This window comes from Streptomyces sp. Je 1-4 4N24 (assembly GCF_026239515.1).
Taxonomy (GTDB): domain Bacteria; phylum Actinomycetota; class Actinomycetes; order Streptomycetales; family Streptomycetaceae; genus Streptomyces; species Streptomyces nigrescens.
The window spans coordinates 3,035,920-3,265,446 of the sequence record NZ_CP110836.1 but is presented as its reverse complement, the minus strand read 5'-3'; the positions used below and the strand labels follow the sequence as shown (position 1 = coordinate 3,265,446).

The 229,527-nt window shown below is 70.8% G+C and carries 194 protein-coding genes, 2 tRNA genes, 3 pseudogenes and 1 riboswitch (1 of these 200 only partly in view); of the genes and pseudogenes, 116 read left to right on the top strand and 83 right to left on the bottom strand.

The genetic code is table 11. The annotated features are described in order from the left end of the window. On the top strand, window positions 1–68 hold the final stretch of the coding sequence (locus SLV14N_RS13825; protein ID WP_263269486.1) for a TetR/AcrR family transcriptional regulator. 583 nt of this gene lie to the left of the window's left edge; only the last 68 of its 651 coding nucleotides appear in the window; its start codon lies off the left edge, out of view; the stop codon is at window positions 66–68. A gap of 168 nt (window positions 69–236) precedes the next feature. On the opposite strand, the gene SLV14N_RS13820 is transcribed toward SLV14N_RS13825, so the two are convergent. Further along, a complete protein-coding gene (locus SLV14N_RS13820) occupies window positions 237–1,910 on the bottom strand; it encodes a fumarate hydratase (protein ID WP_093637580.1) in 1,674 nt (557 codons plus the stop codon). Window positions 1,911–2,170: 260 nt separating this feature from the next. Between SLV14N_RS13820 and SLV14N_RS13815 the strand changes: the two genes are divergently transcribed. Together SLV14N_RS13815 and SLV14N_RS13810 are read left to right on the top strand one after the other, a co-directional pair. Beyond that, window positions 2,171–2,968, top strand: coding sequence for a DUF1707 domain-containing protein (locus tag SLV14N_RS13815; RefSeq protein ID WP_208687863.1), 798 nt, complete (start codon window positions 2,171–2,173; stop codon window positions 2,966–2,968). Between the two features lie 302 nt (window positions 2,969–3,270). After that, window positions 3,271–3,576 (top strand): WhiB family transcriptional regulator, encoded by a 306-nt coding sequence (locus tag SLV14N_RS13810; protein WP_263269485.1) that lies wholly within the window; start codon window positions 3,271–3,273, stop codon window positions 3,574–3,576. A 132-nt stretch (window positions 3,577–3,708) separates the two neighbouring features. Here the strand turns inward: SLV14N_RS13810 and glpX are convergent, their stop codons facing one another. Next, the gene (gene glpX, locus SLV14N_RS13805; RefSeq protein ID WP_093637586.1) at window positions 3,709–4,740 is read right to left on the bottom strand and encodes a class II fructose-bisphosphatase; all 1,032 of its coding nucleotides are present in this window, start codon (window positions 4,738–4,740) and stop codon (window positions 3,709–3,711) included. A 205-nt stretch (window positions 4,741–4,945) separates the two neighbouring features. On the opposite strand from glpX, the gene SLV14N_RS13800 reads away from it, so the two are divergent. Continuing rightward, on the top strand, window positions 4,946–5,482 hold the full coding sequence (locus SLV14N_RS13800; RefSeq protein ID WP_208687862.1) for a DUF4245 domain-containing protein: 537 nt from the start codon (window positions 4,946–4,948) through the stop codon (window positions 5,480–5,482). 78 nt (window positions 5,483–5,560) lie between these two features. On the opposite strand, the gene SLV14N_RS13795 is transcribed toward SLV14N_RS13800, so the two are convergent. The 4 genes from SLV14N_RS13795 to SLV14N_RS13780 all read right to left on the bottom strand — a co-directional run bounded on the left by SLV14N_RS13795 (window position 5,561) and on the right by SLV14N_RS13780 (window position 9,674). After that, the gene (locus SLV14N_RS13795; RefSeq protein WP_208681163.1) at window positions 5,561–6,154 is read right to left on the bottom strand and encodes a malonic semialdehyde reductase; all 594 of its coding nucleotides are present in this window, start codon (window positions 6,152–6,154) and stop codon (window positions 5,561–5,563) included. A gap of 233 nt (window positions 6,155–6,387) precedes the next feature. Then, window positions 6,388–6,681, bottom strand: a complete 294-nt coding sequence (locus SLV14N_RS13790) for an exodeoxyribonuclease VII small subunit (RefSeq protein ID WP_208681162.1) — start codon at window positions 6,679–6,681, stop codon at window positions 6,388–6,390. Between the two features lie 29 nt (window positions 6,682–6,710). Further along, window positions 6,711–7,946: an exodeoxyribonuclease VII large subunit gene (xseA, locus tag SLV14N_RS13785; RefSeq protein ID WP_263269484.1), complete on the bottom strand. Its 1,236-nt coding sequence runs from the start codon at window positions 7,944–7,946 to the stop codon at window positions 6,711–6,713. A 228-nt stretch (window positions 7,947–8,174) separates the two neighbouring features. Then, window positions 8,175–9,674, bottom strand: coding sequence for an APC family permease (locus tag SLV14N_RS13780; protein ID WP_263269483.1), 1,500 nt, complete (start codon window positions 9,672–9,674; stop codon window positions 8,175–8,177). 85 nt (window positions 9,675–9,759) lie between these two features. Here SLV14N_RS13780 and SLV14N_RS13775 point away from each other — a divergent pair, with 85 nt between their 5' ends. Further along, complete coding sequence (locus tag SLV14N_RS13775) at window positions 9,760–10,779, top strand: 4-hydroxy-3-methylbut-2-enyl diphosphate reductase (protein ID WP_208681159.1); 1,020 nt, start codon at window positions 9,760–9,762, stop codon at window positions 10,777–10,779. A gap of 86 nt (window positions 10,780–10,865) precedes the next feature. Continuing rightward, entirely contained in the window at window positions 10,866–11,759 is an 894-nt protein-coding gene (ppgK, locus tag SLV14N_RS13770) for a polyphosphate--glucose phosphotransferase (protein WP_208681158.1), read from the top strand. Window positions 11,760–11,820: 61 nt separating this feature from the next. Here ppgK and SLV14N_RS38810 read toward each other — a convergent pair. Beyond that, window positions 11,821–12,111 (bottom strand): annotated as a pseudogene (locus tag SLV14N_RS38810) (DUF6542 domain-containing protein); the annotation flags it as partial. Window positions 12,112–12,690: 579 nt separating this feature from the next. On the opposite strand from SLV14N_RS38810, the gene ychF reads away from it, so the two are divergent. Next, window positions 12,691–13,779 (top strand): redox-regulated ATPase YchF, encoded by a 1,089-nt coding sequence (ychF, locus tag SLV14N_RS13760; RefSeq protein ID WP_262041038.1) that lies wholly within the window; start codon window positions 12,691–12,693, stop codon window positions 13,777–13,779. Between the two features lie 500 nt (window positions 13,780–14,279). Here the strand turns inward: ychF and SLV14N_RS13755 are convergent, their stop codons facing one another. Next, window positions 14,280–14,474, bottom strand: coding sequence for a hypothetical protein (locus tag SLV14N_RS13755; RefSeq protein ID WP_263269481.1), 195 nt, complete (start codon window positions 14,472–14,474; stop codon window positions 14,280–14,282). 81 nt (window positions 14,475–14,555) lie between these two features. Between SLV14N_RS13755 and SLV14N_RS13750 the strand changes: the two genes are divergently transcribed. Beyond that, entirely contained in the window at window positions 14,556–14,747 is a 192-nt protein-coding gene (locus SLV14N_RS13750; protein WP_263269480.1) for a hypothetical protein, read from the top strand. 32 nt (window positions 14,748–14,779) lie between these two features. Then, complete coding sequence (locus SLV14N_RS13745; RefSeq protein WP_263269479.1) at window positions 14,780–15,085, top strand: hypothetical protein; 306 nt, start codon at window positions 14,780–14,782, stop codon at window positions 15,083–15,085. 161 nt (window positions 15,086–15,246) lie between these two features. On the opposite strand, the gene eccCa is transcribed toward SLV14N_RS13745, so the two are convergent. Further along, the gene (gene eccCa, locus SLV14N_RS13740; protein ID WP_263269478.1) at window positions 15,247–19,200 is read right to left on the bottom strand and encodes a type VII secretion protein EccCa; all 3,954 of its coding nucleotides are present in this window, start codon (window positions 19,198–19,200) and stop codon (window positions 15,247–15,249) included. Between the two features lie 278 nt (window positions 19,201–19,478). Between eccCa and eccD the strand changes: the two genes are divergently transcribed. The 10 genes from eccD (at window position 19,479) to SLV14N_RS13690 (ending at window position 31,519) form a co-directional block, all read left to right on the top strand. Further along, window positions 19,479–20,960 (top strand): type VII secretion integral membrane protein EccD, encoded by a 1,482-nt coding sequence (eccD, locus tag SLV14N_RS13735; protein ID WP_263269477.1) that lies wholly within the window; start codon window positions 19,479–19,481, stop codon window positions 20,958–20,960. A gap of 87 nt (window positions 20,961–21,047) precedes the next feature. Continuing rightward, entirely contained in the window at window positions 21,048–22,598 is a 1,551-nt protein-coding gene (gene eccB / locus SLV14N_RS13730; RefSeq protein ID WP_263269476.1) for a type VII secretion protein EccB, read from the top strand. Window positions 22,599–22,770: 172 nt separating this feature from the next. Continuing rightward, the gene (gene mycP / locus SLV14N_RS13725; RefSeq protein ID WP_262037691.1) at window positions 22,771–23,922 is read left to right on the top strand and encodes a type VII secretion-associated serine protease mycosin; all 1,152 of its coding nucleotides are present in this window, start codon (window positions 22,771–22,773) and stop codon (window positions 23,920–23,922) included. A 190-nt stretch (window positions 23,923–24,112) separates the two neighbouring features. Continuing rightward, on the top strand, window positions 24,113–24,601 hold the full coding sequence (locus SLV14N_RS13720) for a hypothetical protein (protein WP_263269475.1): 489 nt from the start codon (window positions 24,113–24,115) through the stop codon (window positions 24,599–24,601). A gap of 1,910 nt (window positions 24,602–26,511) precedes the next feature. Continuing rightward, window positions 26,512–27,561: a type VII secretion-associated serine protease mycosin gene (mycP, locus tag SLV14N_RS13715; protein ID WP_263269474.1), complete on the top strand. Its 1,050-nt coding sequence runs from the start codon at window positions 26,512–26,514 to the stop codon at window positions 27,559–27,561. A gap of 154 nt (window positions 27,562–27,715) precedes the next feature. After that, the gene (locus SLV14N_RS13710; protein ID WP_262037688.1) at window positions 27,716–28,078 is read left to right on the top strand and encodes a WXG100 family type VII secretion target; all 363 of its coding nucleotides are present in this window, start codon (window positions 27,716–27,718) and stop codon (window positions 28,076–28,078) included. 71 nt (window positions 28,079–28,149) lie between these two features. After that, window positions 28,150–28,458: a WXG100 family type VII secretion target gene (locus SLV14N_RS13705; protein WP_262037687.1), complete on the top strand. Its 309-nt coding sequence runs from the start codon at window positions 28,150–28,152 to the stop codon at window positions 28,456–28,458. A 210-nt stretch (window positions 28,459–28,668) separates the two neighbouring features. Next, window positions 28,669–29,145: a hypothetical protein gene (locus SLV14N_RS13700; RefSeq protein WP_263269473.1), complete on the top strand. Its 477-nt coding sequence runs from the start codon at window positions 28,669–28,671 to the stop codon at window positions 29,143–29,145. Between the two features lie 8 nt (window positions 29,146–29,153). Next, window positions 29,154–30,989 carry an alpha/beta hydrolase family protein gene (locus SLV14N_RS13695; RefSeq protein ID WP_263269472.1) on the top strand — a complete coding sequence of 612 codons (1,836 nt, stop codon included), beginning with the start codon at window positions 29,154–29,156 and terminating at the stop codon, window positions 30,987–30,989. A gap of 5 nt (window positions 30,990–30,994) precedes the next feature. Then, window positions 30,995–31,519, top strand: coding sequence for a hypothetical protein (locus tag SLV14N_RS13690; RefSeq protein WP_263269471.1), 525 nt, complete (start codon window positions 30,995–30,997; stop codon window positions 31,517–31,519). A gap of 1,381 nt (window positions 31,520–32,900) precedes the next feature. On the opposite strand, the gene SLV14N_RS13685 is transcribed toward SLV14N_RS13690, so the two are convergent. The 4 genes and pseudogenes from SLV14N_RS13685 to SLV14N_RS13670 all read right to left on the bottom strand — a co-directional run bounded on the left by SLV14N_RS13685 (window position 32,901) and on the right by SLV14N_RS13670 (window position 37,221). Then, on the bottom strand, window positions 32,901–33,698 hold the full coding sequence (locus tag SLV14N_RS13685) for a PrgI family protein (protein WP_263269470.1): 798 nt from the start codon (window positions 33,696–33,698) through the stop codon (window positions 32,901–32,903). Between the two features lie 5 nt (window positions 33,699–33,703). Beyond that, complete coding sequence (locus tag SLV14N_RS13680) at window positions 33,704–35,344, bottom strand: hypothetical protein (protein ID WP_263269469.1); 1,641 nt, start codon at window positions 35,342–35,344, stop codon at window positions 33,704–33,706. A gap of 314 nt (window positions 35,345–35,658) precedes the next feature. After that, window positions 35,659–36,028 (bottom strand): annotated as a pseudogene (locus SLV14N_RS13675) (pilin). A 363-nt stretch (window positions 36,029–36,391) separates the two neighbouring features. Beyond that, window positions 36,392–37,221: pseudogene (locus SLV14N_RS13670) on the bottom strand (hypothetical protein). 464 nt (window positions 37,222–37,685) lie between these two features. On the opposite strand from SLV14N_RS13670, the gene SLV14N_RS13665 reads away from it, so the two are divergent. The 8 genes from SLV14N_RS13665 to SLV14N_RS13630 all read left to right on the top strand — a co-directional run bounded on the left by SLV14N_RS13665 (window position 37,686) and on the right by SLV14N_RS13630 (window position 49,693). Then, entirely contained in the window at window positions 37,686–38,345 is a 660-nt protein-coding gene (locus SLV14N_RS13665) for a hypothetical protein (RefSeq protein WP_263269467.1), read from the top strand. A gap of 17 nt (window positions 38,346–38,362) precedes the next feature. Further along, window positions 38,363–39,343: a TRM11 family methyltransferase gene (locus tag SLV14N_RS13660; RefSeq protein WP_263269466.1), complete on the top strand. Its 981-nt coding sequence runs from the start codon at window positions 38,363–38,365 to the stop codon at window positions 39,341–39,343. 113 nt (window positions 39,344–39,456) lie between these two features. Next, on the top strand, window positions 39,457–40,290 hold the full coding sequence (locus SLV14N_RS13655) for a site-specific integrase (protein ID WP_263269465.1): 834 nt from the start codon (window positions 39,457–39,459) through the stop codon (window positions 40,288–40,290). Between the two features lie 873 nt (window positions 40,291–41,163). After that, window positions 41,164–41,838: a restriction endonuclease subunit S gene (locus SLV14N_RS13650; protein ID WP_263269463.1), complete on the top strand. Its 675-nt coding sequence runs from the start codon at window positions 41,164–41,166 to the stop codon at window positions 41,836–41,838. A 96-nt stretch (window positions 41,839–41,934) separates the two neighbouring features. Next, a complete protein-coding gene (locus tag SLV14N_RS13645) occupies window positions 41,935–44,391 on the top strand; it encodes a type I restriction-modification system subunit M (protein WP_263269461.1) in 2,457 nt (818 codons plus the stop codon). 295 nt (window positions 44,392–44,686) lie between these two features. Then, window positions 44,687–45,565, top strand: a complete 879-nt coding sequence (locus tag SLV14N_RS13640) for a restriction endonuclease subunit S (protein WP_263269460.1) — start codon at window positions 44,687–44,689, stop codon at window positions 45,563–45,565. Between the two features lie 53 nt (window positions 45,566–45,618). Continuing rightward, complete coding sequence (locus SLV14N_RS13635) at window positions 45,619–48,963, top strand: type I restriction endonuclease subunit R (protein WP_263269459.1); 3,345 nt, start codon at window positions 45,619–45,621, stop codon at window positions 48,961–48,963. After that, the gene (locus SLV14N_RS13630; RefSeq protein WP_263269457.1) at window positions 48,956–49,693 is read left to right on the top strand and encodes a M48 family metallopeptidase; all 738 of its coding nucleotides are present in this window, start codon (window positions 48,956–48,958) and stop codon (window positions 49,691–49,693) included. The genes SLV14N_RS13635 and SLV14N_RS13630 overlap by 8 nt, the downstream gene beginning before the upstream one ends. A gap of 173 nt (window positions 49,694–49,866) precedes the next feature. Here the strand turns inward: SLV14N_RS13630 and SLV14N_RS13625 are convergent, their stop codons facing one another. Then, complete coding sequence (locus SLV14N_RS13625) at window positions 49,867–50,394, bottom strand: hypothetical protein (RefSeq protein WP_263269455.1); 528 nt, start codon at window positions 50,392–50,394, stop codon at window positions 49,867–49,869. Window positions 50,395–50,953: 559 nt separating this feature from the next. On the opposite strand from SLV14N_RS13625, the gene SLV14N_RS13620 reads away from it, so the two are divergent. Further along, window positions 50,954–52,147: a site-specific integrase gene (locus SLV14N_RS13620; protein ID WP_263269454.1), complete on the top strand. Its 1,194-nt coding sequence runs from the start codon at window positions 50,954–50,956 to the stop codon at window positions 52,145–52,147. Window positions 52,148–52,230: 83 nt separating this feature from the next. On the opposite strand, the gene glpK is transcribed toward SLV14N_RS13620, so the two are convergent. After that, window positions 52,231–53,745, bottom strand: a complete 1,515-nt coding sequence (gene glpK, locus SLV14N_RS13615; RefSeq protein WP_263269453.1) for a glycerol kinase GlpK — start codon at window positions 53,743–53,745, stop codon at window positions 52,231–52,233. A gap of 39 nt (window positions 53,746–53,784) precedes the next feature. After that, complete coding sequence (locus SLV14N_RS13610; RefSeq protein ID WP_093637594.1) at window positions 53,785–54,552, bottom strand: IclR family transcriptional regulator; 768 nt, start codon at window positions 54,550–54,552, stop codon at window positions 53,785–53,787. A gap of 162 nt (window positions 54,553–54,714) precedes the next feature. Between SLV14N_RS13610 and SLV14N_RS13605 the strand changes: the two genes are divergently transcribed. After that, window positions 54,715–55,137: an ATP-binding protein gene (locus SLV14N_RS13605; protein ID WP_208681155.1), complete on the top strand. Its 423-nt coding sequence runs from the start codon at window positions 54,715–54,717 to the stop codon at window positions 55,135–55,137. Window positions 55,138–55,239: 102 nt separating this feature from the next. Here the strand turns inward: SLV14N_RS13605 and SLV14N_RS13600 are convergent, their stop codons facing one another. Then, window positions 55,240–55,998: a carbonic anhydrase gene (locus SLV14N_RS13600; RefSeq protein WP_208681154.1), complete on the bottom strand. Its 759-nt coding sequence runs from the start codon at window positions 55,996–55,998 to the stop codon at window positions 55,240–55,242. 358 nt (window positions 55,999–56,356) lie between these two features. Here SLV14N_RS13600 and SLV14N_RS13595 point away from each other — a divergent pair, with 358 nt between their 5' ends. Next, window positions 56,357–57,301 carry an alpha/beta fold hydrolase gene (locus tag SLV14N_RS13595; protein ID WP_208681153.1) on the top strand — a complete coding sequence of 315 codons (945 nt, stop codon included), beginning with the start codon at window positions 56,357–56,359 and terminating at the stop codon, window positions 57,299–57,301. A gap of 3 nt (window positions 57,302–57,304) precedes the next feature. On the opposite strand, the gene SLV14N_RS13590 is transcribed toward SLV14N_RS13595, so the two are convergent. Beyond that, the gene (locus SLV14N_RS13590) at window positions 57,305–58,054 is read right to left on the bottom strand and encodes a PIG-L deacetylase family protein (protein ID WP_263269450.1); all 750 of its coding nucleotides are present in this window, start codon (window positions 58,052–58,054) and stop codon (window positions 57,305–57,307) included. 331 nt (window positions 58,055–58,385) lie between these two features. On the opposite strand from SLV14N_RS13590, the gene SLV14N_RS13585 reads away from it, so the two are divergent. The 6 genes from SLV14N_RS13585 (at window position 58,386) to SLV14N_RS13560 (ending at window position 65,704) form a co-directional block, all read left to right on the top strand. Next, the gene (locus SLV14N_RS13585; protein WP_208681151.1) at window positions 58,386–59,138 is read left to right on the top strand and encodes a GntR family transcriptional regulator; all 753 of its coding nucleotides are present in this window, start codon (window positions 58,386–58,388) and stop codon (window positions 59,136–59,138) included. A gap of 243 nt (window positions 59,139–59,381) precedes the next feature. Beyond that, window positions 59,382–61,085, top strand: coding sequence for an APC family permease (locus SLV14N_RS13580; protein ID WP_208681150.1), 1,704 nt, complete (start codon window positions 59,382–59,384; stop codon window positions 61,083–61,085). A 243-nt stretch (window positions 61,086–61,328) separates the two neighbouring features. Further along, complete coding sequence (locus tag SLV14N_RS13575) at window positions 61,329–61,508, top strand: SPOR domain-containing protein (RefSeq protein WP_208681149.1); 180 nt, start codon at window positions 61,329–61,331, stop codon at window positions 61,506–61,508. Window positions 61,509–61,559: 51 nt separating this feature from the next. Next, window positions 61,560–61,982 carry a (deoxy)nucleoside triphosphate pyrophosphohydrolase gene (locus SLV14N_RS13570; protein WP_208681148.1) on the top strand — a complete coding sequence of 141 codons (423 nt, stop codon included), beginning with the start codon at window positions 61,560–61,562 and terminating at the stop codon, window positions 61,980–61,982. A gap of 416 nt (window positions 61,983–62,398) precedes the next feature. Next, window positions 62,399–62,860 (top strand): ATP-binding protein, encoded by a 462-nt coding sequence (locus SLV14N_RS13565; RefSeq protein WP_020397725.1) that lies wholly within the window; start codon window positions 62,399–62,401, stop codon window positions 62,858–62,860. A 279-nt stretch (window positions 62,861–63,139) separates the two neighbouring features. Further along, window positions 63,140–65,704, top strand: coding sequence for a SpoIIE family protein phosphatase (locus tag SLV14N_RS13560; RefSeq protein WP_208681147.1), 2,565 nt, complete (start codon window positions 63,140–63,142; stop codon window positions 65,702–65,704). Between the two features lie 88 nt (window positions 65,705–65,792). Here the strand turns inward: SLV14N_RS13560 and SLV14N_RS13555 are convergent, their stop codons facing one another. The 4 genes from SLV14N_RS13555 to SLV14N_RS13540 all read right to left on the bottom strand — a co-directional run bounded on the left by SLV14N_RS13555 (window position 65,793) and on the right by SLV14N_RS13540 (window position 69,816). Further along, a complete protein-coding gene (locus tag SLV14N_RS13555) occupies window positions 65,793–66,590 on the bottom strand; it encodes a succinate dehydrogenase/fumarate reductase iron-sulfur subunit (RefSeq protein ID WP_263269449.1) in 798 nt (265 codons plus the stop codon). Then, window positions 66,587–68,539 (bottom strand): fumarate reductase/succinate dehydrogenase flavoprotein subunit, encoded by a 1,953-nt coding sequence (locus SLV14N_RS13550; protein WP_208681145.1) that lies wholly within the window; start codon window positions 68,537–68,539, stop codon window positions 66,587–66,589. The genes SLV14N_RS13555 and SLV14N_RS13550 overlap by 4 nt, the downstream gene beginning before the upstream one ends. A gap of 34 nt (window positions 68,540–68,573) precedes the next feature. Beyond that, window positions 68,574–69,401 (bottom strand): hypothetical protein, encoded by an 828-nt coding sequence (locus SLV14N_RS13545; RefSeq protein ID WP_263269447.1) that lies wholly within the window; start codon window positions 69,399–69,401, stop codon window positions 68,574–68,576. A gap of 115 nt (window positions 69,402–69,516) precedes the next feature. After that, the gene (locus tag SLV14N_RS13540) at window positions 69,517–69,816 is read right to left on the bottom strand and encodes a hypothetical protein (RefSeq protein ID WP_208681143.1); all 300 of its coding nucleotides are present in this window, start codon (window positions 69,814–69,816) and stop codon (window positions 69,517–69,519) included. A gap of 405 nt (window positions 69,817–70,221) precedes the next feature. On the opposite strand from SLV14N_RS13540, the gene SLV14N_RS13535 reads away from it, so the two are divergent. From SLV14N_RS13535 to SLV14N_RS13505, 7 genes are all read left to right on the top strand, one after another. After that, window positions 70,222–72,618: an ABC transporter family substrate-binding protein gene (locus SLV14N_RS13535; RefSeq protein ID WP_263269446.1), complete on the top strand. Its 2,397-nt coding sequence runs from the start codon at window positions 70,222–70,224 to the stop codon at window positions 72,616–72,618. Window positions 72,619–72,802: 184 nt separating this feature from the next. Then, window positions 72,803–74,707, top strand: coding sequence for a translational GTPase TypA (typA, locus tag SLV14N_RS13530; protein WP_208681141.1), 1,905 nt, complete (start codon window positions 72,803–72,805; stop codon window positions 74,705–74,707). 242 nt (window positions 74,708–74,949) lie between these two features. Further along, a complete protein-coding gene (locus SLV14N_RS13525; RefSeq protein WP_263269445.1) occupies window positions 74,950–76,569 on the top strand; it encodes an ABC transporter substrate-binding protein in 1,620 nt (539 codons plus the stop codon). 40 nt (window positions 76,570–76,609) lie between these two features. Next, entirely contained in the window at window positions 76,610–77,533 is a 924-nt protein-coding gene (locus SLV14N_RS13520; RefSeq protein WP_208681139.1) for an ABC transporter permease, read from the top strand. Continuing rightward, on the top strand, window positions 77,526–78,518 hold the full coding sequence (locus SLV14N_RS13515) for an ABC transporter permease (protein WP_208681138.1): 993 nt from the start codon (window positions 77,526–77,528) through the stop codon (window positions 78,516–78,518). Before SLV14N_RS13520 ends, SLV14N_RS13515 begins: the two co-directional genes overlap by 8 nt. A gap of 11 nt (window positions 78,519–78,529) precedes the next feature. After that, on the top strand, window positions 78,530–79,549 hold the full coding sequence (locus SLV14N_RS13510; protein ID WP_263269442.1) for an ABC transporter ATP-binding protein: 1,020 nt from the start codon (window positions 78,530–78,532) through the stop codon (window positions 79,547–79,549). Further along, on the top strand, window positions 79,536–80,600 hold the full coding sequence (locus SLV14N_RS13505; protein ID WP_208681136.1) for an ABC transporter ATP-binding protein: 1,065 nt from the start codon (window positions 79,536–79,538) through the stop codon (window positions 80,598–80,600). Before SLV14N_RS13510 ends, SLV14N_RS13505 begins: the two co-directional genes overlap by 14 nt. A gap of 113 nt (window positions 80,601–80,713) precedes the next feature. On the opposite strand, the gene SLV14N_RS13500 is transcribed toward SLV14N_RS13505, so the two are convergent. The 5 genes from SLV14N_RS13500 to SLV14N_RS13480 form a co-directional block, all read right to left on the bottom strand. Next, a complete protein-coding gene (locus SLV14N_RS13500; RefSeq protein ID WP_263269441.1) occupies window positions 80,714–81,853 on the bottom strand; it encodes an ABC transporter ATP-binding protein in 1,140 nt (379 codons plus the stop codon). Between the two features lie 12 nt (window positions 81,854–81,865). Next, entirely contained in the window at window positions 81,866–82,927 is a 1,062-nt protein-coding gene (locus SLV14N_RS13495; protein WP_208681134.1) for an ABC transporter ATP-binding protein, read from the bottom strand. Window positions 82,928–82,937: 10 nt separating this feature from the next. Beyond that, window positions 82,938–83,909 (bottom strand): ABC transporter permease, encoded by a 972-nt coding sequence (locus SLV14N_RS13490; RefSeq protein ID WP_208681133.1) that lies wholly within the window; start codon window positions 83,907–83,909, stop codon window positions 82,938–82,940. Window positions 83,910–84,042: 133 nt separating this feature from the next. Further along, window positions 84,043–85,842 carry an ABC transporter substrate-binding protein gene (locus SLV14N_RS13485; protein ID WP_208681132.1) on the bottom strand — a complete coding sequence of 600 codons (1,800 nt, stop codon included), beginning with the start codon at window positions 85,840–85,842 and terminating at the stop codon, window positions 84,043–84,045. Window positions 85,843–85,945: 103 nt separating this feature from the next. Next, the gene (locus tag SLV14N_RS13480; RefSeq protein WP_208681131.1) at window positions 85,946–86,980 is read right to left on the bottom strand and encodes an ABC transporter permease; all 1,035 of its coding nucleotides are present in this window, start codon (window positions 86,978–86,980) and stop codon (window positions 85,946–85,948) included. Window positions 86,981–87,466: 486 nt separating this feature from the next. On the opposite strand from SLV14N_RS13480, the gene SLV14N_RS13475 reads away from it, so the two are divergent. Continuing rightward, window positions 87,467–88,579: a hypothetical protein gene (locus SLV14N_RS13475; RefSeq protein ID WP_263269440.1), complete on the top strand. Its 1,113-nt coding sequence runs from the start codon at window positions 87,467–87,469 to the stop codon at window positions 88,577–88,579. Window positions 88,580–88,687: 108 nt separating this feature from the next. Here the strand turns inward: SLV14N_RS13475 and SLV14N_RS13470 are convergent, their stop codons facing one another. After that, entirely contained in the window at window positions 88,688–90,877 is a 2,190-nt protein-coding gene (locus tag SLV14N_RS13470; protein ID WP_208681130.1) for a prolyl oligopeptidase family serine peptidase, read from the bottom strand. A gap of 286 nt (window positions 90,878–91,163) precedes the next feature. Between SLV14N_RS13470 and SLV14N_RS13465 the strand changes: the two genes are divergently transcribed. The 5 genes from SLV14N_RS13465 to SLV14N_RS13445 all read left to right on the top strand — a co-directional run bounded on the left by SLV14N_RS13465 (window position 91,164) and on the right by SLV14N_RS13445 (window position 96,638). Further along, window positions 91,164–91,358 carry a hypothetical protein gene (locus SLV14N_RS13465; RefSeq protein WP_006603310.1) on the top strand — a complete coding sequence of 65 codons (195 nt, stop codon included), beginning with the start codon at window positions 91,164–91,166 and terminating at the stop codon, window positions 91,356–91,358. Window positions 91,359–91,468: 110 nt separating this feature from the next. Beyond that, on the top strand, window positions 91,469–92,455 hold the full coding sequence (gene mshB, locus SLV14N_RS13460; RefSeq protein ID WP_263269439.1) for an N-acetyl-1-D-myo-inositol-2-amino-2-deoxy-alpha-D-glucopyranoside deacetylase: 987 nt from the start codon (window positions 91,469–91,471) through the stop codon (window positions 92,453–92,455). Then, on the top strand, window positions 92,452–92,979 hold the full coding sequence (locus SLV14N_RS13455) for a DUF6113 family protein (protein ID WP_263269438.1): 528 nt from the start codon (window positions 92,452–92,454) through the stop codon (window positions 92,977–92,979). The genes mshB and SLV14N_RS13455 overlap by 4 nt, the downstream gene beginning before the upstream one ends. A 464-nt stretch (window positions 92,980–93,443) precedes the next feature. Continuing rightward, window positions 93,444–95,345 (top strand): hypothetical protein, encoded by a 1,902-nt coding sequence (locus tag SLV14N_RS13450; RefSeq protein ID WP_263269437.1) that lies wholly within the window; start codon window positions 93,444–93,446, stop codon window positions 95,343–95,345. Window positions 95,346–95,501: 156 nt separating this feature from the next. Continuing rightward, window positions 95,502–96,638, top strand: coding sequence for a PP2C family protein-serine/threonine phosphatase (locus SLV14N_RS13445; RefSeq protein ID WP_208681126.1), 1,137 nt, complete (start codon window positions 95,502–95,504; stop codon window positions 96,636–96,638). Here SLV14N_RS13445 and SLV14N_RS13440 read toward each other — a convergent pair. Then, a complete protein-coding gene (locus SLV14N_RS13440; RefSeq protein ID WP_263269436.1) occupies window positions 96,605–97,465 on the bottom strand; it encodes a transglutaminase-like domain-containing protein in 861 nt (286 codons plus the stop codon). The two genes, SLV14N_RS13445 and SLV14N_RS13440, sit on opposite strands and share 34 nt — an antisense overlap. Before the next feature lie 17 nt (window positions 97,466–97,482). Continuing rightward, window positions 97,483–98,553 (bottom strand): GNAT family N-acetyltransferase, encoded by a 1,071-nt coding sequence (locus SLV14N_RS13435; protein ID WP_208681124.1) that lies wholly within the window; start codon window positions 98,551–98,553, stop codon window positions 97,483–97,485. A 140-nt stretch (window positions 98,554–98,693) separates the two neighbouring features. Between SLV14N_RS13435 and fdxA the strand changes: the two genes are divergently transcribed. Then, a complete protein-coding gene (gene fdxA, locus SLV14N_RS13430) occupies window positions 98,694–99,014 on the top strand; it encodes a ferredoxin (RefSeq protein WP_018089397.1) in 321 nt (106 codons plus the stop codon). A 179-nt stretch (window positions 99,015–99,193) separates the two neighbouring features. Further along, window positions 99,194–100,327: a succinyldiaminopimelate transaminase gene (dapC, locus tag SLV14N_RS13425; protein WP_263269432.1), complete on the top strand. Its 1,134-nt coding sequence runs from the start codon at window positions 99,194–99,196 to the stop codon at window positions 100,325–100,327. Between the two features lie 73 nt (window positions 100,328–100,400). On the opposite strand, the gene SLV14N_RS13420 is transcribed toward dapC, so the two are convergent. Both SLV14N_RS13420 and SLV14N_RS13415 read right to left on the bottom strand, forming a co-directional pair. Next, window positions 100,401–100,862, bottom strand: a complete 462-nt coding sequence (locus SLV14N_RS13420) for an ATP-binding protein (RefSeq protein WP_127152896.1) — start codon at window positions 100,860–100,862, stop codon at window positions 100,401–100,403. 302 nt (window positions 100,863–101,164) lie between these two features. Then, window positions 101,165–102,094: a heavy metal transporter gene (locus SLV14N_RS13415; RefSeq protein ID WP_208681122.1), complete on the bottom strand. Its 930-nt coding sequence runs from the start codon at window positions 102,092–102,094 to the stop codon at window positions 101,165–101,167. Window positions 102,095–102,134: 40 nt separating this feature from the next. Here SLV14N_RS13415 and dapE point away from each other — a divergent pair, with 40 nt between their 5' ends. Both dapE and SLV14N_RS13405 read left to right on the top strand, forming a co-directional pair. Beyond that, on the top strand, window positions 102,135–103,226 hold the full coding sequence (gene dapE / locus SLV14N_RS13410; RefSeq protein ID WP_208681121.1) for a succinyl-diaminopimelate desuccinylase: 1,092 nt from the start codon (window positions 102,135–102,137) through the stop codon (window positions 103,224–103,226). Between the two features lie 112 nt (window positions 103,227–103,338). Beyond that, entirely contained in the window at window positions 103,339–104,088 is a 750-nt protein-coding gene (locus SLV14N_RS13405) for a TIGR00730 family Rossman fold protein (protein WP_208681120.1), read from the top strand. A 191-nt stretch (window positions 104,089–104,279) separates the two neighbouring features. On the opposite strand, the gene folP is transcribed toward SLV14N_RS13405, so the two are convergent. Beyond that, on the bottom strand, window positions 104,280–105,140 hold the full coding sequence (gene folP, locus SLV14N_RS13400) for a dihydropteroate synthase (protein ID WP_263269430.1): 861 nt from the start codon (window positions 105,138–105,140) through the stop codon (window positions 104,280–104,282). 92 nt (window positions 105,141–105,232) lie between these two features. Here folP and SLV14N_RS13395 point away from each other — a divergent pair, with 92 nt between their 5' ends. Next, the gene (locus SLV14N_RS13395) at window positions 105,233–105,682 is read left to right on the top strand and encodes a DivIVA domain-containing protein (RefSeq protein ID WP_208681118.1); all 450 of its coding nucleotides are present in this window, start codon (window positions 105,233–105,235) and stop codon (window positions 105,680–105,682) included. Beyond that, window positions 105,679–106,284: a DNA-3-methyladenine glycosylase I gene (locus tag SLV14N_RS13390; RefSeq protein WP_208681117.1), complete on the top strand. Its 606-nt coding sequence runs from the start codon at window positions 105,679–105,681 to the stop codon at window positions 106,282–106,284. Before SLV14N_RS13395 ends, SLV14N_RS13390 begins: the two co-directional genes overlap by 4 nt. Window positions 106,285–106,352: 68 nt before the next feature. Here SLV14N_RS13390 and SLV14N_RS13385 read toward each other — a convergent pair whose 3' ends face one another. Continuing rightward, window positions 106,353–107,153, bottom strand: coding sequence for an enoyl-CoA hydratase/isomerase family protein (locus SLV14N_RS13385; RefSeq protein WP_263269429.1), 801 nt, complete (start codon window positions 107,151–107,153; stop codon window positions 106,353–106,355). A gap of 323 nt (window positions 107,154–107,476) precedes the next feature. On the opposite strand from SLV14N_RS13385, the gene SLV14N_RS13380 reads away from it, so the two are divergent. Then, window positions 107,477–107,644 (top strand): DUF3117 domain-containing protein, encoded by a 168-nt coding sequence (locus SLV14N_RS13380; protein ID WP_006603288.1) that lies wholly within the window; start codon window positions 107,477–107,479, stop codon window positions 107,642–107,644. A gap of 134 nt (window positions 107,645–107,778) precedes the next feature. Here the strand turns inward: SLV14N_RS13380 and SLV14N_RS13375 are convergent, their stop codons facing one another. Continuing rightward, window positions 107,779–108,462: an O-methyltransferase gene (locus tag SLV14N_RS13375; RefSeq protein WP_042148253.1), complete on the bottom strand. Its 684-nt coding sequence runs from the start codon at window positions 108,460–108,462 to the stop codon at window positions 107,779–107,781. Window positions 108,463–108,637: 175 nt separating this feature from the next. Here SLV14N_RS13375 and sigE point away from each other — a divergent pair, with 175 nt between their 5' ends. The 5 genes from sigE to SLV14N_RS13350 all read left to right on the top strand — a co-directional run bounded on the left by sigE (window position 108,638) and on the right by SLV14N_RS13350 (window position 114,435). Beyond that, window positions 108,638–109,441: an RNA polymerase sigma factor SigE gene (gene sigE, locus SLV14N_RS13370; protein ID WP_174857708.1), complete on the top strand. Its 804-nt coding sequence runs from the start codon at window positions 108,638–108,640 to the stop codon at window positions 109,439–109,441. Beyond that, on the top strand, window positions 109,438–110,397 hold the full coding sequence (locus SLV14N_RS13365) for an anti-sigma factor (RefSeq protein ID WP_208681115.1): 960 nt from the start codon (window positions 109,438–109,440) through the stop codon (window positions 110,395–110,397). The genes sigE and SLV14N_RS13365 overlap by 4 nt, the downstream gene beginning before the upstream one ends. Window positions 110,398–110,519: 122 nt before the next feature. Further along, on the top strand, window positions 110,520–113,078 hold the full coding sequence (locus SLV14N_RS13360; protein WP_317633703.1) for a trypsin-like peptidase domain-containing protein: 2,559 nt from the start codon (window positions 110,520–110,522) through the stop codon (window positions 113,076–113,078). 116 nt (window positions 113,079–113,194) lie between these two features. Then, a complete protein-coding gene (locus tag SLV14N_RS13355; protein WP_093637671.1) occupies window positions 113,195–113,674 on the top strand; it encodes a sec-independent translocase in 480 nt (159 codons plus the stop codon). A gap of 119 nt (window positions 113,675–113,793) precedes the next feature. After that, window positions 113,794–114,435, top strand: a complete 642-nt coding sequence (locus tag SLV14N_RS13350) for a hypothetical protein (RefSeq protein ID WP_018089412.1) — start codon at window positions 113,794–113,796, stop codon at window positions 114,433–114,435. A gap of 160 nt (window positions 114,436–114,595) precedes the next feature. On the opposite strand, the gene SLV14N_RS13345 is transcribed toward SLV14N_RS13350, so the two are convergent. From SLV14N_RS13345 to SLV14N_RS13335, 3 genes are read right to left on the bottom strand one after another with little or no spacing between them, the layout of a single operon-like run. After that, window positions 114,596–115,756: an Mrp/NBP35 family ATP-binding protein gene (locus SLV14N_RS13345; protein ID WP_208681112.1), complete on the bottom strand. Its 1,161-nt coding sequence runs from the start codon at window positions 115,754–115,756 to the stop codon at window positions 114,596–114,598. Window positions 115,757–115,798: 42 nt separating this feature from the next. After that, entirely contained in the window at window positions 115,799–116,380 is a 582-nt protein-coding gene (locus SLV14N_RS13340) for a DUF1003 domain-containing protein (protein WP_263269423.1), read from the bottom strand. After that, window positions 116,370–117,677 (bottom strand): CBS domain-containing protein, encoded by a 1,308-nt coding sequence (locus SLV14N_RS13335; protein ID WP_208681110.1) that lies wholly within the window; start codon window positions 117,675–117,677, stop codon window positions 116,370–116,372. Before SLV14N_RS13335 ends, SLV14N_RS13340 begins: the two co-directional genes overlap by 11 nt. A 267-nt stretch (window positions 117,678–117,944) precedes the next feature. Between SLV14N_RS13335 and SLV14N_RS13330 the strand changes: the two genes are divergently transcribed. Next, window positions 117,945–118,658, top strand: a complete 714-nt coding sequence (locus SLV14N_RS13330) for a hypothetical protein (protein WP_263273135.1) — start codon at window positions 117,945–117,947, stop codon at window positions 118,656–118,658. A gap of 70 nt (window positions 118,659–118,728) precedes the next feature. Here SLV14N_RS13330 and SLV14N_RS13325 read toward each other — a convergent pair whose 3' ends face one another. Both SLV14N_RS13325 and SLV14N_RS13320 read right to left on the bottom strand, forming a co-directional pair. Continuing rightward, complete coding sequence (locus SLV14N_RS13325; RefSeq protein ID WP_263269421.1) at window positions 118,729–119,268, bottom strand: hypothetical protein; 540 nt, start codon at window positions 119,266–119,268, stop codon at window positions 118,729–118,731. A 126-nt stretch (window positions 119,269–119,394) separates the two neighbouring features. After that, entirely contained in the window at window positions 119,395–120,522 is a 1,128-nt protein-coding gene (locus SLV14N_RS13320) for a magnesium and cobalt transport protein CorA (protein WP_208681108.1), read from the bottom strand. A 502-nt stretch (window positions 120,523–121,024) separates the two neighbouring features. Here SLV14N_RS13320 and SLV14N_RS13315 point away from each other — a divergent pair. Continuing rightward, window positions 121,025–121,609, top strand: a complete 585-nt coding sequence (locus SLV14N_RS13315) for a suppressor of fused domain protein (RefSeq protein WP_127152911.1) — start codon at window positions 121,025–121,027, stop codon at window positions 121,607–121,609. A 127-nt stretch (window positions 121,610–121,736) separates the two neighbouring features. Here SLV14N_RS13315 and SLV14N_RS13310 read toward each other — a convergent pair whose 3' ends face one another. Further along, complete coding sequence (locus SLV14N_RS13310; RefSeq protein ID WP_208681107.1) at window positions 121,737–122,999, bottom strand: MFS transporter; 1,263 nt, start codon at window positions 122,997–122,999, stop codon at window positions 121,737–121,739. Window positions 123,000–123,251: 252 nt separating this feature from the next. Between SLV14N_RS13310 and SLV14N_RS13305 the strand changes: the two genes are divergently transcribed. The 3 genes from SLV14N_RS13305 (at window position 123,252) to SLV14N_RS13295 (ending at window position 125,700) form a co-directional block, all read left to right on the top strand. Continuing rightward, the gene (locus tag SLV14N_RS13305) at window positions 123,252–123,890 is read left to right on the top strand and encodes a DUF6758 family protein (RefSeq protein WP_018089420.1); all 639 of its coding nucleotides are present in this window, start codon (window positions 123,252–123,254) and stop codon (window positions 123,888–123,890) included. A 158-nt stretch (window positions 123,891–124,048) separates the two neighbouring features. Then, entirely contained in the window at window positions 124,049–124,903 is an 855-nt protein-coding gene (locus tag SLV14N_RS13300) for a PHP domain-containing protein (protein WP_263269420.1), read from the top strand. Window positions 124,904–125,091: 188 nt separating this feature from the next. Then, complete coding sequence (locus SLV14N_RS13295; protein WP_093637688.1) at window positions 125,092–125,700, top strand: MarC family protein; 609 nt, start codon at window positions 125,092–125,094, stop codon at window positions 125,698–125,700. A 147-nt stretch (window positions 125,701–125,847) separates the two neighbouring features. Here SLV14N_RS13295 and SLV14N_RS13290 read toward each other — a convergent pair whose 3' ends face one another. After that, complete coding sequence (locus SLV14N_RS13290; protein ID WP_208681105.1) at window positions 125,848–126,000, bottom strand: hypothetical protein; 153 nt, start codon at window positions 125,998–126,000, stop codon at window positions 125,848–125,850. A 202-nt stretch (window positions 126,001–126,202) separates the two neighbouring features. Between SLV14N_RS13290 and SLV14N_RS13285 the strand changes: the two genes are divergently transcribed. After that, window positions 126,203–127,129 carry an NYN domain-containing protein gene (locus SLV14N_RS13285; RefSeq protein ID WP_208681104.1) on the top strand — a complete coding sequence of 309 codons (927 nt, stop codon included), beginning with the start codon at window positions 126,203–126,205 and terminating at the stop codon, window positions 127,127–127,129. Between the two features lie 42 nt (window positions 127,130–127,171). On the opposite strand, the gene SLV14N_RS13280 is transcribed toward SLV14N_RS13285, so the two are convergent. The 3 genes from SLV14N_RS13280 to SLV14N_RS13270 all read right to left on the bottom strand — a co-directional run bounded on the left by SLV14N_RS13280 (window position 127,172) and on the right by SLV14N_RS13270 (window position 131,157). After that, on the bottom strand, window positions 127,172–127,651 hold the full coding sequence (locus tag SLV14N_RS13280; protein ID WP_263269418.1) for an SRPBCC domain-containing protein: 480 nt from the start codon (window positions 127,649–127,651) through the stop codon (window positions 127,172–127,174). Between the two features lie 125 nt (window positions 127,652–127,776). Next, complete coding sequence (locus SLV14N_RS13275) at window positions 127,777–128,643, bottom strand: alpha/beta fold hydrolase (RefSeq protein ID WP_263269416.1); 867 nt, start codon at window positions 128,641–128,643, stop codon at window positions 127,777–127,779. Between the two features lie 114 nt (window positions 128,644–128,757). Next, on the bottom strand, window positions 128,758–131,157 hold the full coding sequence (locus SLV14N_RS13270) for a DEAD/DEAH box helicase (protein WP_208681101.1): 2,400 nt from the start codon (window positions 131,155–131,157) through the stop codon (window positions 128,758–128,760). 311 nt (window positions 131,158–131,468) lie between these two features. On the opposite strand from SLV14N_RS13270, the gene SLV14N_RS13265 reads away from it, so the two are divergent. Beyond that, window positions 131,469–132,206: a ferritin-like fold-containing protein gene (locus SLV14N_RS13265; RefSeq protein ID WP_208681100.1), complete on the top strand. Its 738-nt coding sequence runs from the start codon at window positions 131,469–131,471 to the stop codon at window positions 132,204–132,206. A gap of 24 nt (window positions 132,207–132,230) precedes the next feature. Here SLV14N_RS13265 and SLV14N_RS13260 read toward each other — a convergent pair whose 3' ends face one another. From SLV14N_RS13260 to SLV14N_RS13245, 4 genes are all read right to left on the bottom strand, one after another. Then, entirely contained in the window at window positions 132,231–132,521 is a 291-nt protein-coding gene (locus SLV14N_RS13260) for a hypothetical protein (RefSeq protein ID WP_018089429.1), read from the bottom strand. A 282-nt stretch (window positions 132,522–132,803) separates the two neighbouring features. Beyond that, entirely contained in the window at window positions 132,804–133,031 is a 228-nt protein-coding gene (locus tag SLV14N_RS13255) for a DUF3107 domain-containing protein (protein WP_018089430.1), read from the bottom strand. 118 nt (window positions 133,032–133,149) lie between these two features. Then, window positions 133,150–133,791: a TetR/AcrR family transcriptional regulator gene (locus SLV14N_RS13250; protein ID WP_208681099.1), complete on the bottom strand. Its 642-nt coding sequence runs from the start codon at window positions 133,789–133,791 to the stop codon at window positions 133,150–133,152. Between the two features lie 148 nt (window positions 133,792–133,939). Beyond that, window positions 133,940–134,158: a hypothetical protein gene (locus SLV14N_RS13245; protein WP_208681098.1), complete on the bottom strand. Its 219-nt coding sequence runs from the start codon at window positions 134,156–134,158 to the stop codon at window positions 133,940–133,942. Window positions 134,159–134,328: 170 nt separating this feature from the next. Here SLV14N_RS13245 and SLV14N_RS13240 point away from each other — a divergent pair, with 170 nt between their 5' ends. The 7 genes from SLV14N_RS13240 (at window position 134,329) to moeZ (ending at window position 143,232) form a co-directional block, all read left to right on the top strand. Continuing rightward, entirely contained in the window at window positions 134,329–135,351 is a 1,023-nt protein-coding gene (locus tag SLV14N_RS13240) for an alpha/beta fold hydrolase (protein ID WP_208681097.1), read from the top strand. An 8-nt stretch (window positions 135,352–135,359) separates the two neighbouring features. Further along, the gene (locus SLV14N_RS13235) at window positions 135,360–136,811 is read left to right on the top strand and encodes a DUF3152 domain-containing protein (RefSeq protein ID WP_311044681.1); all 1,452 of its coding nucleotides are present in this window, start codon (window positions 135,360–135,362) and stop codon (window positions 136,809–136,811) included. Window positions 136,812–137,068: 257 nt separating this feature from the next. Then, entirely contained in the window at window positions 137,069–139,009 is a 1,941-nt protein-coding gene (locus tag SLV14N_RS13230; protein ID WP_208681096.1) for a DUF3492 domain-containing protein, read from the top strand. Beyond that, window positions 139,003–139,230 (top strand): hypothetical protein, encoded by a 228-nt coding sequence (locus SLV14N_RS13225; RefSeq protein ID WP_208681095.1) that lies wholly within the window; start codon window positions 139,003–139,005, stop codon window positions 139,228–139,230. Before SLV14N_RS13230 ends, SLV14N_RS13225 begins: the two co-directional genes overlap by 7 nt. Beyond that, complete coding sequence (locus SLV14N_RS13220) at window positions 139,227–140,447, top strand: hypothetical protein (protein ID WP_208681094.1); 1,221 nt, start codon at window positions 139,227–139,229, stop codon at window positions 140,445–140,447. Before SLV14N_RS13225 ends, SLV14N_RS13220 begins: the two co-directional genes overlap by 4 nt. Before the next feature lie 256 nt (window positions 140,448–140,703). Beyond that, the gene (locus SLV14N_RS13215) at window positions 140,704–141,660 is read left to right on the top strand and encodes an NAD(P)-dependent oxidoreductase (RefSeq protein ID WP_026169597.1); all 957 of its coding nucleotides are present in this window, start codon (window positions 140,704–140,706) and stop codon (window positions 141,658–141,660) included. Between the two features lie 393 nt (window positions 141,661–142,053). Then, window positions 142,054–143,232: an adenylyltransferase/sulfurtransferase MoeZ gene (gene moeZ / locus SLV14N_RS13210; protein WP_208681093.1), complete on the top strand. Its 1,179-nt coding sequence runs from the start codon at window positions 142,054–142,056 to the stop codon at window positions 143,230–143,232. A gap of 96 nt (window positions 143,233–143,328) precedes the next feature. Here the strand turns inward: moeZ and SLV14N_RS13205 are convergent, their stop codons facing one another. Next, window positions 143,329–145,944 (bottom strand): lysylphosphatidylglycerol synthase domain-containing protein, encoded by a 2,616-nt coding sequence (locus SLV14N_RS13205; RefSeq protein WP_259670749.1) that lies wholly within the window; start codon window positions 145,942–145,944, stop codon window positions 143,329–143,331. Window positions 145,945–146,534: 590 nt separating this feature from the next. On the opposite strand from SLV14N_RS13205, the gene SLV14N_RS13200 reads away from it, so the two are divergent. The 5 genes from SLV14N_RS13200 (at window position 146,535) to nudC (ending at window position 157,357) form a co-directional block, all read left to right on the top strand. Continuing rightward, on the top strand, window positions 146,535–146,939 hold the full coding sequence (locus tag SLV14N_RS13200; protein ID WP_208681092.1) for an MGMT family protein: 405 nt from the start codon (window positions 146,535–146,537) through the stop codon (window positions 146,937–146,939). A 372-nt stretch (window positions 146,940–147,311) separates the two neighbouring features. Next, window positions 147,312–150,785: an ATP-dependent DNA helicase gene (locus SLV14N_RS13195; protein WP_263269409.1), complete on the top strand. Its 3,474-nt coding sequence runs from the start codon at window positions 147,312–147,314 to the stop codon at window positions 150,783–150,785. 218 nt (window positions 150,786–151,003) lie between these two features. After that, complete coding sequence (locus SLV14N_RS13190) at window positions 151,004–154,936, top strand: ATP-dependent DNA helicase (protein WP_263269408.1); 3,933 nt, start codon at window positions 151,004–151,006, stop codon at window positions 154,934–154,936. Between the two features lie 10 nt (window positions 154,937–154,946). After that, window positions 154,947–156,347, top strand: a complete 1,401-nt coding sequence (locus SLV14N_RS13185) for a dipeptidase (RefSeq protein WP_263269407.1) — start codon at window positions 154,947–154,949, stop codon at window positions 156,345–156,347. Between the two features lie 74 nt (window positions 156,348–156,421). Continuing rightward, window positions 156,422–157,357, top strand: a complete 936-nt coding sequence (gene nudC / locus SLV14N_RS13180; protein WP_208681088.1) for an NAD(+) diphosphatase — start codon at window positions 156,422–156,424, stop codon at window positions 157,355–157,357. A gap of 618 nt (window positions 157,358–157,975) precedes the next feature. On the opposite strand, the gene SLV14N_RS13175 is transcribed toward nudC, so the two are convergent. Next, window positions 157,976–158,218 carry a mycoredoxin gene (locus tag SLV14N_RS13175; RefSeq protein WP_208681087.1) on the bottom strand — a complete coding sequence of 81 codons (243 nt, stop codon included), beginning with the start codon at window positions 158,216–158,218 and terminating at the stop codon, window positions 157,976–157,978. Between the two features lie 504 nt (window positions 158,219–158,722). Between SLV14N_RS13175 and SLV14N_RS13170 the strand changes: the two genes are divergently transcribed. From SLV14N_RS13170 to SLV14N_RS13150, 5 genes are all read left to right on the top strand, one after another. Then, window positions 158,723–160,951: an ATP-dependent DNA helicase UvrD2 gene (locus tag SLV14N_RS13170; RefSeq protein WP_269470883.1), complete on the top strand. Its 2,229-nt coding sequence runs from the start codon at window positions 158,723–158,725 to the stop codon at window positions 160,949–160,951. A 144-nt stretch (window positions 160,952–161,095) separates the two neighbouring features. Then, window positions 161,096–161,419: a hypothetical protein gene (locus SLV14N_RS13165; protein ID WP_263269406.1), complete on the top strand. Its 324-nt coding sequence runs from the start codon at window positions 161,096–161,098 to the stop codon at window positions 161,417–161,419. Between the two features lie 118 nt (window positions 161,420–161,537). After that, window positions 161,538–161,891 carry a WhiB family transcriptional regulator gene (locus SLV14N_RS13160; RefSeq protein ID WP_026169602.1) on the top strand — a complete coding sequence of 118 codons (354 nt, stop codon included), beginning with the start codon at window positions 161,538–161,540 and terminating at the stop codon, window positions 161,889–161,891. Continuing rightward, window positions 161,888–162,205: a hypothetical protein gene (locus SLV14N_RS13155; protein ID WP_042148370.1), complete on the top strand. Its 318-nt coding sequence runs from the start codon at window positions 161,888–161,890 to the stop codon at window positions 162,203–162,205. The genes SLV14N_RS13160 and SLV14N_RS13155 overlap by 4 nt, the downstream gene beginning before the upstream one ends. 104 nt (window positions 162,206–162,309) lie before the next feature. Further along, window positions 162,310–162,507 carry a hypothetical protein gene (locus SLV14N_RS13150; protein ID WP_263269403.1) on the top strand — a complete coding sequence of 66 codons (198 nt, stop codon included), beginning with the start codon at window positions 162,310–162,312 and terminating at the stop codon, window positions 162,505–162,507. A 94-nt stretch (window positions 162,508–162,601) separates the two neighbouring features. Here SLV14N_RS13150 and SLV14N_RS13145 read toward each other — a convergent pair whose 3' ends face one another. Then, a complete protein-coding gene (locus SLV14N_RS13145) occupies window positions 162,602–164,029 on the bottom strand; it encodes an AarF/ABC1/UbiB kinase family protein (protein ID WP_263269402.1) in 1,428 nt (475 codons plus the stop codon). Window positions 164,030–164,064: 35 nt separating this feature from the next. Then, on the bottom strand, window positions 164,065–165,213 hold the full coding sequence (locus SLV14N_RS13140; protein ID WP_263269401.1) for a ThiF family adenylyltransferase: 1,149 nt from the start codon (window positions 165,211–165,213) through the stop codon (window positions 164,065–164,067). A 265-nt stretch (window positions 165,214–165,478) separates the two neighbouring features. Here SLV14N_RS13140 and SLV14N_RS13135 point away from each other — a divergent pair, with 265 nt between their 5' ends. The 4 genes from SLV14N_RS13135 to SLV14N_RS13120 all read left to right on the top strand — a co-directional run bounded on the left by SLV14N_RS13135 (window position 165,479) and on the right by SLV14N_RS13120 (window position 169,344). Beyond that, the gene (locus tag SLV14N_RS13135; protein ID WP_259670748.1) at window positions 165,479–166,018 is read left to right on the top strand and encodes a M48 family metallopeptidase; all 540 of its coding nucleotides are present in this window, start codon (window positions 165,479–165,481) and stop codon (window positions 166,016–166,018) included. Between the two features lie 114 nt (window positions 166,019–166,132). Further along, a complete protein-coding gene (locus tag SLV14N_RS13130) occupies window positions 166,133–167,866 on the top strand; it encodes a TerD family protein (protein WP_263269400.1) in 1,734 nt (577 codons plus the stop codon). Between the two features lie 15 nt (window positions 167,867–167,881). Beyond that, window positions 167,882–168,565 carry an AIM24 family protein gene (locus SLV14N_RS13125; RefSeq protein WP_208681081.1) on the top strand — a complete coding sequence of 228 codons (684 nt, stop codon included), beginning with the start codon at window positions 167,882–167,884 and terminating at the stop codon, window positions 168,563–168,565. Window positions 168,566–168,585: 20 nt separating this feature from the next. Beyond that, complete coding sequence (locus SLV14N_RS13120; RefSeq protein WP_208681080.1) at window positions 168,586–169,344, top strand: AIM24 family protein; 759 nt, start codon at window positions 168,586–168,588, stop codon at window positions 169,342–169,344. Between the two features lie 75 nt (window positions 169,345–169,419). Here SLV14N_RS13120 and SLV14N_RS13115 read toward each other — a convergent pair whose 3' ends face one another. Then, complete coding sequence (locus tag SLV14N_RS13115; RefSeq protein WP_208681079.1) at window positions 169,420–169,950, bottom strand: NUDIX hydrolase; 531 nt, start codon at window positions 169,948–169,950, stop codon at window positions 169,420–169,422. Then, window positions 169,947–171,410, bottom strand: a complete 1,464-nt coding sequence (locus SLV14N_RS13110; protein ID WP_208681078.1) for a zinc-dependent metalloprotease — start codon at window positions 171,408–171,410, stop codon at window positions 169,947–169,949. The genes SLV14N_RS13115 and SLV14N_RS13110 overlap by 4 nt, the downstream gene beginning before the upstream one ends. A gap of 192 nt (window positions 171,411–171,602) precedes the next feature. On the opposite strand from SLV14N_RS13110, the gene SLV14N_RS13105 reads away from it, so the two are divergent. From SLV14N_RS13105 to SLV14N_RS13090, 4 genes are all read left to right on the top strand, one after another. Next, window positions 171,603–172,754, top strand: coding sequence for an SDR family oxidoreductase (locus SLV14N_RS13105; RefSeq protein WP_208681077.1), 1,152 nt, complete (start codon window positions 171,603–171,605; stop codon window positions 172,752–172,754). Window positions 172,755–172,857: 103 nt separating this feature from the next. Continuing rightward, the gene (locus tag SLV14N_RS13100) at window positions 172,858–173,337 is read left to right on the top strand and encodes a molybdenum cofactor biosynthesis protein MoaE (RefSeq protein WP_208681076.1); all 480 of its coding nucleotides are present in this window, start codon (window positions 172,858–172,860) and stop codon (window positions 173,335–173,337) included. 341 nt (window positions 173,338–173,678) lie between these two features. Further along, window positions 173,679–173,861 carry a hypothetical protein gene (locus SLV14N_RS13095; RefSeq protein WP_208681075.1) on the top strand — a complete coding sequence of 61 codons (183 nt, stop codon included), beginning with the start codon at window positions 173,679–173,681 and terminating at the stop codon, window positions 173,859–173,861. A gap of 123 nt (window positions 173,862–173,984) precedes the next feature. After that, window positions 173,985–175,082, top strand: coding sequence for a PDZ domain-containing protein (locus tag SLV14N_RS13090; RefSeq protein WP_208681074.1), 1,098 nt, complete (start codon window positions 173,985–173,987; stop codon window positions 175,080–175,082). Window positions 175,083–175,154: 72 nt separating this feature from the next. Here SLV14N_RS13090 and SLV14N_RS13085 read toward each other — a convergent pair whose 3' ends face one another. After that, window positions 175,155–175,709, bottom strand: a complete 555-nt coding sequence (locus SLV14N_RS13085; protein WP_208681073.1) for a PPA1309 family protein — start codon at window positions 175,707–175,709, stop codon at window positions 175,155–175,157. A gap of 214 nt (window positions 175,710–175,923) precedes the next feature. Here SLV14N_RS13085 and SLV14N_RS13080 point away from each other — a divergent pair, with 214 nt between their 5' ends. From SLV14N_RS13080 to SLV14N_RS13065, 4 genes are all read left to right on the top strand, one after another. After that, window positions 175,924–178,728: a UPF0182 family protein gene (locus SLV14N_RS13080; protein WP_208681072.1), complete on the top strand. Its 2,805-nt coding sequence runs from the start codon at window positions 175,924–175,926 to the stop codon at window positions 178,726–178,728. Between the two features lie 110 nt (window positions 178,729–178,838). Further along, window positions 178,839–178,912, top strand: a tRNA-Met gene (locus tag SLV14N_RS13075). 207 nt (window positions 178,913–179,119) lie between these two features. Then, a complete protein-coding gene (locus SLV14N_RS13070; protein ID WP_208681071.1) occupies window positions 179,120–180,970 on the top strand; it encodes a tetratricopeptide repeat protein in 1,851 nt (616 codons plus the stop codon). A gap of 110 nt (window positions 180,971–181,080) precedes the next feature. After that, window positions 181,081–181,154: transfer RNA gene (locus SLV14N_RS13065), tRNA-Met, on the top strand. Window positions 181,155–181,202: 48 nt separating this feature from the next. On the opposite strand, the gene SLV14N_RS13060 is transcribed toward SLV14N_RS13065, so the two are convergent. The 4 genes from SLV14N_RS13060 to SLV14N_RS13045 form a co-directional block, all read right to left on the bottom strand. Next, complete coding sequence (locus SLV14N_RS13060; RefSeq protein ID WP_263269398.1) at window positions 181,203–182,333, bottom strand: ABC transporter substrate-binding protein; 1,131 nt, start codon at window positions 182,331–182,333, stop codon at window positions 181,203–181,205. 49 nt (window positions 182,334–182,382) lie between these two features. Beyond that, window positions 182,383–183,273: an ABC transporter permease gene (locus SLV14N_RS13055; RefSeq protein WP_263269397.1), complete on the bottom strand. Its 891-nt coding sequence runs from the start codon at window positions 183,271–183,273 to the stop codon at window positions 182,383–182,385. Next, window positions 183,270–184,055: an ABC transporter ATP-binding protein gene (locus SLV14N_RS13050; RefSeq protein WP_263273131.1), complete on the bottom strand. Its 786-nt coding sequence runs from the start codon at window positions 184,053–184,055 to the stop codon at window positions 183,270–183,272. The genes SLV14N_RS13055 and SLV14N_RS13050 overlap by 4 nt, the downstream gene beginning before the upstream one ends. A gap of 359 nt (window positions 184,056–184,414) precedes the next feature. After that, window positions 184,415–184,834, bottom strand: a complete 420-nt coding sequence (locus tag SLV14N_RS13045) for a Fur family transcriptional regulator (protein WP_208681069.1) — start codon at window positions 184,832–184,834, stop codon at window positions 184,415–184,417. A gap of 159 nt (window positions 184,835–184,993) precedes the next feature. Between SLV14N_RS13045 and SLV14N_RS13040 the strand changes: the two genes are divergently transcribed. After that, window positions 184,994–186,457: a catalase gene (locus SLV14N_RS13040; RefSeq protein WP_208681068.1), complete on the top strand. Its 1,464-nt coding sequence runs from the start codon at window positions 184,994–184,996 to the stop codon at window positions 186,455–186,457. Window positions 186,458–186,626: 169 nt separating this feature from the next. Here SLV14N_RS13040 and SLV14N_RS13035 read toward each other — a convergent pair whose 3' ends face one another. Beyond that, window positions 186,627–187,028 (bottom strand): cyclic nucleotide-binding/CBS domain-containing protein, encoded by a 402-nt coding sequence (locus tag SLV14N_RS13035; RefSeq protein WP_208687853.1) that lies wholly within the window; start codon window positions 187,026–187,028, stop codon window positions 186,627–186,629. Window positions 187,029–187,178: 150 nt separating this feature from the next. Next, the gene (gene hisN / locus SLV14N_RS13030) at window positions 187,179–187,982 is read right to left on the bottom strand and encodes a histidinol-phosphatase (protein WP_018089473.1); all 804 of its coding nucleotides are present in this window, start codon (window positions 187,980–187,982) and stop codon (window positions 187,179–187,181) included. Between the two features lie 176 nt (window positions 187,983–188,158). Between hisN and SLV14N_RS13025 the strand changes: the two genes are divergently transcribed. Continuing rightward, the gene (locus SLV14N_RS13025; protein ID WP_263269396.1) at window positions 188,159–188,893 is read left to right on the top strand and encodes a TetR/AcrR family transcriptional regulator; all 735 of its coding nucleotides are present in this window, start codon (window positions 188,159–188,161) and stop codon (window positions 188,891–188,893) included. Between the two features lie 54 nt (window positions 188,894–188,947). Here the strand turns inward: SLV14N_RS13025 and SLV14N_RS13020 are convergent, their stop codons facing one another. The 4 genes from SLV14N_RS13020 to SLV14N_RS13005 form a co-directional block, all read right to left on the bottom strand. Next, complete coding sequence (locus SLV14N_RS13020) at window positions 188,948–189,271, bottom strand: multidrug efflux SMR transporter (RefSeq protein ID WP_018089475.1); 324 nt, start codon at window positions 189,269–189,271, stop codon at window positions 188,948–188,950. Between the two features lie 165 nt (window positions 189,272–189,436). After that, window positions 189,437–190,444, bottom strand: a complete 1,008-nt coding sequence (gene rsgA / locus SLV14N_RS13015) for a ribosome small subunit-dependent GTPase A (protein WP_018089476.1) — start codon at window positions 190,442–190,444, stop codon at window positions 189,437–189,439. 14 nt (window positions 190,445–190,458) lie between these two features. Next, on the bottom strand, window positions 190,459–191,832 hold the full coding sequence (aroA, locus tag SLV14N_RS13010; RefSeq protein ID WP_208681066.1) for a 3-phosphoshikimate 1-carboxyvinyltransferase: 1,374 nt from the start codon (window positions 191,830–191,832) through the stop codon (window positions 190,459–190,461). A gap of 165 nt (window positions 191,833–191,997) precedes the next feature. After that, a complete protein-coding gene (locus SLV14N_RS13005; protein WP_263269395.1) occupies window positions 191,998–192,711 on the bottom strand; it encodes a M50 family metallopeptidase in 714 nt (237 codons plus the stop codon). A 35-nt stretch (window positions 192,712–192,746) separates the two neighbouring features. On the opposite strand from SLV14N_RS13005, the gene SLV14N_RS13000 reads away from it, so the two are divergent. Together SLV14N_RS13000 and SLV14N_RS12995 are read left to right on the top strand one after the other, a co-directional pair. Beyond that, the gene (locus SLV14N_RS13000) at window positions 192,747–193,580 is read left to right on the top strand and encodes an SOS response-associated peptidase (protein WP_208681064.1); all 834 of its coding nucleotides are present in this window, start codon (window positions 192,747–192,749) and stop codon (window positions 193,578–193,580) included. A gap of 58 nt (window positions 193,581–193,638) precedes the next feature. Continuing rightward, the gene (locus SLV14N_RS12995; protein WP_229837978.1) at window positions 193,639–194,286 is read left to right on the top strand and encodes an alpha/beta family hydrolase; all 648 of its coding nucleotides are present in this window, start codon (window positions 193,639–193,641) and stop codon (window positions 194,284–194,286) included. Window positions 194,287–194,427: 141 nt separating this feature from the next. On the opposite strand, the gene SLV14N_RS12990 is transcribed toward SLV14N_RS12995, so the two are convergent. Beyond that, the gene (locus SLV14N_RS12990) at window positions 194,428–195,021 is read right to left on the bottom strand and encodes a helix-turn-helix domain-containing protein (RefSeq protein ID WP_259670266.1); all 594 of its coding nucleotides are present in this window, start codon (window positions 195,019–195,021) and stop codon (window positions 194,428–194,430) included. Window positions 195,022–195,460: 439 nt separating this feature from the next. On the opposite strand from SLV14N_RS12990, the gene SLV14N_RS12985 reads away from it, so the two are divergent. The 6 genes from SLV14N_RS12985 to def all read left to right on the top strand — a co-directional run bounded on the left by SLV14N_RS12985 (window position 195,461) and on the right by def (window position 201,656). Continuing rightward, window positions 195,461–196,156, top strand: a complete 696-nt coding sequence (locus SLV14N_RS12985) for a sigma-70 family RNA polymerase sigma factor (RefSeq protein ID WP_206740215.1) — start codon at window positions 195,461–195,463, stop codon at window positions 196,154–196,156. Then, window positions 196,153–196,566, top strand: coding sequence for a mycothiol system anti-sigma-R factor (gene rsrA / locus SLV14N_RS12980; RefSeq protein ID WP_018089483.1), 414 nt, complete (start codon window positions 196,153–196,155; stop codon window positions 196,564–196,566). The genes SLV14N_RS12985 and rsrA overlap by 4 nt, the downstream gene beginning before the upstream one ends. 184 nt (window positions 196,567–196,750) lie before the next feature. Further along, window positions 196,751–198,184: an HD-GYP domain-containing protein gene (locus SLV14N_RS12975; protein ID WP_263269394.1), complete on the top strand. Its 1,434-nt coding sequence runs from the start codon at window positions 196,751–196,753 to the stop codon at window positions 198,182–198,184. Between the two features lie 140 nt (window positions 198,185–198,324). After that, complete coding sequence (locus tag SLV14N_RS12970) at window positions 198,325–199,539, top strand: HD-GYP domain-containing protein (RefSeq protein WP_263273130.1); 1,215 nt, start codon at window positions 198,325–198,327, stop codon at window positions 199,537–199,539. Between the two features lie 417 nt (window positions 199,540–199,956). Next, complete coding sequence (locus tag SLV14N_RS12965) at window positions 199,957–200,943, top strand: hypothetical protein (protein WP_018089486.1); 987 nt, start codon at window positions 199,957–199,959, stop codon at window positions 200,941–200,943. Window positions 200,944–201,011: 68 nt separating this feature from the next. Next, window positions 201,012–201,656, top strand: a complete 645-nt coding sequence (def, locus tag SLV14N_RS12960) for a peptide deformylase (protein WP_208681060.1) — start codon at window positions 201,012–201,014, stop codon at window positions 201,654–201,656. 41 nt (window positions 201,657–201,697) lie between these two features. On the opposite strand, the gene SLV14N_RS12955 is transcribed toward def, so the two are convergent. From SLV14N_RS12955 to SLV14N_RS12945, 3 genes are all read right to left on the bottom strand, one after another. Beyond that, window positions 201,698–203,677, bottom strand: a complete 1,980-nt coding sequence (locus tag SLV14N_RS12955; protein ID WP_263269393.1) for a transglycosylase domain-containing protein — start codon at window positions 203,675–203,677, stop codon at window positions 201,698–201,700. A gap of 122 nt (window positions 203,678–203,799) precedes the next feature. Further along, the gene (locus SLV14N_RS12950; protein ID WP_208681058.1) at window positions 203,800–204,849 is read right to left on the bottom strand and encodes a ribonucleotide-diphosphate reductase subunit beta; all 1,050 of its coding nucleotides are present in this window, start codon (window positions 204,847–204,849) and stop codon (window positions 203,800–203,802) included. Continuing rightward, a complete protein-coding gene (locus SLV14N_RS12945; RefSeq protein WP_263273128.1) occupies window positions 204,849–207,242 on the bottom strand; it encodes a ribonucleoside-diphosphate reductase subunit alpha in 2,394 nt (797 codons plus the stop codon). Before SLV14N_RS12945 ends, SLV14N_RS12950 begins: the two co-directional genes overlap by 1 nt. Before the next feature lie 223 nt (window positions 207,243–207,465). Continuing rightward, window positions 207,466–207,565, bottom strand: a riboswitch (cobalamin riboswitch). 159 nt (window positions 207,566–207,724) lie between these two features. Between SLV14N_RS12945 and SLV14N_RS12940 the strand changes: the two genes are divergently transcribed. Next, entirely contained in the window at window positions 207,725–208,312 is a 588-nt protein-coding gene (locus tag SLV14N_RS12940; protein WP_263269392.1) for a Uma2 family endonuclease, read from the top strand. A 75-nt stretch (window positions 208,313–208,387) separates the two neighbouring features. Here the strand turns inward: SLV14N_RS12940 and mctP are convergent, their stop codons facing one another. From mctP to SLV14N_RS12925, 3 genes are all read right to left on the bottom strand, one after another. Further along, window positions 208,388–210,019, bottom strand: coding sequence for a monocarboxylate uptake permease MctP (gene mctP, locus SLV14N_RS12935; protein ID WP_208687850.1), 1,632 nt, complete (start codon window positions 210,017–210,019; stop codon window positions 208,388–208,390). 59 nt (window positions 210,020–210,078) lie between these two features. Continuing rightward, complete coding sequence (locus SLV14N_RS12930) at window positions 210,079–210,339, bottom strand: DUF3311 domain-containing protein (protein WP_093643123.1); 261 nt, start codon at window positions 210,337–210,339, stop codon at window positions 210,079–210,081. A 211-nt stretch (window positions 210,340–210,550) separates the two neighbouring features. Then, window positions 210,551–211,309 carry a GntR family transcriptional regulator gene (locus tag SLV14N_RS12925; protein ID WP_208687849.1) on the bottom strand — a complete coding sequence of 253 codons (759 nt, stop codon included), beginning with the start codon at window positions 211,307–211,309 and terminating at the stop codon, window positions 210,551–210,553. Window positions 211,310–211,550: 241 nt separating this feature from the next. Between SLV14N_RS12925 and SLV14N_RS12920 the strand changes: the two genes are divergently transcribed. From SLV14N_RS12920 to SLV14N_RS12905, 4 genes are all read left to right on the top strand, one after another. Next, a complete protein-coding gene (locus SLV14N_RS12920; RefSeq protein ID WP_263269391.1) occupies window positions 211,551–212,819 on the top strand; it encodes an extracellular solute-binding protein in 1,269 nt (422 codons plus the stop codon). A 134-nt stretch (window positions 212,820–212,953) separates the two neighbouring features. After that, window positions 212,954–213,946, top strand: a complete 993-nt coding sequence (locus tag SLV14N_RS12915; protein ID WP_263269390.1) for a carbohydrate ABC transporter permease — start codon at window positions 212,954–212,956, stop codon at window positions 213,944–213,946. Further along, window positions 213,943–214,773, top strand: a complete 831-nt coding sequence (locus tag SLV14N_RS12910; protein ID WP_263269389.1) for a carbohydrate ABC transporter permease — start codon at window positions 213,943–213,945, stop codon at window positions 214,771–214,773. The genes SLV14N_RS12915 and SLV14N_RS12910 overlap by 4 nt, the downstream gene beginning before the upstream one ends. 8 nt (window positions 214,774–214,781) lie before the next feature. Further along, a complete protein-coding gene (locus SLV14N_RS12905) occupies window positions 214,782–216,335 on the top strand; it encodes a glycoside hydrolase family 3 protein (protein ID WP_263269388.1) in 1,554 nt (517 codons plus the stop codon). A gap of 405 nt (window positions 216,336–216,740) precedes the next feature. Here the strand turns inward: SLV14N_RS12905 and nagB are convergent, their stop codons facing one another. Both nagB and SLV14N_RS12895 read right to left on the bottom strand, forming a co-directional pair. After that, entirely contained in the window at window positions 216,741–217,523 is a 783-nt protein-coding gene (gene nagB / locus SLV14N_RS12900) for a glucosamine-6-phosphate deaminase (protein WP_208681051.1), read from the bottom strand. Between the two features lie 204 nt (window positions 217,524–217,727). Further along, window positions 217,728–218,501, bottom strand: coding sequence for an SDR family oxidoreductase (locus SLV14N_RS12895; protein WP_208681050.1), 774 nt, complete (start codon window positions 218,499–218,501; stop codon window positions 217,728–217,730). Window positions 218,502–218,662: 161 nt separating this feature from the next. On the opposite strand from SLV14N_RS12895, the gene SLV14N_RS12890 reads away from it, so the two are divergent. Continuing rightward, entirely contained in the window at window positions 218,663–219,292 is a 630-nt protein-coding gene (locus tag SLV14N_RS12890) for a TetR/AcrR family transcriptional regulator (protein ID WP_263269387.1), read from the top strand. A gap of 327 nt (window positions 219,293–219,619) precedes the next feature. Next, entirely contained in the window at window positions 219,620–221,092 is a 1,473-nt protein-coding gene (locus SLV14N_RS12885) for a sensor histidine kinase (protein WP_263273126.1), read from the top strand. Window positions 221,093–221,266: 174 nt separating this feature from the next. On the opposite strand, the gene SLV14N_RS12880 is transcribed toward SLV14N_RS12885, so the two are convergent. Both SLV14N_RS12880 and SLV14N_RS12875 read right to left on the bottom strand, forming a co-directional pair. Then, window positions 221,267–221,524: a WhiB family transcriptional regulator gene (locus tag SLV14N_RS12880; protein ID WP_003983230.1), complete on the bottom strand. Its 258-nt coding sequence runs from the start codon at window positions 221,522–221,524 to the stop codon at window positions 221,267–221,269. A gap of 320 nt (window positions 221,525–221,844) precedes the next feature. Next, on the bottom strand, window positions 221,845–222,828 hold the full coding sequence (locus SLV14N_RS12875; protein ID WP_208681048.1) for a diacylglycerol kinase family protein: 984 nt from the start codon (window positions 222,826–222,828) through the stop codon (window positions 221,845–221,847). Between the two features lie 96 nt (window positions 222,829–222,924). Here SLV14N_RS12875 and SLV14N_RS12870 point away from each other — a divergent pair, with 96 nt between their 5' ends. Next, the gene (locus tag SLV14N_RS12870; protein WP_127152966.1) at window positions 222,925–223,386 is read left to right on the top strand and encodes a hypothetical protein; all 462 of its coding nucleotides are present in this window, start codon (window positions 222,925–222,927) and stop codon (window positions 223,384–223,386) included. A 96-nt stretch (window positions 223,387–223,482) separates the two neighbouring features. Here the strand turns inward: SLV14N_RS12870 and SLV14N_RS12865 are convergent, their stop codons facing one another. From SLV14N_RS12865 to SLV14N_RS12850, 4 genes are all read right to left on the bottom strand, one after another. Further along, the gene (locus SLV14N_RS12865; protein WP_018089505.1) at window positions 223,483–224,442 is read right to left on the bottom strand and encodes an RNA polymerase sigma factor SigF; all 960 of its coding nucleotides are present in this window, start codon (window positions 224,440–224,442) and stop codon (window positions 223,483–223,485) included. Window positions 224,443–224,485: 43 nt separating this feature from the next. Continuing rightward, window positions 224,486–224,899, bottom strand: coding sequence for an anti-sigma regulatory factor (locus tag SLV14N_RS12860; RefSeq protein WP_006603191.1), 414 nt, complete (start codon window positions 224,897–224,899; stop codon window positions 224,486–224,488). A 290-nt stretch (window positions 224,900–225,189) separates the two neighbouring features. Next, window positions 225,190–225,678 carry a GNAT family N-acetyltransferase gene (locus SLV14N_RS12855; RefSeq protein ID WP_263269384.1) on the bottom strand — a complete coding sequence of 163 codons (489 nt, stop codon included), beginning with the start codon at window positions 225,676–225,678 and terminating at the stop codon, window positions 225,190–225,192. 32 nt (window positions 225,679–225,710) lie between these two features. Further along, a complete protein-coding gene (locus tag SLV14N_RS12850) occupies window positions 225,711–225,971 on the bottom strand; it encodes a UBP-type zinc finger domain-containing protein (protein WP_208681046.1) in 261 nt (86 codons plus the stop codon). A gap of 58 nt (window positions 225,972–226,029) precedes the next feature. On the opposite strand from SLV14N_RS12850, the gene SLV14N_RS12845 reads away from it, so the two are divergent. Beyond that, the gene (locus SLV14N_RS12845) at window positions 226,030–227,631 is read left to right on the top strand and encodes a Na+/H+ antiporter (protein WP_263269382.1); all 1,602 of its coding nucleotides are present in this window, start codon (window positions 226,030–226,032) and stop codon (window positions 227,629–227,631) included. A gap of 80 nt (window positions 227,632–227,711) precedes the next feature. On the opposite strand, the gene SLV14N_RS12840 is transcribed toward SLV14N_RS12845, so the two are convergent. Together SLV14N_RS12840 and SLV14N_RS12835 are read right to left on the bottom strand one after the other, a co-directional pair. After that, the gene (locus SLV14N_RS12840; protein WP_208681044.1) at window positions 227,712–228,644 is read right to left on the bottom strand and encodes a 1-aminocyclopropane-1-carboxylate deaminase/D-cysteine desulfhydrase; all 933 of its coding nucleotides are present in this window, start codon (window positions 228,642–228,644) and stop codon (window positions 227,712–227,714) included. Between the two features lie 45 nt (window positions 228,645–228,689). Continuing rightward, window positions 228,690–229,280: an N-acetylmuramoyl-L-alanine amidase gene (locus SLV14N_RS12835; RefSeq protein WP_263269381.1), complete on the bottom strand. Its 591-nt coding sequence runs from the start codon at window positions 229,278–229,280 to the stop codon at window positions 228,690–228,692. Between the last annotated feature and the right edge of the window lie 247 nt (window positions 229,281–229,527).

Genomic DNA, 229,527 nt, shown 5'->3' with positions numbered 1-229,527 from the left:
TCGCCCAACGCGCCGTACGCGCCCAGCTCCGCCGCGGCACCGCCCGACGCGCCCGATCGGCGCCCTAACGGCGGTCCGGGGCTCGACATCATCGGATGGTACTGAGCGCGGCCGGCCGTCGCGGGTCAGTCATCTCCCAACTCCCGTACCGCCGCAGGCGGCGGTGACATTTCGTCCCAGGTATGCCACGGGCCCCTGGCGGGTGCCAGGGGCCCGTGAGTGGTACTGCGAGCGGGTCAGTTCCCCGAGCGCACCGGAATGCTCGTGAACGTAGGCGCCGGCGCCGGGTCCTGGAAGAAGTCGTTGCCCTTGTCGTCGACGACGATGAAGGCGGGGAAGTCCTCGACCTCGATCTTCCAGACGGCTTCCATGCCGAGTTCCTCGTACTCCAGGACCTCGACCTTCTTGATGCAGTCCTGGGCCAGACGGGCCGCGGGGCCGCCGATGGAGCCCAGGTAGAAGCCGCCGTGCGTGCCGCAGGCGTCGGTGACCTGCTGGGAGCGGTTGCCCTTGGCGAGCATGATCTTGGAGCCGCCGGCGGCCTGGAACTGCTCGACGTAGGCGTCCATCCGGCCCGCGGTCGTCGGGCCGAAGGAGCCGGAGGCGTAGCCCTCGGGGGTCTTGGCCGGGCCCGCGTAGTACACCGGGTGGTTCTTCAGGTACTCCGGCATCTCCTCGCCGGCGTCCAGCCGTTCCTTGATCTTCGCGTGCGCGATGTCGCGGGCGACGACCAGCGTGCCGGTGAGGGAGAGGCGGGTCTTGACCGGGTGCTTGGTCAGCTCGGCCAGGACGTCGTCCATGGGGCGGTTGAGGTCGATGGCGACGGCGTCGAGGTCGGGGCCCGCGCCTTCGGTCAGTTCCTCGTCCGTCGTCTCCGGCAGGAAGCGGGCCGGGTCGGTCTCCAGCTGCTCCAGGAAGACGCCCTCGGCGGTGATCTTCGCGACGGCCTGGCGGTCGGCGGAGCAGGAGACGGCGATGGCGACCGGGCAGGAGGCGCCGTGGCGGGGCAGCCGGACCACACGGACGTCGTGGCAGAAGTACTTGCCGCCGAACTGGGCGCCGATGCCGATCTTCTGCGTCAGCTCGAAGACCTTCTCCTCCAGCTCCTTGTCACGGAAGCCGTGGCCGGTGGGGGAGCCCTCGGCGGGCAGCTCGTCGAGGTAGTGCGCGGAGGCGTACTTGGCGGTCTTGAGGGCGTACTCGGCCGACGTACCGCCGACGACGATCGCCAGGTGGTACGGCGGGCAGGCCGCGGTGCCCAGCGAACGGATCTTCTGCTCCAGGAACTTCATCATGGAGGCCTCGTTGAGGACCGCCTTGGTCTCCTGGAAGAGGAAGGACTTGTTGGCGCTGCCGCCGCCCTTGGCCATGAAGAGGAACTTGTAGGCGCCACCGTCGGTCGCGTACAGCTCGATCTGGGCCGGGAGGTTGGAGCCGGTGTTCTTCTCGTCCCACATGGTCAGCGGAGCCATCTGCGAGTAGCGCAGGTTCAGCTGGGTGTAGGCGTCGTAGATACCGCGGGAGAGAGCCGCCTCGTCGCCGCCCTCGGTCAGGACCTGCTGGCCGCGCTTGCCCATGACGATCGCGGTGCCGGTGTCCTGGCACATGGGCAGGACGCCCGCGGCGGCGATGTTGGCGTTCTTGAGCAGGTCGAGCGCGACGAAGCGGTCGTTGGCGCTGGCCTCGGGATCGTCCAGGATCTTGCGGAGCTGGGCGAGGTGGGTGGGGCGCAGATAGTGCGAAATGTCGTGCATCGCCTCGGCGGCCAGCTTGCGCAGCGCCTCCGGCTCGACCTTGAGGAACGTACGGCCGTCGGCCTCGAAGGTGCTCACACCCTCCGAAGTGACGAGACGGTACGGGGTGTTGTCCTCACCTACGGGGAGCAGGTCGGTGTAGGCGAATTCCGGCATTGAAGGTCATTCCTTACTCGGAGAGGTCCGGCTGGCATCTACGGCAGCGCCTGAACAGCGTAGAACCCTGGGGAGCGGACGCCGCTGTGAGGTAAGGCTCAGTCGGCGCGTGGCCGGGTCCGTTCGATTCCTAGTCGCGATCTATCGCGTTTCGGTACGCTGGGCCGGTGGATGCAGACAACGGGGGACGTCCGGGCCCTGAGACCCCGCCCGGACCGTTTCAGGAGCAGGACCGGCTCCAGGAACGGCAACCGCTGGACATGACCAAGCCGGCGGCCGGGGCGCCGGCGCCGCCCGCGGTGGCCGAACGCGATATCCGGGCGTCCGACGCGGACCGCGACCGGATCGCCGAGATCCTCCGCGAGGCGCTGGCGGAGGGCCGGCTGGACCCGGAGGAGCACGCGGAGCGGATCGACACGGTCTACCGCGCCAAGACCATGGGCGAACTGGAGCCCGTCGTACGGGATCTGCCCCCGGCAGGCGCCGGCCGCCCGCAGCAGGACTCCGCCGGGTACGCCTACGGGCCCGGCGCCCCGGCCCCCGACCAGAACCTCGTCGCGATCTTCAGCGCCGCCGTCCGCAAGGGCCGCTGGCAGACCCCGGCGCGGATCAACGCCGTGGCGTTCTTCGGCAGTGTCGAGATCGATCTGACCGAGGCGGTCTTCCCGCAGCAGCAGATCCAGATCAATGTCACGGCCGTCTTCGGCAGCGTGGAGATCCGGGTCCCGCAGAACATCACGCTGCGCAGCAGCGGCTCCGGCATCCTCGGCAGCTTCGAGGTCGAGACCCATGACGCGGAGGACGCCGACGCCCCGCAGGTCCTGGTCAACGGCTATGCGGTGCTGGGCAGTGTGGAGGCCAGGCCCAAGCGCGGCGCCTGGATCCGCGATCTGCGCGACCGGCTGATCGAGGGGCACCGGGAGATGCGCCGGCAACTGCGCGACGAACACCGCGAGCGCCACCACCAGCAGCGCCAGGAACAGCGGGAGTGGCACGAGCAGCACCGCTCCGAACGCCGCGAGAGCCGGGACCGGTTCCGTAAGGGCACGGACCACTGACGGCGGCGGACGGGCCGCGGGCGGCGGTCGGCGGGCGCTGCGGAGGGGCGTTCGCCGGTGTTCCCGGAGGGTTCGTCCGCTGACGCTTTTCTCGTTGTCGCACGATCGCCACGGTGTGCATAAGCGTGCGTACAGCGGGTAGGGCTGGTGCATCGTCTCTCGTACGGCTGCGGGGTGCGGAAAAAGGCCGTGCGCAGCGAGACGGGCAAGGGTGATTCTCGCGCCGAAGCCGTCGTCAGGAGTAGACCGTGCTGCTACCGCATCAGCCCCTGCAGGATGCCGCTGTCGTTCCGTCCCAGCAAATGCCTGCTCGCGATGAGGCCGGCCCCTGGCATTCGGAGGCGGTGTGCCGCCGGGACGAAGCCGGGCTGTTCTTCGCCCCGTCCAAGGAGCCCACCGCCGCGCGACTGGCCAGAGAAGAGGCCGCGAAGCGGGTCTGTGCCCGCTGCCCCGTGATGGTCGAGTGCCGGGAGCATGCGCTGCTCCAGCCCGAGCCGTACGGCGTCTGGGGAGGTCTGACCGCGGCCGAGCGCCGGGTCGTGCTGACCCGCCGGCGGCGCCGGGAGGGCGAGCTCCAGCGCACGGCCCATATGCCCGCGGCAGGCTGACCGTCGCGGCACCGGCTTCGGCCCGTACGGCGCACCACAGGACGTAGGGTTCACTTCGCCCCCGCCGGAGACTCTCCGACGGGGGCGAAGTGTGTGCACGGGGGCGGGCGTTACCGGCCCGCCGGGGCGCCGCTAGCTGGGGCGCTCGAAGTCCACCGAGCTGTAGGCGCGCAGCTTCGACAGCCGGTGCTGGGAGTCGATCTGGCGGATGGTGCCGGACTTGGAACGCATCACCAGGGACTGGGTGTAGGCGTTCTCGGCGCGGTAGCGGACACCGCGCAGCAGTTCGCCGTCGGTGATGCCGGTGGCGACGAAGAAGACGTTGTCGCCGCGGACCAGGTCGTCGATCTCCAGCACCTTGTCCAGGTCGTGCCCGGCGTCCAGCGCGCGCTGCCGCTCCTCGTCGTCCTTGGGCCACAGCTTGCCCTGGAAGGTGCCACCCAGACACTTCAGCGCACAGGCCGCGATGATGCCCTCGGGCGTCCCGCCGATGCCCAGCAGCAGGTCCACACCGGTGCCCTCACGGGCCGCCATGATCGCGCCCGCGACATCGCCGTCGGCGATGAACTTGATCCGGGCGCCGGCTTCCCGGACCTCCTTGACCAGGCCCTCGTGGCGGGGGCGGTCCAGGATGACCACCGTGACGTCCTCGACCGCGGACTTCTTCGCCTTGGCGATCCGCTTGATGTTCACGGCCACCGGTGCCGTGATGTCGACGAAGTCGGCGGCCTCGGGGCCCGTGGCGAGCTTGTCCATGTAGAAGACCGCGGACGGGTCGAACATCGAGCCGCGCTCGGCCACCGCCATCACGGAGACGGCGTTCGCCATGCCCTTGGCGGTCAGCGTGGTGCCGTCCACCGGGTCCACGGCCACGTCGCACTCCGGGCCGGTCCCGTCGCCGACGCGCTCACCGTTGTAGAGCATCGGGGCGTTGTCCTTCTCGCCCTCCCCGATGACCACGACGCCGTTCATCGAGACGGTGTGGATCAAGGCGCGCATGGCCTTGACCGCCGCGCCGTCCGCGCCGTTCTTGTCACCTCGTCCCACCCAGCGGCCCGACGCCATGGCACCGGCCTCGGTCACCCGGACGAGCTCCAGGGCGAGGTTGCGGTCCGGGGCCTCGGGGCTGACCTCGAGTGGGGACGGGAGATGATGCTCGGTCATCGAGCGCACCTTTCTGTACGGCGACGGCCGTGAAGGATGAGGGTGATACCGACCTTATCCGTACCTCGCCAAAATGAGCAGAGGGCCCCACGCATGAGCAGCCGCGGGGGAGCCGGGTGGCCGGTTGTTTCCGCAGGTCACGGCCATCACCGGGGGGCCTGTCCGGTCCGCGGCGGCCATAGGGGACCATAGGGGCGTGGCAGGTATGCGAGGCAGGCAAACGGTGCGGGACATGGTCCTGTCACTGGCGGTGATCGGCATCCTCGTCGGGGCGATCTACATCTTCATCCCGCACGACGAGAGCGCGGACGCGGCGAGGAACGCGGTCAAGCGGGTCGACTACCGCGTCGAACTGATCACGGCCCGGCGGGCGGCACCCTATGCGGTCGCCGCGCCCGAGGGGCTGCCCAAGACCTGGCGCGCCACCTCCGTCTCGTACAAGGCGAGCGAGGACGGCAAGGGCGGGGCCTGGCATCTGGGCATGCTCGACCCGGAGCAGGAGTACGCGGCCATCGAGCAGAGCGATGCCATGCCGCGGAAGTTCATCAAGGACGTCACGCTCGGCGCGACCAAGGCCGAGGGCAAGCAGGCCGTCGGCAGCAAGAAGTGGGACCGCTACCAGGGCGACAAGTACCGGGCGCTGGTCCGTGAGGAGTCCGGGGTGACCACGGTCGTCACCGGCACCGCGCCGTACGGGCGGCTCGCCGATCTGGCCGCCGCGCTGGTGGCGAAGAAGGGCTGAGCAGCCGGAACATCGCTGAGGCCGCCGCACCCTCCCGGAGGGCGCGGCGGCCTCGTGCGTGGGCTTGCGGGAGCGGGCTCAGACGGCGGTGACGGCCTCGTCGAAGGCCAGCCGCGGCGAGCGCGGGTGGAAGGCGTCGGCGCCCGGCTTGCCGATGTTGATGACGAGGAAGGACTTCTGCTTGCCGTCGCCGAAGAACTCCTTGTCGATGCCGGTGAAGTCGAAGCCGGTCATCGGGCCGGCGGCCAGACCGGCGGCGCGGACACCGACGATGAAGTAGCCGGCCTGGAGGGTGGCGTTCTGGGTGCCGGCCACCTCGCGGGCCGCGGCCTGGGAGAAGAAGGAGTCCTTGATGCCCGGGGCGGCCGGGAAGAGCTTCGGCAGCTTCTCGTGGAAGTCCAGGTCCACGGAGAGGACCGCGGTCAGCGGCGCGGTCAGGGTCTTCTGGCCGTTGGCGCCCATGGCGTGGGTGACCAGACGCTGACGGGCCTCCTGGGAACGGACCAGGGTGATCCGCAGCGGGGTCTGGTTGAAGGCGGTCGGGCCGTACTTCACCAGGTCGTAGATGGCCTGGATCTGCTCGTCCGTCACCGGCTCGTCCGTGAACGTGTTGGCGGTCTGGGCCTCGCGGAACAGGAGGTCCTGAGCGGCGGCGTCAAGGGCGAGAGACATAAAGGGCACCTCGGTGAGTCAGATGGGGGGTTCAAGGTTCAGCGGTCCTGCGGGCACTGCGGTGAGTGCGGTGCTGTCACAGGGTGCTACGGGAACCACTGTAAACGTAATAGATTAAGTTTCAACTAAAAGGGGATCGCTGTGAGCCGGTTCACAGGGGCCGGCTTTCGCCCCGGGGTCCGGAAGGCCGCTGAGTCCGTCCTTCCAGGCAGAGACACCCCCTGGGTGCGCTCCTAGGCGCGCTCCGCCCCGGCCTCGTCCGGCGACTCCGCCAGCGCCGCGTCCAGCCGCGCCCGCGCACCGTCCAGCCAGCGGCGGCAGACCTTCGCCAGCGCCTCGCCGCGCTCCCACAGCGCGAGCGACTCCTCCAGCGTCGTGCCGCCCGCCTCCAGGCTGCGGACGACCTCGATCAGCTCGTCCCGCGCCTGCTCATAGCCGAGCGTGGAGTCCACCGGGGCCACCTGCGCCACCCCGGCCGCCGCACCCTGCTCCGCGTCCGCCACGTCGTCCGTCTTCGCCTTCGCCATGTCTCCCACCCTAAGAGTCTGTCCGTGCACTATTCGGCGGCCGTGGCAGCGCCCGGGGCGCCGTCCACCCGCACCGTGAACTCGCCCTCGGCGACCCTGGCCCGGAGGGTCTCGTCGGCGCCGACCTCCTGGGGTGAGCGCACCGCCGCCCCGTCCGGCTTCTGCAGGACCGCATAGCCGCGCTCCAGCGTCGCCTTGGGGGAGAGCGCGACCACCCGCGCCAGGGTGTGCGTCAGCTCCGAGTCGGCGCGGTCCAGCAGATGCCCCAGGGTCCGCCGGCCACGCTCCAGCAGCGCCGTGACCTGCTCCTCGCGGTCCTCGATCATCCGCTGCGGCCGCTGTATGCACGGGCGCTGCAGCGCCGCCGCCAGCCCCCGCTCCTCCCGCTGCAGAAAGCCGTCGACCGCCCGCCGCGCCCGCTCCCGCAGCTGCTGGACCCGGGCCAGCTCCTCACCGACATCGGGCACCACCTTCTTCGCCGCGTCCGTCGGCGTCGAGGCCCGCAGATCGGCGACCAGATCCAGCAGCGGACTGTCCGGTTCATGGCCGATCGCCGAGACGACGGGGGTCACGGCCGCACCCACGGCCCGTACGAGCTGCTCGTCGGAGAACGGCAGCAGATCCTCCACGCTGCCGCCGCCCCGGGCCACGATGATCACGTCCACCTCGGGCAGCGCATCCAGCTCCTGGACCGCCGCCACCACCTGCGGGACGGCATGCACCCCCTGCACCGGCACATTGCGCACCGCGAAGCGGACGGCCGGCCAGCGGTGCCGGGCGTTCTCCAGGACGTCCCGCTCCGCGGCGCTCGCCCGGCCGCAGACCAGCCCGATCAGCTGCGGCAGAAACGGCAGCGGCTTCTTGCGGTCCGCCGCGAACAGCCCCTCAGCCGCCAGCGACTTCTTCAACTGCTCAAGGCGCGCGAGGAGTTCACCGACCCCGACCGGCTTGATCTCGGCGGCCCGCAGCGACAGCTGGCCGCGCGGGGCGTACCACTCCGGCTTGGCGTGCACCACCACCCGGGCGCCCTCGCTCACCACATCGGCGACCTTGTCGAAGACCTGGCGGTAGCACGTCACGCTCACCGAGATGTCGTACGACGGGTCACGCAGCGTCAGAAAGACCACCCCCGCGCCGGGCCGCCGTGAGAGCTGGGTGATCTGCCCCTCGACCCACACCGCGCCGAGCCGCTCGATCCAGCCGCCGATGAGCCGGGACACCTCGCCGACCGGGATCGGCGCTTCCGGGGACGTAGAAACAGCCATACGAGCGAGAGTAGCGGCGGGCACTGACAGTGGCGGCGGCCGCGCGGCCCGTGGCCGGCCGGGAGGCCCGTGTTCGGCCGGGAGGCGCCCCGCGGCGGTGTCCGTCGGCCCGGCGTCCGGTCCGGTGCCCGGCCCGGCGTCCGGGCCCGATCTGCCCCGCCGCCGGTCACCGCCCGCGGCCGCTCCCGCCGCGGCCGGCCTCGCTCCCGCCGTCACGCCCGGTCCCCGTCAGCCCCGCACCCCGCCCGCCCGCGCCCGCCCGCCGTGCTGCACCGCCAGCACCACGAGGCCCGCCACCAGCCAGACCCCGCCCACGATCTGCGCGGTGGCCGACGCCTCGACGACCACCGCGACCACCACCGCCAGTCCCAGCAACGGCACCACCGCATGCCGCAGCACACTCGGGGTCCCTCCTGCGAGCCCTCCGCTCCGTCCGACGAGCCCTCCGCTCCGCCCGAGCGGCGGGCGCCCCCGTCGTGGGCGGACCCAGAACCAGCCGATCACCGAGGCGTGCAGCAGTCCGAACGCCGTCAGCGCCCCCACGTTCACGATCGACGACAGCTGCGCGAGCCCGTCGTCCCTGCGGGCCGCGCCCACCGCCGCCACCAGCGTCACCAGGGCCGCCCCCAGCAGCGCCCGGCGCGGCACCCCGCTGCCCGCGTCCACCTTCGACATCGCCCCCGGCAGCCGCCGGTCCCGGGCCATCGCGAACAGCAGCCGGCCGGCCGCGGCCTGCCCCGCCAGCGCCGCGAACGCCGCACCGACCGCCTTGCTCACCGCCACCAGATCCTGCAGCCACCGGCCCACCGCCGAGTCGACCGTGGCGTAGAACGCCGCGCCCTGCTCCGCGGGCCGGGCCGCCAGCTCCGCCGCGCTCACCGGCATCAGCAGCGCCGCCAGATACGTCTGCACCGCGAACAGCACACCGGCCACCACCAGACAGCTGAGCACCGCCCGCGCCACCCGGTCCGGCCCGCCGGGCCCCCGGCCGCCCTGGCCGCCCCCGGCCTCCTCCGCGAACGACGCGATCGCATCGAAGCCCAGATAGGACAGCACCGCCACCGACACCGCGGCCAGCACCGCCCCGACCGAGAACCCGCCCTCACCGGTCAGCGGCTCGGCCCAGCCCCGCGGAGCCCCGTGCACGACCAGCTCGACGACCGCCGACACCACGAAGACCGCGAGCACCACGATCTCCATCGCCAGCACCACGAACCCGGCCCGGGCCGCGGTCCGTACGCCCGACAGGTTCAGCAGCGTCGTCACGGCCACCGCCAGCGCCGTCCACACCCACGGGTGCACGGACGGCACCAGCGCATGCAGCGCGATCCCGGAGAACAGATACGCCACCGCCGGAATCAGCAGATAGTCCAGCATCGCCATCCATCCGGCGACGAACCCCGCGCCCTCGCCCAGCCCCACCCGGGCGTAGGTGTAGACCGAACCGGCCCGCGGGGCGACCCGCACCATCTGGGCGTACGAGAAGGCGGTGAACGCCATCGCGACGGTCGCGACCAGGTAGACGAGGGTGATCGCACCGTGCGACGTGGCCTGCAGTGCGCCGAAGATTCCGACCGGCGCCATCGGGGCGATGAACAGCAGCCCGTAGACGAGCAGATCCCGGAAGGTCAGCGTCCGCCGCAGCGCCCCGGGAGCGCCGGAGCCCCCGCCCCCGCAGGCGGCGCCGTCCTCCGCCCCCTCCTCCCCACTGCCGCCCGTGACCGGCATCTGTGCCTCCTCGCTGCGTGCCGCCCTCAGTCTGGGCCAGCGGTGCGATCTTCGGGGGCGGGGGCACGCCTTTACGATGGGACGCATGACTTCCTCGCCCAGCCCGACTCCCGCCACCACCCCGGGCGAAGCCGCTTCGCGCCGCAGGGTCCTGCTCGCCGCCCCCCGTGGATACTGCGCGGGCGTGGACCGCGCCGTCATCGCCGTCGAGAAGGCCCTTGAGCAGTACGGCGCCCCCGTCTACGTACGCCACGAGATCGTGCACAACAAGTACGTCGTGAAGACCCTGGAGAAGAAGGGCGCGATCTTCGTCGACGAGACGGAAGAGGTGCCCGAGGGCAACATCGTCATCTTCTCGGCGCACGGCGTCGCCCCGGTCGTCCACGAAGAGGCCAAGCGCGGCAAGCTCGCCACCATCGACGCGACCTGCCCGCTGGTCACCAAGGTGCACAAGGAAGCCGTCCGCTACGCCAAGGAGGACTACGACATCCTCCTGATCGGCCACGAGGGCCACGAAGAGGTCATCGGCACCAGCGGTGAGGCGCCCGAGCACATCACCCTCGTCGACGGCCCGCAGGACGTCGCCAATGTCGAGGTCCGCGACCCGGACAAGGTCGTCTGGCTCTCCCAGACCACGCTCTCGGTCGACGAGACCATGGAGACGGTGGATGCCCTCAAGGGCCGCTACCCCAACCTCCTCTCGCCGCCCAGCGATGACATCTGCTACGCCACTCAGAACCGCCAGATCGCGGTGAAGCAGATGGGCGCCGAGGCCGATCTGGTCATCGTCGTCGGTTCCAAGAACTCCTCGAACTCCGTGCGCCTCGTCGAGGTGGCGCTGGGCGCCGGTGCCCGCGACGCCCACCTGGTCGACTACGCCGAGGAGATCGACGAGGCCTGGCTGGAGGGCGTCGGCACGGTCGGCGTCACCTCCGGTGCCTCCGTCCCCGACGTTCTCGTCCACGGTGTCCTGGACTGGCTCGCCGCGCGCGGCTACGAGGACGTCGAGACCCTCACGGCCGCCGAGGAGTCCATCCACTTCTCGCTGCCCAAGGAGCTCCGCCGGGACCTGCGCGCCGAGGCCAAGGCCGCCACCGAGGACTGAACCCCCGCCGCTGCCGGTTCGCCGTCCGGGCCATGAGTCCACTCATCCCGGGGGCGAGCCGCCCCGTCCGCGCCTAGCCTTTTCCCATGAAGGTCTTCGGTGTGGACATCGGCGGATCGGGCATCAAGGGCGCCCCGGTGGATCTGGCGCGCGGCGATCTCGCCGAGGAGCGCTACAAGGTGCTGACCCCGCACCCGGCCACCCCGGAAGCGGTCGCGGACTGCGTCAAGGAAGTCGTGGACCACTTCGGGTGGTCGGGGCCGGTCGGTGCGACCTTCCCCGGTGTGGTCACCGACGGGACGACCCGTACCGCCGCCAATGTCGACAAGGGCTGGATCGGCCTGGACGCCGACGCCCTGCTCACCGGCCGGCTGAGCGGCGAGGCCGCCGGCAGCCCCGTCACGGTGCTCAACGACGCGGACGCGGCCGGGCTGGCCGAGATGCGCTACGGCGCGGGCCGCGACCGGACCGGCACGGTCATCGTGCTCACCCTCGGCACCGGCATCGGCAGCGCGATCTTCATCGACGGCCGCCTCGTCCCCAACACCGAGCTCGGCCACCTGGAGCTGCACGGCCATGACGCCGAGAAGCGCGCCTCCACCAAGGTCAAGGAGGACGAGGGCCTGAGCTGGCAGCACTGGGCGCACCGGGTCCAGAAGTACCTCGCCCATGTGGAGATGCTCTTCTCGCCCGCACTGTTCGTGATCGGCGGCGGGGTGAGCCGTAAGGCGGAGAAGTTCCTGCCGCTGATCGAGGGCATCAGGGCCGAGATCGTGCCGGCTCAGCTTCAGAACAATGCGGGGATTGTGGGGGCCGCGATGGCTGCGCACGCCGCTCGGGCTGGCGAGCCACCTGCCGCGGACGGTTCCCGGGCCGCGGCCGGGTCCGGTCGGCGGACCGCGTCGGCGGCCGGTTCTGCTGCCCGCGCGGTGCGCTCTGCGGTCGACTCACCGGTCGGCTGGCCCGACGACGGGCGATGATCAGCGCCCGCCGGACGATCGCGAGCAGCGCGCAGACCAGCGTGCCCGCGTAGAGCCAGCCCGCGTTCAGCGCGAGGACGGTGAAGACGCCCATCAGCAGCCCCTCGAACCCCTCCGCGCCGTGCTGGATCGGCAGCGCACCGAGCGTGAAGGCGATCGGCAGGGTCACCGGCGCACAGACCAGGTCGTACGGCCGCACCCACACCGCCGCGCCGATTCCCACCAGCAGGTAGCAGACGCCGTAGGCGGTCGGTGCGCCGCCGAATAGCAGCCGGTCCACGAAGGCGAACGCCAGCAGCGCCAGCGTCGCCAGCAGCCAGCAGCCGAGACCGGTGAGCTTGGCGGCCGGCATCCGGCGCCGCGGGCCGGCCGGCGGGTCGGGGGCCGGGCGCCGCGGCCGCGCCCGGTGGGCGGCGGAGGACTCCGCGCCCGCCGAGGGAGCCGGTCCGCGTCCGGGTACCGCGGCCGCCGCCGGCCGGGCGGGCGCCCGGAGGGCCCCGGCCGGCGCGGGACCACGCGGCGCGGCGTGCACGGCGGCCGTGGCGGAGGCCGGTACCGACGCGAACCCGGAGGCCCGCATCGCGGAGAGAAAGGCGTCGTCGGGATCGGGGATCACGGCCTCCGCGGGGCGCGGGAGCCGGGCGTCCTGGCCCGCGGGCGGCCGTCCGGACCGCGGCGGGCTGTGCTGGGGCGTGCGCGCTTCGTGTTGCTCCACCCGGCAACGGTAGGCCGCTAAGTGGTATTAACCGGTCGCGGGACACGCGCTTTGGCCGAGCTTGCGGCCGAGTTCGCTACGGGCCGGGGGCGGGGCGGGGCGCGGACCGGTCCCGGTGGCGGCCGCTCGGCCCGCGCCGCCCCGTAGACTGGTGGATCGGCCCTCCCGGGGCCGCTGCCCACCCCACCACCTCTCGCTCGGAAGTCGAGTCGCCACGTGTCGCTCACGATCGGAATCGTCGGTCTGCCGAATGTCGGCAAGTCGACCATGTTCAATGCCCTGACCAAGAACGACGTGCTGGCGGCCAACTACCCGTTCGCCACCATCGAGCCGAACGTCGGCGTCGTCGGCGTCCCCGACCCGCGTCTGGCCAAGCTGGCGGAGATCTTCTCCTCCCAGAAGGTCCTCCCGGCGACCGTCGACTTCGTCGACATCGCGGGCATCGTCCGCGGCGCCTCCGAGGGTGAGGGCCTGGGCAACAAGTTCCTCGCGAACATCCGCGAGTCCGACGCGATCTGCCAGGTCATCCGCGCCTTCAAGGACGAGAACGTCGTCCACGTCGACGGCAAGATCTCCCCCAAGAGCGACATCGAGACGATCAACACCGAGCTGATCCTCGCCGACCTCCAGACCATCGAGAAGGTCCTGCCGCGCCTCCAGAAGGAGTCGCGCATCAAGAAGGACATCGCCCCGAAGGTCAAGGCGGTCGAGGAGGCCAAGGCGATCCTGGAGAAGGGCGACACGCTCTTCGCCGCGGGCATCGTCCAGGGCTCCGGCAACGAGGAGCTCCTGCACGACCTCCACCTCCTCACCACCAAGCCCTTCCTCTACGTCTTCAACGTCGACGAGGACGAGCTGACCGACGAGGACTTCAAGAACGAGCAGCGCGCCCTGGTCGCGCCCGCCGAGGCGATCTTCCTGAACGCCAAGCTGGAGGCCGACCTCGCCGAGCTGGACGACGACGAGGCCCTGGAGCTCCTCCAGTCCGTGGGCCAGGACGAGCCCGGCCTCGCCACCCTCGCCCACGTCGGCTTCAACACCCTCGGCCTGCAGACCTACCTGACGGCCGGCCCCAAGGAAACCCGCGCCTGGACCATCAAGAAGGGCGCCACGGCCCCCGAGGCGGCCGGTGTCATCCACACCGACTTCCAGAAGGGCTTCATCAAGGCCGAGGTCATCTCCTTCGCCGACCTGGTCGAAACCGGCTCGGTGGCCGACGCCCGCGCGGCCGGCAAGGCCCGCATGGAGGGCAAGGACTATGTGATGCAGGACGGGGACGTGGTGGAGTTCCGGTTCAACGTCTAGCCCACGCCGGAGTATTGGCGTAGCGATCTGGCAAATGTGCTGGTCAGACGGGGTCGACCTCATGTTGGGTCGCCCCCGCTGTCGTTCCCGTTCCTGGATCCGTGCTGGATTTGCTGACGTCTCGTCACCTGTCGTCATCCCTGGTTATTCGTACCGTCGCTGGATCGGTGCTGGATAGAGCGGACGGGGCATTAGCTGTATGGGGTGCCGCGTGGCTACGGATGTCGTTGGTGGCGGGGCGCCAGGAGCCGGGCCAGTGCAGGGACCGGGCCACTGGCGGTGACATCGCCCTGCGGGCGTCAGCCGGGGCATATCGGGGCCCGCTGTGTCGTATGGGTAGCGATCGTGGAACCGTGCGGCTTCCTGGCCGCAGGTTCGAGTCCTCGGCAGGAGCCACAAACAAGGGCTGGTCGTCCTACACTCCCTGTGACCTGCGGAGATTCGCTCGTTGTGACCATGTCTGTGCATCTACCGAAGACGCGTGTCGGCTGACGCTGTAGTCACGCTTCTCTGACCTGGCTTGCGCTGCGCCGGTTCGAGTCCTCGGTGGGGAGCAAAAGCGCAAGACGTTCGTCATCGACTTCGCCAACAAGCCCGAGGACATCGAGGTCGCCTTCGAGCCGTACTTCAAGAACGCCACTCTGGAGACCGAGGCCGAGACCGAGACCGAGACCGATCCGTACGTCGTCATTCATCTGGCCAACAAGCTTGCCCAGGCCGGGATCTACACCGAGGACGACGTCCGCAAAGTTGCCGAACTGTGGGTGACCCGGGAGATGCTGTCGATCTTCTTTCGCCTGCTGGAGAAGGTCATCGCCGAGTCCGCCTGGGCGGCCGAGGTGGACCTTTCCGACGTGGTGCTGGTCGGGGTCAAGCACAACAAGGCGAACCCGGTCGACATCTCGCTCGTGGGCGACGGGCAGTTGAAGGGCATCAGCGCGCCGGCACGGGCACGAAGAAGGATCTGAAGTACGTTGCGCTCCAGGTCGTCATAGACGAGATGAACGACCTCTTCGGGGCCGAGACGTTCGCCGAGTACCAAATCCGGGAGTTCGTACAGGGACTCGTCCAGCGGTTGCTTACCGACCCGAACCTGGTGCAGCAGACCAGGGTGAATTCCAAGAAGCAGTTCCTGGATTCGCAAGACTTCCAAGCAGCTGTTACGGAGGCGGTCGCGGATAACCAGGGCGCCCACAACATGATGGCTGACTACTTTTTCACCGACGGGCCGGCCATCAACTCGATCATCGTCGCCCTCGCGGATGCCTTCTACGAAGCAGCGATCGATTTGCAGGTGGATTCTTAGATACGGGCGGCACATATGTCCCGCATGTCCCGCCTCAGCAGAGCACCCCGCTGCGGAGGTGACGGCAAGCAGGACCCATGGCCCTGCTGCGCAGCCGCCGGGCTCATCGGCGCGATCACCGGACGCACAGGTGCGCTGTCCCGAGATCCAGCCCCTTGAACCTACTGATCGGGCTGCCAGCCCAGTTGGATGAGGGATGTGCCGCGTTTGCGGGTGATGTAGTGGGCGCGGCCCGGCGGCATGGGGCGCGGGCGGACGTTGGCGAGGATGTCGCCTTCGTTGGGGTCGCCGGAGAGGATGAGGGCCTGGGCGCCGAGTTCGGTGAGGCGTTGGAGGGCGGGTTCGTAGAGGGCGCGGGAGATGCCAGCGGTGGTGCGGGTGAGGATGAAGTGGGTGCCGGTGTCGCGGGCGTAGGGGAGTTTGTCGGTCAGGACGTTTAGGGGGTTGTTGGTGCTGGTGGCGATGAGGTCGTAGTCGTCGAGGAGGACGAAGAAGCGAGGGCCGGTCCACCAGCTGCGGTCGCGGAGTTGTTGGGGGGTGACGTCGGGGGTGGGGCGGCGGCGTTCCATGAGGCCGGCCAGGGCGTTCATGTGGATGTCGAGGGTGTCGTCGGTGGGGGCGTATTCGAGGAGGTGGGTGGCGGGGATGGCGTCGAGGAGGGTGCGGCGGTAGTCACCGACGACGATTTTGGCTTCGTCGGAGGTGTAGCGTTCGGCGATTCTGTGGGCGATGTGGCGGAGGGTGGCGGTCTTGCCGGATTCGCTTTCGCCGAAGATGACGAGGAAGGGGTCGGTTTCGAAGTCGGTGTAGACCGGTTCGAGGTTGGTTTCGTCGAGGCCGAGGGCGATGCCGCGATGGGGGAAGTCCGAGCCCTTGGGGAGGTGGGCGGCGGGGACGGTGTGGGGGAGGAGCCGGACGGCCGGGGCGGAGGGGCCGGACCAGCTTCCCGCGACTGTACGGACGAACTCGGCGGTGGCATCGGCGAGTTCGGTGGTGCTGCCTGGCTTCCCTGTGTGGGGGAGGGCGGTCATGAAGTGGAGTTTGGCGGGGGTTTGGCCGCGGCCTGGGGCGCCGGGTGGGACGTTGGCGGCGGTCTTGCGGTCGAATTCGGAGTCCATGGGGTCGGTCAGCCGCAATTCCAGGCGGCCCAGGATCTGGTCCTTGAGGGCTGCGCGGACTTCCAGGTGGCGGGAGGCGGTGAGGATGACGTGGATGCCGAAGCCGAGGCCGCGGGAGGCGAGGTCGGTGACGATCGGCTCCAGCAGTTCGTATTCGTCCTTGAAGGGGCCCCAGCCGTCGATGACGAGGAAGACATCGCCCCATGGCTGGTCGGGTAGGTCGCCTGCGGCGCGGCGTCGGCGGTAGGTGGCGATGGTGTCGATGCCGTGAGTGCGGAAGTACTCCTCGCGGCGGGCCAGGATGCCGGCGACCTCGGCGACGGTGCGGCGGATGCGTTCGGGGTCCAGGCGGGAGGCGATGGAGCCGACGTGTGGGAGGCCGGCGATCGAGCTCAGTGCCCCGCCGCCGAAGTCGAGGCCGTAGAACTGAACTTCCTGGGGGGTGTGGGTGAGGGCGAAGGCGCTGATGAGGGTGCGCAGGAGGGTGGATTTGCCGGACTGGGGGCCGCCGACGACGAGGAGGTGGCCGGTGGCGCCGGAGAAGTCGTGGTGGAGGGTGTCGCGGCGCTGTTCGAAGGGCTTGTCGACCAGGCCGAAGGGGACGGTGAGGCGGCCGGTGGCGGGGTGGTCGGCGGAGTGCAGGCCGCGTTCCGGGGTGGTGGCCAGGGACGGGAGGAGCTGGTCGAGGGTGGGGGCGGTGTCCAGGGGCGGGAGCCAGACCCGGTGGGCGGGCGGTCCCTGCCCGTCCAGGCGTCGGACGATGACGTCCAGGACGGTGTCGGCGAGGGCGTCGTCGGCCTGGGTGGGGACTTCGGGGGTGGGCTGTTGCGCGGCCGGAGTGGTGCTGGTGACGGGGACGGGCGCGGCAGTGAAGAGGGCCGCGGGCTGTTCGACGGGGAGTGCGCCGTCGTCGGTACGGCTGCTGGCTGAGCGATGGGGGCCCGAGACGTAGGCGGCCTTGAAGCGGGACATCTCGTCCGTACCGAACTTGAGGTAGCCGGAGCCGGGGACGGAGGGGAGGTGGTAGGCGTCGGGGACGCCGAGGGCGACGCGGGATTCGGCGGCGGAGAAGGTGCGCAGGCCGATGCGGTAGGAGAGGTAGGTGTCCAGGCCGCGCAGGCGCCCTTCCTCCAGGCGCTGGGAGGCGAGGAGGAGATGGACACCCAGGGACCGGCCGATGCGGCCGATCTGGATGAACATCTCGATGAAGTTGGGCTTGGCGGTGAGCAGCTCGCTGAACTCGTCGATGACCAGGACGAGGGATGGCAGCGGGTCGAGGGGGTGGCCGGCGGCGCGGGCCTTTTCGTAGTCGTGGATGTTGGCGAAGTTCCCGGACTGGCGCAGTAGCTCCTGGCGGCGCTGGAGTTCGCCGCGGATGGAGTCGCCCATGCGGTCGACGAGGGAGAGGTCGTCGGCGAGGTTGGTGATGACGGCGGCGACGTGGGGGAGGGCGGACATGCCGGCGAAGGTGGCGCCGCCCTTGAAGTCGGCGAGGATGAAGTTGAGGGTTTCGGAGGAGTGGGTGACCGTAAGGCCCAGAACGAGGGTGCGCAGGAGTTCGGATTTTCCGGAGCCGGTCGCGCCGACGCACAGGCCGTGCGGGCCCATGCCGTTCTGGGCCGCCTCCTTGAGGTCGAGCATGACGGGTTGGCCGGATTCGTCTATGCCGATCGGGACACGCAGGCGTTCGGCCTGGGAGCGGGGGCGCCAGGTGCGGGCGGTGTCGACGTCGGCGGGGTCGCCGAGGTCGAGGAGGTCGGTGAAGTCCAGGTTGGCCAGGAGTGGTTCGTCCTCGTCTGTGCCGTCCACGTACAGGGGCGCGAGCTGGCGGGCGAGGGTGTCGGCGCGTTCCAGGGAGAGCAGGTCGGGGGTGCCGTCGTAGGCGGAGACGGCGGATTCCAGGCGCAGGCGGGCGGGGTGGACGGATACCGACAGGCCGCCGCGGGGCTCGTCGAGCTCTCCGGAGACGACCTCGATGACGGTGACGCCCTGGAGGCCCTCGGGGGCGGCGAGAGCGGAGTCTGCGGGGACCATTCCGCCGTCCAGGATGATGACGAGGTGGGTCCGGTCGAGGAGGGGCGGGGCGTCTTTGCTGAAGCGGGGGCGGTCGGCGAGGTGGCCGGCCAGGAGGGTTTCGAGTTCGGTGACGTCGTCGGTGAACAGGCGTCGGGTGCCGGCGCCGTCGGCCGAGCCGGGCAGCTGGGTATGCGGCAGCCACTTCGTCCACTCCCAGCGCCCGATGGCGCCGGGGGCCGCCACCACGGCGACCAGGAGGTCGGCGGGGGACTGCAGGGTGACGAGCTGACCGATCAGGGCGCGGGCCGTGCCCTGGGCGCAGGCCGGGTCGCCGGAGACCGTGACGTGGTAGAAGGCGCGCAGGGAGACCGCGACCGGCATGTTGTGCAGCGAGGCATGAGCGGCGAGGAAGCGCTGCATGATGCCGGCGGTGAGGGGTTCGAGTTCGTCGACGGGGGCGGTGTCGGGGGCGACGAGCGGGGTGGCCAGCTGCTGGGTGCCCAGGCCGATGCGGGCCTGTCCGAAGTCGGCGTCGCCGATGCGGCGCTCCCAGAGGCGGCTGCCCTCGGCGACGATGGACCACAGCTGGTCGGGGGCGGGATGGAGGTAGTGCTGGGCGTTGCGCTGGGCGGTGACCGTACGGCGGATCCGACGGCGAGTCTGCGCCAGGTACTTGAGGTAGTCCCGTCGGCTCTGCGCCATCTCGCCCTGGGTACCTCTGCGGTAGCGGACGACCTGGGCGATGACCATGCCGACCGTCGAGACGAGCATCAGCGCGCCCATGATGCGCATGAAGGGCGGCATGCCCGGCATGAAGAAGAACACCACCGACGAGCCCATGCCGATCATCGGCAGGAGCTGCATCAGCACGCCCTCCTGCTGGCCGCGCGGCAGCTCCGGCGGAGCCTGCAGCTGCAGTTCGTCAGTGGCGGGGCCGGGCGGAAGCGCCCGCGGTGGGCGCTTGACGACGATCTGGCTCACCGAGCATCAATCCCTCAATACGGAGGGAAGTTCCGTACCGGTCGCCCCCTGGCGACGGCGCCCCCCGCGTCAGGCGATCCTACTGCCGACTAATGTGACGGGTGGGGAAGGGTTTCACGGCGAGTGACGCAAATGTGCGGTGGTGCGATCGTGCGGTGGCACGATGGCGCCGCGGCATAGGCCGCGCACTGAGCGACCGTGGCGATGACCAAGTGAGCGAGTGGCCACGTGACTAAGTGGCTGTATGACCAGGTGAGCAGGGGGCAGAGCTGAACACGATGAGCACGAGTGCGGGAACCGGCTTCCGCAGGGTCGCGGTGGTCGCCCCCGACAGCCGTATCGACGTGGCACTGCCCGAAAACATCCCGGTCTCCGACATCTACCCGGAGATCCTGCGCCTGACCGGCCAGCGACAGCCCCCGGGTGCGCCGACCGGCTACTACCTCTTCCGCGCTGACGGTGACGCGCTCGACAGCGCCCGTACGCTCGCCGACCAGCGCGTCGTCGACGGCGAAATGCTGCACCTGCGCCCCTTCTCGCAGTCGCTTCCACCAGCGGTCTTTGACGATGTCTCCGATGCGGTGGCCGCCGCCGTCACCCGCGACCGCCGTCTGTGGAATGACAGCTTGCTGCGCGGGGCAGGCCTGGCCGGTGTCGGGGTGCTGCTCGTCCTCCTCGCACTCGTGCTGTGGTCCGCCGACCCGGTACGGCACAACATGCACAGCCTGCCGGGCGTGATCGCCGGCACGGCCGGTGTGCTGCTGTCCGCGTTCGCGGGCGTTCGGGCCCGGGTCTACGGAGACCAGCCGTCAGCCGTCGCGCTTGGTCTGGGCGCGCTGCCGGTCGTGCTGTGCGCCGGCTCGGGGATCGTCGGCCCGGACGCCGGCCAGGGAGCCGGGCGGCTGCAGTTCCTGCTGGGCTGTATTGCTGTGCTCGTGGTCTCGGTCGTGCTGGTCGTGGTATCGCCGTCCGGTGATGCGCCGTTCATCGCTGCCACGTTCGCCGCGGCAGTGGGCACCCTCGCCGCCTTCCTCGCCATCATCAGCGAGGCAACGGCCGCCCAGTCCGCAGCCGTCTGCGCGCCCGTGGCCATCGGCCTCATGGCCTTTCTGCCGCAGCTGGCCACGCGCTTGGCCCGGCTGCCCATCGGGTACGTCACTCCGCGCAGCCTGAGCGAGGAGCGGGAGTCGGGGGCAGAACTGAGGGGTATTGATGAGCCCCTCGGTCTGGACCCCGTCGACGAGGAGCGCGTCGCCGCCCAGGCCCGCCGCGGCCACGAGCTGCTGCTCGGGCTGCTCGGCGGCTGTTGCGCGGTCCTCATCGCCGCCGCCGGTGTGCTCGGCTTCGCCCACTCCGCATGGGCGCAGCTCCTCGCCCTAGCCACCGGCCTGGCGACGCTGCTGCGAGCCCGGCTCTTCCGCTACACCGCCCAGGTAGCCTGCGCGGTCGTCGCCGGCCTGGCCGCGCTCTCCCTCCTCGTACTGGGCGTGGCCTTCAACCCGCCCACCGGGATGCTGAACGACTTCCTCTCGGGAGACCGCACCCAACTGGACCTGCGTACGCTGTGGCTGGCGCTTGTGGTCATCGGCGCCGTGGCGCTGGTGACGACCGTCGCGTTGACCGTGCCGAAGGAGGGCCTGACGCCGTTCTGGGGCCGGGTGCTCGATCTCGCCGACGGATTCCTGCTGCTGACCCTGATGCCGCTGTGTCTGGCGGTCCTGGACCTGTACAGCCGGGCGCGGAGCATGACCAGCGGTTGAGGGAACTGAGGGGCCCCAGGCCCGAGAACATGCAGGACCGTACAGCTGCGGAACGGCCGCAGAGGGAACAGGGGGAAGCGCAGCGTCATGGCATCACGGCGGGACGAGCTCAACGGCTACACCTTCGCCAAGAAACGGCTGGTGGCCGCCTTCCTGCAGCCTTCCCCGGACCGTACGGACGAGGGCGCCCCGAGCCCGCTGCGTGTGGTGCTGCCCGGCCTGATCATCGCCGCCGTGCTCCTGGCCGGATTCGGCGCCTGGGGGATGTTCCGCCCCAAGGCCCCCAAGGGCTGGAACACCCCCGGCGCACACGTCATCCTGGGTAGCAAATCCGCCACTCTGTACGTGGTGCTGGAGACGGGCGGCAAGAAGCAGCTGCATCCTGTCCTGAACATGGCCTCAGCTCGGCTGCTCCTCAAAGCAGACCGGTTCGACGTCCTCAAGGTCGACGAGAGCGAACTGGACAACGGAAAACTCCCGCACGGCCCGACCTTGGGAATCCCGTACGCCCCCGACCGTCTCCCGGAGGGCGCCGAGGCGGCGAAGAGCAAGCGCTGGGCGGTCTGCGAACAACCCGGCAGCAACGGCAAGTCCGTACAGAAGGCTACTTTCCTCTTCGCCGACCGCGACACGCACAAGGTGGAGGGGCCGGGCCGGCTGCACGAGGGTCAGGCCCTGTACGTCCAAGAGGCGAGGGGGACTGGGGAGTCCGGCGGTGCCCGCTATCTGATCGACCGGAAGGGCACCAAGTACCTCATCAGCGGCGGCAGCGATACGGAGCTCCTGCTGCGTGCCCTGGTGGGCAGTCGGCAGCCCCAGCAGGTCACGAAGGACTGGCTTGCCACCTTCCACGACGGCACACCGATCGCCTTCCCCACCCTGCCCGGTGTGGTCAACCAGCCCGCCAACGTCAAGGGACTGGGCGAACGCGAAAACCGCACCGGCATGGTGCTGCGCGCGACAACCGGCGCCGGCACCCAGCACTACGTCGTGCTCCAGGGCAAGGTCGTCCCCGTTTCGGACTTCGTGGCCAAGCTGCTCCTGTTCTCCCGGCAGACGGCCCCGCTGGAGCAGCGCAACCGTCCCACCGAGGTGGACGCACAGTCCTTCACGCCGCAGGCGCAGCACCTGTTCGCCGAGAAGCACTGGCCGCAGCAGGTTACCGAGCTGGTCAACACCGCCACGGCGCAGGACGACCACCGTACGGTCTGCAGCGTGCTGCGCGCGGTGTCGAAGACCGGCGGTACGGAGCTGAGTACCTGGGCCGGAACGGACTTCCCCCAGCAGACCGCCAACGGCGGCACCAGCGCGTACGTCACCCCGGGAACCGGCCTGTTCTACAAGCAGATCCAGCCAGGAGACGCCGGCTCCGGGGCGCATTTCCTCGTCACGGACACCGGCCTGCGCTACGGCGTCCAGACGAACAACGACAGCAGCGCCAAACAGTCCGGCATCGGCACCCCAGGCACAGCGAAGGAACAGCATTCCGGCGAGCGCTCGCAGGAGACCAACCGGGCGCAGATCCTCCTCGGTTACAAGGACATCAAACCCGTGCTGGTGCCGACGAACTGGTCGCAGTTCCTGCCGATGGGGCCCCGGCTGGATGCGAACGCCGCCCGCCAGCCCCAGGGCTCCTGAGGAACGGGGAGACGCAGTGCGGAGGAGAACACCAGCTGCATGGGCCGCGGCCACCCTGCTCGTGGCACTGATCGGGAGCGTCGCTCCCGTGGCGCCATCCGGGGTGGCCCACGCCGCGGACGGAGAGGGCGTGCCCCCGGTTCCTCAGGGGGACGGCGCCTGCACCTTCCCCATGAAGCAGCAGATTAAGGAACGCCCCTGGGCCCTGCAGCGCATCGTCTTCGACCAGCTGTGGCAGGACACCAAGGGCCGGGACGCGCACGGCCGCCCGGTACGCGTCGCCGTCATCGACACCGGCGTCGACAACACCAACCCGCAGCTGGCCGAAGCCGTCGACACCAAACACGGCTGGGACTTCCTGCACAACACCAAGGACGGCAAGAACGAAACGGCAGGGGATCCGAAGGCGCCGAAGGACGGCACCTACGACCCGGTCGGCCACGGCACCAAGGTCGCCGGCATCATCGCGGCCCGCCCACGCGCGGGCACCGGCTTCGTCGGACTCGCCCCCGAAGCCACGATCATCCCCCTCCGCCAGAACGACGAGAAGGGCAGCGGCACCGCCGCCACCCTGGCCCAGGCCATCCGCAAAGCCATCGCCGCCGACGCGGACGTCATCAACATCTCCCAGGACACCACCAAGCCGCTGACCACCACCTCCGACCTGGCGGCCGCTGTCAAGGAAGCCCGGCGCGAGAACATCGTCGTCGTTGCCTCGGCAGGCAACGACGGCCTCGACGGCCGGCTCAAGGACACCTACCCGGCCGCATACGCCGGGGTACTGGCCGTCGCCTCCTCCGACCGCAACAACGAGCGCACCCCCTTCTCCCAGAGCGGCGACTTCATCGGGGTGGCCGCCCCCGGCGTGGACATGGTCTCCACCGTGCCCAAGGGTGGCCAGTGCGTGGACAACGGCACCAGCTTCTCCGCCCCCTACGTCGCCGGCGTCGCCGCCCTCCTGAAGGCCAAGCACCCGGACTGGAAGGAGCACCAGATCGTCGCCCAGATCGAGCAGACCGCCGAACGCACCGTCAACGGTCGGGACTCCTTCGTGGGCTGGGGCGTTGTAGACCCGGTGCGGGCCCTCACCGAGGACGCCCACCCCATCGACCGCCCGAGCGTGGACAACAGCCTGGCCAAGGCCACGCCCCCGGACCCCGCCGCCTGGCCCGATGGCGAGACTCCGCAGGAGCGGATGGAGCGGTACGCGACGTACGGCGTGGGAGCGGGCGGCGTCGCGGTCGCTGTCATCGCGGGCGCGGCGGTCGTCTGGCGGGACGCGCGTAAGCGGGACACACATACGCGGGCGACGGGGCGTCAATGAGTAGCCGTACTCACTTTCATGAGGCCGTGGCGCATGAGCCGGGCGGTGCGAACGACTACGCTTCGGACATAGGAGATAGAGCTCCCCGAACGCATGGACGCAAGACGCACGGTCGTTGTCAGAGGTGATGGATAGAGTGGCTCCTGACGTTGGTGACTTACGGGTAGCGGTATCCGGGGGGAAGGACGCCATGCGAGCCGACGAGACCATTGGCATGCAGGTGAACGGAGCGGCGCCACAGGGCAAGAGCGCCGATCTGACTGTCGAAGCCGAGATGGTGAAGTTCAAGAAGCGGGTGGATGACCTGCTGGCGCGTCTGAAGGGGTCCAATGCGGATCCCGGGACGCTCGGCAGCCGCACGATCGCCCCTGCCTCCTTCGGCCAGGGATTCGCCGAGGCACAGGGCCTGTCCGCTGCGTACGAGAAGGTTTTGTCTCAGCTTGAGGCGTTCTCCAAGGCCTTCGGCGACCAGATCGAGACGCTGGGCATCGGCTCCGAGGTCGCCTACCGCAAATACGAGGCCATCGACGCTGACGCGAAGAGCCGTCTGGCAGCGATCCAGCGCCGTACCCAGGAGCTGTACCGGGCACCGCGGCCTGAGCAGCGGCCCGCCGAAGCCGCCGGTTCCGCCGAAGCCGGCATGGGCGACGGTAAGTCCGCGGGCGCCGACGGCATCTGATACGAGGGGGAAGAGGAGAGGGATGGCGGGGAACTCCAGCTCGTCCGGCAGCAGCAATTTCGAGAATGCAACGCACCGGGCCCTGTACGACATGGTGGCCGGCGGGGACCACTTGGTGATCTCGTTCACGGGCGCGTCTCTGGTAGAGGCAGGCAAGGAGATCGAGGACATCTCCACGAAGCTCGCGGCATACGTCGAACGCGTGCCGTGGGAAGGCGAGGGCGCCCGCGCCTTCCGCGAGTGGAGCGACCACACCGTCAAGGAGAGCCACAAGCTGGCCCGCTTCGCCTCAGCCACCGGCAACGCCATCTCAGATGCCGGGACGGCGTTGTGGGAGGCGAAGACGATGCCCCAGCCGAAACAGGACAACTTCGTTCAGCTGGACAGCGCGACATCACCTACGGCGCGCGGCGCGACGGGCGCTCCCTTGATGACGGACCCGGACCGCGAAGCGGCGGTAACGGCGATGAACCGGCTGGCTTCGTACTACCGCACGGCCCAGGACAAGATCGAGGGCCAGGAGCCGCCTAACTTCAAGCCGGCGTCGGGGTTTGTACCGGATCCGCAGGACAGGGACACGGGCAGGGACGCGATGTACGTCCTGGACCAGCCGGCTGGCAGCGCTTCGGCGGCCGGGACAGCGGGGGGACAGACCGTGTCTGCGTCGGGCGGCAGTGATGCTGAGCGGCACACAGCGGCGGCTGTGGCACCAGTTGGTGCCGTCCAGCAGCACGACCAGCAGGTCGGTACAGCCGTCAACGCCACTGCGCCTGTTACTGTCCCGGACACCATGCCGTCGCAGGGAGGTCACCTTCCGCCGCAGCCCGGGAGCCCTGGCATCCCCTCTGGTCCGGTCGTACCTACTCCCGCAGCGTTCCCTGGCGCAGTGAAGAGCCCCTCAGGGCAGAGAAATACGACGCGCGGCGCACAGCCGGAAGCCGCCCGCCCGGGCACGACGCGAGGACGGTTCGGCAGTGCCCTGGAGGACGGCATTGTCGGCACAGGTGCCCCGCGCGGCAGCACCGCTACTGCGCGCCCGCAACTGCCAGGCGGAACCGTCATGGGCACCGAACATGGCGCGATTCCGCCCAGACTGGCAGGCCCTTCAGGGGCTTCTTCCGCCACTCACAGCGGACCAGTCACTGGAGGCGGCGCGGGAAACCCAGGACAGCGATTGCGCCCTCCTCACGCGGTACCCGTGGACAAGCCCCACGGGGCGGCCATGGGCGGGGAACGTCCTGCGATGCAGCATGGCCTCACAGGGAGCAGCTATCCGGGAAGTGCCAGCAGCACCAACCCCGCTCTCCCGGGCCGCCGGTGGGCATACGAGCCCGGCGGCACCGTGGGCGCGGCGCCAGGCGGATCGGTGATCGGCGGTGAGCAGCGGCCCGCGCCGCCCGGCTCCGCGATGGGCAAGAGCAGCCCAGGCGGGGTAGTGGAAGGCACCGCTTCTGGAACATCGCCGGTCACAGGCCGCAGCTCGGCCTCTGAGTTGGGCCAGGCACGCGGACGTGCGCAGGCACCACGTGGTCGGGCAGCCGGCTTCACCCCCGGTGGCTCTGGTCTGGCACGAGGCAACTCCACCAGCGGCATGCTCCCTATGCCCGGCGCACCGTCGACCTCACGTGGCGGGCGCAGGGCAGCGCAGCGACCGGACTATCTCCAGGAGGACGCCGAGATGTGGATGGCGCAGCACGAATCAGTCGTGCCCCCCGTGATCGAATAGTCGGGACGTTGCAGTGGAATGGACAGGAGAACACCGCACCGTGACTCGGGCGGCAGATCACGTACGGCGGAGAAGGCCCTGGTCGGCAGCGGCGCTTACTTGCCTCACAGCAGTGTCTCTGGGCCTTCTTGCACCGGCTGCTGCTGCGGAAGACAAGAGATCACGCCAGTGGTACCTAGACGCGATGCAGGCCGAGCGCATGTGGCAGGTCAGCACGGGGGAAGGCGTCACCGTTGCTGTGGTCGATAGTGGTGTCGACGACTCCGTTCCCGAGCTGCGCGGTCAGGTACTGCCAGGCAGGGACTTTTCCGGAGAAGGGCGCGGTGCAGACTTCGACAGCGAAGGCCACGGCACCAGCATGGCGATGATCATCGCCGGCAAGCGGAGCGGGGATGGCACCTGGGGGCTGGCGCCAGGATCGAAGATCCTTCCCATCAGAAGTCTTGGTGGGAACTGGATCGTCAACATGGCCAAATCTATCCGTTATGCAGCAGATCAAGGCGCGAGAGTCATCAACATCTCTCGGGGCGGACCAGCCAGCGACCTAGCCAAGGAGGTGCTGCAACCCGCGATCGACTACGCAAATCAGAAGGGCAGCCTCATCTTCGTCGCGACAGGTAACGACGGAGCCAAAGGGAACGCCCCCGATTACCCTTCGCGCCTTCCCGGGATCGTCGGAGTCGGCGCTGTGGACAAATCGTTGAAGGTAACAAAGTTCTCGGTCTTTGGGCCGCAAGTGGCGTTGGCCGCTCCGGGGGTTGAAGTCCCAACTCGCTGCACGAAGGCCCTGCTGGATTGCACAACGTGGGGAACAAGTGATGCGACAGCTATCGCCTCAGCCTCGGCAGCTTTGGTTTGGTCCGCACACCCGCACTGGACGAACAACCAGGTCCTGCGAGTCATGATGGAGACCGCTGGCAAGCCTAAGGACGGCAAGGTCCCGAGCAAGTACCTCGGTTACGGGATTGTCCGCCCGCGCAAGATCCTGCTGGACAAGGAAGGCGAGCCTGGTCCTGCCGACGTCAACCCGCTTCTTGCGGCCCACGCAACCGCAACGCCTTCAAAATCTCCTCAACCCGAGGAAAGCTCGGGCAACGCAAGTGAGATGCAAAGGCAAGTGGCCCAGGCGGATAATGACGACTCCAAGAACTGGCCGGTTATCGTCGGGGGCGGCGTAGTCGCTGGCTTCTTGGTCATCGGCGGCTTCTTGATAGTCCGACGCCGAAGGATGTAGCTCCAAGTTCGGAAAAGAGAATTGGAACTCCAGTCGGCCGCGACTAGGGTGATCAGCGGAGTCGGCTGCATCTAATGAGATGTGGCCGTCGAAAGAAGTCGAGCACTGGCAAACCGTATCGGCTTCATAACTTACTCATGGGGGAAGGTGGATCATGGCAGGGAACACCGCACTTACGTATGCGGAGATCGAGAAGCTCAAGAGCGAGATCCAAAGCGGCAGCCAGTCGATGTCGGCGCAGCTCCGGACGCTGGTGAACGCCATCGCGGCAGTCGAGACCGCGTGGACGGGGCAGGGGGCGAGTGCCTTCCGGCAGGCACAGAACGCGCTCAACGAGGACCACGCCGCGCTGCGCCGGATGCTCGACGGCATCAAGGAAGCCGTCGCCCGCACCAGCGTCACCAGCGACTCCAATGACGCCGAGGTGCTGTCCAGCTTCCGGGGCATCGACGTCAACGGTGGCGCGGCCGGCGGACACCTGGACCCCGGCTCTGCAAGCGGCATCAGCAACTACTAAACGCCGCTACAGCGCTGGGGCATCGAGTTCCCGGCAGGCACATTACGACCACCGAGTGACAACTCCGAGAAGTGGGGGAGAGTATGGCCGGCGACCAGAACCTTCGGGTCACCTATGGCGCTCTGGAGCAGACCGCCGCCGACATCGAGCGGGCCGCAAAGGAGCTGCAGGCCGAGCTGGACAAGATCTGGGGCGCGGTCAAGCGCGTCTCTGATTCCTGGGAGGGCGAGGCCCACCAGGCGTTCCAGGCTGCTGAGCGCCAGTGGAATGCCCGCGCGAGCCACATCCAGAGCACTCTGCATGAGGTAGCAACCAAGATCCGCTCTGGCAGCGCCGACTACCAGGCCACGGACCGCCGGGCGGCCGGCTTCTTCCAGTAGTCCGTCAAGCCGTGTGCGATGGGGTGGTCGGACAGTGTCCAGGCGTCCGACCACCCCACTGTCTTGCGCGACACATGCGATGAGCGGTAGGTGGCGGGGCTTCACAGCCGTAGGTAGCCGAAGCCTGACTGAGTCCCGTCACAACGTCGGCCCGGGGGTTCGTTGCCGTTGCCGGATAACATGGCCGATTGCATGGCCGGGGGGAATGTCATGTCGTGGGATGAAGAGTGGGCCGCGTTGAAGCAGACGGCCGCAGGTGACAGTGGGATGCAGCTCGCCAGCGCGGGCGGGGATGGTTGGCAGGGCGGTTCGGGCGACGGATCGGCCAGTGAGTCGGACGCCCTGAAGTCCAAGAAGGCCGCGTGGGTGCGGGCAGGCCACGATGTCCAGTCGTTGCGCGGGGATGTCAAGAAGGCCCTGACGAAACTGGAAGACGGGCAGCAAGGCTTCGGCACCGGATCCGGCGTAAGTGGAGTGCACAGTGCGGCGGCACAGCAGGAGGTTTTTCACTCCTGGCAGCGCTACTTGGAGTCGCTGAGTGGCCGGTGCAGCGCACTTCAGGTGCAGTTGGAGAAGGCGGGTGATCACCTGGACGGCAACGATCAGGCTGTGAGGCGCTCGTTCAACAAGCTGTCCGATCGCTACGAGGACACGCCAGCCGTCGGCGGCCGTGGCGGGGGGAAGTGAGCTGAACCATGGACTACACGGCTCTCAAGAACCTACGGACGTCCGACTTCGAGATGGCCTCTCGCGGATACCGCGCCACCAGCGACATGGCGAATGCGGCCAATGAGGCGCTTGAGCGGCGGATTGCGGTCAAAATGCGGGAGTCGCTTTCCGGCGTGGCCGCGAAAGCCGCCCTCCACCAACTCCGCGAGCTGGCAAAGGACTTCCACTACACCCAGGTCGAGTGCGGCGTGATCAGTACCGCCCTCAATGCCCTTGCCTCCGATCTGCAGGCCGCCAAGAAGAAGCTCGACGCGGCAGTGGCGGACGCGGAGGGCGAAAAGCTCACTGTGGAGACGGACGGTTCGGTCACCTACCCGGCAGGGGGCGACAAGTACCAGGGGAAGACCCCGCCGGGCGGCACGGTGAACGGCGTCACGGACAAGACCGCCAAAGCGCTCCACCGGCAGGCCGCCCGCTTTCACCCGAATCCGCACTACGTCCGGGCTCAGGAATACGCCGACCGTATCGCCGTAGCCCTGGAAGAGGCCACGGAGGCCGACGAGAAATGGGCCCCGAAGCTCCGGAAACTGAGGGCCGATGACGACCTGACCGTCTCCGCCGCGGACTGGGTGGACGCCCAGAAGGACACGGGCGGCGTACGCGACGGCGCCGATCACTACCTGGACGGCATCAAGACCCCGCCCAAGGACGGCGATCCGGAAGACAACGCGGAGTGGTGGAAGCACCTGTCCGCCGACCAGCGCGACGCCTATATCGCCCTGCATCCCGCGAGCATCGGGGCCATGAACGGACTTCCCGCCGACGCACGCGACGAGGCCAACCGGACCGTACTGGCGGAAACGCGTGGCCAGCACGAGATGAAGCTCAACGCCATCCCCAAGGAACCGTCACCCCAGTTCGTCCCCATCGGGGCCCGCGGCGATATGACGTACAGCCAGGAGTGGCTGGACTGGCACGGCAAGTACAGCGAGCGGAAGGAGTACCTGGAGGAGAAACTGAAGGGAATGCGGGCCATTCAGGACCGCTTTGACCGGACTGGCGAGAACGGTCTCCCGGAGGCTTACCTCCTCGGGTTCGACCCGGATGGCGAGGGCAACGGAAGGATCATTCTTGCCAACGGAAATCCGGATACGGCCGACCACACCGCCATATATGTCCCCGGTACCACGACGGATATATCGACTATCGGTGAGGATTCCGGTGACACGCCTTCGGACCTCAAACGCAGTGAAAGCCTGTGGAACGAGAGCGTACGGCTCGCGCCCGGCCAGAAGATCTCCACCATAACCTGGCTTGACTACGATGCCCCGGACATCATTCCTGAGGCCACCAGCGACAGGTATGCGGAACAGGGCGCCCCGATACTCCACCATTTCCTCGAAGGCAACAGAACAGCACACCAATACGCGAGCGGCGAGACTGGCCACACTACCGTTATTGGGCACAGCTACGGCAGTACGCTGATCGGTGATACCGCCAAGACGGCCGGCTGGAACGAGACCCCCGTTCCAGCAGATGACGTCCTGGTCGCAGGCAGCCCCGGCATGCAAGCGGACCACGCCGCGGATCTGGGCATCGACCCCAAGCACATGTGGGCGATGGGGGGTGGCAGCGATGACTTCATCGTCCGCCACGGAGGTTACCTCAGCGGGCTCGGAGATAACTTGGTGATCCCCACAGACCCGGAGTTCGGCGGAAACATCATGACGAGTGACGCGGGAGGCCACGGAGCCTTCTGGGACACAGAGGGCGGGCAGGCATCGCTGAGTCTTAAGAACCAGGCCCGAGTCGTAGTGGCCAGATACGGTGACGTCACGCTGGACAGTAAGGCTCATTGGTGACCTATATGAACAAGAATAGTTTCATTGCAAGTTCCGTGATACTGAGTGCCCTTATCATGACTGTGGGGTGTTCTGCCGTGAAGAAAGACTCCAGTGGCCTTGAGTACGATCCTGAGGTGCGCAAAAGCCAGGAGGTCGTGCATGAAGTCGGAAGCTTGTCCAGCCGAGTCCTGGAAATTCTGGCCATCAAGGGAAAGACGACCGAGGCGGGCCCCAGCGTAGGATCCTGCGATGCGTCTGGCGACGAGTCACGGAAATACCGCAACGTTCGACACCCTTGGTCAATGTACGGGGTTGAGAATGGTGCCCTTGAGAAGGGTATGGAAAATCTGCACAATGCACTTCCGCAGCAGGGGTGGAAGGTAGTGAAGTACGGCAAGGATTCCAGCAGGAATCGAAACCTGGAAATAATGGCCGTCCACCTGGAGACACATACCCAGCTTGAAGCCACCTGGATGAAGGGGCTCGACGGGCACACCCCTCTTATTGAGGTAACCTTGTATTCCAGGTGTTACGAGGAAAAATCCTGAACAGAACTCGGCGACGAATCCGGGGCCCTTCACCATGCCTTGCTCGGGACACTCGGGAGGCGTGTACCGGGCTCGCCATCCCTGGAGCGTGTACGGCGTTCCGGTTGACGGCGCAGGGTTGTGGCGGCTCCGGCTGGTCCACGTTGTCGGCCTACTTGTCCGGGCGATCATGTGTGGAGCCAGATCGCGAGTCCTGCCGCGGTAGCAGTGCCGAGGTGGATATAGACGCGTTTGGCCGCTTCAGTGCTCGCTGCGTGGGGCGGAGCTCGGCTGGTTGGTTGATCGCAGGTAACGCGACGATTCCTCCGTGCTGGCAGAGCGTTGGTCAAGCGTGACGTTTATGACATCTAGTCCGCCTTTTGAAGCGTTCTATTCCTCTAGTGATGGCTTCAGCGCTGCTCCCCGTCGTGACCGCGGCCCCGGCTGCGGCTGACCAGTGCGTGCACGCATGACTTCTCGGGGCCTCAGGTTTGCAGCCGGCTGGAGGGGCGCAACCATTTGAATTCCGTAACGGCGATCTGGACCAACCCTTCGCGGGGGTCGAAGCACCGGAAGGTCAGCCTCTTCATGAATGGGCGGCACTTTCGCACAGCACGGGCACGCCAGGTCGGAAGTACGCTCAGCCACACGTGGGGCACTTTCGACACGGGTACCGATACCAAACTGTGCGTCAAATTCGCGGGCATCTCGCGAATGGCTTGTGAGACGACCAGGTACATCGGCGACCGTGCGCAGCTCTGACGACCTGCCCACTGGCTGTGTCACCACATGTATGTGACGCAGTGACAATGGCATGGAGTGCTTCTGGGCGTTGACACATGGCACCGGCGCCTTGCCAGCTGCGCGTTGGCACCGACTGGCCGATGCCCTCGAGGATGCACGGGCCTTCGTAGCGTTGGACGGGTCTGCCGGCGTCGATCAGCTCCCGCAGCACGGTCGGTTAGTTGTCGGCGGCCAGTTCGCGGGCTCGCGGTTTGGCGTCGCGGTGCAGGTGGGTGAACGGCGGTGCCACGTCGCCTTCGTCTTCGCCCCGGGGCGGGGAGTGGCACGAGCGTCCCCGCCCGGAGCGGTCTATGGGGACGGTGCAGTTGCCGCACAGGCAGGGCTGCAGGCTGCGAGGGCGAGCAGCGGGCGGCAGAGGGACAGGCAGACCGGCAGCTCGGCTTGCGGCTTGACGTGCACCCTGCTCATTGCAGATCACCTTCCGTGATCCGCTGCGATCGCGTCCGCGTCACCCTCAGTGAGTCCGGATCCTCAGCCGGCCACTCCCGACGCCCAGCCACTCGCAGGTACGGGACGCCGTTCCTGATGTCCGTCACGATGGCCCGGCGACCAAGGGCATACTCGACCTCGTCGCCGACCTGCGGACGCTGACCGCCGTTCATCGTGCGGCCTCGATCGCGTCCAGCGTAGTCGTCCATTCCCGCCCTCCGGCTGGGGGCGACAGCCACGCGACCGGTGGCGTGTCCGGCACGCTGGCGGCCAGGTCGGCGAGGAAGTCGGCGTGGGCGCGGGCGGCCTGCTCCAGCGCCGGGTGCGGCAGAGCAGCGGCGTTGCGCTGAAGCGCGCCGGCGAGGGGACTGAGGTTGACGCGGTGGCAGCGCACCAGCAGCTGGGTGGAGCCGGTCAGAGAGTTGAGCCAGCGGGCGAAGGCAGCGGTCAGTCCCTGCTGCTCGGCCACGGAGCGCAGTTCGAAGTTGACGGAGGAACACATCGCCACGGCGCAGCGGCCCTCACCGCCGAGGTCGAGCACACCGTCCGCGGCGAGGCCCTCGTAGGGCATGCGCATGGCGGCCGGAGGTGGTCCTGCGGCTTTCGCCCAACGGGAGGGGATGGTGGTGGGTAGCGGCGGGACGCCTTCAGGGGCGTCCACCCGGCGTTTCGGCGTACGGGCATGGGAGAGGGCAGCTGCCAGGAAGCGGTCCAGGCCGATGCCCTCCCGCTGGCCAAGCGCCAGCGTGGCCACCGCCCCGGCGACGGGGACCACCAGCGCCGCGTAGGTGAGGGGTGCCATGAAGGCCCGGGTCACCCACCAACCGCCGTAGAGGGCTCCAGCTGTGGTGGCGAGGATGGCGGTCTGCCGGGCGGTGAAGGGGCCCAAGAGCCGGTCGGGGCGGGAGATGTCCGCGGGAATACGCGTGGAGTGCGGAGCGTCTGCCGGGGTGTCGGGGCCATTCATACGGGTTACCTCCACGGCGGTTCGAAGGGGAGCCGTAGCTGCATGGGCTGGGGCGGGCGCACGCGTACACGCTCAGCGGGGACGCGCAGCGCCATCTGGCGTGCACGCGGCGCTGGTGCCGGGGCTGGTACAGGGCGCGAGGGTTGCGGGGGCGGCAAGCGCCGGGAAGACCGCAGTCGCTGGGCGGGGGCGAGCTCGGTGGGGATGGGCGGTGAGGGTGGCTGCATGCGACGGGGGGTGGCCTGGGCTGGATGGATCACGCGTGGACCCTTCGATGCACGGGCGAGGAGGGCCCCCTTCGGTCCAGGGCTTCGAGGCGCCGGGCCTCCAGGCGTACGGGACGTGATGCCGCGACGCTTCGGACCCCCAGGTGGCGGTTGGGGCGTCACGCCGACAGGCCCGGCTTGGTGCGTTGGACCAGCCTCCGCGGCTGTGAGCACCGACCGGTGCTCGGCAGTTCGCCCTTCGGCGCGATGCAGGCCAACCCGGCTCCGGGCGACTGGTGCCCGACCTCGCCCGTCCCCGCCACTCCCAGATCCGGGCGCACCAGACCGGCCACCACTCCCCCCACCACCTCTCGGGCGGCCACCCCCACCCCCTGGACCGCCACGGCGAGGACCGAGCCCCGACATGCCGCCCCCGCCCCCGCCCCCGACTCCGCCGCCACGTCCGCCGCCGGGGCGGCGCCGCAGCAGCCCGATGCCGGGCAGGTAGTGATCCATGAGCCGGTACATCGCCAGGTGACGCACCATCCGTACAGCGGCAGGCACGTGCGGTTGGTGGATGGGGGCGCCACGCAGGACCACTTGCAACGCCCAGCCGGGAATCTTGAACAGCACCCAGAACAGCCCGAGGCCGGCGAGCATCGTGCCCAGTTGGTCGGACTTCGGGATACCCAGCGTCGTCGCCCCGGGAGCGAAGAAGAGCTTGACGGCGAGGACGAACGTGATCGACTGCGCGACCTGGATGACCAGGCAGCCGCCCAGAGCCCGCCACCACAGCCGGGCCACCGGATCACTCAGCGGAGGGGCATGACACGCCAGGGCGAGGGGTGCGCACACGGCCAGCAGCGCCAGTACCGCGACGCGCACCATGAAGCCGATGAGGACCGCGAGGACCAGCGCGACCATCAAGATAGCCAGCAGGAGTAGGTAGAGCTTCAGCCCCGCGACGCCGAACAGCGCGAACGGCAGGACGCGTTCGACTATGCCTTGCCCTGAGTCCGCCATGTCCGTAGCCATGATCGCGTGGCCGAGGGCGTTGGCCAGGCTGATCGCCTTGCCCATCACGGTCAAGGAGGTGGTGGCCGCGACCATCCCCAACAGCAGCCGCGGCAGGATCTGCTTGAGGGCGTAGCGGGTCTGGACGGTCTCGTAGCCCATGACCGTGATGCCGCCTGCGGTCACGAACAGCACGTAGATGCCGCAGGTGATCTTCAGCATGGCGGCCCACAGTCGCTTGACGTCGGCGTGCTTGGTGACGTCCGGCGTTGCCAACAGAGTGTCGGCGAGGAACTCACGGACCGGCTTCATGACCTGCTCGATCAGCGTGCCCAGGAACGAGGTGATCGCGTCCACGATCATGCCGGGGAAGTCGGTGAGTGCGTCCCAGCCCGAGGAGGTGTCCTTGACGCACTCCTTCCCCATCACCTCGCACGCCGGTGGTGTCGGCCCTGGCGCCGGCTCCGGAGACGCCGGGCGAGAAGGCTTCGAAGAAGGCTTCGGGGACGGGGGCCCCGGTGCGGGAGTCGGGCCAGGGGCGGGATCCGGCTTCGGCGACCCCGTGTGCGGCTGCGTGGCGGAGGGGCCGGGCGCCGGGTGCGGTTCGGGCTGTGGCGGATCTGGGGCAGCGGGCGCATGGGGTGCCGCGTACGCGTAGGCCGGTGAGGCCGACGGCGCGAACGGAAGGAGGGCGGCCACGACGAGGAGCAGGGTGGCGCGTACGAGGCGTCTGCCGGGCTTCACTTCCCGCCACCGCCATCGGTGCCCGCACCGACGATGCTCTGCAGCACGGTGACCAGGACCGGGGCCAGGATCGCCAGGCCGTAGCCGATGGCCGCGGCTTTCAGGGCCCGCTTGGCGGACTCGACTTCACCAGGGTCGCCGCCGGCCATGAGATAGCGGAAACAGGGTGGCGAGCCCGGAGAGCATGCCGACGACCCAGTTCCGCAGGTTCTTGATCACGGTCGGGATGTCCGCGACCGCCCACACCTGCGGCGGGCTCACCAGCACTACACAGCAGATGAACGCGGTGACGACGGTGAGCCGGACCGTCCAGCGGCCCAACAGCCGGATCAGCCGTCGGCGCGGCCGACGAAGTCTTGCGAGCATGACGGACGCACCTCCAGCAGGCCCAGCACGCGTGGGCAGAGACGAACGCAACGAGAGCGAGGCGGCGCGGCGACCTCATCGATAAGGCGCCGCGCGGTGTGGGGTGAACATGGATCCGGCCCGGGGCCGACCTCCTTCAGGAGCGGCAGCGGGAACACGGGTGCTCGGGTGTCAGCACGAGACGGTGCATCCACCCCACACGACGGCGGCCTGGCAGCAGACCACGAGCGGCCTGCGCCGGGGCCACGGGCCCCGGGTGCATGGCGCGCACCCGGGGGAGCCGTACCCCTAATAGAGACTCACAGCTCGGAAATTGACATCCGCCACTGAATGCCTCCGATCTTCGACTCTTCGACGCCGGCTCTACTGCTCGCGTAGCTGGTGGCGCAGGTGGACGGCCAACTGCTGCTCAGCGGCAGCACGGCGACGGTAGAGCTGACGCACACTCACCCCGCCCTCAGAGGCCAGACGCTGCATCGACTCGCCTCCCAGCCGCGTCCGGGCGATCAACTGCGCCTCGGCGATGCCCACGACCCGGGCCCGCACGGCGTTGACCAACACGCGTACTCGTCTCCCTCCTCACCCACCTCGCCCCCAGGAACGTCGCCGTGGCAGCCAGTGCGATCCGTGCGAGGGGCAGTGCCGGCCAGGCGGCCCAGGTGAGCAGCGTTCTGGCCGGTCTCGCGTTCGGCTCGGCGGCGCGCGGCGTAGGCCAGCCGGTGCACGGCCCGGTCGGCCGCCGCGAACAACTCCCTGGCGGCGTCTGCGGCGTCCGCGTCCACGGAAGGCAGGGCGACGGCGACAGCGGCGAGAGCCTCCTGCTCGACTTCGGCGCGCTCCAGGTGGACCGGGTAGGCAAGGCGGGCCAGCATCCGGCGCAGAACCGGCACGGTCATCGCGACGGCCACCGTGTCCCAGGGCTCACCCAGGCGCTGGGCGCGGCGGATCACCTCACCCCAGGTCTGCTCGCGCAGCACCGGGCAGGTGGCGGCGTGCGCGAGCCGGGTACGGACCTGGTCCACCGGCAGCACGTCCTGCTCAGGCTCCTCACAAACCAGACGCGCCGGCAGCGTCAGCGGCTGCGGCGCAGTGGCAAGCGCGAGGAAGGACTCCTCCAACATCTGCAGCGGCGAGCGGTCGAGCGGACGCGTACAAGCGGCGCGGTGGCTGGCGGAGAGGGAGGTGTGGCGCATGGGCATCTCCTTGCGGGAGTGGCGGACAACGTTCGCCGCAAGCCCTGTCACCGTCCCGTGCCACCCGCGGACCGGCCGCGATCCGGCCTCGCGCGCCAGCCGGACCACTGGCCCGGTCTGTACGAGGGCCAGCCACTGCCCGCCTCCGGTGACCAGCGCTGCTCCCGTAGGGGGATCGCCAGAATCGAACACAAAGAATTTTCGGCACGTCTTCGCTGAACGCGCCGCGCTCTTCGGCGATGGCTCGGCAGTGGCTCGCAGATGGCTCGCCACTGGTCCACCAGTTGGCCGACCTGGGAAAACCGAGAGCCGCCTCTCCCGAACTCCGGTCAAGTGTGACGGTTCTGCCGGTGGGTTCCCGGTTCGAACGCCCTCCGCGGCGACGACAGAAACGCCCGTACGCATCCCTATTACTTCATGTCAGCACCAGACGGTTTGGACCCGCTCCCGGGCGCCATTCGTCAATGTCCTCCACTCACCGCCGAGGTCAAGGCACCGCCCGTCGCCACACCGCTCGCCCCCTGCCGACCACGGTCTGGCTCCCCACCCCCGACCAGCCGGACACCGTGCCCGCACCCGGCGCCGTGCTGCCCAACTGGGCGATCGAGCAGATCCGCACCGAGTTCACTCACGGCCCGGACGAGCCGCCAGCCGCCCTGCTCAAGATCTCCATCCCGGACACCGGACCCGGCATGGATGCGCGTGCCCGCCTGGTCACCTATGGCAACGGCGCGCCGAGCAGGATGACGATGCTGCTCGCCGAGTTTCACCCCGACGTCCTCCCCGCTCCCATCGACAACCTCGCCGGCGGGACCGCCGACGAGATGCCCGGCGCCATGGAAGAGGGCTGGTCCGGCTTCTTCCACCGCGCCCACCGCCTCCTACCAGCCGACGGCCTCCTGCTCCTGGCCACCCGCCAGCGCCGTGACGACGGAATCCTCACCGACCCGCTCGGCTCCCTCATCGCCTGCGCCCGCACCGCCGGGTTCCGCTACCTCCAGCACGTCATCGTCGCCCACGCCCACCCCGCCGACGACCGTCTCGTCCCCACTCCACCCGCCGACGCCAGCCCCGGTGTCATCCACAGCGACCTGATCGCCCTCACCGCAATCCACCACACATGAACCCGAGGAGCCCACTGGTGACGCTTCCCCTCTCGGTGTGGAACACCGCCCCCACCTCAGCCCCCGCCCAGCGCAAGGGCCGCTACGTTCCTGGCTCGGCCGCCCACCCGGCCAAAATGCTCCCGGCCATCGCCGCCCACGCCACCAAGACCTACACACACCCCGGCGACCTTGTCCTCGACCCCATGTGCGGCATCGGAACCACCCTCGTCGAAGCCCTCCACCTCGGCCGCAACGCTCTCGGCATCGAATACGAACCGAAGTGGGCCACCCTCGCCTCACTCAACGCACGCTCCGCCGCACAGCAAAGCAGCACCGGCACCGGCACCGTCCGCTGCGGCGACGCCCGCCACCTCACCGACCTCGCCCCCACCCATACCCGCGGCGAAGTGGCACTCGTAGTCACCTCACCCCCCTACGGGCCCAGCGTCCACGGCCAGGTCCGCTCCACCCGGGACACCGGCGAACGCGGCGTCGTCAAGAAGCACTTCCGCTACGGCCACGACCGCGCCAACCTCGCCCACGTCTCCACCACCCACCTCCTGGAGGCGTTCACCGAGATCCTCACCCAGTGCCGCACCATGCTGCGCCCCGGCGGCACCGCGGTGGTCACCACCCGCCCCTGGCGCGAACGCGGAGAACTCATCGATCTGCCCTCCGCCGTCCTCGCCGCCGGCAAAGCCGCCGGCCTCACACCCGCCGAACGCTGCGTCGCCCTCCTCACGGGCATCCGCGAGAGCCAGCTCGTTTCCCGGCCGTCGTTCTTCCAGATGAAGAACGTCCGCGATGCCCGCCGCCAGGGCATCCCCCTGTCAGTGATCCAGCACGAGGACGTCCTGATCTTCACCCGGCCGGGACAACACGACGCACACACCACGACGACGCAGCACTGCCGCGGCACAACCGTCTCCGCGGCCAGAACTGACCACACCTCGACCTCCACGTCAGCCGTCCGATCCCGCACCTGCGCCGCGAGGGACGGCCGTGCCGGTCGCTGATCGTCCACTCGGCAGCCCGTTCTCCGGGGCCAGCGGCCTGGGCCTCAGGGCCCAGGCCGCACCCGTCACCTGGCACTTGGAGACCACCCCTGGGCGGCAAGACGATCGCGGGCGTGGAGCGAAAGGACGTCGAGGCTTTCGTCGCGGCGCTGGGGAAGAAGCTCGCCGCGAGCACCGTATGCGACCGCATGAAGATGGTCACCAGCCTCTTCCAAACCGTGATCAAGGAGAAGAGAAGGGCGGATGACCCCACTGAGGGCATCAAACTGCCCCGCAGCGCGACGCACGCGGTCGACGAGGACGAGATCCCGACCCTGTACGAGGTCGATCTCATGGCCAAGCAGATTTCCCCCCAGTACCGCCTGACCGTGTACCTGCAGGCCGGGGCGGGCCTGCGCATCAGCGAGACCCTGGCTTTCACTGCTGACTGTGTCCGTGCCGACTTGCTGCGCGTGCGCCGGCAGGTCAGCTCGAAGGCGCACCGCGACGACTGCAAGACCCGCTTCAAACCGCTCAAGCACCGAGCCGAGGGGGAGTATCGGGACGTTCCCCTGCCCGCGTTCCTAGCCGAGGAGATCGACACGCACCTGCGGGAGTGGGGGACGGTAACGGCGGTGGGTATGGAGGTCCTGTTCTCGCCGCGCGACCGGCGCAAGGGAGTCATGCCCACGGCGAACACCTACGCCTACCACTTCAGGAAGGCACTCAAGGCTGCGGGCATCGTCAAGCCGGACGGGAGCCCGAAGTACACGCCGCACGGTCTGCGCCACTTCTTCGCCTCCACCGCGCTCGCCCACGGCATCCCCATCCACGAGGTCTCCCGCTGGCTGGGCCACAAATCGATCAAGACCACCGTCGACGTCTACGGCCATCTCGTCCCCGCCTCCTGGGACCGCTGCCGGACCGTGATGCAGACTGCACTACGCCCCGGATCGCCCACGGCCTAATCGGGCAGGAACGGTGTCGGTCGTGGGCTGGCCCGGCCGCCGGATCGTGCCCAAATCGGACGATCACCGCAGGTGATAGCGGAGCTGTCCATGTTTCGGGGCCGCGGGTTCGAGCCCCCGGCACGAGCTGGCGACTACGGCTGGTCGTGCCACACCTCCAGTGACCTGCGGAGATTCGCTCATCGTGCGGATTTCAGTGCACCTACCGAAGACGCGAGTCGGTTGAAGCGCTGATTGTGCTTCTCTGGCGCTTCACACGCTGCGCAGGTTCTGATCACCGGAGCGCGACGCAGATGGTGACGGCTGAGCCGGCGGGTGTGTGAGGTGGGCGCCTAGGGGAACGGTTTCGGGGTTGACTAGAAAACTCATCGTTTTGATACTCTGACCTGTTGGCGAGGGTCCCGCCACTGGGTGTGGCGGGACCCGCCGAGTGGCTGTCAGCCCCCTCGGCCGGCAAACCGTTTCTGGGGGCTGGCGGTCACGGCCAGTTGCGCAGCCAGATCAACAGGCGGCTGCAGTGGTACGCGGCAGCGCTGAGTGCTCCGATCGCGGAAGCGATCAGGCGGATCTTGTGCCAACGGGCTTCCCCTGGCTGAGCCGGTTCGCGCTCCTTTTCTAAAGGCATGGTTTGTCACCCCCCTCCCATAGCTGGGCGAATCCAGTTGGACCCCAGTTCCGGGAGGGCCACTTGTGGCGTTCCGGAGCATAACGGGCCGCCCGTGGCGAGCGCTTGAGCTGCTAGGCTCCCCCAAGGCGTTAAGGACTGTACGCATGCTCTAGATCAGGCTGCAACCTAGGCACCCCTCACGGGTAGTTGGATACACGACATGCTTCGTGGCGGCGGTCGACGAGGGAAGGGGAGGGGGAGGTCCAGTGACCCGTATATACCGGCTCGGTGAGCTGAGTGAGATCACTCCGAGTCCCTCGAGTGATCAGTTCGAGGGGCTGGATGAGGGGCTGGGTGGCACTCCGGTGATCTCCCCAGGGGACATCATTGACGGGGAAATCGCGGAGCAATCGCTCCTGCGGAGCATGAAAGCAGTGCCGGGTAGCTTGGTGCGGTTTCGGGTCGAGCCCGGAGATTTGATCATGGTCCGCCAGGGCGCGGTGGGACGTATCGCGCTGGTGGAAGAGCGCTCGCGCGGCTGGCTCTACCACTTCGCGTGCATGCGTATCCGTCCGGACCGCACGCGGGTCGAGCCCGGTTATCTGATCGCCTACTTGTCGCACCCGAAGGTGCTGGATCAGCTCATCGCTCGCGCCAACGTGGGCACTGTGACGACAGTCACGGCCCGCATGGTCGAGGAGCTGCCAGTGGCGCTGCCGCTCCTGGCCGAGCAGAGGCTGCTTGCCGGGGCCGTGGCCGAGGTCGACGCCCAGATGAACAACCACCGTCAGGCACTCGCTCGGCTTGGAGCTCTGCGTCCGGCGCTGATCACACACCTGCTCGGTGGAGAGGTCCCCGGTGAGCGCTTGCCCATACCGGCTGTCGCGCCAGGGGCGGCGCGGCGCGGGGCGCGAGGGCCGCGCCCGAGGAGGCTGTCGTAGGCCGCCCCTATCCTTGGGGCGGTCAGGCCGGACAGCCGTCGCGCACGGCGCCGCCGTGCAGGGCCGAGGTGACTTGAGGAACAAGGAGAAATTTTCGTGGCTCAGCTCACGTTGCCGCAGCTGGAGAGGCACCTGTACGCCGCTGCGGACATCCTGCGCGGCAAGATGGACGCCGCGCAGTACCAGGACTACATCTTCGGGATGCTGTTCCTGAAGCGGGCCTCGGACCAGTTCGACGTGGCGCGGAATGCCGCCGTGGAGCGGTTCATGGACCTGGACCTGGAACGGGCCGAGGCCGAGCTGCGGGCCGAGTCCCCCTCGGCGTACCGCTCGCACCAGTTCTTCGTCCCCGAAGTCTCGCGCTGGAAGACGATCAAGGAGACATCGCGCTCCGACCCGGCCGAGGCGTTGAACGTGGCCCTGGGCGGTCTGGAGAACGAGAACCGGTCGCTGGATGGTGTGCTTGGCTACATCGACTTCAAACGCGGATCGGGCAACACCAAGCTGAGTAAGCCTGTCCTTCAGGCGCTGATCGACCACTTCGACCAGTACCGGCTGAGCAACGACGACTTCGAGTTCCCTGACCTGCTCGGCTACGCCTACGAGTACCTGATCGGCGAGTTCGCCGATGAGGGCGGCAAGAAGGGCGGGCAGTTTTACACCCCCCGCTCCGTGATCCGCATGATGAACCAGCTCGTCCAGCCCGAAGAGGGCATGTCGGTCTACGACCCGTGCTGCGGTTCGGGCGGCATGCTGATCCTCGCCAAGGAGTACGTGCAGGAGCACGGCGGGGATGCCGCCCACGTCTCTGTCTTCGGGCAGGAGGACAACGGCAGTGCGTGGGCGATGGCCCGTATGAACCTGCTACTGCACGAGGTCGCCGACGGCGACATCCGGCACGGTGACACCCTCGCTGACCCCAAGCACGCCACCCCCAACGGCGAGCTGTTGCGCTTCGACCGCATCCTCACCAACCCGCCCTTTGCGCAGAACTACCGCATCAAGGACATGCAGCACCGAGAGCGGATGGGCTACGGTTGGTGCCCCGAGTCGGGCAAGAAGGCCGACCTGATGTTCATCCAGCACGTGCTGGCTGTCCTCAAGGCTGACGGCGTCGCTGCCTCCGTCATGCCGCACGGAGTCCTCTTCCGTGGTGGCGCCGAACAGGACATCCGCCGTCAGATCATCGAGGACCGGCGGCTTGAGGCCGTCATCGGAGTCGGGCCCAACGTCTTCTACGGCACCGGTATCCCTGCCTGCATCCTCGTCCTGCGTGGACGCGACGGCGCTCCCGAAGGCCGCCGGAACGGGGTTCTGTTCATCAACGCAGACCGCGAGGTCACCGCCGGCCGTGCCCAGAACCTCCTTGAAGCCCAGCACGCCGAAAAGATCGTCTCCGCATACCGTGGCTGGCATGGCATCGAGAACTTCGCGCGCGTCGTGCCCTTTGAGGAGCTGGAGAAGAACGACTACAACCTCAACATCCGTCGTTACGTCGACAACACCCCGCCTCCCGAGCCGCAGGACGTTCGAGCGCACCTCTACGGCGGCGTGCCCAAGAGTGAGGTCCGTGGCTGCGCCCGCCAGTTTGGTGCCTTCGGCATCGACCCTGGCAGCCAGCTCTTCCGCGAACGGGATCAGGACTACTACGACTTCCCTGAGGAAGGCTACGAGGCCGTCGCCGATCGCATCCCTGAGCTCGCCGCTGCGCGGGAGGCCGAACTCAGTGCCGCCTTCGACATCTGGTGGAAGGAGCACCGCAGCCGGCTCGACGAACTCCCCAAGCACCAGCAGCTCGCTGACACGCGCGCCGAACTCCTCGACACCTTCACTCAGGCCCTGGAGCCGCTGAAGGTCCTGGACAAGTACCAGCTCGCCGGCACCGTGGCTGCCTGGTGGTTCGACTGCCGCAACGACCTGCGTAGCCTCGCCCTCACCGGCTTCCCTGGCGTCATCGACCGCTGGGTCACCAGCATCGAATCCGCCTTCGCTGAACCACCGGAAGGCGCAGATACCAAGACCAGAGCCCGCATCCGCGCCGCCCAGCGCAAGGCCCGCGAACACCGCCTCGTACCGGAACTGATCCCGGCTTACGTGGAGCGGCTGGAGACCGCCGAGGCACTCGTCGCCGAACTCGACGCCAAGGTCAAGGCGGGCTCCCCGCCCAAGAAGCCCAAGGGTGCCGACGGAGACGACGAAGAAGAGCCCGACCTGACCGGCGTGCTGCCGCCCAAGGAACTCGCCAAGCTGAAGAAGCAGCTCACCGAAGCCAAGAAAGACCTGGCGGTGGTCAGGGCTCGATTCCTCACCGAGCTGCGCGAAGCCGCCGATAAGCTCACCTCTGATCAGGCCCAGGACATCGTCCTCGGCTTCCTGAAGGCCGACCTCCGCGCCCGGATGGACCGCTTTGTAGCCACCGACCGCCGAGCCCTGGTCGACGCCTACCGCAACTGGGGCGACAAATACGCCGTCACGTTGCAGGATCTGCAACGTGAACGGGAAGCATCCGCGAAGCGGCTGCGGGGGTACCTGGAGGACCTGGGCTATGCGTGATGGCTGGCGACGGGTGGCGCTGGGAGACATCCTGAAACTGCGTTCAGAGCGCATACATCGAGTGGCCACTCTGCTCTCTGTCACGGCGGAGCGAGGTGTTATCCGACAGACCGAGAGCGGCAGGCGTGACTCATCTAGCGCAGACAAAAGCCTATATTTGGACGTACACCCAGGCGACATCGTATACAACACGATGCGGATGTGGCAGGGGGTATCCGGAGTGGCGCCCCAAGCCGGAATCGTGAGCCCTGCATATACGGTGTGCCGGCCTGAGGGAGGGGTTCATGCTCCATTCGTGGGATTCTTGCTCAAAGAGCCGTGCCTGGTGAATCAGTTTTACAGGAACTCGCAGGGGCTCGTTAGCGACACATGGAATCTCCGGTACCACGAGTTCAAGGCCATCGAAATCATGCTGCCATCGTTGGAAGAGCAGCGGTGCATTGCTGAGATCCTTGACGAAGTGGACGCGCAGATTGGCCACGCGAAGCGCCAGCGGGAGAAGCTGATGGTCGCCGCTGCAGCTGACGCCGCGCATGTGTTGCGTGAAATTTCAGCCGACCCAGGCGTCAAATGGACTGCGCTCGACCAACTGGCCGAGATTTCGGCTGGCGTAACGCTGGGAGGTGAGGAGCCGGAAACCGATGCGGTATCCCTCCCATACCTGCGTGTTGCTAATGTTCAGGATGGGTTTATCGACACCACGGACATCAAATATGTCACGGTTCGTAACGGTGAAATTGAGCGGTACCGACTTCAGGTCGGAGATGTGCTGCTGACTGAAGGTGGAGATCTCGACAAATTGGGACGTGGAGGTGTGTGGGGCGGGACAATTGACCCCTGTCTGCATCAGAATCACGTCTTCAAGGTTCGATGTGATTCGACAAAGGTTCTTCCTCAATTCCTGGCCGAGTACCTTGCTTCACCAAGCGGTAAGAGATATTTCCTCGGCGTCGCGAAGCAGACGACAAATCTCGCAAGTATCAACTCGACCCAGGTCAAGTGCGCCCCGATCCCGCTGGTGCCATTGGAGGGACAGAGGAGAGTCCTGGCTTCGCTTGAAGAATGGACACAGCGGATCTCCGTGGCCGACCGGGACATCCAGAAGATGTCAGCTCTCAGAAAGGGCTTGGCGAAGCGGCTGCTGAACGCTGCCGGGTCAGCCTGCACGTCCTGACTGGCCAAACGTGAGATACAGCGACCTTTCGCCCCGGTGTAAAGGAGTCCTCAGTGACTGAGTCCGGTCCCGAATTCACGTTCGTCGAGAATCCGCTGATCGCGCAGTTGACAAGCGACGACATGGGGTGGCGGCATGTACGCGGGACGACCGGTGTTGAGCTGCAGCCGCCCGGAATACCTCCTTATGTCCGCCGCGGTTACGACGACTCCGTTCTCGAGGGGATCTTGCGGGCGAAGCTCATAGAGCTGAACCGGCGGCCGGACGGGAACCCGTGGGTGGATGAGGCGCGCGCGGACCAAGCCGTGTCCGCGTTGACGCGGGGGGCGGTCGCGGTCGGCGGGGGGCTGGTAGCGGCGAACGAGGCCGTCACCAGGTATCTGCTCGATGGCGTTGACGTTCCCGGGTTCGAGGACTGGGACGGGGGGCGGAACCAGACAGTGCGGTTCATCGACTGGCAGCACCCGGAGCGAAACGACTTCCTGGCAGTTTCGCAGTTCCGTATGACGATCCCGGGCAGTGGTGGGGAGACGATCGCCCCGGATCTGGTGCTGTTCGTGAACGGCATCCCGCTGGTCGTCATCGAGTGCAAGAAGCCCATTGCGCAGGGCGGCAATATTTTTGACGCAGTGGAGCAGCTCCAGCGCTACGCGAACCGGCGGGACTCCACTGTCCCGGAGGGCAGTGAACGGCTCTTTCGTACGGTGCAGTTGACGGTGGCCACTACCGGGGATCGGGCGCGGCTGGGTACGTTCACCGCGCGGCGGCAGGACTACGTGGTGTGGCGGGACCCGTATCCACTCAAGGCGAAGGACATTGCCGCGCGCAGCTATGTTCTTGAGGATCGGGGTGCCACGGCGCAGAAGGTGCTGGCGGCAGGGGTGCTGCACCCGCACCGGCTGTTGGACATCGTGAGGAACTTCGTGCTGTTCCGGGATGTGGAGGTCGCTGAGGGGCGCACGGCTCGGGTGAAGATTGGGCCTCGTTATCAGCAGTACCGGGCGGTCGCGAAGGCCGTCGCGCGGTTGCAGCGCGGTGAGACGAAGGCCGTGCACGGCAAGGATGACAAGCGGGGCGGGATCGTCTGGCATACCCAGGGCTCGGGCAAGTCGCTGACGATGGTGTTCCTGGTGCGCAAGCTGCGCTCCACGCCGGGACTGGAGCACCTGAAGGTTGTCGTGGTTACCGACCGCAAGCAGCTGCAGCAGCAGTTGTCGGAGACGGCCACCCTGACCGGTGAGAAGCCGGACACGGTCACCCGGGCGGATCAGGTGCCGGTGGTGCTTGCCCGACACGGCGCCGGCCTGGTCTTCGTAATGATTCAGAAGCAGCAGGACGCGGAGAAGACCCGCGCGGAGCGCGCCAAGTCGGCGGCGAAGAAGAAGGTTGCAGGCTGGGGACTCGTCAATAACGACGAGAGCATTGTGATCCTCGTCGACGAGGCACACCGCTCGCACAGCTCCAGCCTGCACGACAACCTGACGGAGTCGCTGCCGAACGCCGCGCGGATCGGTTTCACCGGCACACCGATCCTGATGAACCGGCGGAAGCTGACCGAGACCACCTTCGGGGAGTTCATCGACAAATACCGGATCGCAGACGCCGAGGAGGATGGCGCGATCGTCCCGATCTACTACGAGGGGCACATCGCCAGGGGTGCGGTCGAGGACGGTGCCGCGCTGGACGAGGCGATGGAGGAGGAGTTCGAGGAACTCACCGACGAGGAATACGAGCAGCTCCAGAAGCGCTACGCGACCTCCACTGCCGTGCTCAGCGCCGACGACATGATTCGGCGTAAGGCCCGCCACATGCTGCGCCACTATGTACAGAGCGTGCTGCCTGAAGGGTTTAAGGCGCAGGTCGTTGCTCACTCTCGGGGTATCGCTGTGTGCTACCGCGAAGCGCTCCAGGACGCGCGGGACGAGCTCGTGGCCGAGGTGGAGGCTCTGTCTGAAGAGCGGGTTCAGCGGCTGCTGGAGAAGAAGCCTGAGGAACTCAAGCCGAAGCAGAAGACGTTGGTGGCCGCGTACGAGAACCTGCGCCTGCTGAAGGCGATCGACTTCGTGCCCATCATCTCCGAAGGGCAGAACGATCTGGACAACTGGAAGGAGTGGACGAAGGAGTCGACGCACAAGAAGGCGGAGAAGTCCTTCCTCAGTCCCTTCCCAGAACCCGACCAGCTGGATGGTACGCGCCGTCCCGTTGCATTCCTCATCGTGCGGACCATGCTGCTGACCGGTTTCGACGCCCCCATCGAGCAGGTCATGTACTTGGACCGGCGGATGAAGGAGGCCGAACTCCTCCAAGCGGTCGCCCGCGTCAACCGCACCGCTGATGGCAAGAGCGCCGGGCTGGTTGTGGACTACGCCGGAGTCGCCACCGCCCTCAAACAAGCGATGGACCAGTACGCCGTCGACGAGCGCGAGGGCAAGCCCATCGACTTCGAGGTCGAGGAGCACAAGCTGGAGACCCAGAGCACGGCCCTGCGCCAGCACTTCGGCCTTCCCCGCGATCTCATCGACCCTGATGACATCGAGGCCGTCGACCGCCGGGTGGACTTGCTGGAGGACGAGCAGCGCCGTATCACCTTTCGCGCCCTGTTGCGTGACTTCCTGGAGACCTACACCGTCGTCACCCCCCGGGAATCGGCCCGTCCCTATGCGGAGGCCGTACGACTGTTCACCTTCATCGCCCAGCTGGCCCGGCAACGCTTCAGCGAGGCGGATGCCTTCGATCCGGCGGCCTACGGCAAGAAGGTCCAGCAGCTCATCAACCAGCACGTCCATTCCCTCGGGGTGGACAAGATGATCGAGCCCACCCGGCTCACCTCCGAGGACTTCAACACCAAGGTCCGGCAGCTTCCCGGTAGCCGCGCGAAGGCGTCCATGATGCGGCACGCCCTCCGCAACCACATTGACCTGAACTTTGGCAGGAACCCCGCTGCTTATGCCGCGCTGCGCAAGCGGGTGGAAGAGATTCTCAAGAAGCACGCCGACGACTGGGACGCCCAACTGGCGGCATTCCAACGTCTCGCTCAGGAAGTCAAGGACAAGGAAGGCGGCGTCGGCTCAGACCTACCCGAGGACGTGCGCAGCCTCAGCCCGCTGGAACAGGCCATTTACCAGCAGCTCACCAGCGTGCTGACCGATGGTGTGATCGGAAACGAGATACGCGGGGCCTTCGTCGTCCTGGCTCAGAAGGTGCACGACCTGGCGGTGCACTACAGCGCCAAGCCCGACTTCTGGACCAATCCCGCAGCCCAGCACGACTTCCGTACCGATATCTGGATGGAGGCCGTGGCCTGCCCGCACACCCGGGAGAAAGCCGATCCCCTTGCCGACGCACTCCGCGACATCGTCCACCACAACCGCAAGGACGTCGGCCGCCACCGTGCCTGACCTTCCCGAACGGGTGAACGAGAACGACGGCCCGCTGCACGTCGGCGGGCTGACCATCCATCTGGCCCCTGCCTCGGGGCGAACTGGCGTCCGTGTCACCGTCGAACGCGACGCCCGCATCGTCGCCAAGGTGCCCACAGACGCCGATCGAGACGCGCTTGCCGCCCTAATCCGCACGCGGCTGGCCTGGCTCTACACCAAGGTCGACACCCGCCGTGCTGAAGCATCCGAACGCCCCCGACGACGTTTCATCGATGGCGAAGGCTTTTGGTACCTCGGTCGCAGCCACCGCCTCAAACTCACCGACGACCCCGCAGCTTCCCCTGTCGCGCTGAAGAACGGCCGTTTCCACTTGCGCCGCGACCACCGCGACACCGCCGAGCACGACCTTGTCGCCTGGTATACCGCCCGCGGCCGGGACTGGCTTCCTGAGCGTATGCGTCCTTGGGCCCAGCGCATGGACACCCCAACGGTTGCCCTGAATGTCCGCCCTCTCGGCTACCGCTGGGGCTCCTGTTCCCATAGCGGCACCGTCAACATCCACTGGGCCTCCATGCAGATGCCCATTCGCCTGATCGACTACGTCCTCGTCCATGAGCTCGCCCACCTTCAGCATCCGCACCACACTCCAGAGTTTTGGCGCGCCGTCGGCCGCACGCTCACTGACTACGAACATTGCCGTCGCGAACTCGATGACTGGGGAGCAGGAATCTGGCTGCCGGAGGCATGAAGTACCTGAGCACGCAACCACGGTGCGAATAAGGACTGCCGGCACCCCGTCTCGCACGGTACCCCCGTGGCATTCCGTTACAGTGCGTACATGGTGGACCGTTTCGAAATGCACTCTGGCTGACGTCGTACCCCTGCTCGTCCAAGCCCATGACGAAATAGCCCCAAGGAAGGTCAGTGTCCGACATTTTGCTGTAGGAGCTGACGGGCTGGGTGGCATGGACGTCCGAGCTGCGCGCACCTTTCCTCGAAGTCCGACGGAAGCCAGCCGCCGTTTATTAGCCGCGGGTGGTACGGGAAGGCGGTACGGGCGGCGAGTACGAATGCCAGGGATGCCCAGTGTGTGCGGAAACGGGACACCTTCTGCTGGCCGTTGACGTCGTTGTGGAAACCCACTTCGAGAAGGTCCGGTGCAACGAGGTCAGCTGATTTCAGTGCCTTCCAGGCCAGTGTTGAGCGGTAGACGTGATGGCCGAAGTGCAGGTACCTCGGGGTGAGGGTGAGGTGCCCGGTGGCGTCCGTCACCCAGCGGGGTTGGGCGTCGGCTTCAGCGGCCCGGCGGCGGGAAGCGTTGCCCAGTGCGGTTATGGCCATGTTGCCGAGCACGAACGTTGGTTTGCCGACGGCGACCATGCCGACATGTCGGTAGCGGCCGTTTCCCAGAGCCCGCCAGCTCAGCCTCTGCGCTGGACCGGTAGCCAAGGCCCACTCCCCGGGCTCCAGCGGAACCGGGGTAGCCACTGGGATCGGGGGTCGCCCCTGCAACCAGGCCGTGATGAGGCGGCAGGTATGCCACAGGTCATCGTCCAGAGGCGTCCAGGAGGGCTGCCTAGCACGCTTCACGCGCGGGGTCTCCTTTCGTAAAGCGCGAATTTCACGGGCTTGGTGCCTTACGCGGTATCGCAGCCTATTGCATCAACTGCCAGGACAGGGTGGCTCGTTCGCGTCGCGACTGCAGAATTGCGGTCCCGAAGCCGATGCAGTCGGTGATTGTGGTGCGCCTTCGCCCGCGCGGAGGGAACGGGGTGTGTGTGCAGGCAACGGCTGGTCACGGGAAGGCGGTGCCCCTCCATGCGCCCCATGTTCAGCCCCGGCCGGGCACTGCCGATACAGGCGTATGGCCTCGGTGTTCCAGCGTTGCAGGACCGGCAAGCGCAGCAAGCACTATCCGTGTGAGAAGCCGCGCTGCGGGCACCCGTGGACGGTCCGGTACCGGGAGCCGGGGGGACAGACGGGCCGTCAGCGCGAGGTGAGCTTCCCGATGAAGACCCAGGCCCGGCAGTTCGCCGCGCGGGCCGAGCACCTCAAGAACCAAGGACTCTTCCTGGACCCCAAGCGCGGTGCCGTCACCGTCCGCGCATACGCCGCGGACTGGCTGGAGCGCCGGCTCGTCGGGGAGAACACCCACCGCAACTACGACAGCTTCCTACGTCTCCACCTCCTGCCGCAGCTGGGCCGCAAGACGCTCGCCGGCGTGGAGCGGGCGGACATCGACCGGTTCGTCGCCGCCCTCAGCGCCAAGCTTTCGGCGAGCACGGTGCACGACCGCATGACGCTGGTCCGCAATCTGTTCCAGACCGCGGTGGACGAACGGCGCATCCCCCGCAGCCCGGTGGACGGTGCCAAACTCCCACGGGTCGGCTCCGGCGCGGTCGACGAGGACGCGATCCCGACCCGCGAAGAGGTCGACCTCATCGCCCGGCACATCGAGCCGTACTACCGGCTGTCGGTCTACCTGCAGGCCGGCGCGGGCCTGCGGGTCAGCGAGGCCCTCGCCTTCGCCACCCAGTGCCGTCGCTCCGGTGCCCTCCGGCTACGGGAGCAGGTGAGCCGCACAGCGCACCGCGCCGACTGCCCGGACCGCTTCGGCCCCCTCAAACACCGCACCCCCGGCGCATACCGCGACGTCCCGCTGGCCGCCTTCCTGGAGCAGGAGATCGACACGCACCTACGGCGCTGGGGCGCCACCCCGGTGGGCTGCCGGGATGTGCTCTTCGCCCGGCGTGGAGCGGCCACGGGCGCCATGCCGACGGCGACCACCTACGGCCCCGCCTTCCGGCGGGCGGTGCGGGCGGCCGGCCTCCTCGGTCGGGACCGGGCTCCCAAGTACACCCCGCATACCCTGCGCCACTTCTTCGCCTCCACCGCGCTGGCGCACGGGGTCCCCGTCCACGAGGTCTCCCGGTGGCTCGGGCACACGTCGATCAAGACGACGGTCGACATCTACGGGCACCTGGTGCCCGCCGCGTGGGAGCGCTGCCGGCAGGCCCTTGACCAGGCGCTGGGCCCGGCGCCGGCCGACGCGCCCGCGGCGGCGCCGGCGGTCGCCCACCGGACCGCCCCGGCTGCTGGATCGCCGCTGGATCCGGTCGGCGGAATCCGGGTCTGCGCAGGTGACAGCGCTGGTGCCGACATTCCGGTTCAACGTCTAGCCCACGCCGGAGTATTGGCGTAGCGATCTGGAACACGTCCAGGTCGGGCGGGGTCGGTTCCCTTCGGGGCCGGCCCCGTTTCTGCGTCTGTGCCGAGGCCCCGGTGTCACGGCGGATCCGGCTGTCGGATCCAGCCGAGCGAGCGCTCGACCGCGCGCTGCCAGTTCTCGTACTCCGAGCGCCGACGCTGGGGGTCCATGTCCGGCAGCCACTGGGCGGCGCGGTGCCAGTTGCGGCGCAGGACCTCCAGGTCGGGCCAGTAGCCGGCGGCGAGGCCGGCGGCGTAGGCGGCGCCCAGGGAGACCGTCTCGACGGCCATGGGGCGCACCACGGGGACATCGAGCACGTCGGCCAGGAACTGCATGAGCAGGTTGTCGGAGGTCATACCGCCGTCCACCTTGAGCACCTTCAGGGCGAGCGAGGAGTCGGCGTTCATGGCGTCGACCACCTCCCGGGTCTGCCAGCCGGTGGCCTCCAGTACGGCTCGGGCCAGGTGGCCCTTGGTGATGTAGGAGGTGAGGCCGACGATGACTCCGCGGGCGTCGCTGCGCCAGTGCGGTGCGTACAGGCCGGAGAACGCCGGGACGATGTAGCAGCCGCCGTTGTTCTCGACGGTGCGCGCGAGCGTCTCGATCTCGGGGGCGCTGCCGATCAGCCCCAGCCGGTCGCGGAACCACTGGACCAGCGCGCCGGTGACGGCGATCGGGCCTTCGAGTGCGTAGACCGCGGGCTGGTCCTCGATCTTGTAGGCGACGGTGGTGAGCAGTCCGTGCCGGGACCGTACGAGGTCGGTGCCGGTGTTGAGCAGCAGGAAGCTGCCGGTTCCGTAGGTGCACTTCGCCTCGCCGGGGGCGAAGCAGGTCTGTCCGAACAGCGCCGCCTGCTGGTCGCCGAGTGCCGCGGCGATGCGGACGCCCGGAAGGACGGAACGGGCGGTGCCGTAGGTCTCGGCCGAGGAGCGGATCTCCGGGAGCATCGGGCGGGGGACCCCGAAGAACGCCAGCAGTTCCTCGTCCCAGTCGAGGGTGCTGATGTTCATGAGCATGGTGCGGCTGGCGTTGGTGACGTCGGTGAGGTGCAGACCGCCGGCCGGTCCGCCGGTGAGGTTCCAGATCAGCCAGCTCTCCATCGTGCCGAACAGCACCTCGCCGTCCTCGGCGCGCTGCCGCAGCCCGTCGACATGGTCGAACAGCCAGCGGATCCGGGGGGCGGAGAAGTAGGTGGAAGGGCGCAGACAGCAGCGTTGGAGGAAGAACTCGTCCCCGGGCCGGCTGCTGAGCTCCTCGACCAGCGGGGCCGTACGGGTGTCCTGCCAGACGATCGCCCTGCCCAGCGGGGTGCCCGTACGCCGGTCCCACAGCACGGTCGTTTCGCGCTGGTTGGCGATCCCGACGGCGGCGACCTCCTCGGGGCGGACATCGGCGTCGGAGAGCGCGTGCGGCACCACCCGCTGCAGGGTGTGCCAGATCTCGACGGCGTCGTGCTCGACCCAGCCGGGCTGAGGGAAGTGCTGCTGGTGCTCCCGCTGGGCGACCGACACCAGCCGCCCCTGGTGGTCGAACAGGATGCACCGGGTGGAGGTGGTGCCCTGGTCGATGGACATCACATACCGCTCAACCATGATCAGCCTTCCGTTGCGGGGGCACGAGGGCGGCGGGGCTCACCAGCGGGCGGCTCCCAGATCCCGGGAGATCGCCCGGGCGGCGTGGCGGACCTGGGTGACCAGGTCCGGCTGCGGGACGCCTTGGGAGTCGCAGATCCGCTCGACCGTGCCGGAGACGCCGATGGCGCCCACCACGAGGCCGCCATGGCCCCGGATCGGCGCGGCGACGCCTGCCTCGTCCGTGATCATCTCCTGTACTTCGGCGGCCCACCCGAGCTCCCGGACCTCGGTGAGCGCCCGGGTGAGGCGCTCCGGGTCGGCCAGGGTGTGCCGGGTGTACGCCTCCAGCCCGGCCTCCACGGCCGGCTCCAGGGGCACGCTGCCGAAGGCCAGCAGCACCTTGCCGAGCGAGGAGGCGTGCAGCGGCAGCAGCGCGCCCACGTCCAGGGTCTGAAGGGTGTCGTCGGGGCGGAAGACGTGGTGGACGATGAGCACCTTGCCCTCCAGGGGCGCGCCCAGGCGGACCGCCTCCCCGCTGCGGGCGGCCAGGGCGTCGGCCCAGTTGATGGAGCGGGACCGCAGCTCGTTCACATCGAGGTAGCTGGTGCCCAGGTGCAGCAGCGCGGCCCCGAGCTGGTACTTCCCGGTCGCCGGGTCCTGCTCGACGAAGTCGATGTTCTGCAGGGTGCGCAGAATGCCGTGGGTGGTGCCCTTCGCCAGCCCGAGCGACGCGGCCACCTCACCCAGTCCGAGCCGACGGGGCCCACTGGCGAGCAGACGCAGGATCGCCGCCGCCCGTTCGATCGACTGGACCGGGCCGGCCATGAGGCAAGCGTAGTCCCGCGGTCGGCATCGGACCGGGAGGGACGGCTCTTCGCCACAGCGTTCGGTAATGCCGACCGCCGTTCATTGACCGTCCCTGCCGTCCCCCATAGCGTCCCTCTCAAGACCGGTGTCCAGCCGGCAGGAGGCCTCGAAGGAGGCGACATGACGGCTCAGCTTGATGCAGTGGCTCGGGAGGCGGACGAACATGTCTGTCCGCTGCCGCACATCCCCGAGGCCGTTTCCGTCGTACGCCGGCGGGTGCGTACGGTCCTGGCCGACTGGAATCTGGCCCCGGACCTCGCCGAGGACGCGCTCCTCGTGATCTCGGAGCTGATCACCAACGCGGTCGTCCACGCCCTGCCGCCGGCGGTGCTGCGGCTGTCACGGGTCGTCGACGGGAGCCACGCCCTGCGCGTCGAGGTCACCGACGCGGGCGCCGCGGCGGCGGAGCGGCGGCCGGTGGTCGAGCCCGACGCGGACGAGCACGGCCGCGGGCTCGACATCGTCACCGCCCTGGCGGCCGAGTGCGGTACGCGGGTCCACGCGGGCGGTATCACCTGGTGGGCGAAGCTTCTCGCCGCGTGAGCCGGCGGGCCCCGGCACAGGCCCGGCGCGCACGCCGGGACGGGGCCGGGCTCACACCGAGCCCGGCCCCCTCCCGGCTTCCCCGTCCCGTGGCGGCCTCGCCTAGGACGGCGCGCCCGCCAGGACCTCCACCTTGCCCGTGTCGAGCGAGTAGTAGGCGCCGACCACGGCAAGGTCGCCCTTTTTCACGAGCGGGGCCAGGCCCTCGTTGGAGCGCAGTTCGGCCGCGGTCAGCGTGACCTGGGCGCGGGCCATGGTCTCCACCGGGTCGTCACCGCCTTCCCGGACCGCCTGCTCGTACGCCGGCCGCAGCGCCCGGGCGATCGCCTCCAGGCTGCCGGGCAGCGGTTTGCCGTCACGGAGCGAGGTGTACGACGCCTCGACGGCGCCGCACCGCTGATGCCCGAGGACCACGATGAGCGGAGTGCCGCTGGTCAAGGGCCCGTACTCCACGGAACCCGTGACCACCGGGCCGATCGCCTCCCCGCCCGTGCGCATCACGTAGAGGTCTCCCAGCCCGGTGTCGAAGAGGAGTTCCGGCGGTACCCGGGAGTCGATGCACGCGAGGACCGACCCGAAGGGCTCCTGTTTCTGGGCCACGAACTCGCGCCGGTTCGGATCCCGGTCGGGGTGCTGGAGGTTCCCGTTCACCCAGCGCTCGTTGCCCTCCATCAGGCGCGTGAAGGCCGCCGCGGGTGTGGTCGGCCGCGTGGTCGGCTGCGTGGTCGGCCGCGCCTGCGGCGAGGTGCCGGCCGTCGCCGGGGCGCCGCTCTTCGATGAGCACCCCGCAAGTGCCGCCGTGGCGACGAACAGTCCGCCGGTGATCAGGGCCCTGCGATCCGGCTGTCTCGCTCCGTCCATCGGTCGTTCCCCTCAGTCCGCTGCGACGTATGCGTACGTCCTGGCCAGGCGATTGTTCAGCGTGGCGGGGGAACGCGACGGGAGGCGCAAGCGGGTACGGCCGGCTGTGCCACCGACGGCCCACAGAACCGGTCCGGTCGGGGCGGCCCGGCCCGTGCTCCCGAGGCGGCTACGCGAGAGGCGGGAGGTGCCGGCCGACATCCGCCACGTCCCCTGCCTGGCCCGGCAGGGGCGGTGAGCGGACTGGGCAAAGGGCCCGCAGCAAAAGGGGGTTGATCCATTCTGACCCGGAACGGGCGGCCGGGGCATCCTTTTCGCGGATGATCTTGGGGCTTTTTTGCGGCCCTAGCGTGAAGGCATGACGACGAGCGCGGGCAGGGATCTGGTGTGTGTGGCGGCCGACGGCGTGGAGCTGGCCGTTCGGGATCACGGCGGGGAGGGCGCCGCGGTGCTGTTGCTGCACGGTGCCGGGCGGACGCTGGAGGACTGGGCGCAGGCCGCCCCGCTGCTGGCGGCGGGGCACCGGGTGTGGGCGATGGATCTGCGCGGGCACGGGCGGTCGGGGGACGGCGCGGTGCCGTGGACCTTCGACGTGGCGGCCGGCGATGTGACGGCGGTGCTGGCGGCGTGCGGGGCGCCGGACGCCGTGGTGGTGGGGCATTCGCTGGGCGGGATGGTCGCCGCGCACTGCCTGGAGCGGGACGGGGGTGTGCCGGCGGCGGTGAACCTCGACGGGCACGGGATGGGGCGTCCGGAGCAGTACGTGGGACTGGACGCGGCCTCTGTGCGAGAACGGCTGGCGGAGGCAAGGAAGTTCGCTGACGAGGCGGGCGGACGGACCTTTCCCCCCGAGGCGTTGGATGCGGTCATCGGCTATCAGGCGGCCATGGCGGTGGAGTTGGGCATTCCGGCGGAGCTGATGGAGGCCGGGGTGCGACGGTCTGTAAGCGAGGCGGCGGACGGGCAGCTCTTTCTGCGGCCGGGGCGGAAGCAGGCCCTGGAGCTGCAGGAGGCGATGGCGGGCATCGATCTGTTCGCGCTGTACCGGCGGGTGACACGGCCGCTGCTGATCGCCCGTGCGCTGCGCCCCAACCCGTCGGTGCCGGGCGTGCCACCGTGGTTCGACGCGCTGATGGCGGCCTATGTGAAGGGGCTGGCACGCGATCTGGCGGAACTGGCGCGGACCCGGCCGCAGGTGACCGTCGCCGGGGTGGACGGGACCCACGCGATGCTGCTGGAACGGCCGGCGGAGGTCGCGGAGCTGGTGTCCGGGTTCGTGCGCGGGCTTCCCCGGAGGCCGTGAACCTCAGCGGGGAAAGAGCTGGAAGAGCGTGGCGGGGCGGCCCCGGTAGCGTTCGCCGCCGTTGCGCAGCGTCTGTTCGATGAAGCTGCGGGCATAGGCGCGGGGGTCCTGGCCGGCGCCGCCCAGGCCCTTGATGTAGGTGCTGTGGGCCGCCAGCGAGTCGACCGCGCGGTCGATGCCGGGGCCGACCTCGGCGGCGTGCGTGGGGTACGGGGAGGCCGCCACGGCCACCCAGCGCACGCCGTTCCAGGGCGCCAGGCCCTGCGCGCCGGCGAGTTCGGGGAAGATCCAGCGGTTGCCGGCGTCACCCGCCGCGTCCAGGACCGCCCGGCCCACCACCCGGTGGTCCGCGCTGTTCCACTGGACGCCGCCCCAGGTGTCGTGGTGGTTGAGGGTGACCAGCAGCTCCGGGCGGTGGCGGCGGATGGCCGCGGCCAGATCCCGGCGCAGCGCCGGGCCGCCCTCGATGACCCCGTCGCGATGGCGGTCGAGGAATTCGACGGTGTGGACGCCCACGAGCGTGGCACCGGCCCGCTGTTCGGTCTCGCGGACCGCGGCGCACTCCGCGGGTGCGAGCCCGTCGATCCCGGCCTCGCCGCGGGTGACCAGGAGATAGCTGACCTGGCGCCCGGCGGCGGTCCATTCGGCGATGGCGGCCGCCGCGCCGTATTCGAGGTCGTCCGGGTGGGCGACGACGGCGAGGGCCCGCTGCCAGTCCCTGGGCATGGGGGAGAGCTGGGGTTCGGCGGACATGGGGCCCTTCCTTCCCGTCCTGTCGCCGCGTCCACGTTCCTGGTGCGGCGTCTTCGTGCCGTGCCGTGCCGTGTTCGGTATGCCGTTTCGGACGTGTTCCTCGAACGTGGTCCCGTTTCGATCGTGACATGTATGGGTGGAGTCCACCCCGGTGGAGAGAAACAGTGGGGTGGCGCGGGGTGGGGATGCGGGGGTCTCCGGAGCCCGATCTCGCTCGATACACGTGCTGAGCTGGGATTCATCACATCAGGTGAACATCTGGCCCAAGGTTGCGGTCGGCAACGCGCGGTTGCCACGCTGTTGCTGACTGTCAAGCTGTTGGGAGGGGCATGTGCCTTTCGGTGAGCAGCCCGCGTACCTCCGCGTCGCCGGCGACCTGCGCCAGAAGATCGTCGACGGGGTGCTGCCACCGCACACCCGCCTTCCCTCCCAGGCGCGCATCCGTGAGGAGTACGGCGTCTCGGACACCGTCGCCCTGGAGGCGCGCAAGGTCCTGATGGCCGAGGGGCTGGTCGAGGGCCGCTCGGGGTCGGGGACGTATGTGCGCGAACAGCCCGTCCCGCGCCGTATCGCCCGCGTCGGATTCCACTCGGCCGGTGGCTGTACGCCCTTCCGGCAGGAGCAGACGGACGAGCGGGTGCGAGGCACCTGGGAATCCAGCAGCGAGCAGGAGGCGGCCGGTCCGGTGGTCGCGGCCCGGCTGCGCATCCCGCAGGGCGCCAAGGTGATGCGGACGCGCTATGTCTTCCGGGCGGAGGGCGAGCCGTCGATGCTCTCGACCTCGTGGGAGTCCCTGGAGGTGACGGGGCGGACGCCGGTGATGCTGCCGGAGGAGGGGCCGCTGGCGGGCCGCGGGGTGGTCGAACGGATGGCGGCCATCGACGTGGTGGTGGACAACGTCGTCGAGGAGGTCGGTGCGCGGCCGGCGCTGGCGGAGGAGGCCATGACGCTGGGAGGGGTGCCGGGGCATGCCGTGCTGGTCGTCTCGCGGACGTACTTCGCGGGCGGCCGGCCGGTCGAGACGGCCGATGTCGTCACCCTCGCGGACCGCTATCGCGTCGCCTACCACCTGCCTGTGAAGTGAATGGCGCGCCCGCGGCTGCCCTGCGGGTGCCGCCTAGACGCCCCGAGCCCGCCTTTGGTTCTCAGGTAGATGCCCTATTTGCTCTTCCTTGTCGGTAAATGTCGCCCTGGTGGGGGTGTGGGATACCTCACAGACCCTCAACTGGGCGGGAGATTTGCGTAGCTGGGGGAAGTTGACCGTGCGATTCGCTCTTACGATGGCGAAGTTTGTGCACGGCACGGGGGAAGACCAGGAGACCAGCACGTGAGCACGACGAAGACACCGAGCGCGGAGCAGGGCTCGCACTCGAATTACCGTCGGTCCCTCGGGACCATCGCCCTGACCGCAACTGGTCTCGGGTCCATCATCGGTTCCGGCTGGCTCTTCGGAGCCGAGCGGGCCGCCGCCATCGCCGGCCCGGCCGCGATCCTCGCCTGGGTCATCGGAGCGCTCGTCGCCCTGACGATCGCCCTCACCTACACCGAGCTCGGCTCGATGTTCCCCAAGGCCGGCGGCATGGTCCGCTACGGCCAGTACTCACACGGCTCGCTCGCCGGCTACCTCGCGGCCTGGGCGAACTGGATCGCGATCGTCTCGGTCATCCCGGGTGAGGCCACCGCCTCCGTCCAGTACATGAGTTCCTGGGACTTCGGCTGGGCGCAGGCGCTGTACGACGGCAAGGAGCTGACCGGCACCGGTGTCGGGCTCGCCAGCGTGCTGCTGATCTTCTACTTCTTCCTCAACTGGTTCGCGATCTCGCTGTTCGCGAAGACCAACACCGCGATCACGGTCTTCAAGGTCCTCGTCCCGGCCATGACCGCGGGCGCGCTGATGATGGCGCACTTCGACACCGACAACATCGTTCACCACGGCGGCTTCACGCCCAACGGCTGGAGCTCGGTCTTCACCGCCGTCGCCGTCTCCGGCATCGTCTGGGCCTACAACGGCTTCCAGTCGCCGCTGAACCTCGCCGCCGAGGCCCGTAACCCCGGCAAGTCGCTGCCGAAGGCCGTCGTCTGGTCGATCGTGATCGCGCTGGTCATCTATGTCGCGCTGCAGGTCGCGTTCCTGATGGCGGTGCCCGGCGACAAGCTGGCCGCCGGCGGTGGCTGGGCCGGTCTCGGCTTCAACTCGCCGCTCGCCGACCTCGCCATCGCCTGGGGCCTGAACTGGCTGGCGCTGCTGCTGTACGCGGACGCCTTTGTCTCGCCGTCCGGCACCGGCATGATCTACGCGGCCACCACCTCGCGCATGATCCACGGTGTGCAGGAGAACGGTCATCTGCCGGGCATCTTCGGCAAGGTGGACAAGAAGACCGGTGTGCCGCGCCCGGCGCTGCTGCTCAACCTGGTGATCGCCTTCCTGTTCCTCGCGGTCTTCCGCGGCTGGGGCTCGCTCGCCGAGATCGTCTCGGTGGCCACGGTCATCTCGTACATCACGGGTCCGGTCGCGGTGATGTCGCTGCGCCGTGTCTCGCCGGACCTCAGGCGCCCGGTGAAGCTGAAGGCGATGCCGCTGATCGCGCCGATCGCGATGATCTTCGGCTCGCTGGTCCTGTACTGGGGCCGCTGGCCGCTCACCGGCAAGGTCATCCTGATCATGGCCGTCGGACTCCCGGTCTGGGCCTGGTACGAGATCGGCAAGCCGCTGACCCAGGGCCGCAAGCCGTGGGCCGCGCTGCGCCCGCATCTGAAGGCCGGTGCCTGGATGGTGGCCTATCTGCTGGTCATGGCCTCCGTCTCGTACATGGGCGGCAAGGACTTCGGCGGTAAGGGCTATCTGCCCGAGGGCTGGGACATCCTCCTGGTCGCCGCGATCGGACTGGCCTTCTACTACTGGGGCGTGCGCAGCTCCTGGCGTAACCCGTCGCTGGTCCAGGCCGAGGCCGAGATGCGTGCCGAGGACGAGGCACGTGAGGCGGACGAGGCCGGGGAGACCGAAGGGGTCAAGGCGCCCGTCGGGGCCTGAGCCCGCCAGCGCCGCCCGGCGCCGTTCCGTACGTCTGCCCGAGCCTCTCGGGCCCCACCGGCCACTCGCAGGCCGCTTCCGGTACGCCGGGGCCCGCGGGTGGCCGGTTCGGTACCTCTTTGTGTAAATCCATATCCGGTGAGTGAAGGTCGGGCGTACGCTCGGGCATATGCGGATTGCGATTTCGGCATCAGCAGACAAGGAGCGCGTGACGGCGCGCTACCCGGCGGACGGAGGGGCGCAATGACTGAGGGTGGAGCCGTGCTCTCCTGGCTCGTCATCCGCCAGGACGAAGGGGGCAACCGCTATCGCGTGGGCCGGTATGCCACCCGAGCGGAGGCGGAGCGGGTGGCCGACCGGCTCGAGACGCGCGGCCGCCAGCAGCTCTACGTGGTCGAGAAGGCCGACCGCGCGGCGACCTGAGGGGCGGCGGGCGAGAAGCGGGACACAGGCGGGGGACGTAGGCTGCCGCGCATGACGACCGTGCGCGTAGTGGTGGGCGGAGCGGTGTGCGAGCGCGGGCGGCTGCTGGCCGCACGGCGCAGCGCACCGCCCGCGCTGGCCGGCCGCTGGGAGCTGCCCGGCGGCAAGGTGGAGGACGACGAGACACCCGAGCGGGCGCTGGAGCGTGAGCTGCGCGAGGAGCTGGGTGTCGAGGCCGCGGCCCTGGAGCGGATTCCGGGCGAGTGGGTGCTGCGCCCCGGCTATGTCCTGCGGGTGTGGACGGCCCGGCTGGTGTCCGGGGTGCCGCGGCCCCTGCAGGACCATGACGAGCTGCGCTGGCTGCTGCCCGGCGAGGAGAACCAGGTCGACTGGCTGGACCAGGACCGCCCGGCGGTCGCCGAGGCGATGCGCCGACTGGCGGCCCCGGCCGGAGCGACGGGCGTACGGCGGTAACGAGCCGCACCGGGCGACCTCTGGCCCGCGCGCACCAGGTCCCGCCTGCCCACGCCTGGGCCACCTGCCCCGTCCCGCCCGCACCCGTGCTTCCGCGCCGGTGCTGTGCGCCCCGGACCATCCGCCCCTGTGCCGCGCCCCGCGGGCCATCCTCCGCCCCGCACCGCCTCGTCCGTACGCGCCCGGACCGCCCGCCCAGGGCAGTCCGCACCTCCCCGCACGCCCCGCGTATCCCGCTCCGCCCCGTCGCCCGAGGCTGCCCGTTCACCGCGGCAGTCCGCCGCTCCGCCGCGGCAATATGTTTCATTTGTGCCACAGTGCACCGCTGCAGGCGATATGCGGAGTCAGATACCGGGTATGTCCTGATTGACCCCATCGATGCAGACAAGGCGACGGGGATGCCATCGGGCTGGGATGTGATCGGCGTGAGCGACAGCGCAGCGGCAGGGGTCCCTGAGCCCGGATCCGGCAGCGCTCGCAGGCGCAGCAAGGCCGTCGGTTCCGCCACCGCCGAATGGAGCTTTCCGGCCGACCCCGGAGCGGTGCGCACCGCCCGCACGGTGGTCCGGCGGGTGCTGGACGACTGGGGTCTGAACGGCGCCGCCGATATGGCCGTACTACTCGTCAGCGAGCTCGTCACCAACTCCCTGCGCCATGCCAGCGGGCCGATCGGGGTCCGTATGGTGCTGCTCAGCTCCGACGGGCTGCTCGTCGAGGTATCCGATCCGCTGCCCGACCCGCCACGGGAGCGCGACGCCGCTCCCGACGACGAGGGAGGCCGGGGATTGCAGCTGGTCGCATGCAGTTCGCGACGATGGGGGACCCGTCGCGGAAAGAGCGGTAAGACAGTGTGGTTCGAGCTGTCGGTGGCTGGTTAGGAGACAGATGAAGTCCTGATCGTTGCCATTCCATCGACATTTCGTCGAAGGGCTGCGATCGAGACTGTGCTGTGATCGTGAAGACCGTGTTCCGGATAGCCGGGGTATTGGATACTCGGGCTGGTCCGGTCCGGGCACGATGAGCTGGAGGGGACGGGGCTCGTGAGCAACATGTCATCTGGCGGGGCAGAACCCGCGCAGGCCGATGGTCAGGGCGGTGCGGACAGCCCGGGTGACCCAGGTGGCCGTCCGCACGTGCGCGATCTGCAAGGTCCGCCCGTGTGGCAGAGCAGCCGGCCCGGATCGATCTATGACTACATCCGTGTGGCCTCCTTCTCGCTCGGCCCCGACGGGCGGATCGAGCAGTGGAGCGAGCGGGCGGAGCAGATGCTCGGCATCCCCGCCCGATACGCGCTCGGCAAGGACCCCGTGGAGGCGTTCGTCCCGCGGGAGTTGCGCGAGACCGGGCACCGCAAGGTGTCCGAGATACTCGACGGCCGGGAGTGGACCGGCCTGGTGCCCTACCGCCGGGAAACGAGCGGTGCGGCGGACGGGCTCGCCGAGATCTATGTGATGCCCTCGCGCAACGAGGACGGGGAGCGCGCCGCGGTCTGTCTGGTCGTCGATGTCCGGGCGCTGCGCGGCATCGAAACCGACCTCGCCGCCTCGCAGGCCGTTTTCGGTCAATCTCCCATGGGCTTCACGCTGTTCGGCACGGACCTGAAGCTGCTGCGGGTCAACGAGCGGTTCGCCTCGGTCTTCGGCGGCCCGGCGAGCAAGTACCGCGGCTGCGGCCCGCACGACTTCCTGCCGCGGTCCGAGGCCGAGCGGATGACCGCCGCGCTGCGCCGCGTCCTGGAGACCGGTGAGCCGGTCGCCGAGATGCAGCTGGTCGGTCTGGCGTCCGGCGATGAGGACCGCCGCCGCTGGTCGGTGTCGCTCTACCGGCTGCACGGCGCCAGCGGCCGCCCCATAGGTGTCGCGGCGCTCGCCGCCGACGTGACCGGCCGGCGCCGGGCCGAGCGCGAGGCCGCCAACGCCCGCCGCAACCTCGCCCTGCTCAACGAAGCCGGCGCCCGGATAGGCAACTCCCTCGATCTGGAGACCACCGCCCGCACCCTGCTGGACGTCGCCGTACCGCAGTTCTGCGATCTGGCCTCGGTGGACCTCTACCAGGGCCTGCTGTCCGGTGACGAGGCCCCGCCCGGGATGAGCGACGGCAGCGCCGAGCTGCGCCGGGTCGCCTTCGCCAGCGCCGTCTCGGACGCCCCGCTCGCCACCACCCCCGGTGTCCTCGGCGACACACCGGGCCCGGTCGCGGTCGGCGCCGTCCACCGCTACCCCTTCAACTCCCCCTGCGCGAGCGCCCTGCGGACCGCCCATGCGCAGATCATCCCGGGCCGGGAGAGCGACGACGGGCCGGAGCTGGGCGCGGTGGTGCACTCCACCCTCGCCGTCCCGATGGTCGCCAGGGACACGGTCGTCGGACTGGTGCAGTTCTCCCGTACGAAGGGCAGTGAGCCGTTCGGTGAGCGGGACACCGCGCTCGCCGTCGAACTGGCCGCGCGCGCCGCGGTCTGTATCGACAACGCCCGCCTCTACCGCCGGGAGCACGAACGCGCGCTGATATTGCAGCGCAGTCTGCTGCCGCCCGGCGACCCGGAGGCGGCCGGCCTGGACATCGCCTGCCGCTATCTGCCCGGCACCACCGCCACCGAGGTCGGCGGCGACTGGTTCGATGTCATCGAACTCCCCGGCCACCGCACGGCCTTGGTCGTCGGCGACGTCATGGGGCGCGGACTGCGCGCCGCCGTGGCCATGGGTGAACTGCGCACCGCCGTCCGCACGTTGGCGCTGCTGGACCTGGAACCGGCCGAGGTGCTCTCGGCGCTGGACGAGATCGCCCGCGGGCTCGGCGGCGACGGCGACGGCAGGTCCACCGCCCGGTCCGCCCGCGGCCGGTCCGGAAGCGCCGACGGCACACCCGAGACGAACCGCTCCGCCCGTACCGCCGATCTCTCCGAGGTCTACCTCGCCACCTGCGTCTACGCCGTCTACGACCCGGTCACCCGGCGCTGTACGTTCGCCAACGCCGGGCATCTGCCGCCGGTGCTGGTCGAGGACGGGGAGGACGCACTGCTGCTCGACGTCCCCCCGGGGATGCCGCTGGGGGTCGGCGGGGAGCCGTTCGAGGAGATCGAGGTCGAGCTGCCGGACGGCGCGCTGCTCGCGCTCTACACCGACGGTCTGGTGGAGTCCCGCCACCACCCGCTGGACGAAGGCCTGCGGGCGTTCCGTACGGCCCTCTCCGGCGCCGACCGCCCGTTGGAGGACGCCTGCGACCACGTCCTGAACGCCCTGGACACCTCGCACGGCGAGGACGACATCGCGCTGCTGATGGCGCGGGTGCACGGGCTGCCCAAGGACGCGGTGGGCGACTGGAACCTGGCACCGGAGGCACGTTCGGTCGCCCGCGCTCGTGAACTGGCCCGCGACCAGCTCACGGACTGGGGCCTGCAGGACCTGGTCGACACCACCGAGCTGCTGGTCAGCGAGCTGGTGACCAATGCGCTGCGGCACGGCCACGGTGAGATCCGGCTGCGCCTGCTGCTGGACCGCTCGCTGGTCTGCGAGGTCTGGGACGCCGATCTCGCCCAGCCGCGCCGCCGCCGCGCCCGCGACACCGACGAGGGCGGCCGCGGACTACAGCTGGTCGGTCTGCTCAGTGAGGGCTGGGGCAGCCGCCGTACCCCGCGCGGCAAGACCGTGTGGTTCGAACTCGCGCTGCCCGACGGGGAGTCGACGGCGGTGGATCCGGCCGAGGCCCTGCTGAGCCTGTTCTGAGACCCGGGCGGGCGCGGGGCGCCGCGGGGGCCGGGTGTGGCACCGGCCCCGCGCAGGCGCCCGTCAGGTCATTCGCTGCGCCGGCAGATCACTCGCCCCTCCGCCGGATCTTGTTCCCGAGCCACACCAGCGGGTCGTACTTGCGGTCCGCGGCGCGCTCCTTCAGCGGGATCAGCGCATTGTCGGTGATCTTGATGTTCTCGGGGCAGACCTCGGTGCAGCACTTGGTGATGTTGCAGTAGCCCAGGCCGTGTTCGTCCTGGGCGGCGGCCTTGCGGTCGACACCGGACTCCGGCGCCGCGTCCAGCGGGTGCATATCGAGCTCGGCGATCCGCATCAGGAAGCGCGGACCGGCGAACGCGGCCTTGTTCTCCTCGTGGTCGCGCACCACATGGCAGGTGTCCTGGCACAGGAAGCACTCGATGCACTTACGGAACTCCTGCGAGCGGCCGACATCCTCCTGCCGCATGCGGTACTCACCGGGCCCCAGCTCCGGGGGCGGCACGAACGACGGGATCTCGCGGGCCTTGCTGTAGTTGAAGGACACATCGGTGACCAGGTCACGGACGACCGGGAAGGCCCGCATCGGGGTGACCGTGATCGTCTCCGTACGGTCGAAGACCGACATCCGGGTCATACACAGCAGCCGCGGCCGCCCGTTGATCTCCGCGCTGCACGAACCGCACTTGCCCGCCTTGCAGTTCCAGCGCACGGCGAGATCGGGCGCCTGGGTCGCCTGGAGGCGGTGGATGATGTCCAGCACCACCTCGCCCTCGTGCACCTCGACCGTGAAATCCGCCAGGTCACCGGCGTCCGCGTCGCCCCGCCACACCCGGAAGTGCGCCTGGTAGGTCCCGGACTGCTGCTCTGTCTGCGCCTGACTCACCGGCTCAGCTCCTCGTCGGTCAGATACTTCGCCAGCTCGTCCTTCTCGAACAGTTCCAGCAGATCGCGGCGGATCGGCGGGGTCTCGCGGCGGGAGAGCCGGATCTGGCCCAGCGCCGGGTCCGCCGCCCGTGAATCGCCCTGCGGATCGGCGAGTTCACAGACCAGATTGATCTTGCGCCAGTGCCGGTCCATCGCCGGATGGTCGTCGCGGGTGTGCCCGCCCCGGCTCTCCTCGCGCTCCAGCGCCGCCCGGGCCACGCACTCGCTGACCAGCAGCATGTTCCGCAGATCGAGCGACAGATGCCAGCCCGGGTTGTACTGCCGGTGCCCTTCGACACCGGCCCGCCGGGCCCGTACCCGCAGATCGGCCAGCCGCTTGAGCGCCTCGAACATCTCGCTCTCCCTGCGGATGATGCCGACCAGGTCGTTCATCGCCTGCTGGAGCTCCTGGTGCAGGGTGTACGGATTCTCCGCCGGGACCCGTTCGCCGCCCACGGCTTCCCCGGTGTCCTCGGTGTCCTCGGCGCTGAACGGGCGCAGCGCCTCCGCCTCCGCCGCGTCGATCTGCAGCGGATCGGGCGCCGGCCGCTCGGCCGGCGACGCCGCGTACTCGGCCGCGTGCAGCCCCGCCCGGCGGCCGAAGACCAGCAGGTCGGAGAGGGAGTTGCCGCCCAGCCGGTTGGAGCCGTGCATCCCGCCGGCCACCTCGCCGGCCGCGAACAGGCCCGGTACACCGTGCGCCGCCGCGGTGTCGGGGTCCACATCCACCCCGCCCATCACGTAGTGACAGGTCGGGCCGACCTCCATCGGCTCTGCGGTGATGTCCACATCCGCCAGCTCCTTGAACTGGTGGTGCATCGACGGCAGCCGGCGGATGATCACCTCGGCCGGCATCCGGGTGGAGACATCCAGATAGACACCACCGTGCGGGGAGCCGCGGCCCGCCTTGACCTCGGCGTTGATGGCGCGGGCGACCTCGTCACGGGGCAGCAGCTCGGGCGGGCGGCGGTTGCTCTCCGGATCCTCGTACCAGCGGTCGCCCTCCTCCTCGGTCTCCGCGTACTTCTCCTTGAAGACGTCCGGGACGTAGTCGAACATGAAGCGCTTTCCGTCGCTGTTGCGCAGCACCCCGCCGTCGCCGCGGACGGATTCGGTGACGAGGATGCCCTTCACCGACGGCGGCCAGACCATGCCGGTGGGGTGGAACTGCACGAACTCCATGTTGATCAGCGGAGCCCCGGCCAGCAGCGCCAGCGCATGGCCGTCGCCGGTGTACTCCCAGGAGTTCGAGGTCACCTTGAAGGACTTGCCGATACCGCCGGTGGCCAGCACCACCGCGGGCGCCTCCAGCACGAAGAAGCGGCCGGACTCCCGCTCGTAGCAGAAGGCGCCGGACACCCGGCCGTCTGTCTTGAGGACGCGGGTGACCGTGCACTCCTGGAAGACCTTCAACCGGGCGTCGTACGCGCCGAATTCCTTCTCGTCCTCCTGCTGCAGCGAGACGATCTTCTGCTGGAGGGTGCGGATCAGCTCCAGGCCCGTACGGTCGCCGACATGGGCGAGACGCGGGTACTCATGGCCGCCGAAGTTGCGCTGCGAGATCCGGCCGTCCGCGGTGCGGTCGAAGAGCGCGCCCCAGGTCTCCAGCTCCCACACCCGGTCGGGCGCCTCCCGGGCGTGCAGCTCGGCCATCCGCCACTGGTTGAGGAACTTGCCGCCGCGCATGGTGTCCCGGAAGTGGACCTGCCAGTTGTCATGCTCGTTGGCGTTGCCCATGCTGGCCGCGATACCGCCCTCGGCCATCACCGTATGGGCCTTGCCGAACAGGGACTTGCAGATCACGGCCGTCCGCATACCGGCTTCGCGGGCCTCGATCGCGGCCCGCAGTCCGGCGCCGCCGGCGCCCACCACGACCACGTCCCATGCCTGCCGGTCCACATGCGCCATCAGAGGGCACACCTTTCCTTAGGAGATGCTGTCGTCAGAAGAAGCGGGGGTCCTCGAACGCCCCGCTGGCCAGCAGGAAGACATAGAAGTCCGCGACGGCCACGCTGATCAGCGAGGCCCAGGCGAGCAGCATGTGCCGCTCGTTGAGCCTGCCGACCCAGCCCCACAGCCGGTAGCGCACCGGGTGCTTGGAGAAGTGCCGCAGCCGGCCGCCGACGATGTGCCGGCAGGAGTGACAGGAGAGGGTGTACGCCCAGATCAGCACGATGTTGACGAGGAAGACCAGGGTGCCCAGGCCCATGTGGCCCCAGGCGTAGTTCTCGTCACGGAAGGTCAGTGCGGTGTCGTAGGTCAGTACGCCGGCGACCAGGATCGCGAAGTAGAAGAAGTAGCGGTGGATGTTCTGCAGGATCAGCGGGAAGCGGGTCTCGCCGGTGTACTTCTTGTGCGGCTCGGCGACCGCGCAGGCCGGCGGTGAGGCCCAGAAGCCGCGGTAGTAGGCCTTGCGGTAGTAGTAGCAGGTCAGCCGGAAGCCCAGCGGGAAGATCAGGATCAGCAGGGCGGGGGACAGGCCCCACCAGCTGCCGAAGATCTCCCAGTTGGGGCCGCCGCGCATGGTGTGGCAGTTCTCCGCCAGACACGGCGAGTAGAACGGTGAGACATAGGGCGCGGCGTAGTAGTCGGCGTTCGCGAACGCCCGCCAGGTCGAGTAGACGATGAACGCGAGCAGCCCGGCGGCGGTACCGGCCGGCGCCAGCCACCAGCGGTCGGTGCGCAGATGACGGGCGGGGATGGCGGCGCGCGAGGAGGCGTGCACGCCGGTTGCGCCCGCTTGCGATGAGGGTTCGGTGCCAGTGGCCAACGTCGGTCTCCGTGAAAGGCGCTCCGGCCGGATACTTTCCGCCGGGACGGCAACGGGGTAGGGGAACGAGTGGGGCGAAGCCACCCCCTAAGGGGCCTCCACCAGGGGATTCCCCCTAGGGCGCGTGGCCGTTCCTGCAGCCGAGGCCCTCGTCCTGGGCGTCGGTCCACAGCGCGGAGTTGTAGGGGGCGTCCGAGATCGGCACCATCTCGACTTCGGGCGTGCTCCGGTGGACGGGGGGACCTGCCGCGACGCTCTGCTTCAGCAGGGTCAGGCTCTCGCGCAGATGGTCGGTGTCCGTGCGCACCCGGCGGATGTCCAGGCCGGCGCCGAGCTGCGTCTCCAGTTTTCCCACCGACCGGACCAGGTCGTCCAGGCTGCGCTCAACCGCCGTCATAGCGTCCTGAAGGGACATAACGTGCCCTCACTTTTGAAGGTGTGGTGGGCGATCTCATGCGCCCGAGAGTGTCGCGCGTCACAGTAGGCGTTGGGAAGGGGTCCAGCGTGATTACGACTCGAACCGGTGCGTTTCGGCAACCATGCGCCCCGGCGTAGGTCGAACGCTGATGCGGGAGGGGGCGGGACGGCGGGCTGCCCGCACCCCCGTGCACCCCGCCGTGACCGCCCCGGGGGCACGGGTGTTGGGCCGGGCGGGTGGCCTTGGCGCGGTGGCCGCCGTGTCGGGCTGCCGGTCCGGGCGCGGTCGCTTTCAGTAGGGGGGCCATAGATGTGATGAGCCGCAAAGTCGGCCGAACGTGGTGCGCCGGTCAGGCCCCAGGCGGTGCTCGGCGCGGCGCGGGCGAGCCCGGAGGGAACCGTCATGACCGACCACGACCACCCCGCAGGCCGCCGCGCGGTGTGCCGCAGACGCCGCTGTGCCGCGCTCATCGCGGCGGGGGTGCTGCTCCCGCTGCCTGCCCTGGCCGGATGCAGCGAAGACGCCCGGGAGGCGTCCGTCGCGGCGTCCCAGGACATCGCCCCGGCACCCCGCAGCGCGCTGAAGAACGGCGGCACCCTGCGCTGGGCCGTCGATGCGATGCCCGGCACCCTCAACGCCTTCCAGTCCGACGCCGACGCGACCACCGCGCGGATCGCCGGCGCGGTGCTGCCCAGCATGTTCACCATCGACGCGAGCGGCAGACCGCAGCGCAACGCCGACTACCTCGACGCCGCGGACATCAGCACCCGTGACCCCAAGCAGGTCGTCACGTACAAGATCAACCCCAAGGCGCGGTGGAGCAACGGCACGGCGATCACCGCCGCCGACTTCGTCGCCCAGTGGACGGCGCTGCGCGGCAAGGACAACGCCTACTGGACGGCCCGCAACGCCGGCTACGACCGGATCGGCAAGGTCGAGCAGGGCGCGAACGCCCATGAGGTCAAGGTCACCTTCGCCCGGCCCTACGCCGACTGGCGGTCCCTGTTCACACCGCTCTACCCCAAGAACGTGATGGGCAGCGCCAACGCCTTCAACGAGGGCGCACGCGAGCAGCTCAAGGTCGGCGCCGGCCCGTTCCTCGTCCAGAAGCGGGACACCAAGGAGGGGCGCGTCGTCCTCGTCCGTAACCCGAGGTGGTGGGGCGAGCCCGCCAAGCTCAAGCGGATCGTGCTGCAGTCACTGCCCGGCGACAAGCGGGCCGCGGCGCTGGCCGAGGGGAGCGTCGATGTCGCCGCGGTCGACCAGATCGCCGCGAAGCGGGTCGCCTCCGCGCGGCGCCCGGCCTCCTCCGGCTCGCCCAGGACGCCCGCCGAGGGCAACGCGGGCCCGCAGAGCAACGGGAAACGGGCCGGCGCCAAGGCCGCCGCCGCGGAGACCTCCGCACTGCGCGGCTACACCATCCGCAAGGCGCTGGAGCCCGCCTACACCCAGCTCGCCCTCAACGGCAGCAGCGGGCCGCTGGCCGACGACCGGGTGCGCCGGGCGGTGGCCCGGGCCCTCGACCGGCAGGCGCTCGCGGACACCGTCCTCAAGCCGCTCGACCTGCCGTCCAAGCCGCTCGGCAGCCATCTGCTGATGGCCGGGCAGTACGGCTACGCGGACCACAGTGACGCCCTCGGCGACCAGGACGCCGGGGCGGCCAAGGCGCTGCTCGCGGACGCCGGCTGGAAGAGCGACGGCGCCGACCACCAGCAGGCCGGCGAGAAGGCGGGCGCACCGGCGCCCGGCGGATACCCGGACGAGGACGGCGACGAGCCGTCGGACGAGCGGTACGCCGGTGACCGGTACGACGACGGGTCCGATGAGTCCGACGAGTCCGATGAGGGCAGGCCGGACGGCGACTCCGACGACCGCAACCCCGCCCGCGCCGGCCACGCCGGTGCGCCGGGCCGGGGCGACCGGCCCGCCGCCGCCGAGGCCCCGCTGTCCTTCACCGGTGCGGTCGGCTCGGAGGTCCAGCAGTCCGCCCTGCTGCGGCAGAGCGCCTCGTTCTACAAGCAGGCGGCCGCCAGTGAGAAGGCCGACGCGGACGGCGACACCGGGTCCGCGGCGTACGCCAAGTACAGGCGGTACAAGATGCGGGCGGCGGAGGCGCTCGGCGCCGCCGAGCTGATCGAGACCGGACAGGGCCCGCAGCTGCCGGGGTCCGGCGGGCACCCGGGCGCCCGGCACGCCGCCGTCGAACGGGCCGCCGACGCGGCGGCCGCACCGCAGCCCGCCGACGGCAAGACGTCCCGGGTCGCCGCCGTGAAGAAGAACGGCAAGCCGCTCACCCTGCGCTTCGTGCTCCCCGACGGCGCCGGCTCCGAGCAGCTGCGCACCGTCGGACGGCGGATCGCCTCGATGCTGGGCAAGATCGGCGTGCAGACCTCCCTGCAGCGGGTCTCCGACGCCAGCTACTTCCAGGACCACATCGCCGGCGGTGACTACGACCTGGCGCTGTACTCCTGGCCCGGCAGCGCCTACCCGGCGACCGACGCCCGGCCGATCTACGCCAAGCCGCAGCCCGCGCCGGACGGCTCGCTGACCGTCGAGCAGAACTACACCCGGGTCGGCACCGACCACATCGACCAGCTCTTCGACCAGGCCGCCTCCGAGCTGGACGAGGGCGCCGCGCACACGCTGGTGGCGCAGGCCGACGCCCGGATCTGGGCGGCCGCCGGGTCGATCCCCCTCTACCAGCGGCCCGAGCTGGTGGCGACGAAGAAGTCGCTGGCCAACGTCGGCGCCTTCGGCTTCGCCACGCCCCGCTTCCAGGACATCGGCTACCAGAACTAAGGGTGGAGTCAGGGCGAATAAATGGTAAGAAACTGCAGGTCATAGCGCATATGTACGGGCCGCGGCGGCCATTGCTGCCGCGGCCCCGTACGATGGGGTGAGGCCGTGGCTTCGTTATGCCCGGCGGGCGCGCGTACCGAATGGACGCGTCGCCACCCACGATTCCGGGAGAAGCGCCGCCAGTATGCCCACCCGTCACGACATTCGTAACGTAGCCATCGTCGCCCACGTCGACCACGGCAAGACCACCCTCGTCGACGGCATGCTCAAGCAGGCCGGTTCCTTCGCCGAGCACGCCGCCGAGAAGCTCGACGACCGGATGATGGACTCCAACGACCTGGAGCGTGAGAAGGGCATCACGATCCTCGCCAAGAACACGGCGGTGAAGTATCACCCCAAGGACGGCGGGGACCCGGTCACGATCAACATCATCGACACCCCCGGCCACGCCGACTTCGGTGGCGAGGTCGAGCGCGGTCTGTCGATGGTCGACGCGGTCGTCCTGCTGGTCGACGCCTCCGAGGGCCCGCTGCCGCAGACCCGCTTCGTGCTCCGCAAGGCGCTCGCGGCGCGGATGCCGGTCATCCTGTGCATCAACAAGACCGACCGCCCCGACTCCCGGATCGACGAGGTCGTCAACGAGACCTACGACCTGTTCCTGGACCTGGACGCGGACGAGGACCAGATCGAGTTCCCGATCGTCTACGCCTGTGCCCGTGACGGTGTGGCCTCGCTGACCAAGCCGGAGGACGGCACCGTCCCGGCCGACAGCACCAACCTGGAGCCCTTCTTCACCACGCTCCTGGACACCGTCCCGGCCCCCCAGTACGACGCGGCCGCCCCGCTCCAGGCCCACGTCACCAACCTGGACGCGGACAACTTCCTCGGCCGTATCGCGCTGCTCCGTGTCGAGCAGGGTGAGCTGGCCAAGGGCCAGTCCGTCGCGTGGATCAAGCGCGACGGCAGCATCGCCAACGTCCGCATCACCGAGCTGATGATGACCGAGGCGCTCACCCGCAAGCCCGCCGAGAAGGCCGGCCCGGGTGACATCTGCGCGGTCGCCGGTATCCCCGACATCATGATCGGCGAGACGCTGGCCGACCCGGAGAACCCGATCGCGCTGCCGCTGATCACCGTCGACGAGCCGGCGATCTCCATGACCATCGGTACCAACACCTCGCCGCTGGTCGGCCGGGGCGGCACCGGTAAGGGCGCGGACGCCAAGGCCGCGGTCAAGGACCGCAAGGTCACCGCCCGCCAGGTCAAGGACCGCCTGGAGCGCGAGCTGATCGGTAACGTCTCGCTGCGCGTCCTGGAGACCGAGCGTCCCGACGCCTGGGAGGTGCAGGGCCGCGGTGAGCTGGCGCTGGCCATCCTGGTCGAGCAGATGCGCCGCGAGGGCTTCGAGATGACCATCGGCAAGCCGCAGGTGGTCACCAAGGAGGTCGACGGCAAGACGTTCGAGCCCGTCGAGCGCATGACCATCGACGTGCCCGAGGAGCACATGGGCGCCGTCACCCAGCTCATGGGCGTCCGCAAGGGCCGGATGGACAACATGTCCAACCACGGCTCCGGCTGGGTCCGCATGGAGTTCGTCGTCCCGTCGCGTGGTCTGATCGGCTTCCGTACGGAGTTCCTGACCAACACCCGCGGCACCGGTATCGCGCACTCGATCCACGAGGGCCACGAGCCGTGGTTCGGCACGCTCACCACCCGTAACAACGGCTCCCTGGTCGCCGACCGCTCCGGCGCCGTCACCGCCTTCGCGATGACGAACCTCCAGGAGCGCGGTGTGCTCTTCACCGAGCCCGGCACCGAGGTGTACGAGGGCATGATCGTCGGCGAGAACTCCCGCGCCGACGACATGGACGTGAACATCACCAAGGAGAAGAAGCTCACCAACATGCGCTCCTCCTCGGCCGACTCGTTCGAGGCGATCGTGCCGCCGCGCAAGCTGTCGCTGGAGCAGTCCCTGGAGTTCTGCCGCGACGACGAGTGCGTCGAGGTGACCCCGGAGGCCGTGCGCATCCGCAAGGTCGTCCTGGACCAGAAGGAGCGCGGCCGCACCGCGTCGCGCGCCAAGCGGTAACGACTGCCGCCGGTACTCCGGCCTGCAGTGATGGGGCGCCCCTCTGCGTGAGGGGCGCCCCTTTGCCGTATTTGGAGCACGGCGGCGGGTCCGTGCGGGGGAGCCGCCGGGTTCCGTGACGGTGGCGCATCCGAGGGGTTTCTCCCGTCTTCGGAGCAGTGGCGCACGCCGCCGAAGTGCGGTACGTCCCGCTTTGCGATCTTATGTGGCCCTGGGCATGATCCCGTACCTGAGGAGCCGTCATGCGGAGAGCCACATGTGCGAAGTGGGGCGCATGCGCCGTCGCCGTCGCCGTCGTGGCCACGGGGTGCGGGGGCGGGAGCGGGGCGAGCCGTTCCGCGGTGGTCAGCGCCTCCTGGGGGGATCCGCAGAATCCGCTGGAGCCGGCGAACACCAATGAGGTCCAGGGCGGCAAGGTTCTGGAAATGCTGTTCCGGGGGCTCAAGCGCTACAACCCGAAGACGGGCGCCGCGGAGAATGTGATCGCGGAGCGGATCGAGACGAAGGACTCGCAGAATTTCACGGTGACCTTGAAGAGCGGCTGGACCTTCAGCAACGGAGAGAAGGTCACCGCCAAGTCCTTCGTGGATGCCTGGAATTACGGCGCGCTGCTGAGCAACAAGCAGAAGAACGCACCGTTCTTCCAGTACATCGACGGCTTTGCGCAGGTGCATCCGGACGGGGGGAGCCCGCAGGCCAAGACCCTGTCGGGGCTGGTGGTGAAGGACGACAGGACCTTTACCGTCAAGCTCAACCAGAAGTTCTCCAGCTGGCCGGACACGCTGGGCTATTCGGCCTTCATGCCGCTGCCGCAGGTGTTCTTCCGGGATCACGACGCCTGGATCCAGAAGCCGGTCGGGAACGGCCCGTACACCGTGGACTCCTACGAAAAGGGGTCGGTGCTGCGGATGCGGAAGTGGGACGCCTATCCGGGGGACGATCCGGCGCGTAACGGCGGTATCGATCTGCGGGTCTATACGGACGGCAACACCGCCTATACCGATCTGCAGGCGGGCAACCTCGATCTGGTCGATGATGTGCCGGCCGCACAGCTCAAGAACGTGCAGGCGGATCTGGGCGGCCGCTACATCAATCAGCCCGCCGGAATCATCCAGACCCTCACCTTTCCCATGTACGACAAACGGTGGTCGCGGCCGGGTACGGAGAAAGTGCGCCGCGGCCTGTCGATGGCGATCGACCGGGACCAGATCACCCGGGAGATCTTCCACAAGACCCGGACGCCCGCCACGGACTGGACCTCGCCGGTGCTGGGGGCGGAGGGGGGCTACAAGGCCGGGCTGTGCGGCGAGGCCTGTGAGTTCAACCCGGCGAAGGCAAAGCAGCTGATCAAGGAGGGCGGCGGACTCCCCGGCGGCAGAATCGCCCTCACCTACAACGCCGATACGGGCTCCCACAAGGACTGGATCGACGCTCTCTGCAACAGCATCAACAAGTCGCTGGGAGACGACCAGGCGTGCGTCGGGGCCCCGGTCGGCACGTTCGCCGACTTCCGGAACAAGATCACGGCCAAGCAGATGAGCGGGCCGTTCCGGGCCGGCTGGCAGATGGACTATCCACTGATCCAGAACTTTCTGCAGCCGCTGTACTACACCAACGCCTCCTCCAACGACGGCAAGTTCAGCAATGCCTCCTTCGACAAGATGGTGAACGAGGCGAACGCGGACACCGACCCGCAGAAGGCCGTCCGGACCTTCCAGGACGCGGAGAAGATCCTCGCCACCCAGATGCCGGCCATTCCGCTCTGGTACCAGAACGGCAGCGGCGGCTATGCGGACCGGATCAGCAATGTCTCACTGAATCCGTTCAGCGTGCCGGTCTACAACGAGATCAAGGTCAACTGACCGTGCCAACTGGCCGTCGGGCGAGGGAGGTCGGTGCTTCATGGGCCGCTATGTGATCCGGCGGCTGCTCCAGATGATCCCGGTGTTCATCGGCAGCACCTTCCTCATCTTCTTCATGGTGTACGCACTCGGCGACCCCGTGGCCGCGATGTTCGGCGAAAGGGCACCCGACCCCGCCACGGCTGCCCAGATCCGCCGCGACCTCTACCTCGATGAGCCGCTGTGGAAGCAGTATCTGCACTACATGGGGCAGATCTTCCAGGGGAATTTCGGCACCGCGTTCAACGGCCAGTCGGTCACCGAGCTGATGGCCTCCGCCTTTCCCGTCACGCTGCGGCTGACCCTCGTCGCCATCGTGATCGAGATGCTGGTGGGCATTGTGCTGGGGGTGTTCAGCGGGCTGCGGCGCGGCCGGGACATCGACACCACGGTGCTGGTCCTCACCCTCGTCGTGGTGTCCATCCCGACCTTCGTCAGCGGTTATCTGCTGCAGTTCCTGTTCGGGGTGCAGTGGGCCTGGGCCGCGCCGTCCGTCGCCCCCGAGGCGCCGCTGAACGAACTCCTGCTGCCGGGGCTGGTGCTGGCGCTGGTCTCGCTCGCCTATGTGACCCGGCTGACCCGGACCTCGATCGCGGAGAACGCCCGCGCCGACTACGTCCGTACGGCGCTCGCCAAGGGCCTGCCCCGGCACCGCGTCATCACCCGCCATCTGCTGCGCAATTCGCTGATCCCGGTCGTCACCTTCATCGGCACGGACATCGGCGCCCTGATGGGCGGCGCGATCGTCACCGAGCGCATCTTCAACATCCACGGCGTCGGATACCAGCTCTACCAGGGCATCCTGCGGCAGAACTCGCCGACCGTCGTGGGCTTCGTGACGATCCTGGTGCTGGTGTTCCTCCTCGCGAACCTCCTCGTCGACCTGCTGTACGCCGTCCTCGACCCGAGGATCCGCTATGCCTGAGCCCTACGTCCCCAAGGAAGCCATCGGCCACGGCGACGGCGGGTCCGCCGCGCTGGCCATCGGCGAGGCGGAGTCGCTGGAACGGCGGCCCGGTGCGGCCCCGCCCGGCGCCGGGCCGCCCGGCGGGGTCCCCGCCGGCAAACCCCGCAGCCTGTGGAGCGACGCCTGGCACGACCTGTGCCGCAACCCCGTCTTCGTGATCTCCGCGCTGGTCATCGTCTTTCTGGTGATCATCGCGATCTGGCCGCAGCTGATCGCCACCGGCAACCCCTACCGCGCCGACCTCGCCAAGGCGCAGCAGGGCTCCCAGCCCGGCCACCCCTTCGGCTTCGACACCCAGGGCCGGGACGTCTACACCCGGGTCGTCTACGGCGCCCGCGCCTCCATCACCGTCGGCGTCTGCGCCACGACCGGCGCGGCGCTGCTCGGCAGTCTGCTGGGCGGACTGGCCGGGTTCTTCGGCGGCTGGGGCGACACCCTGCTCTCCCGGCTCGCCGACATCTTCTTCGGCATCCCGGTGATCCTCGGCGGTCTGGTGTTCCTCTCCATGGTCACCGGCACCACGGTCTGGCCGGTGGTCGGCTTCATCGTGCTGCTCGGCTGGCCGCAGGTCTCCCGTATCGCCCGCGGCTCCGTCGTCACCGCCAAACAGAACGACTACGTCCAGGCCGCGCGGGCGCTGGGCGCGGGCAACGGACGGCTGCTGCTGCGCCATATCGCGCCGAACGCCGTCGCGCCGGTCATCGTCGTCGCCACCATCGCGCTCGGCACCTTCATCGCGCTGGAGGCGACGCTCTCGTACCTGGGCGCGGGCCTGAAGCCGCCCACCATCTCCTGGGGCATCGACATCTCCACGGCCTCCACCTACATCCGCAGCGCGCCGCACATGCTGCTGTGGCCCGCGGGAGCGCTGAGCATCACGGTGCTGGCGTTCATCTTGCTCGGCGACGCGGTGCGCGACGCCCTCGACCCCAAGCTGCGCTGAGGAGCCGGAAGATGACGAACGAGGACGCAGGGTCCACGGGCGCCGGTACGGCCCTGCTCGACGTGCGGGACCTGCGGGTCGAGTTCCGTACCCGGGACGGCGTGGCCAAGGCCGTCAACGGCGTCAGCTACCGGGTGGCGCCCGGTCAGACGCTGGCGGTGCTCGGAGAGTCGGGCTCCGGCAAGTCCGTCACCGCCCAGGCCGTGATGGGCATCCTCGACTCGCCGCCGGGGTTCGTCACCGGCGGCGAGATCGTCTTCCAGGGGCGCGATCTGCTCACCCTGCGCAGGGACGAACGGCGCAGGGTCCGCGGCGCGAAGATGGCGATGATCTTCCAGGACGCGCTGTCCGCGCTGAATCCGGTCCTCAGCGTCGGCGCCCAGCTCGGGGAGATGTTCGAGGTCCACGAGGGGATGTCCCGTAAGGAGGCCCGCGGCCGAGCGGTGGAGCTGATGGAGCGGGTCGGTATCCCCGCGGCCAGGGAGCGGGTGGGCGACTATCCGCACCAGTTCTCCGGCGGGATGCGCCAGCGGATCATGATCGCGATGGCGCTGGCCCTCGGCCCGGACCTGATCATCGCGGACGAGCCGACCACGGCGCTGGACGTCACCGTGCAGGCACAGGTGATGGATCTGCTGGCCGAGCTCCAGCGCGAGCTGACCATGGGGCTGATCCTGATCACCCATGACCTGGGCGTGGTCGCGGACGTCGCCGACACGATCGCGGTGATGTACGCCGGCCGGATCGTCGAGACCGCCCCCGTCCACCAGCTCTACCGGGCGCCCGCCCACCCGTACACCCGCGGGCTGCTGGACTCCATCCCGCGGCTGGACCGCAAGGGCCGGAGGCTGTACGCGATCAAGGGCCTGCCGCCCAACCTGACGGCCATTCCGCCCGGTTGCCCCTTCCACCCGCGCTGTCCGCTGGCCCAGGACATCTGCCGCACTGATCCGCCACCGCTGTACGAGGCCGGACCCGGCCGCGCCAGCGCCTGCCACTTCTGGAAGGAGACCCTCGATGGCGCACGGTGACGGCGGCGGCCAGGCGGCCGGCGAGGGGACCCCGATCCTGGAGGTCCGCGACCTCGTCAAACACTTCCCGCTCACCCGGGGGGTGCTCTTCAGGAAGCAGGTCGGGGCGGTCAAGGCCGTCGACGGGGTCTCCTTCGACCTCCACCAGGGCGAGACGCTCGGCATCGTCGGCGAATCGGGCTGCGGCAAGTCCACCGTCGCCAAGCTGCTGGTGGGCCTCGAACGGCCGACGGCCGGTCAGATCCGTTACCGGGGCGAGGACATCAGCACCCTCTCCGCCCGCGCCCTGAAAGCCGTACGGCGCAACATCCAGATGGTGTTCCAGGACCCCTACACCTCCCTGAACCCCCGGATGACCGTCGGCGACATCATCGGCGAGCCCTACGAGATCCACCCCGAGGTGGCCCCCAAGGGGGACCGCCGCCAGAAGGTCCAGGAACTCCTGGAGGTGGTCGGGCTCAACCCGGAGTTCATCCACCGCTATCCGCACCAGTTCTCCGGCGGCCAGCGCCAGCGCATCGGTATCGCCCGCGGCCTTGCGCTGCGCCCGGAGATCATCGTGGCCGATGAGCCGGTCTCCGCGCTGGATGTCTCCGTCCAGGCCCAAGTGGTCAATCTGCTGGAGCAGTTGCAGCAGGAGTTCGAGCTGTCGTACGTCTTCATCGCCCACGATCTGTCCGTCGTACGGCACATCTCCGACCGCATCGCGGTGATGTACCTGGGCCGGCTGGCCGAGACCGGTACCGACGAGCAGATCTACGAGCACCCCACGCACCCGTACACCCAGGCCCTGCTGTCCGCCGTGCCGGTCCCCGACCCGGAGGCCCGCACCCGTCGTGACCGCATCCTGCTGGCGGGCGATGTGCCCTCCCCGGCGAACCCGCCCTCCGGCTGCCGCTTCCGCACCCGCTGTTGGAAGGCCCAGCAGCTGTGCGCCGACGTCGTACCGCCGCTGGACGTCCCCAGGGAGTTCCGGGAGACGGCGGGCCCGGCCGGGCATGCCTCGGCCTGTCATTTCGCGGAGGAGCGGCACGTGGTGCCGAGCGAGTAGCCGTACGGAGCGGTGGCCGGGCAGCCGGCACGTGGCACCCGGGGCGCATACGCCGGAGCCCGCCTCCCCTAGGGGAAGCGGGCTCCGGCTCCGCGCGGTGGCGGTACCCGGGGCTACGCGGTCTTGCCGGTGTCCTCGGTCTCCGCGGCCTCCTCGATCGCGGCCAGCGCCGGGTCGAGGATGATGTCCTCGCCACGGGCCGCGGTCGTCGGCTCCTCGGGGAAGTGGCAGGCGGTGAGGTGGCCGGCCTCGTTCCCGCCGATCCGGACGAGCGGCGGCTCCTCGGTGGCGCACTTGTCCTGCGCCTTCCAGCAGCGCGTACGGAACCGGCAGCCGGAGGGCGGGTTGACGGGGGAGGGGACGTCACCGGCGAGGCGGATGCGCTCGCGGTCCTCCTCCTCGCTCTCCACCAGCTTGGCCTCCGGCACCGCCGAGAGCAGCGCATGGGTGTAGGGGTGGCGCGGCCGGTGGTAGATCTCGTCGCGGGTCCCCACCTCGACGATCTTGCCGAGGTACATCACCGCGACCCGCTCGCTGAAGTGCCGCACGATCGCCAGGTCGTGGGCGATGAACAGGAACGCGATGCCCAGCTCACGCTGGAGCTTCTGGAGCAGGTTGACGACCTGCGCCTGGATGGAGACGTCGAGCGCGGAGACCGGCTCGTCCGCGACGATCAGCTTCGGTTCCAGGGCGAGCGCGCGGGCCACGCCGATGCGCTGCCGCTGACCGCCGGAGAACTCGTGCGGGAAGCGGTTGTAGTGCTCCGGGTTGAGACCCACGGTCTCCAGGAGCTCACGGATCCGCTTCTCCCGGCCGCCGGGCGGGTTGATCCCGTTGATCTCCATCGGACCGCCGATGATGGTGCCGACCGTCTGCCGCGGGTTCAGCGAGGCATACGGGTCCTGGAAGATCATCTGGATCTCGGAACGGATCGGCGCCAGTTCCTTGCGGCCCGCGCGGGTGATGTCCCGGCCCGCGTACGTGATCTTGCCGGAGGTCGGCTCCATGAGCCGGGTGAGCAGCCGGCCGGTGGTGGACTTGCCGCAGCCCGACTCACCGACCAGACCGAAGCTCTCGCCGGCGTGCACGGTCAGGTCGACGCCGTCGACCGCCTGGACCGCGCCGACCTTCCGCTTGAACGGGAAGCCGCCGTGGATCGGGAAGTGCTTGGTGAGTCCCTCGGCGGTCAGCAGCGGCTCGCCCGGGGCGGGCGCGGCGTCACGGGGCGCCGGGAGGGTGACGTTCTCTGCCATGGTGATAGCTCCCTAGCCCAGCCGGGGCTTGATCTGCTCGGTGAACAAGGTCTGCTTCTGCTCGGCGCTCAGATGGCACGCGGCCGCGCGCCCCAGCTCCAGCAGCGGGCGCTCGTCGGTGCAGCGGGCACCGCCGACCTCGCCGGTGAAGCCGCAGCGCGGGTGGAAGCCGCAGCCGGAGGGCGGGGTGAGCAGGCTCGGCGGCGCCCCGGGGATCGGGTGCAGCTCCTCGTGGACGTCCGAGGAGAGCCGGGGCATCGAGCTCAGCAGGCCCCAGGTGTACGGGTGCTGGGGCTGGGTGAGGATCTCCTTGACGGAGCCCCGCTCCACGGCGCGGCCCGCATACATCACCAGCAGGTCGTCCGCGGTGTTGGCGACCACGCCGAGGTCGTGGGTGATCAGGATGATGGCGGAGCCGAACTCCTGCTGGAGGTCCTTGAGGAGGTCGAGGATCTGCGCCTGGACGGTGACGTCCAGGGCGGTGGTCGGCTCGTCGGCGATCAGCAGCTCGGGGTTGCAGACCAGCGACATGGCGATCATCGCGCGCTGGCGCATACCGCCGGAGAACTGGTGTGGATAGTCGTCCACCCGCAGGCTGGGCTGCGGGATACCGACCTTGGTCAGCATCTCGATGGCGCGCTGCCGGCCCTCGCGCTTGCTGGCGCCGGTGTGCTTGATGAACGGCTCCGCGATCTGCCGGCCGACCGTGTAGTACGGCGACAGGGCGGTCAGCGCGTCCTGGAAGATCATGGCCATCTTGTTGCCGCGGAGCTTCTCCAGGGTCTTCTCCCTGGCCCCGGTCAACTCCTGGCCCTCCAGCGTGATTTCGCCGGAGAGCTCGGTGTTCTTGGGGTTGTGCAGCCCCAGGATGGCGAGGTTGGTGACGGACTTGCCGGATCCCGATTCGCCGACGATGCCGAGCGTCTGCCCGCGTTCCAGGTCGAAGGAGAGGCCGTCGACCGCCTTGACGATGCCGTCCTCGGTGGAGAACCGCACATGCAGGTCGCGGACGGAGAGGAAGGGGTCCGATCCGGTCGGGACCGGCGTGTCCTCGGTCTTGGTGAGTGTGGTCACTTGGGCTCTCCTAGGACAGGCGCACGCGCGGGTCGATGAGGGCGTACGTCGCATCCACGATGATGTTGAACACCAGGATCAGGGCGGCGCTGAAGATCAACACGCCCAGGATCATGGGGAGATCGAGGGTGATGACGGAGTTGATCGCCAGCCGGCCCAGACCGGCCAGCGAGAAGGTGTACTCGGTGATCATGGCGCCGCCGAACAGCGAGCTCAGGTCGATGCCGAGGATCGTGACGATCGGGATCAGCGAGCCGCGCCAGGCGTAGCGCATGAAGACGTAGCGCGCCGGCATGCCCTTGGCCTTGGCCGTGCGGACATGCTCCTCCTGGAGCTGCTCGATCATCGTCGAGCGCGCCATACGGGTGTACTGGGCGGTGAAGATCGTCGACATCACCAGCCACGGCAGCAGCAGGCCCATGAACCAGCCGCCCGGATTGCTGGTGAGCTCCACGTACTTGGGGGAGGCCATGAGGCCGCTGTAGACGAAGATGCCGAGGACGATCGGCCCCAGGATGTAGATCTGCACCGAGCTGAGCACCATGGAGGCCCCGGTGACCGTCTTGTCCAGCAGCGAGCCCTTCTTCCAGGCGGCCAGCAGACCGGCACCCAGGCCGATCACCAGGAACGCGACCGCGCCGCCGACGGCCAGCGAGGCCGTGGTGGGCAGCCGGTCCATCATCGTCGTCCAGACGTCCTGCTTGGTGGCGAAGGAGTAGCCGAAGCAGGGGGCGTCGCAGTGCCCGATGGTGTAGTCGCGGCCCGTGAAGATCCCGGCGAGGAAGTCCCAGTACTGCGTCGGCAGGGGCTTGTCGAGGCCGAGGTTGTGATGGATCAGGGCGACATTGTCGGCGGTGCAGTTCTTGCCGCACGCCATCATGGCCGGGTCGCCCGTGGAGAAGAACACGAAGAACGTGAAGGCGCTCAACAGGAGAAGGATGACGACCGCGCCGAAAATCCGGCGGAATAGGAAGGGAAGCATGGCAGTTCGCTGCTCTCAGGACGGCGGCGGCTGTGGGGAGTGACGAAGTGGCGGGGAAGGCCCCGGAGAGCGCGCGCTCCGCCGTGCCGCGCGCTCTCCGGACCGCCTTCCGGTGCTTGCTGCTGTGTGCGTCCTACTTCTTGAGGAACACCGTGTTCACGTCCAGGTAGTTGGTGTCGCTGTTGTAGCGGGCACCACCCACGTTGGAGCCGTGCAGCTGGAGAATCTTGGTGTAGAAGACCGGGGCGGCCGGGTTGACCTTCTCCACGATGTACTGGTGCAGCTTCTGCCACTCCGTGGTCTGCTTCTTGACGTCCGTGATCTTCTCGATCCGGTCGATCTCGGAGCTGACCTTCTTGTCGCGGATGTGGGAGTAGTTGGCCGCGCCGTCCTGGATCTGACGGGGGTCGTACGACGGCGGGATGACGGTGGAGGCGTCCGCCCAGTCCTGGCCCCAGCCGGTCATGTAGATGTCGAAGCCGTTGTCGACCTTGCCCATCTGCTGGTACCAGGAGGAGGAGTCGACCTCCTTCTTCTGGACGTCGAAGCCGGCCTTGTTCAGGGCGTCCTCGATGACCGCGGCTTCCTTCTGGCGGATCTCGGTGTTGGAGTAGGCGTAGACGAGCTTCTTGCCCGTGGCGCCGGCCTCCTTGAGGAGCTTCTTGGCCTTCTCCGGCTCACCGTTGGGGTGCGTGAGCTTGCCGTAGGGGTCGTAGCCCTTCTTGTAGCCCGCCACAGTCGGGGCGAGCAGACCGCCGGCGACCTCACCGCCGTAGCTGCCGCCGTTGATGCGGACGATCTGGGCGTTCGGCATGGCGTAGGTGATCGCATCGCGGATCTTCTTGTCCTTGATGCGGTCCATGTTCATGTTCATCTGCCAGACGTAGGGCTGGTAGCCCTGCACCAGGCGCTTGCTGGCGCTGGGGTTGTCCAGCACCTGCTTGGTCTGCGTCGGCTCCACCGAGTTGGTGAAGCTGATCGCGTTCTTGGCCTCGCCCTGGTCGGACATCAGGCGCTTGGTGGAGTCCGAGAACTGGTGGTTGAAGGTGATGTCGAAGGCGTCGACGTACTGGTGCCGCGACGGGTCCGTCTTCGGGTCCCAGTTCGTGTTGCGCACCAGCTTGGCGCCCTTGCCCTCCTTGAAGGAGGCGAACTTGTACGGGCCGGCGCAGACCGGCTTGACGTCGTAATTCTCCTTGGTGTCCTTCGCGCCCTCGGGGACGACGCTGTAGCCCGCCATGGCGAGCGCGTAGGGCACCTGCGACTGCGGCTTCTTGAAGTGGAAGATGACGGTCTTGTCGTCCGGGGTGTCCAGGACGGTCTTGGGCAGGTGGTCACCCTTGTACGGACCGTCCGGCAGCGCCTTGCGGTACGAGGTGCCCGAGCCCGACAGCCACGTCTGCATGTACGTGGGGCCGTCGGTGATGAACTTGGCGTACATCCGCTCGAAGGTGTGGCGGATGTCCTTCGAGGTGATCGGCTTGCCGTCCTCGAACTTGATGCCGTCCTTGAGCGTGTACTTCCACGTCTTGCCGCCGTCGGACATCTGGCCCGCGTCGGTGGCGAGGTCACCGACCACCGTCTTCTCGCCCGCGTCGTCCTGCTTGTACGTGGTCAGGCCACGGAAGATCAGCTTGGACACGTCGCCCAGGTCGCTGACGTACATCTGCGCCGGGTCCAGGTGGTTGAAGCTGTCACGCTGGAAGACACGCATGGTGCCGCCCTTGCGGGACCCCTTGACGTCGGCGGCCGGGCCGGTGGAGTCGGCGGCCGTGCCGAGCGCCACGGTCTTGGACTGCGCGGCGGCGTCCTTGTCCGTCTGGGACTTGTCCTTGCCGCTGCTGCCGCCGCTGCTGCAGCCGGTGAGAGCGAGTGAACCGGCCGCCAGGGCCACGATCACGGCGCGTGCTCTGCGCGTAGATAGTGCGTTCATGGGGTTGCAAGCACCTGCCTGTCGGTTGTTGTCCAGATGTGCTGTCTGACGCAACCGGTACGAGCCCGGCCCAGGGGTGACAGCTGCCCCCTCAAATGGACGATCAGCGCCCGGACTTGGGGTCGAAGGCGTCCCGGACCGAGTCCCCGAGCAGGTTGAAGCACAGCACGAAGATCACCATCGCGGCACCGGGGAAGAGAAGGAAGGTCGGGTCGTTCTCGTAGACCATGCCGGCCGTGTGGAACAGCCGCCCCCAGTCCGGGGTCGGTTCCATGATGCCGACGCCCAGGAAGGACAGGCCGGCCTCCGCCGTGACGAACAGCGGGAGCATGTAGGTGGCCTGCACCAGGATCGGTGTGACCACGTTGGGCAGCAGTTCCTTGCGGATGATGCGCCAGGGGGAGGCCCCGGTGATCTTCGCCGCCTCGACGAACTCCCGTTCGCGCAGGGACAGCACCTGACCGCGCAGCAGCCGGGCCAGGCCCATCCACCCCAGCGCCCACTGCACCAGGATGAGCGCCACGACGCGCACATAGGTGGGGGTTTCGTCGCCCGGCGGGATGAAGAACGCGACGACCACGGGCATGAAGGCCACGAAGGTCAGCTGGCTGGGGAAGGCGAGCAGGAAGTCGATGACCCGGCCGAGCCAGTAGTCGGTCCGGCCGCCCAGATAGCCGGCCGTGATGCCCAGGAGGGTGCCGGTGATGACGACCAGGATGGTCACCGCCACCGAGATGCCCAGGGACGTACGCATGCCGTAGAGCAGGGACGTGAACAGATCGCGGCCGAGCGCGGGTTCGATGCCGAACCAGAAGTCGGCGGAGATACCGCCGTTGGCCCCCATCGGGTAGCCGAACTCGTCGAAGAGACTCGGGTCCTCGTTGCCGTAGAAGGTGTAGGGATTCTTGCCGTACAGCTTGGCGATCACCGGGGCGAGCGCGGCCACGACGAAGAAACCCAGCACCACGACAGCGCAGATGACGCCGGTGCGGTCGCGCTTGAAGCGCCGCCACATCAGTTGGCCGGGGGAACGGCCAACGAGCTCACCGTCCTTGCCGTCCTTCGTCTTCTTCAGACCCTTGGAATCAAGTCCTGGGGTGTCGGACTTGGTTGCCGCGGTCTGGGATGGACTAGTCATCGCGAAGTGCCCCCGCGCCGAGTTCTCTTGGAACGTGAAGCGGCACCTGGTCGTACCGCTGGATGAGCGGACTGTCGCAAGTGATTTATGGCGGAGTCAAGGGGATCGGGTGTGCTCGTGAACAGGTCGTCTACTTCTTGAGCGAAGATTGCGCAGATCGACGCCCAGGCGTGCTTGACAGGGGGTCGCGATATGCGTCATGGGAGACATATCGTCACTAACTTCTTTAACATGAAGGCAACTTCACTGTCGCAACACCGATATACGGACGCGCCATGATGAACAACGTACGGCCGTGCGGGTGCCGTAGACCGGCCGGGATGCCAGAGGGCGTCCCGGCCGGTTGCTGCTTTGTCCGTGTTTCGTCCGTCGCCCCGTCCGGGTCTGTTGTCCCCGGGCCGGGACTGCAGTAGACCTGCCGTGGGCACCTCCTGTGCGGGGTGCCGTGAACGAATCGGGTACTTCGACACGGACGGGGGGCGAGCCGTGTCCACAGTGCGGGACAGCGTTCTCACCCGCGGTGCGCGCGGTCTCGGCGCGCTGGTCTGCCTGCTGCTCGCGCTGCTCAGTGCCGGCTGGATCATCCGGGACCTGACCATCGCCCAGCACGGCGCGGATGTGTGGTGGTCCTGGCTCGGAGAGACGTCCCGGCCAAGGGAGTTCACCGCCTGGGCCACCTCGGCGCTCGACCCGCTGCTGGTGCTCGGCGCGCTCCTCGCCGCGGTCACCGCTCTGCGCACCACCGTCCCCTCGTCCGTGGTCACGGGCGCCCTGCTCTCCCTGGCGACCGCCACCGCACTGCTGCGGACCCCGCTGGTGTGGATGCTGGGCGCGGGCTGGCTCCAGGGGCTGGACAGCGGTCTCACGGCGCGGGCGCGGCTGACCGCCCTGACCCAACTCGCCCTGGCGGTCGCGCTGATCGTGGTGAGCGCGGCGGGGCGGCGGCCGCACGGGCCCGCGGGGCACGGTGCGCGCGGGCTGCCGGAGCCGGCGTCCTCGGCGTACGGAGTGGTCCGTGCGGTGCCGCAGGGAGTGGCACCCGGGGCGCCCGGCAGGCCGTTCAAGGGGCCGGCCGTCACCGTCGCCGTCCTCCTGGGAGCCGCCGGACTCGCCGTCACCTGCTGGGAGATCCGCTGGTGGGAGCAGCTCGGCGGGGACATCTACGGCAAGGGGCTGCTCGGCGACGCCTCCGTCTTCCGCGCGCTGTTGCAGCCCCCGGTGCACTGGCAGGCGCTGGCGCTCGCGCTGTCGGCCCTGGCGGCCGCGGCCGCCGCGCTGCGCCGGGCGGCCTGGGCCAGGCCGGCGGCGCTGACCGCCGCGTCCCTGCTGTCGGTGCACGGTGCCGTGGCACTCGTCTTCGTCCTGCGCACCGGGGAGTTGGGCCGCCTCGCCGCGCTGCCCGTCCGGGCTCAGCTGGAGGTGGGCACCGCGGCCTTCGTGGCGGCCACCGGGCTGGCCGCGGTGATCGCGGCGGGCCGGCCCGGTGTCCCGGCGGCCGCCCCGGACGCGGACGAGGTGCTGGCGTACGGCGCCGCCCCGGGCGAGGCGCGGCCGCCGCACGCCCCGCCCCCGCCGTCCACGCTCCCGCCCGGCTGGTGAGACGGGCCGAGGGGCGGGGGTCTCAGGGGGCGGGCGAACAGATCCCGTAGGGGGTGCGGGTGCCCCTGCGGAGCCACAACGGGGCAGGGGTGGAGGGTATTCCCGTGGTCAGGACGGCATTCCCAGCGACCGCTTGAGGAAGTCGACTTGGAGCAGCAGCAGGTTTTCGGCCACCTGGTCCTGTGACGCCATATGGGTCACTCCGGACAGCGGCAGCACCTCGTGCGGACGGCCCGCCGCCAGCAGCGCCGAGGACAGCCGCAGCGAATGAGCCACGACCACGTTGTCGTCCGCGAGCCCGTGCACGATCAGCATCGGGCGGTGCGGCTCCACCGCTCCGGACAGCCCCTCGTCCGTGATCAGCGAGTTCTCCGCATAGACCGCCGGTTCCTCGTCCGGATGACCGAGGTAGCGCTCCTGATAGTGGGTGTCGTACAGCCGCAGGTCGGTCACCGGCGCGCCCACCACCGCCGCGTGGAAGACATCGGGGCGGCGCAGCGCGGCGAGCCCGGCGAGATAACCGCCGAAGGACCAGCCGCGGATGGCCACCCGCTCCAGGTCAAGGGGAAAGGAACCGGCCAGCGCCTGGAGGGCATGGACCTGGTCGTCCAGCGCGCACTCCGCAATGCGCCGGGAGATCGCCTTCTCCCATGCGGGGGAGCGGCCCGGGGTCCCCCGGCCGTCCGCGACGATCACCGCGAACCCCTGGTCGGCGAACCACTGGGAGGTCAGATGGGCATGGTGCGCGGCGACCACCCGCTGGCCGTGCGGACCGCCGTACGGGTCCAGCAGCACCGGCAGCGGACCGTCGCCCTCCTGATAGCCGCCGGGCAGCAGCACCGCACACGGAATCTCCCGCTCGCCGGCCAGCACCAGGTGGGGGCGGGCGGTCAGGGACGGCTCCTCGGCGTACGAACCGATCGTGGCGAGCGTCTTCTCCCCGCCGTCGGGATCCAGCCGCACCACCTCCACCTGGGTGCCGGGCCGCTCCAGCGACGCCTGCGACAGCACGGTCAGCGCACCGCCGCGCACCGCGGACGACACCGTCGGGTACGGGCGTTCGCCCACCCGCTCCCAGCCGCCCTGGTCACCGCTGCCGCGGAACCAGGCGCGGTAGACGCCGATGTCGTGCAGATCCCTGCCGCTCGCGGAGAAGAGGACGTCGTCCTCGCCGATGTCCAGGACGGCCCTCACGTGCAGCGGCGCCCCGGTCAGCGGACGGTCGCCGACGAACAGCTTGCGCGCACCGCCCTCGTCCGCGATCCGCACCAGCCGGCCGTCCGGCGTCCAGGCGGGCACCCCGGGGAACGGCTCGACCCACACCTCGTCCTCGTCCTCGTGCACCGTCCGGGTCGCACCGGTCGCGGTGTCGACGGTCAGATAGCGCTGGTCGCGCTGGTCGCGGGCCTGGACGAGCAGCAGCGGCGGCCCGGCCGCTGACCAGTGGACGCGCGCGAGATAGGGGTAGCGCTCGGTGTCCCAGGCGATATCGGTGCGGGTGCCGTCCAGGCCGAACAGCGCGAGGGTGACCCCGGCGTTGCGGGTGCCTGCCGCCGGGTACGCGACCCGGGCGGGCTCCCGGTCCGGATGGGCGGGGTCGGAGATCCACCAGCGCCGCACCGGCGCCTCGTCGACCCGTGCGGCCAGCACCGCGTCGCTCGTTGGAGACCACCAGAAACCCCGGTAACGCCCCATCTCCTCGGCCGCGACGAACTCCGCGAGCCCCCAGGTCACCTCGGGCCCGTCCGGCTCGGCCAGCACCCGGTCCGCCGGCCCGGCCGCTGCCGCATCGCCGTCGCCCCCGTCCGTCGTCGTGGCGCCGTCCACCGCCACCACCCGCAGCCGGCCGTCCGCCACGAAGGCCACCTGCCGGCCGTCCGGCGACGGGCGGGGGTCCACCACCGGTCCCTGGACCGGGAGTTCACGGGTGGTGCCGGCGCGCAGCTCGGAGACGAACAGCCGGCCGGAGAGCGTGAACGCCGCCAACTCCACGGCGGAGTCGGCCGCATAGCCGACGATGCCCCCCGAGCTCTCCCGGGCGCGCTCGCGGCGGGCCCGCTCCTGCGGGGGAAGCTCCTCGTCCGCGCCGGCCAGCAGGGCCTGCGGGTCGGCGGCCGGGAACTCCCGCCCCTCTTCCAGGTCGAGCACCCACAACTGCTGGCTGCGATCGGTGCCCGAACGGGAGCGGAGGAAGGCGACGCGCGCGCCGTCGGGGGAGAGGGTGTAGCTGCGCGGTGCGCCCAGGGTGAAGCGCTGCGTACGGGCGTATTGCCGCGGGAACGAAGGCTGTCCGGTCATGGTGCCGAGCCTAGAGGCTGTCCGGCGGCTCAGGGCCGGGGCACGAAGTCCCGTCTGCCCGGCCCGCGGGGAGGAGCGGCTCACCCTGGTCGCACTCGTGAAGATCATGTGCGCCCCCGCTCTGCTTCCGTGCTCCGACTTATGCGCTAGCGCGGAAAGTTATGATCCCTTGGGCGTAGTGGGTACGGGGTAAAGAGCCCTTGGCCTACCCGGGTGCGCGGGGCGTGAAGACGGCCCGGGCACCCTCAATCCTGTCCGGACCGTGAGTACTTGGAGGTGAGCCGCCGTGGCACTCTCGATTTCGGCGGTGGTGCTGCTGGCGATCATCGTCTTCTTGCTTGTCAAGAAGTCTGGACTGAAGGCCCCGCATGCCTTGGTGTGCATGCTGCTGGGCTTCTATCTGGCCAGCTCGTCCATCGCGCCGACGATCAAGCAGCTGACGACGAATGTCGCCGGCATGCTCGGGAACATCAAGTTCTGAGCTGTCCCCGGCCGGCCCCGCCGTCTGCGCACCCGTCCTCCGGGCGGGCGCGCGGACGGCGGCCGGGATCGCCTGCGGACGGCGGACCGGGCGGCTCGTAGGCTGTCGGCATGACCGATCAGCCCGCCCGTCCCCCGCAGCCACCCGCCGAGGGCAGCGCCTCGCCCGCCGCCCCTTCCCGGCGGCTGCTGCTGGTGCATGCGCACCCCGACGACGAGTCGATCAACAACGGCGTGACCATGGCCAAGTATGCGGCCGAGGGCGCGCTGGTCACCCTGGTGACCTGCACCCTCGGCGAGGAGGGCGAGGTCATCCCGCCCGGGCTGGCCCATCTCGCCCCGGACCGCGACGACACCCTCGGCCCGTACCGCGCCGGCGAGCTGGCCGCCGCGATGGCGGCCCTGGGCGTCACCGACCACCGCTTCCTCGGCGGGCCGGGCCGCTACCGGGACTCCGGGATGATGGGCGCTCCCCAGAACGACCGGCCGGACGCCTTCTGGCAGGCCCCGCTCGACGAGGCGGCCGGCGAGCTGGTGGCGGTGATCCGCGAGGTCAGGCCGCAGGTTCTGGTCACCTATGACCCGGACGGCGGATACGGCCACCCCGACCACATCAAGGCGCACCGCGTCGCCATGCGCGGTGCCGAGCTCGCCGCGCGGGCGGATTTCCGGCCGGAGCTGGGCCGCGCGTATGCGATCGGGAAGATTTACTGGAACTGCAACCCCCGGTCCGTGGTCGAGGAGGGCTTCGCACGGCTGCGCGCGGCCGGCCACGGCTTCCCCGGAGTGGCCACGGTCGACGATGTGCCGGGCGTGGTGCCGGACTCCGAGGTCGCGGCGTCCCTCACCGGCGCTCCCGCGTACGCGGCGGCAAAGTCCGCGGCGATGCGGGCGCACTACACCCAGATCGCGGTCGACGGGCCGTTCTTCGCGCTCTCCAACGACCTGGGGCAGCCGTTGTTCGCCGCCGAGCACTATCGGCTGGTGCACGGAGCCCCGGGTGCCGCGGACGGGGCCCGGGAGGACGATCTCTTCGCGGGTATCGGTGAAATGACGGGTATGGAGGGCAGTGCCCGGATCGAGGAGGCGGCGGAATGAGTACGGCGAAGGGCGGCGGGACCGCCGGTGAGGGAAACGGCGGCGCGGCCTCCGGCAAGGGGAAGCGGTCGCGGGCGGGCTCGGGCGGTGGGTCCGGCGCACGGTCCGGCGCTCCCGTGGCGCCGGTGGCCGGTCCCGCGCTGACCGCACCGCTGACGGCGGGACGGGTCGCCATATATGTGCTGCTTCTGGTCGCTGGCGTCCTGGTGGCGGGCGCCGGAACGCTGGTCCAAGCGGCCTGGTTCCCCGGCGGTTTGGTGCTGGCGCTGTGCGGCGTCGGCGGCCTCTTCTACGGGGGTGCCAGGGCGACCGGCACCTCCGCGGGCGTGCTGGTGCCCGGCGCGGCCTGGCTGGTGACCGTGTTCCTGCTGCTCAGCAATGTCCGGCCGGAAGGTGACTTTCTCTTCGGCGCGGGACTCGGTTCGTACATCTTTCTGCTGGGCGGCATCGCGGTCGCTGTGATCTGCGCCACCGCGAGGCAGCTGCGCCCTGTGGGCGTCCGGCACGGCCGAGTTGGCGGATGACGTGGTCCATACCGGGACGGATGCCATGCGGGTCCGGGTGAAGGAACCGGGCCCCGGGGGTTCGCCCGGGGCGGCGGTGTTCGTACGCTCCCCGGGTGGCCGCCCGCGGCGGACAGTATGGTGGTGCGCGCCGTCGCGCCGCCCTGGGGGCACCTCCCGGCCTGTGGCCGGGGATCATCTCTGACGAGCGGCGGAGCCAACCGGGAGAACCTGCTTTGAGTCGTGAATCTGACAGTTCGTCCTCCGGCCCCCAGGGCCGTGGCGGAGCCGCGTACCCGTCCGGGACGCCACCGTACGGCTCGCCCAGGGGAGAGTCCGGCGAGAAGCCTGCGCCCGGTGCCGCGGCGCAGCCGGAGGAGCCCAAAACCGAGACCACACTGACGACGCGGATCAAGATCAACATTCCGGGGTCGCGCCCCATCCCGCCGGTCGTCGTGCGCAAGCCCGTCGGTGAGGAGTCCGGCATGAACGGATCGGCTGGTTCCGGCGGTTCCGCCGGTTCCCGGGGCGCCCCCCGCGCCGGCGAGCGGAACGCGGAGCGTACGGCGAACACCCCCCGGCCCGACGCGCCGGCGGACGAGGCCCCCGCGGGCGGCCAGTCCGAGAAGACCAGCGACTGGTTCGCGCCGCGCAAGCCACAGGCCGGGTCCGCCGGTCCGTCCTCGTCCACCGGCTCCCACGCGGTGCCGCCCGCCCCCGGCGGTGCGACCCCGCCGCGCGGTCCGTCGGGCCCGGCTTCGCCGCAGCGCCCCGACCTGCCGTACTTCTCCGACAGCCCGGCCCCGCAGGAGGGCGGCTCGCCGTTCGACGGCGGTGCCCGGCCGGGCGGCGGTTCGCCGTTCGACGGCGGTCCGCGCGGTGGTGCCTCGCCGTTCGACGGTGCGGCGCCCGGCGGCGGTTCGCCGTTCGACACCCCCGGCGGGCCCGCCCGCGACCACAGCCCGTTCGACGCCCCGGCGGGCGGCCCGAGCGGCCCGAGCGGTCCCACGACCGGCCCGGCCCGCGGCAGCTCCGCGCTCAACCTCCCGCCCGGCTTCAGCGACCCCGCCACCGGCGGCACGCCCCGGATCGACGACACCGCGGAGCTCACCCCGCAGCCGCCGGCCCCGCTCGCCGGACCGGGCAGCGGCCTCGGCGGCAGCGGCGGCGTCACGGGCGGACTGCCCGGAGCCCCCAAGGGCCCCGGCGGCCCGAAGGGCAAGCGCGGGCCGAAGGGCCCCCAGGACGGCGGGCCGGGCGGCGCCCCCGGCGGCCGTGACCGGGTCTCCGGCGACACGCTGGTCAGCGGCATCCCGACGGTCCCCGGGGCCGAGAAGCCGTCGTCCCCGTCACCGTTCGCGAATGCCCCGGCCGGTGAGGGCGACAGCGCCGCCCCCAAGCCGCGGCCCAAGATCCCCGAGCCGATCAACCCGCCCAAGAAGGGCCGCAACAAGCTCGTTCTCGTGGGTGTCGCCGTCGTGGTGCTGGCCGGTGTCGCCTATGGCGCGGGGCTGCTGCTCGACCACGCCGATGTGCCCAACGGCACCACCGCGCTCGGTGTGGACATCGGCGGCACCACCAAGGAAGAGGCCGTCAAGAAGCTGGCGACGGCGCTCAAGGACAGCCGCACCGCGCCGCTCAAGCTCACCGTCGACGGCAAGTCCGCCACCCTCCATCCCGCCAGGGCGGGCCTGGACATCGACCCGCAGGCGACGGTCCGCAGGGCGGCCGGCCGGGACTACAACCCGGTCTCCGTCATCGGCTCGCTGTTCGGCGTGCACCGCACGGCCGATCCCGCGGTGATCGTCGACGACGAGAAGCTGCAGATCGCCCTGCAGAACGCCACGGGCCCCGGGGGCGCCTCCGAGGACGGCGGGATCACCTTCGAGAAGGGCAAGGCGGTGCCGCACTACGGCGCGCCCCACAAGGCGATCGACGTGGGCGCGTCCAAGAAGAAGGTCACCGACGCCTACCGCAAGCGCGCGGCGACCGGCACCGACGCACCCGTGGTGCTGGCCGCCGGCATTCAGCAGCCACAGGTCAGCAAGGCCGCGGTGGACAGGGCGATGAAGCAGTTCGCCGAGCCCGCGATGTCCGGTCTGGTGACGGTCCGTACGGACGCGGCGCACACGGTCTCCTTCAGCCCGCAGAAGTCCATCCCGAAGTTCCTGTCGTTCAAGATCATCAATGGTGCTCTGGTGCCGTACTACGACCGGCCGGCCCTCAAGGAGCTCTACGGCGACACCTTCAACGGCGTCATGGTGACCAAGGGCGACGGCTCCAAGCACCCGGTCAGCGTCGAGGAGGTGGCGGGCGCGGTCGGCAAGGCACTGCTCGGCACCAGCCCGGCCGAGCGGGTCCAGACCATCGCCACCGACGGCAACTGACCGCCACACAGCGCAAAACCGCAGGTGAGAGGCCCCCAAGGGCGCTTTCTCGGATCCTCCGAGAAGGCACCCGGGGGCCTCTCGGCTGTGTCCGGGGCGAGCGGACCGGCCGCCCCCGGTGCGGCGTGCGGCGGATTCCCGCAGGCTGGAAGTGTTATGGCTGCCGACCGACCCACGGAGAGCCGCCGCCTCGCTCCCGTGCTGCTGATTCTCGCGATCCTCGTCGTCACCGTGCTGGACTCCACGACCGGCCCGGAGCTGCACATCTCGGCCTTCATGGGCATCGCCCCGCTGTACGCCGCGCTGCGCTGCCCGTTCCGGCAGACGCTCCTGGTGGCGGCCGTCTTCGTGGTGTGCCTGACCTACGTCGACATCTTCACCGTGCCCGACTGGGCCCCGGCCAGCCGGGTCGTCGGCATCTTCGGTGTGTTCCTGGTGGCCGCCTTCTCGCTGGTGCTGTGCCGCACCCGGCTGCAGCGGGAGGCGCTGCACGCCCGGACGAGCCTGGTGGCCGACACCGTCCAGCGGGCGATGCTGCGCGAGTTGCCGCTCAGCGCCGGGGCGGTCGATGCGTACGGCTTCTATGTCTCCGCGCAGGAGGGGGCCCGGGTCGGCGGGGACATCTACGAGGCCAGCGACACGCCCTACGGGCTGCGGCTGATGATCGGCGACGTGCAGGGCAAGGGCATGCCGGCGATCGGCGCGGGCCTGGAGGTACTGGTCGCGTTCCGGGAGGCCGCCCAGCACCAGGAGTCACTGGAATCGGTGGTGGAGCGCATGGAGCAGGCGCTGGCCCGCTACAACACCCGCTCGGCCGAGGAGGGCACCGACGAGCGCTTCGTCACCGCGCTGCTGATGGAGGTGCGCGGCACGGACGGTGCGACGGAGGGCCGGGTGCTGTCCTGCGGCCACATCCCGTACTACCTGGTGCGGCACGGTGAGGTCCACGAGCGCCGGGACGGTGAGGGCGCGCTGCCGCTCGGTCTGGGCGCGCTCAGCGGCGAGCCCCGCCACAGCGTCCGGGTGGCCCCCGAACCCGACGACTGGATCGTGCTGTGCACGGACGGGGTGACCGAGGCGCGCGGCAAGGACGGCGAGTTCTACCCGCTCGCCGAGCGGCTGGCCGGGTGGACCCGCCTGGAGCCCGCCGAGCTGGCCCGTACCCTCCGTGCCGACCTCGAAAGCTTCACCGGCGGCCGGCTCAAGGACGATGCGACCGTGCTGGTCGTCCGGCGGCGGACGCACCCCGCCCCCGACGCTCAGTTGAGCATGGCCCGTGCCGCCGCGGCCTGACGCCGTATCGCGGTCGCCCCGGCCGGCTCGACGGCCTCCACCACCCGGGCGTACTCCTCCAGCTCGGCCGCCCCGGCAAGGAACTCACCACGCTGCACGAGAAGTTGGGCGCGCTCATGGCGCAGCCGCGCCGGATGGCTGGGCAGCAGCAGCGACAGCTCCAGCGCCCACAGTTGCACCGCGCTGTGCTCCGGGCGGGCCTGCGCCCAGGCCCGGATGTTGTTGAGCATCCGCAGCACGATCTCCAGCGGATCGGCGGGCGTCATCGTCTGTGCGCTCAGCGGCTCCCCGGTGGCCCCCGCGACCAGCAGCTCCGCGTCCTCGTCGGTGAGCGGCCGCCCGCCCGCGAACGGATCGGCCAGGACGTGGGTGCCGGCGGGGTCACCGAAGCCGACGACGAAATGGCCCGGCAGCGCCACCCCGTACACCGGGGCACCGGCCCGCCGTGCGACCTCCATCCACACCACCGACAGCAGGATCGGCAGGCCCCGGCGCCGCCGCAGCACCTCGTGCAGCAGCGAGGACTCCAGCCGCCGGTAGTCGGCGGGCGAGCCGGCGAAGCCGCACCGGGTGCCGAGCAGCTCGGCGAGATTGCGGGCCCAGGCCCCGGGGCCGCCGGCCGGGGCATAGGGAAGCAGCCCGGCCAGCCGGTCCAGCTCGATCTGGGCCGCGTCGCGGCCCGCCTCGTCCAGCGCGGGATCGGCCTCGGCGCCGATCAGCAGGCACAGCAGCGCCAGGTCGGGCCGCTCGGCCCGCGCGGCCTCGGCGAACTGCTGCCGCCGTGCGGCGCGGGCGTCCTCCCGCTCCGGCTCGGGTTCCTGGGGCATATCGGTCAGATACCCGTTCAGCGCCGGCCGCCCGGCAGGGCACGCCGGTAGTGATAGCCGTGGTGGTCGGCGAAGCCGAGCCGGTCGTAGAACGCGAGCGCGCCCGTGTTGTCGGCCTCGACCTGCAGATACGCGGCCGAGGCGCCCTCCTCCAGGGCCCGCTCGGCGAGCGCCGCCATCACTCGCGTGGCCAGCCCCTGCCGTCGCGCGGCCGGGGCCACCTCCAGCGCCGCGAAGCCCGCCCAGCGCCCGTCGACGACCAGCCGCCCGATCGCCGCCGTCCCGCCGTCCGCGCCGCGCACCGTCGCGAACCACACCGAGGGCCCGCCGGTCAGCACCCGCAGGGCGGTCCGCGCGGCCTGTGCCGACGGGTCGGCCTCGCCGGTCCGGTTGTACAGGGCCAGCCAGTCCGCGCCGGGCTCCCGCGACAGGGTGACGCACGAAAGGTCCGCCGCGGTGTCGGCGAGCGGTGCCAGCGCCGCGGTCCGGACCGTGGTGTGCCGCTCGTCGGTCCAGCCGCGCTCCGCCAGCTCCGCGTCCAGCCGTGCGTCGGTGTCCGCCTGCCCGGTGGCGACCACGATTACGGGCGGCAGGCCGCGCTCGTCATACCACTGGCCGATCCGCTCCAGTGCGGTCTCCAGCGGGACGCCGGGGTCGCCGAGCGGCAGGACGGAATTGGCGCGGCGGGTGAATCCTCCGGAGGCCCGCAGCGTCCACTCCCCGAGACGCTCCGTCTCCACGGCGGGCCAGCCGCGGGCCGCGACGGTCTGGAGCTCCAGGGCGGTGGCCGCGGGACCCCGCCTGCGGCCCGGCTCCCCCGAGGGGCGCGCGGCACCGTGCCGGGCGGCGGCGGGGCGGTCGGGCACGACCTTGGCCGCCACCAGTGCGGACTCCTCGATCCGGACGGTCTCACCGCTGCGCCGTGTGATGCTCAGCACACCTTGATCCCAGGATGTGAGAACGCCGACCGCGTCGGTGAACGCAGGAACCCCCGCACCGCCCCCGGTCAGACGCCGGACGGATACCCTTTTGCCCACGTCAGCACGGGTGATACGGACCTCCGCGCGTCCGCCGGCCAGGAATTCCATCGCTCAAACCGCCCCTCTTGTTCGTCTCGCGCCCGGGAACGGAGATACTAGATGGCGGGCATCGACGACGCCGCGCTCCCGCGCGCCCAGCGGCGGTACTGCCAATCGGTCCGCCGGCCCTACCGAGGAGGAACGACAGCGTGACCTACGTCATCGCGCAGCCTTGTGTCGACGTCAAGGACAAGGCGTGCATCGAGGAGTGCCCGGTCGACTGCATCTACGAGGGCTCCCGGTCCTTGTACATCCACCCGGACGAATGCGTCGACTGTGGCGCCTGTGAGCCGGTCTGCCCGGTCGAGGCGATCTTCTACGAGGACGACACCCCCGAGGAGTGGAAGGACTACTACAAGGCGAATGTGGAGTTCTTCGACGAGCTCGGCTCGCCCGGTGGCGCCAGCAAGCTCGGCCTGATCGAGCGGGACCACCCCTTCATCGCGGCGCTGCCGCCGCAGAACCAGTAACGACCCGAGGACCAAGGGGGAGCCTGCCCGCTCCCTCTTGCTCCCATGTCGTTGGGGGCACCTCCCAGTGTCAGCCACGGGAGGTCGCACGGCGCCGCCCCGGTCCCGTACGGCCTGCCGCCGTACGGGACCGCAGCATTTCCGCCGACGGCCCCGCACCACCCGAGAAAGAGAGCACCGTGGGCGCAGCATCGTCTCCCCGGCCCGAATCCCCCCGCGCTTCGCTCCGCGACCGGCTTCCGGTTTTCCCGTGGGACCGCCTGGAGCCGTACAAGGCCACCGCCGCCGCGCACACCGACGGCATCGTCGACCTGTCCGTCGGCACCCCGGTGGACCCGGTCCCCGCGCTGGTGCAGCAGGCGCTGACCGCCGCGGCCGACAGCCCCGGCTACCCGACGGTGTGGGGCACGGCCGAGCTGCGGGACGCGCTCACCGGCTGGGCCGCCGAGCGCCTCGGCGCCCAGGGCCTGGAGCACACCAATGTGCTGCCGGTCGTCGGCTCCAAGGAGCTGGTGGCCTGGCTGCCGACCCAACTGGGCCTCGGCCCCGGCGACAGGGTCGGCTACCCGCGGCTGGCCTACCCGACCTACGAGGTCGGCGCCCGTCTGGCCGGCGCCGAGCCGGTCGTCTACGACGACCCCACGGAGCTGGACCCCAGCGGTCTGAAGCTGCTCTGGCTGAACTCGCCGTCCAACCCCACCGGCCGGGTGCTGAGCGCCGACGAGCTGCGCCGCACCGTCGCCTGGGCACGCGAGCACGGGGTGCTGGTCTTCAGCGACGAGTGCTACCTCGAACTGGGCTGGGAGGCCGACCCGGTCTCCGTGCTGCACCCGGACATCTGCGGCGGCTCCCACGAGGGCCTCGTCGCCGTCCACTCGCTCTCCAAGCGCTCCAACCTCGCCGGCTACCGCTCCGCGTTCCTCGTGGGCGACGCCGCCGTCCTCGGCGACCTGCTGCAGATCCGCAAGCACGGCGGCATGATGATCGCGGCGCCCGTCCAGGCCGCCACCGCCGCGGCGCTGGACGACACCGCCCACGTCGCCGAGCAGCGTGCGCGCTACGCCCACCGCCGCACCGCGCTGCGCGGCGCCTTCGAGGCCGCCGGCTTCCGCATCGAGCACAGCGAGGCCTCGCTCTACCTCTGGGCGACCCGCGACGAGCCCTGCTGGGACACCGTCGGCGATCTCGCGAAGCGCGGCATCCTCGTCGCCCCCGGCGAGTTCTACGGCGCCGCGGGGGAGCGGTTCGTACGGATCGCCTTCACCGCCACCGACGAGCGGGTGGCCGCCGCGGTGCGCCGGCTGGCGGAGTGAGCCGCGGCCGACCACGCGCAGGGGCCCGGGGAGAGCGCACTCCCCGGGCCCCTGCGCGTCGTACGGGGGACGGTCAGCGGCCGCCGAGCGGCAGACCGCCGAGCAGGCCCTTGGCGGGCGCGAGCAGGCCCTGCGGCGAGCCGACGAGCCCCTTGGCCGCGTCGAGCGGCAGCGTGCTGGTCGAGATGCCCTTCTTGGCGATCGGGCGGGCCACGCTCTCCGCCTTGTCGGCGGCGGCCTGGGTGAGCGGCATGGCCTTCTTCACGACGGGGCCGGCGGTCTCGACGAGCGCCGGGGCGAGCTTCGTGGCCGCCTTGCTGCCGGCCGCGTTCACCAGGCCGACGCCGTCGCGCGCGGTGTGGTCGAGGGTTTCGCTGGTGTTCCGGGAGTCCAGGGGCGCCGTCAGCCCGCCGAGTGCCTTGGTGGCGGGCAGCTCCGCGGCGCTCGCGGAGCCGGCCGCAGCGACCACAGGAGCGGCACCTGCTGCAACGAGCAGGGCGGCTCGGGCGATCCGACGCGTAACGGGGAGGGACATGGTGCTCCTTTTACGGAGAAGGACTCGTACTTCTGACAGATGTGCCATATCCGCCTGGCGGACGCACTGACTACCGCGTCAGAACCCCGAAGGTTGCGGTGAACTCCGGTAAAGAGTTGGTAACGCGTCACATAATCGGCCCTGGATAAAGGCGGGCAATATGTGCACGCGACGAGGGATCGCGGAAACGTCACAGCCCTTTGCGTACAAGGGAATTGGCCGGGCGCTCGCCTCGCGTGCGGCCAACTCCCGTTCCGTAAAAGGGAATTGATTCCGGTGCCCCTTCCGGGGGACCGGGCAAACTATTGCGCGGTGATGATACGAACGTGGTGCGCGGCCACCGCGGAGCCGGCCGCCTTCCGCTGCCAGCCCTTCCCTGCATCGTCCGCCGCCCACATCCGGCCGGCGTAAGAGATCTGTTCGATGTGCAGCTCGGCGGAGTGCGCCATCGCCCACGTCGCCAGCTCCCAGCCGCGCCGCTCGGCATCGCCCGCGGCCGTGGGACCGGACTGCCGCACCGGTATCGTCACACCGCTCCCGCCGCTCGCGCTGCGGCCTCCGGCGCCGCCCGTCCGCGGCAGCACCTCGGGGCCGAACTCCCGCACCAGCCGCTCCCGCACCGCCGCTGCGCCGCCCGCCGTCCCGTCCACCGGGCTGCTCTCGGTGCAGGTCATCGCATCCTGGTCGCGGCCGGTGAGCGCCCCGGTCAGCCGTGCGGCGTTCGCCTCGTGCTTGGCATAGGCCTGCGGATAGCCGCTGCGCTGCACCTTCTGCGCGGCGACGGTCAGCGGCAGCCGGGAGTAGCCGGGCACCTTCGCCAGATGCCGGTAGAACTCCCCGGCCGAATAGACCGGGTCCATGATCTGTTTCACGGTGCCCCAGTCCTGCGACGGCCGCTGCTGGAAGAGCCCGACCGAATCCCGGTCACCGAAGTCGATGTTGCGCAGCCCCGACTCCTGCATCGCGGTCGCCAGCGCGATGGTCACCGCCCGCTCCGACAGCCCGCGTGAGGTCGCCACGGCCGAGATCGTCGCGGCGTTCGCGGCCTGCTCAGGGGACAGCTCGTACGGCTTCGCCTCGCCCTCGGCGCGCACCGTGCAGTGCGGTGCCCCGGGGCCACCGGTCACGTACTGCACCACGAGATAGCCGGCCAGTCCGATCAGTACGGCGACGGCTGCGGCGGTACGCCACAGACGGGCGCGGCGCTGGGGGGATGAGGGCTGGGCTGACACGGGCCCACCGTACTGGAGTGCTGCCGATAGGGTCGGATCCATGGAGCGCTCCGCAGACCACCCCGCCCTCGACCTGTCGCTCGACGCCGCCGCGCTCACCGCGCAGCTCGTCGACTTCCCCTCCGAGAGCGGCAACGAGAAGGACCTCGCCGACGCCGTCGAGCACGCCCTGCGCGCGCTCCCGCACCTGACCGTCGACCGTTACGGCAACAACGTCGTGGCCCGCACCCACCTGGGACGTGACGAGCGGGTGGTGCTCGCCGGACACCTCGACACCGTGCCGATCGCCGACAACGTCCCCTCCCGGCTGGACGAGAACGGCGTCCTGTGGGGCTGCGGCACCTGTGACATGAAGTCCGGCGTCGCGGTCCAGCTGCGGATGGCCGCCACCGTCCCGGCCCCCAACCGCGACCTGACGTTCGTCTTCTACGACAACGAAGAGGTCGCCGCGCACCTCAACGGCCTCGGCCATGTCGCCGACGCCCACCCCGACTGGCTCACCGGCGACTTCGCCGTCCTCCTGGAGCCCTCCGACGGCCAGGTAGAGGGCGGCTGCCAGGGCACTCTGCGGGTCCTGCTGCGCACCACCGGCGAGCGCGCGCACTCCGCCCGCAGCTGGATGGGCGCCAACGCGATTCACGCCGCCGCCCCGATCCTGGCGAAGCTCGCCGCCTACGAGCCGCGCCGCCCGGTCATCGACGGCCTCGAATACCGCGAGGGCCTCAACGCCGTACGCATCGAGGGCGGCGTCGCCAACAACGTCATCCCGGACGCCTGCACGGTCACCGTGAACTTCCGCTACGCACCGGACCGCACCCCCGACGAGGCGTTGGCCCACGTCCGCGAGGTCTTCGCGGACTGCCCGGTGGACGAATTCGTCGTCGACGACCACTCCCCGGGCGCGCTGCCCGGACTGTCCCACCCGGCGGCCAAGGCGTTCATGGAGTCCGTCGGCGGCACCGCGATGCCCAAGTTCGGCTGGACCGACGTCTCGCGCTTCAGCGCCCTGGGCGTCCCGGCGGTCAACTACGGGCCCGGCTACTCCCTGCTCGCGCACAAGAAGGACGAGAGGGTCGAGGTCGACCGCATCCTGCACTGCGAGGAACGGCTGCGCGCCTGGCTGACGGCCTGACGTCCCCCGGGCCCGTCGCCGACCGATCGCCTCCCCGTCGAATTCCCCTGCTCTTCACGTCCGCGGATCTACGCTGAAACGGCAAACGATCTGCCAGCGGAGGGAGCACGACATGGCCAGTCCCGAGGGTGCACCGGTCCCGGAGGAGCAGCGGCTGGGTCCCGTACTGCGCCGCCAGGAGCAGGTGCAGACCGGCACCACGGACCAGCGGCTGCTGGACTCCGAAGGCCCCTCCGAGTGGGTGCACACCGATCCCTGGCGCGTGATGCGCATCCAGTCGGAGTTCGTCGAGGGCTTCGGCGCGCTGGCCGAGCTGGGCCCGGCCGTCAGCGTCTTCGGCTCGGCGCGTACCCCGCGTGACTCCAAGGAGTACGACGCCGCCGTACGGATCGGGCGGGCCCTGGTCGAGGCCGGGTTCGCGGTGATCACCGGTGGCGGTCCCGGCGCCATGGAGGCCGCCAACAAGGGCGCCAACGAGGCCGGCGGCACCTCTGTGGGGCTGGGCATCGAGCTGCCCTTCGAGCAGGGCATGAACGACTATGTGAACCTCGGTGTCGACTTCCGGTACTTCTTCGTCCGTAAGACGTGTTTTGTGAAGTACGCCCGTGGGTTCGTGGTGCTCCCCGGCGGCCTCGGCACCCTCGACGAGCTCTTCGAGGCCCTCACCCTCGTCCAGACCCGTAAGGTCACCCGCTTCCCGATCGTGCTGTTCGGCACGGCCTACTGGAGCGGACTGGTCGACTGGCTGCGCGACACCCTGATCGCCCAGGGCAAGGCGTCGATGCACGATCTGGAGCTCTTCCACCTCAGCGACGACGTGGACGAGGCGATCGCGCTGGTGACCAAGGAGGCCGGGATCTAGGAACGGGGGCGCTGGCATTCCCGGGCCCCCGTCGACCGGCGAGCCCCGGGCCCCCGCCGACCGGCGGCCCCCGGACCCCCGCCGACCGGCGACCCCCGGGAATCCCACCGCCCCCCATCCCGTTGTGGTCCCGAGGGGGCCCAGGCGTCCCCTACGGCATCTGTTCGCACGAGCCCTAAGGGCCGCCGCCCTCAGGCCAGTCCCCGGCGGGCGACCGCCGGTGGCCGGTGGCCGGCGATCGAGGCCACCATGTCCAGCACCTGCCGGGTCTCGGCGACCTCGTGGACGCGGTAGACCTGGGCACCGAGCCAGGCCGAGACGGCGGTGGTCGCCAGGGTGCCGAGCACCCGTTCCTTGACCGGCTTGTCGAGCGTCTCGCCGACGAAGTCCTTGTTGGACAGCGACACCAGCACCGGCCAGCCCGTGTCCCTCATCGCGCCCAGCCGGCGGGTCGCCTCCAGGCTGTGCCGGGTGTTCTTCCCGAAGTCGTGCCCCGGATCGATCATGATCGCGTCCCGCCGGACGCCCAACTCCACGGCCCGCTCCGCCAGTCCGAGCGTCACCCGCAGGATGTCGCCCATGACGTCGTCGTACGTCACCCGGTGCGGCCGGGTACGTGGTTCGGCGCCGCCCGCGTGGGTGCACACCAGGCCGACGTCATAGCGCGCCGCGACCTCCGCGAGCCGCGGATCGACGCCGCCCCAGGCGTCGTTGAGCACATCAGCGCCGGCCTCGCACACCGCCTCGCCGACCTCGTGCCGCCAGGTGTCGACGCTGATCACCACGTCGGGGAAGCGCTTGCGGACCTCGGCGACGAACCCGACCGTGCGGCTGGCCTCTTCCTCGGCGCTCACCTCCTCGCCGGGGCCGGCCTTGACGCCGCCGATGTCGATGATCGCGGCACCGTCGGCCACCGCCTGTTCCACCCGGGCGAGGGCGGGCTCGTCACGGAACGTGGCGCCCTGGTCGTAGAACGAGTCCGGCGTCCTGTTGACGATCGCCATGATCACCGGATCGTGCGCGCCGAACTCGCGATTCCCCAGCCGCAGCATTCCCTGACTCCCTCTCCGTGGTCCGGGAGCGACCCTAACTGTCACACCCGCATGGCACGATCAGTGCAGGCACATAGTCCGGGGAGTTGGTCGTGTTCTGGTTCTTGCTGATCGCGATGGTCGTGGTGGTGGCCGCGGTCACGCTCGTGGTCGTCGGCGGTGGTGACGGCGGTGGGCTGCGGGATTCCGAGCCGGACCGGCTGCACGACCCGCTGCCGGAGGACCGCCCCGTGGCCCGCGCCGATGTGGACGCCGTCCGCCTTCCGGTGACCGTCCGTGGCTACCGCATGAACGACGTCGACGACGTCCTGGACCGCCTCGGCGCCGAACTCGCCGAGCGGGACGCCCGGATCGCCGAGCTGGAGGCCGCGCTGGCCGGTGCGCATGCCTCCGCCATGGGCGGCCCGGGGCTGATACAGGACGGCCCGCCGGTGCTCGGGCCGGTGCCGGAGGCGGGGCCCGCCCCCGGGCCCGGCGACCTGGAATCCGGTCGTGCACCCGAGACCCCCGGCAAGACCCCGGAAGGCGAGGAGCGGCCATGAGCGGCGTGGTGAGGGAACCGGACGGCATCCCGCGCTGCCCGTGGGGGATGGAGTCGGCGCAGATGGCCGACTACCGCGCCTACCACGACACCGAATGGGGCCTTCCGGTCCACGGCGACGACGCCCTCTTCGAGCGGATGAGCCTGGAGGCGTTCCAGTCCGGGCTCTCCTGGATCACGATCCTGCGCCGCCGCCCCGGCTTCCGCGCCGCGTTCGCCGGCTTCCGGATCCCGGAGGTGGCGCGGTTCACGGACGCGGACGCCGCGCGGCTGCTCACCGACGCCGGCATCATCCGCAACCGCGCCAAGATCGCCGCGACGATCAACAACGCCAAGGTCGCCGCCGAGCTGGCCCCCGGCGAGCTCGACGAGCTGATCTGGTCCTACGCCCCCGCCCGGCCCGGCCGGCCGGTGCCGCGCACCGTCGGCGACCTCCAGCCGACGACCCCGGAGTCCACGGCGCTCGCCAAGGACCTCAAGAAGCGCGGCTTCCGCTTCGTCGGCCCGACCACCGCCTACGCGATGATGCAGGCGTGCGGCCTGGTCAACGACCATCTGGCGGAGTGCCACGTCCGGGCGGCCGTGGAGGCGGCGGCCGGCTGACCCCGGACCGGCCGGCCGCCGCGGACCGCCGACGGGCCGGCCAAGGACGGTCAGCGACCCGGGACCGGTCAGCGCCCCAGGAAGACCGGCTTCTCCTTCTTCACGAACGCCTCGACCGCGATCCGGTGGTCCTCCGACGCCCCGGCCCGGCCCTGCAGTTCGTCCTCCTTGCCGAGGGTCTCGACGAGCGAGTGCCCCGCCCCGTAGGCCAGCGACTCCTTGATCGCGGCATACGCGGCGGTCGGGCCCTGGGCCAGCCGGCGGGCGACGGCCGCGGCCTCCTCGGCCAGCTCCTCGGCCGGTACGACCTTGTTGGCGATCCCCAGGTCGTACGCCTCCTGGGCGCTGATGTTGCGCGGGAAGAGCAGCAGATCGGCGGCCCTGCTCCGGCCGATCAGCCGCGGCAGCGTCCAGGACATCCCGGAGTCGGCGGTCAGCGCGACACCCGCGAAGGAGGTGTTGAAGGAGGCGGAGTCGGCGACCACGCGGTAGTCGGCGGCCATCGCGAAGCCCGCGCCGGCGCCCGCGGCCACCCCGTTGACGCCCGCCACCACGGGCTTGGGCATCTCGGTCAGCGCCGTCACGATGGGGTTGTAGTGATCACGCACGGTGTTCATGGTGTTCCCGGAGCCGGTGGCCCGGTCCTCGGCCAGCAGGCCGATGTGCTCCTTGAGGTCCTGCCCGACGCAGAAGGCGCGCCCGGTGGCGGTCAGCAGCACGGCGCGCACGGCGGGGTCGGCCGCGGCCTCCTTGAGGGTGTCCCGCAGCTGGACCTTCGCCTCGATGTTCAGCGCATTCATCGCGTCGGGGCGGTTGAGCGTGATCGTGGCGAGTCCGTCGGTCACGTCATAGAGCACGGTGTCGGCCATAGTGGGAGTCCCCTCCGTCGCGGCTCGGACTGCTCGGCAGCGGCAGTCAGCGCTCAGGATGCCGGAGATCATCGGGCATCGGCATGTGACGTACATCAAAGATTGCGGGTGTGCCGGGGGTCGGCGGGTGGAGAAGTATTGCAGCCACCTCTCCGAATTGAGGGGGTTTGAGGGAGCGCGTTGTCGAAGGGATGCGGCCCGATGTTGGTCATCGGGTCGTTCGATGCGGGATAATGGCCTGGAAGCAATGTGTTCGATGCCGGTGACACGTGCCTATTCGGGCCGTCGGCTGAGATGAGCTGGTTTCAGGAAGGGGAACGAGCATGGCGGCCATGAAGCCGCGGACGGGCGACGGCCCGCTCGAGGTGACCAAGGAGGGGCGGGGCATCGTCATGCGTGTTCCGCTCGAAGGCGGCGGGCGGCTCGTCGTCGAGCTGACCCCCGACGAAGCCAAGGCCCTGGGTGAGGCCCTGGACAAGGTCACCGTCTGACAAGGGCGGCGCAACCGGCGGTTTCCCGGGGCTGGCCCCGGTATCCCCAGCCGAATTACCCCGGCCCCGGCACGTGGCGCGCAGTAAAGGCGCGCCGAGTGCCGGGGCCGTTTTGTACGCCGGAGCCGGGCGGGTCAACCGCGCTTGACCGCGCAGAGCAGTCCGTCACCGACCGGCAGCAGGGACGGCACGAGTGTCGTGCTCTCCCGCACGGCCCGCAGCAGTTCCCGCAGCCGCAGCACCTCGGCGGGCTGCACAGCCGAATCGACCGTACGGCCGTCCGCGAAGACGCCCTCGAAGCACACCAGGCCGCCGGGGCGCAGCAGACGCAACGATTCAGCGAGGTACTCCAAGCACTCCATCAGGTCGCCGTCGCAGTACACGAGGTCGTATCCGCCGTCCGCGAGCCGGGGCAGTACGTCCAGGGCGCGGCCGGGGATGAAGCGGGCGCGGTTGCCGGCGAAGCCCGCGGCGCGGAACGCCTGCTTGGCGAAGGCCTGCCGCTCGGGTTCGAGGTCCACGGTGGTCAGCACCCCGTCGGGCCGCATGCCGTGCAGGAGGTAGATGCCCGACACGCCGGTGCCGGTGCCGATCTCGGCGACCGCCTTGGCGTCCACGGCGGCGGCGAGCAGACGGAGGGCCGAGCCGGTGCCGGTGGTCACCGTGCGGATACCGGCTTCCCGTGCCCGGTCACGGGACCAGTGCAGGGCGGCCTCGGCGCTGTCGTCGATGGTCCCGGCGCCGTACGCCTCGGCGAATGCCAAGCTCGTCTGCCGGTTGCCGGTAATGGCCCTCTCCTGTCCCCGTAGTTGACGCAACCGTGACTGTATCCGCTGCGTGCGGGAACCCGCAGATGGGACCGGGCGTTATGGAGGGGTAGCGGGATGACGGGGGGATGTGCCGGTGACGACCGCGCGAGACGCGAACCACGACCAGAAGCAGGACCAAATGCAGGTCAAAACTGCTTATCCGGAGCTAACGGGCGAGGTGGATATGGTAGGGGCTCTACTGGACACCACCAGAGCCACCAGGGGAGGTGCGGCTGCGGCGGGTGACCGAGGGGTGCTGAGGCGCTTGAAGAGGTCGTTCGCCGAGCCGAAATCCGTGACAAACACTGCTGACCGTTTCCGCCCCCATGGCCCGAAGGGCAGGGGAGGGGCTCCCGCCGCCGACTCCGCGACCACCGCGACCTTTGCCGCAGACGCGGATGCGCAGGCGTGGACCCCGCCCAGCTGGGAGGAGATCGTCAGCACCCACAGTGCACGGGTCTACCGCCTCGCCTACCGCCTCACCGGCAATCAACACGACGCCGAAGACCTCACCCAGGAGGTGTTCGTCCGCGTCTTCCGTTCGCTGTCGACGTACACCCCCGGCACCTTCGAGGGCTGGCTGCACCGCATCACGACCAACCTCTTCCTGGACATGGTCCGGCGCCGTCAGCGTATTCGCTTCGATGCGCTCGGTGACGACGCCGCCGAGCGGCTCCCCAGCCGCGAGCCCTCCCCGCAGCAGCACTTCAACGACACCCACTTCGACGCCGATGTGCAGCAGGCGCTGGACACCCTGGCGCCCGAGTTCCGCGCCGCGGTCGTCCTGTGCGACATCGAGGGCCTGTCCTACGAGGAGATCGCCGCGACCCTGGGTGTCAAGCTCGGCACGGTCCGCAGCCGGATCCACCGTGGCCGCTCCCATCTGCGCAAGTCCCTCAAGCACCGTGCCCCGGCCACCCGCGCCGAAGAGCGCGAGCAGCGTCGCTCGCTGGCCGTGGTGCCCTCGCAGGAGGTCGGAATCGCGTGAGCGGCAACGGCGGTCCGTCCCCCGCCGAGCAGCATCTCGGCGACCGCCTTGCGGCCCTGGTCGACGGCGAGTTGGGGCATGACGCGCGCGAGCGGGTGCTCGCGCATCTTGCGACCTGCGGCAAATGCAAGGCAGAGGCCGACGCCCAGCGTCGGCTGAAAGACGTCTTCGCCCAGGCGGCGCCCCCCGGTCCCTCCGAGGGCCTGCTGGCGCGTCTGCAGCAGCTGCCCGGCGGTGACCCCGAGGGTCCCGGCAGCCGGCTCGGCAACGGCGGCCTTGGGCGCGGTGACTTCGCCAGAGGCGGCGGCGCGTTCCGCTATGTCCCCTCCGGCGGTCACTCCGGCCATGCCATGGCGGCGCTGCCCGTGCAGCCCCGGGGCCGCGGCTTCCGGATGCCCGAGACCGACCGCCCCGCACAGCGGCGCCGGTTCGCCTTCGCGGCGGCCGGCGCGGTCTCCCTCGCGGCCTTCGCGCTGGGCGGCGCCCTCCCGCTGGAAGCGGCCGTCGACCTTCCCGGCGGACGCGTCGACGGCGGCGGCACGGCCGTCACCCCGCTCAGCGCCACCCCGGCCGGCGGCAGCGGTTCCCTGCTCCGCGGCGCGGAGTACCACGCCCAGAACCCCTCGTCCGGCAGCCGGCAGCCGTCCGGCGGTCCGACCCTGGCCCCCGCCCCCAGCGCCATGGCCCTGTACGGCCCGAGTACGGCACCCGGCCCTTATGCGTCGGCGTCGTCGGCGCCGCCCGCACCGGCCGGGCGCTTCGGCCTCTCACCGCTGATAGCCGCGACCGGTCCGGCCTCGGCGTATCACTTCGCGCCCCTGACAGCCGTGACCGGCAACACCCCGGTGCGCAAGAACCCGCCGGCGCTCCCGCCGCTGGAGCCCAAGCGCCCGCTGATCGGCTCCGCGGTCGCCGCGGCCCCCTCCGCCGAGGGCGGAGCCCCCGCCCGGCGCTGACCGTCCCCTGCGCGGCCCCAGGCGGAACTGGTTGAATCGCTGTGGGGCGGCGCACCCCTGACCGGGCGCGTCCGCGAGGTGGTGGTGGCCCGCGCACGGTGCGGGCGAACTCTGGGGAGAGCATGGACGACGGTAAGGCCGCCGGGCCGAAGCTGAAGTGGTGGAGCCGTCCGGGGGGTACCCCGGGCACGGAACCGTCCGCCGAGGCCGGTCCGCAGACGGTGCCGTCCGCCGGCAGCCCGGCGGACGGGACGCGGACCGAGGGCACCGGCACGTCCGACGTGCACAGCGCCGAGGACTGGCTCGTGCGTCCACCGGAGCAGGGCGAGGCGCCGGGCGGGACGGCGGGCTCGCCCGACGGGTCCGGAGCGGCCGGTGCCGCGGTGACCGAGGCGTCCGGGCCACCGGAGGAGTTGACCGCCCGGACGCCCCACGCGCGGGGCATGTCCGCCGGGCAGCAGGCGGAGGACTGGACCGTGCGTCCGCCGGAGCCGCGGAACGGCTCGGTGGCGCCCGAGCCGCCCGGAGGCGCCGGGGTGGCCGAAGCGACCGAAGTGACCGATACCGCCGATGAGTTGACCCCGGCGCAGGGTGCCGTAGCCGTGGACGGTACGGACCAGGAGACCGCCGGAGCCGTGGACGGCCGGACCGCTGGCGGTGCGCGCCCGGCCGCGGCGACCGTGACGCTCGGTCAGGTGCGCGCTGACGCACGGGACGGAGCCACACCGGCTGCCGTGCCCCCGGACGCCGCGGCCACTACGGCCCATACGACCACTGCGGCCCATACGACCACCGCGGCCGCCCCCGCACCCGAAGCCGCTCCGGTGCCGCCCGTGGCGCCCGCCCCGGCCGAGGCCCCGGGCGCGGCGCCGCAGCGGCAGCAGCCGCTGCATGCCGAGGACCCGTACGGCACCCCTCCGTACGGCGGCCCCGGACCCTGGGCGCCCGCACCGCCCGTACAGCGGCCGATGGCGACCCCCGCACAGGGCACGGTGCTGCCGCCGCAGACCGGAGCGCTGCCCCCGTACGGCGCCCCGGCCGCCCCGCAGCCCGTGATGCCTGCCGCGGCCTACCCGGGCCCGCCGCCACAGTCGCCGCCGCCCGCCGCGCCCCCGGGCGCGCCCGGCGAGGAGCGTGCACCGGGCGCCGAGCAGCCGCACCCGGCCGGGGCGGCCGACACCGCACGCCCCGGACCGGCCACCGAACCGGCCGCGCCCCACCGGCCGGGACTCCAGAAGCCCGGCGCCGCGCAGCCCGCTCCCGGCCGGTCCGCGGTCCCTGGGCCCACCGGCTCGCAGAGCGCCCCTCCGGACCCCGTGGCCGGACCCGACGCGGCGCAGGAGGGCGCGGACGGCGCCTTCGTCCCCCACCCGGGCGACGGCGGCCCCCGCCCGGCCTCGGCGACCGCGCCCTACCCGGCCGGGCCGCAGTCCGGCGGCCCCGGGCCCGGCGACCCCGGCACGGCCTCCGCCTCCGGGCACGGCCCCGCCCGTCAGGGCGCCTGGCAGCAGTACGACCCCTGGAGCGCGCCGCTGCAGGGCGGGCCCGTCGCGCCGCCGCCCGGCCGGCGCGGGCGGCGTGCGCCGCTGGTCGCCGGTGCGGTGGGGCTCGCCCTGCTCGCGGGCGGCGTCGGCGGCTGCATCGGCGCGTATGTCGAGCGCTACGGCGGCATCAGCGACATCAAGCTTCCGCAGTCCGCGGCCGAGGAGGGGGGCCGTAAGCCCGACAGCGTCGCCGGGATCGCGCAGACCGCGCTGCCCGGGGTGGTCACGCTCCACGTACGGGGCGGCGCCGAGCAGGGGACGGGCACCGGCTTCGTCCTCGACCACCAGGGGCACATCCTCACCAACAACCACGTCGTCGAACCGGCCGGCAGCGGCGGCGAGATCTCGGTGACCTTCAGCGGCGGCCAGACGGCCAAGGCCAAGGTCGTCGGCCGGGACGGCGGCTATGACCTCGCCGTCGTCCAGGTGGAGGGCGTCGCGGGGCTGCGGCCGCTCACGCTCGGCAACTCCGACTCGGTGCGGGTCGGCGACCCGGTGGTGGCGATCGGCGCGCCCTTCGACCTCGCCAACACGGTCACGTCCGGGATCATCAGCGCCAAGCAGCGCCCGATCACCGCGGGCGGCAAGAAGGGCGACGGCAGCGATGTGTCGTATGTGGACGCGCTGCAGACCGATGCCCCCATCAACCCGGGCAACTCCGGCGGCCCGCTGGTGGACGCCAAGGCGCGGGTGATCGGCATCAACAGCGCCATCCGCGCGGCCGACAGCGGCAGCGGGCTGGACGGCGGCGCCCAGGGCGGCAGCATAGGGCTGGGCTTCGCCATACCCATCAACCAGGCCAAGCGGGTGGCCGAGGAGCTGATCAACACCGGCCGAGCGACACACCCGGTGATCGGCGTCACCTTGGAGATGGAGTACGCCGGCGACGGGGCGCGGGTCAGCGAGCGCAGCAAGGACGGCAAGGAGCCGGTCCTCCCGGGCGGCCCCGGCGCCAAGGCCGGGATCAGGGCCGGCGACGTGATCACCAAGGTGGACGGTGCCCCGGTGCACAGCGGTGAGGAGCTGATCGTCAAGATCCGCAGCCACCGGCCCGGCGACACGCTGGTGCTGACCCTCCAAAGGGGCGGTAAGGAACGGTCCGTCCGGCTCAGCCTGGGATCCTCCAGTACGGGCTGATCGTTTGCATGGTGTTGGTACGGGCGACTCCCGCCCGACGTACGGGGCCAGGTACCGTGATAGGCGGCCTGGCCCCTAGGCCACCGAAGGCCGCGGATAACCCAAGGAGCTGCAAGGTGTTCTTCGACATAGGACCCCTCGAGCTGGTGGCGCTCGTGATCCTTGCCGTGCTCATCTTCGGTCCGGACAAGCTCCCCAAGGTCATCCAGGACGTCATGTCCTTCGTCCGCAAGGTCCGGGCGTTCTCGGACAGCGCCAAGGAGGACATCCGCAGCGAGCTGGGGCCGGAGTTCAAGGACTTCGAGTTCGAGGACCTCAAGCCCAAGAACTTCGTGCGCAAACACGTCCTGGAGAAGGACGAGTACGGCCTCAAGGACCTTCAGGAGATCCGTAACGGCTTCGACCTGAAGAAGGAGATGGCCGAGGTCACCGACGCCGTCCACGGCCACGACAGCGCCTCCTCCGCCACGCCCTCGAACGGCTCGGGTCCGAGCCTGTCCAAGGAGTCCCCGGCGGCCTCCGCCGGGTCCCCCGACATGGTCAAGAGGGCCGCTCAGCCGGACGAGCGTCCGCCGTTCGACGCCGACGCCACCTGACACACACCGGTATGACTGTCTGCGTGGACGCCTATGGCTATGCTCCGGGTGTCCGGGGTTCGGTCGCCTGAGGGGGGCGGGCCGCCCACGACGCAGGGCAACAAGGAGGCTCCGCGCAGATGGAGACGACCAGTCCGTCAGCGACACATGAGGCGGCCGCCGCCGGCCGGAAGGTCGACGGCTATCTGCTGGCCGCGTTCCCGTGGTACGGCCTCGACGAGGCGTTCACCGGTCCGCGCTGGCTGATGCAGGTCGGCGCGGCCGCGGACGGCACCGTCGAGCACGGCGCCACCGGGCACGGTGAGGAGCCCACCATCAAGGTGGAACCGCCGCAGGACGAGCGGTTCGCGGTCGTGGTGACGGTCGCCAGCCGCCCCGTGCGGCGCAGCGGTGACGGGACCGGCGTCCTGGAGGCGACCTCGGTCTCGACGGCCGCCTGGCTCGCCGGGTCGGGGCTGCTCGCGCAGACCTGGCCGACCCAGATGGACCGGACGCTGCGCCAGGACTGGCTGGACCAGCAGACGATGCTCGCCTGGGAGCTGGCCGACGATCTCGGCGGCGGGAGCTGGAGCGAGCTGATGCTGCCGGTGGACGGGGTCCCCACCTCGTTCGCCTACCGCGAGTCCGAGTACGGCTGGGTGCTGGCCGGCTCGGCGAGCGAGGGCCCCGAGGAGGTCCACATCGGCGCCTACGGGCGCGGGATGAGCGCGTACGGCCTGGGCTTCTCGGTGATCAAGGACCTGGCCGCGTACGAGGGCTGACCGGCCGCGTACGAGAGCCGGGGCCGAGCCGAGGGCCGGGCGGGCCGGCACCGGACGGCCGGCACAACAGCGAGGGGCGGACCCGTGTGGGCCCGCCCCTTTTCGCGTCATCCGGGAGCCGGGGCTGCGACCTCCACGGGGCGCAGCACCTGGCGCCGTCTCAGAACTTGTTGCGCGGGGTGATCCCCAGCGACATACCGGACAGGCCCCGCGCCCGGCCGCCCAGCTTGCCCGCGATCGACCTGATGGCCGAGCCGGCGGGGGAGTCGGGGTCGGTCAGCACGACCGGCTTGCCCTCGTCGCCGCCCTCGCGCAGCCGGACATCGATCGGGATGGCGCCGAGCACCGGCACCTGAGCGCCCGTGGTCCGGGTCAGGCCCTCGGCGACCCGCTCGCCACCGCCGGTGCCGAAGACGTCGACCATCTCGTCGCAGTGCGGGCAGGGCAGCCCGGACATGTTCTCGACCACGCCGACGATCTTCTGGTGGGTCTGCACGGCGATCGAACCGGCCCGCTCGGCGACCTCGGCGGCGGCCTGCTGCGGGGTGGTGACCACCAGGATCTCGGCGTTCGGCACCAGCTGCGCCACCGAGATCGCGATATCGCCGGTGCCCGGGGGCAGGTCCAGCAGCAGCACGTCCAGATCGCCCCAGTAGACGTCGGCGAGGAACTGCTGGAGCGCGCGGTGCAGCATCGGGCCGCGCCAGACGACCGGGGCGTTGCCCGGGGTGAACATGCCGATCGAGATGACCTTCACGCCGTTCGCCGACGGCGGCATGATCATGTTCTCGACCTGGGTGGGCTTGCCGTAGGCGCCCAGCATGCGGGGCACGGAGTGGCCGTAGATGTCGGCGTCCACGACACCGACCTTCAGACCGTCCGCCGCCATCGCCGCGGCGAGGTTGACCGTCACCGAGGACTTGCCGACACCGCCCTTGCCGGAGGCGACCGCGTAGACCCGGGTCAGCGAACCGGGCTGGGCGAACGGCACCTCACGCTCGGCGGTGCCGCCGCGCAGCGAGGTCGCCAGCTCCTTGCGCTGCTCGTCGCTCATCACGTCCAGCTCGACGGCGACGGAGGTGACGCCCTCGACCCGCTCGACGGCCTCGCGCACGTTGTTCGTGATCGTCTCGCGCATCGGGCAGCCGGAGACGGTCAGATAGACCACGACCGCCACCGCGCCGTCCGCCGCGATGTCCACCGATTTGACCATCCCCAGCTCGGTGATGGGGCGGTGGATCTCAGGGTCGTTCACCGTCGCGAGCGCGTCGCGGACCGCGTCCTCGCTCGGGGTGGCGCCATGGGGAGTGTCGGTAGCCATGACCCGATGGTACGGCGCGTGAGGGTGCCTCCGGAAAGCCCGTCAGCGGTCGCGTTCATCACTCTCCGCCTCAGCCGGCTGCCGAAGCTCCAGATCCCTGAGCATGTCCTGGAGCTCGGAGCGGATCCAGTCGCGGGTGGCGACCTCGCCGAGCCCGAGCCGCAGCGCCGCGATCTCCCGGGTCAGATACTCGGTGTCGGCGATGGAGCGCTCGTTCTGCTTGCGGTCCTGCTCGTGGGTGACCCGGTCGCGGTCGTCCTGGCGGTTCTGCGCCAGCAGGATCAGCGGCGCGGCGTACGACGCCTGGAGCGACAGCGCCAGCGTCAGGAAGATGAACGGGTACTGGTCGAACCGCAGACCGCTGGGCACGGTGGTGTTCCAGATGACCCACACGATGATGGTGAAGGTCATCCAGACGATGAAGCGGCCGGTCCCCAGGAAGCGGGCGATCTTCTCCGAGAGCCGCCCGAAGGCCTCCGGGTCGTACTCGGGCAGGAACGTACGGCGGGGCGCGCGCGGCTGGTCCAGGCGCACCCGCGGGCGGTCCGCGGCGCCCCGGCGCAGCGCGGAGGCGCCGTTCGCCCGCGACCGTTCCCGGCCGCCGTCCCGTTCGTCAGCGGCCATGCGCGGCCTTCCCGAGGCTGCCGTTGCCGGTCAGACCGGCGGCCGCCGTGCCGTGCAGCCCGTCCTCCCGCCAGTCGTCCGGCAGCAGATGGTCCAGCACGTCGTCGACGGTGACCGCGCCCAGCAGGGCCCCGCTCTCGTCCACGACCGGCGCGGCGACCATGTTGTACGCGGCCAGATAGCTGGTCACCTCCGGCAGCGGGGTGTCCGGCGGCAGGGCCGGCAGATCGGTGTCGGCGATCGAGCTGACCAGGGTGAACGGCGGGTCGCGCAGCAGCCGTTGGAAGTGCACCAGGCCCAGGTACTTGCCGGTGGGGGTCTCGTCCGGGGGCCGGCAGACATAGACCTGGGCGGCCAGGGCGGGGGAGAGGTCCGGGTCGCGGACCCGGGCCAGCGCGTCCGCGACGGTGGCGTCCGGCCGCAGCACGATCGGCTCGGTGGTCATCAGCCCGCCCGCGGTCCGCTCCTCGTACGACATCAGCCGCCGCACATCCGCGGCCTCCTCCGGCCGCATCAGCGCCAGCAGCCGCTCCTTCTCCTCCTCCGGCAGCTCGGAGAGCAGATCGGCGGCGTCGTCCGGGTCCATCGCCTCCAGGACGTCGGCGGCCCGCTCGTCCTTCAGCTTGCCGAGGATCTCCACCTGGTCGTCCTCCGGCAGCTCCTCCAGGACGTCGGCGAGCCGGTCGTCGTCGAGCGCCGCGGCGACCTCGGCACGGCGCTTGGCGGAGAGATGGTGCAGCACGCCGGCCAGGTCGGCGGGCCGCAGCTGTTCGAAGGTGGCCAGCAGGCTCTCCGCGCCCTGCCCGTGCTCCTCCAGCGAGAAACCGGTCACCGCCGACCACTCCACGGTCAGCGCCTCCCCCTTGCGGCGCAGCGCCCCGCCCTTCCCCTTCCGTACGAAGACCTTGTCGATCTCCCAGTCCCGGCGGGCCGGCAGCTGGGTGATGCCGATGTCGAGGACGGTGACCTCCTCACCGGTCTCCACCAGCCGCACCCGCCGGTCGAGCAGCTCGCCGAGCACCAGCGTCTCGGACACCCGCTGCTCGAAGCGCCGCATGTTGACCACGCCGGTGATGACGAACTGGCCGGAGTCCACACCGGTCACCCGTGTCATGGGGACGAAGATCCGGCGCCGGCTGATCACCTCGACGACCACACCGAGCAGCCGCGGCGGCCGGTCGCCGACCCGGAGCAGGGCGACGAGGTCCCGCAGCCGGCCGACCTGGTCGCCGTTGGGGTCGAAGACGGCGCTGCCGGCGAGATGGGAGACGAAGACCCGGGGAGTCACGACTGCCATGCAGAGCGCCGCCCTTCTCCCGTTCGGCCCGAAATAAGGCATCGATCCGGGTTCAGGCTAACGCGCCCGGGTCCGCGCCGCCCCGGTGAAAGAGGCCGTAGGGTGACCGCCACGCACCCCGCGGAAGACCCTGCGCAGCCCAGGTACGCTGCCGTACTGCTGTCGACGTCACCCGCATCAGGAGGCAGAGCCGACGTGAGCGCAATCCCCCCGGGCGCCGGCCCCCGACCCCTGCCCGGAACCCGTCGTACGGGCCGGGCCGCGCTCGTGGGGGCGGTCTGCGCGGCACTGGCCGTGGCGCTGACCGGCTGCGGCGAGGAGGAAGATCCGGACGCCGGCACCAACGGCATGGGAAAGTTGCCCGCCGCGAAGATCGAGTCCAAGGCGCGGGCCGCGGCCCAGCGCGCCGATACGGTGCACCTCTCCGGCAATGTCGTCAGCCAGGGCCGCACCTACAAGCTCGACATGAGCCTGGCCAAGGACGGCGCCAAGGGCGAGCTGACCACGAAGGCCGCCGCCTTCCAGCTGCTGCGGGTCGGCGAGGCGCTCTATCTGAAGGCGGACGCGGCCTTCTGGGCCGGTGAGAAGAGCGGCCGGTCGGGCGCGCCCGACCAGGCGGCGAACAAGCTCGGCGGCAAATACGTCAAGGTGCCCGCCAAGGACCCCGTCTACAAGCGCTTCAGCGGCTTCACCGACAAGGACACCCTGCTCGCCGGTCTGCTCGGGCTGCACGGCAAGCTGACCGCCGGTGACCGCGACGACCTCGACGGGGTCCGCACCATCCGTCTGACCGCCGCCGCGGGCTCCGGCGGCACCCTGGACGTCTCGCTGGAGGGCACGCCCTACCCGCTGCGGCTGCGGCGGGCCGGCGGCGCGGGCGTGGTGCGGTTCGCCGACTGGGGCAAGAGCGTGGACCTCAAGGCCCCGCCCAAGGACCAGGTCGTGGACTACGGCACCCGGATCTCCGGCGGCGGCCGGTAGCGGGGCACAGCCGGCCCGTACCCCTCGCTGTCGTCGGGCGGGGCAGGGCAGGGGCCTGACGGCCCGGGGCTCAGCCCTTGCGCCCCCGCCGCAGCAGCTTCGGCAGCGCGGCCGGAACGGGCCGCCGGGTGATCGCGGAGGTCGCCAGCGGCGGTGCGGCGTGCGACTCCTCGGGCATCTGCCCGGGACGCTGTGCGGTGTCCCCGGTCGGCTCCAGCCGCAGCACCCGGCACTCGCGCGCCCAGCGCTCGGTGAGGGTGTCCGCGTCCGGCGCGTTGAGCCGCTTGCCCTTGAGCTCGTCGACCGCGGCCCGCCAGGCCTCGCTCTCCGGCGCCAGCTCGACGACCCCGGCCTGCCAGGCGACCAGCCGGCCGCCCTTGTCCTTGCTGCGGACGGTGACCGTCGCGGTCCCGCCGTCGGTCAGCCCGAGGTCGGCCAGCGGCTGCTCGCCGGGGCCGTCCCCGATGAGGCAGGCGGCTCCGTCGAGCCACAGATGCCACAGCGCACGGGACGGGCCCGCCGTCCCCCGTACCCAGATGAGGCCGGACTTCTTCGTGGCCTCTTCGATGAGCGCCCGATCCTGCAGGGCCTGCGACACGGTCTCCTTCATACGGCTCAGCCTAATCGCCCCGGCCACGGGCGACCGGGGCCGCCCAGGCGCTGAGATGCGCGGACCCGCAGGCCGCGGCGCCGGACGGCGACCGGCAGCCCCGCGGGCGGGTGCCGGGAGCCGGGGTCACAGCCATCCGTTGCGCTTGAACCCGCGGTGGATGCCGAAGCAGATGGCGACCGTCGCCAGCAGCACGGCCGGATAGCCGAACTTCCAGTGGAGCTCCGGCATGTAGTCGAAGTTCATGCCGTAGATCCCGGCGATCATCGTGGGCACGGCGAAGATCGCCGCCCATGCCGTGATCTTGCGCATGTCCTCGTTCTGCGCGACGGCGGCCTGGGCGAGGTTGGCCTGCAGGATGGAGTTGAGCAGATCGTCGAAGGACAGCACCTGCTCATTGACCCGCGCCAAGTGGTCGGCGACGTCCCGGAAGTACTTCTGGATGTCGGAGTCCACCAGCCGCATCGGGCGCTCGCTCAGCAGCTGCATCGGCCGCAGCAGCGGCGACACCGCCCGCTTGAACTCCAGCACCTCACGCTTGAGTTGGTAGATCCGTCCGGCGTCGCCGCCCTTGGGGGAGCCCTTGCTGCCGGGGCCCTTGCCGTTGGAGCCGGAGCTGAAGACGTCGATCTCCACCTCGTCGATGTCGTCCTGCACCGCGCCGGCCACCGCCATGTAGCCGTCGACGACCTGGTCGGCGATGGCGTGCAGCACCGCGGACGGCCCCTTGGCCAGCAGCTCCGGGTCGTCCTGCAGCCGGTGCCGCAGCGCACGCAGCGAGCCCTGACCGCCGTGCCGCACCGTCACGATGAAGTCCCGGCCGGTAAAGCACATCACCTCGCCGGTCTCCACGACCTCGCTGGTCGCGGTCAGCTCGGTGTGCTCGACGTAGTGGACCGTCTTGAAGACGGTGAACAGGGTCTCGTCGTAGCGCTCCAGCTTGGGCCGCTGGTGAGCGTGCACGGCGTCCTCGACGGCGAGCGGGTGCAGCCCGAACTCCTGGGCGATACCGGCGAATTCGGCCTCGCTCGGCTCGTGCAGCCCGATCCAGGCGAAGCCGCCCTCGGCCCGGACGCCGGCCATCGCCTCGGCCGGGGAGACGTGCTCGCTCACCCGGCGGCCCTCGCGGTAGACGCCGCAGTCGACGATGGCGCTGTTCGGGCAGATCGGGGTGGACGTGGCGTACTGGTACGAGGGGTCGTCGCGACGCCGGGACGGACGGACGGCGGCGCGCAGGTCGCGGATCATCGACATGGCAGGCTCCTTCACGGGCCGGCCGTCAGCGCGGGCGCGGGGGGCAACGCTGCCCGGAACGTGGACGTACGAGGCGTCATCGGCCGTACGTCCGCAAAGCGGGCGGCGCTCCGTGCGGGGGCACTGACGGCAGTTCGCAGAAAACACGGAACAAAGAGTCGAAGGCGCTCTTCCGTCATCTACTTCCGGCGCAAAGGTGCTTCCCTGGTTTCACCGCTGAGCGGCTGGGTACGGAAGCTCTCGGATCAGGAGATTCGCTGCGCGAGGGGGATGACGGGAGAACTATCGGTACTGCACGGTCGACTCGGATCCACCGCAGCCCCACCTCCTCCGGCCGGTCCCCGTTGGGGGACGACGTCATTCCCTGACCAGACGGCAAGGCTATCAGCCGCCTGAAGCGTTACGGTGCCGCTTTGCCCGTTCGATACGAAGAACGGAGACGCCGCACAGCAGCCCGATGAGGGGTGACGGCCTGGCACGGGACCGGCCGTATGCTCGCGCCATGTCTGACGTTCTTGAGCTGGTCGAGGCCCGGTTGCGGACAACCCTGGGCGAGCCGGACGCGCGTGCCGCCGTCACTTTCCTCGGGACCGACCGTATCGAGGTCCTCCGCTTCGTGGACAGCGGGGTGGTCCGTTACGCCACGCTCGGGATGTCCGCGCAGCCCATGGCCGACCCCACCGCCGTGCTGGCCGATCCCCTGCGCGGTCCGCGCGCCGAACTCGTGCTGTCCGTACGGGCCGGCCGCGCCGACACCGACAAGGTGCTCCGGGCGCTCGCCGTGCTCGCCGCGTCCCCGCAGGTCGAGGGGGTGGTCGTGGCGCCCGGCGCCTCGCTGGACGTGGGCGAGCCGCTGTGGCCGGGCGCGGCCTTCACCTCGGTGCTGGTCGCCTCGCCCGGTGGTCTCGTCGAGGACCTCGAACTGGATGAGCCGATGGAGCCGGTCCGCTTTCTGCCGCTGCTGCCGATGACGCCCAACGAGGCGGCCTGGAAGCGGGTGCACGGTGCCGAGGCCCTGGAGAAGCGCTGGCTGGAGCACGGCACGGACCTGCGCGATCCGCTGCGCACGGGCGTTCCGCTCGACTGAGCCGCGAGCCGCCGGGCAGCGGTGCGCCCCGCCGGCCCTCCGGAGGGAGGGCGGACGGGGCGTCAGTTTCCTTGCGGGGGGGGGGCGGGTGCGGCGGCTTCTTTGCCGGGGCAGGAGCGGCGGCCGGTCAGCGGGCGGCGAAGGCCGTGACCCCGTCCTCCGTGGCATGCTGCGGGGCCCGCTCCTCGGCCTCGGTGGTCAGAGCCCGGCGCCGGACCGCGACGATGACAGTGCCGGTCACCGCCGCGCCGGCCGCGACCACGAAGGGGAGGTGGACATCGGCCCACTCCTCGATCTTGGGCGCGAGGAACGGCGCGGCCGCCGCCGCGAACCAGCGCACGAAGTTGTAGCCGGCGCTCGCCACCGGGCGCGGCGCATCCGAGACGCCCAGCGCCAGTTCCGTGAAGACGGTGTTGTTCAGGCCGATGAAGGCGCCGGACAGGACGGTGCAGACGATGGCGGTGGTGTGGTCGCCGTAGCCCAGCACGAGCAGATCGGCGGCGAGCAGCAGCAGCGAGGCGCACAGCACCTTCAGCGAGCCGAAGCGGTGCTGTAGCCGGGGCGCCACGATCACCGAGAACACCGCGAGCAGCACACCCCAGGCGAAGAAGACGCCCCCCGACTTGTAGGGGGACATGTTCAGCACGAACGGGGTGAAGGCCAGCACCGTGAAGAACGCGTAGTTGTAGAAGAACGCGGAGACGGCGGTGGCGGCCAGCCCGCCGTGGCCGAGCGCCTTGACCGGGGCGAGCAGCGAGGTCCTGGCGGCCGGCTTCGGCTGCTCCTTGAGGAAGGCCGTGATGGCGAGGAAGCCGACGGCCATCAGGGCGGCGGTCCCGAAGAACGGGTAGCGCCACTTCATGTCACCGAGGACCGCGCCCAGCAGCGGGCCGCAGGCCATGCCGAGCCCCAGTGCTGACTCGTACAGCAGGATCGCGGCGCTGCTCCCGCCGGTCGCCGCGCCCACGATCACCGCCAGGGACGTGGAGACGAACAGGGCGTTGCCCAGGCCCCAGCCCGCCCGGAAACCCACCAGTTCGGCGACCGACCCCGACATTCCGGAGAGCGCCGCGAAGACCACCACCAGCGCCAGCCCGGCCAGCAGCGTCTTGCGGCCGCCGATGCGGCTGGAGACGAAGCCGGTGACCAGCATCGCGACGGCGGTGATCAGGAAGTAGGAGGTGAAGAGGAGGGAGACCTGGCTGTTGGTGGCGTGCAGGCCCCGGGCGATCGAGGGGAGGATCGGGTCGACGAGGCCGATGCCCATGAAGGCCACGACCGAGGCGCCCGCCGTGGCCCAGACGGCCTTCGGCTGGCGGAGCAGGGAGGTGCCGCCCTCCTTGAACGGATCGTCCGCGCCGCTGTGGCCGCCGTTCTTCGTGCCGCTCATGCTGCGGTTCCCCTTCCTGTTGCCGGTTGCGTATCCCTGGTCCGCGGCGGCCCGCTGCCCCACCGCCGAGATCGTTGACGATTACACACAATAAGTTAGACGATCTAAAGAATGCAAGCTGCAACTAGTTTTCCGGTGGGGCGGGCGGGCCGGGGAAAGCGGTCAATTGCGCGGCGGCGCAAGTGATTCGGGGCACACCGGTCGGGTGATCGTCCTTGACGCGGCGGCGGGGCTGGAGGACCGTGGGTCCCTATGAGGGGCGAACCCAGTTGCCCGAAGTGCGGAGGCCGGGTAAGGGCGCCCGGTCTCTTCTCCGACACCTGGCAGTGCGCCCTGCACGGCACCGTGCATCCACTCCAGCCGGTCGTCCCGCCGAGCGTCGAGGCGCTCGGCGTTGTCGTGCACCGCGCCCAGGTGCCCGTGTGGATGCCCTGGCCGCTGCCGGTCGGCTGGCTGTTCACCGGTGTGGCCTGCGCCGGCGACGACCGCAGCGGCGGCCGGGCGACCGCGGTGGCCTGCACGGGTCCCAGCCCGCTCGGCGGCCCCGGCGAACTGCTGCTGATCGCCGAGGAACTGGGCGTCGGACTCGGCGCGCGCTACGCCGGTATCGACGGCCCCGACCCCGGCCGCCATATCTGCGTCGACAAGCACCCGCACGGCAAGGTGCTCGCCGCCGGCCGCCCGACCCCGTTGTGGCATGTCGACGACGCGCCCCCGGACCGCGCGGTCTTCGCGGGTGAGGCACGTGGGCTGTGGATCTGGGCGATCGCCTGGCCCGAGCAGTCGGGCCTGATGATGTACGACGAGCTGGTGCTGACCGATCTGCGCGAGGCCGGGGCCGAGGTGGATCTGCTGCCGTGCGGGGCGCTGTCGCCGCGGATCCTGAGCTGACCGCCGGGCCTTGGGTCCGGGCCGCTGCGGCAGTCCCGCGGGGGCGGGTGCCACCCGGCCGCCCGGTATCCTGCTGAGGTCCCCTTACGGTGTACCTGTACCCGGCGTGTCCCGGGCCCTGTCCCCCGTCCGTCCCGCAGCAGTCTGGAGTCCGCGTCGTGCGTATCGATCTGCACACCCACTCCACGGCCTCCGACGGTACGGACACCCCCGCCGAGCTGGTGCGCAACGCCGCGGCCGCCGGTCTGGACGTCGTCGCGCTGACCGATCACGACACCGTCGGCGGCCACGCCGAGGCGCGTGCGGCGCTGCCCGGGGGGCTGACGCTGATCACCGGCGCCGAACTCTCCTGCCGGATCGACGGGGTGAGCCTCCATATGCTCGCCTACCTCTTCGACCCCGAGGAGCCCGAGCTCGCCCGCGAGCGGGAGCTGGTACGGGACGACCGGGTGCCGCGGGCCCAGGGCATGGTCGCCAAGCTGCGGGACCTCGGGGTGCCGATCACCTGGGAGCAGGTCGCCCGGATCGCCGGGGACGGCGCCGTGGGGCGGCCGCACATCGCCACCGCCCTCGTCGACCTGGGCGTGGTCCCCACCGTCTCCGACGCCTTCACCTCCGAGTGGCTCGCCAACGACGGCCGGGCGTACGTGCAGAAGCATGAGCTCGACCCGTTCGACGCGATCCGGCTGGTCAAGGCGGCGGGCGGGGTCACCGTCTTCGCGCACCCGCTGGCCGTCAAGCGCGGCAGCTGCGTACCGGAGAGCGCGATAGCCGAACTCGCCGCGGCCGGCCTCGACGGCATCGAGGTCGACCACATGGACCACGATGACCCGACCCGCGCGCGGTTGCGCGGTATGGCCGCCGAACTCGGCCTGCTGACCACCGGCTCCAGCGACTACCACGGCAGCCGTAAGACCTGCCGGCTCGGCGAATACACCACCGACCCCGAGATCTACGGCGAGATCGTGCGCCGCGCGACCGGCGCCTTCCCCGTTCCCGGCACCGGCGGCTGAGCCCGCCGCGGCCGGCTGCCGCACCATGTGCCCCGGTCCGCAGGACCGTCACCACTCAACGGGCCGTTTCCGTCCGGGCGATCAGCAGACCCTTGCCCGCCCGCCACCCCACCACCCCCTTCTTACGGGCCCGCGTCCGCGCGCCGGTCCGTGGCTCATCCCGTACCACCTCTCGCAAGGCCTTCACCGTGTTCGACGTCGCCGTCTTCAGTACTCTCTTCGTCACCCTCTTCGTGATCATGGATCCGCCGGGCATCACCCCGATCTTCCTGGCCCTGACCTCCGGCCGGCCGGCCAAGGTGCAGCGCCGGATGGCCTGGCAGGCGGCCGCCGTCGCCTTCTGTGTCATCGCCCTCTTCGGTCTTTTCGGCCGGCAGATCCTGGGGCGGCTGCACATCTCCACACCCGCGCTGATGATCGCGGGCGGTCTGCTGCTCCTGCTGGTCGCGCTGGATCTGCTGACCGGCAAGTCGGAGGAGCCGACCCAGACCAAGGACGTCAATGTGGCGCTGGTGCCGCTGGGCATGCCGCTGCTGGCCGGGCCCGGCGCGATCGTGTCGGTGATCCTCGCGGTGCAGCACGCCCACGGCGTCGCCGCGCAGATCTCCGTCTGGGCGGCGATCGCGGCGATCCATGTGGTGCTGTATCTGGTGATGCGGTTCTCACTGGTGATCATCCGTGTGATCAAGGACGGGGGAGTGGTCCTGGTCACGCGGCTGGCGGGCATGATGCTCTCCGCGCTCGCCGTACAGCAGATCATCAACGGCGTACTGCAGGTGATCCAGTCGGCGGCCTGACACCGCGGGCGGCCCACGGCCGTGGACAGCGCAGCGCCCCCGTACGACCTGTGCGTACGGGGGCGCTCGTGCGGTGCGGCCGATCGCGGTCGGCCGTCAGATGTCGTGCGTCAGATCTCGTGCCTCGTCGTGCGGCGGAACTCGGTGTTAACGGATGGCGGTGTCGGCCGGCCGGATGTAGATGCGCTGGCCCGTCGAGGCGGCCTGCTGCACGATCCGGTTGACGGAGGCGGCGTCCACGACGGTGCTGTCCACGGCGGTGCCGTCGACATCGTCCAGGCGCATGATCTCGAAGCGCATACGGCTTCTCCCTTCGTCTGATCCTCCTGTGGAGAACTCTTGAGCCGGAGCTGCCCGGCGTCACTGCCCGGCGCTCCGTACTGGTAGAACGTCCTGCTCAGTGCAATCATTCCCTACGCTAAAGAAAAATTTCGACGGTCTAAGTACGTCGGCAGGGGAGCGGTTGTGCTCGCAGAGTGACCGCCCGGACAATGGGTCCGGTATGAATGACGTCCAGCCCACGGGCCCCACCGACCTCGCCGCGCTCGCCGTCGGAATCGAGCGCACCAACGAGCTGCTCACGCAGGTGCTCGCCGAGGTCGCCACCACCCCGTCCACCCATGCGGCCTTCGTCGACGCGGGCTATGTATACGCCGCGGCGGGCCGGCTGGTCGCCGGCACGGAGGACCGCAAGGCCTTCGACCTGGACGCGGAAGGGATCATCGAGGCCTTTATCGACAAGGCCCGGATGATCTTCCCGGACAGCCGGCTGCTGCGCGTCTACTGGTACGACGGCGCCCGCCGCCGTATCCACACCCAGGAACAGCAGCGGATCGCCGAGCTGCCCGATGTGAAGGTCAGGCTCGGCAACCTCAACGCCAACAACCAGCAGAAGGGCGTCGACTCCCTGATCCGTTCGGACCTGGAGTCGCTGGCCCGGCACCGCGCGATCAGCGACGCGGTGCTGATCGGCGGCGACGAGGACCTGGTCTCCGCGGTGGAGGCGGCACAGGGCTACGGCGCACGCGTCCACCTCTGGGGCATCGAAGCCTCCGGCGGCCGCAATCAGGCCGAGCCGCTGCTGTGGGAGGTCGACAGTGCGCGCACCTTCGACCTGGAGTTCTGCAAGCCGTACGTCACCCGGCGGGCCGGTGTCGACTTCTCCGACCAGCCCGTGGGCGAGGGGCCGGCCCCCAGCCGCGACGACGTGCGCTTCGTCGGCGCACAGGTCGCCGCCCAGTGGCTGTCGGAACGCGGCCGAGAGTGGGTGGCCGGGCTGCTCCCCGGCCATCCCTATCTGCCCGGCGCCGTCGACCAGGAGCTCCTGACCGCGTCGGAGGCGCTGCTGCGGCACTCCCTGCGCGGCCATGCCGATCTGCGCCGGGTCCTGCGCGACGGCTTCTGGGACCACGTTCAGGGGCAGTACTAGGGCGTGTCGTTCGGTGCCTTTCCGGCGCCGTGGGGACCTCGATCAGGCCCGCGCGAGCAGCTCCGTGAGGCGGTCGAAGAAGCCCGACCAGCCCGCCTCCGCCTGGCGGTACTGCTCGGAGGTGAGATTGCCGCCGAGCTGACGGAAGGCCATCTCCGTACGGTCCCCGAGGGCGGTCAGGGTGACCCGGACGATCTCGCCCTCGATGCCGTCCGGCGCGGACGCGTCCTTGAGCGTGAACTCCAGCCGCTCCGGGGGAGCGACCTCACGGTAGACCCCGGAGAACGGCAGCTCACCGCCGTCCGGGGTCTGCATCACCAGACTCCAGACCCCGCCCGGCCGGGGGTCCATCGTCATCCGGTCGACCGGCACCGTCAGCTCCCCGCCGAACCAGTACGCGAAGTGCTCGGGCGTCGTCCACGCCTCGAAGACCAGCTCAGGGCGGGCATCGAAGGTCCGGGTGAGCGCGATGCCATGGGGGCCTTCGGTGTCGGCCGGGGGAGTCGCCGGATTCTCGGTCATCAGGGAGCCCTTCGTACGAAGCCGGTGCGGACCGGGCGCCGGTGCCGGCCCGTCTCCCTCGATGCTCGCCGAACCGCCCGGCGCTGTCCTGGCGACACCGCCCGCTCGGCCCACACGGCCCGGCCTCAGCCCACCCCGCTCCAGAACCCGGCCAGCGCCTCGGCCGTCTTCTCCGGGCGTTCGGCGTTGGGGGAGTGCTCGGCGCCCTCGATGACGGTGCGCCGGGCGGACAGCCGCTCGGCCATGGCGTCCATCCACGACACCGGCCAGGCATAGTCGACGGCGCCGGAGACGACATGGGTGGCCAGCCCCGTACGGGCCAGCTCCGCCACCCGGTCGGGCTCCTCCAGCATCTGCTGGCCGGTCGCGATCAGCTGCTCGGGGACGGTGTTCAGCCAACGACGGTGCAGGAACGCGCCGACCTCCGGCGGCGTCGCCGCGTCCGCCGCCTCCGGGGGATCCAGTTCGCGCATCGCCCGCCAGACGCTCTCCATGTCGAGCGTGCCGAGCGCCTCGATCAGCATCCGTACCCGGGCCTGCTGGGACGCCTCGATGGCGGCGGGCCCGGAGCTGAGCACGGTGAGGGAACGGAACGGGGCCGCGTCCAGCAGCACGGCGGCCCGCGTGATCAACCCGCCCAGGGAGTGCCCCAGCAGATGGACCGGCCCGCTGTCCGGCTCCCGCACGGCCCGCGTCTGAGCCAGCACATCGAGAGCCAACTCCCTTTGTGCGTACGCCAGTTCATTGCGCGGTCCGGGGGATTCGTGCTGTCCGCGGCCGTCCACCGCGACCGCCCGGAACCCGGCCGCGGCGAGCGGTTCCAGCAAGGCGACGAAGTCCTCCTTGCTGCCGGTGAATCCGGGCACCAGCAGGGCGGTCCCGATCGGTGCGGCCTCGGGCCGGGCGTCCTGCACGGCGAACGAGCCGCGCTCGGTGTCGAGTCGGTACGCACGGGCGCACGGGGGCACTGTGAGGGTGGGCGGCCTGCTCATGAGGCGAGGTTATCCGGGCCGGACGGCAAAACGGGGCCGGGACGCCGACGACCCGGCACCCGCAGTGCGGGGCCGGGTCGTCGGGCCGGAAGGGTCCGGTGCGGTCCGGGAGGGTCAGCTCTCGGGAGTCGCCTCGGCCACGGCGGCCTTGGCGCGGGTGCGGCGGCGCACCGGCTTGGCCTCGGCGGTCTCGGCGGCCTCGGGAGCGTCCGCGGCCGGCTTGGCGGCGGCGCTCTTCCGCGTCCGCTTCGGCTTGGCCGGAGCGTCCTCGGTGGCGGGGGTGTCCGCCGCGGCCTCGGCGGCCTTGGCGGCGGCGGTCTTCCGCGTCCGCTTGGGCTTGGCCGGAGCCTCGACAGCGCCTTCGGCGGTGTCCGCCGCGGCCTCGGCGGCCTTGGCGGCGGCCGTCTTACGGGTCCGCTTGGGCTTGGCCGGAGCCTCGACAGCGCCTTCGGCGGTGTCCGCCGCGGCCTCGGCGGCCTTGGCGGCAGCTGTCTTACGGGTCCGCTTCGGCTTGGCCGGAGCCTCCACCACGGTGTCCGCGGCCTCGACCACGGTCTCCGTCACCACGGCCGGCGCCGTCTCCGCGGCGGCCTTGGCGGCGCCACGGCTGCGGCGGCGCGGCTTGGCCGGTGCCTCGGCGGGCTCCGTCACGGCCACGGACTCGGCGGCGAGCGCCGCGCCCTCGGCCGCCAGCGCCCTCGCGGCGACCTCGACGGTCTGGAAGCTCTCGGTCTCCACCGGACGCGCGACCCGGGTACGGCGGCGGCGCGGCTTGGCGGGCTCGGCGGGAGCCTCGGCCACCACGGCGGCGGACTCGGTCACCACGGCGGCGGTGGGCGCGGCCTCGGCGACCGGCGCCGTCACGGCAGCACCGGACTGGCCCGAGCGGGTACGGCGACGGCGGCGAGGCTGCCGCGGTCCGGCGGCCTCCGTGCTCTCCGTGCTCTCGGCGGCAGCGGGCGACCCGGTCGTCTGCGCCTCGGAGCCGGCCGGGCCGTCCAGCGGAGTGCCGCCACGGGTGCGGCGGCGCTGCCGCGGGGTACGGGTGCGCGGGGGGCGCTCCTCCTCCACGGCCGCGCCCCGACGGGGGCCACGGCCACGGCCGCCGGTCTCGCCCAGGTCCTCGACCTCTTCTGCGGCCAGCCCGGCCCGGGTGCGCTCGGCGCGCGGCAGCACGCCCTTGGTGCCGTCCGGGATGTTGAGCTGCGCGTAGAGGTGCGCCGAGGTGGAGTAGGTCTCCTCCGGCTCGTCGAACGGCAGGTCCAGCGCCTTGTTGATCAGCTTCCAGCGCGGGATGTCGTCCCAGTCGACGAGGGTGACCGCGGTGCCCTTGGCGCCCGCCCGGCCCGTACGGCCGATGCGGTGCAGGTAGGTCTTCTCGTCCTCGGGCGACTGGTAGTTGATGACATGGGTCACACCCTCGACATCGATACCGCGGGCGGCGACATCGGTGCAGACCAGGACATCGACCTTGCCGTTGCGGAAGGCGCGCAGCGCCTGCTCACGGGCGCCCTGGCCGAGGTCGCCGTGCACCGCGCCGGAGGCGAAGCCACGGCGCGCGAGCTGGTCGGCGATGTCGGCGGCGGTCCGCTTCGTCCGGCAGAACACCATCGCCAGGCCCCGGCCCTCGGCCTGGAGGATGCGGGAGACCATCTCCGGCTTGTCCATGGAGTGGGCGCGGAAGACGTGCTGGGTGGTGTTGCGGACGGTCTGGCCCTCGTCGTCCGGCGCGGTGGCGCGGATGTGCGTGGGCTGCGACATGTAGCGGCGGGCCAGGGAGATGACCTGGCCGGGCATGGTCGCGGAGAACAGCATCGTCTGGCGCTTGGCCGGCAGCAGCTGGATGATCTTCTCGACATCGGGCAGGAAGCCCAGGTCGAGCATCTCGTCGGCCTCGTCCAGGACCAGGCTCTTGACCTGCGAGAGGTTCAGCTTCTTCTGGCCCGCCAGGTCGAGAAGGCGGCCGGGCGTGCCGACGACGACGTCGACGCCCTTCTTCAGCGCCTCGACCTGCGGCTCGTAGGCACGGCCGCCGTAGATGGCCAGCACCCGGACATTGCGCACCTTGCCGGCGGTGAGCAGGTCATTGGTGACCTGCTGGCACAGCTCGCGGGTGGGGACGACCACCAGGGCCTGCGGGGCCTCTGTCAGCTCCTCGGGCCGGGCACGGCCCGCCTCGACGTCCGCGGGGACCCTGACGCGCTCAAGGAGCGGCAGGCCGAAGCCCAGGGTCTTGCCCGTACCGGTCTTGGCCTGGCCGATGACGTCGTTGCCGGAGAGGGCGACGGGGAGCGTCAGCTCCTGGATGGGAAAGGGGGAGATGATGCCGACGGCTTCCAGCGCCTCGGCCGTCTCGGGGAAAATCCCGAGGTCTCGAAATGTAGACAGAATCTTGCCTCTTCTGTGAGACGCGGCGTGAGGCGGCGAAGGGGGTCGTACCGCACCTTCGTACGGGTTCGTACGGGCCGGCCTGAGGCGGCCGGTGGGGCGGGACCACTGCCAACGCTCAGGCACTCCTGCCGCGAGCGGTGTCCCTCCTGCTGTGCGTATGTCTGCTACGCGCCGCAAAAGAGGGCGGTCGGTTTGGAGCCGATCGGGCCACCGACCGGGCATCCGCTTCGTGGAACGACCCACCGATACTCGGCAGGTCCAAATACCACTGTACCCCGGATATGGCGCGCTCATCCGAAGGCTTGTATGAGTGAGGAATACATCACGGCCTGGTCCGGCCTCCGGGCGCCGGCTACGACCGTCGTTCGTACGGGGGAACGGCAGTGGCTGACCAGGGCCTTCCCAGAGCCGCCGAGCGGGCTATTGTGCCGGTCATGGGAACGTCTGACAACGCCGCGGCTGACGCGCAAGAACACACCGGGATCGCCGCTCAGGACTGGGCGCAGGCATCCGCCGACCCGCAGTACCGGGCCGCCGTGATCGATCTGCTCGGCGCGCTCGCATACGGCGAGCTGTCCGCCTTCGAGCGCCTGGCGGAGGACGCCAAGCTCGCGCCGACGATGGACGACAAGGCCGAACTGGCCAAGATGGCCTCGGCCGAGTTCCACCACTTCGAGCGGCTGCGGGACCGGCTCGCACGGATCGAGGCGGAGCCGAACGAGGCGATGGAGCCGTTCGCCGCCGCCCTGGACGAGTTCCACCGCCAGACCGCGCCGTCGGACTGGCTGGAGGGCCTGGTCAAGGCCTATGTCGGCGACTCGATCGCCAGTGACTTCTACCGCGAGGTCGCGGCCCGGCTGGACTCCGACACCCGTGATCTGGTGCTGGCGGTGCTGGACGACACCGGGCACGCCTCGTTCGCCGTGGAGAAGGTGCGCGCGGCCATCGAGGCCGAGCCGCGGGTCGGCGGGCGCCTGGCGCTGTGGGCACGCCGTCTGATGGGCGAGGCGCTCTCGCAGGCGCAGCGAGTGGTCGCGGACCGCGACGCGCTCTCCACGATGCTGGTGGGCGGCGTGGCCGACGGCTTCGACCTCGCGGAGGTGGGCCGGATGTTCTCGCGGATCACCGAGGCGCACACCAAGCGGATGGCGGCGCTGGGGCTCGCGGCCTGACGTTCTTGCTGGGTGCCGGGCGGTTCAGGCCGTCCGGTGCCCCTTCAGTGCCGGTGCCGGCCGCCGAAGGCGCCGGTGCGGCGGGCGCACCAGGACCGACAGCAGGGCCGCCCCGACGGCGACCGAGGCGACCATCACCTGGACGGGATATCCCGGGCCGAGGATCGAGCGGGTCAGCACGGCACCGAGCAGCGCCGCGACCGGGCCCGTCGCCAGCGTGAGGGCGCGCGAGGGGAAACGGTCGGGCAGCCATCGCGTGGCGGACAGGGCGATGGCAAAGCCGATGAGCAGGGCGCCGAGCGCTTCCCAGATCATGCTGTTCCCTCCCGCGTGACAACGCCGATCGGTCGAACAAATCGGTCGTAGGCGGTCGTACCCAGGGGGCACCGGCAGCAACCCTCCCGGTGCCGGTCCGCTGCCTGATCAGCCCAGCCGAACCGACTCGAACGGCCTGATCTGCGCAAATGCGGCGGCCCTGGGCCCGGAACCGGCGCCCGGCCGAGCCGCGAAAGACGACAGAAAGGCGGCGACCCGGAGAGGAGATCCCCGGGCCGCCGCCCCTGTCACGTCATGGGCGCCGCAGTCGGCGCCCCCTGCTCAGAGCGCGCCGAATCCGACCTTGCGGGCGGTCGGCTCGCCGATCTCCACATAGGCCAGCCGGTCCGCCGGGACCAGGACCTTGCGACCGTGGTCGTCCACCAGGCTCAGCAGCTGTGACTTGCCGCCCAGCGCGTCGGACACCGCGCTCTCGACCTCTTCGGCAGACTGCCCGCTCTCCAGAATGATCTCGCGGGGCGCATGCTGCACGCCGATCTTGACCTCCACGGCTTTTGTCCCTCCGACGGTCAGTTGGGGTGCGCGGCCATCCGCGCCGTACGCAGCACACATTAGCCCGGTACGGGGATGCGCAGGACGCCATGGGCCACGCCCGCAGCGAACAGGGTCAGTGCGTGTCGCCGCCCTGCAGCGGGAAGCCGGCGATGCCCTTCCATGCGAGCGACGTCAGCAGCTGCACCGCGGTGTCCCGCGGGACACCGCTCTCCGAGGACAGCCAGTAGCGCGCCACCACCTGGGAGACCCCGCCCAGGCCCACGGCCAGCAGCATCGACTCGTCCTGCGACAGCCCGGTGTCCTCGGCGATCACCGCGCTTATGGCCTCGGCGCACTCCAGCGACACCTTGTCCACCCGCTCACGGACCGCCGGGTCGTTGGTGAGGTCCGACTCGAACACCAGCCGGAAGGCGCCGCCCGGATCCTCCACGTACGCGAAGTAGGCGTCCATCGTGGCCGCGACCCGCTGCTTGTTGTCGGTCGTCGACGCCAGCGCCGCCCGCACCGAGTGCAGCAGTGCCTCGCAGTGCTGGTCGAGCAGGGCGAGGTAGAGGTCCAGCTTGCCCGGGAAGTGCTGGTAGAGCACCGGCTTGCTGACGCCCGCCCGCTCGGCGATGTCGTCCATCGCGGCCGCGTGGTAGCCCTGCGCCACAAAAACTTCCTGGGCAGCGCCCAGAAGCTGGTTGCGCCGGGCTCGGCGTGGCAGGCGTGTGCCCCGCGGGCGCGCCGCCTCGGTCTGCTCGATGGCGCTCACGCTGCCTCCCAGAAATTGTTCCGTACGCGGCCAGTACAAGGTGGTGCACCGCGCCCGCCATCGTACTTTTGGGTAACCCGGCTGTGCGCGGTCCGGGCCGAGAATTTATGCCCGGTCCCGATACCGGAAGCCGACATAACGCCCCAGGTCATCGGTATTCGTCTTCGTTGAGCTCCACGACGCGGGCCTGTTCGGCGCGATCCGCCTCGTTCGCGGAGTCCGGGTCGGCGGTGGTCGGCGGCTCGTCGCGTTGCGGGGTGAGGTCGGTGTACTGCTCCGCCGCGTCCGCTTCCGGTGCTTCGACATCGAACTCGGTGGCGTCGCTCTCGTCCTCGAAAGTATCCGGGTCTGTCGGGTCGACGCGCATGGTGGCTCCCTTTCTCGCGTGCTCGCTTCGACGGCTGGTGCCTGGCATGACAGCAGGGGCCGGGGCGGCTGCCCTCGCCTACGAGCGTAGGAGAGTGGCCGCGGCAGCGCGATGCGGTGTGTGACCGCGGACACACGATCGGGGGCGTGATCGTCTCGTAACATCGACCCATGTCTTCGACCGAGTCGCCGGACACCGCGACCGCCGCCCTCCCGGTGCCCCCGGCCGGCCCCGGCCGGCAGGGCGCGACGGAGACGGTGCACACCGTGACCCTGCCGGGCCTGACGCTGACCGTACGGGCACCGGCCGGACGGCTCGCGCCGCGGGACGGCGACGGAGACGCCGGCACCGGGCAAGACCGCGAGCCCGCGCTCTACGTCCACGGCCTCGGCGGCTCCTCGCAGAACTGGTCGGACCTGATGCCGCTGCTCGCCGACCGGGTGGACGGCGAGGCCGTCGACCTGCCCGGCTTCGGGCACTCACCGCCGCCGGACGACGGCAACTACTCCGTCTCCGCGCAGGCCCGCGCGGTCATCCGCTACCTCGACGCGGCCGGGCGCGGCCCCGTCCACCTCATCGGCAACTCCATGGGCGGCGCCGCCTCCACCCGCGTGGCGGCGGTGCGCCCGGACCTCGTGCGCACCCTGACGCTGATCTCTCCGGCGCTGCCCGAGCTGCGCCCGCAGCTGACGGCGGTGCCCACCGCACTGCTCGCCGTGCCCGGTATCGCCGGGCTCTTCGGCCGGCTCACCCATGACTGGACGCCCGAGCGCCGCACCCGTGAGGTGCTGGCGCTCTGTTACGGCGATCCCGGCCGGGTCAGCCCGGAAGGGTTCAACGCCGCGGCCGACGAATATGCACGGCGGCTCGAACTCCCGTATTTCTGGGAGGTGATGGAGCGCTCGGCGCGCGGCCTGGTGAACGCGTACACACTCGGCGGACAACATAATTTGTGGCGTCAGGCAGAGAGAGTGCTCGCTCCCACCCTTCTCGTCTACGGTGGGCGCGACCGCCTGGTCTCCTTCCGGATGGCGCGGCGGGCGGCCGCGGCGTTCCGCGGTTCGCGACTGCTGACGCTGCCGGAGGCGGGTCATGTGGCGATGATGGAGTACCCGGAGACAGTGGCGCGGGCCGTCCGTGAACTGCTCGACAGTGAAGTGACCGATGTGACCGCTGATGCGGGCAGGAGCTGACACACCCCGTGGGACGCCATAGCCGCCGAGCCCGGCCGGAAACCGCAACGGACACCCCGGAGACGGCCGGTCCGCCCGCCGACGGCCCCTCGGGGGGCACCTCACCCGGGCCCGGCCGCGGACGCCGCAGACGCGAGCCGTTCGAGGGCGACGTGGTGCGCGGCGGACATCCCGAGCAGCGTGAGCCGGGCGGCGGCTGGGGCGAGTTCCCCGGGGCGCCGGCCTCCCCGGCGGCGCCCGCCCAGGGTGCGCCCCGGATTCCCCGGCCGCGCGCGGAGATGTTCGGCGGACCGGCCCTCGCCGCTCCGGGCAGCGGGCCGGGACCGCGGCGTGAGTATGTGGATGCCTTCGACGCCGGGCGGTTCCCGGGCGGTCCGGGCAAGGCGGGAGGCGCGAGCGACCCGGACGACGATGTGTTCCGGGCCGGCGCGCCGCGGACGGCGGGTCCGGCGGCCGGTGCGTACGGGCCCGGCGCGGACGGGGTGGCCCCCGGCGGCCGGTACACCGGTCGGTCGGTCGTCTTCGACCGGAACGAGATCGACGAGCTGGACCGGCAGGCGGAACTCGGCGCGGACGGCGCGGGGCCGAACGGCCCCGGGGAGCGGAACCCGGACGAGGAGTTCGACGCGGAGGAGTCGCGGAACGGCACCAAGAAGGGCGGAGCGGGCCGGACGTTCACCGGCGCGGCGGCCGCGGCGGTGACCACCGTGCTCGCCGTGGTCATCGCGGGTCAGGTGGCCGAGCAGCACAAGGAGAGCGGTGACCCGCAGCCGCGCAGCGGGAACGACCGTACCGACGGGCTCGGCGACGAGGCCTCCAGGTCGCACAGCAGGCCCACCCCGGACGCCAAGCCCGCCAGTTACGACGAGAAGATGAACCAGGTCTTCCCGCTGGACGCGGAACTGACCGCCACCGGCCGGTTCAAGCCGGCCGGCGGTGACGCCAAGGCGCCCGGCCGGGGCAAGGTGCTGCGCTATCGCGTCGATGTCGAGGAGGGGCTGCCGCTGGACGGCGAGCTGTTCGCCGAGGCGGTGCACAAGACCCTCAACGACAGCCGGAGTTGGGCACACGGCGGGAAGACGGCCTTCCAGCGGGTGGGGTCTGGCGACGCCGATTTCGTGATCACGCTGGCGAGTCCGGGGACCACCGACAAGTGGTGCGCCAAGTCCAACCTCGACACCAGCCAGGACAAGGTCTCCTGTGACTCCGCGGCGACCGAACGGGTCATGATCAACGCCTACCGGTGGGCGCAGGGCGCCCGCACCTACGGCCACGACAAGATGCACGCCTACCGGCAGATGCTGATCAACCACGAGGTCGGCCACCGTCTCGGGCACAACCACGAGGTCTGCTCCCGGCAGGGCGCACTGGCCCCGGTGATGATGCAGCAGACGAAGTTCCTGACGACGGACGGGGCGACCTGCCGGCCCAACTCCTGGCCGTTCCCCACCCAGCGCTGAACGGACCCGGCGCCCGGCGCGCGCACCACGCGGGGCCGGCCGATGTCCCGTGCCGGTCCACCGGGCAGGCGCGGGTTCTCACATAGCGCGAAGAAACGCCCTTAGGGGCGGAAAGTTACGTGCTTTCACCCCTTCCGGTGGCGCGATGGACAACCGTCCATCGCGCCACCGGCCCTTTTGCATAGCTTCTTCCTGCAGGTGGCGGCCGTGCCGCCGGCCCACCAGGGACGTCGACAGGGGAGGACGGGGGTGCACTCATGCGTATTGGACTGCTCACCGAAGGTGGCTATCCGGATGCGTCCGGTGAGTCGTACGCGTGGTGCGACCGGCTCGTGCGCGGGCTCACCGGCCATGACTTCGAGGTCTACGCCCTGAGCACCGACGCCCGTCAGGAAGCGCGGCCCCGGCCCGAACTGCCGGATCACGTAAGCCTGGTACACCGCGCCCCCCTGTGGGGCGACTTCCCCGCAGGTCACCGCCGGGCCGCCGAGGAGCGCAAGGGCCGCACCCCCGGCCGCCGCGCACGGCGCCGCTTCGCCGAGCGCTTCGGCGATCTCGTGACGGCCTTCGCCACGGTGCCCGCCGGGAGCGGTCCGGCCGGCGGCGCACCGCACGGGGGCGCACCGACCGGGGACCCGCCGAGCGGCCCCGACAGCGCCCCCGATACGCCCGTGACCAGGAAGGCGGACCGTTTCGCCGCCGGTCTCTACGGGCTCGCCGAACTCGCCAGGGAGCATTGCGGACTGCCCGCGATGCTGCGCTCCGAGGGCGCCGTGCGCATCCTGGAAGCCGTCTGCCACGGCCCCCGCGCACTGCCCGCCGCCCAGGGCGCGCAGGTCAACGACCTGCTGGCGGTCACCGACCGGCTCGAACTCGCGCTCCGGCCGCTGTCCCTGGACTGGTACGGCGACCGGCACACCCCCGGTCTCGGCGGTGTGGACCTCTGTCATGCCACCTCCGGCGGCGCGGCCGCCCTCCCCGGACTGCTGGCCAAGCGCTTCTTCGGCACCCCGCTCCTGGTCACCGAGTACGGTGTCCGGCTGCGCGAGCACTACCTCGCCCGCGCCGCCTCGCCGCTGAGCGTGCCGGTGCGCGCGCTGCTCGCCGCCTTCCAGGGCACACTGGCCGCCGAGACCTACGCCCAGGCCGCACTGATCACCCCCGGCAACACCCACGCCCGGCGCTGGCAGGAGCGCTGCGGCGCCGACCGCGCCCGGCTGCGCACGGTCTACCCGGGCATGGACGCCGCCCCCTTCGCCGCGGTCGCGGACGCCGCCGCGGACGACTCCAAAACACTGGTGTGGGTCGGCACGGTGGAGCCCGCGAAGGACCTCATCGCGCTGCTGCACGCCTTCGCGGAGGTCCGGAAGGCCGAGCCGGCGGCCACGCTGCGGATCATCGGCGGGCCCGGCCGCGACCCCCGGGCGCCCGGCTATCTCGCACACTGCCGGGTGCTGGCCGCCCAGCTCTTCCCCGACGAGGCGGCCGACGCCCGCACCGTCGGCGAGAACCCGGTCAGCTTCGAGGAGATCGGCAGCCCCGAGGTGCCGGCCCTGGAGGACGCCTATGCCTCCGGTGCGGTGGTGGTGCTCTCCAGCGTCATCGAGGGCTTTCCGCGCTCCCTGGTGGAGGCGATGTTCTGCGGACGCGCCACGGTGTCGACCGACGCCGGGGCGGTCTGCGAGGTCATCGGCGGCACCGGTCTGGTCGTCCCGCCGCGCAACCCCCGCGCCCTGGCCGAGGCCTGCGCGGCCCTGCTCGCCGACCCGGACCGCAGGGCCAGGCTGGGCGCGGCGGCGCGGGCGCGGGCGCTGGAGCTGTTCACCGTCGAGCAGAACGTCGCGGCATTTCGTGGCATCTACCTGGAGTTGATCTCCCGCGCCCCCGCCCGCCCGGCCGTCTGCCGCACCCGGGACGCGCACGGGGTCCCACGGCCGTTCGCCCGCCCCGCCGAGTCCCATGTCCCCGGCCGCTGGGCCGCGACCGGCACCGCCGCCAGGGCGGCCGCCGTCCCGGCCGGCCGAACGCCGAGTTGGGCGGCGGGCGAGGCCGGGCGGCCCGCCGCGGTGCCGGTCGCCGCCGAGGCGCGCACGGAGACCGGGGGCGGGGACGTCGTCCGGGAGAGGGGACAGGCCGTGAGACGGGATGGCACGGCGGGCAACCCGGCGTGGCCGGCGCGAGGGAGAGAGCAATGGTGACCAGTGTGCTGGACGTGATGTGTGCGATGGGTGTCGTGGGTGTGGCACTGGTGACGGGCATGGCGGATGTGGCGCACGGCGGTGGCCGCCCCGGCAGCCCCGTCCGCGCCGACCGGCGCACCCCGGGCAGCCCCGGTAGCCCGCCCCGGCGCCGTACCGCGCACCCCCGCCCCGGTCCGGGCGGCTGCGCGCAGACTCGGGGGAGGGGGAACGGGGCATGACCACACCCGAAGGCGGCGCCACCGCGGCTCCGGGAGAGGTGCGCGCCGAACGGCCCGCGCCCCCGCGCAAGGACGCCGCCGCCCGCCCCCTGCGCCGCGGCCCCGCCGACCCCGTACGCACCCTGATGCACCACCACCAGGACCTCTGCGCCCGCGCCGTCGACGCGCTGGAGATCGCCGCCGGCCTGGAGGCGCACGGCGTCACCGACCGCACGGCCGCCCGCTTCCGGCACCGCGATGTCTTCTCGCTGGCCGAGGAGCTCTACGCCCGGGTGCCGCGCGCCGCCCCGGACGCCACCCCCGCGGCGGCGCCGTACGCGACCGCCCCCGCCCGGCGCTCCCGCACCGTGTGCGCGGCACTGCAGCTGCTCCCCGGCGCCGTCAGCGTCGCGGCCGTCGCCGCACTCGCCTCGGTCACCACGGCAACTCCCGCCGTACGCACCGCCGTCGGCGCCTCGGGCTTCGCCCTGCTCGCCCTCGCCGTCCGGCTGGGCGTACGGTCCGGGCCGCTGCGGCTGCGGCTGCGCCACGGCACCGGGCCGCGCACCGCGGGCCTGTGGGTCTGCTGGACGGCCGGGTACGCGGTGTACGGGGACTGGCTGCTCGGACAGCTGCTGGCCGGCGGGCCCGATCTGCCCCACGCCGCTCCCCGGGCCGCCGTCGCCCCCGCCGTGGCACTCGCCTTCGCCGTCGCCCCCGCGGCCGGCTGCGCCCACTGGTTCACGGTGCGCGGACGACGCGTCCTGGCCGCCAGCCGCGGACTCGAAGAACTCGCCGCCCGGGTACGGCCGTTGCTGCTCGCCGCCACCCTGCTCTTCCTCTTCGCGCTGGCGGCGCTGCTCCTCGGTGCGGAAGCGGTCCTCGGCCGCGGCGACGTGAGCGCGCCGGTGGCGGCGGCCGCGCTGGGGGTGCTGCTCTTCCTCGCCCGGCTGCTCGCCGTGCACGGCTTCCCCGAGGCGGCCGCGGCCGGTCTGGCCTCGGCCGCCGCCCTGGAAGCCCTCGCCCTGGCCCTGGTGCTGATCGCCCGGCTCCCCGGCCTGCCCCCGCTGGGCGTCCCGGTCGAGGCGCTGACCACCGCTGCGGGACCGGCCGCGGTACCCGCCGTGGCCTGCACCGCCGCCGCCCTCGGCCTCCTCGTCCACGGCCTGCGGGCGCTCACCGGCGCCTGCGCGCACTGGCCCGCCCCCTCCGGACCGGCGGAGGCGCACCGGCCGTGACCTTCCGGACGACCACCGGCCCCCGATACCCCGCACCCCCACACGGGCACCCCCACCACGCACCACCCCCGGAGCGGCACCCCGAAACGGCCGCTCCGGCCTCTTCACCGCGGACCTCACCCCCCACGTGGCCCCCGCCCCCGGGGCGGACGCCGACTCCGCGGCCGAAGCCGACCTGCTTCCCTCGATCCGCCTTAGGAGCACGACATATGAACGTCCAGCCGACCACACGCCACGCGGACCGGGGGGTCGCACGATGAGGGTGCTGCTCATCGGCGCCAACGGCTACCTGGGCCGCTATGTCGCCGACCGCCTGCTCGCCGACCCCGCCGTCCAGCTCACCGCCCTCGGGCGGGGCGACGACGCCGACGTCCGCTTCGACCTGGCCACCGGCAGCCCCGGGGCGCTCACCCGCTTCCTCGACGCGGTCCATCCCGGTGTCGTCGTCAACTGCGCCGGTGCCACCCGCGGCGGGGCCCGCGAACTGACCCGGCACAACACCGTCGCGGTCGCCACCATCTGCGAATCGCTGCGGCGCAGCAGCTGCGGTGCCCGGCTCGTCCACCTGGGCTGCGCCTCCGAGTACGGGCCCTCCCAGCCCGGCTCCTCCACCGCCGAGGACGCGGTCCCGCGCCCCGGTGGCCCGTACGGCGTCAGCAAACTCGCCGCCACCGAACTGGTCCTGGGCTCCGGGCTCGACGCCGTCGTGCTGCGGATCTTCTCGCCGGTCGGCCCCGGCACCCCGGCGGGATCGCCGCTCGGGCGGCTCGCCGAGGCCATGCGCCGCGCCATGCAGTCCGGCGACAGCGAACTCAAACTCGGCGGGCTCGGGGTGCAACGCGACTTCGTCGATGTGCGCGATGTGGCGCGGGCGGTGCACGCCGCCTCGCTGTCCGCCGCGCAGGGCGTCGTCAACATCGGCACCGGCCGGGCCGTGCGGCTGCGTGAGGCCGCTTCGGTGCTCGCCCGGGTCGCCGGCTTCGGCGGCGCCCTGCACGAACTCGACTCCCCGCCCGCCCGGCTGGTCATCCCCGGCCCGTCCCCGGAGCACCCGGCCGGCTCGCCGCCCGCCACCTACCCGTACCCGGACGGCTGTGGCACCTGGCAGCAGGCGGATGTGCGCACCGCCCGTGACCGCCTCGGCTGGCGCCCTCGGATCGGGCTGGAGGAGTCCCTCGCCGACATCTGGATGGAGGCCGCATGCCGCATCTGAGACCGGTGTCCGCCTGTTGGGACGCCGGGACAGGGGCGGCGGTGTGCGCCCGGTCGGCGAGCTGCTCCCCGAAGAGCCCGGGGGAGGGCCGCCGGCCACCCTCCGGAGTGGTGCCGTCACCTCGTCCACTGCGTGCCGCGCACCTCTCTCGATGAGGTACTGCGGAGCGCCCGCCGGCAGGGGCGGGCACGGAGCGCGTCACCGGCCGCCGTGACCGGCGCGGAGTGGCCCGGGCGTCCCTGCCCGGCTACTGGGACGAAATCGTCTCGCGCATCGGAACGGGTGTCTCGGAATGAAGAAGGGCGTGGCAGTGTTACGGGGAGAGCAAGCTCCCCCACTCTCGGCTCGGCTCGGGCGGGGGGAACCCCATCTAGACCGACCAACGGAGTCCCCGTGTCGCTGCCACCCCTGGTCGAGCCCGCTTCCGAGCTCACCGTCGATGAGGTCCGCAGGTACTCCCGCCACCTGATCATCCCCGATGTCGGGATGGACGGGCAGAAGCGGCTGAAGAACGCCAAGGTGCTCTGTGTGGGCGCCGGTGGCCTGGGCTCGCCCGCGCTGATGTATCTGGCCGCGGCCGGCGTCGGCACGCTCGGCATCGTGGAGTTCGACGAGGTCGACGAGTCGAACCTGCAGCGCCAGATCATCCACAGCCAGGCGGACATCGGCCGCTCCAAGGCCGCGTCCGCCAAGGACACGGTGCTGGGCATCAACCCGTACGTCACCGTGAACCTCCACGAAGAGCGCCTGGACTCCACGAACGTCATGGAGCTCTTCGCGCAGTACGACCTGATCGTGGACGGCACCGACAACTTCGCCACCCGCTACCTGGTCAACGACGCCTGCGTGCTGCTGAACAAGCCGTACGTCTGGGGTTCGATCTACCGCTTCGACGGTCAGGCGTCGGTGTTCTGGAGCGAGCACGGCCCCTGCTACCGCTGCCTGTACCCGGAGCCCCCGCCGCCCGGCATGGTGCCCTCCTGCGCCGAGGGCGGCGTCCTCGGTGTGCTGTGCGCCTCCATCGGCTCCATCCAGGTCAACGAGGCCATCAAGCTGCTCGCCGGTATCGGTGACCCGCTCGTCGGCCGGCTGATGATCTACGACGCACTGGAGATGACCTACCGTCAGGTCAAGGTCCGCAAGGACCCGGACTGCGCGGTCTGCGGGGAGAACCCGACCGTCACCGAGCTCATCGACTACGAGGCCTTCTGCGGCGTCGTGTCCGAGGAAGCCCAGGAGGCCGCGGCCGGCTCGACGATCACTCCCAAGCAGCTCAAGGAGTGGATCGATGGCGACGAGAAGATCGAGATCATCGACGTCCGGGAGCCGAACGAGTTCGAGATCGTCTCGATCCCCGGCGCCAGGCTGATCCCGAAGAACGAGTTCCTGATGGGCACCGCCCTCCAGGACCTCCCCCAGGACAGGAAGATCGTCCTGCACTGCAAGACGGGCGTCCGCTCCGCGGAGGTCCTGGCCGTCCTGAAGTCCGCGGGCTTCGCCGACGCCGTGCATGTCGGCGGCGGCGTCATCGGCTGGGTCAACACCGTCGAGCCGGAGAAGCCGGTCTACTGAGCTTCCCCCGCCACCCGCAAGGCGCCGGTCCGTGCACCACGGACCGGCGCCTTCGCGCTGTCTGAAGGACGCCCCCGGCGCGGCGGCCGTCCCCGCTCAGATCTCGCCCTTGCGCGTCAGATAGGTGAAGGCCAGCCAGCCCGGCAGCACCGGCAGCCAGAAGACCATCAGCCGGAACAGCAGCACCGCGGGGAACGCCACGTCACCGGCGAGCCCGGCGACGGTGAGCGCACCGAACAACGCGCCCTCCACGGCGCCCACACCACCCGGTGTCGGCGCGGCCGAACCCAGCGCGTTACCGGCCAGGAAGGCCACCGCGATACTCGCGTAGCTGATCGTGTCGCCGCCGCCGAACGCCCGGATCGAGGCGTCCAGGCACATCACGTTCGCCGCCGTCAGCAGCAGCATCCCGCCGATGCCGGTGACCAGCTTCCCGGGCCGCTGCAGAATGTCCAGCATCCGCGGGACCACGCCCGCGAACAGCGACCGCACCCGCGTCGAGACGAACTTCCGCAGCGTCGGCACCGCCGTGACGACCAGGACCAGCACGGCCACGGTCAGCAGCCCGGCGATGACCGTGCGGGACGGGGAGATCGTCGGGGTCCGTTCGGTGCCCGTCAGATAGCCGAAGGTCAGCAGCAGCAGGATGTGGCTGCCCAGCCCGAACAGCTGGGAGGCTCCGACGCTCGCCACGGCCAGGCCGGGACGGACCCCGGCGCGCTGCAGGAAGCGCGTGTTGAGCGCCACCCCGCCGATCGCCGCGGGCGCGACCAGCTTCACGAAGTTGCCCGCGATCTGCGCGATGACCGTCTTGACGAACGACACCTTCTCCGTGACGAACCCCAGCAGGCTCATGGCCGCCGCGATGTACGTCAGCCCCGAGAAGCCCACCGCGACCAGCACCCACATCCACTGGGCCTCGCTGATCAGATCGCTGAGGTTGAAGTGGGTGAGCTGCGACAGCAGCAGATAGACCGCGAACGCGCCGGCGATCCAGCTGATCAGGATGCGTGGGCTGAGCCGCTCCAGCTTCGCCGGTTCGATCACCGCCGCCGGGCGGATCAGCAGCACCTGCCGGCGGATCTGGGCCAGCAGATCCTCCTCACGGGCCTCCTCGGTCGCCTCGTCCAGGGCCCGCTTCTCGGCGTTCTTCTCCGCGTGCCGCTCGGCCCGGATCGTCTTGCGGTCCTTCGGGCCCGCCGCGTCGCGGGCCTCCCGCGCCTCCTTGGCGGCCTGCGAGGCCTCCAGCACCGCCTCCCGCTCCCGCTTGCCGCGCTCCCGGGCCAGCTGGCGCAGCGTCGCGCGGGTGGTGCGGCTCAGCGCGATCGGCTGCAGCAGCGGAAGACTGTCGGCGACCGCGTCCGGGCCCAGCACCTCGACGGCCGCGGCCACCGCGCGCTCGGCGCCGACCCGCAGCCCGCAGGTGGCCAGCAGCTGGGCGATGTCCATCCGCAGCACCAGATCACCGGCCGCGATCTCCCCGCCGCGCAGCTCGGTCAGCACGATATGGCCGGAACGGTCCACCAGCAGCGCGTCACCGACCAGCCGCCGGTGCGCGATCCGCCGTGACTGCAGCGCCTCGACCTGCCGCCAGGCGCTGTGCATCAGCGCGTCGGTGATCTCCTCGTCGGCCAGCGAGTCGAAGCTGCGGCCGCCGATGTGCTCGTAGACCAGCATCACCGCGTCCGGGCCGAGCTCGGAGGTGGCGATCAGCTTGGGCGCGTTGGCGCCGGCCGCGATGGCCGCATACGCCAGCAGCGCCTCCTGCTCCAGCGCCTGGCGCAGCGACTGCAGACTGCGGCGCTGATTGATGCCGCGCAGCGACAGCCGGCGCCACACGCGGTAGAAGAAGCCCTGCGCCTGCTGTTCGCGGTCGACGACCGTGACATCGATCGGCGGGCCGTCCTCCAAAGTGACGAGATAGCGGCGGCCGCGGTCGGCGTGCTCGGACTGCTCCGCGCCGGCGGCGTCCTCGGCGCGCAGCGCGGAGACCGGGTGGAAGCCGACCCGGCGCAGCCCCGCGAGGAGGTTCTGGCCGGTGGGGCGGACATTGGGGGAGCCGACGGCATAGAGGGTGCCGTAGGCGACGGTCCAGCCGATCAGCACGGTCGTGACGATCGCGAACGGTGTGGTGTACCGGCCGACCAGCACCGCGAACGAGTCCAGCAGCAGCACGCACCACATCGCGACCCGCCACCGGGGCCGCCGGGCCATGCCCACCGCCGTCATATAGGCGATCACGGGCGCCAGGTAGCTGTGCACCGGAGCGGAGAGGGAACCGTTGTCCAGGGTCTGGGTCAGCGCGTCCCGGATGGACGGCGGGGCGGCCTCGGCCACCCACAGGTCGGTGGCCAGCGACACCCCGTGGGCGAGGACGGCGGCGAGCACCCCGTCCGCGATCCGCAGCCCGTCCCGCTTGATCAGCCGCTCGACGGCGAACGCCACCGGCACGATCAGCACCGCGACGCTGGAGGTCAGCCCCGCCAGGTTGATCAGCAGTGGCGGCGCCGCCTTCGCGCCGCTGCCGATGTCGTTCTCCAGGCCCTGGGTGGTGCCGTGGGCGAACGTGGCGAGGCCGAGGACGAGCGCGATCCCGGCGATGCCGAGCAGCAGCCGCAGCAGGTCGGAGGGCCGGTGCACCCGGGCGGGCAGCAGCGGCTCGTCCCCGGAAACCCGGTCGACGTGGAACTCGCCGTACTCGTCGGCGCTCAGATCGGCACGGTGCGAGCCCGTACGGGGCTTGCTCCGGGCCGTGCCGGACACCTGCTCCTCGCCCTGGTCGTGCCGGACCCGCTCCTCCTCGGGCTGCTCGCTGTCCCGCTCCTCCTCCTGCCGCTCGCTGGGCTCGGGCTCCTTGGGCCCATCCGGCCTCTGGGGCGCCCCGGGTCGTTCGGCCTTCTCGATCGTGCTCGCCTTTTCGGTAGCGGAAGCCGTGGCCGGCTTCCGTTGGTGCTTCCCCTGTCGCGCCACCTGCTGCCGCTCGGGCCGCTCGGTCACAGCGGCCGGTCCGGGCGCGGTATCGGCGGCGTCGACGGCCAGCGCCTCAGGGGCGCCCGCCTCCCGTGGAGGCGCTGCACCCTGCTGCTCGGCCGTCTCTTCTTGATCTCGTATCACCAGTCACCGTCCGGAAGATGGTGGCACGGCCGACCGTTGGAGGGGGGCATCAGGGTGCATTTCGGGGGTGCGGGAAGCGGAACATCCTCCCCCGCACCGTGGCTGACGGCGCCTTGCCGCCGACCTCCCGGGGGTGCGGGACCGTGTGTCCGCTCCCATTGTCGGTGCCGTGCGGCAGGATGGACCGAATGAGTGGGACCGGAGAGACGGCGGAAGGCGAGCTGCCCCCCTACGCGGAACGGGTCCTCGCCGTCGCCGAGCTGATCCCGGCGGGCCGGGTGATGACGTACGGCGACGTCGCGGAGTGGCTCAGGGACGAGGAGCCGCCCGAAGGGCTGCCGGCGACGGGCGGCGGCGGGCCGCGCCAAGTGGGGCGGGTGATGGCGCTGTACGGCGGCGCGGTGCCCTGGTGGCGGGTGGTGCGCGGGGACGGCCGGCTGCTGCCCGGCAGCGAACTGCGCGCACTGGCGCACTACCGGGAGGAAGGCACCCCCCTGCGCGCCGCGGCCCGGGAGGCCGAGGACCATATACCGAGGCTCGACATGCGGCGGGCCCGCTGGGACGGGCAGCAGAACGGCGGCGCCGCTCCGTAGTACCGGCGGCGGCGCGATGGGGATCCCTCCGGGCGGAGTCCGGGGGAGGCCCGTGGGACGCGCTGCGGCCCGGGTGCCGACTCGCGTAGCGTCGGGCACTGCCGTCACGACGACGGCCCCGCCGCGCACCGCACCACCGGACCGTTCTCCCGACCGGCGGCCCGCACCGCGGCGCTCCTCCGGACCCCGTCCGGGGGATCCCCGTCGCACCACCCACGCACCACGACAAGCACCTCCTCAGGACCGGCGATCCACGTGAGTTCCTCCTTCTCGGCCGCCCCGCCGACGCAGCCCCACCGGGCGGCGCGGCGGGCTGCCGCCGGCGCGTACCGACTGGTGCGCACCCCGCCGGGGCGGGTGGATCCTCCTGACTTGGACGCAGCCCAGCGCGCCGTGGTTGACCACCGGCACGGGCCGCTGCTGGTCCTGGCCGGGCCGGGCACCGGCAAGACCACCACCCTGGTGGAGTCGGTGGCCCGCCGGGTACGGGCCGGCGACGACCCCGAGCGGATCCTCGTCCTCACCTTCAGCCGCAAGGCCGCCGTCGAACTCCGCGACCGGCTCGCGGCCCGGCTGGCCGTTCTGGAGGGGCAGCCCGACGGGCGCCCCGGTACGGCCGCGGGCGGACGGCGGGCGGGCATCCCGCAGGCGACGACCTTCCACTCCTTCTGCTACGCCCTGGTCCGCGCCCACCAGGACGCCGACCTCTTCGCCGACCCCCTGCGGCTGCTGTCCGGACCCGAGCAGGACCTCGTCGTCCGTGAGCTCCTCGAAGGACAGGCGGAGCTGGCCGGCGCCGGCCGCGCCCTGGTGAGCTGGCCGGACGAACTGCGGGCCTGCCTGACCACCCGCGGGTTCGCCGACGAGGTCCGCGCGGTGCTCGCCCGCAGCCGCGAACTGGGCCTGGGCCCCGACGCCCTCGGCGCCTTCGCCCGGCGCACCGGCCGCCCCGACTGGAGCGCCGCGGCCGCCTTCCTCGCCGAATACCTCGACGTCCTGGACGCCCAGGGTGTCCTGGACTACGCCGAGCTGGTGCACCGCGCGGTGCTGCTCGCCGAACACACCGATGTCGCGGCGCAGCTGGCCCGTAGTTATGACGCGGTCTATGTCGACGAGTACCAGGACACCGACGTCGCTCAGGTACGGCTGCTGCGCGCGCTCGCCGGCAACCACGGGGCCACCGGCACCCCGGGCTCCCCGGGCTCCCCGGGCCGCACCCTCATCGCCTTCGGCGACCCCGACCAGTCGATCTACGCCTTCCGCGGCGCCGACATCAACGGCATCCTCGACTTCCCCGAGACCTTCCGGCGTGGCGACGGCACCCCCGCCCCGGTGGCCGTACTCGGCACCTCCCGGCGCTCCGGCGCCACCCTGCTCGCGGCCACCCGGCTGCTCACCCGCCGGATGCCGCTCACCCGCCTGCCCGCCCGGAAGGTCCGCGCCCACCGCGAGCCCACGCCCGTACGGGACGGCGGCCGCGTCGAGGTGTACACGTACCCGACACCCGGCGCCGAACTCGACAACATCGCCGACATCCTGCGGCGCGCCCACCTGGAGGACGGGGTGCCCTGGCGCGAGATGGCCGTCCTCGTCCGCGCCGGAGGGCGCTCGCTCCCCGCCGTGCGACGGGCGCTCACCTCGGCCGGGGTGCCGCTCGACATCGACGGCGACGATCTGCCGCTGCGCCACGAACCCGCGGTCGCCCCCCTGCTGACGGCCCTCCGGGCGGCGGCTCGGGCCGCGCTCCGCCAGGAGCCGGGCGAGGCTGCCGACGGTGAGCCGGGCGAGGCTGCCGACGGTGAGGCCGGGGCCGGTAGTGGTGAATCCGGGGCCGGTAGTGGTGAATCCGGTGTGGACGAGGGTGTGGATGAGGCCGCTGGAGGCGAGGCCGGGCCCGGCGGATCCGATGCGGACGAGGCCGGTGCCGACGCATCCACTGGTGCCGTTCCCGCCCCCGCCGCCCCCCGGTGGCTCGACGCCGAAACCGCGCTCGACCTGCTGGCCTCCCCCCTGGGCGGGATGGACTCCGCCGACCTGCGCCGCCTGGGCCGCGCCCTGCGCGAGGAGGAGCGGGCCGCCGGACAACCGCTGCCGCGGCCCTCCGACGAGCTGATCGCCCGAGCGCTCGCCGAACCCCAGCGCCTGGTGGCCCACGACCCCGCCTACGCGCGCGGTGCCCAGCGCCTCGGCCTGCTGCTGCGCAAGGCCCGCGAACTGCTGGCCGGCGGCGGTACCGCCGAGCAGGCCCTGTGGGAGCTGTGGGACGGCACCCCCTGGCCGCAGCGCCTGGAGCGGGCCGCCCACCGCGGCGGAGCCGGCGGCCGCAACGCCGACCGGGACCTGGACGCCGTCGTCGCCCTGTTCGAGACCGCGGCCCGCGCCGAGGAACGCACCGGCGGCCGCGGCGCCCTCAACTTCCTGGAGGAACTCGACGCCCAGGACATCGCCGCCGACACCCTCACCCGCCGCGCCGTCCGCCCCGACGCGGTACGGCTGATGACCGCCCACCGCTCCAAGGGCCTGGAGTGGCGGCTCGTCGTCGTCGCCGGTGTCCAGGAAGGCCTCTGGCCCGACCTGCGCCGGCGCGGCTCGCTCCTGGAGGCCGACCGGATCGGCCGCGACGGCCTGGCCGAACCGCTCACCCCGGGCGCACTGCTCGCCGAGGAACGCCGGCTGTTCTACGTGGCCACCACCCGCGCCCGCGAACGCCTGGTCGTCACCGCCGTGAAGGCCGCGGCCGACGACGGCGACCAGCCGTCCCGTTTCCTCACCGAGCTGGGCGTCACCCCCCAGGACATCACCGGCCGCCCCCGCCGCCCCCTCTCGGTGGCCGCGCTGGTCGCCGAGCTGCGCGCCACCACCGTCGACCCCGCGGCCACCCCCGCGCTGCGCGAGGCCGCCGCCCAGCGGCTCGCGAAACTGGCCGCACTCCACGACGACGACCACCACCCCCTGGTGCCGGCCGCCCACCCGGACAACTGGTGGGGCCTGCACGAACCCACCCACAGCAGCGTCCCGCTGCGCGACCGCGACCGTCCCGTGGTCCTCTCCGGCAGCGCCCTCGACCAGCTCGCCCACACCTGCTCCCTCCAGTGGTTCCTGGGCCGCGAGGTCAAGGCGGACACCCCGGCCACCGCCGCCCAGGGCTTCGGCAACGTCGTCCATGTGCTCGCCGACGAGGTCGCCTCCGGCCGCACCCCCGCCGATCTGACCGTCCTCATGGAGCGCCTGGACTCCGTATGGGACGCCCTCGCCTTCGACGCCCCCTGGAAGTCACGCCAGGAAAAGGACCATGCGCGCGCCGCCCTGGAGCGCTTCCTGCGCTGGCACGTCATGGAACGCGAGACCCGCGGCCGGGACACCGTCGCCACCGAGCACGGCTTCGACCTCACCCTCCGGGCCGGCGCCTACGAGGTCCGTATCCGCGGCAGCATGGACCATGTCTCCCAGGACACACAGGGCCGGGCGTATGTCGTCGACTTCAAGACCGGTAAACAGAAACCGACCGGCCCCGAAGTCGCCCGCCACCCCCAGCTCGCCGTCTACCAGCTCGCGGTGCGCGAAGGCGCGGTCGACGACGCCTTCGACGGCCGCACCCCCGAACCGGGCGGCGCGGAACTGGTCCATCTGCGGCTGGGCGCCCCCCAGAAGGAAGGCGGCGACGCGCTGCCCGCCGTACAGGCGCAGCAGCCGCTGGACGGGGAGTGGGTCGGGGAGCTCCTCGCCACCGCCGCGGGCCGCGTGCTGGAGGAACGGTTCACGCCCACCACCGGCAGCCACTGCACCCACTGCGCCTTCCGGGCCTCGTGCAGCGCCCAGCCGGAGGGGCGGCACATCGTGGAGTGAGCGGGCGGAGTGAGCGGGCGGGGCGCCGGGCGGCCGCGAGCCACCGCGGTGCCCCGGCCCTGCCCCGTGCCTCGGCCCTGCCCCGTGCCTCGGCCCTGCCCCGTGCCTCGGCCCTGCCCCGTGCCTCGGCCCTGCCCCGTGCCTCGGCCCTGCCCCATGACCTGGGACGACGATGGCGGCGACGGCGACTGTCAGTGGCGGCCGTTACGGTTCTTGCTGTGTCAGCTCGCCTCACCGACCCCGACCAGCTCAAGGAGCTGCTCGGCATCCCGTTCACCCCGGAGCAGACGGAGTGCATCACCGCCCCGCCCGCCCCGCAGGTCATCGTGGCCGGAGCCGGATCCGGCAAGACCACGGTCATGGCCGCCCGCGTGGTGTGGCTGGTCGGCACCGGCCAGGTCGCCCCCGAACAGGTCCTCGGGCTGACCTTCACGAACAAGGCCGCCGGCGAACTCGCCGAGCGCGTCAGGGCCGCGCTGCTCGCCGCCGGCGTCACCGATCCCGACGCCCTCCCGTCCGCCACCGGCGACCAGCCCCCCGGAGAGCCGCGGATCTCCACCTACCATGCCTTCGCCGGCCAGCTCCTCAAGGACCACGGCCTGCGCATCGGCCTGGAACCCAGCGCCCGGCTCCTCGCCGACGCCACCCGCTTCCAGCTCGCCGCCCGTACCCTGCGCGCCGCCCCCGGCCCTTACCCGGCGCTCACCACCTCCCTGCCCTCCCTCGTGGAGGACCTCCTCGCCCTGGACGCCGAGCTCGCCGAACACCTCGTGGACCCCGCCGCGCTCCACGCCTACGACAGCGAGCTCCTCGCCGCCCTCGAGGGGGTGAAACTCACCAACGCCGACCTGCGCAGGGCCCCCGAAACCGCCCGCGGCCGCCTGGAACTGCTCGACCTCGTCACCGCCTACCGCAGCGAAAAGCGCCGCCGTGACCTCCTCGACTTCGGCGACCAGATCGCCCACTCCGCGACCCTCGCCACCACCCGCCCGGAAGTCGGCCGCATCCTGCGCGACGAATTCCGTGTCGTGCTCCTCGACGAGTACCAGGACACCTCCGTCGCCCAACGCCTGCTGCTCTCCGGCCTCTTCGGCGCCGGGGCCGGGACCGGGGACACCACCGGGACCGGGGACGCCACCGGGGCCGGGGGCGCCACCGGTCACGCCGTCACCGCCGTCGGCGACCCCTGCCAGGCCATCTACGGCTGGCGCGGCGCCTCCGTGGCCAACCTCGACGACTTCCCCGCCCACTTCCCCTTCCAGGACGGCACCCCCGCCCGCCGGTACGCCCTCAGCGAGAACCGCCGCAGCGGCGGCCGCCTCCTCGACCTCGCCAACGGCCTCGCCGCCCCCCTCCGCCGGATGCACGAAGGCGTCGAAGCCCTGCGCCCCGCCCCCGGCGCCGAGCGCGACGGCCTCGTCCGCTGCGCCCTGCTGCCCACCCACGCCGAAGAGCTCACCTGGCTCGCCGACTCCCTCGCCCACCTCGTCCACACCGGCACCCCACCCGGAGAAATCGCCGTGCTCTGCCGCACCGCCGGTGATTTCGCCCGCATCCAGGGCGAACTGGTCGCCCGGGACATCCCCGTAGAGGTCGTCGGCCTGTCCGGGCTGCTGCATCTGCCCGAGATCGCCGATCTCGTCGCCGTCTGCGAGGTGCTCCAGGACCCCACGGCCAACGCCGCCCTGGTCCGCCTGCTGATCGGCCCGCGCTGGCGGATCGGCCCCCGCGACCTGGCGCTCCTCGGCCGCCGCGCCCGCACCCTCGTCCACCACGGCGGCCCGTCCGACGACCCCGGACAACGCCTTGCCGAGGCCGTCGAAGGTGTCGACCCCGCCGAGACCATCTCGCTCGCCGACGCACTCGACACCTTCCTGGAAGCCGAAGGACCCGACGACGGCCTCCCGTTCTCCAGCGAGGCACGGGTGCGCTTCGCCTACCTCGCCACCGAACTCCGCGACCTGCGCCGCTCCCTCGGCGACCCGCTCATGGACGTACTCCACCGGGTGCTCACCGCGACGGGCCTGGAAGTCGAGCTGTCCGCATCCCCGCACGCCCTCGCCGCCCGCCGCCGCGAAACCCTCGGGACCTTCCTCGACATCGCGGCCGGATTCGCCGCCAAACAGGGCGGCGAATCCCTCGACGGCGACGCCACCCTCCTCGCCTTCCTCGGCTTTCTGCGCACCGCCGTCCAGCACGAGAAGGGCCTCGACAGCTCCCTCCCCGGCGGCGACAACACCGTCAAAGTGCTCACCGCCCATAAATCCAAGGGCCTGGAATGGGACGTCGTCGCCGTACCCGGCCTGGTCGGCAAGCAATTCCCCAGCGAACAGGCCCGCGAGTCCTGGACCAGCCGCGCCAAGGTCCTCCCGCACGCCCTGCGCGGCGACGCGGCGACCCTCCCCGACGTCGGGGAATGGACCGCCCGCGGCCTGAAGTCCTTCAAGGAGGCGATGAAGCACCACCAGGAGACCGAGGAACTCCGCCTCGGCTATGTCACCTTCACCCGCCCCCGCTCCCTGCTGCTCGGCTCCGGCCACTGGTGGGGCCCCCAGCAGAAGCGGCCACGCGGCCCGTCCGCCTTCCTGGAGGCCCTGCGCGAGCACTGCGAAGCCGGACACGGCGAGATCGAGCACTGGGCTGCGGCCCCCGAGGACGGCGAGGAGAACCCGGCCCTCTCCGAGGCCGCCACGGAACAGGCCTGGCCGCTGCCCCTCGACCCCACCGCCACCGCCCGCCGCCGCGCCGCCGCGGCCACGGTCCGCGCCCATCTGGAACGCCGGACGGGGCAGCAGGCGGCCGTCTCCGCGTCCGCCGCGCCCTCCCTCTCGGCCCACGACCCCGACTGGCCGCCGCCCCCGCCGGACGACACATGGGACCCGGACCCGTACGACCCGTACGACGTCCCCGAGGCCGACGCATTCGGTCTCCGGGAAGCCGACCCGTTCGAGGACGCCTCGGCGTACGACGGGCCCGATGCCGGCCCCTTCGCGGCGGCTTCTTTCGAGGCGGACCCTTTCGAAGCCGACGCCTTCGAAGCCGACGCCTTCGAAGCCGACGCCTTCGAAGCCGACGCCTTCGAAGCCGGCCCGTCCGACGCCGGCCGGTCGTACGCCGGCCCGTTCGAAGCCCGACCGTCCGAGGACGCCGCAGTGCACGACGTCCCGGTGCACGACACCGCCGAGGCCGAGGCCGAGGCCCAGGCCCAGGCGCAGGCGCAGGGTCGGGCCGGGAACGGGACCACGCCCGCCTCCGCGGCGGACCGGGCCGCACCCCGCCCCCGCATCATCGCCCAGCGCTCCACCGAGCCCGACCTCACCGGCCCGGCCGACTCGGGCCACCCGGCCGCCACCAGCCACCCCGACCCCGTCACCGCCCACCACGGCGACGCCGCCCACCCCGAGGACGCCGGCCCCCACACCCTCCTCCCCGAGGAGCGCCGCACCGTCGGATCCTGGGACCGCGATCTGGACGCGCTCGCCGCAGAGCTGCGCCGCGCCCGCGCGACCGTCCGCGACGTCCCGCTGCCGTCCGCGCTCAGCGCCACCCAGCTCCTCCGCCTCGCCGCCGACCCGAACGGCTTCGCCCGCGAACTGGCCCGCCCCATGCCGCGCCCGCCACAGCCCGGCGCCCGCCGCGGCACCCGCTTCCACGCCTGGGTCGAATCCCGCTTCGAAGAGCTCACGCTGCCGCTGCTCGGCCCCGACGAACTGCCCGGCGCCGAACCGGGCGAGGAAACCGAGATCGTCGACGAGCACGACCTCGAAGCCCTCAAGGAAGCCTTCGCCCGCACCCCCTACGCCCACCGCACGCCCTACCGGGTCGAGGCCCCCTTCCAGCTGACCCTCGCGGGCCGGGTCATCCGCGGCCGGATCGACGCCGTCTACAAGGAGCCCGGCCCCGAGGGCGACCGATTCGAGATCGTCGACTGGAAAACCGGCCGCGCCCACACCGCCGACCCCCTCCAGCTGGCCGTCTACCGCCTCGCCTGGGCCGAGCGGTACGGCCTGGAGCCCTCCGCCGTCGACGCCGCCTTCCTCTACGTCCGCAGTGGAGAGGTGGTCAGACCCGCCCGGCTCCCCGGCCGGGCCGGGCTCGAACGCATCCTGCTCGGAGAGACCGCCGACCGGCCTCCCCCGGAAGGCCGATAGGCTCGGTCGTATGAGCACAACCCCGGACAGCGCCGTCCACGCGTACCTCACCCTCCACCGCGCGGCCTTCCTCGAAGACCTCTCCGACTGGCTGCGTATCCCCTCCGTGTCCGCCGACCCGGAGCGCGCGGGCGATGTACGCCGCAGCGCCGAATGGCTCGCCGCGAAGCTCACCGACACCGGCTTCCCGACCACCGAGATCTGGGAGACCGGCGGCCTGCCCGCGGTCTTCGCCGAATGGCCCTCCGGCGACCCGTCCGCGCCGACCGTGCTCGTCTACGGCCACCACGACGTCCAGCCCGCCGCCCGCGAGGACGGCTGGCACACCGACCCCTTCGTGCCGCAGACCATCGACGGCAAGCTCTACGCCCGCGGTGCCGCCGACGACAAGGGCCAGGTCTTCTTCCACACCCTGGGCGTGCGCGCGCACCTCGCCGCGACCGGCCGCACCGCCCCCGCCGTCAACCTCAAGCTGCTGATCGAGGGCGAGGAGGAGTCCGGCTCACCGAACTTCCCGGCCCTGATCGAAAAGCACGCCGACCGCCTCGCCTGCGACGCGGTGATCGTCTCCGACACCGGCATGTGGTCCAAGGACACCCCCACGGTGTGCACCGGCATGCGCGGCCTGACGGACTGCCAGATCGACCTCTACGGCCCCGACCAGGACATCCACTCCGGATCGTTCGGCGGCGCCGTCCCCAACCCCGCCACCGAGGCCGCCAGGCTGGCCGCCGCGCTGCACGACACCGACCGCCGCGTCGCCGTACCCGGCTTCTACGACGGCATGATCGAACTCACCGACCGCGAACGGGAACTCTTCGCCGAGCTCCCCTTCGACGAGGAGGAGTGGCTGCGCACCGCGCACTCCCACGCCCCCCTCGGCGAGGCCGGCAGCACGACCCTGGAACGCATCTGGGCCCGCCCCACCGCCGAGGTCAACGGCATCGGCGGCGGCTACCAAGGCCCCGGCGGCAAGACCATCGTGCCCGCCACCGCACAGCTCAAGCTGTCCTTCCGGCTGGTCGCCGGACAGAACGCGGCCACCGTGCAGCAGTCCGTACGCGACTGGGTCGCAGCGAGCCTCCCGGCCGGTATCCGCCACGAGATCTCCTTCTGGGGCGCCACCCGCCCCTGCCTCACCCCGCTCGACCACCCCGCGCTCCAGTCCGTCGTCCGCGCCATGGGCCGGGCCTTCGGCCAGAAGATCCGCTTCACCCGCGAGGGCGGCTCCGGACCGGCCGCCGACCTCCAGGACGTCCTCGGCGTCCCGGTCCTCTTCCTCGGCATCTCCATCCCGTCCGACGGCTGGCACGCACCGAACGAAAAGGTCGAGCTCGACCTGCTGATGAAGGGCGTCGAGACCGCCGCCCACCTATGGGGCGACCTGGCGGAGACCTGGCACACGGCCTGACCGCGCGCACCGCCGTACCGACCCGCGCCCGTACGCAGCAATCACCCACGCTATAGGGGGAGTTGGAAACAGCAGTGACCACCTGGACCGACCACAGCGCCGACCGGCCGCTCACCTTCAGCGCGCCGAGCGGAATCGACCGCTCCGCCCATCACCGCCTCGACGAGGCCTGGCTGGCGGCGGCCTGGAGCCACCCGACGACGCGCGTCTTCGTGGTGTCCGGTGGTCAGGCGCTGATCGACGACACCCCCGACGGCCGCACCGAGCTGATCATGACGCCGTCCTTCGAGGCGCCGCTGACCGAGGCGCACCGCTACTACCTCGGCACCGACGACGACGGCGTCAGCTACTTCGCCCTCCAGAAGGACTCGCTGCCCGGCCGCATGGACCAGCCCGCGCGCCCGGCGGGCCTGCGCGAGGCCGGCCTGCTGCTCTCCCCCCGCGACGCCGGCCTCCTCGTCCACGCCGTCGCCCTCGAGAACTGGCAGCGGCTGCACCGCTTCTGCTCACGCTGCGGCGAACGCACCGTCATCGCCGCCGCCGGCCATATCCGCCGCTGCCCCGCCTGCGGCGCGGAGCACTACCCGCGCACCGACCCGGCCGTGATCATGCTCGTCACCGACGAGGAGGACCGCGCTCTCCTGGGCCGCCAGGTCCACTGGCCCGAGGGCCGCTTCTCCACCCTCGCGGGCTTCGTCGAGCCGGGGGAGTCCATCGAGCAGTCGGTGGCCCGCGAGGTCTTCGAGGAGGCCGGCGTCGTCGTCGGCGACGTCGAATACATCGCCAGCCAGCCCTGGCCCTTCCCCTCCAGCCTGATGCTGGGCTTCATGGCGCGCGCCACCTCCTCCGAGATCCAGGTCGACGGCGAGGAAATCGAGGAGGCCCGCTGGTTCTCCCGTGAGGACCTGCGCGCCGCCTTCGAATCCGGCGAGGTCCTCCCGCCGTACGGCATCTCCATCGCCGCCCGCCTCATCGAACTCTGGTACGGCAAGCCGCTGCCCAAGCCGTGAGCGGGGGGGACGGCGCGGCCGGTGCACAGGGGACCGGCACGTCTGGCGCCGTGATGCCTTGACGCCGTGGTGGCCTTGACGCCGTGGTGGTCTGGCGCCGTGGTGGTCTGGCGCCGTGGTGGTCTGGCGCCGTGGTGGTCCGGCGTCCGGATGTCGGGGCGTCCCGATGTCCGGGCGTCCCGCTTCGGACCTGACCATCGGGACGGCCTGATACGCCGGGATGTCCCGACCCCATGAGGCACGGACAAGGGCCGCCGACCGGATGCCTTGGGCGGGACGGCCGACGGCCCTTGGAAACGATCATGCGCAGGAAGCCACTGGTACGGATCGGGGCCGCGCATACGGCATGAGACCGCTCACGGTCGCATGCGGTACGAAGCTACTCACGCGGGACAGGACCGGTTCCCGTGGATCCGGGCTGCCGCCCTGGAGCGCCCCGGACGAAGCTGCTCGCGCGGGGCGGCGTACCACTGGGGAGACGGCCTCGCTGCGTGTGTCAGGAGCCCCACAGCAGCCACGGTGGCCGTATAGCCCTCCAGGCAGCTGAGCCGCCCACCGCCCACCCCGCCGCCAAGCGGAGCGGTCACTCCGTCAAGGCGGCGGTGAAGCGTCCGGCGCTCAGGCCCCGACCTTCTCCTTGACCTGCGCCAAGGACGGGTTGGTCAGCGTCGACCCATCCGGGAACAGCACGGTCGGCACCGTCTGGTTGCCGCCGTTCGCCTTCTCCACGAACGCCGCGGACTCCGGGTCCTGCTCGATGTTGATCTCGGTGTATGCGATGCCCTCGCGGTCCATCTGGCCCTTCAGCCGACGGCAGTAACCGCACCAGGTCGTGCTGTACATCGTCACAGTGCCCGCCATGCGCCCTGCGCTCCTTCGATAAGTCTTGATCCAATACCACCCGCATCCGTACCCGGCGCGGCCAAGCAACTCAACGCGCATCACCCCTCAGCCATTCCCGGCGCCCCGAGTGGCCTGCGCCGGCAAGGCGACGAGGGCGCCCCGCGGGCTGCGTGGGGGCAGAGCTCGCCCACCCTCTCGCACGCCGGCTGCCGGGGTCTGCGCCAACTAGCTGGGGGACCCCCGCCCCCGCCCCCGCCCCACCCCACCCCACGCCCCCCACCGACCAGAGCCACCCCTCAAAGCTGTCCCCAGCCCCAGCCCCGCACCTTGCCCCGCCGACAATCCGCCGACGCCTGCGCGATCGGCGCCCGCCCGCCGCCCTCCGACCGCCGGAACCAAGCAAAGCACCCGCCGCAGCCCCGCACCGTCCGTTGTCCACAGCAGACGGGATGCGTACGACCGGGGCCCGGCGGCTGTGGACAGGTTTCCCGGGCGTCTCGGCGGACCTGGCAGCATGGCGGGGTGACAGCAGCAACGGACTCCTCTCTTTTCCCGCAGGTGCCTGACTCGGCGGACGGGGTGCTCGACGGGCTCGACCCCGAGCAGCGCGAGGTCGCGACGGCTCTGCACGGTCCGGTGTGCGTGCTGGCGGGTGCCGGCACGGGCAAGACCCGCGCGATCACCCACCGGATCGCTTACGGGGTACGGGCCGGAATTCTGCAGCCCGCGAGTGTGCTCGCTGTCACGTTCACGGCCCGCGCGGCCGGCGAGATGCGCGGCCGACTGCGCCAGCTCGGCGCGGGCGGGGTCCAGGCCAGGACGTTCCACTCCGCGGCCCTGCGGCAGCTCCAGTTCTTCTGGCCGAAGGCCGTCGGCGGCGAGGTTCCGCGGCTGCTGGAGCGCAAGATCCAGCTCGTCGCCGAGGCCGCCGCCCGCTGCCGCATCCGGCTCGACCGCAATGAGCTGCGCGATGTCACGGCCGAGATCGAGTGGTCCAAGGTCACCCAGACCGTCCCGGCGGACTATCCGGCGGCGGTCGCCAAGGCGGGCCGTGAGGCCCCGCGCGACCCGGCCGAGATCGGGCAGATCTACGGGACGTACGAACAGCTCAAGCGCGACCGGGGCAGCATCGACTTCGAGGATGTGCTGCTGCTCACGGTCGGTGTGCTGCAGGACCGGCACGACATCGCCGAGCAGGTCCGTGCGCAGTATCAGCACTTCGTCGTCGATGAGTACCAGGACGTCAGCCCGCTCCAGCAGCGGCTGCTGGAGCTGTGGCTGGGGGACCGCGACAACCTCTGCGTGGTCGGCGACGCCAGCCAGACGATCTACAGTTTCACCGGCGCCACCCCCGACCACCTCCTCAACTTCCGCACCCGCCATCCGAACGCGACGGTCGTCAAGCTCGTCCGCGACTACCGCTCCAGCCCCCAGGTCGTGCATCTCGCCAACGGCCTGCTCTCCCAGGCCCAGGGGCGTGCCGCCGAGCACCGCCTGGAGCTGATCTCGCAGCGCGAGGCGGGCCCCGAGCCCGTGTACACGGAGTACGCCGACGAGCCCGCCGAGGCCGAGGGCACCGCCCGCCGGATCCGTGACCTGATCGCTTCCGGTGTGTCGGCCGGTGAGATCGCCGTCCTCTTCCGCATCAACGCCCAGTCCGAGGTCTATGAGCAGGCGCTGGCCGATGTCGGCGTGCCGTATCAGCTGCGGGGCGCCGAGCGGTTCTTCGAGCGGCCGGAGGTGCGCGAGGCCGGCGTCAAGCTGCGGGGCGCCGCCCGCTTCGGGTCCAACGACGCGCTGCTCGACGACGCGGTGGACCTGCCGTCCGAGGTGCGGGCGGTGCTCAGCGACATGGGCTGGGCCAGCCGGCCCCCGGCCGGTTCCGGGGCGGTGCGGGACCGCTGGGAATCCCTGGCGGCCCTGGTGCGGCTCGCAGAGGACTTCGCCGAGGCCCGGCCCACAGCCACCCTCGCCGACCTCGTCGCCGAAATGGACGAGCGGGCCAACGCGCAGCACGCCCCAACGGTCGAAGGCGTGACCCTCGCGTCCCTGCACGCCGCCAAGGGCCTGGAGTGGGAGGCCGTCTTCCTGGTCGGTCTCACCGAAGGCATGATGCCGATCACCTACGCCAGGACCGACGAGCAGATAGAGGAGGAACGCCGGCTGCTGTATGTCGGCGTCACTCGCGCCCGGCTGCATCTGGGGCTGTCCTGGTCGCTGGCGCGCTCTCCGGGCGGGCGGGCCTCCCGCCGCGCCAGCCGCTTCCTGAGCGGCCTGCGGCCGGGCTCCGGGGCGGTGGCGGGCCGCCGCACACCGGGCGCGGTCTCAGGGGGCGTCGAGCGCGGTGAGGGGGCGGCGGCGGTGGCACGGCGCCCCAAGCACCGCAGCCCGGCCCGCTGCCGGGTCTGCAACAGGACGCTCACGGACGCGGGCGAGATGAAGCTGATGCGGTGTGAGGACTGCCCTTCGGAGCTGGACGAGGCGCTGTACGAGCGGCTGTGCGAGTGGCGGGCCGAGCAGGCCGCGCGCTCCCGGCAGCCCGCGTACTGCGTCTTCACCGACAAGACACTGATGGCGATCGCGGAGGCCGTTCCGGGAACCGAATCGGAGCTTGCCGTCATCTCAGGAGTGGGGCGGCGGAAGTTCGACCGCTACGGCAGCGATGTGCTGGCAATCTGTGCCGGCGAGGAGCTCGCGGGGGTCGCGGAGGAGGGGCCCGGAGGCGCCGCGAAAAACTCGTCGAAAAAATAGTTTGCGCGCGCGGAGCGCATCCCCATAGCCTTCGAGAGCAACGGAGACAACGGAACCTTCCGAGATCCGATGGATCCGTGCTGTACTTGAACACCCTGGAACGGGATTCCCGGTCCACCGAGACGCCGAGAGGAGGCGAGCCCAGTGATCAGCATTATCGAGACCAAAATGACCGATCTCTCGGTCGTCGCCACCTGCACGCTCGGCTCCTCGCTCCCTGGCACCGGTCTGTCCGGCTTCGGCCGCCTGTCCGGTACCGAGGTCGTGCGCCCCGAGTCCCTCGCTGTGCTGACGCGCAGTGAGCGCACCGCGCGACCGACCGAGGCACCTGCGGCAGCAGCAGCGGCGGCATCGGCGAATGCCTTTGTCTTCGCGGCGGCCAATGGTGCCGGATCCCGGAAGCAGTACCAGACGCAGCATGAAATGTGGGCCTACCGCGGCCTCGAACCCTGGAGAGATCCAGCCTGATCGGCACGATCAGGTCGGCACCTTCCAGGGCCGCGGAACCCACACCGGGATCCGCGGCCCTTTTGTTTGCCCATGCGCCCGCCACCAGCCGGGCCGAACAGACGAGGAACACACCACCGTGCAACTCCAGACGCACACCCCGTCCGTAGCAACCGACCTGATCCCTCCGCCCGACCCTCAGGAGAACTCCTTGCTGCCCCTCACCGAGCTCGACGACGAGATCGACCGCCTCGGCGCCGCTGTTCCGTGCCGTACCTACGACCCGGAGGTCTTCTTCGCCGAGTCCCCGGCCGACGTCGAGTACGCCAAGACGCTGTGCCAGACCTGCCCCGTCCGTGAGGCCTGTCTCGCCGGTGCCAAGGACCGCCGTGAGCCGTGGGGTGTCTGGGGCGGCGAGCTCTTCGTCCAGGGTGTCGTCGTGCCGCGGAAGCGTCCGCGTGGCCGTCCGCGTAAGAACCCGGTTGCGGCATGAACACCATCGGCACAGGAACGATCGACCGTCCCCTCACACGGGATCCCCAGAAGCAGGACCTCACGATGAACCCGACTTTCACCGACACACCCGTCCCCGTGAACACCGACGTGATCGAGTCGCGTCAGAACAGGAACCACGCAATGCAACTCATCCCAGAAGCCCTGGCGCGTGCTCATATGCACGAACGCCTCCGGGAGGCCGAATCGGAACGCAGGGCTCATCGGCTCGCCGCCGCGCGGCGTATGCAGCGTCGCGCCGAGCGCGCGTCGCTGCGTGCCCGCCGTGCGCTGGCCATGGCCGTGATGCAGTAACGGCGTCGCGCTGATGCCGCCACACAACGGGGTCCGTCCGACAGGGCGGGCCCCGTGGTGCGTTATGTCCCGCTTCCTACGGTTGGCGGGGCTATCGTCGGGCGATGGACCAGAAGACGCATGAACAGGCGGAGTTGGCCGACGACGGCACGGTGTGCGCGGGCTGCGGCGCGGTGGCCGAGGGAACCCCGACGACCTGGACCTGCTCCGTCGAGAACGGTGAACGCCGCTACTTCTGTGACCACTGCGCGCGGGAGAACATCCGGGCCATCGAGGGACGCCTGGATTCGAGCTGGTGGTGAGGCCTCGCGCCACGGAGGCCGGTGAGCCCCGGGCCGCCGCGCCCGCTCCGCCGCGGGAGCGGGCGGCCGAGGCGGTGCGGCCCGGCGGGCGGGCTCAGGCCGTGGATCCTTCGACGGCCTCCTCACCGATGTCCGCGCCGACGATGGTGCCGAAGTCGGTGAGGTCCGAGCCGGCCGGCTCCTGCTCGGGCACGAAGCCGGGCATCCATGCCTCGAGTTCGTCGCGCAGTCGTACCGTCGCCCCCAACTGGCACAGCACCCCGATCGTGCTCAGGGTCACACGGTGGATCAGGAGGTAGGCGGGCGGCAGATTGAGCTGTTTGCCCAACTGGTGGGCGGGGGAGCGGGGATCGCCCACCCGGGCCGCCTGATGGCGCATCCAGCCCCGGGTGAAGGTGAACTCGTCCACCTGCGCGGGTTCGATGATCGGCAGCAGATACTCCAGCACCGCGTCCGGGTCCAGCTCGATGGACTCCTTGACGAAGCCCTCCTCGCACAAAAGCTGGTAGACGGCGTCCGCCTCGCCGTCCAGCGTCATCCGCAAAGAGGTGCCGATCGTCGGCGGCAGCCCCTCGGGGAGCCGGTCGACGGTGCCGAAGTCCAGCACCCCCAGCCGCCACTCCTCCACGGGGCCGTCCGGGAAGTCCCCGGCCAGCAGCCGGAAGTTGCCCGGATGCGGGTCGGCGTGCAGCAGGCCCGTACGGGCGGGGCCGGAGAAGAGGAAGCGTGCCAGGAGCTGACCGGCCCGGTCCCGCTGTTCGTCGGTGCCCTCCGCGATCACCTCGGACAGCGGCACCCCCGCCATCCACTCCGTCACCAGTACCTGGTCGCACTGGTGGACCACGGCCGGCACCACCACGTCCGGGTCGTCGGCGAACTCCTCGGCATGTGCCCGCTGGGCCTCCGCCTCCAGGGAGTAGTCCAGCTCCTCCGACACCCGGTCGCGCAGCTCGGTGATCAGCGGCTTGATGTCCATGCCCGGGATCAGCGGACCCAGCAGCCGGGCGAACCGGCTCAGCTGCGACAGGTCCGACAGCAGCGCCTGGCCGGCACCCGGATACTGCACCTTGACGGCCACCTCGCGGCCGTCGTGCCACACCCCCCGGTGCACCTGCCCGATCGAGGCGGCCGCGGCAGGCTTGTCCTCGAACTCCTCGAACAGCTCCTGCCAGTCCTCGCCGAGCTGCTCCGCCAGCACCGCGTGCACCGTGCTCGTCGGCATCGGTGGCGCCGCCTCCTGAAGCTTCGTCAGGGCGGCGCGATAGGGCCCGGCGACCTCCTCGGGCAGCGCCGACTCGAAGACGGACAGCGCCTGCCCGAACTTCATCGCCCCGCCCTTCAGCTCGCCGAGCACTTTGAAGAGCTGTTCCGCGGTGCGCTGTTGGAGCTCACGGCCGACGATCTCGGCGGATCTGCCGCCGATCCGCTTGCCCAGGCCCCAGGTGGCGCGGCCGGCGAACCCCAGTGGCAGCGCGGCCAGCTTGGCGGTGCGGGTGACCGCCTTGCGGGGAAGATCAGACATGCGCCCCTCCAACTCACACTGTCCCCCTACCGGGGTTACTCCGTCATTGTGGCGTGTTCCGGCTGAGGATCCGAGGCGCCCGCCGCACTCAGTGAAGCGGCAGCGCCACAGCCGCAGTCCGGATGAGGCTCGATCCGCACCGTCCGCACGCTCGCACACGGTGCCGCAAGCTCCATCCGTGCCCCTGTGCACGGCGGGAGTTCGCCATCGAGGAACGCCAGCGCCTGGACGGCGGCGATCCCCGCGACCGTTGTTGCCAGCGCGGCATCGCAGGCCGGAACCGCGGGTGCACCACGCCCCGACCGCCACTGCGCAAGCAACCGCGGCCAGGCCGGCTCCGCGTCCGTACGACGCAGCTCGTCGCAGCGGGCACAGGCCGAACCGCCGGGCAGCACCAACGGACCCACCACACCCGTGCCCTCGATCACCCCCGCGTAAAGATGTGGGATGCCGGCGATGAGCAACGGCTCGGACAGCACCGGGTCGGGGGCGTACGCGCCGAGCCCGTCCCGCGGGGCCAGCACCAGGAGCGACAGTCCGGGTTCGCCCGATTCGCTGACCGGGACCCTCGGCCGTGGAGTACGGCTCCAGGGAGAGGACTGCTGGACCAGCCGTTGCGCGGCAGTGCGCCGCCGCTCGCCGATCCGCTCGGCCGGCAGCCCGCCGGGCAGCGCGTCCCACGGCTGGACCGTGCCACCGTCGAACACCTCCACCCGCCCGACCCCCGAGGCCGAGAGCAGTGCCGCGACCGCGGCGCCGACACGGCCCGCGCCCTTGACCCGGGCCCGGATCGCCCGGCGTGCTCCCATCCGGCCCAGCCCGCCCGCGGGCTCCGGATGCTGCACCGAGAGGGAGGCCAGATCGGGACGCAGCCGCTCGAAAGCGGCATGGTCCGCCCGTACGGCCTCTGCCGCCGGACCGCCCGCGGTGGGGGCTTCCAGCAGCCCGGCGGCGCCGAGCCGGTCCACCACACCCCGCACATGCTCGGGCGGGAGGTCCAGTAACGCCGCCTCCTCGATCAGTTGCTGCATGGTGCGGGTGCCGTCGATCAGTGAGAGGAAACTGCCGGTCGCCGTGTCCACCGGGCCGACCACCAACGCATGCGCCGGCGCCACCCCGAACCGCACCGTTTCCCTGTCCCGCCAGCCGCGCCGCAGCGCGGGCTTGAGCATCGGATGCCTCATCTCCGCCCCCGTCCTTCGTCGTCCGGCTCCCAGCATGCGCCCCGCGGCGGATCGGCGCGGAAGTTATCCACAGGCAGTGGGCAATGTTCATACAAGCGGTGCACGCCATGGAGTGGTTCGATGGCGAACCGTCCGCGGGGCGGGACTTCCCGCCGCGCCAGCGGGTAACGTCGGGCGCGTGCCCGCCGACCCTTCCGCCCACGGCCCGGGGGAAACCCCTCTGCGCCGCGCCGCTGACACCTCGCGCGGGGCTGCCCCGAGCCCCGTGGCCGGTGGACCGGGCACCAGCGCCGTCGAGGTGCGCCGCAGTTCACGACGGCGCAGAACGGTCTCCGCGTACCGCGAGGGCGACCGCACGGTTGTCCTGATTCCGGCCCGTATGTCCGAGGCCGAGGAGCGGCGCTGGGTCACCGTCATGCTGGACAAGCTCGCCGCCCAGGAGAGCAAGCGGATGCTGGGCGACGGCGAGCTGGCCGAGCGCGCCCGGCGGCTGTCCGGTCAGTACCTGGACGGCCGGGCCTGCCCCGCCTCGGTGCGCTGGGTGACCAACCAGAACACCCGCTGGGGATCGTGCACCCCGGCCGAGGGCAGCATCCGCCTCTCGCACCGTCTCCAGGGCATGCCGGAGTACGTCATCGACTACGTCCTGCTGCACGAACTCGCCCATCTGCTGGTCCCCGGCCACGGCCCCCGGTTCTGGCGGCTTCTGGAGTCCTACCCCCGTACGGAGCGGGCCCGTGGCTACCTCGAAGGGGTGGTCGCGGCCGACCGGCTGCCCCATCTTCCCGTCGCCCGCGGTGAATGAGGGAGCGCAGCCGGACGAGATCCGCCGCGCCCCGGCATCGCCCGCTGTCGGCGCCAGCGGTTAGCCTGGCGGCGCAGAAGAACTCACAGCCGGAGCGGGGGACGGGCGTTACGTATGGCCAGGGAATTCCAGCGGGGCCACAAGGCCAAGATCAGTGATCTGACGGCGGGAACGGATCTGTACGTCGGTGTGCAGATCGCCGGGCCCGGCCTGAGCTTCGACATCAGCTGCTTCGGCCTGGACGCCGACGAGCGGCTCTCCGACGACCGGTACTTCATCTTCTTCAACCAGCCCACCTCGCCCGAGGAGTCGATCCAGCTGCTCGGCGCGCAGGCCGGCGACAGCGAATCGTTCCGGGTCACCCTCGACAAGATCCCGCCGCACATCCAGAAGCTCTCCTTCACCGCCGCGCTGGACGGCGACGGGCAGGTCTCGCAGATCGGCCCCGGCTACGTCCGGATCGTGGCCGGCGGCGAAGAGGTCGCCCGCTACTCCTTCACGGGCAGCGAGTTCAGCACCGAACGCGCCGTCATGCTCGGCGACTTCTACCTCAAGGACGTCTGGCGGTTCGCCGCGGTCGGCCAGGGCTTCGACGGCGGCCTCGAGGCGCTGCTGAAGAACTTCGGCGGCGAGGTCGCCGAAGAGGCCGAGGCGCAGCCCGAGCCGCCCACCACGGCACAGGGCGTGCCGGGCTTCGCCCCGCCGTCCGGGCCTGCCGCCCCCGCGCCGTCCTTCGGGGTGCCCGCCGCGGCGCCAGCCCCGCAGCCCGCGCCCGAATTCGGCCCGCCCCAGGGCCGGCCCCAGAGCCCGCCGCAGGAAGCACCCCCGGCCGCACCGCAGTCCCCGCAGCCCACCGCACCGCAGGTCCACAACGCGCCTACCCTCGCTGCGCCCATGGCCCCGCCGGCCGGCCCGGTCCCGCCGCCCGGTGTGCCCGCGCAGCAGCCGCCGGCCCCGTACGGCCAGCCGGCGCCCGGTCAGGACCCGTACGGCCCGCCGCAGCCCGCACCCGGCGGCTACCCCGGCCAGCAGGCCCCGCAGGCGCCTCCCTACGGACAGCCCGCGCCGCCGCCCGGCGGATACGGTGCCCCGCAGGGCCAGCCCGCCCCGTACGGCCAGCCGGGACAGCAGCCCCCGGGCGCCCCCTATGGGGGCGGTCAGACGCCGGCCGTGCCTCAGGGTGGCGGCCCCGGCCTCGGTGTCGTACTGGACAAGTACAAGGAAAGCCCCACCGGCCAGCGCTGGACGCCCCAGAGCAGCAGGCTGATCCGCGTCGACCTCGGCATCGACGGCCAGCCGGTGCTCGCCCGCCAGGGCAGCATGGTGCTCTACCAGGGCAAGGTCGACTTCGGCTACAAGGGCGCCGGCTTCCGCGGCCGGATCGTCGGCAACGCCACCGGCCAGGAAATGCAGCTGATGCGCTGCTCCGGCCAGGGCCAGGTGTTCTTCGCGGAGAACAGCGCCCATGTGCACCCCATCGAGCTGCAGGGCGACGCCATCTGTGTGTCCGCCGAGGCCGTCCTCGCCTTCGACGAGTCGCTGCAGCACGAGGTCCGCCGAATCGAGGGCCACGGCATCCCCGGTGGCGCCCTGTTCACCATGCAGTTCCAGGGGACCGGCACCGTCGTCGTCAAGACCCAGGGCACCCCGGTCGTGCTGCCGGTCACCCCGACCACCTTCGCCGACGCCAACGCCATCGTGGCCTGGTCCGCCGCCTCGCAGGTGATCATCTCCAGCCAGGTGAGCCTGCGCCGGCACGCCTACCCGGGCCACTCCGGCGAGACCGTGAACCTCCAGTTCCGCGGTGCGCCCGGCAACTTCATCGTCGTCCAGCCCTACGAGGTCTGAGGGAGCCCGCACGTCATGAACCAGCAGCAGCTGTCGGGCTACGTCCCGACCCCGCCCGCCGCCCGTATGGAGAACCACGGCAGCGCCATGGTGAAGATCGCCATGCAGAGCGGCCAGGACATCTTCGCCCGCACCGGCTCGATGGTCGCCTACGAAGGCTTCGTCCAGTACGAGCCGAACCCACCCGCCGTCCGCCAGATGGCCTCCCAGTGGCTCACCGGCGAAGGCGCGCCCCTGATGAAGTGCTCCGGCGACGGTCTGCTCTACCTCGCCGACTACGGCGCCGACGTCGTCTGCATCAACCTCGACGGCGACTCCCTCTCCGTCAACGGCACCAACCTCCTCGCCCTCGACGCCCACCTCCAGTGGGGCGTGCAGCGCGTCAAGGGCATGGCGAAGTTCGCCGGTCAGGGACTCTTCAACGTCCAGATCTCGGGCACCGGCTGGGTCGCCCTGACCTCCCGGGGCACGCCCATCGTCGTCGACTGCGGCCGCGGTGAGGACGAGACCTATGTGGACCCGGACGCCCTGGTCGCCTGGTCGACCAACCTGAAGATGAAGGGCAAGCGCAGCTTCAAGGCGTCCTCGATGATCGGACGCGGCAGCGGCGAGGCGTACCAACTGGGCTTCTCCGGCCAGGGGTTCGTCGTCGTCCAGCCCAGCGAGGACAGCACCGACCGGCTCCGGGCCCGGGGCTGAGGGGGAGGACCGAACACGCCATGCAGAGTCCGCTTTTCGCCTTCACCGAGGCACAGACCCAGGACCGCTACGCCCTGCAGAACAGCCAGCTGCTGCGCGTCGCCCTCCAGGGGCACGAGGACGTCCTCGCCCGTAAGGGCACGATGGTCGCCTATCAGGGACTGCTCGAATTCGACGGCAACTACCAGACGCCGGGCCAGCACCGCACCCGCGCGCACTCCGGTGAGGGCCTCGAGCTGATGCGCGTCTCCGGGCAGGGCACGGTCTATCTGGCCAACCTCGCCCAGTACGTCCATGTCGTCGACGTCGACCACGACGGCCTGACCGTCGACAGCAGCTATGTCCTGGCGCTGGACTCCGGCCTCCACTGGGAGGTCGTCTCCGTCGACAGCCAGTACGGCATCTCCGGCACCGGCAAGTACCAGCTCAACATCTCCGGACGGGGCAAGGTCGCCCTGATGACCTCCGGCGAGCCGCTGATGCTGCAGGTCACACCCGACAAGTACGTCAACGCCGACGCCGATGCGGTGGTCGCCTGGTCCGCTTCGCTGCGCGTCCAGATGCAGGCGCAGACGCACTCCTCGGGAGTGTTCCGCCGGCGCGGTAACACCGGAGAGGGCTGGGAGCTGAGCTTCCTCGGGCAGGGCTACGCACTGGTCCAGCCCAGCGAGCTGCTGCCGCCGCAGAACGCCGTCATCGGCTCCGGGGCGGCCGCCCAGTTCGGCATGGGCCAGCAGGGCGCCCGGGGACAGAACCAGGGCAACATCTTCACCAACTGAGCCGACCCGCCGCTGACACACCTCCGGCGCCCGCCCCGGGAAGGGACGGGCGCCGGGAGGCGTGACCGCTGCCGTCTAGAGCAGCGCGCGGGTGCGCTCCACCAGGCGCACGACCGACGCATCGGCGACGCCGGGCACCTCGTCGTACGCGAACCACCGCAGGTCCAGCGACTCGTCGCTGATCTCCGCCACCGCGCCCGCGGGCGCCAGCGCCGCGTACTGCACGTCCAAATGCCAGGCGCAGGGCGTGTGATGACGGTCCAGCCGCACCGGGCCGCCGGGCAGCAGCGTCAGCCCCTGCGCGATCCCCGACTCCTCACGCGCCTCACGCAGCGCCGCATCGGCCAGGGAGGCGTCCTCCGGCTCGCAGTGGCCGCCCATCTGCAGCCACATCTCCAGCTTGCGGTGCAGGGTGAGCAGCACCCGCCCGCCAGCCGGATCGATCACCAGCGCGCTGGCCGTGAGGTGCCCGTCCTTGCAGGGCTTCCACATGCCGTCCTGATGGGCGGCGAGATGATCCAGATAGGTCAGCCGCAGCTGTTCCTGTCCGGGGGACGGCGCGGGCCACTCCTTGAGCACCCGCGCCGCATCCTCGTGCAGACTCACTTGTCGCCGTCACCCTTGCTTTCGCCGGGGGTCTCGTCCGGGCCGTCGCTCTCCCGGGCGGGCTTGTCCAGATCCGGCTTGCCGCCGCTCGCGGCCTCGCCGAGCATCTTGTCGAGCTCGGAGAAGTCCGGCTGCTCGTGGTGCACAAACCCGTCCGGGTCGTCCAGATCGGCCGCCGTCGGCAGCATGTCCGGGTGCTCCCACAGGCCGTCGCGGCCCTCCAGGCCCCGCGCGTCCGTCAGCGACGCCCACAGCCGCGAGGCGTCCCGCAGCCGCCGCGGACGCAGCTGCAGACCGATCAGCGTCGAGAACGTCTGCTCGGCGGGCCCACCGCTCGCCCGGCGCCGCCGCAGCGTCTCACGGAGCCTGTCCGCCGACGGCAGATGCGGCTTGGCGGCGGCGTGCACCACCGCGTCCACCCAGCCCTCGACGAGCGCCAGCGCGGTCTCCAGACGGGCCAGCGCCGCCTTCTGCTCCGGAGTGTCCTCGGGCTGGAACATGCCCTGCTGAAGGGCGTTCTGCAGCTCCTCGGGATGCTGCGGATCGATCTGGCCGACCACGTCCTCCAGCTTGGTCGTGTCGACCTTGATGCCGCGCGCATAGCCCTCGACGGCACCGAACAGATGCGAGCGCAGCCACGGCACATGCGCGAAGAGCCGCTGGTGGGCGGCCTCGCGCAGGGCCAGATACAGCCGCACTTCCTCCTCCGGGACGCCCAGGCCCTCGCCGAACGTCGCGATGTTCCCCGGCAGCAGCGCGGCCTTGCCGGCCGGGCCGAGCGGCAGTCCGATGTCCGTCGAACCGACGACCTCGCCGGCCAGCACGCCCAGCGCCTGGCCGATCTGCGTGCCGAACATCGCGCCGCCCATGGAGCGCATCATCCCGAGCAGCGGGCCCGCCATGGCCTGCATCTCCCCGGGCAGCACATCGCCCATGGCCGCCCCGACGCGCTCGGCGAGCGGATTGACCAGGTCCTTCCACACCGGGAGGGTCTCCTCGACCCACTCGGCGCGGCTCCAGGCCACCACCGAGCCGGAACCCGACGGCAGCGACGTCACACCGTCCAGCCACAGATCCGCCAGCCGCACGGCCTCCTCGACCGCACTGCGCTCACCCGGCGACAGGCTCGCGTCCTTGCTGCCGTCCTCGGCGCCCTGCGCGACGGTCTGCCGCGCGATGTCCTTGGCCATGTCCCAGTTCACCGGGCCGCCCTCGTAGGAGAGCATCTGGCCGAGCTTCTGGAAGGCGGCTCCCAGGTCTCCAGGGTTCATTTCGCCACCGGGGCCGCCCATGCCGCCGAAGAGCGCCGCGAACGGATTGTCCGCGCCGCCGCTCCCGCCGCCGAACCCGAACGGGTCCGCGGGGCCCTGGCTACCTCCCTGGCCGCCCTTCTTCTTGCCGTTGTCGCCGTCCTCCGGCTCCTCCGGCGGAAGGCCGAATCCAAATGGGGTGTCACTCACGGGTTTCCTCGGCTCGTAGGGCCGCCGACCAGGTGGCCGACGGCGGCTGCCCGACATCACCTCCAGCGTAGACACCCGGACCGCTTCGGGGCTCGGTGCTTCGCTGTCCCGGTGGCTGCGGCAGGATGGACGCCACCTGGTGCGTACGCATGACCACACGTTCGCACTGAAGACAACCGCTGGAGACGCCCGGTGAGTTCCCCAGATCCGACCGTTCGCGCAGCGCGAAACGCTGCGGCCCAGACCGAGAAGGCAGGCGATAACGCAGGCGGCACCACGGACCGGCCGCTGCGCCGGCCCGTCATTGCCGTCACCGGAGCCGCATCCGGAGTCGGGGCGCTGCTCACCCGCGCCCTGGTCGCCTCCGACGAGGTCAAGGAGGTGGTGGCCATCGACGAGCGGCGCGGCGACGTCGCCGAGGCGCACTGGCACGTCCTCGACGTCCGGGACCCGGCCATCGCCGACAAGCTGCGCGGTGCGGACGTCGTCGTCCACCTGGCGCTCGACCTCGACCTGGAGACCGACGACGCGGCGCGCACCGCCTACAACGTGCGCGGCACCCAGACCGTGCTCACGGCCGCCGCGGCCGCCGGTGTCCACCGGGTGGTGCTGTGCACCTCCGCCATGGTCTACGGGGCGCTGCCCGACAACGATGTGCCCCTGGCCGAGGACGCCGAGCTGCGCGCCACCGCGGACGCCACCGGTGTCGGCGACCTCCTGGAGATCGAGCACCTGGCGCACCGCGCGCCCCGGGCCCACCCCGGCCTGAACGTCACCGTGCTGCGCCCCGCCGTCCTGGTGGGCGGCACCGACACCGCGCTGACCCGCTACTTCGAGTCGCCCCGCCTCCTGGTCGTCGCCGGATCCCGTCCCGCCTGGCAGTTCTGCCACGTCGAGGACCTGGTCAGCGCCCTGGAGTACGCGGCGCTGGAGAAGGTCGACGGCGAGCTGGCGGTGGGCTGTGACGGCTGGCTGGAGCAGGAGGAGGTCGAGGAGCTGTCCGGCATCCGGCGCATGGAGCTGCCGTCCTCGGTCGCCCTGGGCGCCGCGGCCCGGCTGCACCGGATCGGCCTGACGCCGTCGCCCGCCGGGGACCTCGCGTACACGATGCACCCGTGGGTGGTGAGCGGCAGCCGGTTGCACGATGCGGGCTGGCGTCCCCGCTGGACGAACGAGGAGGTGCTCGCCGAGCTCCTGGAGGAGGTCGCCGGACGGCACACCGTCGCCGGCCGCAGGCTCGGCCGCAAGGACGCCACCGCCGCGGGTGCCGCCGGTGCCACCGTCGCCCTCCTGGGCACCGCCGCTCTGGTGCGGCGCGCCCGTAAGGCCCGCCGCCGTATCTGAGCCGGACCGGGCCCGCCGGGCTGGAGGAGTCTCCATACGGCGGCCCGGACGACCGGCGGAAACGGCCATTCCCGTGGCGCCTCCGGTACGGCACGATGGGGGTATGTCTGGCACGCCCTCCCCTTCGTCCCCCGGCCGCGACCACCCCGGTGAGCGGGCCGCGGCGGACCCGGTCCGGCTCCTGGAGATCCGCGATACCCCGCTGTCCGTGGACGAGGTGTTCGCGGCCGTGGGCGACGCGGCGGCCGGCGGCACGGCCCTGTTCGTCGGCACGGTCCGCTCGCACGACAACGGTGCCGACGTCGAGGGCCTGGGCTACTCCGCGCACCCGACGGCCGAGGCGGAGATGCGCCGGATCGCCGAGAAGGTGATCGCCGACTTCCCCGTCCGAGCGCTGGCCGCCGTCCACCGGGTAGGGGATCTGCGCATCGGTGATCTGGCCGTGGTCGTCGCGGTGTCCTGCCCGCACCGGGGCGAGGCGTTCGAGGCCTGCCGCAAGCTGATCGACGATCTCAAGCACGAAGTACCGATCTGGAAGCACCAGACGTTCTCCGACGGGACAGAAGAATGGGTCGGCGCGTAGCGCCGTCTTCTGGGGGCGGAGGTCGGGTGACGGGCGGGAGGGTCGGCGCGTAGCGCCGTCTTCTGGGGGCGGAGGTCGGGTGACGGGCGGGAGGGTCGGTGCGTAGCGCCGTCTTCTGGGGGTGGAGGTCGGGTGACGGGCGGGAGGGTCGGCGCGTAACCACGTTTTCTCCGGGCAGGCGACAGAGCAGACGGGGCGGGCGATGGCCTCCGAACGGGAGGCCGAACCGGTGCCTTATGTTCCGGTTGCGTAACCCGCCCCCTGGCATGAGCGTTGACCGAGCAGATGGTTAATCTGCTTATTCGTCGATCGCGGTCATACAAGGGGTTGGGAGGTCGCTGATGGGTGCGCTCCTCTGGTTGTTGATTCCGGTTGGCGCCGGGCTGGTTGCCGCGGTGTGGAGCAGCTGGGCCCTACGGAATCGCAAGAGCGGGGACGTTGCAGAGCTCGCGGGCTATGCCCGGTTCCGGGATGCCATGGAAAAGGAGCATTCCGTTTCCGATCCCGCCTCGGACCCGGTCTGATATTCGCCGTTCGTCAGCGGAAGTCATCGCCACCCTTCGGGGTGGCGATGGCGCGTGTGCGGGCCGACCCCGTACGGACGGCCCCGCGGGCCGGTTGTCATACCCGTCCCGTACTGTCGTTCCATGCCACGCCGCACCGCGACGCTGCTCGCCTCGATCCTGATGTTGATCGCGCTGCTCTGCGCAGGGGTGCTGATCCCCGTGCCGTACTCCGAGATGTCTCCGGGGCCGACGGTCAACACTCTTGGTGATCACGACGGCGAGCCGGTGCTGCAGATCTCCCAGCGGAAGACGTATCCGACGACCGGTCACCTCAACATGACCACCGTCCGGGTCACCGGCCCCGACTACCGGATGAACCTCTTCGAGGCGGTGTACGGCTGGCTCGACCACGACAACGCCGTGGTGCCGCACAAGACGCTCTACCCCGAGGGGCAGACGGCCGAGCAGGCCGACCAGGAGAACGCCGAGGAGTTCAGCCAGTCCCAGGAGAGCGCGAAGGCCGCCGCCCTCCGGCAGCTGCACCTCCCGGTCGCCGCCCAGACCGTCGTCGGCTCCGTCGTCAAGGACAAGCCGGCCGACGGACGGCTGCACGCGGGCGATGTGATCAAGGCCGTGGACGGCACGGCGGTCAAGCAGACCGGCGACGTCGCCAAGCTCGTCACCCGGCACAAGCCGGGCGAGAAGGTCGTCTTCTCGATCATCCCCGCCAAGGAAGCCGCCGCGGCGGAGAAGCGGGGCAAGAGGCCCCAGGCCGGTGCCAAGCAGGTCACGATCACCACGCAGAAGGCGGACGACGGCCGCGCCATCGTGGGCATTCAGGCCGGGGTGGACCACATCTTCCCGTTCCCCATCGACGTCAAGCTGGCCGATGTCGGCGGCCCGAGCGCCGGGCTGATGTTCGCGCTCGGCATCGTCGACAAGCTCACGCCCGGGGACATGACGGGCGGCAAGTTCGTGGCCGGCACGGGCACCATCGACGACAAGGGCAAGGTCGGCCCGATCGGCGGCATCTCGATGAAGACGGTCGGCGCGCGCGACAAGGGCGCGGAGTTCTTCCTGACGCCCAAGGACAACTGCGCCACGGCGGCCAAGGACATCCCGCAGGGGCTCACCCTGGTCAAGGTCGGCACCATAGGCGACGCCGTCAAGGCGCTGGAGAAGATCCGCAAGGGCGACACCGCCGGCCTGCCGAGCTGCAGCCCGGCAGGCCGTTCCTAGGACGGACCCGCCGAGCTCCCGGTAGCCGGACGCGAACCGCCCGGCCCGGGGGAGCGGCCCCGACGGCCGTGATCAGGCCTCGAACGTCGCGGCCAGTGCCTCCGCGAGGCCCGGCACCAGTGCCGAGCCGGTGAGGACCTCGGACGTGGAGTCCTTCTCGCGCAGTCGCAGCGCCGACTCGCGGCGTCCGTCCCGCAGCACGGCCACCGTCATCCGGACCTCCTGGCGGTCCGGGTGCCTGGCGACCCACTTGGCGAGCTGCGCCTCGTCCATGCCCGCGGGCTCGGAGTCCTCGGCGGACGGCGGCAGCATCAGCCGCTCGACGGTCAACGCACAGCCGGTGACGGCATCCGGCCAGGCAATCGTGCCCAGGAACTCGTCCAGCGGGACGCCCGCCGGGATCTCGTCCTGTTCCACGGGGGTCAGGGACGTGGTGGTGGAGTCGTCGATACCGAGCTGGGCGGCGAGCGAGGGCTCCTGGGCACGCAGCTTGGCGGTGTCGACGAGGGCGAACAGTCGGGCCGGCTGATCCCAGCCGAGCCCGGCGCTGTACTCGTCGATCTCGAGTACCGCGCGGGTCAGGGGGTCGGCGGCGAGGGGGGTGCCGTCAACGGGGAGGTTGGTCATGCTCAACATCGTGCCTTGTGTACCCCGGAAAGCGGGAACTGAGTAAAGCCTTCGTAAGTTGCATCGGTGGGTCCTACTATCGCCGGGCCTGCTTCACACGACAGCGAACTTCGAGGTGCGCACCTTGGCTTTCCAGATGCCGGACCGCGGCGGAGGCCCGACAGGGCCACGGATCAGAGTCGGCCGACCATCGCGGCGGATCCGGACCCTGCTCATGACATTGGGTGTGCTGGCCGTATTGGCCATGCTCTTCGTGATGTTTGCAGGGTTTTGGACGGATTGGCTCTGGTATCGATCGGTCAAGTACTCCTCGGTCTTCACGACCACCCTGTGGACCAAGATCGGTCTGTTCTTCTCCTTCGGCGTCCTGATGGCCGTGGCCGTCGGCGTCAACATCTGGCTGGCGCACCGGCTGCGGCCGCCGCTGAGCGCGATGTCCATGGAGCAGCAGAGCCTGGACCGCTACCGGATGAGCATCGCGCCGTTCAAGAAGTGGGCGCTGATCGCGATCACCGCGGTGATCGGCCTGATCGCGGGCGCCTCGGCCTCCGGCGAGTGGCGCACCTGGCTGCAGTGGGTCAACGGCGTGCCCTTCGGCAAGAAGGACCCGCAGTTCGGCATGGACGTCGCGTTCTACGCCTTCGACCTGCCCTGGTACCGCTTCCTGCTGAGCTTCGGCTTCGCCTGTGCGGTGCTGTGTCTGGTCGCCGCGGCGCTGACGCACTACCTCTACGGCGGGCTGCGGCTGACCAGCCCCGGTTCGCGGGCGACGGCGGCGGCGACCGGCCATCTGTCGGTGCTGCTGGGCATCTTCGTCTCGCTCAAGGCGATCGCGTACTGGCTCGACCGGTACGGCCTCGCGGTCAAGTCCAGCGGCCTGAAGTCGGCCGACAACTGGACGGGCCTGCGGTATGTCGACGCCAACGCTTATCTCCCGGCGAAGACCATCCTGTTCTTCATCGCGGCGATCTGTGCGGTGCTGTTCTTCGCCACCCTCTGGCGGCGGACCTGGCAGCTGCCGGTGATCGGCTTCGGCCTGATGGTGCTCTCGGCGGTCCTCATCGGCGGGCTGTACCCGGCGATCGTGCAGAAGTTCCAGGTCCAGCCGAACGAGCAGGCCAAGGAAGCGCCGTACATCAAGCAGAACATCAAGGCGACCCGGGATGCGTACGACATCCAGGACTCCGAGGTCACGCCGTACAAGGGCGACTACCAGCCCACCGGCAAGGCGGACAGCCAGCGGCTGCGCGACAACGCCGACACCACGGCCAGTATGCGGCTGCTCGACCCGAACGTGGTCTCGCCGGCCTTCCAGCAACAGCAGCAGGTGCGGGGCTACTACCAGTTCCCGTCCACCCTGGACGTCGACCGCTACAAGGACAAGGACGGCGCCGAGCAGGACACCGTCATCGGTCTGCGTGAGCTGAACATCGCCGGTATCCCCGAGCGCAACTGGATCAACGACCACTTCAAGTACACCCACGGCTACGGCGCGGTCGCCGCCAAGGGGACCGAGGCCTCCGAAGGCGGTGGCCCGAAGTACACCGAGTCGGATCTGCCGTCCAAGGGGCAGCTCCCCCCGTACCAGCAGCGGGTGTACTACGGCGAGAAGACCTCGCAGTACTCCATCGTCGGCGGTCCGCAGAAGGAACTGGACTACTCCGACGACAGCGGCGAGAAGAGCTACAGCTACCGGGGCAAGAGCGGCGTCAACCTCGGGAACCCGATCAACCGTGCCGCGTACGCGGTGGCGTTCGGGGAGCCGCAGATCCTCTACTCCGGCGCGATCGGCGACGGCTCGCGGATCCTGTACAACCGCACGCCCAAGGAGCGCGTCGAATCCGTCGCCCCCTGGCTGACCATCGACGGCGACGCCTATCCGGCGGTCATAAACGGCCGGATCAAGTGGATCGTCGACGCCTACACCACCAGCAACGGCTATCCGTACGCCTCGCGCACCACGCTCGGGGACAGCACGGCCGATTCGCTCACCGACGGCCAGCGGGCGGTGGTGGCCCAGCAGAACCAGGTCAACTACATCCGTAACTCCGTCAAGGCGACGGTGGACGCCTACGACGGTTCGGTCAAGCTCTACCAGTGGGACGAGAAGGACCCGGTCCTCAAGACCTGGATGAAGGCGTTCCCCGACACGGTCGAGAAGAAGAGCGCCATAAGCCCGGCGCTCAAGGAGCATCTGCGCTACCCGCAGGACCTCTTCAAGGTGCAGCGCCAGCTGCTGACCACGTACCACGTCACGGACCCCGGCACCTTCTACACCGGCTCCGAGCGCTGGCAGATCCCGAACGACCCGACGACCAAATCGGGCAACGCCGTACCGCCGTACTACCTGAGCATGAAGATGCCGGACCAGAAGAACCGCGCGTTCTCGCTGACGACGACCTTCACGCCCAACAAGCGCGACAACCTCGGTGCGTTCATGGCCGTCGACGCCAACGCGACCAGCCGCGACTACGGCAAGATCAGATTGCTGAAGCTGCCGTCGGAGACGCCGGTGCCCGGCCCGCAGCTGGTGCAGTCGAAGTTCAACTCCGATCCGGTCATCGCCAATGAGCTGAACATCCTCAAGAAGTTCGGCGACTCGGAGATCGAGTACGGCAATCTGCTGACCGTGCCACTGGACGGCGGACTGCTTTATGTCGAACCGGTGTATCTGCGCGGTGCCAACACCAACTACCCGCTCCTGAAGAAGGTGTTGGTCAGCTACGGCGACAACAAGCCCGTCCTGGAGGACTCCCTCAAGGACGCGCTGGATGTGGTCTTCGGCAAGAAGGCGCCCAGTACGGGCACGGAGGAGCCGCCGGGCGGCGGCGACACCGGCCAGCCACCGTCCGACCAGACGGTGCAGCAGGCTCTCGCCGATGCGCAGAAGGCCTACGAGGAGGGCGAGAAGGCGCGTACCTCGGGCGACTGGGCCGGTTACGGCGAGGCCCAGAAGAAGCTGAAGGCCGCGCTGGACCGGGCGGCGAAGGCGTCCGAGAAGGGCAAGCCGGGCAGCTGAGCCGGCCCGCCGTGTCTCCTGGCCCTGGTGCCGCCGGTGCGAACCGGTGGCACCAGGGCCGCGTCGGTGCGGGGGCCGTCCGCCACCGTGATACCTTGTGGACACAACGACGCGGGGTGGAGCAGCTCGGTAGCTCGCTGGGCTCATAACCCAGAGGTCGCAGGTTCAAATCCTGTCCCCGCTACTGAAAGCCGAAGGCCTGGATCCTCAAGGATCCGGGCCTTCGTCATGTGTTCAGGTCGATCTTGGTCAAGGCCGGGTCGTACGGCCCATGTGGGGAAGCTGTGTGCTTGAGTTTGACAAGTCGTCGTGTCGGGAAGTCGACAAACCGCTGAAGTGACCTCACTGGCTGCGGTATACCAGGTGTACGCGGGTTACAGGTGATGCGACGATGGGTCTTATGGGGGACAAGGCAAGGTTGTTGGAGACGGACCGGTTTGTGCATGCGCCCGACGACGGGCGCGAATCCGACCTGCAGATGGACGCGATGGAGGCCGCGGAGGCCGCCGAGGCGTCCGATGCCGTGACCGAGTCCGGCCACCGCCGGGCCGCCGAGGCGGGCGACACCGCCGCAATGAGCGCGCTCGGCGCGATGCTGCTGCGCCGCGGCGACCTCGACGGCGCCGAGCCGCATCTGCGTTCCGCGGCCGCCGCCGGTGACCGCGCCGCGGCCAACAACCTGGGCGTGCTGCTCCACCAGCGGGGCTACGGGGACGAGGCGGCCGGCTGGTGGCGCATCGCCGCCGTGGCGGGTTCCGCCGCCGCAGCGCACGCCCTCGGGCGCCACTACCGCGAGCGCGGCGACGAGCCGGCCGCCGAGTACTGGCTGCGCCAGTCCGCCGAGTCCGGCCACTGCCTGGGCGCCTACGCCCTCGCCGATCTCCTGGAGCACCGCGGCGACATCGGTGCCGAGCGCTGGTTCCGTACGGCCGCCGAGCGTGGCCACCGGGAGGCCGCATACCGCCTCGCCCGGCTCATCGAGGACGGGCGCGACGCGGACCACCGTGGGGTCCCCGCGTACGGGGAGCTGAACCAGCAGGAGGAGGCCGAGCAGTGGTACCGCCAGGCCGCCGCGCGGGGCCACCGGCGGGCCGCGCTGCAGCTGGGCGCGCTGCTGGAGGAGCGCGGTGACGTCCAGGAGGCGGGACGCTGGTACCTGTCCGCCGCCAAGGACGGAGAGCCGCGCGCCGCCTGTGCGCTGGGCTTCCTGCTGCGTGACGCGGGGGACGAGGAGAGCGCCGCCGAATGGTGGCGGCGCGCCGCCCAGGACGGCGATGGCAACGCTGCCAATGCGCTCGGTGCGCTGCACGCCGACCGTGGTGAGCTGCAGACCGCCGAGCGCTGGTACCGCGCCGCGCTGGACGCCGGGGACGTCAACGGCGCCTACAACATCGGGCTGCTCTGTGCCGAGCAGGGCCGGGAGGGGCGTGGCGAGCAGTGGTACCGCCGGGCCGCCTACGCCGGACACCGTGAGGCCGCCAACGCGCTGGCCATCCTGCTGCTGCAGCGCGGCGACGCCTCGGGGGCCGAGCCGTGGTTCTCCAAGGCGGCCGAGGCGGGCAGTGTGGACGCCGCGTTCAACCTCGGCATTCTCTTCGCCGGGCGCGGCGAGGAGCGCATGGCGCACACCTGGTACGAGCGGGCGGCCGCGGCCGGGCACACCGAGGCGGCGCTGCAGGTCGCCATCGTGCAGCTGCGGGACGGTGAGCTGCAGGACGCGGAGCGGAATCTGCGCTGTGCGGCCGGCGGCGGCAGCGCCGAGGCGGCCTTCCGGCTCGCCGACCTCCTCGACCGCAAGACGACGGCCGCGGGCGAGGGGCTCGCGGACAGTGAGCGCGCGGCGGACGACGAGAGCATGCAGTGGTACGAGCGGGCCGCGCGTCAGGGCCACCGTCGCGCCCAGGTCCGGGTTGGCATGTTCGCGGCGGCTCGCGGCGAGGTCGTCGAGGCCGCCGAGTGGTACCGCGCGGCGGCCGAGGCCGGCAGCCGTAACGGCGCCTTCAACCTCGGGCTGCTGCTGGCCCGTGAGGGCAGCCTCCCGGAGGCCGCCCTGTGGTGGCAGCGTGCCGCCGAGGAGGGGCACGGCCGGGCGGCTCTCCGGCTGGCGCTGCTCGCCGCCCGGCGCGGTGCGCTGGCGGAGGCGCAGAGCTGGTGTGCGCGCGCCGTGGAGCAGGGGCCGCCGGAGGTGGCGGAGCGTGCGGCGCGGCTGCGGACGGCGCTCCAGGAGGAGCTCAGCGCGTAACAGGCGGCAGTTCCGGAAGCCCGGGGCCGGGCCCACAGGGCCGGGTCCCGGGCCCCGCGGAAGGAATTTGCGCTGGTCGTCGGGCCGGGGTTAAAGTGTGGACACAACGGCGCGGGGTGGAGCAGCTCGGTAGCTCGCTGGGCTCATAACCCAGAGGTCGCAGGTTCAAATCCTGTCCCCGCTACTGAAGACGAAGGCCCGGATTCTCTGAGAATCCGGGCCTTCGTCGTGCTCACTTCCGGAGCCGGTGGCCGACCGCCTCCGCGTACAGGCTGCGGTCGACGAGCCGGTCCTCCGGCAGTGGCGCCCCTTGGGTGACGCCGGCGTCGCGGTAGGCCTTCTGGAGCCGGTCCGTGGTGCCCTTTCTGATCTCCCAGTCCATGCGGAGCGAGGGCACCGAGGTCAGGATCTGCCCGTCGACGTCCAGCAGTTTCGCGAGCTCGGCGGCGAAGGTCTTGTCGGCCTTGTAGTCGCCGGTGAAGTACGTGTTGACCGTGCGGAGGTAGGCGCGCAGGAAGGCGACGCCGGCGTCCGGGTCCTGCTGGAGCAGATTCGGGCCGTAGAGGGCGCCGCCGAGCGGTTCGCCCCGGGGCTGGCCGCCGAGGAAGGCGTACCGCTCGTCGCCGTCGACCCGCCGCCAGACCGGGTCGAGCAGCCAGGCGGAGTCCACGCCGCCGCCGGTCAGGGCGGTCAGTACGTCGGAGGAGCCGAGCTGCTGGAAGGCGACGGAGCCCAGGCGGGCGCCGTGACCGGCGAAGGTCCGGGTCATCGGGTACATGATCACGGAGCCTTTCCCGATCATGGTGCCCAGCTTCGCTCCCTCCAGGGAGGCCGAGGCGGCGCTCTCGCCGCTCTTCAGGCGCACCCACAGGCCGCTTTTGGACCTGGGGTCGGGGGAGAAGTTGCCGGCCACCCAGCGGATGTCGAAGCCGCCGTTGACGCCGTTGACGACGGCGGCCTCGGGGGCCGCCCACAGGGCGTCCAGTTCGCCCTTGGCCAGCAGCGGCAGCGCCTCCGGGGTGGGCAGGACCTCCAGCCGGACGTCCAGGCCCTCCTTCGCGAACTCGCCCCTGGCGAGGGCCAGTCGCAGCGGCGCCACGTACTCGGCCTTGAGGGTGCCGGTGGCGACCGTGAGCGTGCGGCGTTTCGCGAGGCGGCGCGGGGCCGGGGCGCCCTTGTCGCAGCGGGCCGGTGCGCGGTCCGGGGCGAGGTCGGCGGGGTCGGTCCAGGAGACCGTGCCGCAGCCCGCCACGGGCTTGACGGTGCGGGGCCGGGCGGCGGACGGGCTGGTCTCGGGGGCGGCGCAGCCCGCGCCGAGGGCGAGTGCGGCGATCAGCGCGGCAGTGGTGGTGCGGATGCGCATGGGACCTCCGTACGGGGGCGGCGTCCGGTCGGACGGGGCGGTGCGGGGATCAGCTGCGGGGCCGGCCGCGGTCGCGGGGTGCCCACGGGGTGAGGAAGCGCCCGGCCAGCCGCACCAACTCGGAGAAGAGCACGCCGAATACGGCCACACAGACGATGCCGACGAACATCACGTCGTTCTGGAACAGGGCGCGGGAGTCGAAGATCAGATGCCCGAGGCCGTCGGTGGCGGCGATCTGTTCCGAGGCGACGATGACCAGGACGGCCACGCCCGCGGCGATCCGTGCGCCCACGAGGACGGCGGGCAGCGAGGCGGGCAGCAGGACGTGCCGGAACATCTGCCAGGGGCCCGCGCCGAAGACCTGGCCCGCGTCGCGGTGGCCGGAGGGGATGGCCATCACGGCCGCCATGGTCGAAATCCAGACGAAGAAGAAGACGGTGGTGGCGACGAGGGCGACCTGCGGGCCCTCGCCGAGCCCGAACATGTTGAGGAAGACCGGCAGCAGGGCCAGCTTGGGGACCACGTACAGGGCGTCCAGGAGGGGTTCGAGGGCGGCCCGTACGAGAGACAGTGAGCCCATCAGCAGGCCCAGGAGACAGCCGGTGACGGTCCCGACGGCATAGCCGGCCAGGACGCGCCGGAGGGTGGCCCACACGTCCGGCCACAGCTCGCCGGCCAGGGCGCGGTCCCAGCCGTCGGCCAGGATCGTCGACGGTGCGGGGTAGATGCGGTCGTCGAGCCAGGCCCGGTCGGCGGCCAGCTGCCACAGCAGGACGAGCAGGAGCGGAACGGCGACGGCGAGCGAGATCTCCAGGGTGCGCCGGCGGCGGTGGGTGCGCTCGGGGCGCAGTTCCCGGGGGCCGGGGCGGCGGACGAGGAGGCGGTCGGCCGTGGCGGGCCGGTCGTCCTCGTGGCCGGGCCGGGGGAGTGCGCTGGTCATGCGGGGACGGCCCCCTCGGTGGTCCGGTGTGCCGGGCCGTTCCGGTCGACCTCGTCGCGCAGCAGCTGCCACAACTCGGCCTTCACGGCGGTGAATTCGGGGGTGGCGCGGACGTCGCCGGTGCGGGGGCGGCCGAAGGGCGGGCGGCGTTCGGCGATGATCCGGCCGGGGCGGGCGGACATCACCAGGACCCGGTCGCCGAGTACCAGTGCCTCTTCGAGGCTGTGGGTGATGAAGAGGGTGGTGGTGCGGGTGGTCTGGGTGAGGTCGAGCAGTTCGTCCTGGAGGACGGTGCGCAGCTGGGCGTCGAGGGCCGCGAACGGCTCGTCCATCAGCAGGATCCCGGGCTCCACGGCGAGTGCGCGGGCGAGGGCGACGCGCTGGCGCATACCGCCGGAGAGCGTGGCCGGGTAGGCCGCGGCGAAGTCGGCGAGCCCCATCCGGGCCAGCCAGGAGCGGGCCCGTTCGTCGGCCTCCTTACGGGGCACGCGCTGGAGGTCGAGGCCGAAGCGGACGTTGGCCAGCACGGTCTTCCAGTCGTAGATGCCGTAGTCCTGGAAGATCATCGCGGCCGGGCGGCCGGCGCTCACCCGGAGTTCCAGCTCGCCCTCACTGGGACGCAGCAGCCCGGCGGCGATGCGCAGCAGGGTCGACTTCCCGCAGCCGGAGGGGCCGACGACACAGACGCATTCACCGGGCGCGATATCGGCATCGACGGGGCCGAGGGCGGCCAGCGCCTTGCTGCCGCGGCCGAACGAGCGGGCCAGGGCGCGGGCGCGCAGGGCCGGTGGTGTGGGCGGGTCGGCGGGTGGGTGGTGCGCTGCGGAGGAAGGGGGCGGCTCTCCCACGGGGTGCTCCTTGCGGAGTGCGGACAGGGTGCCGCCGTGGTGCGGGCCCGGGCCCGGTGGCGCCCGGTGGCCGGAAAGCGCGGCGCGCCGACGATATGACGGGGCGTCAGATTCGGGCAAGGGTCGTGCGGGCATGGGTGTGCGGTGTGTGCAGATGTGGTGGTGCGGTGACGAGGGCGACGGGCCGGCCGGGTACGCGAAGGAGCCCGCGGCCGGGTGGGCGCGGGCTCGATGCGGTGTACGGAGTGGTCCGGTGCGGGAGCGGCCCGCGCGGGGGCCGGCTTCCCCGGGCGTCAGGACGGGGCGCTGCAGTTGGGGCAGATGCCCCGGTAGGTCACGGTGACCTCGGAGACCTGGAAGCCGTAGCGCTCCGGCTCGGGCAGTGCGGAGAGCGGGTCGCCCTGGAGGTGGACGTCGCGGATCGTGCCGCACTGCGAGCAGATGAGGTGCTGGTGGTCGTGGTGGGCGTTCGGGTCGTAGCGCTTGGCCCGGCCGTCGGTGCTCACCTCGATCACCTCGCCGAGCGACACCAGCTCGCCCAGGGTGTTGTAGACCGTCGCGCGGGAGATCTCGGGGAGCCGGTCGGATGCCAGCGCGTGCACTTCGTCGGCGGTGTAGTGGACGTGGTCCCCGTCGAGGACCTCGGCGACGACGCGTCGCTGCGCGGTCAGCCGCCAGCCGCGTCCCCGGAGCCGTTCAAGCAGGTCACTCATGCCATTCACCTATCAGTCAGATAGACCCAGGGTAGCAGCGGCCGTCCATCACCGGATCGTGTACGAGTTTCGCTTTCTTCTTGACTTAGACAATGTCCAATGTAGGATCGTGACCGGCGCAAGCCAAGGGCAGGTGTAGAAGACTTTCAGGAGGCGCACGTGTCGGTAGAGAGCATCACTGGACCGCTGACCACGGAGTCCGGGGCTCCGGTCGGGGACAACCAGAACAGCGAGACGGCCGGCATCGGCGGACCCGGCCTCATCCAGGACCAGCTCCTGATCGAGAAGCTCGCGCACTTCAACCGTGAGCGCATCCCGGAGCGCATCGTGCACGCCCGTGGCGCCGGTGCGTACGGCACCTTCACGGTGACCGCGGATGTGACCAAGTACACCCGCGCGAATTTCCTCTCCGAGGTCGGCAAGCAGACCGAGACCTTCCTGCGCTTCTCCACCGTCGCGGGCAACCTCGGCTCGGCCGACGCGGTGCGTGACCCGCGCGGCTTCGCGCTGAAGTTCTACACCGAAGAGGGCAACTACGACCTCGTCGGCAACAACACCCCGGTGTTCTTCATCAAGGACGCCATCAAGTTCCCGGACTTCATCCACACCCAGAAGCGCGATCCGTACACCGGCTCGCAGGAGGCGGACAACGTCTGGGACTTCTGGGGCCTGTCGCCCGAGGCCACCCACCAGGTCACCTGGCTGTTCGGCGACCGCGGCATCCCCGCCTCCTACCGCCACATGAACGGCTACGGCTCGCACACCTTCCAGTGGAACAACGAGGCCGGTGAGGTCTTCTGGGTCAAGTACCACTTCAAGACCGACCAGGGCATCGAGAACCTCACGACCTCCGAGGCCGCGGAGACCTCCGGCCTCGACCCGGACAGCCACCAGCGCGACCTGCGGGAGTCCATCGAGCGCGGCGACTTCCCGAGCTGGACCGTCCAGGTGCAGATCATGCCCGCGGCCGAGGCGGCCAACTACCGCTTCAACCCCTTCGACCTGACCAAGGTCTGGCCGCACGAGGACTACCCGCCGATCGAGATCGGCAAGCTGGAGCTCAACCGCAACCCGCAGAACATCTTCGCCGAGGTCGAGCAGTCGATCTTCTCCCCGCACCACTTCGTGCCGGGTATCGGCCCGTCCCCCGACAAGATGCTCCAGGGCCGTCTCTTCGCGTACGGCGACGCGCACCGCTACCGCGTCGGCATCAACGCCGACCACCTGCCGGTGAACCGTCCGCACGCCACCGAGGCGCGCAGCCACGGCCGGGACGGTGTGCTCTACGACGGCCGTCACGCCGGGCAGAAGAACTACGAGCCCAACAGCTTCGGCGGCCCCGTCGAAACCGGCCGGCCCCTGTGGCAGCCGGTCGCCGTGACCGGCCCCACCGGTGAGCAGGCCGCGCCCTCGCACGCCGAGGACGACGACTTCGTCCAGGCCGGCAACCTCTACCGGCTGATGGCGGAGGACGAGAAGGAGCGCCTGATCGACAACCTGGCGGGCTTCATCTCCCAGGTCTCCCGCGACGACATCGCCCAGCGGGCGATCGAGAACTTCCGCAAGGCGGACGCGGACTACGGCAAGCGGCTGGAAGCCGCGGTCCAGGCCCTGCGCGGCTGAGCACCCCCCTTTGCGGCTAAACCGCCGCCGCTCTCGCGTAGGTGGTTGCACGCCGTGGGGGTTGCTCAATTGTCGGTTGCCGTAATAAGCGAAGAGGCCGGATGCCATGGGGCTTCGGCCTCTTCGTGCGGGCGGCTCCGGGGTGTTGGTGCCCGGAGCCGTTCGTGGTTCAGGCGGGTACGGGGCGGGCTCGCTCCGTGGTGGTCGACCAGCAGCGGATGATGTCGCGTACGGAGACCACACCGACCGGTTCCTGGTCGTTGAGCACGATCAGATGGCGGAAGCCGCCGCGCACCATGGCGTCCGCGGCATCGTCCAGGGTCCAGTCCGGAGCGGCGAAGACCACGTCCGGGGTGGTGTGGGTCTGGGCGGTCTCCCGGTCGGGGTTCTCGCCCGCGCCGAGGGAATTGAGGATGTCGCGCTCGGTGAGGATGCCGATGCCGCAGGTGTCGCTGTCGAGGACCACGGCCGCGCCGATGCGGCGGGCCGCCATCAGCTGTGCCGCCTGGCGGAGGGTGTGAGCGGGCCCGATGGTGAGGACCACCGTGCTCATGGCGTCTTTGACGTACATGGGCATGGAGTGGAGCCACCTCCTTGGTGAATGTGCTTGCGAAGGGATTCACAAGTTCACAAAGTGGGGGATTCTCATGTTCACACGCCTCCGCCGATGCAACAAGGGGCAAGCGCTGGACGGTTGTCCGATTGCGCGCCCCGCCGCAGGTCAGTGCGGGGAGTCGCCGAGATAACCCAGCAGATCCTCGTGCAGCAGACCGTTCGAGGCCGCCGCGTTGCCGCTGTGCGGGCCCGGCTTGCCGTCCAGTCCGGAGAACTGCCCGCCGGCCTCCTTCACGACCACCGCACAGGCCGCCATGTCCCACAGCGACAGCTCCGGCTCCGCGCAGATGTCCACCGAACCCTCGGCGATCATCATGTACGGCCAGAAGTCGCCATAGGCCCGGGTGCGCCAGCAGTCCCGGCTCAGATCGAGGAAGCTGGGCAGCTTGCCGCGCTCCTCCCAGCCGGTCAGCGAGGAGTACGCGAACGAGGCGTCCTGGATGCGGCCCACCTTGGAGACCTGCAGCCGGGTCGCGGAGGTCAGGCTGCGGCCGGTGAAGGCCCCCAGGCCGTCGGCGGCCCACCAGCGGCGGTTGAGCGCCGGTGCGGAGACGATGCCGACCACCGGGCGGTCACCGCCCTCCCCGCGCTCCATCAGGGCGATCAGCGTCGCCCAGACCGGCACCCCGCGCACATAGTTCTTGGTGCCGTCGATCGGGTCGATGATCCAGCGACGCGGCCCCGCGCCCTCGCTGCCGAACTCCTCGCCGAGCACCGCGTCCCGTGGCCGGGCCCGCTGGAGCTGGCCGCGGATCAGTTCTTCGGCGGCCTTGTCCGCCTCACTCACCGGTGTCATGTCCGGTTTGGTCTCGACCTTGAGGTCGAGTGCCTTGAAGCGCTCCATGGTGGCGGCGTCCGCGGCGTCCGCGAGAACATGGCCGAGGCGAAGATCATCGTGATAGTCGGGCATGTGCGAACAGTATCCATTGGTATACGCCGGAGCCACACGGCCGTGTGCCGCCCGGCGTGTGGCGGTCCGCGCGGCGCCGGTGAGCGCCTGCCGCGACGACCCTTGACAGCATCTGGCGGTGCGTCAATTCTGTGCGCACACCGGCTACCCGGGGCCGGCGGCCGGGGAGGCGACGGATGCCCGCAGCGCGTGAATCCTTGCTGGACGCCGCCTACACGGCGCTGACGGAACGGGCCTGGACGGCCGTACGGATGGTCGATGTCGCGGCCGCGGCCGGGGTGTCCCGGCAGACGCTCTACAACGAGTTCGGCAGCAAGGAGGGGCTGGCCCGCGCCCTCGTCCGCCGGGAGACCGACAACTACCTCGCCGGGGTCGCACGGGCGCTGTCCCAGGGCTCCCCAGCCGCCGGCACCAGGGGCGACGCGGCGGGCCGGGTGGCGGCCGCGGCCGCCTGGACACTGCGGACCGCACGCGCCAACCCCCTGGTCAGAGCCGTACTGACGGGCTGCTGGAGCGACCGGCTGCCGGCCCCCTCGCCGGCCGCCGCCGACACCGCGCCGCTCCGGGCCGCCCGGCCCGGCATCCCCGCGCAGCGGGCCGCCCCGTCGGGCGACGGACCGCTGCCCGGGCCCGCCGATCTCGTCGGCCGGTTCTGCGACGAGGCGGTCGCGGCGCTGGAGCCCGACTGGCCCGAGGAGCAGCTGCCGGCCCTGGGGGACGCCTGTGAAACCGCGGCGCGGCTGACCCTGGCCTGTGTGGTCGCCCCGGTGACACCGGGTACGGCGCCGTCCCCGGGGCGCGTACCGGCACCGTGGTCACGCCGGGAGCTGGAGACGGAGGCGGTGTCCCGGCTCGTACGGGGCGCCTTCGCCCGGGTGCCGGCCGACGCGCAGCCGGGGGAGCGCCGCTGACGGGGTGTCACGGCCACGCAGGCGGACGGCAGGGGCGGTGCGCGGGGCGCCGGCTCAGTGCGCCGCCCCCGACAGCTGGAGCCCTACCACCCCGACGATGACCATCGTGATGGAGACGATCTTCAGGGTGGAGACCACGTCGCCGAGGAAGACCATGCCGTAGATCGCCGTACCGGCCGCGCCGATGCCGGTCCACACCGCATACGCCGGGCCGACGTCGAGCTTGCGCAACGCCAGCGTCAGCAGACCGAAACTGCCGAGGGCGAAGGCCGCGAACGCGATGGTCGGGAACAGCCGGGTGAAGCCGTGCGAAAGCTTGAGGCAGACCGCGAAGCCGGTCTCCAGGATCCCCGCCACCACGACCAGCAGCCACGCCATGTCCCATTGCCTCCGTCAGCTAGGGCCTGTCCCGGGCGAGCGACGACGGGGCGTCAGAAACACTCCCCAAGGCCCCGTCCGGGCGATCCGGGCCCGACGGACCCCTGCGCCGACCTCGGTGTGATTATGCCTTTACCTCGGACGGACGGTGGCAAACTTCGGCGATCAGTCGCCCTCGCGTCGCTCACGGGTGGCCAGGAGGCGGCGCAGGGAGTAGAGGCGGGCCGGATCGGCGTGGCCGTCGGTGACCCACTGGTCCAGCGCACAGTCCGGTTCGTCGTGGCTGCAGGCACGCGGGCAGTCCGCGGTGCCCGGTTCCAGGTCCGGGAAGGCGTGGATGACCCGGGACGGGTCGACGTGATGCAGCCCGAAGGACCGGACGCCGGGGGTGTCGATGACCCAGCCCGAGTCGTCGGGCAGCGGCAGCGCCAGCGCGGAGGTGGTGGTGTGCCGCCCGCGGCCGGTGACCGCGTTGACATGGCCGATGGCCCGGCGGCGCTCCGGGACCAGGGAGTTGACCAGGGTGGTCTTGCCCACTCCGGAGTGCCCGACGAACGCCGTCATACGGCCCGTGAGCGCCGCCCTGACCCGCTCGGCGGCGCTGCCGTCGGCGAGTTCGTCGCGGTTGGTGACGAGGTAGGGGACGCCGAGCGCGCCGTAGGACTCCAGCAGGGTGTCCGCGGAGGCCAGATCGGACTTGGTCAGCACCAGCAGCGGGTCGAGGCCCGCGTCGTAGGCGGCGACCAGACAGCGGTCGATGAGCCGGGGGCGCGGCTCGGGGTCGGCGAGCGCGGTGACGATCGCGAGCTGGTCGGCGTTGGCGACCACGACCCGCTCGAACGGGTCGTCGTCGTCGGCCGTACGGCGCAGTGTCGAGGAGCGCGGCTCGACCCGGACGATCCGGGCGAGGGTGTCCTTGGCGCCGGTCAGATCGCCCACGACGGCGACCCGGTCGCCGACCACCGCGCTCTTGCGGCCCAGTTCACGGGCCTTCATCGCGGTGACCGTACGGCCCTCGATGAGACAGGTCAGCCGGCCGCGGTCGACGGTCAGGACCAGCCCCTCGCCGGCGTCCTCGTGCTTGGGCCGGATGTTGGTGCGGGGGCGGTTGCCCTTGGGGTTGGGGCGGACGCGGATGTCGTCCTCGTCGGGGTTCTTTCCGTAGCGGCGCATGGCGGCGTCAGCCCTCAGCCTCTCCGGGCGGGTACGGCCGCCGGGTCGAGCATGTCCGTCCACATCGCGGGGAAGTCGGGCAGCGTCTTGGCGGTGGTGGCGACGTTCTCCACCTGCACACCCTCGACGGCCAGGCCGATGATCGCCGCGGCGGTGGCCAGCCGGTGGTCCTCGTAGGTGTGGAAGACCCCGCCGTGCAGCGGGCGCGGCCGGATGTGCAGACCGTCCGCGGTCTCGGTGACATCGCCGCCGAGCTCGTTGAGCTCCTTGGTGAGCGCGGCCAGCCGGTCGGTCTCGTGCAGCCGGAGGTGCGCCACCCCGCGCAGCGTGGAGGGGGAGTCGGCCAGCGCGGCGACCGCGGCGATGCCGGGGGTCAGCTCGCCGACCTCGCTCAGGTCGACGTCGATGCCGTGGATCCGGCCGCTGCCGGTGAAGGTCAGCCCCCGGTCGGTCAGCTCGCAGGAGCCGCCCATGGTGGTGAAGATCTCGCGCAGTGCGTCACCGGGCTGCGTGGTGTGCTCGGGCCAGTCCGGGATGGTGACGCGGCCGCCGGTGACCAGCGCCGCGGCCAGGAACGGCTGGGCGTTCGACAGGTCCGGCTCGACGACCAGATCGCGGCCGAGCAGGGCGCCCGGGGTGACCCGCCAGACGTTGGGCTCGCCGCCCGCCTCCGGGGTGTCCACCTGCGCGCCGACGCTGCGCAGCATGTCGACGGTCATCCGGATGTGCGGCATGGAGGGCAGCGCCGCGCCCACGTGCCGGACTTCGACGCCCTGGTTGAAGCGCGGCGCGGACAGCAGCAGCGCGCTGACGAACTGGGAGGAGGAGGACGCGTCGATCTCGACCCGGCCGCCGTCCAGGCCGCCGCTGCCGAACACCGTCATGGGCAGTGCGCCGCGGTGGTCGTCGTCGATCCGGGCGCCCAGGGCGCGCAGTGCGTCGATCACGCCGCCGAGCGGACGCTCGTAGGAGCGCGGGTCGCCGTCGAAGCGGATCGGACCGTCGGCGAGCGCGGCGACCGGCGGCAGGAAGCGCATGACCGTTCCTGCGTTGCCGACGTCGATGGTGGCCGGGCCGTGCAGGCCCGCCGGGATCACCCGCCAGGCCTCGCCGCCGCCGGGCTGCCCGGCGGTGTCCGTGGCACCGGCCGAGCTGGAGGAGGCGGTCTCCTCGATGCCGACGCCCAGGGTGCGCAGCGCCTCGGCCATCAGGAGCGTGTCACGGGAGCGCAGCGGCCGGCGCAGCCAGCCGGGCTCGGCGGAGAGGGCGGCCAGGACCAGGCCGCGGTTGGTGACCGATTTGGAGCCGGGCACGGTGACGGTGGCATCGACGGCCCCCGGGGCGAGGGGGGCGGGCCACAGGGCGGGGTGAGTGGGGCTCTCGGTCATGCCCTTACTTTAATGGCTGGGCAAGGGTGCCGATCTTGATCAAAAGCGGCGCAACCCCTGTGAAACATGGCACTGGTAAGGCGCTCACGTGCCGGAACCTCGTCCGCGACGGAAGCGCCGGCCGTGCCGGCACGTGAACCGGCCGTCGGCGCGGGGCGGTTGACGTCAGACACCGAGCAGCCAGCGCCCGCCGCCTATCAGGGAGCACAGCGTCACCACGTGGAAGAGGCCGAGCCAGACGAATGCCGGGACATTCGTCAGCCGCGCCAGCTGGTCCGGGTCGGAGTCCACGGCCCCTCCGCGCCGCCGCTTCCCCTGGAGCTCGAACGGCGGCCGCACCCCGCCCAGCAGCAGGAACCACACCACCGCATACGCGAACGCCGCCTGCACCTGCGGCGTCGTCAGCCAGGAGACCAGCACGAACGCGGCGCCGGTCAGTACGACCGTGAGCACGCCGTAGGCGTTACGGATCATGATCAGCATCGCCAGGAGCAGCGCGGTGGCGCCCCACAGCAGCGCCGTGATGTGCCCGGCGGCGAGGAGTGCGGCGCCCGCCAGGCCGAGCAGGGACGGCGCGATGTAGCCGGCCGCGGCGGTCAGCACCATGCCCAGACCGGTCGGCTTTCCCCGCGAGACGGTCAGACCCGAGGTGTCGGAGTGCAGCCGGATGCCGTCCAGGCGGCGGCCGGTGACCAGCGCGATCAGCCCGTGCCCGCCCTCGTGCGCGATGGTGACGGCGTTGCGCGCCAGCCGCCAGGCGGTGTGCGGGACGACGGCGCCCAGCGCGAGCACCGCCGTGGCGATCACCAGCCAGAGCGAGGGATCGGGCTGGGTCCCGAACACGCGGCTCCATATGTCCGTGAGGTGGTCGGTGTCCATGTCTCCCCTTCGTGTGGCATGGCAGTGTGGCATGCATGTGCGGTAGGTATGCAGCGAGTCGACGCCCCGAGGACCTGGTGGGGGACTTCGGCGTTCAGCAGTGGGAGCCGACGGAGACCCTGGCGCCCAGTTGGAACGTGGCCCCGACGGCCCAGGTGCACGCGGTGCTCGAACGCCCCCTCAAGGGCGCGGCGGCCGCGGACTTCCCGCCGGGCAGCCCGGTGCGCCAGCTGCGGGCGCTGAAGTGGGGCCTGGTCCCCTCGTGGTCGAAATCACCTGAGGCCGCCGCAAAGATGATCAATGCGCGGTCCGAGACGGTGCACGAGAAGCCGTCCTTCCGCCAGGCCTTCGCGACCCGTCGGTGCCTGCTGCCCGGAGACGGGTATTTCGAGTGGGTCACCGACGCCGCGGAGCGGCAGCTGGAGGAGCAGGGCAGGAAGAAGCGGCCCCGTAAGCAGCCGTATTTCGTGACGCCCGCGGACGGCTCCGTGATGGCGATGGCCGGGCTGTACGAGTTCTGGCGGGACCGGACGCTGCCCGGCGATCACCCGCTGGCCTGGTGGGTGACCTGCACCGTGGTCACCACCGAGGCCGAGACCACACCGCTGGCCGGGGCGGACGGCGGCGCCGGGCCGCAGTCGCTGGCCGACATCCACCCCCGGATGCCGCTGGTGCTGACCCCGGACCGCTGGGACGCCTGGCTCGACCCGGCCCGTACCGACCCGGACGAGGTGCGTGCACTGCTGGCGCCGCCGCCGGCCGGGCTGATGCGCGCCCACCCGGTCCCGACCGAGGTCAGCAATGTCCGCAACAACGGGCCCGAGCTGGTCACCGAGCTCGACGGACCCGAGGTGGGCACGCTGTTCTGAACCGCCGCGCCGGGCCGCCGCGGTGACCTTCCCGCCGCGGCGCGGGCAGGATGGGCGTATGAGCACTGGGGCGATGGAGACCGAGACGGTCGCGACACCGGCGGGCGACGCCCGGATCACCTGGTACCGCGCGGCGAAGCCCGCGCGGGCCGTGGTGGCGCTGAGCCATGGCGCCGGCGGCGGTATCGAGGCACGTGACCTGCGGGCCCTGGCGGCCGCGCTGCCGGCCCGCGGCTACCCCGTGGCGCTGGTCGAGCAGCCGTGGCGGGTGGCGGGCAAGAAGCTGGCGCCCGCGCCGAAGACCCTGGACACCGGCTGGACCGCGCTGTGGCCCGCGCTGGAGAAGCCGGGGCTGCCGGTGGTCGCCGGCGGCCGGAGCGCCGGGGCCCGGGTGGCCTGCCGTACCGCGCGTGAGCTGGGGGCCCAGGCCGTACTGGCGCTCAGCTTCCCGCTGCACCCGCCGGGGCGGCCGGAGAAGTCCCGGGCGGACGAGCTGACCGGCGCCGGGGTGCCGACGCTGGTCGTCCAGGGCGGCCGGGACCCGTTCGGGCGCCCGGAGGAGTTCCCGCCGGGAACGGAGATCACCGAGGTGGCACACGGTGACCACGGCTTCGCGGTGCCGAAGAAGGCGGGCGTCGGCGAGGCGGAGTCGATGGCCGTGATCACGGACGCGGTGGCGGTCTGGCTGGACGGGATGTTCGGCTGACGGGCCGGGGCGGGCCGCAGCGGCGCGCCCCGGCGGCCTGGCCGCACGCGGGGTGGCCTGCGGTCCCCCGGGCTCCTGCGGCCGGCCGAGCGGTCGGCGGGACGGCCGGGGGCACCGCACCTGCGCCGTGCGGCCGCCGGCTCAGTCGCCCTGGCCCTGCCCGCGCGGGCGGGCCCGCACATGCATCCGCTCGCCCTGTCGGCCGAAGAGGCTCAGCAGCTCCACCGGCTCGTCGCCCGCCGGTCCGAACCAGTGCGGCAGCCGGGTGTCGAACTCCGCAGCCTCCCCGGCCCGCAGCTCCACATCACGGTCGGCGAGCAGCAGCCGCAGCCGCCCGGACAGTACGTACAGCCACTCGTAGCCCTCGTGCGTGCGCTGCTCACGCGGGCCGCCGACCGGGTCCAGGATCAGCTTGAACGCCTGTAGCGCGCCCGGCTGGCGGGTCAGCGGGACCGCCGTCCGGTCCCCCAGCCGCATCGGTGCCGCCCGCACCCGTGGGTCCCCGACCTCCGGCGCCCCCACGAGCTCGTCCAGCGGCACTTGATGGGCCTGCGCCAGCGGCAGCAGCAGTTCCAGGGTGGCCTTGCGGCCGCCGGACTCCAGGCGCGACAGGGTGCTGACCGAGATGCCGGTCGACTCGGAGAGCGCGGTCAGCGTCACCCCGCGCTCCTGGCGCAGCCGCCGCAGCCGCGGGCCCACCTCGGTGAGTACCCGCTCGTATGCGTTGTCGTTCACCCTTCTATTGCCGAAGCGGCAAGCGGCTTTGTCAACCCGTCGACGTGCATCCGTCGACATGGGCTGTTGATGTGTACCTGTCGCTGTGTCCGCCGCCGTGACCGGCGAGCCCGCCGGAGGCCCCTCGCGCGGTCCGCGGAAGAATCCGCCGCGAAGTCCGGTAGCGAATCCCGTCCGAAGCATTGACAGCGGATCGGGAATGCCGCGGTGGATGCGGCTGTTGTGCCAGTCGTAGTACTCGAGTACGTCCGGTGAAGCACGAGGAATGGGAGTCCGCCGCATGGGAATCGCTTGCCCGGCCCGCCCGGCCGCCGACCTGCCGTGGTCGCAGATGCAGGTGACGCAGCCCGCCCTGGCTGGAGCGGCGGCGGCACCGGATCGTCGTCTATTCTCCGAATCGGGTGGGTCCACATCCGGATCCAGGACGGTGTTGGAGGAGGTGGGTCCGGTCACCGGTACCGACGCAGGGACCGACGGCACGGCTGAGGAGAAGCCCCAGGAGAGCGCCGTCGAGCGCAATGCGCGCTTCGAGCGGGATGCGCTCACCTTCCTGGACCAGATGTACTCCGCCGCGCTGCGTATGACGCGCAATCCGGCCGACGCGGAGGACCTGGTGCAGGAGATGTACGCCAAGGCGTATGCGTCCTTCCACCAGTTCCGGGAGGGCACCAACCTCAAGGCGTGGCTCTACCGCATTCTCACGAACACCTTCATCAACTCCTACCGCAAGAAGCAGCGTGAGCCCCAGCGCAGTGCCGCCGAGGAGATCGAGGACTGGCAGCTTGCGCGCGCCGAGTCACATATGTCGACCGGGCTGCGCTCCGCCGAGTCGCAGGCGCTCGACCACCTCCCCGACTCGGACGTGAAGGCCGCACTCCAGGCGATCCCCGAGGAATTCCGTATCGCGGTCTACCTGGCGGACGTGGAGGGCTTTGCGTACAAGGAGATCGCGGACATCATGGGGACACCCATCGGCACGGTGATGTCCCGTCTGCACCGCGGCCGGCGCCAACTGCGCGGCATGCTGGAGGATTACGCCCGTGAGCGCGGGCTGGTCCCGGCGGGGGCGGCGGCCGGTGACCCCCAGGCCGCGCAGACGTCGGACGCGCACGACCGGAAAGGCTCGGGATCATGAGCTGCGGAGAGCCGCACGAGAAGGACTGCTCAGAGGTCCTTGACCACCTCTACGAGTATCTCGACCGGGAGATGCCCGCCGGGGAGTGCGCAGATTTCCAGGTGCATCTCGACGAATGCTCGCCGTGCCTGGAGAAGTACGGCCTGGAGCAGGCCGTCAAGAAGCTCGTCAAGCGCTGCTGCGGCCATGACGACGTCCCCAGCGATCTGCGCTCCAAGGTCATGGGCCGGATCGAGCTCATCCGGGCCGGGGAGACCGTCCCCGAGGTGAGCGTGCTCGAACAGGCCAAGAAGGAACAGGCACAGCGCGAGCAGGCGGACGCCGAGGCGTCCGCGGCGGAGGAGGGGACCGGTCCGGCCGACGCGACCGGCTCCACCGATGCACGCACAGAGGCCGCACGGGCCGAATAACGCGTCACATCACCCCAAGGGGTGAGGGGCGGGGCGATCGTCCCGCCCGATCCGCTGATCCGCCTTCCCCGGCGTCCCAGCCCCTCTATTCTCACCGACCCGAGCGCACTGCGGATGCAGTGCGACGGGGGTCCCCGGCTCCGCACGAGCCCGGGGGAGCGGTGGGCAGGGCGAGGAGGGCGCGATGCGAGGACTTCCGGCGGCCGCACGAGGCTATATCGGCTGCGCCGCGCTGGCCGCGGCGCTGTGTACCGCCCCCGCGGCGGGGCTCGGCGCCGACGCCCCCTGGAGCAGCGCTCTCGCCCTGGCCATCCTGTACGGACTGTGTGAACTCCTGCGCCGCTGCCCGCCGCCGGGCAGCCGGGTCCCGTACGGCACGGTCTCCGGGGCATCCGGGGGTTTCCCCGCCGGGTGGGCCAGCCCCGTCCTGCTCGCCGGGGTCTTTCTGCTGCCGCCGCCGCTGGCCGCGCTGGCCGCCGTCCCCGGCGCGGTGATGGCACCCGTCGAGCCACGCTCCGCCGCCACCCGCCGGCTCTGGCACGCCGCCGAGCTGGCACTGGCCTGCTGTGCGGCCGCCCAGGTCTTCCGGGCTCTCGGCCACCACCCGCTGTCCGCACCGCAGTTCCCGGTGGTGCTGCTGCCGGCCGCGGCCGCCGCGGCCACCTTCTGCGCGGTGCTCGCGGCGCTCGACGGCGGGGTGCTGGCCACCGCCGAGCGGCACCCCGTACGCACCGCCTGGCGAGGGCTGCTGAGCCGCTCACTGGGGCCGCATCTGGTGCACGGCCTGGCCGGGCTGATGATGGCGGTGCTGTGGCGCAGCTCGTACGGGCCGCCGGCGGCACTGCTGGTGCTGCTGCCGATGTACCTCTCGTGCTGGGTCTTCGACCGGTACCACCGGGAACGCGCCGCCCATCAGGCCACCATCCGCGCCCTGGTCCAGGCCGTGGACATCAAGGACCGCTACACCCGCGGGCACAGCGAGCGGGTCGGACGCGCCTCGGTGATGATCGCCCGGGAGCTGGGCATGACGGAGGACCGTATCGAGGTGCTGCGGTTCGCCGGGATCCTGCACGACGTCGGCAAACTCGGCGTCCCCACCCGGCTGTTGCGCAAGGACGGGCCGCTGACGCCGCAGGAACGCCGGGTCATCGAGCTGCACCCGGAGTACGGACACGAGATCGTGCGCGGCATCGGCTTCCTGGAGGAGGCACGGGCGGCGATCCTGCACCACCACGAGCGGCTGGACGGCCGCGGCTACCCCTACGGGCTGAGGGGGCATCACATCCCGGAATTCGCACGGGTGGTGGCGGTCGCCGACGCCTTCGACGCGATGACCTCGACCCGTTCCTACCGCCGGGCCCGGCCGGTTCCGGTGGCCGTCGCGGAGCTGCGCAAGTGCGCCGGTGCGCAGTTCGACCCGCGGATGGTCCGTGCGCTGGTGGCCTCGCTCGACCGCTACGGCTGGCATCCGGAGCTGGTGACGGCGGCGGACCCGGAGCCCGGCACGGGGCGGTTCGGGCGGGGAAACGTCACGCCTCAGGACGCCGGGGGCGGGGCGCCCGCCCCGGTGGCACCGGTGCCGCTGCCCGAAAGGGCCGGGCGGGACGGTGCGCGGTGAGCGGCGCCCCGGCAGAGCCCCGGCGGGTCCGGCCGCCCGGGCACCGGGTGGAGCCCCGCGCGGCCGGAGCCCCGCGCCCCGCGGCGCCGGGCGCCTCCGGCAGCACCGTCGTCGCCGCGGTCTACGCCCCGGCCGCCGCGCTGGCGTGCTGGTCGCTGGGCCGGACGCTCTGGGACGGCCTGGCCGAGCCCGGGATCGCGCTGGCCTTCGGGGTGCTGATCACGGTGGGCGAGCTGGTGGGCCGGGGCCCCGCCCCGGCGGCCGGGTGCGCACGGGTGCCGGGGGCGCGCGAAGGCGCACCGCTCGCCGCGGCCGGCGCCCTCGCCTACGCCCTGCTCGGGGAGGCCGGCGGACGGCCGACCACCCATGGCGTCACCCAGACCGTGGCCGTGGTCCTGGCCGCGGGCCTGGTCGGCATCGTCCCGCAGCTCGCCCGCGGCCAGGGACCGGTGCTCGACCCTCTGGCACGCCGGGTGCTGACCACCGGTTTCGCCGCCACCTGCTTCCAGCCCCTCTACAACACCGGGACATTGGGCTCCTGGGTGGCCTCCGGACCGGTCTACCCGTTCTTCCTGATCGGTCTGCTGGCGCTGACCGCGCTGTGCGACGCGGTCCTGGTGGCCGCGCTCGCCCGCGCCCGCACCGGCTGGCCGTACGGGCCGCTGCTGCGCGACGAGTTGCGGGCGCTGCCCGGCATCGGCTCGGCGATCTGCGCCACCGGCGTGGTCATCTCGCTGGCCACCGCGGTTGCCGGTCTGTGGGCGCTGCCGGTGTTCTGTCTGCCGCTGCTGCTGACCCAGTTCGCCTTCCGGCGGTTCGCGGCCGTCCGCGCCACCTACCGCCAGACCATCGCCTCGCTGGCCCGCTCCACCGAGATCGCCGGCTACACCCCGCACGGCCATGCCCGCCGGGTGGCCGCGCTCAGCCGCGCCGTGGGCCGTGAACTCGGCCTGAACACACCGGATCTGGATGTGCTCGAATATGCCGCGCTGATGCACGACATCGGCCAGCTCTCGCTGCTGGACCCGGTACCGGACGGGGCGACCGCGCCGCTGCCGCCCGCCGAACAGCGCCGGATCGCGCTGCTGGGCGGCGCCGTGGTCCGGCAGACCGGCGTCCCCGCGGAGGTCGCGGTGATCGTCGAGCGGCAGGCCGATCCGTACCGCGAGCAGCCGGTCACGGCACGCATCGTCCGCACCGTCAACGCCTACGACGACCTGTCGGGGGAGTCCGCGGGGCCGGGCGGTCCGCTGCGCGCCCTGGAGCAGCTGCGGCTGTCCACCGCGCGGGACCACGAGCCCCGGGTCGTCGAGGCCCTGGCCAGGGTCCTGGCCTGCGGCGGCCGGGCGGTGTGACGACGGGCCGAGGGGGCGCGGGACGGCCGTGCCCGCTCTCCCCGTACGGAACGCTCTCCCGGGTGCCTATGTCCCGACAATGCACGAAAGGGGCGATTGCCGAGGCGCGGCGGCCCCGGAGACGCCCCACCCGCCCCAGCCGTCACATCCCCGCGGTGGAGCCTCCACAAGGCCCCGGAGGTCGTGGAACCCATGGGTAATGAGCGCCCTCCGAGATGGGCATGGTTGGATGCGAAGGGAGCCCCTCTCAGGGGATTCAGGGGGTCGGCGAAGGGCAAGGAGCCGCAGGGGACCGGCAAACCGGGCTGAGCCCGGCGGCAATCTGTGGCAGGTTGTCGAGTGGGCCCCTCAGAAGGCCCCGGGCGCCTCTCGGGACACCTCCGGAGCGGCATCAAGAGCAACCAGCAGGCGGGAATCGTGAGGATCTTCGGCAAGGTACGGCACCGGCCCTCCGCCTCGTGGCGACAGGCGACCGACCGCGCTTTCACGCTGATCGGCGACGGCCGTTACGAGGACGCGGGAGCGCTGCTGACCCGCGCCGCGGACATGGAGCCGTGGCTCTCGGAGTCCTGGTTCAACCTCGCCCTGCTGCACAAGTTCCGGCACGACTGGGAGCAGGCCCGGGCCGCCGGACTGCGCGCGGTCGCGCTGCTGGACCGCGAGACCGGGGCGCCCGACTGGTGGAACGTCGGCATCGCCGCCACCGCCCTCCAGGACTGGCCGCTGGCCCGCCGTGCCTGGCAGGCGTACGGCCTCAAGGTCCCCGGCGGGGGCTCACCCTCCGGCGAACCGCTCGGTATGGCCCTGGGCAGCGCCGCGGTCCGGCTCTCCCCCGAGGGCGAGGCCGAGGTCGTCTGGGGCCGCCGGCTGGACCCGGCCCGTATCGAGGTGCTGTCCATCCCGCTGCCGTCCTCCGGGCGGCGCTGGGGCGAGGTGGTGCTGCACGACGGCGTCCCGCACGGCGAGCGGACCACCGCGGCGGGCCCCTCGTACCCGGTCTTCGACGAGATCGAGCTGTGGGCGCCTTCCCCGGTCCCCACCTGGGTGGTGCTCCTGGAGGCCGCCACGGAGGCCGACCGGGACGCCCTGGAGCGGCTGGCGGCCGATGCGGGCTTCGCCGCCGAGGACTGGTCCTCCTCCGTGCGGCTGCTGTGCCGTACGTGCTCGGAGAGCCGGATGCCCAGCGACGAGGGCGAGGGTGAGCATCTCGACCCGCACGACCACAGTGAGCCCGGCCACCCCGGACCGCTCGGCCACCGCACCGCGGGCTCCGGTTCGCTGTGGGTGCCGGAGCGCGAGTGCGGTATCGCGGCGCCGTCCGCCCTGGTGCGCGGCCTGCTGGACGGCTGGGTCGCGGACAGCCCGGACACCCGGGAATGGCGCGATCTTGAAGAGGTCTGCTGAGGGCCCGGTCGCGCCCCCGTAGGCTGTAGGGCGACTATTCAGGGTTTTCAGGAAGGCGTACGGCGGAGATGGCCCAGCAGCCTGTGTTTGATCAAGACGGTGACCGGCGCGTGGACGAGGAGTTCATCGACGACGTCACGGACGCCGAGGAGCGGGAGACCGCCCACCGTGAGCGCGGCACCTCGCGGCCGATCACGGTCGTCGGCAACCCGGTGCTCCACAAGGAGTGCAAGGACGTCACGGCGTTCGACGACGACCTCGGCCGGCTCATCGACGACATGTTCGCCAGCCAGCGCACCGCCGAGGGCGTGGGCCTGGCCGCCAACCAGATCGGTGTGGACCTGAAGGTCTTCGTCTACGACTGCCTGGACGACGAGGGCGTCCGGCATGTCGGGGCGATCTGCAACCCCGTCCTGGACGAGCTGCCCGCCGAGCGCCGGATCCTGGACGACTCCAACGAGGGCTGCCTGTCGGTGCCCGGCGCCTACGCCGAGCTGGCCCGCCCCGACTACGCCGTGGTCCGCGGCCAGGACGCCAAGGGCGAGCCGATCGCGGTCCGGGGCACCGGCTACTTCGCGCGCTGCCTGCAGCACGAGACCGATCACCTCTACGGCTACCTCTACATCGACCGGCTCAGCAAGCGGGACCGCAAGGACGCGCTGAAGCAGATGGCCGAGCGGGAGCCCCGCTACCCCGTCGTCGCCAACGACTGAGGCGAGCGGGCGCCCGGCTGCCGGCCGGGCGCCCGTCCGCGTCAGGACCCCTGCTGGTAGGCCTGCCAGATCTTCGGCGGGATGGTCGTCCCCAGCCCGCTCTTGGCACCGCCGACGCCCTGCATCGGCAGCAGCTGGGGAGCGCCCGCCTTGTTGCGGAACATGGTGACGGCGGTGGTCGGCTCGTTGCCGTCACCGGCGCCGGGCGCCTGCCCGGGGCGGGTCCACTGCCACTTCTTCGCGTCGGCACCGCTACCGGGCCGGACGACCTGGCCCGCGGCCTGCGGGCTGCCGATGAACCAAGCCGACTTCTTCCGGTCGCCCGGTTCCGCGCGGCCGGCCGCGACCGGCAGCGCGGGCCTGCCTTCCGGCAGCCCCAGCGTGCGCCAGCCCACCTGCTCCAGGGTGTTCGACACCTCCTGGGCGACCTCGGCGTCGAGGACCTGCTCGGGATCGGGCCGCTCGAAGCCCGGCAGTTTCTTGCCGTCGTAGGTCATCCGGGACACCGCGTACGGTTCGGCGTGCAGCCCGCCGTTGGCGAAGGTGGTGTAGGCGCTCGCCATCCGGATCGCGCTGGGGGCCGAGGTGCCCAGCGGGAAGGTCTGCTCCAGGCGCGCCATGCTCTCCTTGCGCAGCCCCGCGTCCACCGCGAGATCCCGGAGCCGCTCCAGCCCGATACGCTGCCCGGCCTGCACGAACGGCGGGTTCTGGCCCTTCACCAGGGCCTCGCGCAGATCGTCGGCCCCGGTCGTCGGGCCGACCCCCGGGGCCGCCGTGGCGTCGTTGGCTTCGTCCTGGTCGTAGACCTGGTCCTGGAGCGCGGCGGCCAGCACGAACGGCTTGAAGGCGGAGCCGGCCGGGACCGCCGTGGTGTCCGCGTTGTTGCTGAAGTGCTTGGTGGCGTCCGCGCCGCCGTACAGCGCGACGAGCGCCCCGTCCTTGGGGCGTACGGAGGCCGCGCCGAACTCCACAAAGGTGTCGGCCGTGCGGTGCTTCGGATCGATGTTCTTCCGGCGGACTTCGTTGACCGCCTTTTCCAGGCGGCGGGTGCGCTGTTTGTCGAAGGTCGTGTGAATGCGATAGCCGCCGCGTGCCAGGTCCTTGTCGGTCAGGCCCGTGCCGGCCTTGACGAACTTGTTGGCGACATCGATGAGATAGCCGGTCTGGCCGGCCTGGCTGGTGGGTTTCGACAGCGGGCGGGGCTCGGGGAAGGTGCGGTACTTCGCCCGCTGCTTCTCGCTCATCTTGCCGGTGGCGACCTGCCGGTCGAGTATCCACTTCCAGCGTGCCTCGGCCCGCTGGTGATTGGCCTTGCTCAGCCCCGGGTCGTACTGCTCCGAGCCCTTCAGCACGGCGGCCAGCAGGGCGGACTGACTGGGGTTCAGCTGCTTGGCGTCCACGCCGTAATACGCATGGGCGGCGGCCTCGATTCCGTACGAATCGCGGCCGAACCAGCTGGTGTTGAGATATCCGCGCAGAATGTCCTGCTTGGACTTCTGGTTGCTCACCTTCAGCGCGATGATGAATTCCCTCACCTTGCGGGTGACCGTCTGGTCCTGTGAGAGATAGGTGTTCTTCACAAACTGCTGGGTGATGGTGGAGCCGCCCTGGGTGTCCCCGCCGGAGACCATGCTGACCAGGGCGCGGCCGATGCCCTTGAGGGAGACCCCTGAGTCGCTGTAGAACGTGGCGTTCTCCGCCGCGATCACCGAGCTCTCGACGGAGTCGGCGACCTTGTCGAGACTGACGTTCTGCCGGTTGACGGCACCCACGCTCACCATCGGGCTGCCGTCCGCCCAGTAATAGACGGTGGCTTCCTGGCCGGCCAGCGTGTTCTCGCCGGGAATGTCGATCTTCGTGTAGACCACGGCAAACGTCCCGGCCAGGCCCAGGACGCCGAGCGCGAGGAGGCCGAGCCACTGGCGCCATGACGGCAGCCAGCGGCGTGGGCCCTGACGCCCCTGCCGCGGATAGTCGAGGAACCGGCGCCGCACCCGGCGACGCCCCTTCGTACCCATCATGACCGGATAGATGTGGTGGCCATGGCCCCGGTTGCCGAGCTAACAGAACGCTCATAATCGGAGCGTTTCCAGGGTGAAGGGGCGTCGCTGTGCTGTCTGAAGACGCTGTCCGAAGACGCTGTCTAGAAGTCGTCGTCGAAGGAGACCGAACCCTCGACGGCGACCTGGTAGGCGGACGCCCGGCGCTCGAAGAAGTTGGTCAGCTCCTGGACGTTCTGCAGCTCCATGAAGGAGAACGGGTTCTCCGAGCCGTAGACCGGCGCAAAACCGAGCCGCTGCAGCCGCTGGTCCGCGACACACTGCAGATACTCGCGCATCGAGGCGGTGTTCATGCCCGGCAGGCCCTCACCGCACAGATCGCGGCCGAACTGCAGCTCCGCCTCGACGGCCTCCTTGAGCATCTCGGTGACCTGCTGCTCCAGCTTGTCGTCGAAGAGCTCGGGCTCCTCCTCGCGGACGGTGTCCACCACCGAGAACGCGAACTCCATGTGCATGGACTCGTCGCGGAAGACCCAGTTGGTGCCGGTGGCCAGACCGTGCAGCAGCCCGCGGGAGCGGAACCAGTACACGTAGGCGAAGGCGCCGTAGAAGAACAGCCCCTCGATGCAGGCCGCGAAGCAGATCAGGTTGAGCAGGAAGCGGCGGCGGTCGGCCTTGGACTCCAGCCGGTCGATGCTCTCGACCGAGTCCATCCACTTGAAGCAGAACTCCGCCTTCTCGCGGATGGAGGGGATGTTCTCCACCGCCGCGAAGGCCGCGGCGCGGTCGTCCGGGTCGGGGAGGTAGGTGTCCAGCAGCGTCAGATAGAACTGGACGTGCACGGCCTCCTCGAAGAGCTGACGGCTCAGGTACAGCCGCGCCTCGGGGGAGTTGATGTGCTTGTAGAGCGTCAGCACGAGGTTGTTGGCGACGATCGAGTCGCCGGTCGCGAAGAACGCCACCAGCCGGCCGATCATGTGCTGCTCGCCCGGGGAGAGCTTGGCGAGGTCGGCGACGTCGGAGTGGAGGTCGACCTCCTCCACGGTCCAGGTGTTCTTGATGGCGTCCCGGTAGCGGTCGTAGAAGTCCGGGTACCGCATCGGACGCAGGGTCAGCTCGAAGCCCGGGTCGAGGAGGTTCTTCGTGCCGGTGGTGGCCGTGTGGGCGGCCGCGGCATTTGTTTCGGTGGTCATTACTGGCAGGCCTCGCAGGACTCGGGGTTTTCCAGGGAGCAGGCGACCGCCTCGGGGTCGGTGGCCTGCTGCGGTACGGGAGCGGTGGCCGCGGCGGCGCCGCCGCGCGCGGACTGGGCGATCCGGGTCGCCGGGCGGGAGCGCAGGTAGTACGTCGTCTTGATGCCGCGCTTCCAGGCGTAGGCGTACATCGAGCTGAGCTTGCCGATGGTCGGCGACGCCATGAAGAGGTTCAGCGACTGGCTCTGGTCGAGGTAGGGCGTACGGGCCGCGGCCATGTCGATCAGCGCCCGCTGCGGGATCTCCCAGGCCGTGCGGTACAGCGCCCGGATCTCCTCCGGGATCCAGCCGACGTCCTGCACCGAGCCGTTGGCCTCGCGCAGCGCGTCCCGGGTCCGCGCGTCCCACAGCCCCAGCGCCTTGAGCTCCTCGATCAGATACGCGTTGACCTGCAGGAACTCACCCGACAGTGTCTCGCGCTTGAAGAGGTTGGAGACCTGCGGCTCGATGCACTCGTACACGCCCGCGATCGAGGCGATGGTCGCGGTCGGCGCGATCGCCAGCAGCAGCGAGTTGCGCATCCCGGTCTCGGCGATACGGCTGCGCAGCGCCGCCCAGCGGTCCGCCCAGCGGGGCTCGGCGTTCGGGTAGTGGTCCGGGTGCAGCACCCCGCGGGCGGTGCGGGTCGCGGACCACGCCGGGTGCGGTCCGTGCCGCTCGGCGAGATCGGCGGACGCCTCGTAGGCGGCGAGCATGATCCGCTCGGAGATACGGGTCGACAGCTCCTGCGCCTCGGGCGAGTCGAAGGGCAGCCGCAGCCGGAAGAAGACGTCCTGCAGGCCCATCAGGCCCAGGCCGACCGGGCGCCAGCGGGAGTTGGAGGTCCCGGCCTGCTCGGTCGGGTAGAAGTTGATGTCCACCACGCGGTCGAGGAAGGTGACGGCGGTGCGGACGGTCGCGTCCAGCCGCTCCCAGTCCATCTCACCGTTCTCCCCCAGGTGAGCCGAGAGGTTGACCGAACCCAGGTTGCAGACCGCGGTCTCCCCGTCGTTCGTCACCTCCAGGATCTCCGTGCACAGGTTGGACGAGTGCACGACCTGGCCGGGCTCGGCGGTCTGGTTGGCGGTGCGGTTGGCGGCGTCCTTGAACGTCATCCAGCCGTTGCCGGTCTGCGCCAGGGTGCGCATCATCCGGGAGTACAGCACCCGGGCCGGGATCTGCTTGAGCGCCCGGCCCTCGGCCTCCAGCCTGCGGTAGGCGGCGTCGAACTCGTCGCCCCACAGGTCCACCAGCTCCGGGGCGTCCGAGGGCGAGAACAGCGACCAGTCGGCGTCCGCCTCCACCCGGCGCATGAACTCGTCCGGGATCCAGTGCGCGATGTTCAGGTTGTGCGTACGGCGCGCCTCCTCACCCGTGTTGTCGCGCAGCTCCAGGAACTCCTCGATGTCCGCGTGCCAGGTCTCCAGGTAGACACAGGCGGCGCCCTTGCGCCGGCCGCCCTGGTTCACCGCGGCGACCGAGGCGTCCAGGGTGCGCAGGAACGGCACGATGCCGTTGGAGTGCCCGTTGGTGCCGCGGATCAGCGAACCGCGGGCGCGGATACGGGAGTACGAGAGGCCGATGCCGCCCGCGTGCTTGGAGAGCCGGGCGACCTGGTGGTAGCGGTCGTAGATCGAGTCCAGCTCGTCCAGCGGCGAGTCCAGCAGATAGCAGGACGACATCTGCGGGTGGCGGGTGCCGGAGTTGAAGAGCGTGGGGGAGGAAGGGAGGTAGGACAGCGAGCTGGTGAGCCGGTAGAGCTCGGCGACGTCGTCCAGGGCGCGGTCGCTGTGGTCCTCGGCGAGACCGCAGGCCACCCGCAGCAGGAAGTGCTGGGGGGTCTCGATGACCTGACGGGTGGTGGGGTGCCGCAGCAGATAGCGCGAGTGCAGGGTCCGCAGCCCGAAGTACCCGAATCGGTCGTCCGCACCGTCGGTGAGCGCCTGGTCGACCAGCGCGTCCAGCCGGGCGGCATGGGTCCGTACGAACTCCGCGGTCTCGTCGGCGATCAGCCCCTCGCGGTGGCCGACCTCGACGGAGGCGGAGAAGGCGACCGCCCCCTGTCCGGCCGCCTCCTCCGCGATGGCGAGGGTGAGCAGCCGCGCCGCGAGCTTGGAGTACTGCGGCTCGTCACCGATCAGACCGGCCGCGGCATCGGTGGCCAGCGACCGCAGTTCGGCCTCGTCGGAGCCGGCGTGCCGGCCCCGCAGGGCGGCGGCGGCCACCTTGCCGGGGTCGGTCGCGGTCAGGTCCTCGGTCAGCTGGGTCAGGGTGCGCAGCAGCGCGACACCCGGCCCGTCCTCGCCCGGTCCGCCGTCGGCGGAGCCGGGGGGCGTGGCCACCACGGGCGGCACGACCTCGGCGTCTGACGCGGGCTCCGTTGGCGCGATGGTCACGTGGTGCTCTCCCTCACTCGGCGGGGGCCGGGAGGGGCGGGCACGACGGGCGCACGCGGGCATGCGGCACCCCGTGACGTCAGGGGTGCGCGGGCACACCGCGCGGCGTCCACCGGCCCAACCCTCGGGGCCCGGACGTATCGACGTCCGCACCCATGGCGGTGCGGGCGTACCGTCGGCAGGTCCTCGGACTACACGGGCGCGCGCCCAGGGCCGGGATCGGCCGGCCGAACGCGCTCCTACACCGTTGCGGGACAGTTCCGGATTCCCACCGGATTCCCCTGCGGCGACAGCGAGGACGAGCATACATGTGGTGGTGGCCCCTCAAGTGCACCCCCATATCTAGTGTGTCGTGAGTGATCACACGGTGTCTGTCAGTGGCCTCGGTTATGGTCGGTTCCACGGTCTCGGCCTTGCCGGGAGAAGCAGAAGGAGGCTCCATGACCGCACTCGTCGACCGGCCGCACCTCATGGAGACCGGGCATTTCGAAGAGGTCGCCCAGATACTTGCCCGCCTGGAGAAGGGCGCGCGGCTGGAGTTCATCGACGGGAAGATCAGGAGCAAGGCTGTACCGGACGGGAGCCACGGTCGCATCATGGAGTGGCTGACGCGCCGCTGTGTTCAGGCGCGCCCCGAGCTGTGGCTGTATCGGGACCAGGGACTCAAGGTGCAGGCACATCGCGCCGGCCGCGCCCGCCCTGATGGCGAACTGGCCCCCAGCGGTGCCTTCGCGGGCCGAGGGGAATGGGCGGATCCTGACCCGGCGCTCATGGTCGTCGCGGTTACCTCCCATGATGCGGACACCGATCAGCGCGACCGGGTGGAGATGCCTCGTGTGTACGCGGAGACCGGCATTCCGCTCTATCTGCTGGTCGACCGGGAATCCCGTCAGGTTTCGGTCCACAGTGAGCCCGACGGCGGCCGCTACGAGGTCATGCACAGCGTGTCGTACGGAAGACGGATACACCTTCCCGACCCCGTCGGCATCACCCTCGAAACCGAGCAGCTGAAGGACTGGGTGAACTGAAGCGGCGCACGGCAACGGGCCGCCGCGTCCCGAAGGATGCGACGGCCCGGGGTCGGAGGCCGGACGGCCGGTGGTTCAGTGTCCGGCCGGTGCCCCCGCTCCCGCTGTGGCGGGCGGCAGTTCGACGGTGACGTCCTTGTCACCGGCGTCCGCCGTGTAGTCGGAGGGGCTGGTCTCGTCGATGCCGTCGGGGGCCTTGACTGCCCTCAGGGCGAAGGTCAGGACGACCGTCACCACCACGTTCAGCACGAAGGCGGTCAGACCGATGTAGCCGATCTCACCGATACCGGGGATCTCCTTGCTGGAGCCGCCGAAGTGCGCCTGGGTCGGGCTGGCGACGCCGTAGGCCGCGAGCGTGCCGTAGAGCATGCCGACCGCCCAGCCGGCCAGCAGCGCCCAGCGGTGGAACCAGCGGGTGAAGAGCCCGCCGACCAGGGACGGCATGGTCTGCAGGATCCAGATGCCGCCCAGCAGCTGGAAGTTGATTGCGACCGTCTTGTCCATGGTGAGGACGAAGGCCAGCGCGCCGACCTTCACCAGCAGCGAGACCAGCTTGGCGACCTTGTGCTCCTGTTCGGGAGTGGCGGCCGGCTTGAGGAAGTCCTTGTAGACGTTGCGGGTGAAGAGGTTGGCCGCGGCGATCGACATGATGGCCGCGGGCACCAGCGCGCCGATGCCGATCGCGGCGAACGCCACACCGGAGAACCAGCTCGGGAACATGTCCTCGAACAGCTGCGGGATGGCCAGCTGCGGATTGCCCTGGATGTCCGTACCGGCCTTGATCGCCATGAAGCCCAGCAGTGCCAGCAGGCCCAGCATGAGGGAGTACAGCGGCAGGATGGTCGTGTTGCGGCGGATCACGTTGCGGCTGCGCGAGGACAGCGTCGCGGTGATCGAGTGCGGGTACATGAAGAGCGCCAGCGCCGAGCCGAGTGCCAGGGTCGCATACGCCCATTGGGCGTTGGGCCCGCTGGTCAGCTCACCGCGCGGCTTGCCGGGGACGGGGCCGGGCTCGGCCAGCGCCTTGCCGGCCGAGTCGAAGATCGCGTCGAAGCCGCCCAGCTTGATCGGGATGTAGATGATCGCCACGGCGATGACCAGGTAGATCAGCCCGTCCTTGACGAAGGCGATCAGTGCCGGGGCGCGCAGGCCGGAGGAGTAGGTGTAGGCGGCCAGCACCGCGAACGCGATCAGCAGCGGCAGGTCCTTGACGAACCAGTTGGTGTGCTCGCCACCGCCGATGCCCATCACGTCCAGGACGGCCTGGATGCCGACCAGTTGGAGGGCGATGTACGGCATCGTGGCCAGGATGCCGGTGAGCGCCACGGCCAGTGACAGGCCCTTGGAGCCGAAGCGGCCGCGGACGAAGTCGGAGGTGGTGACGTAGCCGTGCTTGTGCGAGACCGACCACAGGCGGGGGAGGAAGGTGAAGATCAGCGGGTAGACCAGGATCGTGTACGGCACGGCGAAGAAGCCGGCCGCGCCCGCCGCGTAGATCGCCGCCGGGACGGCCACGAACGTGTACGCGGTGTAGAGGTCACCGCCCAGCAGGAACCAGGTCACCCAGGTGCCGAAGCTGCGGCCGCCCAGTCCCCATTCGTCGAGGTTGGCGGACTGCTCGGCCTTGCGCCAGCGGGCGGCCAGGAAGCCCATGACCGTCACGGCCAGGAAGAAGAAGACGAAGACGGCCAGTGCGACGCCGTTCACGCCCTGTGTCTGGGAAGCGGCGAGAGCGCCCGGAGCGCTCGTTGCGGTGGTGGTGACAGTCACTGGGCCGCACCGCCCTTGCGGGCGCGCTGCTCACGCTGCACGAGCTTGTAGGCGAGGGTCGTGAGCGCGGTCGAGATCAGCACCCACAGCATCTGGTACCAGTAGAAGAACGGGATCCCGATGAACGTCGGCTCGATCCTGGCGTACGAGCTCACCCACAGCATCGCCACGAACGGAGCGATCAGGCAGATACCGGCCACCACACGCGTGGGCGTGACGACCTGTCTGCGATCCGGTGATGCGGCTGACTGTGTCATGACCGTGGCTCCGTCCCCTGGCTGTCTCCTGTGCAATCGGCTGGAAATCTATGGCAGGGCAGTGGCACGCGTCACTAGCTGTCCGCATATCGGTATCAAGAATCCACACGGCCGCGACCTGCGCCGCCGGTCCCCGCTGGGGCGGATACGGCGGCGGCAGGGCAGGGGGGCGGCCCGCGCTGCGGGCGCTCCGCCCGAGCCGGGCGGCGGGTCAGCCCGTGGGGCGGCGCAGCCGGGCGACGAACTTGTAGCGGTCGCCGCGGTAGACCGAGCGCACCCACTCCACCGGCTGCCCCTGTGCGTCGAGCGAGTGCCGGGAGAGCATCAGCATCGGCAGTCCGACATCCGTGCCCAGCAGACCGGCCTCGCGCGGGGTGGCGAGGGAGGTCTCGATGGTCTCCTCGGCCTCCGCCAGACGGACGTCGTACACCTCGGCCAGTGCGGTGTAGAGGGAGGTGTATTTGACGAGGTTCCGGCGCAGGGCGGGGAAGCGCTTCGCCGACAGATGGGTGGTTTCGATGGCCATCGGCTCGCCGCTGGCCAGCCGCAGCCGTTCGATGCGCAGCACCCGGCCGCCGGCGGCGATGTCCAGCAGGCCGGCGAGCCGGTCGTCCGCCGTGACATAGCCGATGTCCAGCAGCTGGGAGGCCGGCTCCAGGCCCTGGGCCCGCATGTCCTCCGTATAGGAGGTCAGTTGCAGGGCCTGGGAAACCTTGGGCTTGGCGACAAAGGTGCCCTTGCCCTGGATGCGCTCCAGCCGGCCCTCGACGACCAGCTCCTGCAGAGCCTGACGCACCGTCGTACGCGAGGTGTCGAACTCCGCGGCGAGGGTGCGTTCGGGCGGTACCGGGGTGCCGGGCGGCAGGGTCTCGGTGATTTCCAGCAAGTGGCGCTTGAGGCGGTAGTACTTGGGCACCCGTGCGGTCCGCGTGCCGCCGCTCTCGGCACTGCTGCCCCCGTCCGTGTCCATGACCCGCCTCTCCGACTCCTGTCGTGCTGCCGTCACCGGCTCCTCCGTACGTAGCGGCTCACATCGTGGCACGGGTGGGTTTCCCGCGCTCCCTTGCAGGTCCCGGCCCGCCAGATGTCGGTCCGGTAACGGACCTGACAGCGACTCTTATACACCCTTGACACCCCAAAAGGTCTAGGCCAAGCTGCGGGCACTGGTCTAAACCATTAAAGACCACACCCGGCCTTGGGGGGAGAGCGCAATGAAGCGTGGGCTCATAGCGGCGACGGCGGTCGCGGGAATGCTGGTGGGTGTCGCTGCCTGTGGGTCCGGCGGCGGCGAGAAGACGGGCGCGGACGGCTTCAAGGGCCAGAAGCTGACCGTCTGGGTGATGAGCGGTTCGAATCCGGCGCAGTGGACCAAGCAGGTCTCCGCGCAGTTCAAGAAGAAGACCGGCGCCACCGTCGAGTTCAAGGTCCAGCAGTGGAACGGCATTCAGCAGAAGCTGAGCACCGCCCTTTCCGAGGAGACCCCGCCGGACGTCGTCGAAATCGGCAACACCCAGACCGCCGCCTATGCCCAGGCCGGTGCCCTGGCCGAACTCGGCGATCTGAAGAAGGAGATCGGCGCCGACTGGAACGAGGCCTTCAACAAGGCGTCGCTCGTCGACGGAAAACAGTACGCACTGCCGTGGTTCGCCGGAAACCGCGTGGTGATGTACAACAAGAGGATCTGGGCCGAGGCCGGCCTCAAGGGCATTCCCAAGACGCGCAACGAGCTCTTCAAGGCCTTTGACACCATCAAGAAGAAGACCGACGCCGAGCCGCTGTATCTGCCCGGCCAGAACTGGTACTTCTTCGACGGCCTGACCATCGGCACCGGCGCCGACCTGGTGAAGAAGCAGGGCGGCAAGTGGGTCTCCAACCTCGGCGACCCCAAGGTCGCCAAGGCCATGGACATCTACAAGCAGTACCAGGCCTTCAGCACCGCCCCCAAGAACAAGGACGAGGCCACCCCGCAGCAGGGTGAGGTCTTCGCCAAGGGCCGCACCGGCGCCGTCATCGCCATGGGCTATGAGGCCGCCACCGCCCTCAAGGCCAACCCCGGGATGAAGAAGGACATCGGTTTCTTCACCATCCCCGGGGAGACCGCGGACAAGCCGGAGGGCGTCTTCCTCGGCGGTTCCAACTTCGCCGTCGCCGGAATGGGCAAGAACCAGGAACTTGCCAAGGAATTCCTGAAGGTCGCACTGTCGAAGCAGAACGACCGGCAGATGGTGAAGGAGTCCGGCTGGGCCCCGAAATCCCCTGACCTGGCCGATGCCGGAAAGGGGAATCCGGCCGTGGCGGCCGCCGCGGCCGCGGCGGAGAAGTCCGGGGGCACCACCCCGCTGATTCCCCAGTGGGCCGCGGTGGAGAACCTGCCGAACCCGATCAAGAGCTATATGACCGCCGTTCTGGGCGGTAAGTCCCCGGCCGATGCCGCCAAGGACATCGAGTCCGAGATCAACGCGCGGCTCGCCAAGCAGTAGCGGACGCCCGGCGGGTCCGCGTGCGGACCCGCACGCCGTACCACCGGTCGGCGTGCCGGCCGGCCGTCCCCGGCCGGCATGCGTGCACGGCGGAGGCACCGAGGTCTGACGGGATACGAGGGGGAGCAGGGGCCATGGCAGTGCAGCTCGACGGCGTGGTGGACCAGACCGCGCCGCGGACCGGCAAGGGCGGCGCACCGCCCACCCGGCGCGGCGGAGGCAGCCGGCGGGCCGCGCGCGGCGCCCCCTACCTCCTGCTGCTGCCGGCCCTGCTCGCGACCGCGGTCCTCCTGGGCTGGCCCATGGCCCGCAACATCCTGCTCTCCTTCCAGAACCTCAATATGAAGGAGCTGATCCAGCACCTCACCGACTGGCGCGGGTTCGGCAACTACCAGGAGATCCTGGGCAGTGAGCAGTTCTGGCGGGTCACCCTGCGCACCCTCGTCTTCACCGCGGTCAATGTCGTCCTGATCATGGTCCTCGGTGTGCTGATCGGCCTGCTGCTGGCCCGGCTCGGCAAGAGGATGCGGCTGACGCTGTCCCTCGCACTGGTGCTGGCCTGGGCGATGCCGGTGATCGCCGCCACCACCGTCTTCCAGTGGCTCTTCGACTCCCGCTACGGCGTCGTCAACTGGCTCCTGGACAAACTCGGCCGGCACTCCATGGCCCACTACGACTGGGTCGGCAGCCAGCTGTCGACGTTCTTCGTCATCACCGTACTGATCGTCTGGCAGTCGCTGCCGTTCGTGGCCCTCAACCTCTACGCCGCCACCACGACCATCCCCAAGGAGCTCTACGAAGCGGCCCGGATGGACGGCGCCGGCACCTGGAAGGTCTTCACCTCCGTCACCTTCCCCTTCCTGCGGCCGTTCTTCCTCGCGACGACGTTTCTGGAGACCATCTGGGTCTTCAAGGCGTTCCCGCAGATCTTCGCGATCAACGAGGGCGGCCCCGACCGGCTCACCGAAACGCTGCCGATCTACGCCTTCACCGAGGGCGTCGGCAACCTCCACTTCGGCATGGGGGCCGCGATCTCCCTGCTGACGATCGTGGTGCTGCTGGTCATGACCGCGTACTACCTGCGCCTGACGGTCAAGCAGGAACAGCAAGAGGAGAACGAGCTGTGAAGCGCTCTCTCGCCGGCCGTGTCTGGCCCAACGCGACGGCGGCCGTGCTCGCCCTCGGCTTCGTCTTCCCCGTCTACTGGATGTTCAGCACGGCCTTCAAGCCGACCCGGGACATCATCACCGAGGACCCCGTGTGGTTCCCCGTCCACGGCACCCTCGAACACTTCGCGACGGCCGTGCACGCCCCGGACTTCTGGATCCTGGCGGGGAATTCGGTGCTGGTGACCGTGCTCGCCGTCGGTCTCTCGCTGGTGATCGCCCTCTGCGGGGCGTTCGCCCTGACCCGGATGCGCTTTCGGGGGCGCAAGGGCATCCTGCTGACCTTCATGGTCGCCCAGATGGCTCCCTGGGAGGTCATGGTGATCTCGATCTACCTGATCGTCAGGGACGCGGACCTGCTCAACAGCCTGCTGCCGCTGACCTTCTTCTACATGCTGATGGTGCTGCCCTTCACCCTTCTGACGCTCCGTGGCTATGTCGCCGCGGTTCCCAGGGAACTGGAGGAGTCCGCGATGGTCGACGGCTGCTCGCGCCGCCAGGCGTTCCTCAAGGTCGTCTTCCCGCTGCTGGCGCCCGGCCTGATGGCCACCTCGCTCTTCGGATTCATCACCGCCTGGAACGAATTCCCGCTGGTGCTGGTCCTCAACAAGGAACCGGCCATGGGCACCCTGCCGTTGTGGCTCTCGCAGTTCCAGACCCAGTTCGGGGACGACTGGGGCGCCACCATGGCCGCCGCCTCGATCTTCGCGGTCCCGATCCTGGTGCTCTTCCTGTTCCTGCAACGCAAGGCGGTCGGCGGTCTCACCTCCGGCGCCGTGAAGGGATGACGCAGCTCATGACGCCTCTCGTACGCTCCGTACGCTCCGCCGACACCCTCACCCGCGATGCACTCGCCGTCCTCCAGCCCGGCTTCACCGGCACCACCGCGCCCGACTGGCTGCTGCGCCGGCTCGGCGAGGGCCTGGTCTCGGTCGGCCTCTTCGGCCGCAATGTCGCCGACCCGGCACAACTCGCCGCACTCACCGGCCGGTTGCGGGCCGAACGCGAGGAACTGATCGTCGCCATCGACGAGGAGGGCGGCGATGTCACCCGCCTCGAAGTGCGCGGCGGCTCCTCCTTCCCCGGCAACCATGCGCTCGGTGCCGTCGACGACACCGCCCTGACCCGCGCGGTGGCCCGCGAAATCGGCCGCCGGCTGGCCGACTGCGGTATCAACCTCAACTGGGCCCCCTCCGCCGACGTCAACTCCAACCCCGGCAATCCGGTCATCGGCGTCCGCTCCTTCGGCGCCGATCCGCAGCTGGTCGCCCGGCACACCGCCGCCTATGTCGAGGGCCTGCAGTCCGCCGGCGTCGCCGCCTGCACCAAGCACTTCCCCGGCCACGGCGACACCGCCGTCGACTCCCACCACGACCTGCCGCGTATCGCCGCCGATCTGCCGACCCTCCAGGAACGCGAACTGGTGCCGTTCCGCGCCGCCGTCGCCGCCGGCACCCGCGCCGTGATGAGCGCCCACATCCTGCTGCCCGCCCTGGACGGTGAACACCCGGCCACGCTCAGCCCGGCCGCGCTGCACGGTCTGCTGCGGGCCCCCGCCACCGAAGGCGGCCTCGGCTTCGACGGGCTGATCGTCACCGACGGGATGGAGATGCAGGCCATCTCCGCCACCTACGGCATCGAGCGCGGCAGCGTGCTGGCCCTCGCGGCCGGTTCCGACGCCATTTGCGTGGGCGGCGGACTGGCGGACGAGGACATCGTGCTGCGACTGCGCGACGCCTTGGTGCGGGCGGTGCGCGACGGCGAACTGCCGGAGCAGCGGCTCGCCGACGCCGCGGCGCGGGTGCGTGCCCTGGCGGGCCGGAACCGGAGCGCGGACGTGGGGGAGGGGCCCGCGCCCGCGCCCGGAATCGGCCTCACCGCGGCCCGGCGCGCCCTGCGCCTCACCGCCGCCGGCCCGTACGAACCCCTGGCCGGGCCCGCCTACGTCGCCGCCTTCACCCCCCTCGGCAACATCGCCGTGGGCGACGAGACGCCCTGGGGCGTCGCCGCCGAACTCGCCCGCCTCCTCCCGGGCACCGAGACCGCCACCTGCACCGCCGAAGCCGCCGCCGCGGCCGGCACCGCCGGGCTGGTCGACGGCCTGCTCACCGCGGCCGCCGGCCGCCGCCTCGTCGCCGTGGTCCGCGACCTCCACCGCCACCCCTGGATGGCCGAGGCGCTCCGCACTCTCCTCGCCGCCCGCCCCGACACCGCGGTCGTCGAAATGGGCGTCCCCCAGGCCCCACCCCAAGGCGCCCTCCACCTCGCCACCCACGGCGCCGCCCGAGTCTGCGCCCAGGCCGCCGCCGAAGCCCTCACGGACCGACGGCTTTCACCTGGCGACTGTTGACACCGCCTCTCCGCGCCGGAGGCCGTCCTCCAGCACGTGGCCCCACTGGCTCTACGGGTCGGAGCCTGGTGCCCGTGTCTCTACGGGTCGGAGCCTGGTGCCCGGCGGGCGAGCAGGCGGCCTCTACGGGCGACGGCGGCTGTCGCCCGGCGTGTGCCCAAGCTGCGAGTCCCTGCCTGGCGGCTGCCGTCCGGCACGTGCACACCGCGACTTCGGGCCGGAGTCCGTCACCCACCCAGCGCACACACAAACTGTCTTCAGCCCGGCGGCTTCCGCGTACCGAGTGCGCAAGCTGCCCACCCGAAACCTTCCCAGGGGCGGTCCGACCCTGATCCCTCCGGCCAGGTGTACACCGGCCAGGCGTACACCGGCCAGGCGTACACCGGCCAGGTGTACCTGGCAGACCTAGAGGCCCTGCCAGTCCGGCTTTGCCGCGTAGGTGGCGCGGAAGTAGTCGGCGAGCTTCAGCTTGGCGGCTGCGGCCTCGTCCACGACGACCGTCGCATGCGGGTGGAGCTGAAGCGCCGAGGCCGGGACCAGTGCGGCAACCGGGCCCTCGACGGCATGGGCCACCGCGTCTGCCTTGCCCTCGCCCGTGGCGAGCAGCACCAGATGGCGGGCCTCCAGGATGGTGCCGATGCCCTGGGTGATGACGTGGTGCGGCACCTCGTCGAGGCTGTCGAAGAACCGGGCGTTGTCCTCCCGGGTCTGCTGGGTCAGCGTCTTGATACGGGTACGCGAAGCGAGCGACGAGCAGGGCTCGTTGAAGCCGATGTGCCCGTCCGTGCCGATACCGAGCAGTTGGAGGTCCACGCCGCCCGCCTCGCGCAGTGCACGGTCGTACGCCTCGCAGGCGGCCTGGACATCCTCGGCCGCGCCATCGGGGCCCATGAAGGACTGCTCACCGAGGCCGAGCGGTTCGACCACCTCGCGCAGGACCACCGAGCGGTAGGACTCGGGGTGCCCGGCCGGCAGCCCGACGTACTCGTCGAGCTGGCAGATGCGCGCCCGTGAGGCGTCCACCGCACCGGACCGGACCTTCGCCGCCAGCGCCTCGTAAATGGGCAACGGGGTGGAGCCGGTGGCCACACCGAGCAGCGCGTCGGGCTTACGGCGCACCAGGGTGGCGATGGCCTCCGCGATCAGCTCGCCGCCCGCCACGGCATCCGGAACGATGACAACTTCCACGCTTGGCCTGCCGTTCTGGAGAATGATCCATGTGGTATAGACCAATCTAGCAGAGGGTGGCCCCAGGGACGCGTTGGCACATCCGAACGGCCGGTCAAGTTTTCCCGGCGCCCAGGTGTCCGGCCGCCCGGGTGTCCGGCCGCCCAGCGCCCAGCCGCCCGGCGCCCGACCGGCCATCTGCCCGCGCCGCCGGACGGCGCTCCGTCAGAGCAGCGCCCCACCCGTCGCGTCGATCCACTGCCCCGTCACCCAACGGCTGTCGTCCGAGGCGAGGAAGGCCACGAGGTCGCCGATATCGGTGGGGTCGGCGATCCGGCCCAGCGGGGATATCTCCCTGACCCGCTGCCGCGCCTCGGCATTGGCCTCGCCCTGCAGCCATCCGGCATTCATGTCGGTGTTCACCGCCCCGGGTGCCACCGCGTTGACCGTGATCCCGCGCGGGCCCAGATCCTTGGCGAGCGTCGAGGTGAACACATCGATCGCGCCCTTGGTCATGGCATAGGCGATCAACTCGGGCTTGGCCGCGCCCCGCGTCAGTCCGGTCGAGGTGTTGATGATCCGCCCGCCGTCCCGCAGCCGGGGCAGTGCCTGCTGGGCGATGAAGAACGGTGCCTTGGTGTTGACCGCGAAGAGGAGGTCGAAATCCTCCGCCGTCACCGCCTCGATCCGCTTCAGCGTGCCGTCGGCGGCCTTGTTGATCCCGGCGTTGTTGACCAGGATGTCCAGGCCCTCGGCCTGCTCGTCGAATGCGGCCCACAGCGCTTCGACGTCTCCCGGTACCCCCAGCTCGGCCCGGATCGCGAAGGCTTGGCCCCCGCCGGCCTCGATCACCGAGACGGTCTCCTTGGCCGCGGTCCCGTCCCGGCCGTAATGCACACCGACCCGCGCGCCCTCCCTCGCCAGCCGTTCCGAGATGGCCCGGCCGATCCCCCTGCTGCCTCCCGTCACCAGTGCCGTCTTGCCGCTGAGCGCACTCATGGCAGTGCCCCTCCCCGATCCGTATGTGGATGTCCCGGACGCCTATGGATGCGCGCCGACGTGCACCGACGCACGCGCCCCCGCACCGAGCTATTTATGTATCGCTCGCTACAGAAAAATCGTAGCACGCGTTCCATACCGACCGCTATAGAATTTCTGCCATGGCGACCAAGGAGACGAAACAGCGCGGGCGGCCCCGGTCCTTCGACCGTGAGACGGCCCTGGAGCAGGCGGTCCGGTCGTTCTGGGAGCGGGGCTACGAAGCCACCTCGATCTCCGACCTCACCCGCGCCATGGGTATCAGCGCCCCCAGCCTCTACGCCGCCTTCGGCGACAAGCGGGCCCTGTTCGACGAGGTCGTGGTCGAGTACGGGCGGCGCTACGGAGGCTTCATCTCCCGCGCCGTGACCGAGGAGCCGACCGCCCGCCGGGGCGTCGAAAGGGCGCTGCGCGAGGCCGCGGCCGAATACACCCTGCCCGGCCGCCCCCGCGGCTGCCTGGTCATCAGCGCCGCCCTCAACATCTCGCCCGCCTCGGCCGAAGTCGCCGACTCCCTGCGGGAGATGAGGTTGCTGAACGTCAGGGGGATCGCCGCCGCCATCCGTGCGGACATCGCCTCCGGTGAGCTGCCTCCTGATACCGACGCCGGCGCGCTGGCCGCCTACACGGGCGCCGTCATCCAGGGCATGTCCCAGCAGGCGCGCGACGGTGCGGAGCGGACGGAGCTGGAGGCGATCGCCGAGCTGGCGCTCAAGGCGTGGCCGCGGAGGGCGAGCGGGGCTTCCCGCTGAAGACCCCCTGAAGCACCCGCGGGCCGCGGCGCCGGGACAGGACCCTCAACCTGTCCGGCACCGCAGCCCGGAGCTGACATCGGCCGGTCCCGTCCTGCGGGCGGGAGGCGCCCCTGTGTGCGGTAGGGGCACGGACCCGTCCTGGGACCGGTCGATCGGAGGCCTCGGCGCAGTCAGGGCAGAGAGCGCTTCGGCCTCGTTCCGCTCTCCTGTGCGGGGAGGGCGGAGGTCTTTGCTGAATTCTGGACTAGACCATTATTGCTTGTCCATGCCCGTGCAGACACAACACATACACCGTACGCCGGTAGGCTCCAAGACGTGCCCTCCATGAACGATCTCGTACGCCAGCACACCGCTCTGAGCGACACCGACCTCGAGTGGCTCCATCTGCTGGTCTCGGAGTGGCAGCTGCTCTCCGACCTCTCCTTCGCCGATCTTGTGCTGTGGGTTCCCACCCTCGACGGCACCCGCTATGTCTCGGTGGCCCAGATGCGGCCCAATACGGGCCCCACCTCCTACCAGGACGACATGGTCGGCCATCTCGTTCCCCGCGGCCGCCGCCCGATGCTGGACTCCGCCCTGGACGAGGGCCGCATCGTACGCGAGGGCGACCCGGAGTGGCGGGAGGAGGTCCCGGTACGGGTCGAGTCCATCCCGGTACGCCGCGAGGGCCGGGTGCTCGGCGTCATCGCCCGCAACACCAACCTGCTGACCGTGCGCACCCCCAGCCGGCTGGAGCTCACCTACCTCCAGAGCGCCTCCGACCTCGCCCAGATGATCGCTGCCGGAACGTTTCCCTTCCCCGGCCAGCAGGTCGACATGGACGCCTCGCCGCGCGCCGGTGACGGGCTGATCCGGCTCGACGCGGAGGGTGTCGTCCAGTACGCCAGCCCCAATGCGCTCTCCGCCTACCACCGGCTCGGTCTCGCCGCCGACCTGGTGGGCCACCACCTGGGCCAGGCCACCGCCGAACTGGCGCCCGCCCGCGGCCCGGTGGACGAGGCGCTGGTCAAGCTCGCCAGCGGCTGGGCCCCCAGGGAGTTCGAGGTCGAGGGCGAGGACGGCGTGATCCAGCTGCGCGCCATCCCGCTCAAGCCCAAGGGGACCCACATCGGTTCACTGGTCCTGCTGCGTGATGTGACCGAACTGCGACGTCGCGAGCGGGAGCTGATCACCAAGGACGCCACCATCCGGGAGATCCACCACCGGGTGAAGAACAATCTGCAGACGGTCGCCGCGCTGTTGCGGCTGCAGTCCCGCCGGATGGATTCCGAACAGGGCCGCGAGGCGCTCAACGAGGCCGTGCGCAGGGTCGGTTCGATCGCGATCGTGCACGAGACGCTGTCCCAGACCCTCGACGAACGGGTCGAGTTCGACGAGATCGCGGACCGGGTGCTGGCCATGGTCGCGGAGATCTCCCCGGGCAAGGTGACCACCCGCCGTACCGGGCGCTTCGGCATCCTGGACGCCGAGGTGGCCACCCCGCTGTCGATGGTGCTCACCGAGGTGCTGCAGAACGCCCTGGAGCACGCCTTCGACCAGGTGGAGCGCGGCGTGGTCGAGGTCGGCGCGGTGCGCGGCGGGAGCCGTACGGAGCCGCGGCTGCTGGTCACCGTCCAGGACAACGGGCGCGGTCTGCCCGAGGGATTCGATCCGCATCGCGCCGGAAACCTGGGGCTGCAGATCGTACGGACCCTGGTGGAGGGGGAGTTGGGCGGAAAGTTCGACATGGTGCGGGCGCCCGAGCGCGGTACTCAGGTCATCCTCGACGTCCCCGTACGGGCCGATAAGCAGCACTGAGCTCCGGGGCCGGCGCCGGGCGGGCCGTCGGCCCGGCCCTGAACAGCAGGAAGCCCCGGACCATGCGGTCCGGGGCTCAAAGCTGTTGCGATGCGATAACGACCGGGCTTGTCAGCGCCGGAGATGCATCGGGTGTACTGCGCGCTGCGGCTCGGGGGCCACGGGGCTACTGGCTCAGGCGCTGGCGTTGCGCGCCCGGTTGCGAGCTGCACGGCGCTTCATCGCGCGGCGCTCGTCCTCGCTCAGACCACCCCAGACGCCGGAGTCCTGGCCGGACTCGAGCGCCCACTGCAGGCACTGCTCCATGACGGGGCAGCGGCGGCAGACGGCCTTGGCTTCCTCGATCTGCAGCAGCGCAGGACCGGTGTTGCCGATAGGGAAGAAGAGCTCGGGGTCTTCCTCGCGGCAAACGGCGCGGTGACGCCAGTCCATGGCTGCTCCATCTCCTCGTGTGACGGGATCGTTGCTTGTGAATGTGAACGCTTTCACGAATCCCTCCACAAGGGAAGGGCCGAACTCCAGTCGTGAACTGGCACGGTCCTGTGGAATGAGGAGGAGGATTCGGGCTCTCAAGGGGGCCGGTAAAGCGGCCGTCCCGATCGCCATGAAGAGACTCGCAAACCTCGGCTGCGGATACAACCCCTTCCGGAAACTTTTTTTTGAATCCTTGGTGTCGCCTAGCTCACAGCCGTCATTCCAGGGGGTGGAAACCAGTCTAAACGTTCGAGTGAAAGGACTTTGGGCCCTACTGCTCACACAATCACACGCAGTGCACGGCGTACGCCTGTGAACGTCACACTCGTACGCAGTCCCAGGTGGTCGCCGTCCATCTGGAAGGGCAGGGGAACCTGCGAATGCAAGGTGAAGTTCGTGAGGTCGTGAAGTGAGAGGGCGTGTTTGCCGTGGGGCCCGCGCTGGGGTGTTGACGTCAGCAACTGGGTCGCGTAGCGGGCCACCGCGGACGGCGAGAGCTTGCTCAGTGCGAACAGATCCAGGGCCGTGTCGAACGAGGCGTCGGGGGACGGGTAGATCGGCCGATTGCCCAGGTAGGTCCACGGGGCGGTGTTGCAGATTATGGCCAGCGCCAGGTCCTCGACGGTCTCAGCGGAGCCCTCGGTGCCCCCCGGACGTTCGAGAGTGAGGATGCCCCGGCGGCGGCTCGCCTCGACCAGGAACTGCCGTACGACCTGTCGCACGTACAGGGCGTGGGTCGAACGCTTGCCGCGTTCGCGCTGCTGCTCCACCCGGCCGACGACGCCGGCGTCGAAGCCGAAGCCCGCGCAGAAGGTGAACCAGCGTTCCGGTACGCCCTCGTCCACGCTGCCCGGGGTGCCCGCCGCCAGACCGAGGCCGATGGTGCGCTCGCTGCCGTCGCGCAGCGCGTCCAGCAGGGCGCCGGTTGCCTCCACCACGTCATTGGGGAGGCCGAGGGCGCGGGCGAAGACATTGGTGGAGCCGCCGGGGACGACCGCCAGTCGGGGATGGGAGTCCGGATCGGGGCCGCCGGCCAGCAGACCGTTGACCACCTCGTTGACCGTGCCGTCGCCGCCGAGCGCCACGACCAGGTCGGTCTCCCCGCCTTCGGTGGCCTCCTGGGCAAGATCACGGGCGTGCCCGCGGTACTGGGTCTGTGCGACCTCCAGCTTGAGGTCGCTGGCGAGTGCGTGGGTCAGTACGTCACGGGTGCGGGCACTGGTGGTGGTTGCTGCGGGATTGACCACAAGAAGTGCGCGCATATGCAGCAGCGTACCTACCTGCTGGTACCGGCCTTACGCCCCGTCCGGCTCCGGGGCATCGCCGGAGGCGGGGAGGGCCGGCGCTACGCTGCTGGGGTGAGCAGTCAGCAGAAGCAGTCCGCGCCCCGAGCCGCCGGTGCCCCTGCCGCGGCCGAGCCGACCGGCCCGCGGCCCGCCCGGCTGAGCGCCGCGGCGGCGCTCACCGCGGTCGAAGGGCTCGCCCTGGCCGCCCTCGGCGCCTACATGTTGATCATGGGTCTCGCCGGTTCGCCGGACAGCCCGCAGCAGGCGGAGATGGGCGGGCTCACCGTCCTCGCGCTCGCCCTGCTGCCGCTGGTCGCCGCCCGGGGGCTGTGGCTGCGCCGCCGCTGGAGCCGGGGCCCGTCGCTGATCACCCAGATCGTGGCGCTGCCGGTGGCCTGGACGCTGGTCAACGGGGGCGGTGCGCTGATCGCGGCCGGTATCGGGCTGGCGGTGGCCGCACTCGTCGTGCTCGTTCTGCTGGTCAACCCGACGGCCACCGAAGCGCTGGGTATCGGGCCGCGGGAGACGCCCTGAAGCCAGGGCGGACGCGCCGCCCCGGGTCCTTCGGGCCCCTGGAACGCACGGTGGGCGGGGCCTTCGAAGGCCCCGCCCATCTCGCTTAAGCGCCGTTCACTCCTCGACGAGCAGCTTGTCGCGGAGCTGGGCGAGGGTGCGGGCCAGCAGGCGGGAGACATGCATCTGGGAGATGCCGACCTCCTGGGCGATCTGCGACTGGGTCATGTTGCCGAAGAAGCGCAGCAGCAGGATCTTCTTCTCACGCGGCGGGAGATCCTCCAGCAGCGGCTTGAGGGACTCGCGGTACTCCACCCCTTCCAGCGCCTCGTCCTCGGCGCCGAGGGTGTCGGCGACGGCCGGGGACTCGTCGTCCGTGTCCGGGACGTCGAGCGAGAGGGTGCTGTAGGCGTTGGCGGACTCCAGGCCCTCCAGGACCTCCTCCTCGGAGATCGCCAGATGCTCGGCCAGCTCATGGACCGTGGGCGCCCGCCCGTGCCGCTGGGACAGCTCGGCGGTCGCGGTGGTCAGCGACAGCCGCAGCTCCTGGAGGCGACGCGGGACGCGGACCGCCCAGCCCTTGTCGCGGAAGTGCCGCTTGATCTCGCCGACGACGGTGGGGGTGGCGTACGTGGAGAACTCCACGCCGCGCTCCGGGTCGAAGCGGTCGACGGACTTGATCAGGCCGATGGTGGCGACCTGGGTCAGATCGTCCAGCGGCTCGCCGCGGTTACGGAACCGCCGGGCCAGATGCTCGACGAGGGGGAGGTGCATACGAACCAGGGTGTTGCGCAGCTCGGCACGCTCCGGGGAGCCGTCGGGCAGCTTGCGCAGCTCGTAGAACATCGCCCGGGCGCCGCTGCGGTCCTGCGGCTCCGGGGAATGCTGTTGTTCCTGCAGCTTGTCGTCGGGGGCCGGCGCATCGTGCTGATGCGCCTGCTGCCCCGGCTGCTCGCTCTGCTCCATGTGGTCCGCCCGCTCTGCCTGCTCCGCCGCATCCAACCGGCCGCCGTGGTCGTCTACGCCCACCGGATGCGGCCGGGCCTGCTGCTCGGGGATGGTCGCACTGGACGCCATCCTCCCGCCGCGTTCGAGATCTTTCACGGGGCCCCCTGTTCGGTCATGACGGTCCGGGACCGGCGCCGCGCTCCTTGTACAGACTGATGGTGACCGTTTGATCCTCGGCGACGGTGGAATCGACCTTGCCGGCCAGTGCGGAGAGCACCGTCCAGGCGAAGGTGTCGCGCTCCGGGGCGCGGCCGTCGGTCGTCGGAGCCGACACGGTGACCTGCAGTGCGTCGTCGATGAGACGGAAGACGCAGCTCAGCACACTGCCGGGGACGGCCTGTTGCAGGAGGATCGCGCAGGCCTCATCGACCGCGATGCGCAGATCCTCGATCTCGTCGAGGGTGAAGTCCAAGCGGGCTGCGAGCCCGGCCGTGGCCGTACGCAGCACAGACAGGTAGGCACCCGCAGCGGGCAGACGGACTTCCACGAAGTCCTGAGTCCCGGGCTCGCCTGCGATCTGGGACACCCTCACCTCCAAGGTGGCACAAGCTGGTTGAGCTGGAATGCGCGATATTCGCGTTGTTCGGGATATTCGCGCCGGACTTTTCTCCTCTCGGACGAAAGGAGAACGATTCGGCACGACACATGGTTCGGCTGTGACGCTATCGCGATCTGTGGGCCGGTGTCGCCCGGAAGGAGCACGACTGCCCTCCGGACGGCGACGGCCCGTGGTCGCCCCACACCCTCTCTGTTACTGATTGTAAAGCCACGGGTACGGACAGTGGCTAGGGGTGTGCACTGTCAAATCGATGTCGATTACGCTCCGTTGGCCCGTGAGGTGTCCGCAAGGTCGTGCAGTGCCTTTCCAGTGAGCCGGAAGACCGTCCATTCGTCCATGGGCTGAGCGCCGATCGACCGGTAAAAACCGATGGACGGTTCATTCCAATCCAGGACTGACCACTCGAAACGTTCATAGCCACGTTCCACGCAGATCTCCGCGAGGGCCGCGAGCAGTGCCTTGCCGTGGCCGTCGCCGCGCGCCTCGGGGCGGACGTACAGATCCTCCAGATAGACACCCTGCGTGCCCGTCCACGTCGAGAAGTTCCGGAACCACAGGGCAAAGCCCACCGGGGCGTCACCGGCCTCCGCGATCAGTGCGAAGGCGGCCGGCTGCGGTCCGAAGAGGGCCTTCTTGAGCTGCGGCTCGGTGGCCTGCGCGGCCTCGGGGGCGCGCTCGTACGCGGCCAGCTCGCCGATCATGGCGAGGATGACCGGGACATCCTCGGGGGTCGCTTCGCGGATCATGGGTGAAGGTTAAACGGACACCGCTGATCGCTTCACACCAGTTTCTGGTCGGTGAAGCACCAGCGCCAGGAGGCCCCCGGTTCGTGCGACCGCATCACGGGGTGGCCGGTCTCCTCGAAGTGCCTGGTCGCATGCCGGAACGGCGAGGAGTCGCAGCAGCCGACATGGCCGCAGGCCAGGCACAGCCGCAGTTGGACGGGGTGGCTGCCGGCGGCCAGGCACTCCAGGCAGGTGGCGCTCTGCGGGACCGGCTCGGGGCGCGGCAGTTCGGCAACGTGCGTGCACTCGCTCATGATGGCCAGGTTAGATCGCCGGGATGGTCGGTGAAGGGTACGGGGACGGGACGGGCCGATGGCTGTCATGCCGCTGTTTTTGCTGGTCGCGGGGAGCGCGGCGGTCGCCGGCCTGGCGCGCCGTACGCCGGTCCCCGCGCCGCTGCTCCTGGTCACCGTGGGGCTCGCGGCCTCCTACATCCCCGGTATCCCGGACTACACCCTCGATCCGCACATCGTGCTGCCGCTGGTGCTGCCGCCTCTGCTGCACACCGCGGCGCTGGACAGCTCGTATCTGGGGCTGCGGGCCAATGTGCGGCCGGTGGCGCTGCTGTCGGTCGGCTATGTGCTGTTCGCGACGTTCGTGGTCGGCTATGCGGCCTACCTCGTCATCCCGGGGCTGCCGCTGACCGCCGCCCTCGTGCTGGGGGCCGTCGTCGCCCCGCCGGACGCCGTCGCGGCCACCGCCATCGCCCGCAAACTGGGGCTGCCGCACCGGATCACCACGATCCTGCAGGGCGAATCGCTGTTCAACGACGCCACCGCGATCACCGTGTACAAGGTCCTGGTGGCCGCGGCGATCGGGGCCGGCGCCACCTGGGGCGACGGGGTCAAACAGTTCGCCCTCGCATCCGTGGGCGGTATCGGGATCGGCCTCGTCCTGATGGTGCCGCTGCACTGGCTGCGCGTCCGGCTGCGCGAGTCGGCGCTGCTGGAGAACACCCTCTCGCTGCTCATCCCGTTCGTCGCCTACGCGGCCGCCGAGCAGCTCCACGCCTCCGGGGTGCTCGCCGTCGTCGTGGTCGCCCTCTATCTGGGGCACCGCTCCTGGCAGGTCGACTTCGAGACCCGGCTCCAGGAGGACGCCGTGTGGAAAATGGTCTCCTTCATCCTGGAGTCCGCGGTCTTCGCGCTGATCGGGCTGCAGCTGCCGGTCGTGGTGCGCGGGCTGGGGGAATTCGGCGCGGCGCAGGCCCTCTGGTACGCGGCCGTGATGTTCGTCGTCGTGGTCCTGTCGCGGTTCGTGTGGGTCTTTCCCGCGACCTATCTGCCGCGCATGCTGTCGGCCCGGATCCGTACCCGCGAGCCGGACACGAACTGGACCGCACCGGTCATCGTCGGCTGGGCCGGGATGCGCGGGGTGGTGTCGCTGGCCATCGCGTTCTCCATCCCCTCCGCACTGCACGGCGACGGCTCCTTCCCGGCGCGCAACCTCGTGCTCTTCCTGACCTTCACCACCGTCATCGCCACCCTCGTCATCCAGGGGCTGACACTGCCGGCGCTGATCCGCGCGCTGAAGCTGCCCGGCCGGGACACCCAGGCCGAGACGCTCGCCGAGGCGCAGGCGCAGAACGAGGCCTCGCGGGCCGCCGAGGAGCGCCTGGACGAGCTCCTCCAGGACCCGCGCAACGCCCTGCCCGGGCCCCTCGTCGACCGGTTGCGCAGCGTCATGGAGCGCCGCCGCAACTCCGTGTGGGAGCGGCTCGGCGCGGCCAACGAGATCACCGGGGAGTCCGCCGACGAGACCTACCGGCGGCTGGCCCGGGAGATGATCGACGCCGAGCGCAGCGTGTTCGTCCAGCTGCGGGACGCCCGGCGGATCGACGACGAGATGCTGCGGACGCTGCTGCGCAGGCTGGACCTGGAGGAGGCGACGGCTTACCGGGAGAGCGCCGTCTAGGTGTGCTGTCCCGGGACGTCGGTGACGGGCGAGGCGGGCCGGGGCAGGTCAGGGGCCGCGGTCGGCGGAGGCGGCCCGGCTCAGGGGGTCCCGGTGATCACTGCGGCCACGGTGCTGCCGGGGGCGAAGGCGCCCTCCTCGGCCAGCGTCGTCAGCCCGTACAGCAGCTTGGCGACATAGATCCGCTCCAGCGGCAGCTGGTGCCGGTCCTCGAAGGCCGCCGCGAAGGCGTCGAGTTCCGGGGTGCGGCGGGCGTATCCGCCGCAGTGGAAGCGGTCCTCCAGCCGCCAGTCGCCGCGCGGTCCGCCGAACGCCGCGCGCTGCAGCTCCTCGACCGTCTCCTGGAGGAAGTGCGGCCGGCCGCCCTTCAGTACGGGGAAGCCCAGGGCGCGCTGTCCCGGACCCAGCCCCGCGGCGAGTCCGGCGAGGGTGCCGCCCGTTCCGCAGGCCACCGCGACCGTGTCCGCGGCCCCGTGCAGCTCCCGGCCCAGCTCCGTACAGCCCTGTGCGGCAAGGGCGTTGCTGCCGCCCTCCGGTATGAGGCGGAAGGCGCCGAAGCGGTCGTGCAGCTCGGCGAGCACCTCCGGGTCGGCCCTCCGGCGGTAGCGGGCCCGGTCGATGAAGTGCAGCCGCATCCCGTCGGCGGCGCAGCGGGCCAGCGACCAGTTGAGCGGGGCGTCGGCCAGTTCGTCGCCGCGGACCACGCCGATGGTGGCGAAGCCGAGCAGCCGGCCGGCCGCGGCGGTGGCCCGCAGATGGTTGGAGTAGGCGCCGCCGAAGGTCAGCAGCGCACGCTCACCCGCCGCTGCCGCGGCCCGCAGATTCGGCGCCAGCTTGCGCCATTTGTTGCCCGGAAGCTCCGGGTGGATCAGATCGTCCCGCTTCAGCAGCAGCCGTACCCCGCGGCGGGTGAACGGCGCTTCCTCGACCTCCTGGACGGGGGAGGGCAGGCGCGGGCGCAGGGTGCGCGGGTCCGGCGGCGGGCCGGGGGCGGTGCTGGTCACGTGGTCCATTGTCCCGGGTGCCGGGGGAGCGGGCCCGTGCCGTTCCCGCGCCGCTCACTTCAGACGGGCGGTGATCCGGTCGCGCAGCCAGTCCATCGGGAAGCCGCGCGGATCGACCTTGCCCGGCTGCCACTCCAGATGCCCGATCACCGAGCGTCCGGTCCAGCCGTGCGCCCGGCACAGCGCGGCCGCGGCCTTCTCCAGGGCGTCCAGCTGGGCCGGCGGCCAGTCGTCGGTGCCGTTGCCGCGGTTCTCGCACTCGAAGCCGTAGAAGGCGCGGTTGCCGTCGGTGTCGGCCTCGTTGTCCGGTGGCAGCCGCTTCTCGGCGATCACCGCGCGCAGGACGTCGCCGTCGCCGAGGCCCGCGTGATGTGCGCGGCCGTAGCCGACCAGATGCACGGTGCCGTCCTTGGTGATCACACCGTGGCACAGCGGGCCCGGCAGATCGGGGCGGCCGTCGTGGCAGAGCCGGACGGTGCTCTCGGCGCCGGAGGTGGCGGTGTGGTGCACCATCACCCCGTGCACCGGGCCCCACGGCCCCTTCTCGTTGCGGTTGTGCGTCTCCCAGCCGTCGATCTCCGCGACCCGGAGCCCGTCAGCGGTGAGCGCCTGGCGGAACCGGGCGGCGGACAGTGGTGCGGACATGGCCCACTCCGAACGGACACGGCGGCCACCCGTCGGCCGCCTCATGTCTCGCTTGTACGGGACGGGGCCGGACGGAGGGAACCGAACGGCATAAAGCGGACCAGCCGTTCGGGGAATGTGCGAGCGGTTTCGGCCGCTCGTCAAGGCGGCGGCGGCCCGGCGGCCCCGGTGTCGCGCGCGACGCGCACCGGGGGACCGCGGCGGTCCGCGCAGGGCCTGCCCTGCCCGCCATACTCCGGAAGGGCGT

What these genes read in the sequence shown, in the direction of transcription:
- SLV14N_RS13120 (WP_208681080.1), top strand. Translation starts at nt 168,586, where the DNA reads ATGCAGAGTCCGCTTTTCGCCTTCACCGAGGCACAGACCCAGGACCGC.
- SLV14N_RS13750 (WP_263269480.1), top strand. Translation starts at nt 14,556, where the DNA reads ATGCTGTCGATCTTCTTTCGCCTGCTGGAGAAGGTCATCGCCGAGTCC.
- SLV14N_RS13695 (WP_263269472.1), top strand. Translation starts at nt 29,154, where the DNA reads ATGGACTACACGGCTCTCAAGAACCTACGGACGTCCGACTTCGAGATG.
- SLV14N_RS12940 (WP_263269392.1), top strand. Translation starts at nt 207,725, where the DNA reads ATGACCGCACTCGTCGACCGGCCGCACCTCATGGAGACCGGGCATTTC.
- SLV14N_RS13125 (WP_208681081.1), top strand. Translation starts at nt 167,882, where the DNA reads ATGAACCAGCAGCAGCTGTCGGGCTACGTCCCGACCCCGCCCGCCGCC.
- SLV14N_RS12880 (WP_003983230.1), bottom strand. Translation starts at nt 221,524, where the DNA reads ATGGACTGGCGTCACCGCGCCGTTTGCCGCGAGGAAGACCCCGAGCTC.
- SLV14N_RS13045 (WP_208681069.1), bottom strand. Translation starts at nt 184,834, where the DNA reads ATGAGTGACCTGCTTGAACGGCTCCGGGGACGCGGCTGGCGGCTGACC.
- SLV14N_RS13710 (WP_262037688.1), top strand. Translation starts at nt 27,716, where the DNA reads ATGGCAGGGAACACCGCACTTACGTATGCGGAGATCGAGAAGCTCAAG.
- SLV14N_RS13775 (WP_208681159.1), top strand. Translation starts at nt 9,760, where the DNA reads ATGACTTCCTCGCCCAGCCCGACTCCCGCCACCACCCCGGGCGAAGCC.
- SLV14N_RS13755 (WP_263269481.1), bottom strand. Translation starts at nt 14,474, where the DNA reads ATGAATGACGACGTACGGATCGGTCTCGGTCTCGGTCTCGGCCTCGGT.
- rsrA (WP_018089483.1), top strand. Translation starts at nt 196,153, where the DNA reads ATGAGCTGCGGAGAGCCGCACGAGAAGGACTGCTCAGAGGTCCTTGAC.
- SLV14N_RS13265 (WP_208681100.1), top strand. Translation starts at nt 131,469, where the DNA reads ATGGGAACGTCTGACAACGCCGCGGCTGACGCGCAAGAACACACCGGG.
- SLV14N_RS12950 (WP_208681058.1), bottom strand. Translation starts at nt 204,849, where the DNA reads ATGACCACCGAAACAAATGCCGCGGCCGCCCACACGGCCACCACCGGC.
- SLV14N_RS13690 (WP_263269471.1), top strand. Translation starts at nt 30,995, where the DNA reads ATGAACAAGAATAGTTTCATTGCAAGTTCCGTGATACTGAGTGCCCTT.
- SLV14N_RS13405 (WP_208681120.1), top strand. Translation starts at nt 103,339, where the DNA reads ATGGCCAGTCCCGAGGGTGCACCGGTCCCGGAGGAGCAGCGGCTGGGT.
- eccD (WP_263269477.1), top strand. Translation starts at nt 19,479, where the DNA reads ATGAGCACGAGTGCGGGAACCGGCTTCCGCAGGGTCGCGGTGGTCGCC.
- SLV14N_RS13070 (WP_208681071.1), top strand. Translation starts at nt 179,120, where the DNA reads ATGGGTCTTATGGGGGACAAGGCAAGGTTGTTGGAGACGGACCGGTTT.
- SLV14N_RS13595 (WP_208681153.1), top strand. Translation starts at nt 56,357, where the DNA reads ATGACGACGAGCGCGGGCAGGGATCTGGTGTGTGTGGCGGCCGACGGC.
- sigE (WP_174857708.1), top strand. Translation starts at nt 108,638, where the DNA reads ATGGTAGGGGCTCTACTGGACACCACCAGAGCCACCAGGGGAGGTGCG.
- SLV14N_RS12885 (WP_263273126.1), top strand. Translation starts at nt 219,620, where the DNA reads ATGAACGATCTCGTACGCCAGCACACCGCTCTGAGCGACACCGACCTC.
- SLV14N_RS13380 (WP_006603288.1), top strand. Translation starts at nt 107,477, where the DNA reads ATGGCGGCCATGAAGCCGCGGACGGGCGACGGCCCGCTCGAGGTGACC.
- SLV14N_RS13440 (WP_263269436.1), bottom strand. Translation starts at nt 97,465, where the DNA reads ATGCCCCAGGAACCCGAGCCGGAGCGGGAGGACGCCCGCGCCGCACGG.
- SLV14N_RS13095 (WP_208681075.1), top strand. Translation starts at nt 173,679, where the DNA reads ATGGGTGCGCTCCTCTGGTTGTTGATTCCGGTTGGCGCCGGGCTGGTT.
- SLV14N_RS13610 (WP_093637594.1), bottom strand. Translation starts at nt 54,552, where the DNA reads ATGGCCGGCCCGGTCCAGTCGATCGAACGGGCGGCGGCGATCCTGCGT.
- SLV14N_RS13700 (WP_263269473.1), top strand. Translation starts at nt 28,669, where the DNA reads ATGTCGTGGGATGAAGAGTGGGCCGCGTTGAAGCAGACGGCCGCAGGT.
- SLV14N_RS13215 (WP_026169597.1), top strand. Translation starts at nt 140,704, where the DNA reads ATGAGGGTGCTGCTCATCGGCGCCAACGGCTACCTGGGCCGCTATGTC.
- SLV14N_RS12835 (WP_263269381.1), bottom strand. Translation starts at nt 229,280, where the DNA reads ATGTCCGCACCACTGTCCGCCGCCCGGTTCCGCCAGGCGCTCACCGCT.
- SLV14N_RS13055 (WP_263269397.1), bottom strand. Translation starts at nt 183,273, where the DNA reads ATGACCAGCGCACTCCCCCGGCCCGGCCACGAGGACGACCGGCCCGCC.
- SLV14N_RS13000 (WP_208681064.1), top strand. Translation starts at nt 192,747, where the DNA reads ATGTGCGGTAGGTATGCAGCGAGTCGACGCCCCGAGGACCTGGTGGGG.
- SLV14N_RS12850 (WP_208681046.1), bottom strand. Translation starts at nt 225,971, where the DNA reads ATGAGCGAGTGCACGCACGTTGCCGAACTGCCGCGCCCCGAGCCGGTC.
- SLV14N_RS13680 (WP_263269469.1), bottom strand. Translation starts at nt 35,344, where the DNA reads ATGGGGAAGGAGTGCGTCAAGGACACCTCCTCGGGCTGGGACGCACTC.
- SLV14N_RS12995 (WP_229837978.1), top strand. Translation starts at nt 193,639, where the DNA reads ATGAGCACTGGGGCGATGGAGACCGAGACGGTCGCGACACCGGCGGGC.
- SLV14N_RS13685 (WP_263269470.1), bottom strand. Translation starts at nt 33,698, where the DNA reads ATGAATGGCCCCGACACCCCGGCAGACGCTCCGCACTCCACGCGTATT.
- SLV14N_RS13570 (WP_208681148.1), top strand. Translation starts at nt 61,560, where the DNA reads ATGACGACCGTGCGCGTAGTGGTGGGCGGAGCGGTGTGCGAGCGCGGG.
- SLV14N_RS13815 (WP_208687863.1), top strand. Translation starts at nt 2,171, where the DNA reads ATGACCAAGCCGGCGGCCGGGGCGCCGGCGCCGCCCGCGGTGGCCGAA.
- SLV14N_RS13820 (WP_093637580.1), bottom strand. Translation starts at nt 1,910, where the DNA reads ATGCCGGAATTCGCCTACACCGACCTGCTCCCCGTAGGTGAGGACAAC.
- SLV14N_RS13145 (WP_263269402.1), bottom strand. Translation starts at nt 164,029, where the DNA reads ATGTCTGATCTTCCCCGCAAGGCGGTCACCCGCACCGCCAAGCTGGCC.
- SLV14N_RS12915 (WP_263269390.1), top strand. Translation starts at nt 212,954, where the DNA reads ATGGCAGTGCAGCTCGACGGCGTGGTGGACCAGACCGCGCCGCGGACC.
- SLV14N_RS13800 (WP_208687862.1), top strand. Translation starts at nt 4,946, where the DNA reads ATGCGAGGCAGGCAAACGGTGCGGGACATGGTCCTGTCACTGGCGGTG.
- SLV14N_RS13520 (WP_208681139.1), top strand. Translation starts at nt 76,610, where the DNA reads ATGGGCCGCTATGTGATCCGGCGGCTGCTCCAGATGATCCCGGTGTTC.
- SLV14N_RS13325 (WP_263269421.1), bottom strand. Translation starts at nt 119,268, where the DNA reads ATGAAGGAGACCGTGTCGCAGGCCCTGCAGGATCGGGCGCTCATCGAA.
- SLV14N_RS13600 (WP_208681154.1), bottom strand. Translation starts at nt 55,998, where the DNA reads ATGGACGGAGCGAGACAGCCGGATCGCAGGGCCCTGATCACCGGCGGA.
- SLV14N_RS13320 (WP_208681108.1), bottom strand. Translation starts at nt 120,522, where the DNA reads ATGTCGATGATCCGCGACCTGCGCGCCGCCGTCCGTCCGTCCCGGCGT.
- SLV14N_RS13020 (WP_018089475.1), bottom strand. Translation starts at nt 189,271, where the DNA reads ATGGCGTGGCTGCTGGTCGTGGTGGCGGGGATCCTGGAGACCGGCTTC.
- SLV14N_RS13345 (WP_208681112.1), bottom strand. Translation starts at nt 115,756, where the DNA reads ATGGCTACCGACACTCCCCATGGCGCCACCCCGAGCGAGGACGCGGTC.
- SLV14N_RS13140 (WP_263269401.1), bottom strand. Translation starts at nt 165,213, where the DNA reads ATGAGGCATCCGATGCTCAAGCCCGCGCTGCGGCGCGGCTGGCGGGAC.
- SLV14N_RS12840 (WP_208681044.1), bottom strand. Translation starts at nt 228,644, where the DNA reads ATGGACCACGTGACCAGCACCGCCCCCGGCCCGCCGCCGGACCCGCGC.
- SLV14N_RS13100 (WP_208681076.1), top strand. Translation starts at nt 172,858, where the DNA reads ATGTCTGGCACGCCCTCCCCTTCGTCCCCCGGCCGCGACCACCCCGGT.
- SLV14N_RS13795 (WP_208681163.1), bottom strand. Translation starts at nt 6,154, where the DNA reads ATGTCTCTCGCCCTTGACGCCGCCGCTCAGGACCTCCTGTTCCGCGAG.
- SLV14N_RS12905 (WP_263269388.1), top strand. Translation starts at nt 214,782, where the DNA reads ATGACGCCTCTCGTACGCTCCGTACGCTCCGCCGACACCCTCACCCGC.
- SLV14N_RS13515 (WP_208681138.1), top strand. Translation starts at nt 77,526, where the DNA reads ATGCCTGAGCCCTACGTCCCCAAGGAAGCCATCGGCCACGGCGACGGC.
- SLV14N_RS13745 (WP_263269479.1), top strand. Translation starts at nt 14,780, where the DNA reads ATGAACGACCTCTTCGGGGCCGAGACGTTCGCCGAGTACCAAATCCGG.
- SLV14N_RS13810 (WP_263269485.1), top strand. Translation starts at nt 3,271, where the DNA reads ATGCCTGCTCGCGATGAGGCCGGCCCCTGGCATTCGGAGGCGGTGTGC.
- SLV14N_RS12855 (WP_263269384.1), bottom strand. Translation starts at nt 225,678, where the DNA reads ATGATCCGCGAAGCGACCCCCGAGGATGTCCCGGTCATCCTCGCCATG.
- SLV14N_RS13505 (WP_208681136.1), top strand. Translation starts at nt 79,536, where the DNA reads ATGGCGCACGGTGACGGCGGCGGCCAGGCGGCCGGCGAGGGGACCCCG.
- SLV14N_RS12890 (WP_263269387.1), top strand. Translation starts at nt 218,663, where the DNA reads ATGGCGACCAAGGAGACGAAACAGCGCGGGCGGCCCCGGTCCTTCGAC.
- SLV14N_RS13535 (WP_263269446.1), top strand. Translation starts at nt 70,222, where the DNA reads ATGACCGACCACGACCACCCCGCAGGCCGCCGCGCGGTGTGCCGCAGA.
- SLV14N_RS13790 (WP_208681162.1), bottom strand. Translation starts at nt 6,681, where the DNA reads ATGGCGAAGGCGAAGACGGACGACGTGGCGGACGCGGAGCAGGGTGCG.
- SLV14N_RS13490 (WP_208681133.1), bottom strand. Translation starts at nt 83,909, where the DNA reads ATGCTTCCCTTCCTATTCCGCCGGATTTTCGGCGCGGTCGTCATCCTT.
- SLV14N_RS13025 (WP_263269396.1), top strand. Translation starts at nt 188,159, where the DNA reads ATGCCCGCAGCGCGTGAATCCTTGCTGGACGCCGCCTACACGGCGCTG.
- SLV14N_RS13420 (WP_127152896.1), bottom strand. Translation starts at nt 100,862, where the DNA reads ATGTCCCTCCCCGTTACGCGTCGGATCGCCCGAGCCGCCCTGCTCGTT.
- SLV14N_RS13390 (WP_208681117.1), top strand. Translation starts at nt 105,679, where the DNA reads ATGAGCGGCGTGGTGAGGGAACCGGACGGCATCCCGCGCTGCCCGTGG.
- SLV14N_RS12925 (WP_208687849.1), bottom strand. Translation starts at nt 211,309, where the DNA reads ATGGACACGGACGGGGGCAGCAGTGCCGAGAGCGGCGGCACGCGGACC.
- SLV14N_RS13240 (WP_208681097.1), top strand. Translation starts at nt 134,329, where the DNA reads ATGTCTTCGACCGAGTCGCCGGACACCGCGACCGCCGCCCTCCCGGTG.
- SLV14N_RS13225 (WP_208681095.1), top strand. Translation starts at nt 139,003, where the DNA reads ATGGTGACCAGTGTGCTGGACGTGATGTGTGCGATGGGTGTCGTGGGT.
- SLV14N_RS13780 (WP_263269483.1), bottom strand. Translation starts at nt 9,674, where the DNA reads ATGCCGGTCACGGGCGGCAGTGGGGAGGAGGGGGCGGAGGACGGCGCC.
- SLV14N_RS13605 (WP_208681155.1), top strand. Translation starts at nt 54,715, where the DNA reads ATGACGGCTCAGCTTGATGCAGTGGCTCGGGAGGCGGACGAACATGTC.
- SLV14N_RS13155 (WP_042148370.1), top strand. Translation starts at nt 161,888, where the DNA reads ATGAACACCATCGGCACAGGAACGATCGACCGTCCCCTCACACGGGAT.
- SLV14N_RS13665 (WP_263269467.1), top strand. Translation starts at nt 37,686, where the DNA reads ATGTCCTCCACTCACCGCCGAGGTCAAGGCACCGCCCGTCGCCACACC.
- eccB (WP_263269476.1), top strand. Translation starts at nt 21,048, where the DNA reads ATGGCATCACGGCGGGACGAGCTCAACGGCTACACCTTCGCCAAGAAA.
- aroA (WP_208681066.1), bottom strand. Translation starts at nt 191,832, where the DNA reads ATGACCGAGAGCCCCACTCACCCCGCCCTGTGGCCCGCCCCCCTCGCC.
- SLV14N_RS13285 (WP_208681104.1), top strand. Translation starts at nt 126,203, where the DNA reads ATGAATGACGTCCAGCCCACGGGCCCCACCGACCTCGCCGCGCTCGCC.
- SLV14N_RS12875 (WP_208681048.1), bottom strand. Translation starts at nt 222,828, where the DNA reads ATGCGCGCACTTCTTGTGGTCAATCCCGCAGCAACCACCACCAGTGCC.
- typA (WP_208681141.1), top strand. Translation starts at nt 72,803, where the DNA reads ATGCCCACCCGTCACGACATTCGTAACGTAGCCATCGTCGCCCACGTC.
- SLV14N_RS13085 (WP_208681073.1), bottom strand. Translation starts at nt 175,709, where the DNA reads ATGACCAACCTCCCCGTTGACGGCACCCCCCTCGCCGCCGACCCCCTG.
- dapE (WP_208681121.1), top strand. Translation starts at nt 102,135, where the DNA reads ATGGAGCGCTCCGCAGACCACCCCGCCCTCGACCTGTCGCTCGACGCC.
- glpK (WP_263269453.1), bottom strand. Translation starts at nt 53,745, where the DNA reads ATGGTTGAGCGGTATGTGATGTCCATCGACCAGGGCACCACCTCCACC.
- SLV14N_RS13060 (WP_263269398.1), bottom strand. Translation starts at nt 182,333, where the DNA reads ATGCGCATCCGCACCACCACTGCCGCGCTGATCGCCGCACTCGCCCTC.
- SLV14N_RS13260 (WP_018089429.1), bottom strand. Translation starts at nt 132,521, where the DNA reads ATGATCTGGGAAGCGCTCGGCGCCCTGCTCATCGGCTTTGCCATCGCC.
- SLV14N_RS13455 (WP_263269438.1), top strand. Translation starts at nt 92,452, where the DNA reads ATGAGTACGGCGAAGGGCGGCGGGACCGCCGGTGAGGGAAACGGCGGC.
- SLV14N_RS12845 (WP_263269382.1), top strand. Translation starts at nt 226,030, where the DNA reads ATGGCTGTCATGCCGCTGTTTTTGCTGGTCGCGGGGAGCGCGGCGGTC.
- SLV14N_RS13435 (WP_208681124.1), bottom strand. Translation starts at nt 98,553, where the DNA reads ATGGAATTCCTGGCCGGCGGACGCGCGGAGGTCCGTATCACCCGTGCT.
- SLV14N_RS13310 (WP_208681107.1), bottom strand. Translation starts at nt 122,999, where the DNA reads ATGAGCGGCACGAAGAACGGCGGCCACAGCGGCGCGGACGATCCGTTC.
- SLV14N_RS13720 (WP_263269475.1), top strand. Translation starts at nt 24,113, where the DNA reads ATGCGAGCCGACGAGACCATTGGCATGCAGGTGAACGGAGCGGCGCCA.
- SLV14N_RS13185 (WP_263269407.1), top strand. Translation starts at nt 154,947, where the DNA reads ATGAGCACAACCCCGGACAGCGCCGTCCACGCGTACCTCACCCTCCAC.
- SLV14N_RS13510 (WP_263269442.1), top strand. Translation starts at nt 78,530, where the DNA reads ATGACGAACGAGGACGCAGGGTCCACGGGCGCCGGTACGGCCCTGCTC.
- SLV14N_RS13230 (WP_208681096.1), top strand. Translation starts at nt 137,069, where the DNA reads ATGCGTATTGGACTGCTCACCGAAGGTGGCTATCCGGATGCGTCCGGT.
- xseA (WP_263269484.1), bottom strand. Translation starts at nt 7,946, where the DNA reads ATGGCTGTTTCTACGTCCCCGGAAGCGCCGATCCCGGTCGGCGAGGTG.
- SLV14N_RS13350 (WP_018089412.1), top strand. Translation starts at nt 113,794, where the DNA reads ATGGAGACGACCAGTCCGTCAGCGACACATGAGGCGGCCGCCGCCGGC.
- SLV14N_RS13315 (WP_127152911.1), top strand. Translation starts at nt 121,025, where the DNA reads ATGTCTGACGTTCTTGAGCTGGTCGAGGCCCGGTTGCGGACAACCCTG.
- hisN (WP_018089473.1), bottom strand. Translation starts at nt 187,982, where the DNA reads ATGCCCGACTATCACGATGATCTTCGCCTCGGCCATGTTCTCGCGGAC.
- mshB (WP_263269439.1), top strand. Translation starts at nt 91,469, where the DNA reads ATGACCGATCAGCCCGCCCGTCCCCCGCAGCCACCCGCCGAGGGCAGC.
- glpX (WP_093637586.1), bottom strand. Translation starts at nt 4,740, where the DNA reads ATGACCGAGCATCATCTCCCGTCCCCACTCGAGGTCAGCCCCGAGGCC.
- SLV14N_RS13485 (WP_208681132.1), bottom strand. Translation starts at nt 85,842, where the DNA reads ATGAACGCACTATCTACGCGCAGAGCACGCGCCGTGATCGTGGCCCTG.
- SLV14N_RS13290 (WP_208681105.1), bottom strand. Translation starts at nt 126,000, where the DNA reads ATGCGCTTCGAGATCATGCGCCTGGACGATGTCGACGGCACCGCCGTG.
- SLV14N_RS13590 (WP_263269450.1), bottom strand. Translation starts at nt 58,054, where the DNA reads ATGTCCGCCGAACCCCAGCTCTCCCCCATGCCCAGGGACTGGCAGCGG.
- SLV14N_RS13220 (WP_208681094.1), top strand. Translation starts at nt 139,227, where the DNA reads ATGACCACACCCGAAGGCGGCGCCACCGCGGCTCCGGGAGAGGTGCGC.
- SLV14N_RS13470 (WP_208681130.1), bottom strand. Translation starts at nt 90,877, where the DNA reads ATGACCGGACAGCCTTCGTTCCCGCGGCAATACGCCCGTACGCAGCGC.
- SLV14N_RS13340 (WP_263269423.1), bottom strand. Translation starts at nt 116,380, where the DNA reads ATGGCCGCTGACGAACGGGACGGCGGCCGGGAACGGTCGCGGGCGAAC.
- mycP (WP_262037691.1), top strand. Translation starts at nt 22,771, where the DNA reads ATGAAGCAGCAGATTAAGGAACGCCCCTGGGCCCTGCAGCGCATCGTC.
- SLV14N_RS13540 (WP_208681143.1), bottom strand. Translation starts at nt 69,816, where the DNA reads ATGTCCCTTCAGGACGCTATGACGGCGGTTGAGCGCAGCCTGGACGAC.
- SLV14N_RS12895 (WP_208681050.1), bottom strand. Translation starts at nt 218,501, where the DNA reads ATGAGTGCGCTCAGCGGCAAGACGGCACTGGTGACGGGAGGCAGCAGG.
- SLV14N_RS12920 (WP_263269391.1), top strand. Translation starts at nt 211,551, where the DNA reads ATGAAGCGTGGGCTCATAGCGGCGACGGCGGTCGCGGGAATGCTGGTG.
- SLV14N_RS13575 (WP_208681149.1), top strand. Translation starts at nt 61,329, where the DNA reads ATGACTGAGGGTGGAGCCGTGCTCTCCTGGCTCGTCATCCGCCAGGAC.
- SLV14N_RS13280 (WP_263269418.1), bottom strand. Translation starts at nt 127,651, where the DNA reads ATGACCGAGAATCCGGCGACTCCCCCGGCCGACACCGAAGGCCCCCAT.
- SLV14N_RS12955 (WP_263269393.1), bottom strand. Translation starts at nt 203,677, where the DNA reads ATGATGGGTACGAAGGGGCGTCGCCGGGTGCGGCGCCGGTTCCTCGAC.
- SLV14N_RS13360 (WP_317633703.1), top strand. Translation starts at nt 110,520, where the DNA reads ATGGACGACGGTAAGGCCGCCGGGCCGAAGCTGAAGTGGTGGAGCCGT.
- SLV14N_RS13200 (WP_208681092.1), top strand. Translation starts at nt 146,535, where the DNA reads ATGAGTGGGACCGGAGAGACGGCGGAAGGCGAGCTGCCCCCCTACGCG.
- folP (WP_263269430.1), bottom strand. Translation starts at nt 105,140, where the DNA reads ATGCTGCGGCTGGGGAATCGCGAGTTCGGCGCGCACGATCCGGTGATC.
- SLV14N_RS13445 (WP_208681126.1), top strand. Translation starts at nt 95,502, where the DNA reads ATGGCTGCCGACCGACCCACGGAGAGCCGCCGCCTCGCTCCCGTGCTG.
- SLV14N_RS13035 (WP_208687853.1), bottom strand. Translation starts at nt 187,028, where the DNA reads ATGTACGTCAAAGACGCCATGAGCACGGTGGTCCTCACCATCGGGCCC.
- SLV14N_RS13150 (WP_263269403.1), top strand. Translation starts at nt 162,310, where the DNA reads ATGGACCAGAAGACGCATGAACAGGCGGAGTTGGCCGACGACGGCACG.
- ppgK (WP_208681158.1), top strand. Translation starts at nt 10,866, where the DNA reads ATGAAGGTCTTCGGTGTGGACATCGGCGGATCGGGCATCAAGGGCGCC.
- SLV14N_RS13245 (WP_208681098.1), bottom strand. Translation starts at nt 134,158, where the DNA reads ATGCGCGTCGACCCGACAGACCCGGATACTTTCGAGGACGAGAGCGAC.
- SLV14N_RS13620 (WP_263269454.1), top strand. Translation starts at nt 50,954, where the DNA reads ATGAAGACCCAGGCCCGGCAGTTCGCCGCGCGGGCCGAGCACCTCAAG.
- SLV14N_RS13550 (WP_208681145.1), bottom strand. Translation starts at nt 68,539, where the DNA reads ATGGCGCATGTGGACCGGCAGGCATGGGACGTGGTCGTGGTGGGCGCC.
- SLV14N_RS13005 (WP_263269395.1), bottom strand. Translation starts at nt 192,711, where the DNA reads ATGGACACCGACCACCTCACGGACATATGGAGCCGCGTGTTCGGGACC.
- rsgA (WP_018089476.1), bottom strand. Translation starts at nt 190,444, where the DNA reads ATGCGCCGCTACGGAAAGAACCCCGACGAGGACGACATCCGCGTCCGC.
- SLV14N_RS12975 (WP_263269394.1), top strand. Translation starts at nt 196,751, where the DNA reads ATGCGAGGACTTCCGGCGGCCGCACGAGGCTATATCGGCTGCGCCGCG.
- SLV14N_RS13335 (WP_208681110.1), bottom strand. Translation starts at nt 117,677, where the DNA reads ATGGCAGTCGTGACTCCCCGGGTCTTCGTCTCCCATCTCGCCGGCAGC.
- def (WP_208681060.1), top strand. Translation starts at nt 201,012, where the DNA reads ATGGCCCAGCAGCCTGTGTTTGATCAAGACGGTGACCGGCGCGTGGAC.
- SLV14N_RS13480 (WP_208681131.1), bottom strand. Translation starts at nt 86,980, where the DNA reads ATGACTAGTCCATCCCAGACCGCGGCAACCAAGTCCGACACCCCAGGA.
- SLV14N_RS13500 (WP_263269441.1), bottom strand. Translation starts at nt 81,853, where the DNA reads ATGGCAGAGAACGTCACCCTCCCGGCGCCCCGTGACGCCGCGCCCGCC.
- SLV14N_RS12865 (WP_018089505.1), bottom strand. Translation starts at nt 224,442, where the DNA reads ATGGCGTCCAGTGCGACCATCCCCGAGCAGCAGGCCCGGCCGCATCCG.
- SLV14N_RS13130 (WP_263269400.1), top strand. Translation starts at nt 166,133, where the DNA reads ATGGCCAGGGAATTCCAGCGGGGCCACAAGGCCAAGATCAGTGATCTG.
- SLV14N_RS13450 (WP_263269437.1), top strand. Translation starts at nt 93,444, where the DNA reads ATGAACGGATCGGCTGGTTCCGGCGGTTCCGCCGGTTCCCGGGGCGCC.
- SLV14N_RS13385 (WP_263269429.1), bottom strand. Translation starts at nt 107,153, where the DNA reads ATGGCCGACACCGTGCTCTATGACGTGACCGACGGACTCGCCACGATC.
- SLV14N_RS13275 (WP_263269416.1), bottom strand. Translation starts at nt 128,643, where the DNA reads ATGAGCAGGCCGCCCACCCTCACAGTGCCCCCGTGCGCCCGTGCGTAC.
- SLV14N_RS13080 (WP_208681072.1), top strand. Translation starts at nt 175,924, where the DNA reads ATGACATTGGGTGTGCTGGCCGTATTGGCCATGCTCTTCGTGATGTTT.
- SLV14N_RS13525 (WP_263269445.1), top strand. Translation starts at nt 74,950, where the DNA reads ATGCGGAGAGCCACATGTGCGAAGTGGGGCGCATGCGCCGTCGCCGTC.
- SLV14N_RS13175 (WP_208681087.1), bottom strand. Translation starts at nt 158,218, where the DNA reads ATGGCGGGCACTGTGACGATGTACAGCACGACCTGGTGCGGTTACTGC.
- SLV14N_RS13090 (WP_208681074.1), top strand. Translation starts at nt 173,985, where the DNA reads ATGCCACGCCGCACCGCGACGCTGCTCGCCTCGATCCTGATGTTGATC.
- SLV14N_RS12930 (WP_093643123.1), bottom strand. Translation starts at nt 210,339, where the DNA reads ATGACACAGTCAGCCGCATCACCGGATCGCAGACAGGTCGTCACGCCC.
- SLV14N_RS13305 (WP_018089420.1), top strand. Translation starts at nt 123,252, where the DNA reads ATGAGGGGCGAACCCAGTTGCCCGAAGTGCGGAGGCCGGGTAAGGGCG.
- mycP (WP_263269474.1), top strand. Translation starts at nt 26,512, where the DNA reads ATGCAGGCCGAGCGCATGTGGCAGGTCAGCACGGGGGAAGGCGTCACC.